The sequence below is a fragment of the Nocardioides sp. NPDC004968 genome, from assembly GCF_040608935.1.
GTDB lineage: Bacteria > Actinomycetota > Actinomycetes > Propionibacteriales > Nocardioidaceae > Nocardioides.
Window position 1 is genome coordinate 1 of record NZ_JBEXJF010000002.1, and the last position, 227,281, is coordinate 227,281.

General features: G+C 69.4%; 212 protein-coding genes, 1 tRNA gene and 1 riboswitch (1 of these 214 cut by a window edge). Of the genes, 116 read left to right on the forward strand and 97 right to left on the reverse strand.

Annotation, left to right across the window (positions count from 1 at the left end):
• Positions 1-129: 129 nt before the first annotated feature.
• Together ABZU72_RS02515 and ABZU72_RS02520 are read right to left on the reverse strand one after the other, a co-directional pair.
• Positions 130-2,955, reverse strand: coding sequence for an FG-GAP-like repeat-containing protein (locus tag ABZU72_RS02515; RefSeq protein WP_355017337.1), 2,826 nt, complete (start codon positions 2,953-2,955; stop codon positions 130-132).
• 70 nt (positions 2,956-3,025) lie between these two features.
• On the reverse strand, positions 3,026-4,561 hold the full coding sequence (locus ABZU72_RS02520) for a FadD3 family acyl-CoA ligase (RefSeq protein ID WP_355017338.1): 1,536 nt from the start codon (positions 4,559-4,561) through the stop codon (positions 3,026-3,028).
• Positions 4,562-4,607: 46 nt separating this feature from the next.
• Here ABZU72_RS02520 and ABZU72_RS02525 point away from each other — a divergent pair, with 46 nt between their 5' ends.
• Positions 4,608-5,225: a TetR/AcrR family transcriptional regulator gene (locus tag ABZU72_RS02525; RefSeq protein WP_355017339.1), complete on the forward strand. Its 618-nt coding sequence runs from the start codon at positions 4,608-4,610 to the stop codon at positions 5,223-5,225.
• A gap of 105 nt (positions 5,226-5,330) precedes the next feature.
• Here ABZU72_RS02525 and ABZU72_RS02530 read toward each other — a convergent pair whose 3' ends face one another.
• From ABZU72_RS02530 to ABZU72_RS02565, 8 genes are all read right to left on the reverse strand, one after another.
• Positions 5,331-6,086, reverse strand: a complete 756-nt coding sequence (locus ABZU72_RS02530) for a CoA-transferase (RefSeq protein ID WP_355017340.1) — start codon at positions 6,084-6,086, stop codon at positions 5,331-5,333.
• Complete coding sequence (locus ABZU72_RS02535) at positions 6,083-6,892, reverse strand: CoA-transferase (RefSeq protein ID WP_355017341.1); 810 nt, start codon at positions 6,890-6,892, stop codon at positions 6,083-6,085. Before ABZU72_RS02535 ends, ABZU72_RS02530 begins: the two co-directional genes overlap by 4 nt.
• The gene (locus ABZU72_RS02540; protein ID WP_355017342.1) at positions 6,889-7,845 is read right to left on the reverse strand and encodes an acyl-CoA dehydrogenase family protein; all 957 of its coding nucleotides are present in this window, start codon (positions 7,843-7,845) and stop codon (positions 6,889-6,891) included. The genes ABZU72_RS02535 and ABZU72_RS02540 overlap by 4 nt, the downstream gene beginning before the upstream one ends.
• Positions 7,842-8,801, reverse strand: a complete 960-nt coding sequence (locus ABZU72_RS02545; RefSeq protein ID WP_355017343.1) for an acyl-CoA dehydrogenase family protein — start codon at positions 8,799-8,801, stop codon at positions 7,842-7,844. Before ABZU72_RS02545 ends, ABZU72_RS02540 begins: the two co-directional genes overlap by 4 nt.
• Before the next feature lie 121 nt (positions 8,802-8,922).
• Positions 8,923-10,716: a hypothetical protein gene (locus ABZU72_RS02550; RefSeq protein ID WP_355017344.1), complete on the reverse strand. Its 1,794-nt coding sequence runs from the start codon at positions 10,714-10,716 to the stop codon at positions 8,923-8,925.
• On the reverse strand, positions 10,713-11,522 hold the full coding sequence (locus ABZU72_RS02555; RefSeq protein ID WP_355017345.1) for a hypothetical protein: 810 nt from the start codon (positions 11,520-11,522) through the stop codon (positions 10,713-10,715). The genes ABZU72_RS02550 and ABZU72_RS02555 overlap by 4 nt, the downstream gene beginning before the upstream one ends.
• Before the next feature lie 125 nt (positions 11,523-11,647).
• A complete protein-coding gene (locus ABZU72_RS02560) occupies positions 11,648-12,775 on the reverse strand; it encodes an acyl-CoA dehydrogenase family protein (protein ID WP_355017346.1) in 1,128 nt (375 codons plus the stop codon).
• Positions 12,772-13,617: an enoyl-CoA hydratase gene (locus ABZU72_RS02565; protein WP_355017347.1), complete on the reverse strand. Its 846-nt coding sequence runs from the start codon at positions 13,615-13,617 to the stop codon at positions 12,772-12,774. Before ABZU72_RS02565 ends, ABZU72_RS02560 begins: the two co-directional genes overlap by 4 nt.
• 47 nt (positions 13,618-13,664) lie before the next feature.
• On the opposite strand from ABZU72_RS02565, the gene ABZU72_RS02570 reads away from it, so the two are divergent.
• From ABZU72_RS02570 to ABZU72_RS02580, 3 genes are read left to right on the forward strand one after another with little or no spacing between them, the layout of a single operon-like run.
• Entirely contained in the window at positions 13,665-14,843 is a 1,179-nt protein-coding gene (locus tag ABZU72_RS02570) for an acyl-CoA dehydrogenase family protein (RefSeq protein ID WP_355017348.1), read from the forward strand.
• Positions 14,840-15,634 carry an SDR family oxidoreductase gene (locus ABZU72_RS02575; protein WP_355017349.1) on the forward strand — a complete coding sequence of 265 codons (795 nt, stop codon included), beginning with the start codon at positions 14,840-14,842 and terminating at the stop codon, positions 15,632-15,634. The genes ABZU72_RS02570 and ABZU72_RS02575 overlap by 4 nt, the downstream gene beginning before the upstream one ends.
• Before the next feature lie 16 nt (positions 15,635-15,650).
• Positions 15,651-16,799, forward strand: a complete 1,149-nt coding sequence (locus ABZU72_RS02580) for an acetyl-CoA C-acetyltransferase (RefSeq protein WP_355017350.1) — start codon at positions 15,651-15,653, stop codon at positions 16,797-16,799.
• Between the two features lie 69 nt (positions 16,800-16,868).
• Here the strand turns inward: ABZU72_RS02580 and yidC are convergent, their stop codons facing one another.
• From yidC to ABZU72_RS02605, 5 genes are read right to left on the reverse strand one after another with little or no spacing between them, the layout of a single operon-like run.
• Entirely contained in the window at positions 16,869-17,681 is an 813-nt protein-coding gene (yidC, locus tag ABZU72_RS02585) for a membrane protein insertase YidC (RefSeq protein ID WP_355017351.1), read from the reverse strand.
• Between the two features lie 57 nt (positions 17,682-17,738).
• Positions 17,739-18,026, reverse strand: coding sequence for a hypothetical protein (locus ABZU72_RS02590; protein ID WP_355017352.1), 288 nt, complete (start codon positions 18,024-18,026; stop codon positions 17,739-17,741).
• A gap of 35 nt (positions 18,027-18,061) precedes the next feature.
• Positions 18,062-18,631: a GNAT family N-acetyltransferase gene (locus ABZU72_RS02595; protein WP_355017353.1), complete on the reverse strand. Its 570-nt coding sequence runs from the start codon at positions 18,629-18,631 to the stop codon at positions 18,062-18,064.
• Positions 18,632-18,647: 16 nt separating this feature from the next.
• Entirely contained in the window at positions 18,648-19,718 is a 1,071-nt protein-coding gene (locus tag ABZU72_RS02600) for a nitronate monooxygenase (protein WP_355017354.1), read from the reverse strand.
• Positions 19,715-20,458 carry an enoyl-CoA hydratase family protein gene (locus ABZU72_RS02605; RefSeq protein WP_355017355.1) on the reverse strand — a complete coding sequence of 248 codons (744 nt, stop codon included), beginning with the start codon at positions 20,456-20,458 and terminating at the stop codon, positions 19,715-19,717. The genes ABZU72_RS02600 and ABZU72_RS02605 overlap by 4 nt, the downstream gene beginning before the upstream one ends.
• Positions 20,459-20,539: 81 nt before the next feature.
• Here ABZU72_RS02605 and ABZU72_RS02610 point away from each other — a divergent pair, with 81 nt between their 5' ends.
• The gene (locus ABZU72_RS02610; RefSeq protein WP_355017356.1) at positions 20,540-21,421 is read left to right on the forward strand and encodes an SDR family oxidoreductase; all 882 of its coding nucleotides are present in this window, start codon (positions 20,540-20,542) and stop codon (positions 21,419-21,421) included.
• Between the two features lie 43 nt (positions 21,422-21,464).
• Here the strand turns inward: ABZU72_RS02610 and bla are convergent, their stop codons facing one another.
• Entirely contained in the window at positions 21,465-22,343 is an 879-nt protein-coding gene (gene bla, locus ABZU72_RS02615; RefSeq protein WP_355017357.1) for a class A beta-lactamase, read from the reverse strand.
• 81 nt (positions 22,344-22,424) lie between these two features.
• Between bla and ABZU72_RS02620 the strand changes: the two genes are divergently transcribed.
• The 3 genes from ABZU72_RS02620 to ABZU72_RS02630 are packed head-to-tail and all read left to right on the forward strand — an operon-like array spanning position 22,425 to position 25,593.
• Entirely contained in the window at positions 22,425-23,321 is an 897-nt protein-coding gene (locus ABZU72_RS02620) for a LysR family transcriptional regulator (protein ID WP_355017358.1), read from the forward strand.
• Positions 23,318-24,244: a serine hydrolase gene (locus ABZU72_RS02625; RefSeq protein WP_355017359.1), complete on the forward strand. Its 927-nt coding sequence runs from the start codon at positions 23,318-23,320 to the stop codon at positions 24,242-24,244. The genes ABZU72_RS02620 and ABZU72_RS02625 overlap by 4 nt, the downstream gene beginning before the upstream one ends.
• Before the next feature lie 50 nt (positions 24,245-24,294).
• Entirely contained in the window at positions 24,295-25,593 is a 1,299-nt protein-coding gene (locus tag ABZU72_RS02630; protein ID WP_355017360.1) for an MFS transporter, read from the forward strand.
• A gap of 11 nt (positions 25,594-25,604) precedes the next feature.
• Here the strand turns inward: ABZU72_RS02630 and ABZU72_RS02635 are convergent, their stop codons facing one another.
• Both ABZU72_RS02635 and ABZU72_RS02640 read right to left on the reverse strand, forming a co-directional pair.
• Positions 25,605-27,650: an acyltransferase family protein gene (locus ABZU72_RS02635; RefSeq protein WP_355017361.1), complete on the reverse strand. Its 2,046-nt coding sequence runs from the start codon at positions 27,648-27,650 to the stop codon at positions 25,605-25,607.
• A gap of 45 nt (positions 27,651-27,695) precedes the next feature.
• Complete coding sequence (locus tag ABZU72_RS02640; RefSeq protein ID WP_355017362.1) at positions 27,696-29,003, reverse strand: D-arabinono-1,4-lactone oxidase; 1,308 nt, start codon at positions 29,001-29,003, stop codon at positions 27,696-27,698.
• Between the two features lie 210 nt (positions 29,004-29,213).
• Here ABZU72_RS02640 and ABZU72_RS02645 point away from each other — a divergent pair, with 210 nt between their 5' ends.
• Entirely contained in the window at positions 29,214-30,422 is a 1,209-nt protein-coding gene (locus tag ABZU72_RS02645; RefSeq protein WP_355017363.1) for an amino acid deaminase/aldolase, read from the forward strand.
• Positions 30,423-30,431: 9 nt separating this feature from the next.
• Here the strand turns inward: ABZU72_RS02645 and ABZU72_RS02650 are convergent, their stop codons facing one another.
• Positions 30,432-31,037: a TetR/AcrR family transcriptional regulator gene (locus ABZU72_RS02650; protein WP_355017364.1), complete on the reverse strand. Its 606-nt coding sequence runs from the start codon at positions 31,035-31,037 to the stop codon at positions 30,432-30,434.
• Positions 31,038-31,135: 98 nt separating this feature from the next.
• Between ABZU72_RS02650 and ABZU72_RS02655 the strand changes: the two genes are divergently transcribed.
• On the forward strand, positions 31,136-32,359 hold the full coding sequence (locus tag ABZU72_RS02655) for an alanine racemase (RefSeq protein WP_355017365.1): 1,224 nt from the start codon (positions 31,136-31,138) through the stop codon (positions 32,357-32,359).
• 4 nt (positions 32,360-32,363) lie between these two features.
• On the opposite strand, the gene ABZU72_RS02660 is transcribed toward ABZU72_RS02655, so the two are convergent.
• From ABZU72_RS02660 to ABZU72_RS02670, 3 genes are all read right to left on the reverse strand, one after another.
• On the reverse strand, positions 32,364-33,266 hold the full coding sequence (locus ABZU72_RS02660; RefSeq protein ID WP_355017366.1) for an endonuclease/exonuclease/phosphatase family protein: 903 nt from the start codon (positions 33,264-33,266) through the stop codon (positions 32,364-32,366).
• 81 nt (positions 33,267-33,347) lie between these two features.
• Positions 33,348-34,121, reverse strand: coding sequence for a hypothetical protein (locus tag ABZU72_RS02665; protein ID WP_355017367.1), 774 nt, complete (start codon positions 34,119-34,121; stop codon positions 33,348-33,350).
• 198 nt (positions 34,122-34,319) lie between these two features.
• Positions 34,320-34,814, reverse strand: a complete 495-nt coding sequence (locus ABZU72_RS02670) for a carboxymuconolactone decarboxylase family protein (RefSeq protein WP_355017368.1) — start codon at positions 34,812-34,814, stop codon at positions 34,320-34,322.
• A 97-nt stretch (positions 34,815-34,911) separates the two neighbouring features.
• On the opposite strand from ABZU72_RS02670, the gene sigJ (ABZU72_RS02675) reads away from it, so the two are divergent.
• A complete protein-coding gene (gene sigJ, locus ABZU72_RS02675) occupies positions 34,912-35,793 on the forward strand; it encodes an RNA polymerase sigma factor SigJ (RefSeq protein ID WP_355017369.1) in 882 nt (293 codons plus the stop codon).
• A gap of 12 nt (positions 35,794-35,805) precedes the next feature.
• Here the strand turns inward: sigJ (ABZU72_RS02675) and ABZU72_RS02680 are convergent, their stop codons facing one another.
• The gene (locus ABZU72_RS02680; RefSeq protein WP_355017370.1) at positions 35,806-36,465 is read right to left on the reverse strand and encodes a maleylpyruvate isomerase family mycothiol-dependent enzyme; all 660 of its coding nucleotides are present in this window, start codon (positions 36,463-36,465) and stop codon (positions 35,806-35,808) included.
• 149 nt (positions 36,466-36,614) lie between these two features.
• On the opposite strand from ABZU72_RS02680, the gene ABZU72_RS02685 reads away from it, so the two are divergent.
• Together ABZU72_RS02685 and ABZU72_RS02690 are read left to right on the forward strand one after the other, a co-directional pair.
• On the forward strand, positions 36,615-37,388 hold the full coding sequence (locus ABZU72_RS02685; protein WP_355017371.1) for an IclR family transcriptional regulator: 774 nt from the start codon (positions 36,615-36,617) through the stop codon (positions 37,386-37,388).
• A gap of 52 nt (positions 37,389-37,440) precedes the next feature.
• Positions 37,441-38,265 (forward strand): hypothetical protein, encoded by an 825-nt coding sequence (locus tag ABZU72_RS02690; protein ID WP_355017372.1) that lies wholly within the window; start codon positions 37,441-37,443, stop codon positions 38,263-38,265.
• A gap of 7 nt (positions 38,266-38,272) precedes the next feature.
• On the opposite strand, the gene ABZU72_RS02695 is transcribed toward ABZU72_RS02690, so the two are convergent.
• Complete coding sequence (locus tag ABZU72_RS02695; RefSeq protein WP_355017373.1) at positions 38,273-39,178, reverse strand: hypothetical protein; 906 nt, start codon at positions 39,176-39,178, stop codon at positions 38,273-38,275.
• Positions 39,179-39,562: 384 nt separating this feature from the next.
• Here ABZU72_RS02695 and ABZU72_RS02700 point away from each other — a divergent pair, with 384 nt between their 5' ends.
• The 3 genes from ABZU72_RS02700 (at position 39,563) to ABZU72_RS02710 (ending at position 42,575) form a co-directional block, all read left to right on the forward strand.
• Positions 39,563-40,435 carry a S1 family peptidase gene (locus tag ABZU72_RS02700; RefSeq protein WP_355017374.1) on the forward strand — a complete coding sequence of 291 codons (873 nt, stop codon included), beginning with the start codon at positions 39,563-39,565 and terminating at the stop codon, positions 40,433-40,435.
• A gap of 196 nt (positions 40,436-40,631) precedes the next feature.
• Entirely contained in the window at positions 40,632-41,504 is an 873-nt protein-coding gene (locus ABZU72_RS02705) for a S1 family peptidase (RefSeq protein WP_355017375.1), read from the forward strand.
• Between the two features lie 210 nt (positions 41,505-41,714).
• Positions 41,715-42,575 (forward strand): S1 family peptidase, encoded by an 861-nt coding sequence (locus ABZU72_RS02710; protein ID WP_355017376.1) that lies wholly within the window; start codon positions 41,715-41,717, stop codon positions 42,573-42,575.
• Between the two features lie 52 nt (positions 42,576-42,627).
• On the opposite strand, the gene ABZU72_RS02715 is transcribed toward ABZU72_RS02710, so the two are convergent.
• The gene (locus tag ABZU72_RS02715; RefSeq protein WP_355017377.1) at positions 42,628-43,827 is read right to left on the reverse strand and encodes a glycosyltransferase; all 1,200 of its coding nucleotides are present in this window, start codon (positions 43,825-43,827) and stop codon (positions 42,628-42,630) included.
• A gap of 349 nt (positions 43,828-44,176) precedes the next feature.
• On the opposite strand from ABZU72_RS02715, the gene ABZU72_RS02720 reads away from it, so the two are divergent.
• Positions 44,177-45,007, forward strand: coding sequence for a hypothetical protein (locus tag ABZU72_RS02720; RefSeq protein WP_355017378.1), 831 nt, complete (start codon positions 44,177-44,179; stop codon positions 45,005-45,007).
• Between the two features lie 9 nt (positions 45,008-45,016).
• On the opposite strand, the gene ABZU72_RS02725 is transcribed toward ABZU72_RS02720, so the two are convergent.
• Entirely contained in the window at positions 45,017-45,925 is a 909-nt protein-coding gene (locus tag ABZU72_RS02725) for a class I SAM-dependent methyltransferase (protein ID WP_355017379.1), read from the reverse strand.
• Between the two features lie 34 nt (positions 45,926-45,959).
• On the opposite strand from ABZU72_RS02725, the gene ABZU72_RS02730 reads away from it, so the two are divergent.
• Positions 45,960-46,691: an oxidoreductase gene (locus ABZU72_RS02730; protein WP_355017380.1), complete on the forward strand. Its 732-nt coding sequence runs from the start codon at positions 45,960-45,962 to the stop codon at positions 46,689-46,691.
• A 272-nt stretch (positions 46,692-46,963) separates the two neighbouring features.
• On the opposite strand, the gene ABZU72_RS02735 is transcribed toward ABZU72_RS02730, so the two are convergent.
• Positions 46,964-47,758, reverse strand: coding sequence for an HAD family hydrolase (locus tag ABZU72_RS02735; RefSeq protein ID WP_350713752.1), 795 nt, complete (start codon positions 47,756-47,758; stop codon positions 46,964-46,966).
• A gap of 124 nt (positions 47,759-47,882) precedes the next feature.
• Here ABZU72_RS02735 and ssd point away from each other — a divergent pair, with 124 nt between their 5' ends.
• The 4 genes from ssd to ABZU72_RS02755 all read left to right on the forward strand — a co-directional run bounded on the left by ssd (position 47,883) and on the right by ABZU72_RS02755 (position 51,667).
• A complete protein-coding gene (gene ssd / locus ABZU72_RS02740) occupies positions 47,883-48,938 on the forward strand; it encodes a septum site-determining protein Ssd (RefSeq protein WP_355017381.1) in 1,056 nt (351 codons plus the stop codon).
• Positions 48,935-50,101 (forward strand): TadA family conjugal transfer-associated ATPase, encoded by a 1,167-nt coding sequence (locus tag ABZU72_RS02745; RefSeq protein ID WP_355017382.1) that lies wholly within the window; start codon positions 48,935-48,937, stop codon positions 50,099-50,101. The genes ssd and ABZU72_RS02745 overlap by 4 nt, the downstream gene beginning before the upstream one ends.
• The gene (locus tag ABZU72_RS02750) at positions 50,098-50,871 is read left to right on the forward strand and encodes a type II secretion system F family protein (protein WP_355017383.1); all 774 of its coding nucleotides are present in this window, start codon (positions 50,098-50,100) and stop codon (positions 50,869-50,871) included. Before ABZU72_RS02745 ends, ABZU72_RS02750 begins: the two co-directional genes overlap by 4 nt.
• A 79-nt stretch (positions 50,872-50,950) precedes the next feature.
• Positions 50,951-51,667, forward strand: coding sequence for a type II secretion system F family protein (locus ABZU72_RS02755; RefSeq protein ID WP_355017384.1), 717 nt, complete (start codon positions 50,951-50,953; stop codon positions 51,665-51,667).
• A 34-nt stretch (positions 51,668-51,701) separates the two neighbouring features.
• Here ABZU72_RS02755 and ABZU72_RS02760 read toward each other — a convergent pair whose 3' ends face one another.
• The gene (locus tag ABZU72_RS02760) at positions 51,702-51,875 is read right to left on the reverse strand and encodes a hypothetical protein (RefSeq protein WP_355017385.1); all 174 of its coding nucleotides are present in this window, start codon (positions 51,873-51,875) and stop codon (positions 51,702-51,704) included.
• A 50-nt stretch (positions 51,876-51,925) separates the two neighbouring features.
• Here ABZU72_RS02760 and ABZU72_RS02765 point away from each other — a divergent pair, with 50 nt between their 5' ends.
• The 5 genes from ABZU72_RS02765 to ABZU72_RS02785 all read left to right on the forward strand — a co-directional run bounded on the left by ABZU72_RS02765 (position 51,926) and on the right by ABZU72_RS02785 (position 54,332).
• Positions 51,926-52,102: a DUF4244 domain-containing protein gene (locus ABZU72_RS02765; RefSeq protein WP_355017386.1), complete on the forward strand. Its 177-nt coding sequence runs from the start codon at positions 51,926-51,928 to the stop codon at positions 52,100-52,102.
• Between the two features lie 3 nt (positions 52,103-52,105).
• A complete protein-coding gene (locus tag ABZU72_RS02770; protein WP_355017387.1) occupies positions 52,106-52,480 on the forward strand; it encodes a TadE family protein in 375 nt (124 codons plus the stop codon).
• Positions 52,477-52,848 carry an Rv3654c family TadE-like protein gene (locus tag ABZU72_RS02775; RefSeq protein WP_355017388.1) on the forward strand — a complete coding sequence of 124 codons (372 nt, stop codon included), beginning with the start codon at positions 52,477-52,479 and terminating at the stop codon, positions 52,846-52,848. The genes ABZU72_RS02770 and ABZU72_RS02775 overlap by 4 nt, the downstream gene beginning before the upstream one ends.
• Positions 52,849-52,912: 64 nt before the next feature.
• Positions 52,913-53,377, forward strand: coding sequence for a DNA-binding protein (locus ABZU72_RS02780; RefSeq protein ID WP_355017389.1), 465 nt, complete (start codon positions 52,913-52,915; stop codon positions 53,375-53,377).
• The gene (locus ABZU72_RS02785; protein WP_355017390.1) at positions 53,370-54,332 is read left to right on the forward strand and encodes a serine/threonine-protein kinase; all 963 of its coding nucleotides are present in this window, start codon (positions 53,370-53,372) and stop codon (positions 54,330-54,332) included. The genes ABZU72_RS02780 and ABZU72_RS02785 overlap by 8 nt, the downstream gene beginning before the upstream one ends.
• Here the strand turns inward: ABZU72_RS02785 and ABZU72_RS02790 are convergent.
• The 3 genes from ABZU72_RS02790 to ABZU72_RS02800 form a co-directional block, all read right to left on the reverse strand.
• Positions 54,325-56,223, reverse strand: a complete 1,899-nt coding sequence (locus ABZU72_RS02790; protein ID WP_355017391.1) for a VWA domain-containing protein — start codon at positions 56,221-56,223, stop codon at positions 54,325-54,327. The genes ABZU72_RS02785 and ABZU72_RS02790 overlap by 8 nt on opposite strands.
• A 109-nt stretch (positions 56,224-56,332) precedes the next feature.
• The gene (locus ABZU72_RS02795) at positions 56,333-56,629 is read right to left on the reverse strand and encodes a hypothetical protein (RefSeq protein ID WP_355017392.1); all 297 of its coding nucleotides are present in this window, start codon (positions 56,627-56,629) and stop codon (positions 56,333-56,335) included.
• A gap of 15 nt (positions 56,630-56,644) precedes the next feature.
• Positions 56,645-58,951 (reverse strand): DEAD/DEAH box helicase, encoded by a 2,307-nt coding sequence (locus tag ABZU72_RS02800; protein WP_355017393.1) that lies wholly within the window; start codon positions 58,949-58,951, stop codon positions 56,645-56,647.
• A 186-nt stretch (positions 58,952-59,137) separates the two neighbouring features.
• Here ABZU72_RS02800 and ABZU72_RS02805 point away from each other — a divergent pair, with 186 nt between their 5' ends.
• Both ABZU72_RS02805 and ABZU72_RS02810 read left to right on the forward strand, forming a co-directional pair.
• A complete protein-coding gene (locus ABZU72_RS02805) occupies positions 59,138-59,473 on the forward strand; it encodes an anti-sigma factor antagonist (RefSeq protein ID WP_091044749.1) in 336 nt (111 codons plus the stop codon).
• A 26-nt stretch (positions 59,474-59,499) separates the two neighbouring features.
• Entirely contained in the window at positions 59,500-60,978 is a 1,479-nt protein-coding gene (locus ABZU72_RS02810; protein ID WP_355017394.1) for a methyltransferase, read from the forward strand.
• Here ABZU72_RS02810 and ABZU72_RS02815 read toward each other — a convergent pair.
• Complete coding sequence (locus ABZU72_RS02815) at positions 60,926-61,681, reverse strand: hypothetical protein (RefSeq protein WP_355017395.1); 756 nt, start codon at positions 61,679-61,681, stop codon at positions 60,926-60,928. The genes ABZU72_RS02810 and ABZU72_RS02815 overlap by 53 nt on opposite strands.
• Positions 61,682-61,973: 292 nt before the next feature.
• Between ABZU72_RS02815 and topA the strand changes: the two genes are divergently transcribed.
• Entirely contained in the window at positions 61,974-64,667 is a 2,694-nt protein-coding gene (topA, locus tag ABZU72_RS02820) for a type I DNA topoisomerase (RefSeq protein WP_355017396.1), read from the forward strand.
• A gap of 129 nt (positions 64,668-64,796) precedes the next feature.
• Here the strand turns inward: topA and ABZU72_RS02825 are convergent, their stop codons facing one another.
• Genes ABZU72_RS02825 through ABZU72_RS02850 form a run of 6 tightly spaced genes read right to left on the reverse strand, consistent with a single transcriptional unit; the run spans position 64,797 to position 69,450 of the window.
• Positions 64,797-65,822: an ion channel gene (locus ABZU72_RS02825; protein WP_355017397.1), complete on the reverse strand. Its 1,026-nt coding sequence runs from the start codon at positions 65,820-65,822 to the stop codon at positions 64,797-64,799.
• On the reverse strand, positions 65,822-67,393 hold the full coding sequence (locus ABZU72_RS02830) for a polyamine aminopropyltransferase (RefSeq protein ID WP_355017398.1): 1,572 nt from the start codon (positions 67,391-67,393) through the stop codon (positions 65,822-65,824). Before ABZU72_RS02830 ends, ABZU72_RS02825 begins: the two co-directional genes overlap by 1 nt.
• Positions 67,390-67,812, reverse strand: a complete 423-nt coding sequence (locus ABZU72_RS02835; protein WP_350660294.1) for a DUF350 domain-containing protein — start codon at positions 67,810-67,812, stop codon at positions 67,390-67,392. The genes ABZU72_RS02830 and ABZU72_RS02835 overlap by 4 nt, the downstream gene beginning before the upstream one ends.
• Positions 67,813-67,839: 27 nt before the next feature.
• Positions 67,840-68,331 (reverse strand): DUF4247 domain-containing protein, encoded by a 492-nt coding sequence (locus tag ABZU72_RS02840; RefSeq protein WP_355017399.1) that lies wholly within the window; start codon positions 68,329-68,331, stop codon positions 67,840-67,842.
• Positions 68,324-68,836 carry a DUF2617 family protein gene (locus tag ABZU72_RS02845; protein WP_355017400.1) on the reverse strand — a complete coding sequence of 171 codons (513 nt, stop codon included), beginning with the start codon at positions 68,834-68,836 and terminating at the stop codon, positions 68,324-68,326. Before ABZU72_RS02845 ends, ABZU72_RS02840 begins: the two co-directional genes overlap by 8 nt.
• Entirely contained in the window at positions 68,833-69,450 is a 618-nt protein-coding gene (locus ABZU72_RS02850; RefSeq protein ID WP_355017401.1) for a DUF4178 domain-containing protein, read from the reverse strand. The genes ABZU72_RS02845 and ABZU72_RS02850 overlap by 4 nt, the downstream gene beginning before the upstream one ends.
• A 132-nt stretch (positions 69,451-69,582) precedes the next feature.
• On the opposite strand from ABZU72_RS02850, the gene tmk reads away from it, so the two are divergent.
• From tmk to ABZU72_RS02870, 4 genes are all read left to right on the forward strand, one after another.
• A complete protein-coding gene (tmk, locus tag ABZU72_RS02855) occupies positions 69,583-70,233 on the forward strand; it encodes a dTMP kinase (protein WP_355017402.1) in 651 nt (216 codons plus the stop codon).
• Positions 70,230-71,390: a DNA polymerase III subunit delta' gene (locus ABZU72_RS02860; protein WP_355017403.1), complete on the forward strand. Its 1,161-nt coding sequence runs from the start codon at positions 70,230-70,232 to the stop codon at positions 71,388-71,390. Before tmk ends, ABZU72_RS02860 begins: the two co-directional genes overlap by 4 nt.
• Entirely contained in the window at positions 71,387-72,907 is a 1,521-nt protein-coding gene (locus ABZU72_RS02865; RefSeq protein ID WP_355017404.1) for an alpha/beta hydrolase, read from the forward strand. Before ABZU72_RS02860 ends, ABZU72_RS02865 begins: the two co-directional genes overlap by 4 nt.
• Positions 72,908-73,029: 122 nt before the next feature.
• The gene (locus ABZU72_RS02870; protein ID WP_355017405.1) at positions 73,030-73,635 is read left to right on the forward strand and encodes an excalibur calcium-binding domain-containing protein; all 606 of its coding nucleotides are present in this window, start codon (positions 73,030-73,032) and stop codon (positions 73,633-73,635) included.
• Positions 73,636-73,645: 10 nt separating this feature from the next.
• On the opposite strand, the gene ABZU72_RS02875 is transcribed toward ABZU72_RS02870, so the two are convergent.
• Entirely contained in the window at positions 73,646-74,572 is a 927-nt protein-coding gene (locus ABZU72_RS02875) for a LysR family transcriptional regulator (protein ID WP_355017406.1), read from the reverse strand.
• 11 nt (positions 74,573-74,583) lie between these two features.
• Here ABZU72_RS02875 and ABZU72_RS02880 point away from each other — a divergent pair, with 11 nt between their 5' ends.
• The 5 genes from ABZU72_RS02880 to ABZU72_RS02900 all read left to right on the forward strand — a co-directional run bounded on the left by ABZU72_RS02880 (position 74,584) and on the right by ABZU72_RS02900 (position 81,516).
• Complete coding sequence (locus tag ABZU72_RS02880; protein WP_355017407.1) at positions 74,584-74,859, forward strand: hypothetical protein; 276 nt, start codon at positions 74,584-74,586, stop codon at positions 74,857-74,859.
• 13 nt (positions 74,860-74,872) lie between these two features.
• Positions 74,873-74,948, forward strand: a tRNA-Thr gene (locus ABZU72_RS02885).
• A 225-nt stretch (positions 74,949-75,173) separates the two neighbouring features.
• A complete protein-coding gene (locus ABZU72_RS02890) occupies positions 75,174-77,450 on the forward strand; it encodes an immunoglobulin-like domain-containing protein (RefSeq protein ID WP_355017408.1) in 2,277 nt (758 codons plus the stop codon).
• A gap of 10 nt (positions 77,451-77,460) precedes the next feature.
• A complete protein-coding gene (locus ABZU72_RS02895) occupies positions 77,461-80,016 on the forward strand; it encodes an alpha-L-arabinofuranosidase C-terminal domain-containing protein (RefSeq protein ID WP_355017409.1) in 2,556 nt (851 codons plus the stop codon).
• Between the two features lie 9 nt (positions 80,017-80,025).
• The gene (locus ABZU72_RS02900) at positions 80,026-81,516 is read left to right on the forward strand and encodes a family 43 glycosylhydrolase (protein ID WP_355017410.1); all 1,491 of its coding nucleotides are present in this window, start codon (positions 80,026-80,028) and stop codon (positions 81,514-81,516) included.
• A gap of 158 nt (positions 81,517-81,674) precedes the next feature.
• On the opposite strand, the gene ABZU72_RS02905 is transcribed toward ABZU72_RS02900, so the two are convergent.
• A complete protein-coding gene (locus ABZU72_RS02905; protein ID WP_355017411.1) occupies positions 81,675-82,976 on the reverse strand; it encodes an MFS transporter in 1,302 nt (433 codons plus the stop codon).
• Positions 82,977-83,115: 139 nt separating this feature from the next.
• On the opposite strand from ABZU72_RS02905, the gene ABZU72_RS02910 reads away from it, so the two are divergent.
• Complete coding sequence (locus ABZU72_RS02910) at positions 83,116-83,850, forward strand: SDR family oxidoreductase (RefSeq protein WP_355017412.1); 735 nt, start codon at positions 83,116-83,118, stop codon at positions 83,848-83,850.
• Between the two features lie 20 nt (positions 83,851-83,870).
• Here ABZU72_RS02910 and ABZU72_RS02915 read toward each other — a convergent pair whose 3' ends face one another.
• The 10 genes from ABZU72_RS02915 to ABZU72_RS02960 all read right to left on the reverse strand — a co-directional run bounded on the left by ABZU72_RS02915 (position 83,871) and on the right by ABZU72_RS02960 (position 95,169).
• Entirely contained in the window at positions 83,871-84,728 is an 858-nt protein-coding gene (locus ABZU72_RS02915; RefSeq protein WP_355017413.1) for an alpha/beta hydrolase, read from the reverse strand.
• Between the two features lie 42 nt (positions 84,729-84,770).
• The gene (locus tag ABZU72_RS02920; RefSeq protein WP_355017414.1) at positions 84,771-87,236 is read right to left on the reverse strand and encodes a DUF6351 family protein; all 2,466 of its coding nucleotides are present in this window, start codon (positions 87,234-87,236) and stop codon (positions 84,771-84,773) included.
• A 92-nt stretch (positions 87,237-87,328) separates the two neighbouring features.
• The gene (locus ABZU72_RS02925; RefSeq protein WP_355017415.1) at positions 87,329-88,921 is read right to left on the reverse strand and encodes an MDR family MFS transporter; all 1,593 of its coding nucleotides are present in this window, start codon (positions 88,919-88,921) and stop codon (positions 87,329-87,331) included.
• A 96-nt stretch (positions 88,922-89,017) separates the two neighbouring features.
• A complete protein-coding gene (locus ABZU72_RS02930) occupies positions 89,018-89,623 on the reverse strand; it encodes a TetR/AcrR family transcriptional regulator (RefSeq protein WP_355017416.1) in 606 nt (201 codons plus the stop codon).
• Positions 89,624-89,690: 67 nt separating this feature from the next.
• Positions 89,691-90,179 (reverse strand): nucleoside deaminase, encoded by a 489-nt coding sequence (locus ABZU72_RS02935; protein ID WP_355017417.1) that lies wholly within the window; start codon positions 90,177-90,179, stop codon positions 89,691-89,693.
• A gap of 50 nt (positions 90,180-90,229) precedes the next feature.
• Positions 90,230-90,817, reverse strand: coding sequence for a superoxide dismutase family protein (locus ABZU72_RS02940; protein WP_355017418.1), 588 nt, complete (start codon positions 90,815-90,817; stop codon positions 90,230-90,232).
• Positions 90,818-90,891: 74 nt separating this feature from the next.
• Positions 90,892-91,566 (reverse strand): hypothetical protein, encoded by a 675-nt coding sequence (locus tag ABZU72_RS02945; protein ID WP_355017419.1) that lies wholly within the window; start codon positions 91,564-91,566, stop codon positions 90,892-90,894.
• 103 nt (positions 91,567-91,669) lie between these two features.
• Positions 91,670-93,007, reverse strand: coding sequence for an MFS transporter (locus tag ABZU72_RS02950; RefSeq protein ID WP_355017420.1), 1,338 nt, complete (start codon positions 93,005-93,007; stop codon positions 91,670-91,672).
• Positions 93,008-93,032: 25 nt separating this feature from the next.
• On the reverse strand, positions 93,033-94,055 hold the full coding sequence (locus ABZU72_RS02955) for a PDR/VanB family oxidoreductase (RefSeq protein ID WP_355017421.1): 1,023 nt from the start codon (positions 94,053-94,055) through the stop codon (positions 93,033-93,035).
• Between the two features lie 10 nt (positions 94,056-94,065).
• A complete protein-coding gene (locus ABZU72_RS02960) occupies positions 94,066-95,169 on the reverse strand; it encodes an aromatic ring-hydroxylating dioxygenase subunit alpha (protein ID WP_355017422.1) in 1,104 nt (367 codons plus the stop codon).
• 116 nt (positions 95,170-95,285) lie between these two features.
• Here ABZU72_RS02960 and ABZU72_RS02965 point away from each other — a divergent pair, with 116 nt between their 5' ends.
• Positions 95,286-95,879: a PadR family transcriptional regulator gene (locus ABZU72_RS02965; RefSeq protein WP_355017423.1), complete on the forward strand. Its 594-nt coding sequence runs from the start codon at positions 95,286-95,288 to the stop codon at positions 95,877-95,879.
• Positions 95,880-95,889: 10 nt separating this feature from the next.
• Here the strand turns inward: ABZU72_RS02965 and ABZU72_RS02970 are convergent, their stop codons facing one another.
• From ABZU72_RS02970 to ABZU72_RS03000, 7 genes are read right to left on the reverse strand one after another with little or no spacing between them, the layout of a single operon-like run.
• On the reverse strand, positions 95,890-97,041 hold the full coding sequence (locus ABZU72_RS02970; protein WP_355017424.1) for a HAMP domain-containing sensor histidine kinase: 1,152 nt from the start codon (positions 97,039-97,041) through the stop codon (positions 95,890-95,892).
• Entirely contained in the window at positions 97,038-97,724 is a 687-nt protein-coding gene (locus ABZU72_RS02975; RefSeq protein ID WP_355017425.1) for a response regulator transcription factor, read from the reverse strand. The genes ABZU72_RS02970 and ABZU72_RS02975 overlap by 4 nt, the downstream gene beginning before the upstream one ends.
• 5 nt (positions 97,725-97,729) lie before the next feature.
• The gene (locus ABZU72_RS02980) at positions 97,730-98,164 is read right to left on the reverse strand and encodes a hypothetical protein (protein ID WP_355017426.1); all 435 of its coding nucleotides are present in this window, start codon (positions 98,162-98,164) and stop codon (positions 97,730-97,732) included.
• On the reverse strand, positions 98,164-99,306 hold the full coding sequence (locus tag ABZU72_RS02985) for a molybdopterin-dependent oxidoreductase (RefSeq protein ID WP_355017427.1): 1,143 nt from the start codon (positions 99,304-99,306) through the stop codon (positions 98,164-98,166). The genes ABZU72_RS02980 and ABZU72_RS02985 overlap by 1 nt, the downstream gene beginning before the upstream one ends.
• A complete protein-coding gene (locus ABZU72_RS02990) occupies positions 99,303-99,995 on the reverse strand; it encodes a class I SAM-dependent methyltransferase (RefSeq protein ID WP_355017428.1) in 693 nt (230 codons plus the stop codon). The genes ABZU72_RS02985 and ABZU72_RS02990 overlap by 4 nt, the downstream gene beginning before the upstream one ends.
• The gene (locus ABZU72_RS02995) at positions 99,992-100,651 is read right to left on the reverse strand and encodes a DUF2064 domain-containing protein (protein WP_355017429.1); all 660 of its coding nucleotides are present in this window, start codon (positions 100,649-100,651) and stop codon (positions 99,992-99,994) included. Before ABZU72_RS02995 ends, ABZU72_RS02990 begins: the two co-directional genes overlap by 4 nt.
• Complete coding sequence (locus ABZU72_RS03000) at positions 100,648-101,325, reverse strand: glycosyltransferase family 2 protein (RefSeq protein WP_355017430.1); 678 nt, start codon at positions 101,323-101,325, stop codon at positions 100,648-100,650. The genes ABZU72_RS02995 and ABZU72_RS03000 overlap by 4 nt, the downstream gene beginning before the upstream one ends.
• A gap of 113 nt (positions 101,326-101,438) precedes the next feature.
• Here ABZU72_RS03000 and ABZU72_RS03005 point away from each other — a divergent pair, with 113 nt between their 5' ends.
• Positions 101,439-102,770: a hypothetical protein gene (locus ABZU72_RS03005; RefSeq protein ID WP_355017431.1), complete on the forward strand. Its 1,332-nt coding sequence runs from the start codon at positions 101,439-101,441 to the stop codon at positions 102,768-102,770.
• Between the two features lie 129 nt (positions 102,771-102,899).
• Here the strand turns inward: ABZU72_RS03005 and ABZU72_RS03010 are convergent, their stop codons facing one another.
• The gene (locus tag ABZU72_RS03010) at positions 102,900-103,955 is read right to left on the reverse strand and encodes an NAD-dependent epimerase/dehydratase family protein (RefSeq protein WP_355017432.1); all 1,056 of its coding nucleotides are present in this window, start codon (positions 103,953-103,955) and stop codon (positions 102,900-102,902) included.
• Positions 103,952-104,767, reverse strand: coding sequence for an S-methyl-5'-thioadenosine phosphorylase (locus tag ABZU72_RS03015; RefSeq protein WP_355017433.1), 816 nt, complete (start codon positions 104,765-104,767; stop codon positions 103,952-103,954). Before ABZU72_RS03015 ends, ABZU72_RS03010 begins: the two co-directional genes overlap by 4 nt.
• Positions 104,768-104,884: 117 nt before the next feature.
• Here ABZU72_RS03015 and ABZU72_RS03020 point away from each other — a divergent pair, with 117 nt between their 5' ends.
• Entirely contained in the window at positions 104,885-105,598 is a 714-nt protein-coding gene (locus tag ABZU72_RS03020) for an HNH endonuclease family protein (RefSeq protein ID WP_355017434.1), read from the forward strand.
• A gap of 12 nt (positions 105,599-105,610) precedes the next feature.
• On the opposite strand, the gene ABZU72_RS03025 is transcribed toward ABZU72_RS03020, so the two are convergent.
• Entirely contained in the window at positions 105,611-106,621 is a 1,011-nt protein-coding gene (locus ABZU72_RS03025; protein ID WP_355017435.1) for a hypothetical protein, read from the reverse strand.
• Between the two features lie 171 nt (positions 106,622-106,792).
• Here ABZU72_RS03025 and ABZU72_RS03030 point away from each other — a divergent pair, with 171 nt between their 5' ends.
• Positions 106,793-107,170, forward strand: a complete 378-nt coding sequence (locus tag ABZU72_RS03030) for a hypothetical protein (protein ID WP_355017436.1) — start codon at positions 106,793-106,795, stop codon at positions 107,168-107,170.
• Here the strand turns inward: ABZU72_RS03030 and ABZU72_RS03035 are convergent.
• Together ABZU72_RS03035 and ABZU72_RS03040 are read right to left on the reverse strand one after the other, a co-directional pair.
• Positions 107,139-108,398, reverse strand: coding sequence for an MFS transporter (locus ABZU72_RS03035; RefSeq protein ID WP_355017437.1), 1,260 nt, complete (start codon positions 108,396-108,398; stop codon positions 107,139-107,141). The genes ABZU72_RS03030 and ABZU72_RS03035 overlap by 32 nt on opposite strands.
• 3 nt (positions 108,399-108,401) lie before the next feature.
• Positions 108,402-108,977 carry a helix-turn-helix domain-containing protein gene (locus ABZU72_RS03040; protein WP_355017438.1) on the reverse strand — a complete coding sequence of 192 codons (576 nt, stop codon included), beginning with the start codon at positions 108,975-108,977 and terminating at the stop codon, positions 108,402-108,404.
• Positions 108,978-109,084: 107 nt separating this feature from the next.
• On the opposite strand from ABZU72_RS03040, the gene ABZU72_RS03045 reads away from it, so the two are divergent.
• The gene (locus ABZU72_RS03045; protein ID WP_355017439.1) at positions 109,085-110,434 is read left to right on the forward strand and encodes an FAD-dependent oxidoreductase; all 1,350 of its coding nucleotides are present in this window, start codon (positions 109,085-109,087) and stop codon (positions 110,432-110,434) included.
• 152 nt (positions 110,435-110,586) lie between these two features.
• On the opposite strand, the gene mqo is transcribed toward ABZU72_RS03045, so the two are convergent.
• On the reverse strand, positions 110,587-112,050 hold the full coding sequence (mqo, locus tag ABZU72_RS03050) for a malate dehydrogenase (quinone) (protein WP_355017440.1): 1,464 nt from the start codon (positions 112,048-112,050) through the stop codon (positions 110,587-110,589).
• Positions 112,051-112,212: 162 nt separating this feature from the next.
• On the opposite strand from mqo, the gene ABZU72_RS03055 reads away from it, so the two are divergent.
• On the forward strand, positions 112,213-113,313 hold the full coding sequence (locus ABZU72_RS03055; RefSeq protein ID WP_355017441.1) for a PLP-dependent cysteine synthase family protein: 1,101 nt from the start codon (positions 112,213-112,215) through the stop codon (positions 113,311-113,313).
• Here ABZU72_RS03055 and ABZU72_RS03060 read toward each other — a convergent pair.
• Both ABZU72_RS03060 and ABZU72_RS03065 read right to left on the reverse strand, forming a co-directional pair.
• Positions 113,277-113,975: a TIGR02206 family membrane protein gene (locus tag ABZU72_RS03060; RefSeq protein WP_355017442.1), complete on the reverse strand. Its 699-nt coding sequence runs from the start codon at positions 113,973-113,975 to the stop codon at positions 113,277-113,279. The genes ABZU72_RS03055 and ABZU72_RS03060 overlap by 37 nt on opposite strands.
• A 227-nt stretch (positions 113,976-114,202) precedes the next feature.
• The gene (locus ABZU72_RS03065) at positions 114,203-114,973 is read right to left on the reverse strand and encodes a putative protein N(5)-glutamine methyltransferase (protein ID WP_355017443.1); all 771 of its coding nucleotides are present in this window, start codon (positions 114,971-114,973) and stop codon (positions 114,203-114,205) included.
• Positions 114,974-114,989: 16 nt separating this feature from the next.
• On the opposite strand from ABZU72_RS03065, the gene ABZU72_RS03070 reads away from it, so the two are divergent.
• The 3 genes from ABZU72_RS03070 to ABZU72_RS03080 are packed head-to-tail and all read left to right on the forward strand — an operon-like array spanning position 114,990 to position 116,804.
• A complete protein-coding gene (locus ABZU72_RS03070) occupies positions 114,990-115,346 on the forward strand; it encodes a hypothetical protein (RefSeq protein WP_355017444.1) in 357 nt (118 codons plus the stop codon).
• Positions 115,343-115,786 (forward strand): hypothetical protein, encoded by a 444-nt coding sequence (locus ABZU72_RS03075; RefSeq protein ID WP_355017445.1) that lies wholly within the window; start codon positions 115,343-115,345, stop codon positions 115,784-115,786. The genes ABZU72_RS03070 and ABZU72_RS03075 overlap by 4 nt, the downstream gene beginning before the upstream one ends.
• Positions 115,752-116,804, forward strand: a complete 1,053-nt coding sequence (locus ABZU72_RS03080) for an MBL fold metallo-hydrolase (protein ID WP_355017446.1) — start codon at positions 115,752-115,754, stop codon at positions 116,802-116,804. Before ABZU72_RS03075 ends, ABZU72_RS03080 begins: the two co-directional genes overlap by 35 nt.
• On the opposite strand, the gene ABZU72_RS03085 is transcribed toward ABZU72_RS03080, so the two are convergent.
• Positions 116,794-117,225 (reverse strand): GNAT family N-acetyltransferase, encoded by a 432-nt coding sequence (locus ABZU72_RS03085; RefSeq protein WP_355017447.1) that lies wholly within the window; start codon positions 117,223-117,225, stop codon positions 116,794-116,796. The genes ABZU72_RS03080 and ABZU72_RS03085 overlap by 11 nt on opposite strands.
• 30 nt (positions 117,226-117,255) lie before the next feature.
• A riboswitch (TPP riboswitch) is annotated at positions 117,256-117,364 on the forward strand.
• On the opposite strand from ABZU72_RS03085, the gene ABZU72_RS03090 reads away from it, so the two are divergent.
• The 7 genes from ABZU72_RS03090 (at position 117,361) to ABZU72_RS03120 (ending at position 125,962) form a co-directional block, all read left to right on the forward strand.
• Complete coding sequence (locus ABZU72_RS03090; RefSeq protein WP_355017448.1) at positions 117,361-118,422, forward strand: thiamine ABC transporter substrate-binding protein; 1,062 nt, start codon at positions 117,361-117,363, stop codon at positions 118,420-118,422. (Overlaps the previous riboswitch by 4 nt.)
• Positions 118,419-120,077: an ABC transporter permease subunit gene (locus tag ABZU72_RS03095; protein ID WP_355017449.1), complete on the forward strand. Its 1,659-nt coding sequence runs from the start codon at positions 118,419-118,421 to the stop codon at positions 120,075-120,077. Before ABZU72_RS03090 ends, ABZU72_RS03095 begins: the two co-directional genes overlap by 4 nt.
• 18 nt (positions 120,078-120,095) lie before the next feature.
• Positions 120,096-121,124: an ABC transporter ATP-binding protein gene (locus ABZU72_RS03100; protein WP_355017450.1), complete on the forward strand. Its 1,029-nt coding sequence runs from the start codon at positions 120,096-120,098 to the stop codon at positions 121,122-121,124.
• A gap of 11 nt (positions 121,125-121,135) precedes the next feature.
• Positions 121,136-122,203 (forward strand): phosphatase PAP2 family protein, encoded by a 1,068-nt coding sequence (locus tag ABZU72_RS03105; RefSeq protein WP_355017451.1) that lies wholly within the window; start codon positions 121,136-121,138, stop codon positions 122,201-122,203.
• A gap of 31 nt (positions 122,204-122,234) precedes the next feature.
• A complete protein-coding gene (locus ABZU72_RS03110) occupies positions 122,235-124,148 on the forward strand; it encodes an acyl-CoA dehydrogenase (RefSeq protein WP_355017452.1) in 1,914 nt (637 codons plus the stop codon).
• Between the two features lie 182 nt (positions 124,149-124,330).
• Positions 124,331-125,281 carry a DUF559 domain-containing protein gene (locus tag ABZU72_RS03115; protein WP_355017453.1) on the forward strand — a complete coding sequence of 317 codons (951 nt, stop codon included), beginning with the start codon at positions 124,331-124,333 and terminating at the stop codon, positions 125,279-125,281.
• A 117-nt stretch (positions 125,282-125,398) separates the two neighbouring features.
• A complete protein-coding gene (locus tag ABZU72_RS03120; protein WP_355017454.1) occupies positions 125,399-125,962 on the forward strand; it encodes an AAA family ATPase in 564 nt (187 codons plus the stop codon).
• Positions 125,963-126,056: 94 nt separating this feature from the next.
• On the opposite strand, the gene ABZU72_RS03125 is transcribed toward ABZU72_RS03120, so the two are convergent.
• Positions 126,057-126,548, reverse strand: a complete 492-nt coding sequence (locus ABZU72_RS03125) for an inorganic diphosphatase (protein ID WP_045549276.1) — start codon at positions 126,546-126,548, stop codon at positions 126,057-126,059.
• 86 nt (positions 126,549-126,634) lie between these two features.
• On the opposite strand from ABZU72_RS03125, the gene dacB reads away from it, so the two are divergent.
• The 6 genes from dacB to folE all read left to right on the forward strand — a co-directional run bounded on the left by dacB (position 126,635) and on the right by folE (position 133,583).
• Entirely contained in the window at positions 126,635-128,014 is a 1,380-nt protein-coding gene (dacB, locus tag ABZU72_RS03130) for a D-alanyl-D-alanine carboxypeptidase/D-alanyl-D-alanine-endopeptidase (protein ID WP_355017455.1), read from the forward strand.
• Between the two features lie 24 nt (positions 128,015-128,038).
• Positions 128,039-129,088 (forward strand): zinc-dependent metalloprotease, encoded by a 1,050-nt coding sequence (locus ABZU72_RS03135; protein WP_355017456.1) that lies wholly within the window; start codon positions 128,039-128,041, stop codon positions 129,086-129,088.
• The gene (gene tilS / locus ABZU72_RS03140; RefSeq protein WP_355017457.1) at positions 129,085-130,062 is read left to right on the forward strand and encodes a tRNA lysidine(34) synthetase TilS; all 978 of its coding nucleotides are present in this window, start codon (positions 129,085-129,087) and stop codon (positions 130,060-130,062) included. The genes ABZU72_RS03135 and tilS overlap by 4 nt, the downstream gene beginning before the upstream one ends.
• Before the next feature lie 118 nt (positions 130,063-130,180).
• Complete coding sequence (hpt, locus tag ABZU72_RS03145) at positions 130,181-130,732, forward strand: hypoxanthine phosphoribosyltransferase (RefSeq protein WP_141801736.1); 552 nt, start codon at positions 130,181-130,183, stop codon at positions 130,730-130,732.
• Between the two features lie 150 nt (positions 130,733-130,882).
• The gene (gene ftsH / locus ABZU72_RS03150; RefSeq protein WP_355017458.1) at positions 130,883-132,934 is read left to right on the forward strand and encodes an ATP-dependent zinc metalloprotease FtsH; all 2,052 of its coding nucleotides are present in this window, start codon (positions 130,883-130,885) and stop codon (positions 132,932-132,934) included.
• A gap of 10 nt (positions 132,935-132,944) precedes the next feature.
• The gene (folE, locus tag ABZU72_RS03155; RefSeq protein ID WP_201451186.1) at positions 132,945-133,583 is read left to right on the forward strand and encodes a GTP cyclohydrolase I FolE; all 639 of its coding nucleotides are present in this window, start codon (positions 132,945-132,947) and stop codon (positions 133,581-133,583) included.
• Positions 133,584-133,590: 7 nt separating this feature from the next.
• On the opposite strand, the gene ABZU72_RS03160 is transcribed toward folE, so the two are convergent.
• Complete coding sequence (locus ABZU72_RS03160) at positions 133,591-135,111, reverse strand: polysaccharide pyruvyl transferase family protein (RefSeq protein WP_355017459.1); 1,521 nt, start codon at positions 135,109-135,111, stop codon at positions 133,591-133,593.
• 105 nt (positions 135,112-135,216) lie between these two features.
• Between ABZU72_RS03160 and folP the strand changes: the two genes are divergently transcribed.
• The 8 genes from folP (at position 135,217) to ABZU72_RS03200 (ending at position 141,673) form a co-directional block, all read left to right on the forward strand.
• Positions 135,217-136,023: a dihydropteroate synthase gene (gene folP, locus ABZU72_RS03165; protein ID WP_355017726.1), complete on the forward strand. Its 807-nt coding sequence runs from the start codon at positions 135,217-135,219 to the stop codon at positions 136,021-136,023.
• Positions 136,020-136,412 carry a dihydroneopterin aldolase gene (gene folB / locus ABZU72_RS03170; protein ID WP_355017460.1) on the forward strand — a complete coding sequence of 131 codons (393 nt, stop codon included), beginning with the start codon at positions 136,020-136,022 and terminating at the stop codon, positions 136,410-136,412. The genes folP and folB overlap by 4 nt, the downstream gene beginning before the upstream one ends.
• Positions 136,409-136,975 (forward strand): 2-amino-4-hydroxy-6-hydroxymethyldihydropteridine diphosphokinase, encoded by a 567-nt coding sequence (gene folK, locus ABZU72_RS03175; protein ID WP_355017461.1) that lies wholly within the window; start codon positions 136,409-136,411, stop codon positions 136,973-136,975. Before folB ends, folK begins: the two co-directional genes overlap by 4 nt.
• Positions 136,976-137,057: 82 nt before the next feature.
• Positions 137,058-137,495, forward strand: a complete 438-nt coding sequence (locus ABZU72_RS03180) for a DUF3180 domain-containing protein (protein WP_355017462.1) — start codon at positions 137,058-137,060, stop codon at positions 137,493-137,495.
• Between the two features lie 15 nt (positions 137,496-137,510).
• Positions 137,511-138,104, forward strand: coding sequence for a hypothetical protein (locus ABZU72_RS03185; protein WP_355017463.1), 594 nt, complete (start codon positions 137,511-137,513; stop codon positions 138,102-138,104).
• A 225-nt stretch (positions 138,105-138,329) separates the two neighbouring features.
• Positions 138,330-139,010 (forward strand): hypothetical protein, encoded by a 681-nt coding sequence (locus ABZU72_RS03190; RefSeq protein ID WP_355017464.1) that lies wholly within the window; start codon positions 138,330-138,332, stop codon positions 139,008-139,010.
• Positions 139,001-139,369: a hypothetical protein gene (locus ABZU72_RS03195; RefSeq protein ID WP_355017465.1), complete on the forward strand. Its 369-nt coding sequence runs from the start codon at positions 139,001-139,003 to the stop codon at positions 139,367-139,369. The genes ABZU72_RS03190 and ABZU72_RS03195 overlap by 10 nt, the downstream gene beginning before the upstream one ends.
• Positions 139,370-139,378: 9 nt before the next feature.
• Positions 139,379-141,673, forward strand: coding sequence for a glycosyltransferase family 2 protein (locus ABZU72_RS03200; RefSeq protein ID WP_355017466.1), 2,295 nt, complete (start codon positions 139,379-139,381; stop codon positions 141,671-141,673).
• Positions 141,674-141,685: 12 nt separating this feature from the next.
• Here the strand turns inward: ABZU72_RS03200 and ABZU72_RS03205 are convergent, their stop codons facing one another.
• Genes ABZU72_RS03205 through ABZU72_RS03225 form a run of 5 tightly spaced genes read right to left on the reverse strand, consistent with a single transcriptional unit; the run spans position 141,686 to position 146,967 of the window.
• On the reverse strand, positions 141,686-143,317 hold the full coding sequence (locus tag ABZU72_RS03205) for a hypothetical protein (protein WP_355017467.1): 1,632 nt from the start codon (positions 143,315-143,317) through the stop codon (positions 141,686-141,688).
• Entirely contained in the window at positions 143,314-144,153 is an 840-nt protein-coding gene (locus ABZU72_RS03210; protein ID WP_355017468.1) for a hypothetical protein, read from the reverse strand. Before ABZU72_RS03210 ends, ABZU72_RS03205 begins: the two co-directional genes overlap by 4 nt.
• Positions 144,154-144,212: 59 nt before the next feature.
• Positions 144,213-144,971: a class I SAM-dependent methyltransferase gene (locus ABZU72_RS03215; RefSeq protein WP_355017469.1), complete on the reverse strand. Its 759-nt coding sequence runs from the start codon at positions 144,969-144,971 to the stop codon at positions 144,213-144,215.
• Positions 144,968-145,972, reverse strand: coding sequence for an NAD-dependent epimerase/dehydratase family protein (locus tag ABZU72_RS03220; protein ID WP_355017470.1), 1,005 nt, complete (start codon positions 145,970-145,972; stop codon positions 144,968-144,970). The genes ABZU72_RS03215 and ABZU72_RS03220 overlap by 4 nt, the downstream gene beginning before the upstream one ends.
• On the reverse strand, positions 145,969-146,967 hold the full coding sequence (locus tag ABZU72_RS03225; RefSeq protein WP_355017471.1) for a glycosyltransferase: 999 nt from the start codon (positions 146,965-146,967) through the stop codon (positions 145,969-145,971). The genes ABZU72_RS03220 and ABZU72_RS03225 overlap by 4 nt, the downstream gene beginning before the upstream one ends.
• A 73-nt stretch (positions 146,968-147,040) precedes the next feature.
• On the opposite strand from ABZU72_RS03225, the gene ABZU72_RS03230 reads away from it, so the two are divergent.
• On the forward strand, positions 147,041-149,353 hold the full coding sequence (locus tag ABZU72_RS03230) for a hypothetical protein (protein WP_355017472.1): 2,313 nt from the start codon (positions 147,041-147,043) through the stop codon (positions 149,351-149,353).
• 24 nt (positions 149,354-149,377) lie between these two features.
• On the opposite strand, the gene ABZU72_RS03235 is transcribed toward ABZU72_RS03230, so the two are convergent.
• The 4 genes from ABZU72_RS03235 to pseB form a co-directional block, all read right to left on the reverse strand.
• Complete coding sequence (locus ABZU72_RS03235) at positions 149,378-150,523, reverse strand: hypothetical protein (protein WP_355017473.1); 1,146 nt, start codon at positions 150,521-150,523, stop codon at positions 149,378-149,380.
• Between the two features lie 75 nt (positions 150,524-150,598).
• Positions 150,599-151,321, reverse strand: a complete 723-nt coding sequence (locus ABZU72_RS03240; RefSeq protein WP_355017474.1) for a glycosyltransferase family protein — start codon at positions 151,319-151,321, stop codon at positions 150,599-150,601.
• A complete protein-coding gene (locus ABZU72_RS03245) occupies positions 151,318-152,439 on the reverse strand; it encodes an aminotransferase class I/II-fold pyridoxal phosphate-dependent enzyme (protein ID WP_355017475.1) in 1,122 nt (373 codons plus the stop codon). Before ABZU72_RS03245 ends, ABZU72_RS03240 begins: the two co-directional genes overlap by 4 nt.
• A 2-nt stretch (positions 152,440-152,441) precedes the next feature.
• Entirely contained in the window at positions 152,442-153,500 is a 1,059-nt protein-coding gene (gene pseB, locus ABZU72_RS03250) for a UDP-N-acetylglucosamine 4,6-dehydratase (inverting) (RefSeq protein ID WP_355017476.1), read from the reverse strand.
• Between the two features lie 84 nt (positions 153,501-153,584).
• On the opposite strand from pseB, the gene ABZU72_RS03255 reads away from it, so the two are divergent.
• Entirely contained in the window at positions 153,585-154,649 is a 1,065-nt protein-coding gene (locus tag ABZU72_RS03255; protein ID WP_355017477.1) for a spore coat protein, read from the forward strand.
• Here ABZU72_RS03255 and pseI read toward each other — a convergent pair.
• A complete protein-coding gene (pseI, locus tag ABZU72_RS03260; protein WP_355017478.1) occupies positions 154,646-155,701 on the reverse strand; it encodes a pseudaminic acid synthase in 1,056 nt (351 codons plus the stop codon). The two genes, ABZU72_RS03255 and pseI, sit on opposite strands and share 4 nt — an antisense overlap.
• The gene (locus ABZU72_RS03265) at positions 155,701-156,237 is read right to left on the reverse strand and encodes a GNAT family N-acetyltransferase (protein WP_355017479.1); all 537 of its coding nucleotides are present in this window, start codon (positions 156,235-156,237) and stop codon (positions 155,701-155,703) included. The genes pseI and ABZU72_RS03265 overlap by 1 nt, the downstream gene beginning before the upstream one ends.
• 52 nt (positions 156,238-156,289) lie before the next feature.
• Between ABZU72_RS03265 and ABZU72_RS03270 the strand changes: the two genes are divergently transcribed.
• Genes ABZU72_RS03270 through ABZU72_RS03290 form a run of 5 tightly spaced genes read left to right on the forward strand, consistent with a single transcriptional unit; the run spans position 156,290 to position 162,539 of the window.
• On the forward strand, positions 156,290-156,541 hold the full coding sequence (locus ABZU72_RS03270; protein WP_008354901.1) for a phosphopantetheine-binding protein: 252 nt from the start codon (positions 156,290-156,292) through the stop codon (positions 156,539-156,541).
• Entirely contained in the window at positions 156,538-157,764 is a 1,227-nt protein-coding gene (locus ABZU72_RS03275) for an AMP-binding protein (RefSeq protein WP_355017480.1), read from the forward strand. Before ABZU72_RS03270 ends, ABZU72_RS03275 begins: the two co-directional genes overlap by 4 nt.
• Positions 157,757-158,503 (forward strand): SDR family NAD(P)-dependent oxidoreductase, encoded by a 747-nt coding sequence (locus ABZU72_RS03280; protein ID WP_355017481.1) that lies wholly within the window; start codon positions 157,757-157,759, stop codon positions 158,501-158,503. The genes ABZU72_RS03275 and ABZU72_RS03280 overlap by 8 nt, the downstream gene beginning before the upstream one ends.
• Positions 158,503-158,910, forward strand: a complete 408-nt coding sequence (locus tag ABZU72_RS03285) for a hypothetical protein (RefSeq protein WP_355017482.1) — start codon at positions 158,503-158,505, stop codon at positions 158,908-158,910. The genes ABZU72_RS03280 and ABZU72_RS03285 overlap by 1 nt, the downstream gene beginning before the upstream one ends.
• 59 nt (positions 158,911-158,969) lie before the next feature.
• Positions 158,970-162,539: a CDP-glycerol glycerophosphotransferase family protein gene (locus ABZU72_RS03290; protein ID WP_355017483.1), complete on the forward strand. Its 3,570-nt coding sequence runs from the start codon at positions 158,970-158,972 to the stop codon at positions 162,537-162,539.
• A 74-nt stretch (positions 162,540-162,613) separates the two neighbouring features.
• Here ABZU72_RS03290 and ABZU72_RS03295 read toward each other — a convergent pair whose 3' ends face one another.
• Positions 162,614-164,959 carry a hypothetical protein gene (locus tag ABZU72_RS03295; protein WP_355017484.1) on the reverse strand — a complete coding sequence of 782 codons (2,346 nt, stop codon included), beginning with the start codon at positions 164,957-164,959 and terminating at the stop codon, positions 162,614-162,616.
• Between the two features lie 147 nt (positions 164,960-165,106).
• On the opposite strand from ABZU72_RS03295, the gene ABZU72_RS03300 reads away from it, so the two are divergent.
• Complete coding sequence (locus tag ABZU72_RS03300) at positions 165,107-167,044, forward strand: glycosyltransferase (RefSeq protein WP_355017485.1); 1,938 nt, start codon at positions 165,107-165,109, stop codon at positions 167,042-167,044.
• A gap of 43 nt (positions 167,045-167,087) precedes the next feature.
• Here ABZU72_RS03300 and ABZU72_RS03305 read toward each other — a convergent pair whose 3' ends face one another.
• From ABZU72_RS03305 to ABZU72_RS03315, 3 genes are all read right to left on the reverse strand, one after another.
• Complete coding sequence (locus tag ABZU72_RS03305) at positions 167,088-168,596, reverse strand: class I SAM-dependent methyltransferase (protein WP_355017486.1); 1,509 nt, start codon at positions 168,594-168,596, stop codon at positions 167,088-167,090.
• Between the two features lie 75 nt (positions 168,597-168,671).
• On the reverse strand, positions 168,672-169,802 hold the full coding sequence (locus ABZU72_RS03310; protein WP_355017487.1) for an acyltransferase: 1,131 nt from the start codon (positions 169,800-169,802) through the stop codon (positions 168,672-168,674).
• Positions 169,803-169,806: 4 nt separating this feature from the next.
• Complete coding sequence (locus tag ABZU72_RS03315) at positions 169,807-171,222, reverse strand: bifunctional cytidylyltransferase/SDR family oxidoreductase (RefSeq protein WP_355017488.1); 1,416 nt, start codon at positions 171,220-171,222, stop codon at positions 169,807-169,809.
• Positions 171,223-171,554: 332 nt separating this feature from the next.
• Between ABZU72_RS03315 and ABZU72_RS03320 the strand changes: the two genes are divergently transcribed.
• From ABZU72_RS03320 to ABZU72_RS03355, 8 genes are all read left to right on the forward strand, one after another.
• The gene (locus tag ABZU72_RS03320; RefSeq protein ID WP_355017489.1) at positions 171,555-172,475 is read left to right on the forward strand and encodes a DUF2520 domain-containing protein; all 921 of its coding nucleotides are present in this window, start codon (positions 171,555-171,557) and stop codon (positions 172,473-172,475) included.
• The gene (gene panC / locus ABZU72_RS03325) at positions 172,475-173,341 is read left to right on the forward strand and encodes a pantoate--beta-alanine ligase (RefSeq protein ID WP_355017490.1); all 867 of its coding nucleotides are present in this window, start codon (positions 172,475-172,477) and stop codon (positions 173,339-173,341) included. Before ABZU72_RS03320 ends, panC begins: the two co-directional genes overlap by 1 nt.
• On the forward strand, positions 173,338-173,763 hold the full coding sequence (gene panD, locus ABZU72_RS03330) for an aspartate 1-decarboxylase (protein WP_355017491.1): 426 nt from the start codon (positions 173,338-173,340) through the stop codon (positions 173,761-173,763). Before panC ends, panD begins: the two co-directional genes overlap by 4 nt.
• Before the next feature lie 9 nt (positions 173,764-173,772).
• The gene (locus ABZU72_RS03335) at positions 173,773-175,464 is read left to right on the forward strand and encodes an L-aspartate oxidase (protein WP_355017492.1); all 1,692 of its coding nucleotides are present in this window, start codon (positions 173,773-173,775) and stop codon (positions 175,462-175,464) included.
• On the forward strand, positions 175,464-176,393 hold the full coding sequence (gene nadC / locus ABZU72_RS03340; RefSeq protein ID WP_355017493.1) for a carboxylating nicotinate-nucleotide diphosphorylase: 930 nt from the start codon (positions 175,464-175,466) through the stop codon (positions 176,391-176,393). Before ABZU72_RS03335 ends, nadC begins: the two co-directional genes overlap by 1 nt.
• An 11-nt stretch (positions 176,394-176,404) precedes the next feature.
• Positions 176,405-177,187 carry a type III pantothenate kinase gene (locus ABZU72_RS03345; RefSeq protein ID WP_355017494.1) on the forward strand — a complete coding sequence of 261 codons (783 nt, stop codon included), beginning with the start codon at positions 176,405-176,407 and terminating at the stop codon, positions 177,185-177,187.
• Positions 177,188-177,310: 123 nt separating this feature from the next.
• Positions 177,311-177,634 (forward strand): Lsr2 family protein, encoded by a 324-nt coding sequence (locus ABZU72_RS03350; RefSeq protein ID WP_141801691.1) that lies wholly within the window; start codon positions 177,311-177,313, stop codon positions 177,632-177,634.
• Positions 177,635-177,850: 216 nt separating this feature from the next.
• Complete coding sequence (locus tag ABZU72_RS03355; protein WP_355017495.1) at positions 177,851-180,439, forward strand: ATP-dependent Clp protease ATP-binding subunit; 2,589 nt, start codon at positions 177,851-177,853, stop codon at positions 180,437-180,439.
• A 138-nt stretch (positions 180,440-180,577) separates the two neighbouring features.
• On the opposite strand, the gene ABZU72_RS03360 is transcribed toward ABZU72_RS03355, so the two are convergent.
• Positions 180,578-181,444 (reverse strand): A/G-specific adenine glycosylase, encoded by an 867-nt coding sequence (locus ABZU72_RS03360; RefSeq protein ID WP_355017496.1) that lies wholly within the window; start codon positions 181,442-181,444, stop codon positions 180,578-180,580.
• An 80-nt stretch (positions 181,445-181,524) separates the two neighbouring features.
• Here ABZU72_RS03360 and ABZU72_RS03365 point away from each other — a divergent pair, with 80 nt between their 5' ends.
• Positions 181,525-182,244 carry a hypothetical protein gene (locus tag ABZU72_RS03365; RefSeq protein WP_355017497.1) on the forward strand — a complete coding sequence of 240 codons (720 nt, stop codon included), beginning with the start codon at positions 181,525-181,527 and terminating at the stop codon, positions 182,242-182,244.
• A gap of 80 nt (positions 182,245-182,324) precedes the next feature.
• On the opposite strand, the gene disA is transcribed toward ABZU72_RS03365, so the two are convergent.
• Both disA and radA read right to left on the reverse strand, forming a co-directional pair.
• Complete coding sequence (disA, locus tag ABZU72_RS03370) at positions 182,325-183,407, reverse strand: DNA integrity scanning diadenylate cyclase DisA (RefSeq protein ID WP_355017498.1); 1,083 nt, start codon at positions 183,405-183,407, stop codon at positions 182,325-182,327.
• A gap of 88 nt (positions 183,408-183,495) precedes the next feature.
• Positions 183,496-184,881, reverse strand: coding sequence for a DNA repair protein RadA (gene radA / locus ABZU72_RS03375; RefSeq protein WP_355017499.1), 1,386 nt, complete (start codon positions 184,879-184,881; stop codon positions 183,496-183,498).
• Between the two features lie 122 nt (positions 184,882-185,003).
• On the opposite strand from radA, the gene ABZU72_RS03380 reads away from it, so the two are divergent.
• Both ABZU72_RS03380 and ABZU72_RS03385 read left to right on the forward strand, forming a co-directional pair.
• Positions 185,004-186,041: a LacI family DNA-binding transcriptional regulator gene (locus ABZU72_RS03380; protein WP_084100324.1), complete on the forward strand. Its 1,038-nt coding sequence runs from the start codon at positions 185,004-185,006 to the stop codon at positions 186,039-186,041.
• Positions 186,042-186,069: 28 nt separating this feature from the next.
• Positions 186,070-187,230 (forward strand): FAD-dependent oxidoreductase, encoded by a 1,161-nt coding sequence (locus ABZU72_RS03385; protein WP_355017500.1) that lies wholly within the window; start codon positions 186,070-186,072, stop codon positions 187,228-187,230.
• Between the two features lie 5 nt (positions 187,231-187,235).
• On the opposite strand, the gene ABZU72_RS03390 is transcribed toward ABZU72_RS03385, so the two are convergent.
• From ABZU72_RS03390 to sigJ (ABZU72_RS03410), 5 genes are all read right to left on the reverse strand, one after another.
• The gene (locus ABZU72_RS03390; protein WP_355017501.1) at positions 187,236-188,000 is read right to left on the reverse strand and encodes a M15 family metallopeptidase; all 765 of its coding nucleotides are present in this window, start codon (positions 187,998-188,000) and stop codon (positions 187,236-187,238) included.
• Between the two features lie 66 nt (positions 188,001-188,066).
• A complete protein-coding gene (locus ABZU72_RS03395; protein ID WP_355017502.1) occupies positions 188,067-188,657 on the reverse strand; it encodes a class I SAM-dependent methyltransferase in 591 nt (196 codons plus the stop codon).
• A 119-nt stretch (positions 188,658-188,776) separates the two neighbouring features.
• Positions 188,777-189,433 carry a VOC family protein gene (locus ABZU72_RS03400; RefSeq protein WP_355017503.1) on the reverse strand — a complete coding sequence of 219 codons (657 nt, stop codon included), beginning with the start codon at positions 189,431-189,433 and terminating at the stop codon, positions 188,777-188,779.
• Positions 189,434-189,521: 88 nt separating this feature from the next.
• The gene (locus tag ABZU72_RS03405; protein WP_355017504.1) at positions 189,522-190,283 is read right to left on the reverse strand and encodes a hypothetical protein; all 762 of its coding nucleotides are present in this window, start codon (positions 190,281-190,283) and stop codon (positions 189,522-189,524) included.
• A 36-nt stretch (positions 190,284-190,319) separates the two neighbouring features.
• The gene (sigJ, locus tag ABZU72_RS03410) at positions 190,320-191,210 is read right to left on the reverse strand and encodes an RNA polymerase sigma factor SigJ (protein ID WP_355017505.1); all 891 of its coding nucleotides are present in this window, start codon (positions 191,208-191,210) and stop codon (positions 190,320-190,322) included.
• Between the two features lie 131 nt (positions 191,211-191,341).
• Here sigJ (ABZU72_RS03410) and ABZU72_RS03415 point away from each other — a divergent pair, with 131 nt between their 5' ends.
• The 7 genes from ABZU72_RS03415 to ABZU72_RS03445 all read left to right on the forward strand — a co-directional run bounded on the left by ABZU72_RS03415 (position 191,342) and on the right by ABZU72_RS03445 (position 196,796).
• Positions 191,342-191,932, forward strand: coding sequence for an NAD(P)H-dependent oxidoreductase (locus tag ABZU72_RS03415; protein ID WP_355017506.1), 591 nt, complete (start codon positions 191,342-191,344; stop codon positions 191,930-191,932).
• Entirely contained in the window at positions 191,929-192,360 is a 432-nt protein-coding gene (locus ABZU72_RS03420) for a nuclear transport factor 2 family protein (protein ID WP_355017507.1), read from the forward strand. The genes ABZU72_RS03415 and ABZU72_RS03420 overlap by 4 nt, the downstream gene beginning before the upstream one ends.
• A gap of 162 nt (positions 192,361-192,522) precedes the next feature.
• Positions 192,523-193,785: an MFS transporter gene (locus ABZU72_RS03425; RefSeq protein ID WP_355017508.1), complete on the forward strand. Its 1,263-nt coding sequence runs from the start codon at positions 192,523-192,525 to the stop codon at positions 193,783-193,785.
• Between the two features lie 45 nt (positions 193,786-193,830).
• Entirely contained in the window at positions 193,831-194,418 is a 588-nt protein-coding gene (locus tag ABZU72_RS03430; RefSeq protein WP_355017509.1) for a MarR family winged helix-turn-helix transcriptional regulator, read from the forward strand.
• Positions 194,411-194,908 carry a hypothetical protein gene (locus ABZU72_RS03435; protein ID WP_355017510.1) on the forward strand — a complete coding sequence of 166 codons (498 nt, stop codon included), beginning with the start codon at positions 194,411-194,413 and terminating at the stop codon, positions 194,906-194,908. Before ABZU72_RS03430 ends, ABZU72_RS03435 begins: the two co-directional genes overlap by 8 nt.
• A 149-nt stretch (positions 194,909-195,057) precedes the next feature.
• Positions 195,058-196,014, forward strand: coding sequence for a Ppx/GppA phosphatase family protein (locus ABZU72_RS03440; RefSeq protein ID WP_355017511.1), 957 nt, complete (start codon positions 195,058-195,060; stop codon positions 196,012-196,014).
• Positions 196,015-196,025: 11 nt separating this feature from the next.
• Entirely contained in the window at positions 196,026-196,796 is a 771-nt protein-coding gene (locus ABZU72_RS03445; protein WP_355017512.1) for a sugar phosphate isomerase/epimerase, read from the forward strand.
• 22 nt (positions 196,797-196,818) lie between these two features.
• Here ABZU72_RS03445 and ABZU72_RS03450 read toward each other — a convergent pair whose 3' ends face one another.
• A complete protein-coding gene (locus ABZU72_RS03450) occupies positions 196,819-198,024 on the reverse strand; it encodes an MFS transporter (protein ID WP_355017513.1) in 1,206 nt (401 codons plus the stop codon).
• Between the two features lie 74 nt (positions 198,025-198,098).
• Between ABZU72_RS03450 and ABZU72_RS03455 the strand changes: the two genes are divergently transcribed.
• The 10 genes from ABZU72_RS03455 (at position 198,099) to ABZU72_RS03500 (ending at position 209,902) form a co-directional block, all read left to right on the forward strand.
• Positions 198,099-199,301: a heparan-alpha-glucosaminide N-acetyltransferase domain-containing protein gene (locus ABZU72_RS03455; RefSeq protein ID WP_355017514.1), complete on the forward strand. Its 1,203-nt coding sequence runs from the start codon at positions 198,099-198,101 to the stop codon at positions 199,299-199,301.
• 9 nt (positions 199,302-199,310) lie between these two features.
• Complete coding sequence (locus ABZU72_RS03460) at positions 199,311-199,904, forward strand: TetR family transcriptional regulator (RefSeq protein ID WP_355017515.1); 594 nt, start codon at positions 199,311-199,313, stop codon at positions 199,902-199,904.
• Between the two features lie 44 nt (positions 199,905-199,948).
• Positions 199,949-200,662, forward strand: coding sequence for a heme ABC exporter ATP-binding protein CcmA (gene ccmA, locus ABZU72_RS03465; RefSeq protein WP_355017516.1), 714 nt, complete (start codon positions 199,949-199,951; stop codon positions 200,660-200,662).
• The gene (locus ABZU72_RS03470) at positions 200,659-201,396 is read left to right on the forward strand and encodes an ABC transporter permease (protein ID WP_355017517.1); all 738 of its coding nucleotides are present in this window, start codon (positions 200,659-200,661) and stop codon (positions 201,394-201,396) included. Before ccmA ends, ABZU72_RS03470 begins: the two co-directional genes overlap by 4 nt.
• 213 nt (positions 201,397-201,609) lie before the next feature.
• Positions 201,610-203,664: a molybdopterin oxidoreductase family protein gene (locus tag ABZU72_RS03475; RefSeq protein ID WP_355017518.1), complete on the forward strand. Its 2,055-nt coding sequence runs from the start codon at positions 201,610-201,612 to the stop codon at positions 203,662-203,664.
• Complete coding sequence (locus ABZU72_RS03480) at positions 203,661-205,109, forward strand: FAD-dependent oxidoreductase (protein WP_355017519.1); 1,449 nt, start codon at positions 203,661-203,663, stop codon at positions 205,107-205,109. Before ABZU72_RS03475 ends, ABZU72_RS03480 begins: the two co-directional genes overlap by 4 nt.
• Complete coding sequence (gene nirB, locus ABZU72_RS03485) at positions 205,106-207,733, forward strand: nitrite reductase large subunit NirB (RefSeq protein WP_355017520.1); 2,628 nt, start codon at positions 205,106-205,108, stop codon at positions 207,731-207,733. The genes ABZU72_RS03480 and nirB overlap by 4 nt, the downstream gene beginning before the upstream one ends.
• Positions 207,730-208,074 (forward strand): nitrite reductase small subunit NirD, encoded by a 345-nt coding sequence (gene nirD / locus ABZU72_RS03490; RefSeq protein ID WP_160026442.1) that lies wholly within the window; start codon positions 207,730-207,732, stop codon positions 208,072-208,074. Before nirB ends, nirD begins: the two co-directional genes overlap by 4 nt.
• A gap of 56 nt (positions 208,075-208,130) precedes the next feature.
• Positions 208,131-209,231 carry a uroporphyrinogen-III synthase gene (locus tag ABZU72_RS03495; RefSeq protein ID WP_355017521.1) on the forward strand — a complete coding sequence of 367 codons (1,101 nt, stop codon included), beginning with the start codon at positions 208,131-208,133 and terminating at the stop codon, positions 209,229-209,231.
• Positions 209,228-209,902, forward strand: a complete 675-nt coding sequence (locus tag ABZU72_RS03500; RefSeq protein WP_355017522.1) for a CbiX/SirB N-terminal domain-containing protein — start codon at positions 209,228-209,230, stop codon at positions 209,900-209,902. The genes ABZU72_RS03495 and ABZU72_RS03500 overlap by 4 nt, the downstream gene beginning before the upstream one ends.
• Positions 209,903-209,916: 14 nt before the next feature.
• Here the strand turns inward: ABZU72_RS03500 and argJ are convergent, their stop codons facing one another.
• Both argJ and ABZU72_RS03510 read right to left on the reverse strand, forming a co-directional pair.
• A complete protein-coding gene (gene argJ / locus ABZU72_RS03505) occupies positions 209,917-211,065 on the reverse strand; it encodes a bifunctional glutamate N-acetyltransferase/amino-acid acetyltransferase ArgJ (protein ID WP_355017523.1) in 1,149 nt (382 codons plus the stop codon).
• Between the two features lie 49 nt (positions 211,066-211,114).
• Positions 211,115-211,576 (reverse strand): hypothetical protein, encoded by a 462-nt coding sequence (locus tag ABZU72_RS03510; protein WP_355017524.1) that lies wholly within the window; start codon positions 211,574-211,576, stop codon positions 211,115-211,117.
• A 332-nt stretch (positions 211,577-211,908) separates the two neighbouring features.
• On the opposite strand from ABZU72_RS03510, the gene ABZU72_RS03515 reads away from it, so the two are divergent.
• The 3 genes from ABZU72_RS03515 to ABZU72_RS03525 all read left to right on the forward strand — a co-directional run bounded on the left by ABZU72_RS03515 (position 211,909) and on the right by ABZU72_RS03525 (position 214,845).
• Entirely contained in the window at positions 211,909-213,750 is a 1,842-nt protein-coding gene (locus tag ABZU72_RS03515; RefSeq protein WP_355017525.1) for a phosphoenolpyruvate carboxykinase (GTP), read from the forward strand.
• A gap of 166 nt (positions 213,751-213,916) precedes the next feature.
• On the forward strand, positions 213,917-214,291 hold the full coding sequence (locus ABZU72_RS03520; protein WP_160026448.1) for a DUF805 domain-containing protein: 375 nt from the start codon (positions 213,917-213,919) through the stop codon (positions 214,289-214,291).
• Positions 214,292-214,347: 56 nt separating this feature from the next.
• Positions 214,348-214,845: a PGPGW domain-containing protein gene (locus ABZU72_RS03525; RefSeq protein WP_355017526.1), complete on the forward strand. Its 498-nt coding sequence runs from the start codon at positions 214,348-214,350 to the stop codon at positions 214,843-214,845.
• Between the two features lie 6 nt (positions 214,846-214,851).
• Here ABZU72_RS03525 and ABZU72_RS03530 read toward each other — a convergent pair whose 3' ends face one another.
• The gene (locus ABZU72_RS03530; protein ID WP_355017527.1) at positions 214,852-215,823 is read right to left on the reverse strand and encodes a WYL domain-containing protein; all 972 of its coding nucleotides are present in this window, start codon (positions 215,821-215,823) and stop codon (positions 214,852-214,854) included.
• A gap of 99 nt (positions 215,824-215,922) precedes the next feature.
• On the opposite strand from ABZU72_RS03530, the gene ABZU72_RS03535 reads away from it, so the two are divergent.
• Positions 215,923-216,318 carry a RidA family protein gene (locus tag ABZU72_RS03535; protein WP_355017727.1) on the forward strand — a complete coding sequence of 132 codons (396 nt, stop codon included), beginning with the start codon at positions 215,923-215,925 and terminating at the stop codon, positions 216,316-216,318.
• A gap of 98 nt (positions 216,319-216,416) precedes the next feature.
• Here the strand turns inward: ABZU72_RS03535 and ABZU72_RS03540 are convergent, their stop codons facing one another.
• Together ABZU72_RS03540 and ABZU72_RS03545 are read right to left on the reverse strand one after the other, a co-directional pair.
• Positions 216,417-217,787 (reverse strand): hypothetical protein, encoded by a 1,371-nt coding sequence (locus tag ABZU72_RS03540; protein ID WP_355017528.1) that lies wholly within the window; start codon positions 217,785-217,787, stop codon positions 216,417-216,419.
• Positions 217,784-218,254 carry a hypothetical protein gene (locus ABZU72_RS03545; RefSeq protein ID WP_355017529.1) on the reverse strand — a complete coding sequence of 157 codons (471 nt, stop codon included), beginning with the start codon at positions 218,252-218,254 and terminating at the stop codon, positions 217,784-217,786. Before ABZU72_RS03545 ends, ABZU72_RS03540 begins: the two co-directional genes overlap by 4 nt.
• Before the next feature lie 284 nt (positions 218,255-218,538).
• On the opposite strand from ABZU72_RS03545, the gene ABZU72_RS03550 reads away from it, so the two are divergent.
• From ABZU72_RS03550 to recD, 6 genes are all read left to right on the forward strand, one after another.
• The gene (locus tag ABZU72_RS03550; protein ID WP_355017530.1) at positions 218,539-218,946 is read left to right on the forward strand and encodes a hypothetical protein; all 408 of its coding nucleotides are present in this window, start codon (positions 218,539-218,541) and stop codon (positions 218,944-218,946) included.
• 144 nt (positions 218,947-219,090) lie between these two features.
• Positions 219,091-219,543 (forward strand): hypothetical protein, encoded by a 453-nt coding sequence (locus tag ABZU72_RS03555; RefSeq protein WP_355017531.1) that lies wholly within the window; start codon positions 219,091-219,093, stop codon positions 219,541-219,543.
• 32 nt (positions 219,544-219,575) lie between these two features.
• Positions 219,576-220,190, forward strand: a complete 615-nt coding sequence (locus ABZU72_RS03560) for a hypothetical protein (RefSeq protein ID WP_355017532.1) — start codon at positions 219,576-219,578, stop codon at positions 220,188-220,190.
• Between the two features lie 112 nt (positions 220,191-220,302).
• Positions 220,303-223,695, forward strand: coding sequence for an exodeoxyribonuclease V subunit gamma (gene recC, locus ABZU72_RS03565; RefSeq protein ID WP_355017533.1), 3,393 nt, complete (start codon positions 220,303-220,305; stop codon positions 223,693-223,695).
• Complete coding sequence (locus ABZU72_RS03570; protein WP_355017534.1) at positions 223,695-226,982, forward strand: UvrD-helicase domain-containing protein; 3,288 nt, start codon at positions 223,695-223,697, stop codon at positions 226,980-226,982. The genes recC and ABZU72_RS03570 overlap by 1 nt, the downstream gene beginning before the upstream one ends.
• On the forward strand, positions 226,979-227,281 hold the beginning of the coding sequence (recD, locus tag ABZU72_RS03575) for an exodeoxyribonuclease V subunit alpha (protein WP_355017535.1). It continues 1,452 nt past the right edge of the window; 303 of the gene's 1,755 nt are visible here — the first part of the coding sequence; the start codon lies at positions 226,979-226,981; the stop codon falls past the right edge of the window. The genes ABZU72_RS03570 and recD overlap by 4 nt, the downstream gene beginning before the upstream one ends.

Sequence of the window (227,281 nt, forward strand, 5' to 3'; positions counted from 1 at the left end):
CGCCATCTTCGGAATGGGCACAGACATAGACGACGCTGCGGCTGAAGCGCGTATCGGCCATGCCCGGCATCGCGATCAGGCATTGCCCGTCGAGTGACCCATAGGTCACTCTCAGCTTCACAACTCGGGTCAGCCCAGCAGGTTGTAGCCCGACAGTGCACCCAGGTAGGTGCGGGTCACGCCGGTGCCGGTGCTGTTGCGCTCCAGCGCATAGATGTAGCTGCCCGACCGCACGATCAGGTCGCCGCCCGAGCCGGCCCGCAGATCGCGTACGCCGAGCACCGCGTCATAGCCGGACAGGTTGATCGACAGGGTCTGCGTGGAGACCAGGCCGCCGGGTCCGTTGCTCTCGTGGACGACGGTGCTGGTGCCGTTGACGAAGAGCACGTCGGGGGTGTTGCCGCTGTTCCAGCGCCCGACGCCGACCAGGCGGGTGCCCGAGGCCGAGGACTTCATGGTGATCGAGGCGCCGACCTTGGTCGAGCCCTTGCCCGGCCACAGCTTGATCGTGCCGCCGGAGGTGCGGCCCATCAGGTCCGGATAGCCGTCGCCGGTGACGTCGCCGACCGCGTCGATGACGCTGACCGTGCCGAGGCCGGTCGCGATCGTGACGGGGCTGGTGAACTTGCCGGTGCCGTAGCCCCGGTAGAGGCGTACGGAACCGTCGGACATCTTCGCCAGGAAGTCGCCCTTGCCATCGCGGTTCCAGTCACCGGCGTTCATCAGTGCGGTGGCGCTCGTCAGGGTGATGCCGCTGTCGACCGGCGCGGCCAGGCTGACCCGACCGCTGTTCGGCTTGACGTAGAGCGTCGAGCCGGACTTCATCACCAGGTCCGGGAGGCTGTTGCCGACGAGGTTGACCGCGCCGACGACGGTGCGGTTGATGTCCGCGTACGGCCCCAACGGCTTGCCGAAGCCCGAGCCCGAGGCCGGGTAGATCCAGCCGCGGTTGGAGCCGTCGCGGCCGATCAGGTCGCCGCGGCCGTCGCCGGTGAAGTCGCCGTAGCCGCTGATCTGGGCCAGCGAGGACCAGGACGGGCTCTGGGTCGCGAGCTTGATCGGCGAGCCGAACGTACCGCTGCCGGATCCCTTGAAGTAGTAGAGCGCCCCGGACTTGCGGCCGATCAGGTCGCGCTTGCGGTCCTTGTTGACGTCGCCGGTCGCGGCGAGCTTGTCGAAGCCGCTCAGCGAGCGCGTCGTGCCCGTCCGGGTGAACCCGCCGGCGCCGTTGCCGGTGTAGCGGACCAGGTAGCCCTTCGCGTTCTTGCCGACCAGGTCGTTGGCCGAGGTGCCGCCGATGTTGCCGGTCGCGGTGATCTTGGAGACCCCGTAGAACGTGCTCTTGCCGAGGTTCTTGAAGACCGCCGCGAAGGTGCCGTCGCCGCGGCCCTTGCGGATGCCGGCCGAGCCGTCGGTGCGGACCTGGACCAGGTCGGCCTTGCCGTCGCCGGTGATGTCCGGGGTGACGACGGCCTCGCGCACGGTGCTGCCGACCGTCGTGGACGTCTTGGTCGAGTTGAACCCGGCGAACCCGCCCGTACGCAGCGTGAAGATCCGGCCGTCGGATGCCCGTCGTGCCACGAAGTCGGAGTGGCTCGTGCCGGCGATGTGGGACTCCAGGTCGCGGCCGCTCCAGCTCTTCTGGAGGCTGGCGGCGAGCGTACGGATGGCGGGGAGCTTGGCTTGGAGGTTCGCGCCCGGGCAGACGGTGGTGCCCGCGTCGCGGTGGCCATTGATCGCGTGCGGGAAGACCGTCTTGGTGCCGTCGGTCTTGGTCAGCTCCACGTTGGTGGCGTTCGCGGTGACGCCGTGGAGGGACAGCTTCCAGGCGTAGAGAGAGCCGTACGCCTGGATCATCGCGTCCGTGGGCTGGTTCTGCGTCGAGCCGGTGTCGTCGGGGCAGCCGGCCGCGACCGTGTCGAAGCAGCCGAGCGCCGAAGCGCCGAAGCTGTCGTAGTTGTAGCCGCTGGTGTGGGCGCCCTCGACCGGCAGCGCGACGCCGCCGTGGCGGCCCTCCCAGATGCGGCCGAACTTGTCGACGAAGAAGTTGTAGCCGACGTCGCGGTAGCCGCGGGTGGTCACGTGGAACTCGTAGATGCCCCGGATGATGCTGGGGACGTCGGTCTCGGTGTAGGCGTTGGTGCCCGCGGTGTGGTGGACGAAACCGCCGTGGATCGCGCGGTAGCTCGGGGCCGTCTGCTCGCGGATCGTCTCGTCGGCGCCCCACTGCGCACGGCTGTAGATCGTCGGGCTCGAGGTGTAGGTGGACGCGACCAGGTTGAGGTCGGAGTCCTTGCTGCCCTTGTGGACGTTGGTCGCCCGCGGCGTGTCCTTGTCGGTCTCGATGTCGGGGAGCTCGGAGACCGTGTCCTCGGTCTTGCCCGGCTCGATCACCGCGAGCTCGAGGTCGCCGGGGATCTCGGCAGCGTCAGGGATGATGATCCGAGTCTGCACCTGGTCGACGTGACCGGCCAGGAACTCGTCGGTGCCTGGGCGGACACCCTTCGCCTCCGCCGTGCCGGCGTCCGGACCGTGGTCCTCGACGTCGACCACCATCGGGCTCCACGACGACCACACGTCGTCCTTCAGGGTGCGGATCTCGGGGCGTACGTCGTCGGCGGCGACGGCGCCGGACCAGGTCACGCCGACGACACCGAAGCCGGTGACGTCCTGTGGTTCGCTCTTGATGACGTTGGTGCGGGGCTTGTCGACCTTCGTCGCGTGCTCGGTCGCCTTGCCGGTCGAGGTGGTCAGTGCGACCTCCTCGACGTGAGACTTCACCGAACCGGCGGGGAGGGTGGACGGCTCCCTGTTCGCGGCCTCGAATGCGGCCAGCGGGCCGGACGTGGTCGGTTCGGCGGTGGCGGAGTTCAGCGTCAGGGGGATCGCCACTGCGGCCGCGCCGAGAATGAGGGTGGTGCCGGAGATGGACGCGATCTTGGCGCGTCGGGGCATCGAAGCCTCCGTGGGGGAAGTAAAGAACGGGCTGAGGAAACCTATACCCCCGCGGGGTGGGGTGTCTCACCTATATCGAGGTGTCACGCAGATCCGTCTTCAAGACCTTGCCGCTCGCGTTGCGCGGGAGGCTGTCGACCAGGACGTACGCCCTCGGCTGCTTGTAGTTGGCGAGGCGGTCCTTGAGCCAGGTCGCGATCGAGTCGGCGCTCAGGTCGTCGCGTACGACGACGAAGGCCTTGCCCACCTGACCGAGGCGGGCGTCCGGGACGCCGATGACCGCGGCCTCGACGATGCCGGGGTGGCCGGCGAGGGTGTTCTCGACCTCGGCCGGATAGACGTTGAAGCCACCGACGGTGAACATGTCCTTGATCCGGTCGGTGATCTTCAGGCAGCCGTGCTCGTCGAGGATGCCGACGTCGCCGGTGTGGAGCCAGCCGTCCTCGTCGATCGCCTCGGCGGTCGCCTCGGGGTTCTCGAAGTAGCCGAGCATGACGTTGTCGCCGCGGATCCAGACCTCGCCGTCCTCGCCCGGCTCCGCGTCGTCGCCGGCCGCGGTGACCGTGCGGATCTCCAGACCCTCGACCGCCGGCCCGACCACCTTGGCCACGTGCTCCGGATCCTCGCCAGGGCGGGTGGTGGTGGCGACCATGCACTCCGTCAGGCCGTACGCACCCTTGACCTCGTCGATCCCGAGGATGTCGCGCATGTCGGCGAAGAGGCTCTCCGGGACGCTCGCGGCGCCGGCGATCGCGAAGCGCAGCGAGGAGAGGTCGTACGCCTTCAGGTCGGGGTGGTTGATGAGCGTGGTGAAGATCGTGGGAGCGCCGGGGAGGACCGTGATCCGCGCGTCCTGGATCAGCTGCAGCGCCTGGGTCGGGTCGTAGGTCGCGATCGGGTAGACCGTCGCGCCCGAGGTGAACGCCGCGATGAAGCCCGCCTTGTAGCCGAAGCCGTGGAAGAACGGATTGACGATGGCGTAGCGGTCCCGCGTGGTGAGCTCGGCGCCGCGCGCCCAGACGTCGGCGACGCCGAGCGTCTGCCGCTGGGCGCTCATCACGCCCTTCGGCCTCCCGGTGGTGCCGGAGGTGAACAACAGGTCGGCGAGGGTGTCGGGGGTGACCGACGCTTTCGCGTCCTCGAGCCGCTGGTCGGTCGTGTCCTCGCCTCTGGCGAGGAAGTCCTCCCAGTCGCTCGCGAGGTCGACGATGGTGAGCAGGTGCTCCGGGAGCGGGCCGGCGTCGTGGAGCATCTGGACGTAGTCGGTGCCGAGGAAGCCGTTGACGGTGATCAGCGCGGTGGCGCGGGAACGCTCCAGGATCTCGCGGGCCTCATGGCCCCGGTAGCGGGTGTTGAGCGGCACCACGGCCGCCCCGATCGTCTGCGCACCGAGAACCGCGACCGGGAACTCCCAGCGGTTGGGCGCCCAGATCGCGACCCGGTCGCCGCTGCGTACGCCGCTGGCCAAGAAGGCGCTCGCGGCCCTGTCCGCTGCCTCGGCGAGCTCGGCGTAGGTGAGCGTCGTGGGGCCGTCGACGATCGCCGGGCGGTCGGCGTAGGTCTGCTTGGCCTTCTCGATCAGGGCGGGGATCGTGCGCGTGGTCACCCTCGCAAGCGTAGTTGAGCAACTGCTTGTTTGGTAGGCTTCGTCCATGACTGACACGGGGGTTGCGCCGAGAAGGCGCGGGACGGCGTCGGGGTCGTCGCGGCGGGCCGAGCTGCTCACGCTGGCTGCCGAGATGTTCGCGACCAAGGGCTTCGCCCAGACGACCGTACGCGACATCGCAGACGCCGCCGGGATCCTGTCCGGCTCGCTCTACCACCACTTCCGGTCCAAGGAAGCGATGCTGACCGAGCTGCTCTCGGGGTTCCTCGACGGGCTCAACGCACGGTTCACCGAGATAGTCGAGAGCGGGGTCGACCCGCAGGCCGACCTGGACGGTCTGATCACGGAGTCGTTCCGGACGATCCATCGGGAGCGGCTGGCGGTGGCGCTCTACCAGAACGAGGCGTCCTTCCTGGCGACCGTCGAGGGCTTCGAGTTCGTCGCCGAGCGCTCGCGCGACAACGAGGCGCTGTGGATCCGGGTCCTCGAGGCCGGGCAGGCCTCGGGAGCCTTCCAGGCCTCCCTCGATCCAGCGCTGACCTACCGGTTCATCCGTGACGGCGTCTGGTCCACCGTCTCCTGGTATCGCCCCGGCGGCCGCCACACCCCCGAGACCCTCGCGGAGCAGTATCTGAAGCTGCTCCACGCCGGCATCCTCGCGTAGCGGGCCTGTCCTAGGGATACCCGGTCGACCGGGTATCCCTGGGCTTGACGGGCACTGAAACACCCGTCAAGCCGATGAAGTGCCCGTCCAGTTGTCCGCGGTGTCTCAGGGTTCGGGCACCTCGCGGTGGCGCAGGCCCTTGGGGTCTTCCGCGGCGATGATCTTCAGCTCGTCCGGGGTGGGCTCGCGGGTGAGGGGCGCGTCGGTGGCGTCGATCGGGAAGCCGGTGGCTTCCTGGAGCTCTTCGGGGGTGACGCCGGGGTGGATCGAGTCGACCTTGACCAGCCCCGCATCGTCGTAGCCGAAGACCGCGAGGTTGGTGACGATGACGCCGAGGTCGTGGAAGCGCCCGGCGGTGCCGGTCGCGCGGTCGTTGCCGACGCCGCTGGCGACGTCGACGCGGTCGACGAAGATCCGGGCGGAGTGCTTGGCGACCCAGTAGTCGACACGGTGGTTGACGGTGTTGCCGGGGGCGCCGCGTACGCCGATCAGCTGGCGTTTCGGCTGCCGCCAGTCGCCGATCGAGGAGATGTTCTGGTTGCCGTGGCGGTCGATCTGGCTGGCGCCCATCATCGAGTGCCGGCGGCCGCTGGCGACGATGTCGAAGATGCTGCGGAACGGCACCCATGCCTCCGGGGTGCCGCCGGCCGCCGCGGTCTTCAGCAGCGGAGGAGCCTCGGCCATCATGAACGCCTCACCGTCGCTGAGCGCGAGCTCGGGGGTGTGGGTGGCCTTGGCCAGGCGTACGCCGATGGCCGGGACGATCCCGACGGCGTGGGCGAGCACCTCGCCGGAGCCCTTGAAGGCGTCCGAGACGGCGGCCACGCAGATGTCTGCTCGGCTGATCGTTTGCAGGGTCACAGGTAACGCTCCTCGAACTCGGTCCAGTCACTGTCGGAATCCGACTTGGCTGCGGCGACGTACGTCTTCTGGAACTCTTCGTCACGGCTGTAGTCGGGCTCGCAGCTGGTGAAGTGGGCGCCGCCTGGGGCCTCGACGACGTGGTTGACGAAGATCCGCGGGACCAGGAGCGTCTGCGGCGGGGCCTTGGCGGTCAGGTCGTCGGTGGAGACGATCTGCTCGACCGACATGATCGTGGTGTCGGCGGCCATCGCGAAGAGGTCGTCGAAGTAGGGGTCGGGGCCGAGGTACTGACCGTTGCCGGCCGCGTCGGCTCGGTTGAGATGGATGAGCGAGACGTCGAGGCGGAGCCCGGGGACTGCGACGTACTCCTCGTCGTCGTAGGGCGACTTCACCGTCTTGAGGTCGGGGTTCATCGCCATCACGTCGCTGCCGAGGCCGGCGCGGATGGGCTGGAACGAGAGCCGGTTGGCGCCCGCCTTGAGACCGGCGACGAACATGCCCTCGTCGTACTCGCTCGTCTCCGGGATCTCGCCCCGCTCGCGAGCGCGGGTGAAGTTCGGGTCGAGCGGGATCGAGTCGAGGCTGACGAAGCCGTAGACCAGCTTGCGGATCCTCCCGGCACGGGCCAGCAGGCCCACGTCAGGGCCACCGAACGCGACCACTGTGAGGTCGGTGATGTCGCTGCGGAGGATCTCCTTGACCAGCGCCATCGGTTTGCGGCGCGAGCCCCAGCCGCCGATGCCGATGGTCATCCCGGACTCGAGTTTGCTGCTGACCTCGGTGAGGGGGAGTGTCTTGTTCACGTGTCTCCTCGGAAGAGCTGAGCGGTGGCGTGGGCGCGCTTGAAGTAGAGGTGGGCGTCGTGCTCCCAGGTGATCGCCACCCCGCCGTGGAGCTGGATCATCTCGGCCGCGACCTGCGAGAACGCATCGGAGCACCAGGTCTTGGCGGCGCGAATGAGACGTACGTCGGGTGTCGTCTGAGTCAGTTCCCACGCCGCTGCCCAGCTCATCGTCCGGGCGGTCTCGACCTGGACCAGCAGGTCGGCGCACCGGTGCTTGAGCGCCTGGAAGGATCCGAGCGGACGGCCGAACTGGTGGCGCTCCTTGAGGTAGGCGACCGTACGCTCCAGCGCCTCGCGCGAGGCTCCGGCCTGAAGGGCGGTCATCAGGGTGGCGCCGACGGTGGTGACGTACGCGGGGTCGACCGTGCCGAGGGATTCATCCGGGAGATCGTCGATCGTGACCGTCGCGAACCGCCAGGTCGGGTCCAGGGCCGGGGTCGGGGCGACCGTGGCCGCCGAAGGATCCACCGCGTGGACCTGGTCGCCGCGCAGCACGAGCAGGATCTCCGCGCCGGACGCGTCGATGACGAGATCGGATCCCGGAGCGACGACCGCGGCCGTGGCGCCGCCGGCGATCCGCTCCAGCAGCTCGCCGGCCTGCGGGGTGTCGGCGGCAGTCAGGACCTGGGTCGCCAGCAGCGTGCCGACGAACGGCGAGGGCGTGAGCGTGGCACCGAGCTCCTCGAGGACGAGATGCGCCTCGATGTAGGAGCAGCCGACCCCGCCGTACCCCTCGGGGACCGCCAGCGCGGTCACCCCGATCTGCTCGGTGAGCGTCTGCCACAGGGTGGTGTCGTAGCCCTCGGGCCTGCTGATCGCTGCCCGCAGATCCATCGACGCGGCCCGCTTGGCGATCAGCGTGTGTACGGTCGCGACCAGGTCGGTCTGCTCCTCGGTTAGCGCGAACCTCATCGGCCCTCCACCAGCGACTCGAGGATCCGTGCACGATGCTCGGCCGGGGTGCCCCAGGCGCCGACCAGCGCGCGCACCTTCAGGATCCACAGGCTCAGGTCGAACTCGCGGGTGTAGCCGATCGCGCCGTGGACCTGGAGCGCGGTGCGCGAGGCGAGGTACGCCGCATCGCCGGCTGCGACCTTGGCCGCAGAGACGTCTCGCGGGGCGAGGGTCAGGCTCGCGTTGTGCACCAGCGGGGCCGCGAAGTCCAGGGCGACGCGTACGTCCGCGAGCAGGTGCTTGACCGCCTGCTGGCCGCCGATCGGTTTGCCGAACTGGTGGCGTTGTTGGGCGTACGCGACGGTGTCCTGGAGCATCCTTCTGCCGGCTCCGAGGAGCTGGGCGCTGCAGGCCAGAGTTCCTAGATCCAGGGACTGACGTGCGTCGACGGTTGCGATCTGCTCGGTTGGAGTGAGGTCGAAGACGTGTCGTGTCGCGTCGACGGATTCATATCGGTCACCAGCCTCAGCGCGGTACAGCGCGGAGATGGTCGTGAGCGTGAAAGCGTGGTCGGCGACGTCCGCATCGAGCGCCCTGGGCGTCATCGGCTGGACCGCGAGCGTGGCGACGTTCTCGCCCGAGGCGATCCCGGCGAGCACCTTGGCCTCGTCGGCCTGTGTCAGCAGCCCCGGAAGGACGGCGACGGACTCGACCCAGGGGCCAGGAGCCCCGTGATACCCGAGCCGCTCGAACGCGACAGTGAGGTCGACGGCGGACGCACCCGAACCGTCATACTCCTCGGGCACGAGCAATCCCGCGACCCCCAGCTCCGCAAGGCGCTGCCACAGCGACAGCCCGAGTGCAGGGTCCCCATCAGCCCACGAACGTGCCGCGCCCGGAGTGTCGGCGGCCCCCAGCAGATCGTCGAGGGCGTCCGCGAACGCCGTCTGTTCCGGCGTACGTCCGAAACGCATGTGCCCCTCCTTGTGTGTCGCTGCATAGCGAGGCTACCAAGCAAATGCTTGGTCGTCGAGAGGTGTCCGAAAAGGATCGGAGCGCCGCCTGCGGGTTGCAGGCGGCGCTCCGACGGCGTCGTCAGCGAGGATCGACGAGAACGCGGCGTGAAGCTGGTGCGTATCTCGTCGTTCCGGCGTACTTGACGATCCAGTACCCCTTGGCCTGCACCGGGATCGACGTGCGGTACGTCCCGGTCGAGGCGGTGGTGAGCGTGCGCTTCAGCACGGGACCGGCTGTGCCCGCGGGGTCGAAGTAGATCTTCACCGTTGACCGTGCAAGAGGCCGCCAGCGCGGGCCTGCCGAGGTCTTCTTGACGGCCTTCAGGTCGCCGGTGAACGTGACCCGTGTGCCGCGAACGGGCGTCTTGGTGGACGCGTTGATCCTCGCCGAGGTCGCCTGCTTCGTGGTCACCAGCGCCTCTGACGGGGCGTATGAGGCCGACCCGGGATAGCGGGCGATCCAACGGCCAGGAGTGGTGACGGCGACAGAGTACGAGTAGGCCCCCGACGTGTTTGTCTTCACGGTCGCTCGGTATTGCGGTCCTGTCGTTCCGGCCGGATCGAAGTAGAGCTTCACGCCCAGGCCGGTGACCGGCCGCCAGGCGGGAGCCCAGGTGGCCGAGGCGAGGTTGACGGCCTTGACCGTGCCGCCGATCCGATGTCGGACGCTCGTGGTCGAAGCCGGGGGAGTCGCCCGAATGCTGGTCGCCGTCACCTTCTTCACGGTGATGGAGCCGACTGCAGTGCCGTTGAGGCTGATCGCGTAGGTCCCCGGCGGAGCCATGCCGTCGATCCAGATCGTTCCTCGGGCGGTGTACTTGTCGATGGTGTGGATGAGGTTCGGGCCGAACCTGTCACCGAAGCCCACCTTGCGCGGCGAGAAGGACATCTCGACAGTGCCGGACAACTGCTCCCAGTTCCAGCCGCCGATGTACTCGACATCGATGGGCAGGGCTACCGGCTTGGTGCCTACGGTGACGCTGCTCGGCGTGAAGACACGGGCTCTGACACTGCCCTCTCCGACCTTGATCGCGACGGTCTTCTCCCGGTAGCCCGTGCCCGTGTGCACTCGGATGTCTTCGGCCAAGGTGGCCGCGATCTCGGCCGCCGAACCGGCGTACTCGGCGCTGATGACGCCGCTCGATGCCGCCGTGAAGCTCGTGGAGAAGGTGCCTGTGGACGAGGAAGTCACTGTCGCGATCTTGCGCTTCGCCGCGGAGCCGGTGGGGTCGAGGTAGATGTCAACGGCGCGGTCGGCCGCCGGCGCGTAGCCGGAGCCGTCATCGGTAACCGTGATCGAGCCGAAGACCCTCACGGCCTTTCCTGACGGAGCGATTCGCGGAGCGACGTTCATCTCCATACGTACGTCACGCTTGAGCCCGAACTCGATCGTCTGAGGTGCGTCGAGATGGATCTCATGCTCCTGCCCGTCCTTGGTGATGATGACGTGCTGGTTCAAGGTGAGGGAAAATCGGCCGTCGGTGTTGAAGAGCGCGCCACGGGCGCGCGTACGGCTGCTGTTGACGGAGGCCAGTCTCCAGTCCGAGAGAGTCGACGACTCGCCCGCTCGGGCGATTGAGATCGTCGGCCGCTTCTCCGTCTCATCCACGAACCGGATCGCCGTGCCGTTGTGCTCGTAGTGCACGTCGACGACGACATTTTCCGCCGTTGCGTTCCACCATCCGAGGGCGTTGGCGGTCGCGTCCTGGACGCGGATCCTCGCCGTCACGACGGCGTCGCCGTCGGTGAACTCGCGGGTGACCTCGTTTATGACGGGGGCTGCCTTGGCGCGGTCCTGGGATACCGAGACAAGGCCCACGCCCGCAGCGAGTGCGAGTACGACGAGACCACTGAGGATGCGGGGCGTTCTCAACTTGCCACCGCCTTGCTCGCGGAGGACGCCGCCCAGTTCGTGGATCCGGCGAAGGCGAACGACCAGGTCCCCTTGCCCTTCTTGGGAACGATGACATCGAAGGTTCCGTTTGCCGAGACGTAGATGCTGCGCTGCAACGCCTTGGGCCTGGTGCCTGCGGGGTCGAAGTAGATCCGAAGCACCTCGCCGGGGACGGCCTGGGTGTTGCCGTACTCTCCGGGCGCCCGGAGAGTCCCGGAGAACCGGATGGTGGTCCTGGTCGTGGCGGCACTCTCGAGCGCGACCTGGGTCTTGGTCTTCACGATGAAGGATCCGAGCTTGACGTTGCCGAAGGTGAAGTCGTCGTACGCCGCCCCGCCCTCGCCGAAGTGTGCCCTCACACGGGCGGCTTCCAGGAACACCTCGTACTTCCCAGTGAGAGTCGGGGCAGGGCCACGGTTGGACATCATGGGCACGTTGATCCGCGTCGTGCCGGCTCCAGTCGGTGCGGAGACCTGTGCGGAGGTGGCCCCCGGTCCGTTGCCATCGGTCTGTTCAACCCGCAGTTCCACGATGTTGCTGGTGAACTCGAGCCGATCAGCCGTCGTCGACCACGTCAGATCGACCGGGACGGTGGTCGACGTCGCATTGCTGAGCGTGGCTGTCGACGGAATCCTGGCCGACACCGTGACTGTCGTGTCCGGCGACTTCGCGGTTTGCTGGTTGGTGCCTATCTGCCAGGTTGCCGCCGGCGTGGAACCGGCTGTGCCGGCCACCAGTACCAAGCCCGCAAGCACGCCGAGAAGGCGCGTGGGGGTGATTCTCATGAAGGCGTTGCTCCGAGTGTGTGCCCGAGCCCGGTAGGTCCGGGTGCAGCACGGATGGTGCCATACCCCGACCGGTGTGCAGGGGTGATTCCTTCACGTACGCCACTCGTCTGAGCAACAGTTCGCTAGCCGAGCCGGGGGAGGCCCAGGACCCGCTCGGCGACGATGTTGCGCTGGATCTGGTTGGTGCCGGCGTAGATCGGGCCACCGAGAGAGAACAGATAGCCGTCCGACCAGTGCGAAGGTAGCTCTGCATCCGGGCCGAGAAGGTCGAGCGCGGTCTCGTGGAGGTCCACGTCGAGCTCGGACCAGAAGAGCTTGTTGACCGAACCTTCCGCGCCGACCGAGCCGCCGGCCTCGACCCGCGTCACGGTGTCCCAGGTGTAGAGGCGGTAGGCCTCGGCACGGATCCAGGCGTCGACTACCCGGTCGTTGGCATGGGGCTGCGGGGCGTCGGCGTACAACGAGATCAGCCGCTCCGCCGCCGCCATGAACCGCCCGGGCGAACGCAGCGACAGACCCCGCTCGTTGCCCGCGGTCGACATCGCGACCTTCCAGCCGTCGCCGACGCCGCCGAGCACGTCCTCATCAGGCACGAAGACGTCGTCGAAGAAGATCTCCGCGAAACCGGGAGTGCCGTCGAGCTGGTCGATCGGGCGGACGGTGACGCCATCGGCGTCGAGCGGAAAGAGGAAGTACGTCAGGCCTCGGTGTCGCTCGGCGGAAGGATCCGAGCGGAAGAGGCCGAAGCCGCGGTCGGCGAAGGGCGCGCGGCTGCTCCAGGTCTTCTGGCCGTTGAGCCTCCAGCCGCCCTCGACCCGCGTCGCGGTTGCCCGGAGCGAAGCCAGGTCGGACCCCGCCTCCGGCTCCGACCACGCCTGCGCCCAGACGAGCGTGCCGTCCGTCATGTCGCGCAGGTAGCGCTCCTTCTGCGCCTCGGTCCCGTGGCCGAAGATGATCGGTGCGAGCAGCGAGATGCCGTTCTGGCTGATCCTCGTCGGGGCGCCGGCGAGGTAGTACTCCTCCTCGAAGATGACCCACTCGGTCAGCGACGCGTCGCGACCGCCGTGCGCCTCGGGCCAGGCCACCACCGACCACCGACCGGAGGCCAGCGTGCGCTCCCACTCCCGGTGGGCCACGGCTCCCTCGGCGGTGTCCATCGACGGCAGCCGGCCTGGGTTGTTGGCGGCGAGCCACTCGCGGGCCTCGAGGCGGAAAGCCTCCTCGGCCTCGGTGAATTCCAACGTCGTCACGACTTCATCGACCTCGCGTTCATCCCCGCGAGCGAGTCCTTGCCGACCTCGGCGTTGTGGGCGTGGGCGGCGTGGTGGAGGCCGAAGACCGAATCCATCCCGGCGCGCATCCCCATCAGGTCCTCGGCCTGGTTGACCGCCTTCTTCGCCAGCGCCAGCCCCAGGCGCGGCATCTCGGCGATCCGCTCAGCGAGGGCGAGCGTCTCGGACTCGAGGTCGTCGCGGCGTACGACATGGTTGACCATGCCCCAGCGCTCGGCCTGCTCGGCGGAGAAGCGGTCGCCGGTGAAGAGCATCTCCTTGGCGGCGCGGGGGTTGGTGACCCATGGGTGGGCGAAGTACTCGACCCCGGGGATGCCCATCTTGACCACCGGGTCGGAGAAGAAGGCGTCGTCGGAGGCGACGATGAAGTCGCAGGACCAGGCCAGCATCAGGCCGCCGGCGATGCAGGCGCCCTGCACCATCGCGATCGTCGGCTTCGGCAGCTCCCGCCAGCGGCGGCACATCCCGAGGTAGACCTCCGACTCGCGCGCGAAGCGGGAGTCGACGCCCTCCTTGCCGACGTGGTCCCACCACATCACGGCCTTGCGCTCGAAGCTCTCGTCGATGTCGCGGCCCGGGGTGCCGATGTCGTGGCCGGCGCAGAAGTGCTTGCCGTTGCCGCCGAGGACGATCACCTTGACCTCGTCATCATTGGTCGCTCGGGTGAACGCCTCATCGAGCGCGTAGGTCACCTTCGAGTTCTGGGCGTTGCGGTATTCGGGGCGGTTCAGCCGCACCACCGCGACGGGTCCGTGGGTCTCGTACGTCACGACACTGGTCTCGGTTGGAGTGGCGCTCATGCCGCAGACGCTACCAAACAAGTGCTTGGTTTGGTAGGTTGTCGGGCATGGACCTGACCTACTCCGCCGAGGACGAGGCGTTCCGTGCCGAGGTGCGCGAGTGGCTGGCCGACCATCTGGTCGGCGAGTGGGCCGCACTGCGCGGCACCGGCGGGAACGGCCGCGACCACGAGTCGTACGAGGGGCGGCTGGCGTGGAACCGCTACCTGGCCGAGCACGGCTGGACCTGCCTGGGCTGGCCCGAGGAGCACGGCGGACGCGGCCTGCCGCTGTTCCAGCAGGTGATCTTCCACGAGGAGTACGCCCGGGCCGACGCCCCGGTCCGGATCAACCATCTCGGCGAGGAGCTGCTCGGGCCCACCTTGATCGCCCACGGAACCGACGCTCAGAAGGAGCGGTTCCTGCCGAAGATCGTGGCGGTGGAGGAGCTGTGGTGCCAGGGCTACTCCGAGCCCGGAGCCGGGTCCGACCTGGCCGGGGTGCGGACCCGCGCACGGCTGGACGGTTCCCAGTGGGTGGTGGACGGGCAGAAGGTCTGGACCTCGAACGCCCACCTGTCCGACTGGTGCTTCGTGGTGTGCCGGACCGAACCGGGATCCTCCCGCCACCACGGACTCTCCTATCTGCTCGTGCCGATGGCGCAGCCCGGTGTCGACGTACGCCCGATCGAGCAGCTCACCGGCACCTCCGAGTTCAACGAGGTCTTCTTCGACGGCGCCGTGACCTCGGCCGACATGGTCGTGGGTGAGCCCGGCGACGGCTGGAAGGTCGCCATGGCGACCCTCGGGTTCGAGCGCGGGGTCTCCACGATCGGCCAGCAGGTCGGGTTCGCGCGCGAGCTGGAGACGGTCGAGGAGGCAGCCCGGGCTTCCGGTGTCATCGACAAGCCGGACATCGCGCTGCGGCTGAGCCAGGCCCATGTCGGGCTGGAGGTGCTCCGGCTGCACGCGCTGCGAACCCTCTCTGCGTACGACTCCGGCTCCTCGGGCCCCGAGGCGAGCGTCTCCAAGCTGCTCTGGGCGCGGTGGCACCGCGAGCTCGGTGAGCTGGCGATGGACGTCGTCGGGCTCGCCGGACTGACCACCGGGGAGGGCTACGCGCTCGACCGGCTGCAGTCGCTCTACCTCTTCTCCCGCGCCGACACGATCTACGGCGGCTCGGACGAGATCCAACGGAACATCATCGCCGAGCGCGTGCTCGGCTTGCCACGAGAGGCCCGTGCATGAAGCCCGAACAGCCAGCCCCCGCGTACGTCCCCGGTCACTCGCTCCTGGACGGACAGGTCGTCGTCGTGACCGCGGCCGCCGGCGCGGGGATCGGGGCGGCGGTGGTGCGGAAGGTGCTCGAGGAGGGTGCGAAGGCGGTCGTCGTCTCCGACACCCACGAGCGCCGGCTCAAGGAGTCGCGCGATGCCCTTGCCGAGGAGTTCGGCGAGGGCCGGATCACGGCCGTGACCTGCGATGTCACGCAGGAGGACCAGGTCCAGGCGCTGCTCGACGCCGCGGAGCCCTACGGCGGTGTCGACGTGATGATCAACAACGCCGGCCTCGGTGGGACCGCCTCGGTGCTGGAGATGACCGACGAGCAGTGGTCCCGCGTTCTCGACATCACCCTGACCGGGACGTTCCGGTGTGTTCGGGCGGTAGGGCAGCGGTTCGTGGCTGCCGGGAAGCGCGGAGTCATCGTCAACAACGCCTCCGTGATCGGCTGGCGGGCCCAGGAGGGGCAGGCGCACTACGCCGCGGCCAAGGCCGGGGTGATGGCGCTGACCCGCTCCGCCGCCGCCGACCTCGCTCCGCACGGGATCCGCGTCAACGCGGTCTCGCCGTCCCTGGCGATGCACCCGTTCCTCGAGAAGGTCACCTCGCCCGAGCTCCTGGTGGAGCTCAAGGGCCGCGAGGCGTTCGGCCGAGCCGCCGAGCCGTGGGAGGTCGCCAACGTCATGGTCTTCCTGGCCAGCGCCTACTCGTCCTACATGACCGGCGAGGTCGTCTCCGTCTCCAGCCAGCACGCCTGATCGAGAGGGTCACCAGATGTCTGAGGCATTCATCATCGACGCCGTTCGTACGCCTGTCGGCAAGCGCGGGGGCGCGCTGGCCGAGGTCCACCCGGCCGATCTCGGCGCCCACTCGCTCGCCGCGCTGGTCGACCGCACCGGCATCGACCCGGGAGCCGTCGACGACGTGATCATGGGCTGCTGCGACACCATCGGCGGGCAGGCCGGCGACGTCGCGCGGACCGCCTGGCTGGTGGCCGGGCTGCCCGACCACGTACCCGGCGTGACCATCGACCGGCAGTGCGGCTCATCCCAGCAGGCGGTGCACTTCGCGGCTCAGGGTGTGATGTCGGGTACGCAGGATCTGGTCGTCGCTGGTGGGCTGCAGAACATGTCCGCGATCCCGATCTCGGCGGCGATGCTGGTGGGGGCGCAATATGGCTACACCACCCCGTTCGCCGAGTCGCCCGGCTGGGTGAAGCGCTACGGCGACCAGGAGGTCTCCCAGTTCCGGTCCGCCGAGATGATCGCGGAGAAGTGGGACATCTCGCGCGAGGACATGGAGGCGTACGCGCTCGCCTCGCACCAGCGCGCCAAGACCGCGATCGCCGAGGGGCGGTTCGACCGGGAGATCGTGCCCGTCGGCGATTTCGCCGTCGACCAGTGCCCGCGGGAGACCTCGCTCGAGAAGATGGCCTCCCTCGACCCGCTCGCTCCCGGTGGGCGGATCACCGCGGCTGTCGCCTCGCAGATCTGCGACGCGTCCTCGGCGCTGTTGGTGGCATCGGCGGCGGCCGTACGCACCTTCGGACTGACCCCGCGCGCCCGGATCCACCACCTCTCGGTCCGCGGTGACGACCCGGTCTGGATGCTCACCGGCCCGATCGAGGCCACCCGTCACGCCCTGGCCAAGACGGGTCTGACGGTGGACGACATCGACCTGTTCGAGTGCAACGAGGCCTTCGCGAGCGTCGTCCTGGCGTGGATGAAGGAGCTCGACGTCCCGCACTCGAAGGTGAACGTCAACGGCGGCGGCATCGCCCTCGGCCACCCCATCGGCGCCACCGGCACCCGACTGATGACCACCCTCCTCAACGAGCTCGAGCGCACCGGCGGACGCTACGGCCTCCAGACCATGTGCGAGGGCGGCGGCCAGGCCAACGTCACCATCATCGAGCGGCTGTGATCTCGAGGTTGTGAAGCTGAGAGTGACCTATAGGTCACTCTCAGCTTCACAACTCCCGGGCCAGCCGGGTCAGGCAGGCTGCAGCTTGAGCGTTCGGCGCTCGGCGGCGGGGGAGCCGGGGGTGGGGAACCAGCGGTGGATGACCGCGGCCTGGCCGGCGGTCCACAGGCCGCTGATGACCCAGTAGACCAGCAGGGCGAGGGGGACGCTGCTGCCGGCGAGGAGCATGCCGGCGGCTGAGATGACGGGCATGAGCTCCTGCATCCGCACCATCGACTCGGGCAGGTCGGCGCGCACCATGTTGGGTAGGACCCACAGCCGCTGGCTGAGGTAGCTGACCGCGGCGGCGGTCGCGGCGAGGCCGAGGGTGATCACCAGGTGGGTCGTGTCGCCGGAGAGGTAGCCGTGGCCGGTGAGCGGCGTGCCCAGGAAGGTCGCCGCGCCGAGGGAGCTGACCAGCGAGTCGTTCATCGCGCCGACTGCGTTGTTCCGGCTGACGTCGGAGAGCAGGTGATAGAGCGCCAGGAAGATCGGCAGCTGGGCGAAAGCGGCGAGCATGGCGAAGCGGGGTACGCCGTGCTCCTCGTTGATCTTGCGCCGCTCCTCCATCATCGCCATCACATCGGCCTGGCTCGGGCTCTTGGACGAGTTCTTCTTGGCGTACTTCTTGGTCAGCGCCTGCAGTTGCGGGCGGGCCCTGGCGGCGGCGTGGGAGTGGCGTACGCCGCGGATCGTGAGCGGCAGGAGGGCGAGTCGGACCAGCACCACGACGGCGGCGATGGCCAGCAGCCAGCTGACGTTGGGGCCGACGAAGGAGAGAACGTGGTGGGCGCCGGCGAGGACGGCGGCGAGGGCGTGCGACAACGGGGCGAGAACAGACATGGGTGTGCTCCTGAGGTGAGTGAGTAGGACTGACGGGCTCGCCGGGGTCGGCGAGTGTCAGGCCTGCTCAGGAGCGCGCGGACGGCGCGGGGAGCACACCGGGTCGGTGACCCGGGCAGCAAGATGGTGAGGTCCGTCGGATACGTCCGGAGGGACCGTCGAACGCGCCCTGACCAGCGCGAACGCGCTGACGTTATGGAGCGCTCCGACCGCGACGGCTGCGAGCGCGGTCGAGACGGCGATGGTGAGCAGCGCCTGCTCGGGATCGACGCTCATCAGCGCCGGGAGCATCAACGTGAAAAGTGCGACGAGCGCGATGCGTACGCGGCTCGTCTCGTTCTTCACGACTCACACTCTACCGATCGAGGTCAACCAAGCCCTCATCTCAGGTCGCGCCGCATCAGCACCCGCGGGTGACCGGCGAGGACCGAGGTGGTGTCGGCGGCCCAGGTGAAGCCCGCGGCTTCGAAGTTCTTGCGGATCCCGGCGTACGCCATCGTCAGGTCGACCTTCGCGCCCTGGTTGTCGAGTGGATAGGCCTCGACGGCCGGGGCACCACGGTCGCGCGCGAAGTCGACGGCCCCCTCGATGAGCGTGTGCGAGATGCCCTTGCCGCGGTGGCCCGGGCGGACCCGGATGCACCACAGCGCCCAGACCGGGAGGTCGTCGACGTGCGGGATCTTGCGATTGCGGGCGAAGGTGGTGTCCGCGCGGGGTGCGACCGCGGCCCACCCGACGGGGTCGTCGCCGTCGTAGGCGAGCACGCCCAGCGGCCCCTCCTCGAGCAGAGTGCGGACATATTCGCCGCGCTCCGGGCCGTGCATCTCGTTGTTGAGCTTCGACGGGATCCGGTAGCTCAGGCACCAGCACACGCTGGCGTCGGGACGCTTGGGTCCGACGAGAGTGCGTACGTCCTCGAACACCGTCGCCGGGCGAACCTCGATGGCCATGGGTCCACCCTGAGCCTCAGACTCGGGTCGCGTCCAGGTGTTTGAGGCGGTCGGTGGCCTGCGCGACGATGCGGTCGACCAGCTCCTCGCAGGTGGGGAGGTCGTCGAGGAGGCCGACGACCTGGCCGCTGGAGAGCATCCCGGCGTTCGTGTCGCCCTCGACGAGGCCGGCGCGGAGCAGCATCGGGGTGTTGGCGGCGAGTACGACCTCGGCCCAGGTGCGGTCGCCGCCGTGGACCATGCTTCGGCCGTCCTTGATGAGGGTGCGCCAGGGGAGGCCGGACATGTCCTTGAACTGCCGGGTGCGCTTGAGCGTGCGCAGCAGCTTCGCGGTGAGGCCCTCCTTCTCGAGGGTGTCGATGAACTCGGTGCGAAGCAGGCGATGCGGCATGCCGTCGGCCTTCGTGGTCACGACGGTGCCGTCGAGGCCGAAGCTCAGGTAGCGCTTCCGTACGTCCTCCGGGACGGCCGAGTCGGCGGTGAGCAGGAAGCGCGTGCCCATGCCGATGCCGGCGGCGCCGTAGGCCATGGCCGCGGCGAGTCCGCGGCCGTCGAAGAAGCCGCCCGCGGCGACGACCGGGATGTCGACGGCGTCCAGGACGCTCGGGAGGAGCAGGGTGGTCGGCACCGCGCCGGTGTGGCCGCCGCCCTCCCCGCCCTGGATCATCACCATGTCGGCGCCCCAGCCCGCCACCTTCTTGGCGTGCTTGGCCGCGCCGATCGAGGGCATCACGACGATGTCGTGCTCCTTGAGCTTGCTGATGAGCTCGGGTTTGGGGGCCAGCGCGAAGCTGGCGACCTTGACGCCGTGGTCGATCAGGAGCCGGCAGCGGTCGGGGGCGTCCGAGGCGTCGGCGCGCAGGTTCACGCCGAACGGCTTGTCGGTGCGGCCCTTGACCTCGACGATCGCCTTCTCCAGCTCGTCGAGGGTCATCGTGGCCGAGGCCAGGATGCCGAGCGCGCCCGCGTTGGCGGTGGCGGAGACGAGGCGCGGGCCGGCGACCCAGCCCATGCCGGTCTGCACGATCGGGTGGTCGACCCCGGTCAGCTCGGTCAGCGGCGTACGGAATGTCTGTGCGGTGCTCATCGTCCGTCCTTCACGAAGGCGTCGCGGCGCTCGTCGGCCACGCCGGCGAGGTTGAGCTCGTAGGTGAAGCCCTGCTCGAAGCGGTAGGAGGCGTTCACGTCGACCGGGTCGATGCCGTTGAGCGCGGCCTTGGCCGCGCGGATGACCCGCGGGTCCTTGGCCGCGATCTGTCGCGCGACCTCGAGGGCGGCCTCGTCGAGCTCCTCACGGGGAACGACCTGGTGGACCGATCCGAGCTCGTGGAGGCGCTGGGCGGTGATGGTCTGGGCGGTGAAATAGAGCGTACGCAGCATGTGCTGGGGCACGAGCCGGCTCAGATGGGTGGCGGCGCCGAGGGCGCCGCGGTCGACCTCGGGTACGCCGAAGAAGGCGTCGTCGCTGGCCACGATCGTGTCCGCGTTGCCGACCAGTCCGACGCCTCCGCCGAGGCAGAATCCGTTGACCGCGGCGATGACCGGGACCGGGCACTCGTAGATCGCCTTGAACGCCGCGTAGCAGCCGCGGTTGGCGCCGAGGATGCCCTCGAACCCCTCGATCTGCTGCATCTCCTTGATGTCGACGCCGGCGTTGAAACCCTTGCCCTCGGCGCGCAGGATCACGACTCGCGCGTTGTTGTCGGCGGCGGTCGTGACGGCGTCGGCGACCTCGAACCAGCCCTTCACCGGCAGCGCGTTGACCGGAGGGTGGTTCATCGTCACGACGGCGATCTGCTCGTCGGTGATCTCGGTGGAGATGCCCATGGTCCGTTCCTAACCTAGCGATTGCTTGGTACCCTAGCACTTGCTTGGTTTCTGAACGCAAGAATGGGAAGGGACGCCACCATGGCTCGACTGCTCGAAGGCCGGATCGCGATCGTCACCGGAGCGGGGCGAGGCATCGGCCGGGCGCACGCGCTCGAGCTCGCCCGTCACGGGGCGAAGGTGGTCGTCAACGACTTCGGCGTCTCGCTGGCGGGTGAGGGCACCGGTGAGTCGCCCGCTTCCCAGGTCGTCGACGAGATCGTCTCCGCAGGTGGGGAGGCGGTTGCCAACGCCGCCGATGTGGCCGACTTCGCGCAGGCCGAGGCGATGGTGCGACAGGCCGTCGAGACGTACGGCGGTCTGGACATCCTCGTCAACAACGCCGGTTTCGTACGCGACCGGATGCTCGTCAACACCTCCGAGGAGGAGTGGGACGCGGTCATCCGGGTGCACCTGAAGGGTCACTTCGCGACGCTGCGGCACGCGGGTGCGTACTGGCGAGCGGAGTCCAAGGCGGGCCGGCAGCGGGATGCCCGGGTCATCAACACCTCCTCCGGCGCGGGGCTCCAGGGCTCGATCGGGCAGGGCACCTACTCCGCCGCCAAGGCCGGGATCGCCGGTCTCACCCTGGTCGCCGCCGCCGAGATGTCCCGCTACGGCGTGACCGTCAACGCCATCGCCCCGGTCGCCAAGACCCGGATGACCGAGGGCGCCTTCGACACCTCCGCCATGGCGCTGCCCGAGGACAACAGCCCCATCGTCGCCTGGCTCGCCTCCGGGGACGCCCGCGACATCTCCGGCCGGGTCATCGAGATCGACGGTCCCACGATCACCGTCGAGAACGGCTGGGCCCACGGCCCCTCCGCCGACGCCGGCACCCGCTGGGACGCCGCCGACGTCGGCCCTGCCCTTCGCAAGCTCCTCGCGCAGGCGCCTGTGCCGGAGGCGGTGTACGGGGCGTAGTCGCAGTGCAGGTTTCACCGGTTAACCGGGTATCCCAACCAACTCAGCCGAGCTCCCCACACACCGTCGCCGCAATGTCGGCGAGCGGGACGTCGAGCGGGGTGGCGGTGGGGTCGTCGGAGCGGGTGAGGGCGGCGATGACGATCGGGGCGCCGTCGGGGGTCCAGGTGACGCCGACGTCGTTCCGGGACGCGTAGTCACCACCGCCGGTCTTGTCGGCGAGCCGCCAGCCGGCCGGAACCCCGGCGCCGAACCTCGTGACGGTGGACTGGTTGGCCAGCATCCAGGTGGTCAGCTGGTCCCGGTCGGCGCGGTCGAGGGCGTCGCCGAGCACCAGCTTGGTGTAGGTCTGCGCGATCGCACGGGGTGAGGTGGTGTCGCGCGGGTCGCCCGGGATCGCGCTGTTGAGGTCGGGTTCCCAGCGGTCCAGCCGGGTCACGGTGTCGCCGAGCGATCGGGCGAACCTGGTGATGCCGGAGGGGCCACCGATGAGGTGGAGCAGCTCGTTGGCGGCGGTGTTGTCGGAGCGCGTCATCGTCGCCTCGGCGAGCTGCGCGACGGTCAGGCCGTTGCGCGTCGTGAGCGAGGTGACCGGTGAGTTGACGACGACGTCGGCCGCCTCCCAGGTCAGGCGCTGGTGGAGCGTACGCGCGGGATGATCGCGCAGGATCGAGGCCGCGAGCAGGGTCTTGAAGGTCGACAGCATCGGGAAGCGCTCGTCGGCACGGTGCTCGATGACGCGGCCGGTCCGCATGTTCTTGGCCCAGACGCCGAGGTGACGCTGGTGCTTCTGCTCGAGTGCGGCGATCGAGGGGCTGTCGGTGGCGTACGCCACGGAGCTGCTGACTCCGGTCGCGGCGACGGCGACCGCGGTGGCGGCTCCGCCCAGGATGGCGCGGCGGCTGAGGATCGGTGTGGTCATGCCGAGCATCGTGAGGCCGCCGCGGCGACGGCGTCCAAGGACGATCCGGCATGGACATATGCATCGCCGACATGGGACGAGGTGGGGCCGATCAGCCATCCTGTACGCGTGGACCTACTGCTTCACCTGCGCGGCTTCGCCGCCGTCGCGGACGAGATGAGCGTCTCCGAGGCGGCTCTCGAGCTCGGCGTCGACCAGCCGCTCCTCAGCCGTCGCCTGCGTGCTCTGGAGCGGGAGCTCGGGGTGGAGCTGCTCGACCGCACCCGCCGCCAGATCGCGCTCACCCCGGCCGGCACGGCGCTGCTGCCACGCGCCAGGCACCTGCTCGACCAGGCCGACCATCTGCTTCGGAGCATCCGCCGGCACGACCGGGAGAGCTTCGTGGTCGCCGTGCCGTCCGGCTGCGATCCCGCCCCGCTCGCGCGGTTGGTCGCGCTGCTGGAGGCGGAAGGAGTCGACGTACGCCTCGCGAGCGACAGCGACCACGACGAGACGCCGGAGTCGGCCGCCTGGACGGTCGAGGCGTGCGACCCAGACGCGGCCACCTGGCTCACCCAGCTGGGCGCGGCCACCGCTCCCGGGACCACCGAAGGGCCGGTGTCGCTGAGCTCGCTGCGACCACGCCGAGGCGGGGAACGTACGCAGGTCCTGGCCCTCCCGCGAGACCTGGACGATCCCGCCGGTCGGCTGCGACGGCTCGCGGACAGTGCCGGCATGGGACCGGCGACCCTGCGCCGAGCCCCGCATCAGCTCGCGGTGGCCGAGACCATGGCGGGGCGCGCGAGCCTGATCTGCGCACGGCACGAGGCGGTGACGTACGGACTGAGCTGGTCGCCCTTCGTCGACCAGGTGGCGCGCGGCCATCGCCTGGTCGAGCAGCCACCACCGCCCGGACCGCTGGCGACCGGCCCCGTGCGGGAGCAGGCGCTCGCGCTGCTCGGCGCGTGCGTCGGTGCACCTGAGAAAGGACGCGAATGAGCCCGCTCGTCGGCAGCGACCGGCGCCTGATCGACCTCGCCGAGGTGACCGCCGAGCGCTTCCGGGAGCTCCAGGTCCGGGTCGCGTTCCTCGCCCGCGACATCGACACCGGCCACGAGGTCGGGGTCGGCGTCGACCGGTCGATGCCGCTGGCGTCGGTGGCGAAGGTGCCGCTGGCGCTGGTGGTGGCGGACCGGATCGCCCGCGGCGAGCTCGACGGGGGCGAGATGGTGACGCTGACCGCGGCGGAGCGGAGCTACGGGCCGTACGGCATCTCGGCGTTCGCCCACGACGTGACCTGCTCGGTCGCCGACCTGATGCTGATGATGCTCGGTCTCAGCGACAACGCCGCCGCCGACGCGCTCTTCGACAAGGTCTCGCCGCGCGAGGTCGACGAGCAGCTCGCCGAGTGGGGCGTGGAGGGGCTGCGGGTGCGGCACCGGATGCAGCCGATGTACGACTACGCCACCCGCGTCGCCGGCCACGACTTCGCCCTCGCCACCCAGCTCGCGGTCGAGGGCCGCCGGCCGGGTGGCCGGCACGTCATCGACTCGCTCGACGTCGGACGCGCCACGATCGGCTCGCCGCGCGCCTGCGTCGACCTGCTCGAGCGCGTCTGGCGCGACGAGGTCGCCAAGCCCGAGGCGACCGAGCTGGTGCGTCAGCTGATGGGAAAGCAGGTCTTCACCCATCGGATCGCCGCCGACCTGCTCGCCGACGACATCCAGCTCGCCGGTAAGACCGGCGGGTTCCTCACCCTGCGCCACGAGATCGCCGTGGTCACCCACCCCGCCGGCCGCGTCGCCATCGCCGTACTCACCGACTCCGACCGCACCGCCCGGATCCAGAACGACGTCGATCTCGCCATCGCCGCCACCGCCCGCGACGCCGTCGAAGCCCTCGCCTCCCGCCACCCCGCCTGAGCCCAGAAAACCAGTCGGCAATCACCCGGTCGCGGTGGTGGAATTGGCCGGTGCCCGTGCCCGGTTTCATCAGCAACCTCATCCCGCCGACACCGTTGTCGCGGCGGTTGGCGACGCAGTCGCTGCTCTTCGCGGCGGGGGACGGGACGTTCAACACCGCGGCCGCGTTCTACCTCGTCGCGTTCGTCGGCCTGAGCCCGGCGCAGATCGGTGTCGGCCTGACGGTGGCGGGGATCGCGTCGTTCCTCACCGCCTACCCGATGGGCCGGCTGGCCGACTTCATCGGCCCGAAGCGGATCTGGGCGATCAGCGCGCTGATCAGCGCGTTGATGTTCGCGACGATGCCGTTCATCCACGGCTTCTGGGCCTACCTGGCGGTCATCGTCGTCTTCGAGGTGGTCAACAACGCGGGCGGCGCCGGCCGGAATGCGTACGTCCTCGATGTGCTGCCCGACAAGGAGCGGGTCGCGACCCAGGCGTTCATGTACTCCAGCCTCAACCTCGGCTTCACCATCGGCGCCCTGATCGCCGGCATCGCGCTCGCGCTGGACACCGACACGGTCCTCAAGTGGGGCGTGCCGTTCTTCGCGCTGGCCATCGGGATCGCCAACTCCGTCTGGATCACCCGGCTGCCGAGGGCGCCCCATGACGAGCGCCGCGCGGCTGGCGTGGTCACCGAGAAGCTGCCCGGCCCGGGCGCGCTGCGCAACGTCGGCTGGCTCCTGGTGACCACCTTCACCGGCACGCTGTGGTCCAACCAGGTGCTGCTGCACACGGTGATCCCGCTGTGGCTGGTCGAATACACCGACTCACCGCGCTGGCTGCTGGCCTGGCTCTTCGCGACCAACACGGTGCTGTGCATCGTCCTCCCGGCCTACACGTCCAAGGGCGTTCGCAACGTACGCGACGCGTTGCGCCGGGTGTGGTGGAGCAGCGCGTTCTTCGTCGCCGCGTGCGCGATCACGCTGGTCACTCACGACACCCGCGGGTTCCTCACCATCTTCCTGGTCTGGCTCGGCCACGTCGCCGTGACCGGCGCGGAGCTGGCCATCGGGTCCGCCTCGTGGGCCTTCCAGGCCGAGCTCATGGACCCCGAACGGCGGGGTGAGTACGAAGGCGTCGCCGGCATCGGTCGCCAGCTCGGCGGCGCGTGGGCCCCGGCCCTGTTCACCTTCCTCGCCATGGGCTGGCACCCCGACTTCTACAGCGGTGCCGGCTGGCTCGTGATCGGCGCCATCGTCATCGCCGCTGCCGCCGCCATGGGGCCCTCGACGAGGATGGCCGTACGTTTCAAGCAGACCCACTTCCCGCACGAGGACGAGCCCGAGCCGTCGCCGGCGGCCGCCTAGCCCGGCCGAGGTCAGCGCAGGATCGTCGCGATCCGGTCGCCGAGGTAGGGCGCGAGGGTGGCGGCGTAGAGCGGCGAGATGTGGAAGCCGTCCTGGTAGACCTGCAGGTTGCCGACGACGGGGGAGCAGGTGTCGGCCTCGCAGAAGTAGTCGGTGAGGTCGACACGATGGGCGTTCGGGGTCAGGCGAACCGCGCCGGCGCTGCCGTCGTCGCGTACGACCCGGTCCCGGTCGCGCTCACAGGTCGACCCCGCCGCGAGGCCGGCGTCATCGATGCACGGCTGGACCACGCGGGCGAACCGGGTGGTGCTGCCCTCGAAGATCGGGCTGTCCCGGATCGCGATGACCGGCACCGACGGGTCCGGCCGGCTCGCCCATGCCTCCGCGAGACCACGACTGAGCGCCTCACCGGGCGTCTCCTCGCCGACGGCCTCGACCGAGACCTGGCTGGAGTGGATGACGACGTACGCATCGATCCCCCGCTCCTCGGCGAGGTAGGTCGCGAGCCGCGACTTCCACTGCCGGCACAGCTCGACGGTGGCCCGGGGAGTGCCGACGCGATCGCGCGCGTTCCAGTGGCAGCCGGCGCGGCTGGCGACGTCGATGCGCCACCCGCGCCGCTCCGCGATCTCGCGGTAGGCGGGGACGAGCTGGTGGTTGTGCGAGTCGCCGATCGCGAGCAGCCGCCGCGTGTAGCCGCGAGCGGGCCCGAGCGTGCACACCTCGAACCGCACCGGCCGCTCCTTGTTGGACCAGCAGCCCGACCCGTCGGGCGCCTGGTAGCCGAGACTGCCGTCGAGCAGCCGGTCCGGGCCCTCGCAGCCGTCGGTCGCGGGGTCCATGGCGGCGGCGCCGATGCAGCCGGCGTACTTCTCCGCCGCGGCGACGGCGGCCGCCCTCGCCGCGGCGTCTTGGCGCGCGACAGCGGTGGCGCCGGCCATCGTCGTGCCCGCGACCAGCGCGAGCACGATCGGGATGGTCACGAGCCGTCCCATGCCCGCGAAAGACGGCCCGAAGCGGGTGATCGGCACCTCGACGAACCGGTGGGTGAGCCAGGCCAGGACCACCGACGCCGAGAGCACGAGCACCGCCGCGAGGAGCGTGGTCCGGGTCGCGTACGTCCAGCTCAGCCACGCCACCAGCAGCGGCCAGTGCCACAGATAGAGGGGGAAGGAGATGTCCGCGACGAACCGCAGCGGCCTCACCGAGAGGAGCCGCTGCGGTCCCCAACGGGCCGCAGACCCGGAGCCGATCACGACCAGAAGCGCTCCGCCGACCGGCCACAGCGCCCACGGCCCGGGGAAGAGCGCCGCGCCGTCGAGCACGAACCCCGAGCTCGCGACGAGCAGCAGCCCGGCCCAGGCGAGCACCGGGCGCACGGCCCCCGGCGGACGGAGACGGTCGAGTCCGAGCGCGAGCAGCGAGCCCGCGCCGAGTTCCCAGAAGCGGGCGCCGGTGTGGAAGTAGGCCACCTGCTGGTCGGCGATCCCGAGCCGCCACGCGAACACGAATGAGGCCACTGTCGCCACCGCCACGACGAGCGCCAGCATGAGCCGGAGCCGCGCCCGCGCGACCCGCCAGACCACCAGCACCACCACCGGCCAGACCAGCAGGAACTGTCCCTGCACGGCCAGCGACCAGAAGTGCTGCAGCGGGCTCGCGCTCGGCCCGGCGGCCCCGTAGGCGAGCTGCGACCGGATCATCTCCCAGTTCAGGACGTACGCCGCCGATGCAGCGATCTCCCGCAACGTCGAGCTCCACATCGACCGCGACATGACCGTCACCATCAGCACCGCCGTCCCGGCGAGCACGACCAGAGTGGGAGCCGAGAGCCGCAGGAACGTACGCCCGTAGTGGTCGGCCAGCCGCAGCTCGGACGACGCGACCCGGCGGACGAGCGACCTTGTCACCAGGAATCCGGTCAGCGCCAGGAAGACGTCGACGCCGCCGGATACCCGGCCGTTGCCGAAAAGGTGGAAGACCACCACGAGCGCCAGTGCCAGCCCCCGTAGTCCGTGGATCTCAGCGATGCGCGGCGGTCGGGGAGGCTGCGGCATCGGGTCACGCTAAGGGTCGCCGGTGACCCCAGGGAGAAGTGCAGGTTAAGAGCCGAGGATCTGCTCGAGGTGGGGGTTGCCGAATGTGCGGGACGGGTCGAGCTTGTCGCGCAGCGCGACGAAGTCGCCGAACCGCGGATAGCGTTCGCCCAGGTCAGCGGCGGTGAGCGTGTGCATCTTGCCCCAGTGCGGACGGCCGCCGGCCTCGCCGGCGATGCGCTCGAAGGTCGCGAAGTACTCCTCGCGCCATGGCGAGGACGGCGCCGTGTGGATGGCGATGTAGACGTTCTCGCGCTCGAACCCGGTGGACAGCGGGATGTCGTCGGCGCCGGCCACCCGGACCTCGACCGGGAAGGAGATGTTCCACGACGAGGCCTCGACCGCGCGCTCCAACTCGGCGAGGACCTCCATGCCGACGGCACGCGGGACGGCGTACTCGCTCTCCACGAAGCGCACCTTCCGCTGCGAGGTGAAGACGCGGTAGGAGATGTCCGTGAACTCCCGCGGCGAGAGGGCGGAGGCGGCGAAGCGGGCCAGCGGCTTCACCAGGCCAGGGACCCGAAGGCCAAGGCCGACGGTCGCGCCGAAGGCCTGGTTGGAGAGGAGCTCGTCGTCGAACCAGCCCCGGAGCCGGCCCACCGGCGCCAGCGGCGTCTCCGGCAGCGGCAGCCGGGTGTTGTGCTTGGTCAGGACCCGGCTCGTGTGCGGGAACCAGTAGAACTCGAAGTGGTCCGTACCGGAGGCGTGCTCGTCGAACGATGCCATCACCTCGGCGAGCTCGCCGTTGCCCTCGCGAGCGTTCAGGGCGAACAGAGGCTCGGTCTGCAGGGTGACCTCGACGATGATCCCGAGCGCGCCGAGCCCCACGCGGGCGAGGTCGAAGACCTCGGGATTCTCTTCAGCCGAGCAGGCGATCACCGAGCCGTCGGCGAGGAGCAGCCGCAGGCCGCGTACCTGGGTCGCCAGGCCGCCGAAACGCGCTCCCGTGCCGTGGGTGCCGGTCGAGATCGCCCCGGAGATCGACTGCTCCTCGATGTCACCGAGGTTGGTCATCGACAGGCCGAGCGCCTCGAGCGCGCGGTTGAGGACCTTGAGGCGAGTGCCGCCGCGTACCGTCACCAGGCCGGTCGTCGAGTCCGCTCGAACGATCCCTGAGAGACGATCCAGGCTGACCTGGACATCGACCGGCGATCCGATCGCGGTGAACGAGTGCCCCGCGCCGATCGGCTTGATCCTCCGCCCGGCCTCCGCTGCGGCCACGACCACCGCCGAGAGCTCTGCCTCGTCGCGAGGCGCCACGACCTCGACGGCGCCCGCGTGCTGGTTTCCTGCCCAGTTCTGCCACTCGCTCACGCCACCACCTCCGTAGCGCAAGCGCAAGAATACGGACGCGGTGGCGTGTTGGTTGTCTGGTTCACTCGCTGACGCTCGCTCACGCGGGAAAGGGTGTCGCCTCGGAGGCGTCCGGTCAACGGCTGCGCCGACATCGATCGGCCCGCGCGTTGGCACAGTTGGTCACCTCCCGTTGACGCGAGTGCCGCGCTGGGCATAGACACTTGCGTCGTGGTCACGACTTCCCACCATCTCTCCGCCCAGCAGCACGAACGGCTCGACCGGGCGACCGCCCGTCTCGACGGACCCGTCGGTGCGGTGGACCTCGCGGCGTTCGACGCCAACGCCGACGATCTAGTGCGCCGCGCCGCCGGCACCCCGATCCGAGTGGCCAGCAAGTCCGTACGCTGCCGGGCGCTGATCGACCGAGTGCTCGCCCGCGAGGGATACGAGGGGATCCTGGCCTTCACGCTGTTCGAGGCGCTGTGGCTGGCCGAGTCGCACTACGACGTCGTGGTCGGCTACCCGACCGCCGACCGGGCCGCGCTCGCCGCGCTCGCGAACGACGAGGAGAAGCTCGCCCGGGTCACCCTGATGGTCGACAGCGCCGAGGGGTTGTCGCTGGTCAAGGCCGCGATCGGCACCCCGGCCGCCCCCCTACGCGTGGCCATCGACCTCGACGCCGCGCTGGTCATTGCGCGCCGCATCTGGCTCGGCGCCCGCCGCTCCCCGGTCCGCACCCCCGAGGACGCCGTCGCGCTTGCCCGGATCGTCGCCGACGACCCCGACTTCCAGTTGGTCGGGCTGATGGCCTACGAGGGCCAGGTCGCCGGCACCGTCGACCGTCCGCTCGGCGGCAACCCGCCCCCGGCCCTCATCAGGAGGATGAAGAAGGCCTCCATCGCCGAGATCACCGAGCGCCGCGGGAAGATCGTCGCCGCCGTACGCTCCCTGACCGACCTCGAGTTCGTCAACGGCGGCGGCACAGGCTCGATCGAGTCCACCCACGCCGACCCCTCGGTGACCGAGATCGCGGCCGGTTCCGGGCTCTACGGGCCGACCCTCTTCGACCGCTACGACGGCTTCACGCCCCACCCCGCCGCCTACTTCGGGCTGAGCGTGGTCCGCCGTCCCGCGCCCGGCATCGTCACCGTCGCCGGTGGCGGCTGGATCGCCTCGGGCCCGCCCGGACTCGACCGCGTCCCCAGCCCGACCTACCCCTTCGGCCTGGAGTACGTCGGCACCGAAGGCGCCGGGGAGGTCCAGACACCGTTGCGTGGGCATGCCGCCGACGAGCTCGCGATCGGTGACAAGGTCTGGTTCCGGCACGCGAAGGCGGGCGAGGTCTGCGAGCGGCTCGACACGCTCCAGCTGATCGAAGGCGACTCGATCATCACCGTCGCGCCGACCTACCGGGGCGAGGGCCAGACCTTCCTGTGACCTGCTGGATCACTCGCCCAGCAGCTGGAACCAGCTCTCGGTGACCAGCTCGCACATGCGGTCGTGCTCGACACCCCACAACCCGTCTGCCCAGCGCTGGAACAGATAGTCGAGCTGGCCGACCGCCAGTGCGCCGCGCAGGCGCCGGCTGTCGGCGTCGAACCGGTCCGCCTTGTCCAGGCCCACGCTGACGTCCTCGATCGTCTCGTCCGTCCAGGCGTCGACGATGCGGGTGAGATCGGGATCGACGGCCTGGGCGGCCCGGGCGATCGTGACGATCGGACGCACCGCCGGCCATCGAGCCACGGCCTGCCGGATCCAGGCACCGAGCTGCTCGCGGGTGCCGGCCGCCACCGCGTCGGCCAGGCCGCCGAGCGAGCTGCCCTGTGGGGAGCGGAGCTGGACCAGCTCGTCCTCGAGGCGTTCGGCGATCAAGGCCTTGATGACGTCGGACTTCGAGGGGAAGTAGGCATAGAACGTCACCCGGGTGGTGCTTGCCGCCGAGGCGATCTCATCGATCGTCGTGGCCGCGTAGCCGCTCGCGACGAACCGGTCCATCGCCGCGTCCAGCAGGAGCTGGCGTGTCATCGCCCTCTGAGCTGCACGGTTGGCCATGGCGTCACGATAAGCGACGCCGATACCTCCCTGGGGTTTTCCACAGTTTCTCGAAAACCCGGTGTCTCGCAACTGGGCCCTCGGTAGGTTCTGTCCCGATGGATGATCAAGTGACCTGGGCGGACAAGGGCTTCTGGGAGCCGGGAGAAGCCGTCGATCTCACCACGTACGCAGCCTCCGGCCGCAACCTCTTCGACGGCTCGTTCACCTGGCCGGTGATGGTGCTCAAGAAGAGCGCGCTGGAGCACAACATCGCGACCCTCGCGGGCTTCGCGGAGGAGCACGGCCTGCTGCTCGCCCCGCACGGCAAGACCACGATGGCGCCGTCGCTCTACCAGCGACAGCTCGACGCCGGCGCGTGGGCGATCACCGTCGCCTCACCAAACCAGGCTCTGGTCGCCCGCCATGCCGGCGTACGCCGGGTTATGGTCGCCAACGAGATCCTCGACCACAGCGCGCTGAGCTGGGTGGCCTCCGAGCGTGCGGCCGACCCGGAGTTCCTCCACCTGCACTGGGTCGACTCGGTCGAGGGCGTCGAGGGTGCGGCCGAGGCGTCGGCCCTGGTCGGGGTCGAGGACCGGCCGCTGGCCGTGCTGATCGACCTGGGCTTCCCGGGCGGCCGGACCGGCTGTCGCTCGGTCCAGGAGGCCGTCGAGCTCGCGCGGGTGGTCGACTCCACGCCGGGCGTACTCCTGGCGGGGGTCGCCGGCTACGAGGGCGGGCTGCGGACGGCAGAGGCGGTCGGCGATTACTTCGACCGTCTCAAGGAGCTCGCCTCGAGCCTCTACACCAAGGGCCTGATCGCTGCCGACGCCATCGTCTCCGCAGGTGGTAGCGCCTTCTTCGACGTCCTCGCCGAGCGCTGGTCCACGGGCTGGCCGGACGGGATGACGCCTCGCAAGGTGCTGCGCAGCGGTGCGTACGTCACCCACGACCACGGTCTCTACGCCGGCGAGACGCCCTACGGCCGTATCGAGGGCACCCTGGACCCGGCCATCGAGGTCTGGGCACAGGTGATCTCGGCCCCCGAAGAGGGGCTGGTCATCGTCGGCATGGGCAGGCGGGACGCGCCCTTCGACCACGGCCTGCCCGTCCCGCTCGCGGTGCGACGCAACGGCTTCGGTGGCGCGGAGCCGCTCGAGGGCACCGTCGAGAAGCTGGCCGACCAGCACGCCTTCCTGCGCACCGACGCCGGGCTGCGGCCGGGCGACCTGGTCAGCTTCGGGATCTCGCACCCGTGCACGGCGTTCGACAAGTGGCGGCTGATCCCGGTCGTCGATCTCGACTACACCGTGACCGACCTGGTCCGGACGTACTTCTGAGGGCTCAGGCGATGTCGGAGAGTCGCAGCCTGACCTGGTAGAACGCGCCGTGGTCGGTGGCCCGACGGGCCGAGGGGCCGGAGTAGACCTGGTAGCGGCCGGGCCGCAGCGACGGGCTGAGGAAGGCCTGGTCGATCGGCGCCCGGCGCGCGGTGGCGCACTTCTCATGCTTCGCGAGCGGACTCACCAGACCGGTCCCGGGTGAGGTCAGGTCGCACAGGATGTCGTTGCGCTGGTTGAAGTCACCGGCGACGACCATCGGCACCTCGGCCCGCGCGACCACGTCCTTGACGATCCGGGCGTTCAGGTCGCGCCACTTCTTCTGCCTCGGGGCGGACGGGAGGCTCGCCGGGAAGTGCACGGGCAGGACCCCGACGCGCTGTCCCGAGGAACGCTCCTCCAGCACGACCACCGGCGCGCTGACACGTGCGCCGTGGCGGTAGTACATCGTGACCGTGTCCTTGCTGACCAGCCGGAAGACCGAGCGCCGGTAGAAGACCGCGTCGTCAGTGGCGTCGGGCGTGGAGACGAGGGCGTACTCCCGTCCGAACGACTCGAAGGCCTCCCGCTGCGGCGTCTCCACCTCGGCGAGCACGCCGAAGTCGATGACCGTACGCCGCAGATGACCCACCACGATCCGCATCCGCGGCACGCCGTCGAGCCGTCCGGCAGCAGCGCCTCCGGGCGCGGTGTGGTGGTCGGCCCAGGCGTTGAGCCAGGCGAAGCGCTGGAAGCCGGGCTGTACCGGTCCGGCCTGGGCCACCTTGACGGTCGGGCCGGCGGAGGCGGTCGTCGGGACCAGGAAGCTCATGGCGACGGCGATGACGCCGCACAGCGCGACCGCGGGCACGACGGCCCGCCATCGGTGGTCGAGCTTGGCGAGACCGTCCGAGGCAGTGGGGGACACGCCTACCGACGGTATGAGTCCGCCGTGTGCGCCGAACCAAACGCTTTCGAATACTCGGAAACCTCGGGTGAACTCCGGCGTCTACAGGTCCATGAAGATCAGGGCGCCCGCGATGTCGGCGGTGCCGTAGTGGAGGTAGTCGTCGACGGTCGCCTCCGGTACGCCCTTCTGCGCGGTCACGAAGCCGACGACGACCGCCTTGGAGGAGTCCTTGGCGACCCACTTCCCGATCACGTCGTCCGCGATGAGGCTGCCGGTGGGTAGGTCGAAGTCGGTCTCCTTGACCGACTCCGCGGCCGCCGTCGCCTCCGCCTCGCTGTCGAAGACGTAGATCACCCGGAGCATCCGCAGCTTGCCGCCCTCGGCGTCGTGGATCCCCATCGCGGCATACCCGCAGCCCTTCTTCTCCAGGGCGGCCGACGCGATCGGCCCGCAGTCCGGATAGTCCTGGGAAGCCACGTACGTCGCGTTCATGCTCACGTCGCCGAGCTTGAACCTCCAGTCACCCTCGAACAGATCCGCGGCCAGTCCGCCCGGGGCAGGAGCGGTCGCCGACGTGCTCGGCGTGGCCGTAACCGTCAGCGGCCCGGGCTTGGCCGTCGGGTCCTCCTCGCCGCGGAGAACGACGAGAGCGGCAGTGATGATCACGCCGATCACCAGTACCACCGCGATCGCACCGAGCCCGATGACGATGGGCCACGGGTTGTGCGGCTTCTCCGGCGGCGGTGGCCCTCCGGCGGCGAACGAATTCTCGTTCGGCGGCCAGGGGGCCGGTGTCCCAGGCTGGAGGTTCGGCGCAGGAGGCATCGCGCCGTACCCGTCCGGCGGCGGTGGTGGTGGTGTCGGCGTAGTCATCGGACCCCCTGGCCGAGTAAAGATTCACGTAGGAGAAACGTTCCCACGCGGTTCCACGATTCTCTCGTACGCCCCCCAAACACCTATCGGCCGCGACAGCAATCGGTAGCGGCCGGAAGTAGTTCGGGACGTTTCCGCCCCTCTACCCGCAGGTAATAGACAGAAACGTCCCGGACTATCTCGTTCACACAGTCCTGATCACGGAGCGACCGGGTAGTGGCTGGAGATCGCGATGCGGTTCCAGGCGTTGATGGAGATCGCGACCCAGGTGAGGGCGGCGATCTGCTTCGCGTCGAGGATGCTCTCGACGTCCACCTTGGGGGCGGGGGAGGTGTGCAGGTCGCCGATGCGGGTGATCTGCTCGGCGATGGTGAGGGCGGCCTGCTCCTCGGGGGTGAAGTACTGCGACTCCCACCAGGCGGCGACGAGGGCGAGACGGTCGGCCGTCTCGCCGTTCTTGATGGCGTCCTGGGTGTGCATCCGCAGGCAGAAGGCGCAGCCGTTGATCTGGGAGGCGCGGAGCTTGACCAGGTCGACGGTGAGCCGGTCGAGGCCGGCGACGGTGATGGCCTCCTCGACCGCCTCCTCGACGGCCATCTGGGCCTTGTACGCAGCGGGGAAGAGCTTGGTGACGTTGACGTTGGCGAGCATCGGGGTCCTTCGGGTCTGGCCCGCCACTGCGCGGGCACTCACCAGGTTGACGAGGCGGCCGATGCGAATGTGAGGTCGCCACCTCACAATCGCGATGTCTGGCTCGTCACACTGGGTGAACCCCTGAGGAGATGCCACGATGCTTGACATGGACGACCTGGGCGAGGTGATGATCGAGCGCCGCCGTCTGATCGCGCTCGCCTACCGCCTGCTCGGCACGGTCGAGGAGGCCGAGGACGCGGTCCAGGAGACCTACCTGCGGTGGTATCGCCTCTCCGATGACGAGCGGGCGGCGATCGACAACCCCTCCGGCTGGCTGAGCCGTGTGACCAGCCGGGTCTGTCTCGACGTGCTCAAGTCGGCGCGCAGCCGCCGGGAGAGGTACGTCGGCCCCTGGCTGCCCGAGCCGGTCCGGCCGGGTTTCCTGGCAGCCCCCGAGGATCCGGCCGACCGGGCGACCCTGGACGACACGGTGAGCACCGCGCTGCTCGTCGTGCTCGACGCGATGACCCCGGCGGAGAGGGTCGCGTTCGTGCTCCATGACATCTTCGCCGTCCCGTTCGGCGACATCGCCGGGGTAGTCGGCCGCTCGCCGGCCGCGGTGCGGCAGCTCGCCGCCTCCGCACGCCGCCGGGTCGCCCAGCAGCGCGACGATGTCGCCCCGCTGCCGGAGCACGACGACGTCGTACGCGCCTTCGTCGCGGCCACGGCCGGCGGCGACCTCGGCCGGCTGGTGACGCTGCTGGACCCGTCGATCACGCTCCGTTCCGACGGCGGTGGCAGGGTCAGCGCGGCCCTCAACCCGATCGCCGGGCCGGAGAAGGTGGCGCGGTTCCTGCTGGGCGTACTCACGAAGCGGCCGACCTGGGAGATCCGGACCGAGGCCACCGCAGACGGCCTCGGGTTCACGTTCGTCGAGGACGGCGCTCACCGCGGTGTCGCCAACCTGAGGGTCGCCGGCGGCCGGGTCACCGACGTCTGGATCGTCCTGAACCCGGACAAGCTCGCCCGCTGGAGTTGATCCCAGGAACGGTCAGAGCCACGATCCGAGCGTCGGCGCGTCCACGAGGTCGTGCGGTCGCCCGGCGAGCCAGGCAGCCACCTCGGGAAGCGGGCCCTCGACACCGAGCAGGTCGTCGTCAGCGAGTCCCCGCTTCGTACGGATCTCGTCGGCGAGGGCGAGCAGGAAGTCGTCGGGCAGATCGGCGAAGGTGATTCCGACGCCGAGGTCTACGGCGTGGACGAAGACCTCACGGGCCCGCATCCACGGGACGTCGCTCGCCTTCCGGGTGACGAGCTGGGCGGTGATCACCTCGTGCTCCCACTGCTCGGGGGTCAGCCGGTCCATGGCCGCGTCGAGCTCCGCGGCGCCGCGGTGATACCACGAGCGGAGCTCCTCGGCCGGTCGCGTCGCTGCCTCCTCGATGTCGGCGTTGCGCTGCTCCGTGGAGGCGTACATCCGCTTCTCCACGCCCGTCTCGGCCCAGGAGATCAGGTTGCCGAGGGCATCGGCGTTGGCGGCGACGTGGCCGACCAGGTGCTTGCGGGTCCAGCCGGGCAGCTGCGAGTCGGCGTCGAAGGCGGGACTGTCCAGACCGTCGACGGCGCCGGTCAGCAGAGCCGTGCCCTCCGCGACCCAGCGACGGGAGTCGTCGAACGTACGTGTCGGGATGGTGCCGATCAGGACGGACATCGCGTTCAGCCTTTCACGATCATGTCGGTGAGTCGGGGCGGGAGTGCCTCGAAGACGTGGTCATTGTCACAGCCCCCTCCTCAGCTCGGTCAATCTCCTGCGGAGGCGAGCGATAGATGCTTGGTTTGGTGTGATCAGGAAGAGGTGGGATGGACAAGCCGCTCAAGACCCGGCCCCCGTATGCGATCACCAGCGTCGACCACGCACTCAAGCTGGCGGCGATCCTCCAGCTCGAAGGCCGCCTGACCGTCTCGGAGGCAGCGGCTCGGCTCGACGTAGCCCGCTCCACCGCCCACCGGCTGCTGGCGATGCTGGTCTACCGCGACTTCGCGGTCCAGGACGAGGACAAGGTCTACCGAGCCGGACCGGTGCTGGAGCTGGCCGCCCACTCCCGCTCGACCGCATCCCGGCTCCGCCAGGTCGCGCTGCCGCATCTGCAGCGCCTGGTCGACCTGCTGGGCGAGTCCGCCAACGTCGCTGTACGCACCGGTGAGACCTGCCGCTTCATCGCCTCGGTCGAGTCGCCGCAGTCGCTCAAGGTCGGCTCCCGCGAGGGCATGGTCTTCCCCGCTCACCGCACCACCGCCGGCCTCCTGCTCCTGGCCCAGATCTCCGACGACGAGGTCGCCTCGATCTACTCCCGGGAGAGGTACGCCGACCACCTGGCCGACCGCCCGGACATCGACGCGCTGCGTACCGAGCTCGAGCGCGTACGCCGCAACGGCTTCGCCTTCAACGACGGTCGCTCCGAGCGGGGCGTGGTCGCCGTCGGCGTCCCCGTCCGTGGCGCCGGTGGCGACGTCGTCGCCGGGATGTCGATCTCCATGCCCAGCGTCCGCTACGACAAGGAGTCCCTGCCGAGCGTCGTCGCGACCCTGATGTCCGGCGCAGCGGCACTGGAGCGTGACCTGAGTCAGGGGTGATCTGCGTCAAGTTGGTGCCGGTAGCATCGGTTCGCGAGTTAACCTGGGCCTAATGAGCAACACCCCGCCCTCCAGCGATACCCGCGAATCGAAACCGGCCCGCATCGACTGGCTCGCGACCACCGCAGGTGCCCTTGCTGCCGTCACCTCCGCGGTGCTGCTCTCCACGCTGGGTGCCGTCGGCACCCTCGTCGGGGCGGCGCTCGGCAGCGTCGCGGCGACGGTCGGCACCAACCTCTACTCCCAGTGGCTCGCGAAGAGCCACGAGAAGGTGACCAGCGTCCAGGCCCTGGGCCGGTGGCGGTCGGCCGGGCTCGCCGGCGTACGGGCCACCTCGGAGCCTGCGACCGAGCCGACTTCGGGCTCCGTGGGCGAGGCGGCGGAAGTGGCCGATGCGGCCGAGGGTGGCGACACGGAGCCGACGCCGTCGTGGCAGGAGCGCCTCAAGACGCTGCCCTGGAAGCGGATCGCCCTGCTCTCCTTGGCGATGTTCGTGGTCGTGGTCGTCGCGATCACGATCTTCGAGCTGGCGGCCGGGCGCAGCGTCAGCTCGATCGTGGGTGGTGGGGACAGCAGCACGACGATCTCCCGGGTGACCGGCGGCGGTTCCGAGAAGCGGGACGAGAAGCGGAACGAGGATCCGTCGCCGGGCGCGACCGCGACTCCGGAGGAGTCCGCGGGTGCGAGCACTGAACCTTCGGAGTCGACCGAGCCGTCGGAGTCGGCCGCGACGGAGACGCCGAGCGCCGAGCCGTCGAGCTCGACCGGGTCGAGCGCCTCGCCGTCGGCGCAGCCCAACGAGGGTGGCGGCGTCTCGACGGAGCCTTCGCCCACGGTAGGAGCCTCGCCCGGAGCAGAGGACCAGGCGACCCCCTGACCCGGGCTCACATCCGGAAGAGGATCTCCGCGCCGAGGTCGGTGTTGCCGTAGGAGGTGTACTCCTTGCCCTGGGCCACGGTGATGCCGTCGCTGGCCGTGACCATGGTGTAGACGACGTACTTGCCGTAGTCCTTCACCTTGAACCAGCCCTGGGTGTAGTCGGGCAGGGAGGCTTCCGTGGGCGGGATCACGTGCCGCGGCTCGATCTTCTTGGCGGCCTTCCCTGCGGCCTCGACGGTGCTGAAGTCGTAGATGAAGTGGGTCATCCGCAGGTTGCCCCGCTGAGCCTTGTAGGAGACCCGCGCGGCGTAGTCGCAGCCGAGGTTGCGGATCGCGGGCTTCAGGGTCGCCTTGCAGCCGGAGTAGTCCTTGCCGCTCAGGTAGCGGGCCTTCAGGGTGACGTCGCCGTAGGTGAACTCCCAGGGGCGGGGGACATCGTCCTTGGAGAGGTGTTCGGGGCCGATGGTCGAACGCGAGCTGGTGGCGCCGTCGCTGGGGTCGGCCGGGGAGCTGGTCGCGGGCCAGTCGGGCTTGCCGCTGGACTCACCGCCGACGTCGGAGCTTCCGCCACCCTGGCTCGCCGACTCGCTCGGTGTCTGGCCGGCCGAAGCCGTGTCGCTCGCGGTCGGTGCTCCGGCGGTCGTGGCCGCGTCGTCGCCGCGGGTGAAGAGGGCGTAGACGACCACCCCGCACACGACCACGAGCCCGAGGGAGACGGCGATGGTCAAGATCTGGCGCAGCGGCCCGCCCTGGCCGGCGCGCTCCTTGCGGGCGTTGAACGCCGGTCGGTTGCCGCCGTCGTCGGAGAGTCCGATCAGGCGCTCGTTGTAGTCGAAAGGCGCAGGCTGCTTCTGCGGCTCCTCGTCAGGCGCGCCCGAACCGGGGGAGCCTGGGGGCGGCGGATACGGCATGGGGTTTGTCTACCATCTATCAACAGTCGCCACGCCGAAGGTTTGGAAGACGGACGAAATCCCGCCCGAATCCTTGCTCGAGCAGCGAGATGAACACGGACACCCACCGTACGCGGCCCAGGACCCGGGTACCTACAACTTGGCAATGCTTACCCAATCCTCTTCTGTGGGCGGGGCGCCGCAAACCCTGCGGAATCGCGTGTTGCTGCATTGCAGGAATTCGATGAACGAGTCTTTGCAATGCGAATTCTTGGGGAATCGATTGTGATGCGGAGCAAGGGAAAGAACACGAAACTCAGTTACCCGCCCCCGGTAAGCCGCGAAACCCGTGGATTCGGGTGCGGAAGCCCACAACACATGGGCCTTTCCCCCAGGAGGAGACGTATGAGGTTCCAACGCACCACCTTCCGTCCCCGCACGATCGCCGCGCTTGCCGCGGGTGTGGGTCTCGCGGCCTCCGCCGCCGTCGCCGTCCCGGCAGCCGCCGCGGATGCCGAGTTCAGCAAGGCCGAGGTCGCGTCGGTCAAGTCGGCCGTCGCCGAGTCCGCTCCGGTCGGCTCCTCGTGGTACACCGACCCGGCCACCAACAAGGTCGTCATCACCGTCGACGAGACCGTCTCCGCGGCCGAGATCGCCGAGGTCAAGGAGGCTGCCGCCGAGAAGACGAGCCAGGGCGACGAGGCCGTGACCGTCAAGCACACCAAGGGCGAGTTCAGCCCGCTCATCGGCCCCGGCGACGCCATCTACGGCGGCGGCTCCCGCTGCTCCCTCGGCTTCAACGTCAAGGTCGGCGGCGCCGACTACTTCCTGACCGCGGGCCACTGCACCAACGGCATCTCGACCTGGTACGCCAACTCGTCGAACACCACGCTGCTGGGCTACACCGCGGGCTCGAGCTTCCCGGGCAACGACTACGGCATCGTCGAGTACGACTCCTCCATCTCGAAGACCGGTGGCTTCACCGCAGGCACCGCTCGGGTCGGCCAGAGCGTCACCCGTGATGGCTCGACCACCGGTGTCCACACCGGCACCGTGACGGCGGTCAACGCCAGCGTCCGCTACGCCGAGGGCACCGTCAGCGGCCTGATCCAGACCAACGTGTGCGCGGAGCCCGGTGACTCCGGTGGCGCGCTCTACTCCGGTTCGACCGCACTGGGTCTGACCTCCGGCGGCAGCGGCAACTGCTCCACCGGCGGAACCACCTTCTTCCAGCCGGTGACCGAGGCGCTCAGCGTGTACGGCGCCACGATCTACTGATCAAGTGCTCTTGACCGAGCGTTACTGATCAAGCACGAGTACGCCGCGGGGTGAGGTGGTTTGGGCCACTTTGCCCCGCGGCGTACGAAATTTCGTCGAACTACGAAAGTTTTTTGCCAACGACTGGCCGATGAGGTGCTTACAACGACATACTCACTGTGGTCGTGTTCGGGCACAATCCGCGGTGGAGGAACGTATGAGGTTCACCAGGTCACGTAACCGTCTGCTCGCAGCAGCGGTCGGACTAGGGCTGGCGGCTAGCGCCGCGGCCACGCCGGCGGTCGCCGCGCCACCGGAGGTGGGGGCCCGCGCCAACGCGCTGGCGGCCGCCTACGCCGCCGTCGACTCCGCGGTCAACAGGTCCGCGCTGTCCGGTATCGCCTGGTACACCGACGAGGCCACCGGCAAGGTGGTCGTGACCGCGGACTCCACCGTCCCCGCGTCCGCGCTGAGCAGGCTGACCGAGACGGTCGGCGCCGATGCCGACGCGATCACGATCAAGCGCGCCAAGGGCGAGTTCAAGCCCTTCATCGGCTCCGGCGACGCCGTCTACGGCTCAGGTGTTCGATGCTCGGTTGGCTTCAACGTACGCAGCCGCGGCACCCACTACTTCCTCACCGCGGGCCACTGCGCCGAAGAGGTGGCGACGTGGTACACCAACTCCGGTCGGACCACCCGGATCGGACCGACGGTGAAGTCGAGCTTCCCGGGCAACGACTACGCGCTGGTGCGTTACGACAACACCTCGCTGACCCACCAGGGCGGCTACTCGGTCGGTGACGCGCGCGTCGGTCAGCGGGTCACCCGCGACGGCTCGTCCACCGGCGTGCACTCCGGCCGGGTCGAGGCGCTCGACGTCTCGGTCCGCTACCGCGGGTCCGGCACCGTCCGCGGCATGATCCAGACCGACATCTGTGCCGAGTCGGGCGACTCCGGTGGCCCGCTCTACGCCGGCTCGACCGCGCTCGGGATCACCTCGGGCGGCTCCGGTGACTGCGACTCGGGCGGCACCACCTTCTTCCAGCCTGTCCGCGAGGCCCTCAACGCCTACGACGTCAACATCTACTGATACGCAGCTCGAATGGGGCGAAGTGGTTCAGACCACTTCGCCCTATTTGGTAATGATTTCCGCCTGGCGGTGAAATTTTCTTCCTCCGCATAGCCGACCGATCGAGCCGCCGACATACTCCCGAGAAGGCGTGCTCGGGCACATCGCGGTGGTCGGGCATTCCTGGCGCCTGCAACCACGCGGGTGCCTGGTCGTTCGTAGGAGGAACACATGAGGTTCACCACGTCCCGCACCCGTCTGGCCGCAGTCTTCGCCGGTCTTGGCCTGGCAGCCACAGCTGCCACCACGCCGGCCGTCGCCGCACCAGATCACAAGGAGTTCAGTCCGAAGGCGCTGGCAGCGGTCCACTCCGCCGTCGACAAGTCAGCCGTATCCGGCATCGCCTGGTACACCGACGCAGCGACCGGCAAGGTCGTCGTCACCGCCGACTCCACCGTCTCCAAGGCGGAGCTCGCCAAGCTCACCAAGGCCGCAGGCGCCGACGCCGAGGCACTCACGATCAAGCGCACCGCCGGCGAGTTCACCACGCTGCTCGGCGCCGGCGATGCGATCTACGGCTCCGGCTACCGCTGCTCGTTGGGGTTCAACGTGCAGAGCGGCAGCAGCTACTACTTCATCACCGCCGGTCACTGCGGTGACGAGGTTCCGACCTGGTACGCCAACTCGGGCCAGTCGACCCTGATCGGCCCGACGGTCTCCTCGAGTTTCCCGGGCAACGACTACGCCCTGGTTCGCTATGACAACCCCTCGCTCTCGCACCCCGGCGGCTTCTCGGTCGCCGATGCGTACGTCGGTGAGCGGGTCACCCGAGACGGCTCCACCACCGGCGTCCACACCGGCACCGTCCAGGCGCTCAACGTCACCGTCCGCTACCAGGGCTCCGGCCGGGTCAGCGGCCTGATCCAGACCAACGTGTGCGCCGAGCCGGGCGACTCCGGCGGTGCGCTCTACGACGGCACCAAGGCCCTCGGCATCACCTCGGGTGGCTCCGGCAATTGCAGGACGGGCGGAACGACCTTCTTCCAGCCCGTTCGTGAGGCCGTCAACGCCTACGGCGTGAGCATCTACTGATCCGCCCGACCGCTGGTCGAGCCCCGCTCACGAGGCTCGACCAGCGGTCGTCTCAAACCGCCATCGGGATGAGGGCTGCGTCGGCGGAGTCCTTGATGAGCCGGGCGTACGCATCGAAGAGCCGCTGCTCGGAGAGGCGCTGCCGGTTGCGGAAGATGCGCTCGAAGTGCTCCTCGCGCTGGGCGAAGGCGGCCTTCCAGGACTCGGCCATCTCGGCCGGGTCGAAGCTCGAGACCAGGCGGAGGTCGCCGACCATCGCCGGAGCGTCGCCGACCGGCGTGGTCACCGGGACCGCGCCGCAGGCCATCCCCTCGAGCAGGCACAGCGGGGCGGCCTCGCCGAATGCCGAGGTGAGCGTGATCAGGTCGGCGGCGTTGTAGAGCGGCGCCATCTGGCTCTGGATCCCGAGAGCGTGCAGGTTGGTCTCCAGCGCCGGCCACGCGCCGAGCTCCTCGGTGATGAGCTGGGCGAAGGCCGGGTTGTCCGCGGTCATCCCGGCGCCGCACATGACGAGGTGGGCGTCGGGGTGCTCCTGCACGAACCGGCGCGCCGCCCGGACGAAGAGCGGGATGTTCTTCATCTCGTCGAAGCGGGCCGCGATCATCACCACGGGTGCGTCGCCGTCCACGCCGAGCTCGGCCCGCTTGCCGGCCCGCAGTTCGGCGTCGGTGCGGAACTTGTAGAGGTCGACCCCGTTGGGGAAGACCGGCAGCCGCTCCAGCGGGATCCCGGTCGCCTCGTGGTAGGCCCGCTGGGTCGACTCCGCGCAGCACACGGCCGCGGTCAGCAGCCCGGCCCGGTCGAGGTCGATGAGCTCCTGCACCCCGGCCCCCTGGTGCTCCGGGTCGGAGCGGTGCAGGCAGGTGATCAGCGGCGTCCCGGACGTACCGACCCTGCCCAGCACCGTGAGTGGCTGCTCCTTGAGGGAGAGCACCACGTCGGCCTTCGCCACCGACTGCGCCACGCGCTTGAGCTGGCTGGTGGTGATGGGGCCCGTCGGTGTACGTCTCAATGCCCGCACCGGCACGCCGGCCGAGGTCAGGCGGCGGTAGGAGTTGTCGGAGGAGATCCGCTGCGCGGTGAACTCGCGCTGCACGCGGTCGCTGAGGCTCAGCACGCTGTGCTGCTGAGGCGTGGTGGCGTCGAGCGCGCGGACGACTGCGGTGTGCAGGATCCGGGCGCCACCGGCGAAGAAACCTTCGTACAGGGAGAGAACGGAAGGGCCGTCCTCGAGGAATGTCACGGTGGACATGTCGACCTCACTTTTTCCGCAGGAGGCATCGCCCGAGCGGTGATGGTGGTGGGGCTACGGCAGAGATATGCGGCTTCGTCCGGACGCTAACGCGTCCGTGGGCGCATCCCAAGACATCATCGGCTCGGGGCGAAGGATTTCACTTGATCGTCATCTTCACGCGCGCATCGTAGGAGCGGCGGAGGATTTATCGAAACCGGCGGGGATCCGGGCTCGATTTACGGTATCTGATGTGGCGTTCGTCACGCTATGCGTTCCTCGACATTGCTCGGTGAACGATTGGCGCGGGTCTCGGACGCGCTGCTGAATAGGGCCCCGAGGGTGGCCGGATCCCGCTACGTTCGGGGCTATGACGACCGAGGTGACGACGTACCGCTATGTCCGTTTCGCTCTGTGCTGTCTGCTCGCGGGGCTCGCGATCTCGGTGGGCGCCGAGACGATCACGAGCGGGGAGTGGCAGACCTCCATCTCGTCCTACTACTACACCCCGGCGGGCCCGGTCTTCACCGCGGTGCTGTGCGCGCTGGGCGTGTGTCTGGTGGTGCTGCGGGGCTATACCGACGCGGAGGACACCGCGCTCAACCTCGCCGGGCTCTCGGCGCCGATGGTCGGCTTCGTGCCGACGCCGGAGATCGGGCAGCAGATCGACAAGGCCGCCATCGTCAACAACGCCTGGAGCTATCTGGCGGTGATGGCGATCGGCTGGGTGGTCGTGCTGATCTTCGGGCTCCGCAAGCGCGCCGCTGCCGGGGCCTGGCCGTCGCGCTGGGGCGCCATCGGGCTGGTTTCCGTCGCGGGGGCATGGGTCGTCGGTGTGGGCTGGCTGCTGATCGACCAGGAGAGCTTTGCGGCGAAGGCCCACGGGCTCGCGGCGATCTTCACCTTCACGCCGTTCGCGCTGGCGGTCGTGCTCAACACCGACTGGGGCGTGCGGAAGATCGCGCGGGAGGCCGACAAGGCGCGTACGCGGCTGGACAAGACCTACTGGGCGCTGGTCGTGGCCATGGTGGTGTTGCTGGCGGCCGGCATCGTGCTGGGCCTGACCGGCTGGACGTACTGGCTGCTGGCGACCGAGGTCTCGCTGCTGGTCTGCTTCACGATCTTCTGGGTCATCCAGAGCTTCGATCTCATGGACCCGGAGCGCGACGCGCTCACGACGCGTCCGCGAACAGTGCTTTGATCGCGGGGCTCACCGGAAGTCGATGAGCAGGTCGTCGTCGCCGTTCTCGGGGTCGGTGATGACGCGGGGGAGGCGTACGGCGGTGTCGGTGCGCTTGGCCAGCGGCACCTTCGGCTCCTGCTCCTCGTCCGTCTCGACGACCTCGACGGTGTGCTTGACGTGCGCGTGCGGGAGCACCTGCGCACGCCAGGCGCGGCAGTTGTAGGGCAGCTGCATGCCGTCCATGCCGCGGCCGTAGTCGTCGTAGAAGGCCAGCACGTCGCGCCGCTTCTGCTGCTGAGCCTCCGGCTCGAGGGTGGCGATGTTGGAGCGCGACTGGACCAGGTCCTGGATCGAGTGGCGGTCGACGACCTGCCAGTGCCGGAACGTCTGGGCCTCCACTGCGGAGAAGAACCCGGAGTCGTCGAGGATCGAGGTCGGGTCGAAGCCGCCCTCTTCTGTCAGTCCAGTCTGCTTGCCGATCAGCTTGCCGAGCTTGCGCACCCAGGGGATCCGCTCGTCGCGCTCGTTCTGGACCACGGCGAGTCGTCCGTCCGTACGCAGCACCCGCCCGATCTCCGCCAGCGCCTTGGCGTGGTCGAACCAGTGGAACGCCTGGCCGACGACGACCACGTCGTAGAGGCTGTCGCCGGTCGGGATCTGCTCGGCGGTTCCGCTGGTGGCGCGTACGTCCGGGAGCTTCCCGGAGAGGATGTCGAGCATCGCGTCGTCCGGGTCGGTCGCGAAGACGTCGTGGCCCAGGCCGACCAGCACCTCGGTGAGCTTGCCGGTGCCGGCCCCGAGCTCGAGGACCGAGCACGGCTCCGCGCCGACCAGCCACTTCACCGCATCCACCGGGTAGGACGGGCGCCCGCGGTCATAGCTGTCCGCCACGCCGCCGAAGGAGCGTGCCGGATCGGGGTTGGCTGGGTCCGTCATCTCGGTCAGGGTAACGCGCGCTTAAGGTTGACGCGTGAAGGACGATCCGCTTGCCCGGTTGGTGTCGCTCGAAGGTGTGGCCTCGGGCTTCGCCGCAGCTCGTGACGGTATCGACGTGATGCTGCGTGACCGGGGACTGCGGCGTACGTCTCCGGAGACCACCGCCGAGTCGCTGCTGCGCGGTGCGCACGCCTCTGCCGTGCTGGAAGGGTCCTCGTCGTCCTTGGGTGAGGTTCGCGACTCGGGCGGGGATGCGATCGCGCAGGACGCGGTACGGCTCTCGACCGAGCTGCTCTCGCTGGTGCCGGTGGTGAAGCACGCGCCGCTGCAGGCGTTCGCGCGGCTGCACGCGCTGGCAGCGGCGGGGTCGCTGGACCCTGAGGAGCTGGGCCGTCCGCGCTCGGCCGAGTCGGCCGAGCGGTTGCGGCGTCTCTCCGATCTGCTGCTCGCCCCAACGTCCGCGCCGGCGCTGGTCGTGGCGGCGTTCGTGCACGCCGATCTGGCGACCGCTGCTCCGTTCGCATCCCACAACGGGCTCGTCGCGCGTGCCGCAGAGCGGCTCATCCTGGTCGCGCGTGGCGTGGACGAGAAGTCGCTGGTCGTGCCCGAGGCCGGCCATCTGGCGCTGCGGGCCGCCTACGAGTCGAACCTGCGCGGCTTCCGCGAGGGTGGCCAGGCGGGGGCGCACTCGTGGCTGCTCTACGCGGCCGAGGCGTACGCCGCCGGGGCCGAGGCTTCGCCGCTACGCCTGGACGCGGCCGAGTAGACGAGGCAAAAGCAGGTGGCACCCGGTGGGTTGTGAGCACCGGGTGCCACCGCTGACACGAGCGTTTCTGGTTACCAAGCGTGCAAGGTCTGGTCACTGCGTCGGGATTTCTCCCCGGCTACAGCACCCCATCAGATGGGTGGATCGCCGCGTGGGTGCCTCTCACTCGTGTACGTCTTGTTACACCTCTGTTTCTACGCCGATCGGCGGCCAGATACAAGGCTGGAAATTCTGCAGGATGAGGAGGATGATGCCGCTTCTGCAGAATTGGGTCAGGCGCCGAGGCGACGGCGCTTCGTGCCCGCCCAGATGACGCCGCCGGCGATCGCGACGGCGCCCCCGACGGCCAGCGCGGCCAGGGTCGGCGTGGACGGGGTGAGCACGCGGCTGCGCAGCGCGACCGGCTTGTTGAAGACCAGGATGTCCCAGCCGCGTTCCTTGGCAGCCTTACGGAGGTCCTTGTCGGGATTGACCGCGAACGCGTGGCCGACCTCCTCCAGCATGGGGAGGTCGGTGACGGAGTCGGAGTAGGCGTACGACTGCTCGAGGTCGTAGCCGAAGCGCTCGGCCAACTGCTGGACCGCGCGGGCCTTCTCCTCGCGGTAGGCGTAGAGCGCGATCTCGCCGGTGTAGCGGCCGTCCTCGATCTCCATCTGGGTGGCGACGACGTGGTCGGCGCCGAGCATCGTGCCGATCGGCTCGACCAGCTCGGTGCCGGAGGCGGAGACGATGATGACGTCGTGACCCTGGGCGTGGTGCTGCTCGATGAGCTGCACCGCCTCCTCGTAGACGAGCGGGTCGACCACGTTGTGGAGGGTGTCGGCGACGATCTCCTTGACGGTCGCCACGTCCCAGCCGGTGACCATCTCGGAGAGCGCCTTGCGCATCTTCTCCATCTGGTCGTGGTCGGCACCGCCGACGACGTAGACGAACTGCGTGTAGGCCGAGCGGATCATGGCCGCGCGGGTGATCAGGCCGCCGGCCTGGAAATGCTTGGAGAACGCAAGCGTGCTCGACCTCGCGATGATCGTCTTGTCGAGGTCGAAGAACGCAGCGATGCGTGTCATGGGCACATCGTAGACGGCCGTTGGGCGGGCCGATCACCATCCACAGGGCGGGTCCGGGACGGGGTTATCCACAGGTCCTGAATTTGCGAGTGGAATTGTCGGTGTCGCGGCGGATCCTGCTGCCATGACCTCGGAACCGCTTGTCATCACCTCGGACTCGTTGCTCGCCGCTGAGGCGGCTCGCCTGGCCGCCGCCTCCGGCGTCACCGTCGAGGAGTGCACCGACGCCGTCGGCGCCCTGCGTCGATGGCAACGCCCGCCACTGATCCTCGTCGGCGCCGACCTCCTGGCGGAGGTGGCATCGCTGCGTCCACCCCGAAGAGACGGGGTGTACGTCGTGGGATGGGGCTCGACCGGCGAACCGCTGCTCCGGGCCGCGCTGGAGGTCGGCGCCGAGACGTTGCTCGAGTTGCCGGCTGCCGAGACCGTGGTCGCCGGGCTGCTCGCCGACGTCAGCGACGGTGAGGGCGGCGACGGCACGGTCGTCGGCGTCCTGGCCGGATCGGGTGGAGCCGGTGCGACGACGTACGCCGCGGCCCTGGCCAGCCTGGGAGCAGACCGTGGGTCGACGCTGCTGATCGACGCTGACCGGCTCGGTCCTGGAGCCGGGCGGGTGCTCGGCCTCGACGAGATCCCCGGCGTGACCTGGGGCGATCTCGGGCAGACTGCCGGGCGGCTGGGTGCGCGGGCGTTGCGTGAGGCGGTGCCGCACGTCGGGTGGCTGGGCCTGCTGGGGTGGCCGGGCGGCGACGTTGTGCCACCGCGGCCCGAGGTGGTGCGCGAGGTGCTCGCCGCCGCCCGACGCGGCCATGACCTGGTCGTGGTCGACCTGCCACGCGAGTCCGACGCCGCCGCTGAGGCGCTGCTGACCGGCTGCGACATCGTCCTCGTCATCGTTCGGGCGAACGTCACCGGCACGGCGTCCGCCGCTCGGCTGATCTCCCGCCTTCCCGAGCGGGATCGGGTGCGGCTCGTCGTCCGCGGCCGCGCGGCCGAGCCGGAGGCCGTGGGGCGTGCGCTCGGGCTCCCGGTGATCGCCTCGATGTCCGACCAGCGCGGGCTCTCAGAGGCCATCGACCTGGGCCTGGGGCCGATCCGCTCGAAGCGGGCGCCGCTGGCCCGTGCCGCGGCAGAGGTGCTGATGCGCTGTCGGGTCCGCGCGGGGGTGATGGTCGCATGATCGGCGCTGTCGACATCGCGCCTCAGGTCGTCGACCTCGTCCGCGACCACCTGGCCCGTACGCCGGGCGAGCTCACCCCGCACCGGGTTCAGGAGGCGCTTCGTGCGGAGGGACGGATCGTCGGTGACGCGACGGTGCTGGCGGTCTACGAGATGCTGCGGCGCGACGTGGTCGGCGCGGGGCCGTTGGAGCCGCTGCTGCGGTTGCCGGGAGTGACCGACGTCCTCGTCAACGGGCCCGATCAGGTCTTCATCGACCGCGGCTCCGGCCTGGAGCCCGCTCCGGTCGCGTTTCCTGACGACGACGCGGTTCGCCGGCTGGCGCAGCGGTTGGCCGCCGGGGCCGGCCGCCGCCTGGACGATGCCTCGCCCTACGTCGACCTGAGGCTGGGCGACGGCAGCCGGTTCCATGCGGTGCTGGCGCCGCTGGCGCGACCGGGCACGGTGATCTCGTTGCGGGTGCCGTCGGCGCGGGCGTTCACGCTCGCCGAGCTGGAGGCTTCGGGGATGGTGGTTCCCCGCGTGGCTGATCTGCTGCGCCGGCTGGTGCTGGCACGGTCGGCGTTTCTCGTCTCCGGAGGCACCGGCACAGGGAAGACCACCTTGCTGGCGTCGCTGTTGTCCTTGGTGCCGCCGGAGGAGCGGCTGGTGCTGGTGGAGGACGCCTCCGAGCTGCGTCCGGACCATCCGCATGTGGTCGGCCTCGAGGCGCGCCCGGCCAACATCGAGGCCGCCGGCGCCGTCGAGCTCCATACGCTGGTCCGCCAGGCCCTCAGGATGCGGCCGGACCGGCTGGTCGTGGGGGAGGTGCGTGGCGCTGAGGTCGTCGATCTCCTCGCCGCGTTGAACACCGGCCACGAGGGTGGCTGCGGCACGCTGCACGCCAACTCCGCCGCCGATGTGCCGGCTCGGGTGGAGGCGCTGGCGCTCGCCGCCGGTCTCGGCAGGGAGGCGGCGCACAGCCAGTTCGCCTCTGGTGTCGACGTGGTCGTGCACCTGCGGCGACGTGACGGCCGCCGGGTGCTGACCGAGATCGCGGTCCCGTGTCGCGGAGCCGATGGGCTGGTCCGGATGGAGACCGCCTTCTCGGTGGCCGCCGATGACGTCGTGGTCGCCGGACCGGCCGCAGACCGGCTCGAAGCGCTGCTGGGAGCGGAGCGGTGAGTGCGCTGAGCCTCGGGCTGGTCGCCGGCCTGCTCGGTGCCGCCGCCGCGCTGATGCTCCGCCCACGAGCAGCGGTTGGACCACGGTCGCCTGAGTGGCGGGTGCCGCGGTGGTCGTTCCTCCTGGTCGCCTTGATCCCCATCGTCTTCCCGGGCAAGGCGGTCGTCGCGGCTGTCTTGCTCGGGATCGCCACCTTTGGCGGTGTCGCCCTGTGGCGGCGCCGCTGCGAGCGGATCGAGGCTGGGCGTACGGCCAACCGCGTCGTCGAGGCCTGCGAGCAGATGGCCGCCGAGCTTACCGCCGGGCACCCGCCCGGTCCCGCGCTGACGCAGCTCGCCACGGAGTGGCCGGTGATCGAGCCGGTCGCGGAGGCGCAGCGGATGGGCTCCGACGTACCAGCCGCGTGGCGGCAGGTCGCCGAGGTGCCTGGGGCGGGATCGCTCCGTGTGGTCGCCGCGGCCTGGCAGATCGCCCACCAGACCGGGAGCGGTCTCGCGGACGCACTCGACCGGGTGGCGCTGGACCTGCGGGCCGCAGCCGCCACCCAGCGGGTCGTCGACGGCGAGCTCGGCTCGGCGCGCTCCACCGCCCGCCTGATCGCAGGCCTGCCGGTGGCTGCCCTGGCGATGGGCAGCGGCGTCGGCGGCGACCCGCTGGCGTTCCTCTTCGGATCGCCGGTGGGTCTGGCCTGCCTCGGTCTCGGACTGCTGCTCGGCTGGCTGGGGCTGTGGTGGATCGAGGGCATCGCGCGTGGGGTGGAGGCGAGATGAGCGAGCGTCAGCGAGCGAACTTTGGACCTTTCATCGGGCCGCGTCCGTATTCTGGCGCTTGCGCTACGGAGGTGGCCCGATGAGCATGTGGTTCGCGGCTGTCTCGCTCGGGCTGGCAGCAGCGTTGCTGCCCGCGCCAGCCTCACCACTTCCCGGCAGGATCGCGGCCGTTGCGGACCGGGATGATCCCGGCGGCTGGATGATGCGCTGGCGGCCGTTGCTGGCGCTGCTCGCCGCCGGTGCCGTCTACTCGTTCGTCGGCGGCACGGCGGGTGCCGTACTCGCCGCTCCGGCGGGTGTCGTCTGCTGGCTGGTCATCGGCCGGGTCGAGCCCGCCGAGGTCCGGCGCGAGCGGGAGGCCGCGAAGGCCGAGCTGCCTGCCTTGGTCCGCCTGCTCTCCGCCGCGCTCTCCTCCGGCGCGGCGCCCGCCGAGGCGCTCGTGGCCGTCGCCGCAGCGCTGCCCGGGCCGGCAGCCGCCCGACTTCTGCCGGCGGCCTCTCGGCTTCGTCTGGGAGCCGATCCGGAGAAGACCTGGCGCACCCTGGTGGACGATCCCGCGCTGGCGCCGCTGGGCCGAGCACTGGCCCGAGCTCAGGCGACCGGTGCCCCGGTCGCCACGACGGTCGAGCGCCTTGCCGACGATCTGACCAGAAATGCCCGGGCAGAGGTCGAGGACCGCGCCCGCGCGGTGGGCGTCAAGGCCGCCGTCCCGCTCGGCATCTGTCTCCTCCCCGCCTTCCTGCTGCTGGGCGTCGTCCCTGTCGTCGGCGGCCTCCTCTCCAACCTCGGCATCTGACCCGGCCGAGCCGTCACCCCCGTCGGCCGAGCCGTCACGCGCGTCGGTCGAGCTGGCAGCCGAATGCCGACTCGACCGACGTATGTGGCGTCTCGGCGCGCTTGTTTTCCCTGATCAACGGGCCGTTTGTCATCCACAGGGTGGGTTCGGGATCGGGTTGTCCACAGCCGGCGACATGGCGGTCGCGGATGTCGGTGGAGCGGGTCATTGTCGTCGTGAGCGGCCGTACCGACGGCCATCGACCAGAGAGGACCAACCATGGCCAAGACACATCTTCGGAAGGACGAGAAGGGGATCACGACGGCCGAATACGCCGTCGGGACGGCGGCAGGTGCCGGGCTCGCCGGCCTGCTCTACAAGTTGCTCACCGGTGGCTTCGGCAACGACCTGCTCAACAGGCTGTTCCAGCACGTGCTCAGCCTGCTGGGGATCTGAGCCGTGGTCCGCGGGCAGCGGGACGAGCGAGGCGCCGCGACCGCGGAGCTGGTGATGGTCATCCCGCTCCTGGTGGCCGTGACCATCGGGCTGGTGTGGTTGCTGTCGGTGGGAGCGGCGCAGATCCAGGTGGTCGACGCGGCTCGGGAGACCGCCCGGGCCGTCGCCCGAGGGGACGACAGCGGCTCCGCCGTCGCCCGCGGACGTCGGGTCGGGCCTGCGGGCACACAGGTGAGTGTCAGCGCCGGCGCCGAGGAGGTCGTCGCCTCGGCCCGAGCCCGGGTGACCGGGCCCGGCGGGATCTTCAGGTGGATACCGGGTGTGACCGTTCGCGGCGAGGCGGTCGCTGCGACCGAGGCGACGCGGGGGGAGCAGTGAGCACGTTGCGGGCGGGCGAGGACGAACGCGGGTCGGCAGCCCCGTTCGCGGTCGGCGCGATCGGACTCCTGCTCTTCCTCGGCGCGGCGCTGGGTGTCGTGGGCGCGGTCTTCGTCGCCCACCGCACCGCACAGTCCGCGGCCGATCTGGCCGCCTTGGCGGGCGCCAACGCGCTCCAGGTCTCCGAGGACGCATGTGCGGAGGCGTCGACGATCACCGCCCGCAACGGCGCCACATTGGAGTCGTGCGAGATCGCCGGGGAGGACGTCACCGTCACCGTGCGGGTCGAGGGACCGCGCTGGCTCGGTCAGCCGGGGGACCCGGTCGCCGAGGCGAGAGCCGGCCCGACCGAGCCTCGGCCGGACTAGAGGCAGCGTCCAGGCGGGGTCGGTCGGGTCAGGCTACGAGGCTCATCTCGATAGTGTGACCGCCATGACCGCAAGCAGCGCGGATGACAACCGACGGGCACAGGCCCACCTCTATGGTGAGCCGCTCGGTGACTTGATCAAGCGGTGTTCCTCGGTGTTGTCGTTGACGCAGGTCAGGGTCGCCGATCTGTTGGGCATCTCAGCGCCGATGCTGTCTCAGCTCATGAATGCGCGGAGGGTCAAGATCGGCAATCCTGCGGCGGTCAAACGCCTGCAGCTGATGTACGCCGCCGCGTGCCGCGTCGCCGCTGGTGAGCAGTCGCTCGACGATGCCGTACGACAACTCGAGGCCGCGCGCACCTCGGAGGCGGTCGTCACGCATCACACCGAAGCCGACCCTGCGGCCGTACGTGCAGTGTTCCGCGCTGCCGCGTCATCCCAAGAGTTCGCAGCGGCAGCCGAACAGCTGCGAGCGAGTCATCCGGCGATTGCCAAGCTCCTGCAGACCTTCGGCGTCAACGATGGGTGAGGTCTTCGCGGGCCGCTACGAGCTTCTCGACCCTATCGGCGAAGGCGGCATGGGGACGGTCTGGCTCGCCTGGGACCAGCGTGAGGGCGTTCATCGTGCTGCCAAGATGCTGCGCCACAGCGACGCAGCGTCGTTGATCCGCTTTGTCCGTGAGCAGTCGTTCCGGATCGACAGTGAGCATTGTGTCTCACCGCTGGGCTGGTCGGCCGAGGACGATCGGGTCCTGTTCACGATGGACCTCGTACGCGGTGGATCGGTGCACAGTCTGCTGAAGGACTACGGCCCCTTGCCCGGGCAATGGGCCGCATGCCTGCTCGATCAGCTGCTCGTCGCGCTCGACGCGGTGCACAGTGCCGGGATCGTTCATCGCGACGTTAAGCCCGCCAACCTGCTGCTGGAGCCGACCGGGCTGGGGCGCCCGCATCTGCGTCTCTCGGACTTTGGCATTGCGATCGCCGCCGAGGAGCCGCGGCTGACCGAGGCCTATCAGCTGCTGGGAACGCCTGGCTATCGCGCCCCCGAGCAGGGCGTGATGAGTGATCCGAGCCCAGCGCAGGATCTGTGGGCGGCTGGCGTCGTACTCATGGAGATGCTGACGGCTACCCGACCTCCCACAGAAAGCGGAAGCCTGGCGGCGGTCGCTCCTGACGGTGTCGATCAGCGGCTGTGGAATGTGGCGCGCTCTCTGACGAGCAGAGACCCGGCCTTCCGGCCGGCCTCGGCCCTGGACGCCCGTCGCCTGCTTGCGCAGACCGGCCAGGTTCCGCCTGAGGGCGTTGCGCCCGACGACGAGGGCAGGCAGGTCGAGGTGCTGGAGCATCTCGACCTGCCTATTCAACCTCCAGCTCAAGCTCCTGCTCGAACCCCGTGGGCCCGATCAGCGGTGCTCGGCATGCTGGCGACCATCGTGGGGTTGGGATTGCTGTCGACGGGCATCTGGATGCTCTTCAGCTGATCTGACGGCGCTTGCGCGTGGCCAGAACGGTGGCGATGATCCCGCCGACCAGCACGAGCGCGCCGACGCCGGTGAGTGTCGCACCGACGACGGGGAAGTCGTCATCGGTTGCCGGGCCCGACTTGGCGGGCTCTTGCGGTTCAACCGCGACGTCCTGGGCGCCGTCCGGAGCGACTGCATCGCCGTCCTCGGCATACTCGGGCTCACCGTCGCCTGCTTGGCCGAGGACCTTGACCGTCAGGTCGTACTCGACGACGGCATCTGGGTTGTCGATGTTGTAGCCGACGTCGATGTAGCGATAGCCGGCCAGAGAAGAGGCGACCATGTCTTGGTCGACGACCGAGCGGTTGAGGTAGCTCACCGGGTGGCTGGCCGCGCCCTTTCGCCAATGCCAGTTGTCGACGTTCGGCATGTTGGCGAGTGGAAGGTCGGACCAGTCGTCGGGCGTGTGAATGCCGAAGTTGTAGGTCTCGTCGCCGCGGGTCGGGCTGATGATGTTGGGCTCGAACCCGCCGTTGACGCTGTGGGTGTTGATGGTCTTCTCCGACAGGTCGGCGTCGATCTGCACCTGAAGGCGCTCGCCCCAGTTCAGAGGGATCGCGAAGACCTGACGCTCGCCGGAGCGGATGTTGAGCGTGTAGCTGCCGGGCTCGATCTCGGGGGCGCTCGCGATGCTGGTCCCGGAGACGACCTCGCCGGTCGACTTGCCGGGAGTCATCGGCTCCCACTCGATGGCCTTGTCGGCAGGCGGAAGGCTCTGCTCCGAGCCTTCGGCCAGCGGAGGCTCCTCGAAGACCACGATCTCGACGGGGCTGTCCTCGAGGTCGTTGTTGATCGACTGCTTGATGCTCAGCACCAGGAAGTCGACCGTGGCGCAGCTGTCGTCCGGGTTGGACGACCAGCTGTTGAGGCTCGCGTTCAACAGCCTGACGCCACCGGAGATCCCATCGAACGAGGTGGCGCGGTCACACTCGGTTACGCCGTTGGGGTCGTCGCTCAGTGTCATCAAGAGGCCGGTGCCGCCGCCTTCGACTGTCGTACGGGCGGTGGTGCCGACATGGATAGTGGAACCAGGGACCGTACGCGGGATCTTGTAGAAGGTGACGCCGTCCTTTGCCGGCAACTGGTCGAGGTACTGGCCCACGCCGATCTCGGGCGCGTCCAGCGGGTTCGCCGATCCGGTCACGGGAGTCCCGGAGAAGTCGAAGGGCCGAAAGGCCCGGGTGGAGGTGACGGTGAGCCGTTCGGTGAGCGATTCGGCGTCGTCGGCGTCGAAGTAGCTGCCGTGTCCCGCGTCGGCGATGCAGCGGAGCTTCTTGCGGGTCTTGGCGTCGACCGAGAGCCCGACGACATCGATCTTGAGGTCGATTCCGTCCCGGGAGAGCTTCTTGGCGACCTCGCAGGGATCGGGGGAGCAGGTGGGCTCGCCGTCGGAGACCAGGACGATGGTGCGTTTGCCTTCGCTGCCGAGGTCTTTGCCTGCCTGCTGGAGGGCATATCCGATAGGGGTTTCACCGAGGGGCTTGTAGGCCGTGATCGCGTCGCGGAGCTGGTCGCGGTTGTCGGTTCCGGGGGCAACGACCTCCTGGGAGTCGGTGCAGGCTTTGGGCCCGGTGCTGACCTTGGCGCCATAGACCCGCAGGCCTACCTGGGCTTGGTCCGGCAGGGTGTCGATGACATGGCCGAGAGCCTTGCGGGCGGCTTGGATCTTGGTGCCCTTGGCTGCGGGTTCCTTCATCGAACCGGACGCGTCCAGGACCAGCTGGAGTCGCTGGTTCTCGGTGCTGTCGGTGACGCCGGTGTCGTCGGCAACAGCGGGGCCGGTGGTCAGGGCAAGGGCGATGATGGTGAACGCGAGGGCTAGTTGGGGCCTGCGACGTGTGGGGGTCACGTATTCTCCTTGTCGGTTTGCTATCGCAAACTTAGCGGCCGCCCGACCATCTTTGCAATAGCAAATCCGAGGGCCTGCAGAGACTCTACGCAATGCTCCGCAGCGAGAACTACGCCTCGTCCTTCGACTCGGGCGTGACGTCCTGCAGCGTCTTGGTCAGCTTCCGCATCTGGCGCTTCTCCTTCATGTTCTTCGCCTGGAGCTTGCCGCCCCACTTGGTGAGGGAGAGGCCGAAGAGGAGGAGTACGCCGGCGACGAGGCCGATCACGAAGATCGTGGTCGAGCCGACCGGGAGGCCGAGCAGGGTGGCGGTCGGGTCGTCGAGATCACCGTTACCGGTGGTGAAGAGACCCAGCACGATGAGGACTGCGGCAACGACGATCAGCACGAGGCCCAGGATCAGCATTTCTCCACATTAGGCCTATTTTCCGAGAAGCAGGCGCAACAACACGATCGCGCCTTGCTTGTCGAGAGGGTTGTTCTGGTTGCCGCACTTGGGCGACTGCACGCAGGAGGGGCAGCCGTCGTCGCACTCGCACGCCTCGATGGTCTCCAGCGTGGCGCCGAGCCACTCCCGGGCGGCACGGAACCCGCGCTCGGAGAATCCGGCACCGCCGGGATGTCCGTCGTAGACGAAGACGGTGAGCATGCCGGTGTCCGGGTGGGACGCGGTGCTGACCCCACCGATGTCCCAGCGATCACAGGTCGCGATCAGCGGGAGCAGCCCGATGGAGCAGTGCTCGGCGGCGTGGGCGGCGCCCGGGATGTCCGCCGTCTCCAGGCCGGCCGCCTCGAGGGCTGAGGCGGGCACGGTCCACCAGACGGCGGAGGTGCGCAGCGTACGTTCGGGGAGGTCGAGGAGCTCTTCGCCCAGCACCTCACCGCTCGGCTGTCGCCGGCGCAGGAAGGAGACGACCTGGTGGGTGACGTCGACGTCGCCGTACGCCAGGCGGCACTCGCCCCAGGCGACCTGCTCCCGCTCGGCGACGATCGAGATCTCGGTGATCTCCCGGGCGAAGGTGGAGTAGCCGGGGTCGTCGCGGGAGATGACCGCGACGTTCTCCTCCAGATCGAGCTCGTGCACGAGATAGGTCTCGCCACGGTGGACGTAGACGGCGCCGGCGTGCGCGCTCGCGTGTGAGCTCGCCGCGTCGACCGTGCCGACGACCCGGCCGGTCTCGGCCTCGATCAGCTGCACCTGAGATCCGCCCGAGGAGCGGATGTCGGCGAGGTCGGCCGCGCGGCGGCGGTCGGTCCAGAACCAGCCACGCGGACGCTTGCGCAGCAGCCCCGAGGCGACCAGGTTGTCCAGGATCTCCCGGGCGCCCGGCCCGAAGAGCGGCAGGTCCGCCTCGGTCAGGGGCAGCTCCTGCGCCGCGGCGCACAGATGGGGGCCGACTACGTACGGGTTCGCCGGGTCGAAGACGGTGGCCTCGACCGGCTGGCCGAGAAGCGCGTCCGGATGGGTGACGAGGTAGGTGTCCAGCGGGTCGTCGCGGGCGACCAGGATGCCGAGCGCGTCACCCGCGCCCCGCCCTGCCCGGCCGATCTGCTGCCAGAAGGCCGAGCGCCTGCCGGGGTACCCGGCGAGCACCACGGCGTCCAGACCGCTGATGTCGATGCCGAGCTCGAGCGCGTTCGTCGCCGCCAGCCCCAGCAGCTCGCCGGAGCGGAGCGACGCCTCGATCGCCCGGCGCTCCTCGGGCAGGTAGCCACCGCGGTAGGACGCCACCCGCCCCGGCAGCGACGGGTCGACCTCTTCCAGCTCGGCGGCCGCGGTCAGGGCGACCTGCTCGGCACCGACCCGGGAGCGTACGAAGGCCAGGGTGCGTACGTCCGAGGAGACCAGGTCGGCGAGGAGGTCGGCGGTCTCGGCGGAGGCCGCGCGGCGTACGGGAGCGCCGTTCTCGCCGGCGTGAGAGGTCAGCGGCGGCTGCCACAGGGCGATCGAGAGCTCGCCGCGTGGTGACGCGTCGGCGGTCACAGGGAGCACCGGAAGGCCGGTGAGCCGCTCGCCCGCGATCGACGGCTCGGCGACGGTCGCCGAGGCGAGGATGAACGTCGGCGACGAGCCGTAGAGCGCACAGATGCGCCGCAGCCGCCGCAGCACGTGCGACACGTGCGCTCCGAAGACGCCGCGGTAGTGGTGGCACTCGTCGATGACGACGTAGCGCAGCGAGCGGAAGTACGCCGTCCATCGCTGATGACCGGGGAGCAGCGAACGGTGCAGCATGTCGGGGTTGGTCAGGATGTACTCGCCGAAGTCGCGCGCCCAGTCCCGCTGCTCCCGGGTGCTGTCACCGTCGTGGGTCACCGCGCGCACGTCGACGCCCAGTTCGCGTAGCCCGGTCAGCTGGTCCTGAGCGAGCGCCTTGGTGGGCGCGAGATAGAGGACGCCGGCGCCGCGCTCACCACGTGGACCACGCGCGTCTCGGATCGCGGTCAGTGCGGGCAGCTGATAGGCCAGCGACTTCCCGGAGGCGGTGCCGGTCGAGACGATCACATGGGTGCCCTCGTGGGCGGCCTCGGCGGCCACCGCCTGATGCTGCCAAGGACGCTCGATCCCGCGAGCGGCGAAGGCGGCGACCACGTCGGCAGAAGCCCACGTCGGCCAGTCGGCGAAGACGGCATCTCGTGGCGGGATCTGCTCGAGGTGAGCCAGCCGGTCCTCGCGGCCCGGGACGTCCGCGAGCCGGCGTACGAGATCACCGGTCGCTGTCGTCAACACCTGCCTATTCTCCCAGAATCCTGGTCGCCGCCACGCTTGCGGCCCCGCATCGTGTCCATGACGTTGCGAGTTTCTTGCGCGCATCCTGGTGAGCCGTGGTTACATTACGATCGACTCCGGGTATCGGACACCAGGCATGCCGACCGGAGCTGGTTGTCTCACGTTCCTTGGCAGGAGAACTTCGAAGTGGATCTGACGCTTGCGACTCGCGAGCTCGACTCGGCCACCATCGTGGCCGTGGGCGGCGAGATCGACGTCTATACCGCGCCGAAGCTGAGGGACAAGATCACCGAGCTCGTCGCGCGGGGTCACTACGACATCGTCGTCGACCTCGAAGCCGTGGAGTTCCTCGACTCGACCGGCCTCGGCGTCCTGGTGGGTGGCCTGAAGAAGGTGCGCCAGCACAACGGCATGCTCCGCCTGGTCTGCACGCAGGAGCGGCTGCTCAAGATCTTCCGGATCACCGGTCTTGCCAAGGTCTTCGACATCCACGCCAGCGCCGAGGGCGCGGCAGCAGGCTGACACTGTCCGCGCATTAGGCTCCAGGTGTGAGTGACCTCCCGCACCGGCTCCGTGACGCCCTCCAGCAGGCTGACTTCTCCTACGACTCGGTCGCCGAGCTGCTCGGTCCGATCGCGCACAGCGCGCTGAGCCGCAACGAGACGCTGCCGGGCCGGCGGCGCACCCACGGAGGCTCCCCGCTGGAGACCCTCATCCGGCTCTTCCTGCTGCAGACGACCGTGCCCCTGGACCACGCCGAGACAGCCCTGCCCGGGCTCGTCGACCGGCTCGCCGTCGAGGGGATCCTGGAGCAGTCGGTCGGAGAGGTCGCGGCCCGCCTCGACGTACGTCCGTACGCCACCGAGGACACCGCCCTCTGGGTCGTCTCCGACCTCACGCCGGGGCTCGACGGCGGCCCCCAGCGCGTCGGCCACGAGCACGTGCTCGGGATCAGCCCTGCCTCGACCTCCCTGGCGCAGCTGACCATCCGCGACCAGGTCGGCACCTCGCTCGATCTCGGCACCGGCTGCGGCGTCCAGGCCCTCCACCTCGCCACCCACAGCGACCGGGTGGTCGCGACCGACGTCAACCAGCGAGCCCTGTGGATCACCACCTTCAACGCCGCCCTCAACGACGTGGCGGACCGGATCGACGTACGCAACGGGTCGTTCTTCGAGCCAGTCGCCGGTGAGCGCTTCGACCTGATCGCCACCAACCCGCCGTTCGTGATCAGCCCGGCGACCGGTGAGCGCCTCGTCTACCGCGACTCCGGGCTCCCCGGCGACCGGGTGGTCGAGGACATCGTCAGGGCCGCTCCCGGCATGCTCACCGAGGGCGGCTGGTGTCAGATCCTGGGCAACTGGATCATCTCCGAGGACCAGCCCTGGGACGACCGCCTCGAGGGATGGCTCGGGGACGAGGTCGACGCGTTCGTGGTCCAGCGTGAGGTGCTCGACCCGGCGGCGTACGTCGAGCTGTGGCTCAAGGACTCCGGCCACCACGGCGCCCAGGACTACCTGACCCGCTACGACACCTGGCTGTCCTGGTTCGAGGAGCAGAAGATCGAGGGCGTCGGGTTCGGCTGGATCAACCTGCACCGCACCGGCGCGAGCAACCCGAAGCGCGAGCTCCTCGAGTGGCCCTACGACGTCGAGCAGCCGATCGCCCCGGCGCTCGAGGCGTGGGGTGAGGCGGCTCGCGTCGAGGTCACCGAGGACTCCACGCTGGTGATCGTCGAGGACGTCCAGCAGGAGACCCTCGGCCAGCCCGGCGCCGAGGACCCCAGCACTGTCATCCTGCGCCAGCAGCGTGGCCTGCGCCGTGCGCGCCAGGCGGACACGATCGAGGCAGCCTTTGCGGGCGCGTGCGACGGTGACCTGACCGTCGGCCAGATCCTCGACGCGCTCGCGCAGATCCTCGACCGTGACCCTGACGTCGTGCGCAGCAGCTATCTGCCGATCGCCCAGGAGCTGGTCAGCGAGGGCTTCCTCCGTCCCGCACCAGGCACGCCTGGTCCCGCAGCCTGATCAGGCGTCTGCGCGCGCTCGAGACCAGCAGGTCCGGATAGCCCAGCGGCTCGAGGTCGGGAAGGTCACGCATGCCCCACGGCCGCTGCGTCTGCCACGGCCAGAAGCCACGCAGCGCGGCCGCCAGCTGCTTGCCGTAGGCCGACGGCATCTTCGTCACGCCCAGCCGCTCCTTGAGCTCGGTCGCGGTGACCAGGCCGCCCGGCCCGGCGAGCCCGTTGGCGCCCAGGACCGTCCAGACGATCCCGGCCGCCACCTGAGCCGGCTGCGTGGGCCGGTCGACGACCAGCGGGTCGATCTCCCACAGCCGCAGCAGGGCCCGTCGCAGCGCGAAGCCGACCTCTTCTACCGGGAAGTCGGCCGCGACCTCGTCGAGCAGCGCGGCGACCGCCTCCAGCTGCGTACGACCCGCCGGATCCTCCACGACCGGCAGGTCCAGCCCGTCCTCGACCAGCGGCGCGGCATCCAGCGCGGTGACCGCCTCGTGGCCGCCGCACAGCGCGGCCAGCCAGTCCAGGGCCACCTCATGGTCCGGTCGTGGCGGCGTATCCGGCTCCGACCAGCGGGGCCGGGTCAGCTCGGCCTCCAGGCGCTCCAGGATCACGTTGGTCCGGGTGAGCAGTTGCGCGCACTCGGAGCAGACCAGGTGCTCCGGGGGCGTGGCCAGACCCTCTATGTAGTCGGTGTATTCAGCGTCGATCATCAGCAGAGACCTCTCGGTTCGGATTGGTCTCGCCGTCCTCGAAAGCCACCATACGGACGAGCACCGACAGTTTTTGGACATGGCCGGATGAGACACCGATTTCGCGCTCCCGCTCCCCAGCGTGCTAGGTATTGTCTTCGCGGCGCCCAAGGCAACACGCCATGTTGTCCGAGAGCTCAGTGCCGCATGAACCGCGGTGACTGGACCCATGCCGGCTGGAGACACGCGCTAACGTGTCTCGCCAGAGCTTGTCAGTGGTGCCAGGCTCTGCTGCAGTGAGATAAGGACGTCAGTGGCACACAAGTTGGTGATCGTCGAGTCCCCGGCGAAGGCTCAGAAGATCGGCGGATACCTCGGACAGGGGTATGTCGTCGAGGCATCCGTCGGGCACATCCGCGACCTTCCGCAGAGCGCGGCAGACACCCCTGCCAAGATCAAGGACAAGCCGTGGGGGCGCTTCGGCGTCGATGTCGACAACGGCTTCACCCCTTACTACGTCGTGCCCAGCGACAAGAAGAAGCAGATCGCCAAGCTCAAGTCGCTCCTCAAGGACGCCGACGAGCTCTACCTCGCCACCGATGAGGACCGCGAGGGTGAGGCGATCGCCTGGCACCTCCTCGACGAGCTGAAGCCGAAGAAGGGCATCCCGGTCAAGCGGATGGTCTTCCACGAGATCACCAAGGCCGCGATCCTGGCGGCCGCCGAGAACCCGCGCGAGCTCGACATGGACCTCGTCGAGGCCCAGGAGTCGCGCCGCATCCTCGACCGTCTCTACGGCTACGAGATCTCCCCGGTGCTGTGGAAGAAGGTCATGCCCCGCCTGAGCGCGGGCCGTGTCCAGTCGGTCGCCACCAGGCTCGTCGTCGACCGTGAGCGTGAGCGGATCGCCTTCCGCACCGCCTCCTACTGGGATCTCGCCGGCACGTTCGACGCCGGCTCCGACCACGAGCCGCGGATGTTCCCGGCCCGGATCACCTCCGTCGACGGCGGCCGCGTCGCCCGCGGCACCGACTTCGGCCCCGACGGCCTGCTGAAGAGCGACAAGGTCGTCCACCTCGACCGCACCCGCGCCGAGTCCCTCGTCGCCGGCCTCGAGGGCCAGACCTACGAGGTCCGCTCGGTCGAGTCCAAGCCCTACAAGCGCAGCCCGTACGCCCCCTTCCGCACCACCACGATGCAGCAGGAGGCGAGCCGCAAGCTCGGGATGAGCGCGTCGACCACGATGTCGGTCGCCCAGCGTCTCTACGAGAACGGCTTCATCACCTACATGCGTACCGACTCCACGACCCTGAGCGGAGACGCCGTCAGCGCGGCCCGCGCTCAGGTCAGGGAGCTCTACGGTGCCGAATACCTGCCCGACGCCCCCCGGACGTACGCCTCCAAGGTCAAGAACGCCCAGGAGGCCCACGAGGCGATCCGCCCCGCGGGTGACTCGTTCCGCACCCCGGCGCAGACCGGTCTGACCGGCGACCAGTTCCGCCTCTACGAGCTCATCTGGATGCGCACCGTGGCCTCCCAGATGAAGGACGCGGTCGGCAACTCGGTCGCGATCCGCCTCGGCGCCTCGGCCGCCACGGGCGAGGACGTCGTCTTCTCCGCGACCGGGCGCGTGATCACCTTCCACGGCTTCCTGAAGGCGTACGTCGAGGGCACCGACTCCGCCGACCAGACCTCCGACGACCAGCAGACCAGGCTCCCGAACCTCACCGAGGGCGACCGGGTGAACGCCGCGAGCCTCACCGCGGACGGTCACGAGACCAAGCCGCCTGCCCGTTACACCGAGGCGACCCTGGTCCGTGAGCTCGAAGAGCGCGAGATCGGCCGTCCGTCGACCTACGCGAGCATCATCCAGACCATCATCAACCGGGGCTACGTCTTCAAGAAGGGCACCGCGCTGGTGCCTGCCTGGGTCGCGTTCTCGGTGGTCAGGCTGCTCGAGGAGCACTTCCCGCGCCAGATCGACTACCGGTTCACGGCGAGCATGGAGGAGATCCTCGACGAGATCGCCAAGGGCGACAAGGACATGACCACCGAGCTCGGGGAGTTCTACTTCGGCTCCGAGCGGATCATGGGTCTCAAGCCGCTGGTCGACGGTCTCGGCGAGATCGACGCTCGCGAGCTGGCGACCTTCCCGGTCGGCACTCCGGAGTCCGGGGTCAACCTCCGGGTCGGCCGCTACGGCCCCTACATCGAGGGCCCCGGCGACGACGGCACCCCGTTCGCGGTGCGTGCCAACGTCCCCGACGACCTGCCGCCCGACGAGCTCACCCTGGAGAAGGCCAAGGAGCTCTTCGCCAACCCCGCCGGCGAGGAGCTCAACCTCGGCGTCCACCCCGAGACCGGGCTCACCGTCGTCGCGAAGAGCGGCCGGTTCGGTCCCTACGTCACCGAGCAGCTCCCCGAAGACGCGAAGAAGGGCGCCAAGCCCCGCACCGCGAGCCTCTTCAAGTCGATGAGCCTGCAGACCATCACGCTCGAGGACGCCGTCAAGCTGCTGACCCTGCCCCGGGTCGTCGGCACCGCCGCCGACGGCGAGGAGATCACCGCCCAGAACGGCCGCTACGGGCCCTACCTGAAGAAGGGCACCGACTCCCGGACCCTGAGCTCGGAGGACCAGCTGCTCACGATCACGCTGGAGGAGGCTGAGCAGATCTACGCCCAGCCGAAGCAGCGCGGCCGTGCCGCCGCCAAGCCGCCGCTCAAGGAGCTCGGCCCCGACCCGGTCTCCGGGCAGCCGATGGTCGTCAAGGACGGTCGCTTCGGTCCCTACGTCACCGACGGTGAATACAACGCCACCCTCCGGGCCGCCGACGACCTGGAGACCCTGACTGCCGAGCGTGCCGCCGAGCTGCTCGCCGACAAGCGCGCCAAGGGTCCGGCGAAGAAGACCACCAAGCGGGCCACGAAGAAGACCACGAAGAAGTCTCCGGCGAAGAAGTCGACTGCCAAGAAGACGACCAAGAAGGCCGCGACCAAGAAGTCGTGATCAGGTTGTCACTGAGCGTGGCGCGTAGGAAGAACGCCTGACTTCTCAGGTGTTTCCTGCACTTCTCGGGTGTTGCAATGCCTGAGAAGTGCAGGAATACCCGGTTAACCGGGTATTCCTACGCACGCGTCAGCCGAGCGACCCGACGACCTCGTCGTAGTCCAACCGATCGGCCGCGATGTAGAAGAGCCGCGCGCCAGGGGAGACGGGAAGGTCCCACGGCGGGCTGACCTGGATGCCGTCGACGGTGCGTACGGCGAGGAGTGTGGCGCCGTACGAGCGGCCGAGAGCGGCCTGCCAGGCGCCGACGTCAACGGTCGCGGCAGAAGGAGGCACGGTGAGTGAGTAGGTGCCCTTGCCGCCGGCGGTGGCGAGCTCCTGGTAGACCTCGGCGATCCCGGGGTCGCTGAGCTCCTCGGCGATCAGCTGGGTGTTGTGCCACTGGACGCAGTGGACGGTGGTGTCGACGCGGAAGATCGTGCGCTGTACGCGCAGGTCCCGCAGCGCCACGATCGTGTGCACCGAAGGAGCCGCGGTGTTGGCTGCGACGGTGAGCGTGACCGCCTCGTTGTCGTCACTCGGGTCGATCAGCACGCTGTGTGCGTTGGACAGCCCGGTGCGAGCGAGCACGTCGAGGTCGGTGATGTCGCCGCGTACGAAATGCAGGCGGTCCTCCCCGGGCATCGGGTGCTCGGAGAGCTGGTCCTCCCAGGTCGCGAGCACGACCTCCCGCTCCGGCTCGGAGAGCAGTTCGACCAGGATCCGCTCGGTACGCCCGGCGGCGTAGCCGAGCATCACGATGTGGTTCTGTCCGCTGAAGCTGATCTCTCCACGCATGCGGCGTCCTTTGGCGTTCTCGATGATTGCCGAGATCCGGCTGAACAAGATGGCGAGGGTGGTGATGGAGCCGAAGACGACGTACGCCCCGACGAGCCGACCACCGGTGGTCTCCGGGAAGAGGTCGCCGTAGCCGACCGTGGTCGCGGTGACCAGGAACCACCACCAGTAGTTGGTGGGGCGCACGATGTCGCTGCCCGGCTGGGTCAGCGCCATCGCGATCCAGCCGGTGACGAAGACGAAGCCGATGATGGCGAGCGGAAGCACCCAGGCGTAGTGCCGCGAGGTGCGCCGGACCAGTCGGAGAAGGAAGAACATCAGTAGCCCACCCAACCGTTCCGGGCATAGTCCAGGATCGCCGGATCCAGCAGCGTGGTGACCGAGGTCGGCCGCTCGGCACGGTCCGGCGGGAACGACGAGGCGGCCGCGAGCACGGCGTCGCTGGCGTAGCGCAGCCCGCCCGGCGCCTCGTCGTCGAGCGCCAGCTCAGGGGCCGAGCCGTCGCGGGAGGCGAGGACGTAGCCCCAGTTGCCGAACGAGGGTACGTCCGCCTGGTAGGGCGTGGTCCGGTAGCCGGCCTCGGTGAGGGTGTGCCGCACCGACCAGAACGCGTCCGGCGCGAAGAACGGGCTACCCGACTGCACGACCATCCGTCCGGACGGGGCGAGCAGCCGCGCGATCATGCTGTAGTTCTCGACGGAGTAGAGCTTGGCCAGAGCGGTCGAGTCCGGGTCCGGGAAGTCGGCGATGACCACGTCGAACGGTGCCCCGGAGTAGTCGCGCACCCAGGAGAAAGCGTCGGCGGCGACGTACGTCAGTCGGGGGTCCTCCAGGGACCCCGACGTCAGCGACGAGACCGGCTCGAAGGAGCGCGCCAGCGACACCACCGCCGGGTCGAGATCGACCAGCGTCACCGAGGAGACGGACTGATAGCGCAGCACCTCGCGCGCCGCGAGCCCGTCGCCACCGCCGATGATCAGCACCCGCTGGTGCGGCCCGTTCATCGCCGGATGGACGAGCATCTCGTGGTAGCGGTACTCGTCGAGTGAGGAGAACTGCAGGTCACCGTCGAGGAAGAGGCGTACGTCGTCGAACGCCGGCCCGACCGGAGCGCCCCGTGTCACCACGATCTCCTGATAGGCCGAGCGCTGGGAGTGGATGATCGGGTCGCGGTAGAGCGCCTGCCGGGCATTGAGCTCGAAGGAGTCGGCCGTCACCGCGGTCAGGCCGAGGGCGACCGCGAGTGCGCCACAGATCGCCGTGACCGTCCCACGCTGACGGCGTGAGCCGGCCAGCGCCACCCCGACCGTCCAGGCGGCGATGACGTTCAGCGCAGCCGTCGCCACCGTCCCCACCAGCAGCCCCAGGGTCGGCAGCAGCACGAACGGGAACGCCAGCCCGCCGATGAGCGCCCCGACGTAGTCGACCGCGTTGATGTCGGCGACCGCGAGCGAGGCCTGCTGGCGCTTCAGCCGCTGCAGCAGCTCCATCAACAGCGGGATCTCGGCGCCCACCAGAGCGCCGATCAGGAACGTCACCAGCAGCATCATCGGGGTGTAGAGGTGCAGCCACGCGAACGACGCGTAGAGCGCCGGCACCGAGGCGCCGCCGACCGCGGCGAGCGCGATCTCCACACCCACGAACGAGCGCAGCGGCCGCGCGGTGAGCGGCTTGGCGAGCACGGCGCCGATGCCCATCGCGAACATCGACACCGCGATCACCAGCGACGTCTGGGCGATCGAGTTGCCGAGCAGATAGCTCCCCAGCGTCACCAGCGCGAGCTCGTAGACGAGGCCGCAGGCGGCGCAGACGAACACCGCCGCGAGGACGAGCAGCCGGGCCGCCCGTCCCTCGGGCAGCGCGGACAACGAGGGGAGAGTCAGGCTCACGTGATCGAGGCCGCCACGATCACGCCGACGGCCAGCTGCACCGCGACGGCGACCCAGATCGCCGGGTCGTCCTTGTCGTCGGTCATCAGCTCACCGAGCCGGCCCGGGGTGAGCAGGTCGAGGATCACGAACGCGAACGCGAGCAGGGCGATCCCGATGAGACCGTACGCAGCCGTCTCGGCGAGCCCCTGGAGGGTGTCCGCCTCCGCGGTGTAGATCGAGGTGGCCACGATCGTCGCGATCGCGACGACCGAGGAGCCGAGCAGCAGCGCCGGGTCGCGGCGGTGCTCCACGAAGATCAGCTGCCCCAGCCGGCCCGGCGTGAGCAGGTCGATCACGTAGAAGCCGATCATCAGCAGAACCAGCCCGAGGGCGGCGAAGGCGACGGTGGACAGCAGTCCGCTCACAAGGTCAGTCATCGGTTCATCTCTCCAGTCTGAGGGTGGTCACTTGCCGGATCCGCTGCCGCCGCCGCGGAAGGAGTCACCGCTGCTGCCGCCACCGCTGCTGCGGCCGTAGTAGCTGTTCCAGCCCCACAGCCCGATCACCGTGGCGTGGTGGCGGTAGCCACGGTCGTACTCGTAGAGCGTGATCGTCGATCCCGAGGGCGTACGCGGCTCCACGACGACCAGCCAGTCGTCGTCGTAGCGCAGGTAGTGGCTGGTTCCCTCGGCACGGTTCTCGTCCGCGTCGGTGCCGCTCGCGATCTGGTTGGCGACCGAGCTCACCGAGCCGTCGTCCTCGAAGACGATCCCGGCCTCACTGTCGGGGTCGGTGCCGCTGACGTGGTCGAAGTTCTTGCGCAGGTACTTCTCGGGGCTGTTCCCGTCGCCGGACACGGCGATGGCGATGATGATGGCGAGCGCGACGCACGCCGCGACGATCGCCCAGCCGATCAGCTTGCGGTTCGGGCCTCCGGAGCCATGGGGGTCAGACACTTGTGCCCTCCTCGGGCCGGTAGCTGGTGGTGGTGGCGACGATCTCGCCGGTCTGTGGGTAGGTGTGCCAGGTGCTCCAGACGATCTGCCTGGCGTCGGGCCTGTCCAGGGCCAGCGCGGTCACCGCGTGCGGGTCACCCGGGAAGTGCGCGACCACGGCATCCGTACGCCCGCTCAGCCGCTCCACGAGCCGCGACGCCTGCGCGGCGAGCTCCTCGGGTCCCATCTCCTCGACGTGCGAGGCGAGGCGGTAGCCGCCCGCCGCGTGTGCCTCGGGAAGGGGCGCGGCCTCGGCGATCCCGCACGCGATCGTCTCGTGCAGGAGCGGGCGGTCGTGGCGGCGTACGACGACCTGGTGGCTGGCGCCCAGGACGCTCAGCGTCACCGTGAGACCGCTGCCGAGGTCCACCGTCCCGGAAGCCAGCGGGGTGCAGGGGATCGGTGCGAGGGTCCAGCGCAGGGTGTCGCCGCGTACGTCCGCGAACGGGACGTCGAGAAGCGTCACTCGTCGTCCAGGGTGGCAGGCCGGTCGGTGGAGGGGTAGACGGTCAGCTCGAACGGCTGCAGCACCTCGCCGAGGGAGGGCTCCCAGTTGCTGCCCCACTTCTCGAAGCCGAGCAGCTTGCCGTCGACCGACTTGTAGTCGGCGTACTCGGCCGTGCCCGACGGCGCCGTGCCGGTCGCGCCGGTGGCGGTGAAGGCGGCGGAGCCCTTCTCCTGGAGCCGGTAGGCGACGCCGCCGACGATGATGTCGCGGTCACCGACGGCGCCCTGCTCGATGTCGCCGAGCGGGATCGCGTGCCACAGCGAGACCTCGAAGCTCTCGTCGTCCTCGATCGAGAGCCACTTCTTGCCCTCCGCGTCGTCGAGCATGTGCTCGGTCCAGCGGTAGCCGTGCTCGTCGAAGTCGATCCGTCCGCGGACGAACCAGTTGTGGCCCAGGTATTCGACGACGTCGCCGTTGCGCACCTGGCGCAGCTGGTCGGAGGCGTGCTTGTGCTGGTCGCCGATGAAGTCGTCGGGCTCCTTCTGCGCCGTCGGCTGCTGCCTGCTCTTCCAGAGCAGGTAGGCCGCGACCGCGAGGGCGGCCAGCAGCAGGACGATCAGGACGTAGATCACCGGAGACTCCTAGGTTCAGCGTGAGGACGACCCGAACCTTAACGTGGAGGTCCGACCTTCGACATCCGGGAATCGCCCTATCCGCGGGCGGCGTACTCCGGGGTTGTCGGTACCACCCCGTAGGTTTGCCTCGTGAGGTTTCCGGGTGTCTACGCAGAGCACGGCGTCTTCGTCTGTTTCGAGGGCGGCGAGGGGTCGGGCAAGTCGACCCAGTCGCGGCTGCTCCACGAGGCCCTGACCGCCCGCGGCCACCGAGTCCTGTTGACCTTCGAGCCGGGCGACACCGCCGTAGGCAAGGACGTACGCCGCATCGTGCTGTCCCCGGAGACCGGCGACCTCGACGACCGGACCGAGGCGCTCCTGTTCGCCGCCGACAAGGCCGAGCACATCGAGTCGATGGTCCGCCCGGCGCTGGAGCGGGGCGAGGTGGTCATCACCGACCGCTTTGTCGACTCGATGCTGGCCTACCAGGGCGCCGGCCGGGTGCTGGACGCCGCGCAGCTCGAGGAGGTCGCGCGGTGGGCGACCGCCGACCTGCGACCCCACCTGACCGTGCTGCTAGACCTTGATCCGACGGCCGGGTTCACCCGGTTCGAGGAGCGCGACCGGATGGAGCAGGAGTCGGTCGAGTTCCACCAGCGGGTGCGCTCCGCGTTCGTCGGGCTGGCCGAGCGGAATCCCGACCACTACCTGGTCCTGGACGCCCGCGCGCCGGTCGAGGAGATCCACGCGGCGGTGCTGGCGCGGCTCGAGCCGCTGCTCGCCGAGGCGGTGACGGCATGAACGTCGCCACGACCTCGGTCTGGGACAACCTGGTCGGCCAGCACCACATCATCTCGACGCTGCGGACCGCCGCAGCCGGCCACGGCATGACCCAGTCGTGGCTGTTCACGGGGCCCCCGGGCTCGGGACGGTCCAACGCCGCGATCGCTTTCGCCGCCGCGCTCCAGTGCCCCAACGGAGGCTGCGGCCAGTGCCACGCGTGCCACACCGTGCTCGCGGGCAGCCACGCCGACGTCAACCTGGTCCGCACCGAGAAGCTCACGCTCGGCGTCGACGAGATCCGCGACCTCGTCCGTCAGGCCGCCCTCACGCCGGCCGGAAGCCGCTGGCAGATCCTGATCATCGAGGACGCCGACCGGCTCACCGAGCAGGCCAACAACGCGCTGCTCAAGGCGGTCGAGGAGCCCGGCGCCCGCACGGTCTGGATGCTCTGCACGCCGACGGTCGAGGACGTACTCCCGACCATCCGGTCCCGGTGCCGGCTGGTCACGCTGACCACCCCGACGGCTCCCGACGTGACCGCCTTTCTCCAGCGCACGCTCGGTGTCGACGAGGCGCGCGCGGCCTACGCGGCGCGCGCGAGCCAGAGCCACATCGGCCGGGCCAAGGCGCTGGCCCGCGACGACGACACCCGGCGCCGTCGCGAGCAGGTGGTCGCCTACCCGGCCCGGCTGAACACCCTCGCCGACGCGCTTCGGGCCGCCGGCGAGCTCGCTGCGGTCTCGAAGGAGGAGGCCGACGCGGTCACCGCCGACCTCGACGCTCGGGAGAAGGCTGACCTCGACACCGGCTACGGCGTGGTCGATCGCGGCCGCCGTCCGCGTGAGTACGGTCCCGCGCTGTCCGCGCTCGAGAAGGACCAGAAGCGCCGCGCCACCCGCCGCCACCGCGACGTGATCGACCGCGGGCTGATGGACCTGGTCTCGGTCTACCGCGACGCGATCGCGATGGCCGCCGGCGCTCCGGTGACCCTCGTCAACGAGGAGCACCGGCGCGAGATCGAGCAGCTCGTCGCGGCCGCGACCCCCGAGCTCAACCTGCAGCGGATCGGGGCGATCTTCGAAGCCCGTGAGCAGCTGCTGGAGTTCAACGTGCAGCCCCAGTTGGTGCTGGAAGCGATGATGGTGGCGCTGTTGCCGCCCGGAGGAGATCAGTGAAACTCAAAGCAGTGACCGGCGCCGCCGCGCTGACCGCTCTGACCGTGATCACCGCTGGCTGTGGTGCCGACGGCGGCACCCCCGACGCCGACCAGGTGAGTCCGAGCGCGGAGGCCACCGCGGCCCCGACCGAGGGGCTGCAGACCTTCTACAGTCAGAAGCTGGACTGGAAGGACTGCAACGGCGCTTTCGAGTGCGCGACCCTCGAGGTCCCGCTCGACTACTCCGACCCGACCGGCCGCACCATCGAGGTCTCGGTCATCAAGGACCCGGCCAACGAGAAGAAGATCGGCTCGCTGGCGATCAACCCGGGTGGCCCTGGCGGCTCGGGCATCGAGTACGCCCTCTACAACAACCAGTCCTTCAGCTCCACCGTCCGCGACTCCTACGACGTCGTCGGCTTCGACCCGCGCGGTGTCGGGCAGAGCACCCCGGTCGACTGCCTCGACGACGAGAGCCTCGACGCCTACGTCGCGGTCGACCCCGACCCCGACACCCCCGCCGAGGAGAAGGCGTACGTCGACACCGGCGTCGAGATGGCCAACGGCTGCGCCGGCCAGAAGGACGGCATCTCCGCTCACGTCAGCACCGTCGAGGCGGCTCGGGACATGGACGTACTCCGGGCTGCGCTCGGTGAGGACCAGCTCGACTACTTCGGCGCCTCCTACGGCACCCAGCTCGGCTCGACCTACGCCGAGCTCTACCCCGACCGGGTCGGCCGCTTCGTGCTCGACGGCGCGATCGAGCCGGGGCTGAGCGTCCTCGAGGCCAACCTCGCCCAGGCGAAGGGCTTCGAGGTCGCACTCCGCTCCTACGTCGAGAACTGCGTCGACGAGGGCGACTGTTTCCTCGGTGACAGCGTCGACGAGGGCGTCGAGCGCGTCCAGAAGCTGATGGCCGACATCGACGCCGAGCCGCTGCCTGCCGGCGACCGCGAGCTGACCGCCGGCAACGCCCTCTACGGCCTGATCACCCCGCTCTACGTCGAGTCCTACTGGCCCTACCTCACCGACGCCCTGCAGGCGGCGCTGAAGGGCGATGGCTCCCAGCTGATGAGCCTCTCGGACAACTACGCGGGCCGCGACCCCGAGGGTGGCTACATCAACAACACGATGGAGGCCAACTGGGCGATCAACTGCCTCGACGACTCCTCCGGCCTCAGCCCGGAGGAGGTACGCAAGCAGGTGCCCGCCTTCGAGGAGGCCGCTCCCACCTTCGGTGCCGCCCTGGCCTGGATGCTCAACGGCTGCGCCGCGGAGAAGTTCAAGGCCACCGAGCCCGAGCCCGAGATCGACGCCCAGGGCTCCAACCCGATCGTCGTCGTCGGCACCACCCGCGACCCGGCCACCCCCTACGAGTGGGCCGAAGCGCTCGCAAAGGCTCTCGACAACGGCGTACTCGTCTCCCGCGACGGCGACGGCCACACCGGCTACATGCAGGGCAACGGCTGCGTCGACGACGCCATCGACGCCTACCTGGTCGACGGCAAGGTCCCCGACGACGGCTTGGAGTGCTGACACCGCTCGAACTGCGGATTTACCCGATGTGGGGTGGGTCCTCGTCGTGACGCCCCGGCGGATCTCTCTGGACCAGAGGATCACTGTCGGAAACGTCACTTCGAGAGGAAGGTCACGAGCACGTGATCATCAACCAGCGAATCCGTTCGACGACGAAGGTCTTCGCTGCCACCGCGATCGCCTCCCTGGCGATCGCGGTAGCCCCCGTCATCAGCCAGCCCGCCCACGCCACCACGCCCCCGGGGACCGCCGCCAAGGTCATCACCAAGGTCGTCAAGGTCTCCGCCAACAAGTACGGGACGAGGTCCTACCGCCCGGTCGGCAAGCTGACCGCGGGCGGCAACCCGATCAAGGGCAAGCGCATCCACCTGCAGAAGAAGGCCAGCGGCCGGTGGATGAGCGTGACCTCCTGCGTCACGAACAGGTACGGCAAGTGCGCCGTGATCGTGACGCCGAAGGTCAGCCGCTACTACCGCTGGAAGTTCGCCGGCGACGCCAAGCGGAAGGTCGACGTCTCGGCGTCGTTCTACCTGAAGAAGCGCAGCACGTCCGGTGGAAGTGGCTCGGGTCTCGACTACACCTACGGCAACGGCGAGAAGGTCTACAACGCCACCTCGGCCAACGACCGCGACTGCGGAGAGATCCCGAGCAGCAAGAAGCCCGTACGCGTCCACGGTTCCGATCCGTGGCGCCTCGACGCCGACAACGACGGCTACGGCTGCGAGTGATCTGAACGTACTAGCGCCGGTGGACCGGGTCCGCGATGGCCTGGATCCGCTTCGTGGCCAGCTCGATCATCAACGTGGCGGCGGGGGAGAGGGTGGCGTCGGTGCGGTGGACGACGGCGAAGGTGTCGTACGTCCGGGGCCGCAGTGACACCCAGCCGGCCTTCGGCGCCAGCCGGGGGAGCAGCTGTTCGGCTGCTCCCTTGGCGATGACGCTGTCGGCGTACCCCATCCCCACCAGCTCGACGGCCGTCTCGATGTCCTCGACCTCGATCCGGCTGGGTGGGTTGCGCCCGGTCTCGTGGAGCAGGTTGCGGATGGTGACCCGGGTCGGGTCCTCGGAGCTCCAGCTCGTGTCGGACATGACCAGCGAGGCCAGCGAGAGCCGGTGCGGGGTGACCGGTGTGGCCAGGTGAGCGGGGTCGGCCGAGATGTACACGAGCTCGTCGCGCGCCACCGGCGTGACCTTCAGCCCCGGACCGGAGACGCTGCCGACGAGCAGCATCGCCGCTTCTAGCCGTCCACGTCTCAGGTCCTCCTGGACCTCGGCGGAGTTCTGCCCCATCAGTTCGACGCGCACGCCCGGGTATCGATCGAGCACGTCGGCCACCAGGCCGGCGCCGCCGTAGAGCCGCGCGATCCCGAACATCCCGAACCGGATCGTCCCGGTCTCGAACTGTTTCACCGCCTGCACGGCCTTGCGCGCGTCCTCCGCAGCCGCGACCGTACGCTCTGCGTGCGGCCTCAGCTCGTCGGCCACCCCGGTCGGCACCACCCCGCGCCCGACGCGCCGGAAGAGCTGGACGCCGAGCGTACGCTCCAGGCCTCTGACCTGCTCCGAGATCGACGGCTGCGCATAACCGAGCTCGTCGGCCGCCGCGGTCAGCGAGCCATGCTCGTAGACCGCGAGGAACACGCGGAGCTGGTGCAGCGACAACATAGAGACATCCTATGACTTTCCAAGGAAAGATCGTCTACCTCTATGAATCGCCGGCGGTCATCATTGAATCACCACCACTGCGTCCGCAGTCGGTGGTTGACCCACGTTCAGAGAAGAGCAAAGCAACAATGAAGCACGGCGTACGCCGCTTGGGCCGCCTCATCGGCAAGGGCAAGCCCACCCGCATGACCATCGACGAGCACGTCGAGGCGCACCGTTTTAGTGTCGAGCGCGCAGTCTCGGTACACTCATCCGGTCCGCTCAACCAGAGCCGCTTCATGCGGTAACGGCTGACGGTACGCCGCCTTAGCTCAGTCGGCAGAGCGTCTCACTCGTAATGAGAAGGTCGTCGGTTCGATTCCGACAGGCGGCTCCACCAAAACCCTCGTCTGACCAGCCGGAACACGGCAGGATCGGCGGGGGTTTCTTCGTTTTCGTCCGCCGCGCCCATCAGGGACCAGTCGGCGTGAGAGCTCACGTGACTTGCCTGACGACTCTTGACGGCAGCCTCGACCCCCTGGTTATGTTAGCGCTCACATTCATGTGATTGCAGTCACACATGAGTGCCCGGCGTTTGTCCAAAGCTGACCCTGGAGCGCAGATGGACCAGTCGAACATGACCCCCCGCAACCCGCGCCGGAAGCATCTCGCGCGAACCCTGGCGGCGCTTGCGTCGTTGCCATTGATCCTGGCCAGCCTGGTGACCACCGCGCCGGCGCAGGGGGCGAGCGACGTAGGGCTCGTCGTCCACTACCCCCTCGACCAGGTCACCGGCACCACGGTCGTCGACGAGTCAGGTGCCGGTCGCAACGGCACGCTGACCGGTGACGCGACCTGGCTCGGCGGCGAGGGGCTGTCCCTTGGTGGCACCAACGGGCACGTCAGGCTGCCGAACGACGTGATGGCCGGTCTGACGTCGATCACCGTCTCGCTCGAGGTCAAGATCGCAGCGGATCAGGCCACTCCCTACTTCATCTGGGGCCTTGGCAACACCGGCGACAACGGCACGGGCAACGGTTACCTGTTCACGACCGGAAACGCCTACCGGACGTCGATCGCCACCGGCAACTGGAGCACCGAGCAGACGGTGACGGCCGGCCGCAACCTGGCCCGCGACACCTGGAAGACCATCAGCTACACGCTCGCCGACGGCACCGCGGTGCTCTACGAGGACGGTGTCGAGGTCGCGCGCCGCACCGGCGTGACCATCACGCCCGGTCAGATCGGCAACGGGGTCACGACCGCGAACTATCTCGGTCGATCCGTCTACAGCGGCGACCGTCACCTGAAGGGCCAGTTGCGCGACTTCCGGATGTACGACCGCGCGCTGACGGCCTCAGAGGTCCACGAGCTGGGCCACGTCACCGACGAGCAGCGCGTCGAGCGCGACCTCGCCTGGCTCGACCTGGGCGACACGTCCCGCGTCGTCAGTGACCTCTCGCTCCCGACCAACGGCCCGAATGGCTCCACCTTCACCTGGGCCTCCTCCGACCCTGCCGTCGTCTCCCCGACCGGTGCCGTCACCCGTCCGCTCTACGGCAGCCCCGATGCCGCCGTGACGCTCACCGCCACCGCAGCCCACGGCTCCGCCAGCGGGTCCGAGGAGTTCGCCGTCAACGTGCCGGCCGACATCAGCGACGAAGAGAAGGTCACTCGCGCCGCAGCCGCGCTCAAGGTCTGGGACGCCGACGGGATCCGCGGCAACATCACCCTGCCGACCAAGGGCCTGCACGGCACGACCATCAGCTGGACGTCCAGCGAGCCTGCCGTCGTGACCCCGGCCGGTGAGGTCGACCGGCCGGCGTACGGCGAGAAGGCCGTCCGCCTGGCACTCAACGCCACCGTGAGCCTGCGCAAGGTCAAGGACAAGCGGCAGTTCCGGCTGACGGTCCTGCCGCTGCCGAAGCAGGAGCCGCTCGAGGGCTACACCTTCGCCTACTTCACGGGCGAGGGGACGGCCGACGGCGAGCAGGTCTACCTCGCCGCCAGCAGGGGCAATGACCCGCTCCACTGGGACGAGCTCAACGGCGGTCAGCCGGTGCTGCGCTCGCAGCACGGCGACAAGGGCGTACGCGACCCGTTCATCATCCGCTCCCCGGAGGGCGACAAGTTCTACCTGATCGCCACCGACCTCAAGATCTACGGCAACGGGGACTGGGACGCGGCACAGCGCCGGGGGAGCCGCTACATCGAGATCTGGGAGTCCACGGACCTCGTGAACTGGTCCGAGCAGCGACACGTCCGGGTGTCCTCGCCGCAGGCAGGGAATACCTGGGCGCCCGAGGCCTACTACGACGAGGGGATCGGTGCGTACGTCGTCTTCTGGGCCTCCAAGCTCTACGACGAGGAAGACCCCGACCACGCCGGCAACACCCACAACCGGATGGTCTACGTCACCACCAGGGACTTCCGGACCTTCAGCGAGCCCCAGGTGTGGATCGACCCGGGCTACTCGGTGATCGACTCCACCGTCGTCGAGCACGAGGGGACCTACTACCGGTTCACCAAGGACGAGCGGAACAACACCTCCACCACGCCCTGCAGCAAGTTCATCGTCGAGGAGAAGGCCACCTCGCTGCTCGACCTGGACTGGAGCTTCGTCGCGGAGTGCATCGGCAAGGCCACGGCCGACAACCCGGGCATCGACCGCGGTGAGGGGCCGACGATCTTCAAGTCCAACACCGAGGACAAGTGGTACCTGTTCATCGACGAGTTCGGCGGCCGCGGGTACGTGCCGTTCGAGACCACCGACCTGGAGTCAGGCTTCTTCCGGATCTCCAGCGACTACCAGCTTCCCAGCCGCCCCCGCCACGGGACCGTTCTGCCGGTGACCAAGGCCGAGCTGGACCGCATCCGCACCTCCTACCGCGTGTTCTGAGGAGACCATCGTGCACAGAATCCGTCTGCTGACCATCCTGTCCGCCGCCACCGTCCTCGCACTGCCCTTGGCCTACGCCGCGCCCAGCCTCGGCGCGGACCGGCGAGCCGCTGCACCCGAACCCGACTACACGATCACGGCCCGCACCGGTGAGTCCGGACCCGAGATCAGCGACTCGATGTACGGCGTCTTCTTCGAGGACATCAACTACGCGGCCGACGGCGGTCTCTATGCCGAGCTCGTGCGGAACCGGTCCTTCGAGTTCCTGCCGGCCGACAACCGCTCCTACACCGGGCTGACCGCCTGGACCCCGCGAGGAGAGGGCGGAGGCAACGGCACCGCGACCCCCGTCGACGACGGCTTCCGGCTCAACGAGCGCAACCGCACCTACCTGCAGCTATCCCTGGCCAACACCGCCGGCGGAACGTACGGCGTCTCCAACGGCGGCTGGAACAACGGCGTCGCGCTCGAGGCCGGCAAGAGCTACGACTTCTCGGTCTGGGCACGCTCGGACACCGCCGGCGGTACGCCGCTGACCGTGTCGCTGCGCGACGAGTCCGGCGCCACCTCGTACGCCGATCCGGTCCGGCTCCAGGTGAACGGGGACACCTGGAAGAAGTACGCCGGGACCTTCACCGCGAGCACCAAGACCGACTCCGCACGCCTGTGGCTGCAGGGGGAGGGCGTCGGCACCCTCCGTCTCGACATGGTCTCGTTGATGCCCGAGGACACCTTCATGGGTCGCGAGAACGGGCTGCGCAAGGACCTCGCCGAGAAGATCGCGGCGCTCGAGCCGGAGTTCGTCCGCTTCCCGGGCGGCTGTCTCGTCAACACCGGCAGCATGTCCGGCTACGACGCCGCCTCCGGCTGGCAGCGCGCCCGGTCCTACCAGTGGAAGGACACCGTCGGCCCGGTCGAGGAGCGCGCGACGAACGCCAACTTCTGGGGCTACAACCAGTCCTACGGACTGGGCTACTACGAGTACTTCCAGTTCGCCGAGGACGTCGGGGCGATGCCGCTGCCGGTCGTGCCGGCGCTGGTCACCGGCTGCGGCCAGAACCGGGTCACCGACGACGAGGCCCTGCTGCAGCGCTACATCCAGGACACTCTCGACCTCATCGAGTTCGCCAACGGCCCGGTCGACTCCGAGTGGGGCGACCTGCGCGCGGAGATGGGACACCCGGAGCCGTTCGGACTCACTCATCTCGGCGTCGGCAACGAGGAGAACCTGCCGGCGGAGTTCTTCGAGCGGTTCGAGAAGTTCCGCGCGGCCATCGAGGCGCGCTACCCGGAGATCACGATCATCAGCAACTCCGGCCCCGACGACCAGGGTGCGCTCTTCGACCAGCACTGGGCGCAGAACCGGGCCGCCGGTGTCGACATGGTCGACGAGCACTACTACAACTCCCCGACCTGGTTCCTGCAGAACAACGACCGCTACGACAGCTACGACCGCAACGGGCCGAAGGTCTTCCTCGGTGAGTACGCCTCCCAGGACAACAAGCTCTTCAACGCGCTGTCGGAGGCGGCGTACATGACCGGGCTCGAGCGCAACGCCGACGTCGTGCGGCTGGCCTCCTACGCCCCGCTGCTGGCCAACATCGATCACGTGCAGTGGCGCCCGGACATGATCTGGTTCGACAACGACCAGTCCTGGAGCTCTGCGAGCTACGAGGTCCAGAAGCTGTTCATGAACAACGTCGGTGACCGGGTCGTACCCAGCGAGGCGACCGGCAAGGTGATCGAGCCGCAGCCCATCACCGGCGGCATCGGTCTCTCCACCTGGGCCACCTCCGCGGCGTACGACGACGTGTCGGTCACCGCACCCGACGGAACCTCCCTGTTCGCCGACGACTTCCAGGACGGGAACGCCGAGGGCTGGAGCCCCCTGGGCAACCGGGGGAGCTGGTCGGTCGTCGATGGCGCCTACACCCAGACGGACGCTGCCGCCCAGGACACCCTGGTCGGGGCTGCGGACATCACCGCGAGCGACTACGACATCAAGCTCAAGGCCAAGAAGCTGTCCGGCTCCGAGGGCTTCCTGGTCGCGTTCGGGGTGAAGGACACCGGCAACTTCTACTGGTGGAACCTCGGCGGCTGGAACAACACCCGCACCGTCGTCGAGAAGGCCACCAACGGCGGCAAGGAGACCCTGATCGCCCGCGAGGGCCACTCGATCGAGACCGGGCGCACCTACGATGTACGGATCGAGGTCCGCGGCACCCACGTCCGGCTCTTCCTCGACGGCCAGCTCTTCCAGGAGTTCGACGACGACCAGGTCACCGAGCCGTACGCGCAGGTGGTCACCCGCGACGAGGCGACCGGCGACCTGCTCGTCAAGGTCGTCAACGCCCAGGCCGAGCCGGCGGTCACCCGCATCGATCTCGGCATCAAGGTCGCCCCCAAGGCGCAGATGACCGTCATCAGCGGCGACCCGGAGGACCAGAACACCCGGACCGCGCAGCCGATCAAGCCGGTCACCAGCACCATCCGTGGCGTGGACAGCACCTTCACGCGCACGTTCGCGCCGTACTCCGTGACCTTCATCCGCATCCAGACCCGGTAGGGGAGCACCATGTCCGATCACCTGAACCACCTCAGCCTCCGGGCCGGCCTCAGCAGGCGGCACCTTCTGCAGGCCGGGGTCGGCCTCGGGGCGGCGGCCGCCCTCGCCGGGCATGCTGTGCCTGCCGCCGCGGCACCGCCCGTACCGATGCCCAGCGACGCCGACATCTGGGGAGTGCCGACCCTCAACCCGCTCGTCGAGCGCCGAGCCGACCCGTTCGTCACCCCGCCCGTCGACGGGATGTACTACCTGACCGGCTCCGTACCGGAGTACGACCGTCTGGTGATCCGCGGGTCGGCGTCGCTCGCCGGCCTCGCGACAGCGGCGGAATCGGTGATCTGGCGCCGCCCCGCCAGCGGAAAGATGGGCGGCCACATCTGGGCGCCCGAGCTGCACCGCATCGACGGCCGCTGGTACGTCTACTTCGCAGCCGGCGACTCCGACGACGTCTTCCGGATCCGGATGTACGTCATGGAGTCGACGCTCGCCGACCCGCGCGACCCCGCGGGCTGGGGCGCACCGCAGCAGATCATCACGCCGTGGCAGAGCTTCGCCCTCGACGCCACCACCTTCGAGCACGCCGGCCGCCGCTACCTGGTCTGGGCACAGAGCGAGCCCGAGATCGCGGTGAACACCAGCCTCTACATCGCAGAGATGAGCTCGCCGTTCGCGATCAGCACCTTCCCGGCACGGATCGCGACCCCGACCCGCAGCTGGGAGGTGCAGGGCTTCAAGGTCAACGAGGGGCCCGCCGTGCTGGTCCGCAACGGCCGCGTCTTCATGACGTTCTCGGCCAGCGCCACCGACTCGCGCTACTGCATGGGCCTGCTCACCGCGTCTGCGGACGCCGATCTGCTCGACCCGGCGTCCTGGGTCAAGAGCCCCGATCCGGTGTTCACGACGAACGTGCAGACCGGGCAGTACGGCCCGGGGCACAACTCGTTCACGGTCGCCGAGGACGGCGTGACCGACGTTCTCGTCTACCACGCCCGGGACTACCGCGACATCACCGGCGACCCGCTCTACGACCCGAACCGGCACGCTCGCGTGCAGAAGGTGGTGTGGCACGCGGACGGCACACCCATGTTCGGAGTGCCGGTCGGGAAGGGCGGGCCGATCGTGCGGCTCACCCCGCTGGACGCGCCGGGCTCGTTCGTACGCCACTACGAGTACGCCGTGCGGGTGGACCATGCCCCGAGGGAGCTCGCCGACAGCCAGTTCCGCTTCGTCCCCGGTCTGGCGGGCGACGGCTCGGAGTCGCTGCAGTCGGTCAACTTCCCCGACCGGTATGTCCGGGTCACCACCGGCACGGTCCGGATCGACCCGGTCGAGCCGGGCCCGGCGTACGCGGCTGAGGCGAGCTTCCGCCGGATCACGGTCAAGGGCGGGATCTCGCTGCAGGTGGCCACGGACCGCGGCGACTACCTCCAGCACGACCGTGGTGCACTCACCGTCGGTGGCACCGCGGGCCGACGCTCCAGCACCTTCACCTTGACCTGAACACCGGTTACCAGTTGTCGAGGTTTGACGACGCTCGACGCAGGATGCGTGCTATCACTTCCGGGTGCGGTCCGGGCGCCCGTGTTGCTGGAGTCCCCCCACTCGGTAGCGAGGGCGTCCAGGACCGCACGCCAAGTTCACGTGGGCCGCGTCCATGGTCAGGTTCGATCCGCCGACACGGCCTCGACCGACGGCTCGGTGTGAGGCCCGGCCCACCAGACGACGGTGGTGACCACACCGATCAGGAGCAGCCCGCTGGTCAGCCAGAACGGATAGGTGCGGTCCATCCCCGAGAGCCACCCGGAGATCAAGCCGAACGGGGCGGCAGCGAGCATCACCGCGGTGCGCTGCAGCGCCATCACCCGTGACCGCTCGGCCTCGTCGACGTGGAAAGCGACGAGCGACTCCGAGAGCATGAAGAGCATCCCGGCGCCGAAGCTGTCGAGGAGGAGGCACACCCCGAGAAGCGCGTACGTCACGAGGTCGGCCTCACCCTCGGCGGCGGGGATCACGACGAGCACGAGCTGGCCGGCCAGATAGATGCCGAAGCCCCACAACGTCGCCTGCTTGAGGTCGTGCCCCGAGGTCAGCCGGCGGATGAGGGTGAAGAGGAAGAGCACCGACAACAGCGAACGCACCATCGGGAAGAACGGCAGCACCGCGTCGGGCACGTGCAGGTGTTGGTTGACCACGACCTGCCAGAAGGTGGCGTTGACAAGGGTGACAGCCGCGACGAGGGCGGCGATGGCCAACGCCAGCAGCGAGCCACGCGAGCGGGCCAGCAGCCGCGCGGCCTCGCGGTAGCCGACGAAGAGCCGCCAGAGGCTCTCGTGCCGGGTCTGCTCCATCCGGATCCGGCCCTGTCGGGTCTCGTGGGAGGCGGCGTACAACAGGATGATCTTGGCCAGCATCACGACCGCGGCGTTGATGAAGAGCACCCGCACCGCGGGCTCCATGCCGAACTGCGCGACCATGAAGGCGGCGATCGGGGCGAAGAGCGCCGAGCAGTCGGCCGCGACCCGCACCAGGGAGTAGATGCCGGTGATCTGGTCGCGCTCCGCGTCCTCGACCATCAGGCAGTCCCAGGCGTTCGCGGTGACCTGCAGTGCCCCGTTGAGCAGCGACGCGGCCAGGAAGGCCCAGAAGTCCTGGGCGAACGCCCAGATCAAGCACGGGATCACGAAGGCGATCACGTCGAAGACCGCGTTCGTCAGCCGACGTCCCATCCGGTCGGTGATGATGCCGCCGGCGAGCCCGAAGAACACCTGGGAGATCATCCCGGCGGTCGCGAGCAGGCCGATCTGTGTGTCGTGCAGCCCGAGCGTGAGCATGAAGACGGAGAGGTAGGGCAGCACGAGCGCCATCGACAGGCCCCACATCGGCTCGGTCCACACGCACGCGCGCGGGTTGCCGCGGAGATGGATCAGGGTGTGCCAGAGAGAGCCGGGGGAGGATGCCACCGGGACAGTGAATCAGGCGCGACATCAACGGTGGAAACGCTTTAGTCGGGCTCCTGCGACGTCCGATTACCGCCAGAAATGACGGACCGTCATCGGTTGAATGGTTCATGAAGCAACCAATTCGAAGGATGGGAAGCACATGAAGGTCGCCCTTGTCACCGGAGCCAGCCGCGGTATCGGCCAGGCCACGGCACGCCAGCTGGCCCAGAGCGGCAGCCACGTCATCCTGACCGGACGCCGGCCCGAGACGCTCGAGGCAGAGGTCGAACGGCTCAACCGCGACGGCCACTCGGCCTCCGCACTCCAGTTGGACGTCACCGACCGCGACAGCGTGCGGCGCGCTGCTGACCATGTCGCCGCGACGTACGGGCATCTCGACGTGCTGGTCAACAACGCCGGCGTCCTTCCGGAGGCCACCAACCCCGATCCGGCCGAGGTCGTCGACCTCGAGATGTTCCGGGTCACCTACGAGACCAACCTGATCGGCGCGGTCGCGGTCCTCGAGGCGTTCCTCCCGCTCATCCGGAAGAGCGAGGCGGGGCGGATCGTGAACGTGACGACCACGATGGCGTCACTGGCCGACCAGACCAACCCCGAATCCCCCTACTACGGCATGGTCGTGCCCGCCTACCAGTCGTCCAAGGCCGCACTGAACAACGTGACCATCGCGCTGGCGAAGGCGCTCACCGAGACTGCCGTCAAGGTGACCTCGGTGTGCCCGGGATTCGTGCAGACCGACCTGACCCCGATCAACCGGGACAACGCACCCACCACGGCGGACCAGGCCGCCGAGGTCGTCGTCCGCGCGGCGACACTGCCCGACGACGCCCCGTCAGGGACGTTCGTCGACGCCAACGGACCCGTGCCGTGGTGAGTGCCGTGTGAGCGGCCTCGTCAGTCGGCCGCGATCTCCGCGAGGAGGTCGGCGGCCGGGGCGGGGTGGACGAGCCAGCCGAGGTGGCTCGACGTCAGGGTGTGGACGGCGTAGGCGTTGTCCGGGGTGAGGGCGTCGCCCTCGCGGATCAGCCGGTCCTGTATCGCCGGCGGCATGCTGACGTCCTCGCTGAGACGTACGAACGCACGGGGCACCGTTCCCCACGTCGAAGCCTGGGCGCGGTCCTCGGGGCCGCCGGCGTCGAGGTTCTCGTCGGGCTGGAAGGTGTTGAGGAACGTACGGAACTCGTCGTCGGTGCCGTCGGCCATGAAGGCGTGCTTGAGGCCGGCGAGGACCTCGGGGGAGGCGGTGCGGAAGTTACAGCGCAGCAGGCCGACATCGGCAGGATTCGCGGCGGCCGCGCCGATCAGCACGGAGGCGTCGAAGGAGGCCATCTCCGGCTCGGCGTTGTACGCGACCGCATCCAGCTCCACCGGGGCCCAGGCCGAGACGTAGATCATCGAGTCGATCAGGTCTGGGCGGGCGTTGGCGGTCGCGGTCAGGGTGATCCCGCCGCGGCTGTGCGCGACGACGATCACCGGGCCGTGCTCCTTGGCACGCTCGAGCACCGAGACCAGGTGGGCCACGTTGTCGGCGAGGGTGACGCCCTTGATCCCGCCCGGGGCTGAAGCGAGCTCGGCGAGGTCCTGGGGCGCCTGGTAGGCCGCCGGGAACGTCGCCTCGAAGCCGTGGCCGGGGAGGTCGACCGCGAGGGAGCGGAAGCCGCGCAGCGCCAGCTCGGCCTGCAGCGGTGCGAACGAGAACGAGTTGGCGAAGGCGCCGTGGACGAGGACGAAGGTCGGCTCCGGGGAAGGCATGGGCGAGACCTTAGCGGCGAGTCGGCGATGGCGGCTGGCCATTTATTCGTCGGCCGCGCCACCGAACGGCGTCGACCGCGGCGCCGCGCCCATCGGCGTACCGCCGTAGACGACCGAGCCGTCGGCCCGCTGGTAGGTCAGCCACGGCAAGGTCTTCGTGAAGCCGACACTCGGCTTGCTGTAGTCGCACACCCCTTCGGGGAACGCCGCCTCCAACCGGGTCCACTGGGCGTCGCTGAGGCCGAAGGCGCCGTAGTCGTCGGTGCGACGCAGCGGCTTGAGCTGGCACTTGGCGTTGTCGGAGTAGTTGTTGTCGCCGGCCACGATCCGCGGCGTCGCGAAGTCGGTCTTGACCAGGTCGCTGACCGGTCCGAGCCCGCACACCAGGTCCGAGACCGGGTCGACGACGAGGTTGAGCGCGGGATCCAGGACCGGGTTGAGGGCGGGGTTGAGGCCGTCGAGCGCGCCGCCGGTCAGGTCGTCCACGAGCGGGTCGGCGACCGGCAGGAACAGGCCGTCCTCGCTGGAGACTCCCTGGGTCTGGGTGCACCGGTCGTGCAGGTCGCCGGGGCGGTCCTGGACGATCTTGTCCGCCAACGCCACCGAGCGCTCGTCCGCCTCCACCGAGGCCAGCCAGCGGTCCATCGCGAGCAGCGCCTCCTTGGAGTAGCTCGGGTCGCCGATGAGGGGTGTCACGCCGTACCAGATCACCTGGTTGTCGGCGTGCCCCTGCTCCCGGGTCAGCCGGTCGCGCATCGCCCATGCCCAGCGCGCGTCGTGCGCGACGCCCGGGTCCGGTCCGCGGTGGTCGATGATCGCCACGTCGGACAGGTTGCTGGCGGTGTTGACCATCCCACTGCGGTAGGCGTTGGTGAGCGCCGTCGGGTCGGCGACCGAGCGCTGTGCCCGCGGCTGGACGTCGATGTCGAGCCCGCCGATCTTCTCGTTGACGTCGACGAACTGCTCCGGGGTGATCGCCCCGGAGCGCAGCGCCTCGAGGCCGTACTGCACGCCGGTGTTGTCCAGCGGCGAGCCCGCGAAGCCACGCCCGATCTGCTTCTCCTGGGGCGTCCACACACTCTCCGGCCGCGGACCGAAGACGTTGATCGCACCGTCGATGATCGAGCAGCGTACGCCGCCGGGGTTGTTCTCCGCGTCGTAGCGCTCCTGGTCGCTGACCCCGGCGCACGGGTGCGTCGGCATGACCGCCTGCTTGAAGAGGCCCTCGTCGGCGGTGACCGCGTTGAGTGGCAGCAGGTGGCCCTCGACGGCCGCCCACTGCAGCGGGTTCCAGAACTTGCCGTCGGTGAGCCGCTCGGAGCTCTCGAAGTACTTGCGGAGCAGGTGGTAGTCGGAGAACTGCAGGCCCGGCGAGAGCGAGTCGGGGTAGGAGCAGGTCACGACCAGGCCCTGGTAGATCCCGGGGTAGGCGTTCGCGATCGTCTGCTGAGCGATCGAGCCGCCGGAGCAGCCGCTGCCGATCGTGTAGCGCAGGTCGCCGTACGTCTCGACGAGGTGCTCCTTGGCCATCATCAGCGACTCGGCCGCGCTCGTCACGTTGCAGTTGTGGCCGGTGTTGGCCAGCGCGGTGGAGAGCATCGCGAAGCCGCGGCCGAGGGCGACGGTCGGGCTGTCGCCGAGGGCGTCCGCGACGACCGGGATCCCGAGGTCGAAGGTGCCGGCGTAGTCGGCGGTCGGCGCGGTCCCGGTCTCGTGGTCCACGCCGCAGCTGCCTCCGTGGGGGATGAACAGCTTGTTGTTCCACTGCTGCTGCGGGCGCCAGCGCTGCCACGGCTTGCCGGGCTGCCAGAGCACGGCGATCCGGTACTGGTCGCGGTTCTGGTAGCCGGTCTCGACACGTACGACGAACGGCACCGTCACGCCCTCGTCGGTGGTCGTGGTGGCGACGTCGCGAGGCGGGTTCGCTGGATCGTAGGGCTGGAGACCGTCGAGCAGCGGGTTGGTGGACCGGTAGAGCCAGCTGGTCGTCGGCTCCTGGTTGCACTGCGCGTCCGTCGCGGTCGGCTGGCAGCGCCACGGCTGCAGCTGAGGTCCCGAGAAGATCGGCCCGCCGCGCGGGTGGTTGGTGATGGTGAGCCAGGCGCCGCGACCGTCAGGCAGGCGCGCGGTCAGCTCGTTGGACCCGACCCGCAGGCCGCGTACGACGCCCTCGATCTCGCCGTTTGGCCGCTCGGCGAAGGCCGCGGTGACGTCGCGGTCGCCCTTGCGCCTCGACGAGTGGCGGGTGTCGTCGAGCCCCGTTGATTGCTTCGGGCTCCGCTTCAGCCAGACCCGCAGCTCATCGGGGTCGGCCTCGTCGGGGAGCGTGATCCGCACCAGAGCGTTGTCGTCGAAGACCAGGTCGGCCCGGTTGGAGAGCGTCTCCAGCACGATGTCCTCGGCCGGAGATGGTGCCGCCGAGGCCGGTGCCGGTGCCACACCGAGCAGCATGCTCGCGACGAGGGCGGAGACCGTCGCGATCGAGAGGGGCAGGGCGCGAGCGGGCATGGCATGCCTTTCCGAGAGCTGCGCACGTCCCTCGAGCGGACGGTCGCCGTGACAGGAGAATGCCCCCTGCCACGGCGACCGTCAAGGAAGCCTCAGCCTGCGACCGCCTCCCCGCGGGCGACCATGCCGGCCTCGTCGGAGAGCTTGACCTCCTTGAGGAACAGCGCGAGCGCGAGACCGAGGAGGATCAGCGGCACGAGATACCAGAACGCCGGTGCGAGCGCCTCGGTGAAGGCGTCGACGACCCAGGTGTGGAGCGGCTCGGGCAGCTGTTCGACAGCAGCCGGGGTGAGGCTCCCACCGGAGAATCCGGCGCCGTCGGCGGGCATCATCCCCGAGGAGGCCATCTTCTCGGCCAGGCCCCCGAAGTTGTCGGTCAGTCGCGTGGTGAACACGGTCGTGAACAGCGCCGTGCCGACGGTCGCACCGATCTCCCGGAAGAAGTTGTTCGCCGAGGTCGCGGTGCCGAGCTCGTGCGGGTCGACGGCGTTCTGGACGGCGAGCACGATGGTCTGCATGACCAGGCCCATCCCGGCGCCGAGCACGAAGATCATCAGCCCGAAGACGACCATCGACATGTCGCTGGTGATCGTGGTCAGCCAGGCGATCCCGGCCGCGGTGATGAGCAGACCGGCGATCGGGAAGATCTTGTAGCGGCCCGTCTTCGAGATCGCGATGCCCGAGCCGATCGCGGTCAGCATCATGCCGGCCATCATCGGCAGCATCAGCAGTCCGGAGCTGGTGATCGAGGCGCCGGTCGACATCTGCAGGAACGTCGGCAGCATCGCCATGGCCGAGAACATGCCCATCCCGAGCACCAGGCCGATCAGCGTGGTCACCGTGAAGGTGGGGTTCTTGAAGAGGCGCAGCGGGATCAGCGGCTCGGGCGCGAGGGTCTCGGTGACGATGAAGGCGGCCACCGAGGCCAGGGTGCCGACGAGCAGGCCGAGCAGCTGCGGCGAGGACCAGTCGTAGCCGTCGTGGCCGAGCGACTCCCACGAGGTCAGCAGCACGATGCCGCAGGTGGAGAGCACCATGAACATGATCCCCAGCCAGTCGACCGGGCGTCCCGAGCGGTGCGAGGGCAGCCGCAGGGCGAACCAGGCCACGGCGAACGCGATGATGCCGATCGGTACGTTGATCCAGAAGGTCCAGCGCCAGCCGGGCCCGTCGGTGAGCCAGCCACCGAGGAGCGGCCCGATGACCGCGGAGATGCCGAAGAGCGCGCCCATCGGACCCATGTACTTGCCGCGCTCGGAGGCCGGCACGATGTCGGCGATGATCGCCTGGGACAGGATCATCAGCCCGCCACCGCCAAGCCCCTGGAGACCGCGGGCGGCGACCAGCTCGGGGAAGGTCTGCGCCATCCCGCCGAAGAGCGAGCCGAGCGTGAACAGGGTGACGGCGACCAGGAACGGCCAGCGGCGACCCCAGAGGTCACCGAACTTCCCGTACAGCGGCATCACGATCGCGATCGCCATGATGTAGGAGGTGATCACCCACCCTTGGTGCTCGACCCCGTCGAGCTCCCCGACGATCGTCGGCATCGCCGTGCTCACGATCGTCTGGTCGAGGGACGAGAGGAACATCGAGGCCATCAGGGCACCGAAGATCAGCCAGATCGTACGCGGCGTCAGCACGACCAATGGCTTGTCGGGCGCGTCGGGCGCGACCGTTTGACTCATGGGGTTGGACCTTCCAGGCAGGAGTTGAACAGGCAGGGTGAAGCGGTGGTGACACACGGGTCCCGTGTGACATGAGAAGTCCCGAGAGAGCTGCGGCTAGTCGTCGAGGAGCAGGCGGAGCTGGGCGACGGCCTCGGGCAGATGCGCCGCCGCATCGCCCTCGTAGCCCGACCGCGCCCACGCGAGCGCGCTCGATCGCATCAGCAGCCCGGCGACCATCCCGATCGTGTCGTCGTCGACAGGGGAGGGCCGTGCCGTACGTCGTTCGGCGAGCAGCTGCTCGAGCTCGCCGATGACGCGCTGGTGCCAGGCGATGTGTCGCTGGACGAGGCGGGGTTCGGCGACCATCAGCCGCATCGCCCGTTCGCCCTGCTCGATGTTGGGTGCGGCATTCGTGAGAAAGCCGGCGACCAGCGCCTCCAGGTCGGTCATCAGCCGCCCCGACGGCCCGCCGGAGACGAACTGCGCACGCACCTCGGCGTCGAGCTCGATCTCCTGGATGCCGAGGACCGCGTCGTCCTTGGAGTCGAAGTAGTTGAAGAACGTACGCGTCGACAACCCCGCCGCGGAGCTGATCTCCTCCACGGTGACGTCATCGAGACCACGCTCGCCGACCAGTCGCTGAGCAGCCTCGATCAGCGCCAGCCGACGCTCCCGCTTCTGGCGCTCGCGGGCGTTCGGAGGCGGGGCAGATGTGGACACGGCTCTATTCTTGCAGTGAGTGCAAGTTGCAGTCAATGCAAGAATAATGTGTTGGCGGTTACACCGCTCAGGCCCCGGCGGCCGCCTGGTGGAGCGCGCGGATCTCCTCGACCAGCTCGGGGACGGGGCCGACGACCTCGACGGCGGGCGCGACCTCCTGGATCGGCAGCGCTCGCACCGGCGACTCGCCGGCACCCCAGCCGGCCCGCCACTGCGTCAGCTGCTCGGAGGAGGCGATGTAGACGACTCGGCCCACGTCGGCCCAGCCCTGAGCCGCCGAGCACATCGGACAGTGCTCGCCGGAGGTGTACACGGTCGCGCCGGCACGCGTCTCCGGGTCGAGGTTCATCGCTGCCCAGCGGGCGAGCGCGAACTCGGGATGCGCTGTCGGGTCGCCCGTCGATGTCTCTCGGTTGCGGCCCTCCTCGAGCGCGTTGCCCGCGCTGTCGGCCAGGACGGACCCGAACGGCCCGTCGCCGTCCGCCAGCGCCTCGGCCGCAAGCTCCAGGCAGCGTCGCAGGTGGGCCATGTCAGTCTGGGTGAGATCGGTGGTCACCGTTCCAGTCTGCTGTCCCCGGCGGCGTACGTCGCTTCATTTCACGACGGTCAGCCGGCCTCGATCACCGCGCAGGCGATCCGGTCACCGGCGTCACCGGTCTTGGTGGTGTCCTCGTCCGGGCCCTCGGGGGCGTAGCGCTCCGGGACGTTGGCGTAGTTGTCCCGGTCCGCGTGGATCATCACCGCGCTGCCGTCCGCGTCCCGGAGATCCTCGAGCGTGAAGGGGCCGGTGAACTCCAGGCTGGCGGTGCCGTCCTCGTTCACGAGGAGCGCCGGCAGGTCGCCGAGGTGCTCGCCGTGGACGCTGTCGTCCGGGTTGAGGTGGCCGCCCGCGGAGAGGAAGTCGCCGGTCTTCGACGGGTCGTCCGGGGCAGTGCTGTCGGCCTCGCACTTGCCGGTCGTGTGCACGTGGAAGCCGTGGTAGCCGGCCGACAGGCCGCTCACCCGGACGCTGATCTGGGTGGCCCCGTCGTCCTCCTCGATCTCGACGGTCCCGACCCTCTTTCCGTCGGGATCGGCGAACCTCGCGCCCACCTCGTTGCGATCGTCCGGGTCAGCATCTGCCCCCTCCCCGCAGGCGGAGAGGGTCAGCAGGCAACCGGCAGCGAGTGCAGCAGCCGTTGCACGACGGGACATGGGATACCTCCACGAGAACAGGATCCGGTCGCCTCCACCGTACGCCGCGGCGGAGGCGACCCGTGCGCCAGGGATCAGCAACCGTCGCGGAGCAGACCCGGCTGACGCCCGACGGAGACCTCGATGAACTCGATCTTCGCGTCGCGGGTGTTGCCGGAGAGCAGGAAGCCGATCCAGCGGCCGCCGTTCTCGACAACCCAGGTCGTCTGGCCGTAGTCGTTGGTCTGCTGGGCGCCCGGCCCGTAGATGTCCTTGAGGACCATCAGGGTGTCGCCGATCGTGACGCCTCGATCGGTCTCCAGGACGGGCTTGCTCATCCCGAAGGAGACGATCTCGCCCTGCTGGTCGTAGGTGACGTCGACGCCGTCGCCGACCTGGTCGACCCACTTCCAGTGCTTGCCCTCGCAGGCGTCCTCGCGCGCGGTGTCGCGGATCATCCACCCCTGCTGCACGAGAGGGCGTACGTTGCCCGCAGCGCTGATCCGCCCGAAGGCCCCGGGAGCCAGCGGGCCGCCCCAGTCGAGCTTCGGCGTCGGCTCGGCCGCCGACGGAGCGGCCGAGACCGGGACCTCCGACGGGGCAGGCGTGGGGGTCGCGGGCGGTTCCGAGGGCGGCACCGAGGAGGAGGGGGTGGCGGAGGGAGACCCGGCCGCCGGGGCCGGGCCGCTCCCGCACCCGGCGAGGCCGAGCAGACCGACAACGGCGGTCGCCGCGAGCGCGGCACGGAGCTGGATGCGGGATGTGGACATGGGTGGACTCCTCGTCGGTCGTACGCCCCGAGCGGGCGTCCTGCCGATCTAGACGGTCCACGGCCCGTCCCGGTTGCAGCCGGGACGGACCGATTCCCGGCGCCTAGGCCGAGGCCATGTCCGGAACGGTCCGAGCGGCCTGCCCGGTCCGCAGGAAGAGCAGCGCGACGGCGGAGATGGCGACGACGACGGCAGCGCCGACGTACAGGTTGACCGGCGTCCACGAGGCGTCGAGCAGGCGCCCGGCGAGCATCGGAGACAGGATCGCCCCGATGCGGCCGATGCCGATCGCCCAGCCCATACCGGTGCTGCGGATCTCGGTGCCGTAGACGGCCGGGGTGATCGTGTAGAGGCCGGCGATGCAGCCGTTGATGAGCGCGCCGACGACCACACCGATGATCAGCGCGACGGTGAGCAGCGCCGTGCTGGTGATGAAGACGACCATCGTCAGCGCCGAGAGCACCGTGAAGCCGATCAGGACCAGGCGGCTGTCCAGCCGGGAGGCGACGAGGCCGTAGAGGACCGAGCCTGCGGTGCCGCCCAGCGCCAGCATCATGCCGGCGGTGACCGCGTCCGCTTCAGCCATCCCCGACGTCACCAGCAGCTGCGGGGTCCAGCTGTTGACGAAGTAGAAGCCGAACATCGTGGCCAGGAACGCCACCCAGATGAGCAGGGTCGAGCGGCGCAGGTCAGCGCTCAGCAGTACGCCGGGGTTGCCGCTGCGGTGCCGGGTCGTCGGCCGCGGCGCGGCCTCCAGTGCGTCCGAGGTGATCGCGGGCTGCCCGAGCCGCCCGAGGATCCGGTTGATCCGCTCGACGGCCTGCCGCGGCCGGCGCTGGACCAGGAAGTCGACCGACTCGGGCAGCAGCACGACCAGGAGGATCAGCGCGACCCCGGTCGCGACGCCGCCGGCGACGAAGACGCTGCGCCAGCCGAGGTCGGCCAGCATGCCGCGCGCGGCCACGCCGCCCAGGGTGGCGCCGATGCCGTACCCCGCCGTGTAGAGGCCGATCGCCAGACCGCGCCAGCGCGCCGAGGCGTACTCGCTCGCGATCACGTTGGTGCTGGCCAGGATGCCGCCGACCCCGAGTCCGGTGACGACGCGGGCGAGGCCGAGGAGGACGGCGGACGGGGCCACCGCGGAGAGCAGCATGCCGAGGGTCGCCAGGCCGACGCTGATCAGGATCAGCGGCCGGCGTCCGATGACGTCGGCGACCGGGGCCAGCGCCAGCGAGCCGACCGCCATGCCGACGAGGCCGGCGCTCAGCAGCACGCCGAGCTCCGAGCCGCTCAGCGCGAACTCCTCGGTCAGCGAGGAGGCGGTGAAGGCCATCGCCATCACGTCGAATCCGTCCAGACAGTTCAGCAGGACGCAGAGGGCGACGACCATCCACTGGTAGGGAGTCATCGCGGCGGCGTCGATGCGCGCACGAAGGTTCATCTCGGGTCTCTTTCGGGGTGGGGGTTCACGGAAGATGCAGGGTCACGGCGGCTGGTTCGCCGGAGGCTGAGCCGGGATCGCCGGGTTCGCCGCGGGCGGCGCGAGCGACGCAGAGGCACAAGGAGGCGTACGTCTCCTTCTGCTGTTGGCTCAGGAACACGTCTCGGTGGTCGATGCGGCCGCTGACGTCGAGGACCTTGACCTGGCAGATCCCGCACTCGCCCTTGCGGCAGTCCCACATCACGTCGACGCCGGCGTCCTCGAGCGCGTCGAGCATCGAGCTGTCCTTGCCGACGCGGACAGAGCGGTCGAGCTGGGGGAGGTGTACGACGAAGTCCTCCGCCGCCCAGGCGCCGCTGCTGCCGAAGGTCTCGAACCGCAGGTTGGGCTCGGGCAGCTCATGGGTGACCCAGGCACGGCGGATCGCGTCCATCAGCCGGATCGGCCCGCACATGTACATCTCGGTCCGCGCCGCCGCCGGGGAGCCGGCGATCTCGCCGACCAGCGCCTCCACGTCGAGGCGTACGTCCTCGTCGTCGACGAACACCCGCACGCGATCGCCGTGCACCTCGACGAGCTCGTCGAGGTGGGCCATGACCGCACGCCGGCGGCCGGCCAGGACGAGCGTGTAGTCGGCGCCGCGGCGGCGCAGGGTGTCGGCCATCGCCACCAGCGCGGTGATGCCGATGCCGCCGGCGACCAGCACGTAGCGGTCGGCGCCGACCCCGAGCGGGAAGCTCTGGACCGGACCGGTCATCTCGACCACGTCCCCCACGCGGAGGCCGTGCATGTGGCGGGACCCGCCGCGTGAGCTCGCGGCCAGCTGCACCCCGAGAGTGAGCCGGCGGCCGCCGTCCTCGGAGCGTACGACCGAGTAGGACCGCTTGCGGACATGCCCGTCGAGGTCGAGCCGGAGGTCGATGTGGGTGCCGGGCGCGGCGTGGACGGGACGGTCGGGGCAGAGCACGATGCGGCGTACGCCTTCGGCGAGGTCATCGGTCTCGACCACACGGCCCTGCTGCCACCAGGTCTGGGTGTTCACTGCCATGGCAGCTGCCTCACTTCGCAGCCGCGGCGGCGGGGAGACCCTCCGCCTGCAGCATGCGGTCCAGGATCCGGCGTACCCACATCCCGCCGGCGTCGATGTTGAGGCTGTAGAACTCGTGCTCCGGGTTGGCGTCGATCGCGCGCTGCTGGGCGGCCAGCATCTCCTCGTCCTCGCCGAAGACGCCGTGGACGCCCTGGCGCAGCTGGGTCGTGATCGTCTGGCTCTCCAGGCGGTAGTTGCGCATGAAGGCCCAGAAGTAGTGCGACGTGCGCGCGGTCTCGGGGGTGATCGTGTTCATCACGAAGCCGTTGACGCCCTGGCTGCGGTCACCCTCGGGGGCGCCGGTGCCGGCCTTGGCGACGCCGACGTCGATGCGGATCGTCGAGGGGGCCTCGAAGTGGATGATCTGCCAGCGGTCGACCTTCCCGCTGAAGCCGGGGAACCGGTCGCGCATGTTCTTGAGCCAGAACGGGGGCGCGTCGATGTCGCGCATCCAGCGGGTCACGGTCACGCCGCGATCGGTGTGGCTCACCTCGAACTCGGCCTCGGAGAGCTCGTCCTGCCCGATGCTCGAGCTGTGCACGAACTCCTCGTGGGTGAGGTCCATCAGGTTGTCGAGCACCAGCTGGTAGTTGCAGGGCGCGTAGATCGTCTCGCCGTCGCCGGCCCACTCCGGGGAGTCCATCTGGTGCATGTCGGGCACGGCGTCGGGGTCGGCGAGGTCGGGGTCGCCGACCCAGACCCACACGTAGCGATAGCGCTCGACGACCGGGTAGGACGGGACGATCGCGCTCGGGTTGATCGTCTCCTGCGCCGGCATGCTCGTGCAGCGGCCGGCGGAGTTGTAGCGCAGCCCGTGGTAGGGGCACTGGATCTCGTCGCCGAACACCTTGCCCTTCGACAGCGGCGCCAGCCGGTGCCAGCAGGCGTCGGCGAGGGCGACGGCACGACCGTCGCTGTTGCGCCACAGCGCCAGTGGGCGGTCGGCGATGGTGCGGGCGAGCGGCTGCTTCGCGGTCACCTCGTGGTCCCAGGCCGCGACGTACCAGGCGTTGCGGGGGAAGTTGAAGATCTTGCTGGCGGCGGTGACCGGCGGCGATTCCAGGATGGTCATGGGGAAACTCCCTATGGAGATAGGTGTTGTGCTCGTCACAAACTACCTATCTCTATAGTTAGTGGCAAGAGGCGGGTACGCTCGCGCCACGATCACTGCGTGAAGAGGGGGTCACGATGTCGCTGAGGTACGCGCTGCTCGCGCTGCTCACCTCACGCCCGATGACCGGCTACGACGTCTCCAAGCAGTTCAGCCAGTCGGTGGCCCACGTGTGGCACGCTCCCGACTCGCAGATCTACCCGGAGCTGAATCGCATGGAGCGCGACGGCCTGCTCGAGTCCACGGTCGTGCCGTGGGGCAAGAAGGGCACCAAGAAGGAGTACGCCGTCACCGAGGCCGGTGTGAAGGCCTTCCGGGAGTGGATGGACTCGCCCATCGAGATCCGCCGGCAGCGGGAGCCCGCCTACCTCAAGGCGGCCTACCTGGAGTGGGCCGAGCCCGGCGCCGCGCGTGCCGAGCTGGAGCAGTTCCGCGACTACTGGACCGAGCACCTGGCGATGCTCGAGGCCACCCGCGCCACGCTCGTCGACCGCAGCCACCCCACGCTGGCGCGACGGCTCGAGCACTACGACGCGAGCCAGTGGGACCGGATCGTGCGCTACAAGATCTTCGCCTACGACGGCCTGATCGACCAGGCGCGCGCCGCGGTCGCCTGGGCCGAGCGAGGCCTTGTGCTCGTCGACGAGCTGGAGGGCTCGACCGTCGACTGAGTCCCCGGAGTCAGGCCGGTAGGCGTACGTGGAACCGGCAGCCGGTCGCGGCCGGAAGGTTCTCCACCCAGACCCTGCCGCGGTGCGCATCGACGAGACCCTTGACGATGGCGAGGCCGAACCCGGCGCCCTGGGCGCCGGCGCCGTCTGCGCCCTCGGGTGCGGTCGGGGTGCGCGCGGAGCTGCCCTGCCAGCCGAGATCGAAGACGCGTTCCATGTCGCCGGGATCCAGGCCGCCACAGCCGTCGCTGACGCTGAGGTCGACGCTGCGTACGTCTCCGGGAGCCATCTGGCAGTGCACCACCACGGTGCCGTCGGCAGGGGTGTGGCGGATGGCGTTCATCAGCAGGTTGGAGACGACGCGGGACAGGCTGGCCGGGTCGGCGGTGATCTCGAGACCGTCCTCGACCTGACCACCGAGCCGGACCCGCCGCTCCCGGGCGACCGGATCGGCCCCGGCCAGGGCCTCACTGACCAGGTCACCGAGCAGGACCGGCTCCGGCGTCAGGGTGAGGGCGCCAGCCTGGATCCGGGAGAGCTCGAAGAGGTCGTCCACGAGCCGGGCAAGACGCTCGACCTCGACGCGGATGCGCTGGTGGTAGCGGTGGGGATCGGCGGCGATCCCGTCCTCGAGCGCCTCGGCCATCGCCCGGAGCCCCGAGAGCGGCGTACGCAGGTCGTGGGCCACCCAGGAGACCAGCTCGCGCCGTGACTCCTCGAGCCGGGCCTCTCTCGCGCTCGCCTCCTCGAGCCGCCGCTGGGTCTCGGCGAGCTCGGCCGACAGCGACCGGAGCTCACGCGGTCCGCTCTCCGCGGGCTGCTGATGACCTCCGAGCGCCATCTCCCGGGCCTGCTGCTGGACCGCCCCCGACCAGCGCACCATCGCGGAGCCGATGACGAACGCCACCAGGATCGCCACCACCACGGCGATCGAGGTGACCACGGTGATGACCTGCAGGTCGTGGCCGGAGAGGAACATGAGCCACGCGATCCCGAGTACGCCACCGAAGACCGTCAGCACCGCGACGCCGGCGACCAGAGTGAGCTGCCAGCGGATCGACCAGCGGCGCGTCAGCCACGCGACAAGGAGCCCGGCCAGCCCGACGGCGAGACCGGCGCCTGCGGCGACGAGGGCGATCTGGACGGCGTCTGCCGTCTTCATGCGCTCACCTCCGCGGTCTCCCAGCGATAGCCGACGCCCCAGACCGTCACCAGCCGCTCCGGCCGGGTCGGGTCGGACTCGATCTTCTCGCGCAGCCGGCGTACGTGGACCGTGACCGTCGAGCGGTCGCCGATCGTCCATCCCCAGACGTGCTCGAGCAGGTCCTCCCGGGTGAAGGCCTTGCCGGGGTGGGCGATCAGGTAGCGGAGCAGGTCGAACTCCCGGGTGGTCAAGGACAGCTCCGCCCCGGCGTTGGTCGCCACTCGCCGGTCGGCGTCGACCACCAGGGAGCCGTCGGAGACCACGCCGCCCTCGCCGGAGTGGCCGGTGCGCTTGAGCACCGAGTCGACGCGCAACACCAGCTCCCGCGGACTGAACGGCTTGCCGACGTAGTCGTCGGCACCGAGCTCGAGCCCCATGATCCGGTCGGCCTCGCTGCCGAGTGCGGTGAGCATGATGATCGGTACCTCGCTCGCCTGTCGCAGCCGCCGGCACACCTCCAGACCGTCGATGCCGGGCAGCATCAGGTCGAGGATGACGATGTCGGCGGGTCGTTCGCTCATCGCGCGCAGCGCCTGCTCGCCGTCCCCGGCCTCGACGACGTCGTGCGAGCCCGCGCGCAGGTAGGACGCCAGCACCTCGCGAACGGTGAGGTCGTCGTCGACCACGAGCACACGTGCCATGGGTCCTACTCCTCCTCGACGTTCGCCCGGGCGGGCTGTCGTGAGCGTAGTTCGCCGAGCGCGACGGCGACACCGGCGCACACGCACAGAGCCGCGAAGACCAGCAGCCCCTGGGTGTAGTCGCGGTCCAGCAGCGTCGGGTTGTCCGGCTTCGCGCCGAACCGGCCGAGGACCGGGATCGCCACCAGAACGGCCGGTCCGAGCAGCACCAGCACCGTCACCGCGCCGCGGGCGACGGCCCGCGGCAGCAGCCGGCCACCGACCCACCCGAGCCCGAGCACCACCGGCGCCAGGATCCCGTCGTGGATCACGACCGCCGCCGCCAGCCAGAGGACGACCTCGACGATCTGACCGAGGTCCTGTCGGCTCACCAGCAGCCAGGCGCCGTACGCCATCCCGACCGCCCCGAGCAGGATCAGCCCTCCGCGCATGCCTCTCATCAGAGCACCTCGATCCGGGAGACCCACTTGGTCTGCATGACCCCGGGACGGTCGGGCGCGATCAGCCGGACCGGGTAGCCGTGGTCCATCGAGAGCGTCTCGCCGTCGAGCATGAGGGCCATCAGGGTCCTTTCGTCGTCGGCGAAGTTCGGCGGAAGCACCGTGTCCGCGGACGCGCTGAACGTCTGGATCGACCGGACCCGCACCTCTCGTCCAGGCAGGGCGCCGACGAGGTCGAGCAGGTCGCGGAGACGTACGCCACCCCACTCGCCCGAGGCGCTCCAGCCTTCGACGCAGGCGATCGGGAGAGTGTGGGTGCGCTGCTCCATGGCGACCAGGTCATCGCGGGTCAAGGACCGGGTCGTGGTGCCGTGGACGACCTCGAGCCGGTAGGCGGCGCTGCTCGCCTCGGCCACCACGCCGGCCGAGTGCGCGGTGCGGTTGATCGGGATGCCGTGCTCACGGGAACGTGGCGAGAGGGCGGCGATCCGACTGAGGCCGGGGACGGTGCCCGCCGCATAGAGCACGGCGGCGGCGACCGCGGACGTGCCAGCCAAGGCGAGCACGCCGCGCCGGCTGACCGGTCCGGGCCGGACCGCGTTCGGCCGGTCGTGGGAGGTGTCGTCGACGTCGCCCTTCAGGGCGTCACGGACGATCGGCAGCTTCACGGCGATGTGGACGAGCAGCGCACCGACGGCGACGAACGCGAGCGCGTAGTGGGTGCTGCGGAAGCTGAAGCCCCAGGGATACCACTGCGCGACGTTGAGCAGACCGGTGGTGAGCTGGACCAGCGAGGTGCTGACCAGGACGGCGATGGAGCCTCGCTCCAGGGTCGTCGGCAGTGCCTCCCGGACCTGACGCGGCATCGGCTGGAAGAGCTTGGGGAAGACGACCCACAGCTTGATCAGCAGGAGCGGGATCGCGGCGGTGCCGGCGACGACGTGCAGGCCCTGGGTGAGCTGGTAGAGCCGCGACGGGCTGGCCGGAAGCGGCACCGGTTGATGGTCGACCTGGGCGTAGTGGCTGATCAGGCCGGTCACGAGCGCGACCAGGAAGCAGACTCCGAGCCAGAGTCCGACTCGTGCGGCGACAGCGGCGCTGCGCAGGCGTGAGCTGAACGAGTCCTCCGAGGGGATTCTCATGCGGCGTCCTCCACGAGTACGGCGACCCAGCGGTCACCGGTGGGTGTGAGTGGGGCCTGGGGTGAACGGCGGGGCAGTGCCGGACGATGCGGGAGCGGCTCGAGCCGCCTCACCGCAAGACCGACCTCGGCGGCGATCGACCCGATCGCGTCGGCACCGACGACCGCCCAGGGGAACTTCGAGGAGCCACCGCACTGGCAGACGAGCTCCGCGAGCAGTGGGCCGCTCGGCGTCCCGGGCGGATGCACCTCGGCGACCACCCGGCCGCCGGGCACGAGCAGCCGGCGTACACGGGCGAGCAGGGCGAGGGGGTCTCCGCCGATCCCGACGTTGCCGTCGGCGAGGAGAGCGGTCGTCCACCAGCCCTCACCGGGCAACGGCTCGAAGAGATCGCGACAGACCGCGCGGCCACCGCGGGCCTCGGTCTGGGCGACGGCCTCCGGGACGATGTCGACGCCGAGCGACGGCAGCCCGCGGGCGGCGAGCGCGGCGGTCATCCTCCCGGGGCCGCAGCCGAGATCGACCGTCGGTCCGGCGCAGTAGGAGAGCAGGGCGAGGTCCGCGGCGTCGGCGGTGCGGGTCCAGTCCTCGACCGGAAGTCGCGAGGCCATGCCATCGACGCTCACCACCCGGCACTGCTCGCTGGCGAAGGCGTGCGCGAACGCAGACTCGGCCGCTACCGCGGTCATCGGGCGACCCGCGCGATCTCGGCCGCGATCTTCGCGAACCGGGTGTGCGGGGCGGCTGCGGCGACCGGATCGACGTCGGCGAGGTGGTCGACGTCGCGCAGCCGCTCACCGGCGGCGACCCGGAGGCCGAGTCCTTCGAGTGCGGAGCGGGTGGCTGCGTACGTCTGAGGGGTGGACATGGGTACGTCGCGCAGCGCGGTGGCGGCCGACGGGTCGCGGAGTGCGAGGGCCCACCAGCCGCCGTCCTCGGCGGGAGCGAGCACAGCATCGGCCGCGTCCAGGCCGCCGGCCACGGCCAGCAGTCCGGCCGGGGTCACCTGCGGGGTGTCCATGCCGATCTGCACCACTGGTCCGGTGACCTCGGCGTGGGCGTTCGCGAGCCGCTCCCCGAGTCCGCTCCCGCGCTGCGGGGCGATGGTCCACCCGGTGAGCGCGGTTCCGATCTCGTCCGCGCGGACCGCGTCGGCGAGGTCGCCGGAGAGGGCGAGCCGGCACCGGTCCGGTCCCACGGCCAGCGCGCATGCCTCGATCGTGTCGAGCAGCGCGGCCGCCGCGCCAGCGGTCGCGGTCGCCTCCCCGACGTCGGCCGCCAGCCGGGTCTTCACCAGGCCGGGCACGGGCGCCTTGGCGACGAGCAGGATCGTCGGCGCCGTCACGAAAGCACCCGCCAGAAGTCGTACGCCGCCCGCAGACTGCCCCGCACGGAGCCGGAGACCTTCGAGCGCCCGGCGGTCCGAGGGTGGTAGTCGACGTCGATCTCGTGGACCCGCCAGCCGGCCCGCGCCGCGCGACCGAGGAGCTCGACCGGGTAGCCCGAGCGCCGGTCCTCCACTCCGAGGCTGAGCAGCGCCTCCCGGCGGGCCGCCCGCAGCGGGGCGATGTCGCGCACCTGCAGACCGGTGCGACGCCGCAGCGCGGCCAGGACCAGCCGGTTGCCGACCCTGGCGTGCCACGGCTGTGCCCCCGGGGTCACCGGCCTGCGGCGGCCCAGCGCGAGGTCGGCCTCGTCACGCCTGATCGTCTCGACCAGGGGCAGCGCGGCAGCGGGATCGAAGGAGCCGTCGCCGTCCATCACCACGACATAGGGCGCGGTCGCGGCCAGCAGCCCGGCGTGCACCGCCGCCCCGTACCCCGGCCGCGACTCCGACACCACCCGCGCCCCCTGCGCGCGGGCGACGTCGGCGGTGCCGTCGGTCGAGCCGTTGTCGACGACGATCACTGAGAGTCCCGCCGGCACCCGTGGCAGCAGCTCGCGCAGGGCGGCGGCCTCGTCGCGGCAGGGCAGCACGAGGTCGATCTCTGGGTCTGTGTCGGAGCTGGGTTCGGCCATGCGATCGACTCTAGGAACGCCCCGCCGCCGATGGGGCCCGCAGATCTTACGGTCCGGTGACGGGCCCCGTGCGCCGGCGGCCATCGAGCCGTCGCGGACCTACGCTCGCAGTCGTGAACTCCTCAGCTCACCGCGCCGCCCTGGTGGGGCTCGTCGTCACGGTCGCCCTCATCGTGACGGCCATCGTCGTGCCGCCCCTGCTCGACTGGCAGGTGTGGCCACGGGTGCACCTCGACGACGGCACGTTCCCTCCGCTCCACGGATACCCGCAGGTCAAGGTGGGAATCGGCACGCTCCCGGCGGTCCTGCTCGCGCTCGCGTCGCTGCGCTGGGCCGATCCGATGGCGCGGCGGCTGCCCTGGCGGCGCCTGCTCCTGGTCGCGTACGCCGCGGGCCTCGTGTGGCTGCTGGCACTGGCGTCGGTGGACGGCCCCGACGGCATCTCGCGGGTGCTCGGGAACCCGACGGAGTACCTCGAGACGGCCCGGGCGGTCGACGACGTGCCGGGGCTGCTGCGCGAGTACGTCTCCCGGATCCCCTACGACGCCCCGGAGGGGAACTGGCCGGTCCACATCGCCGGGCACCCGCCCGGGATGGTGCTCTTCTTCGTGCTCCTCGTGAAGGTCGGTCTCGGTGGAGATCTCGCCGCGGGCCTGGTCGTCATCGCGCTCGCCGCGACCTTGCCGCCGGCGGTCATGACGACGGTCCGGGTCCTCGGCGCCGAGGACGCGGCACGGGCGGCGGCGCCTTACCTGGTGCTGTCTCCGAGCGCGGTGTTCCTGGCGATATCGGCCGATGCGGTGATGGCGGTCGTGGTCGCCTGGGGGATGTGCTGCTTGGCACTGGCCTGCCGGGCTGGAACCGGTCGGGGCTGGCCGTGGGCAATCCTCGCCGGCCTGCTCCTCGGCTACGTCGTGATGATGTCGTACGGCCTCCCGCTCACCGGCGTGCTCGCCCTTGCGGTGCTCTGGCTCGGGAGAGGTTGGTGGGTGTTGCCGATCGCGGCGGCATCGGCGCTCGCGGTGGTGCTCACCTTCGCCGCTGGCGGTTTCGCCTGGTGGGAGGCGTACCCGGTGCTGGTCGAGCGCTACTGGGACGGGCTGGCCAGCCAGCGCCCCGGCGCCTACTGGACCTGGGGCAACCTGGCCGCGCTCGCGATCAGCGCCGGGCCGCTCGTCGGCGCCGGGCTCGGCGCCACCTGGGCCGCCCGCCGCGACCGGGCTGACCGGGTCGTCGTCGTCCTGGTCGCGGCCGCGGTGATCATGGTCGCCCTCGCCGACGCCTCCCAGATGAGCCGGGCGGAGGTGGAACGGATCTGGCTGCCGTTCATGCCCTGGCTCACCCTCGGCTGCGCCCTCCTGCCCGAGCGCTGGCGACGACCCGGCCTGGCCCTGCAGATCCTCACCGCGCTGCTCGTCCAGCACCTGCTCTACACGAGCTGGTGATCCGGGGCCGTGGGATACCCGGTCGACCGGGTATCCCTGGACATGACGGGCACTGAAACACCCCGCAAGCCCAAGAAGTGCCCGTCAAGTGCCGCGACACCTCTCACGATATGGACGCGGTCCTTCGGTTCAGCTGTGCATCCGAAGGGGATCGTTGGCGAAAGTCGGAAGCCCATCGTCCGGCAGGACCTCGGCACGGAAGCCGAGCTCTTTCTCCGCGAGGTGCGGTGAGGCCACGACATGGCGTACGTCGCCGATGCGGTAGCGGCCGGTGACCACCGGCGCCAACTCGGACTGGCCGGTGCCGCGCGCGACCAGCGCCGCCACCTCGCTGATCGTGACCGGGTGCCCGGAGGCGACGTTGTAGGCCGCCAGCTCGCCGCGTGACCGCTCGGCGGTCGCCTCCAGTGCCGCCAGGTTGGCGCGGGCGACGTCGTCGACGTGGACGAAGTCGCGCTGCTGGCCGCCGTCCTCGAACACCTGCGGCGCCTCGCCCCGCTCCAGGGACGACCGGAAGATGGCGGCGACCCCGGAGTAGGGCGTGTCCGCGGGCATGTGCGGCCCGTAGACGTTGTGGTAGCGCAGCGCGATCGCCGTCGCGTCGGCCTGACGTGCCCAGGCGGAGGCGTAGTGCTCCTGGGCGACCTTGCTGGCTGCGTACGAGCTGCGCGGGTCGAGCCTGGCGGACTCGGCCACCGCCGCCCAGGTCAGTGCGCCGCCGCAGAGGTCGCAGTGGTTCTCGAAGTCGCCGGAGTCGAGCGCGGCCCGCGAGCGCGGCGGCGGGACCCGGTCGCCGTGGGTCTCGCAGACGTAGCGGCCCTCGCCGTAGACGACCATCGAGGAGGCGAGCACCAGCCGGGAGACCCCGTGTGCGCTCATCGCCGCCAGGAGCGCGGCGGTGCCGAGGTCGTTGTGCGCGGCGTAGAGCGGGAGATCGGCCACGGTCACGCCGGCACCGACGACAGCCGCCTGGTGGCACACCGCGTCGATGCCGTCCAGCAGATCGCCCCAGCCACCGGCGTCGCGTACGTCGAGGAGGTTCGTCCCGGGCGGCGCCTCGGCCGCCTCGCCGTGGGCCATCGGCAGCAGCACGTCGACGCGTACGACCTCGTGGCCGGCATCCTCCAGCACCCGGCCGATCGCGGTGCCGATGAAGCCGGCGGACCCGGTCAGCAGGACCCTCATGGGATCTCGTAGGCGAGCTGCTTGCCCTCGGCCCAGGTCGAGCAGGAGCATCCGGCCGGGTCGGGCAGGCCCTCGATCGTGTCGGCCAGGATGGTCCGCATCCGCTCCAGGTTGGCCGCGAAGAGCGCGTAGACATCGTCCTCGTCGACGCCCTCGCCCTCGGCCGCACCCGCATCCATGTCGGTGACCAGGCACAACGGTGCGTAACACATCCGCAGCTCGCGGGCGAGCGCCGCCTCCGGGGCGCCGGTCATCCCGACCAGCGTCCAGCCCTGGGCGGCATGGTGGATCGACTCCGCGCGGGTCGAGAACCGCGGACCCTCGATCACGATGAGCGTGCCACCGACCTTCACGGACGGATCGGAGGCCGCGTACGCCTTGGCGATCCGCCCGCAGTAGGGATCGGCGAGCGGCACGTGCGTGGCGCCGCTCTCCACATAGCTCGGGATCCGGCGCCAGGTGCGGTCGACGAGCTGGTCGGGCGTGACCAGGTCACCAGTCGCGACGGCATCGGCGCGGAGACCGCCGACGGCGCTCGGGGAGAGCACCTGGGTCACGCCCAGCGACCTCAGCGCCCAGAGGTTGGCGCGGTAGGGGATGGCGTGCGGCGGGTACTCGTGCGAGCGGCCGTGGCGGGGTACGAAGGCCACCGACCGGCCCGCGACGGTGCCCACCGTGACCGGCGCGGACGGATTGCCGTACGGGGTCTCGACCGCCACCTCCTCGGCATCGGTCAAGAACTCGTAGAGCCCGGTCCCGCCGATGACCCCGACCTCGGCGCGGGGCGCCTGTCCCATGTCCTGCCCAGTCATGCCTTCACTGTGCCAGCGCTGACCCCTCGGCGACAGGGTTCGGCACATCCGTCATCGTTCGGTAATACCTGCCGGGAGGCGGATCGATGTCGGTGGTCGCGGGCACAATGCGACGGCGTGGGGAGACGTACGTCGCTGGGAGCGCTGGTCGTCCTGCTGGCGGTCGCCGGCTGGGCGGTCTCGTTGTGGCTGCCCGAGGATGCGCCGGCGACCCGACGTGCCCCGTCCGAGGTGACCGCGGAGCCTTCTCCGGAGCCGGTCGACGGGTCTGAGGCGCGCCGTGATCTCGCGGCGTTGGCGACGGTCGCGAGGCGACCGGAGGGGCCGGCCGCCTACATTCGCTCGTCGTTCGGCGGGGATTGGGCGGACCGCGACGGCAACGGGTGCAACCAGCGCGACGACGTGCTCCTGCGCGACGCCGTCGAGGTGCGGACCCGACCGCAGGGGCGCTGCGACCACGACGTGCTCGCCGGGACGTGGCTCGACCCCTACACCGGCAGGCGCCTGGTCTTCACCGACCTGAAGCAGCCCCGGCAGGCCCAGGCGATCCAGATCGACCACGTCGTGCCGCTCTCGGAGGCCTGGCGCTCCGGCGCGAGCGGCTGGTCCCCGGAGCGGCGCCGAGCCTTCGCCAACGACCTCGGCAACCTGCTCGCCGTCGACGGCCCGACCAACATGAGCAAGAGCGACGACGACCCGGCGGGCTGGCGTCCGCGGAAGGGGTTCCAGTGTGCGTACGCAGTCCGCTGGATCGAGACCAAGACGCGCTGGTCGCTCGCCGCCGACGTCAGCGAGCGACGGGCACTCGGGGAGATGCTCGGCTACTGCTGAGCGCCCTGAGGGTCAGACCGCCCGGCGATAGATGGCCATCGCGCGGTCGTAGGCCTCCCACGCCCGCCAGGACTCCAGCGCCCGTTCGCCCTGGGGCTTGAGGCCGTCGACCTTGTGATAGGACTCGCCGCTCTCGTACTGCGACTCCCGGCCCGTCACCAGCGAGAGCAGCATCGGCAGCACGCTCTCGTCGGTGACCGTGATCGTGCCGACCTGGAACGTCTGCCGCACCCACTCGACCCGCCGGTCCGAGCCCAGGACGAGCACCACGGGCAGCTGCGAGACCCGGGCGATCGTGTCCAGGATCGGCCCGAGGCCGTCAGGGACCCAGCGCTCACCGGATGGCGGGGTCGGTGCCTTCGGGATGCTCATGGTCGAGTACGCCGGGACCTGGCCGGTCAGCGGGCCGGCGATCTTCTCGACGGTCGTCGCGGTCGCGTCCGGAGCGACGCCCGGAGCCACACTCGCGGCGATATCCGGGGTGATCTCGTCGGCCGGCTTCTCGGCTGCCCTCCGGCGCGGCCTGATCGCGGGGATCTTCGAGGTGAAGTTGAAGCTGCCGGTGCGGGTGGAGTCGATGTGTCGGCCGGCGGCCGGCTCGGGTGCCCGGCCGAGGGTCGAGGTCGGGGCCGGTGCTGTGGCGGTGGTGACCAGCTCGGCCGCGTGCTTCCCGTGCGTCCGGATCGAGCCGTCGGCGGCGAACTCGAAGAGCGCGACCCGGACCCTGTCGGCCCACTCGACCGCGTCCACGGTGTAACCCGCGCGGCTGAACAGCGCGACCGTCCGAGCGTCGTAGGCGTAGCCCGCGCCGCGTACGGCACAGACGCTGCGCGCCTCGGTCGGTGAGCGGGTGAGCACCACCTGGGCGACGACGACGTTGTCCGGTCGGCCGCCGATGATGTCGATGTCGGCGGCCGCGGTGCTGCCTGATGGGGCAGCGTCGGGCCAGCCGAGGGTATGCAGATGCTCCGCGGCGTACTTCTCGGCTTCTTCGCCCGTTCTGGGCTGCCTCGGGGGTGCCAACGTAGGGTCCTTCCTCGATCCTCCACTCGGGCCTCCCTGCCCGATCGAGATTGGGAGGGATGATAGGCCCGCTGCGTACGTCTTGTCCGACGGGGTCGCGAATCAGGTCGCGCTGTTCGCTCCTGGCGGATCCAGTCACGTTTGTCGGTGCTCGCCGCTAGCGTGATGTTCATGAGGCGCCCGCATGAGAACGTCGCTACGGTCCTGGTGGACCCGCGCGTTCTGGGCGACATCGAGATAGAGCTGATGTCGCTCGACATGCCGTTGTGGCGGGTGTGTGCGGCGCCGATCGTGAAGGACGGGCAGCGGCTCGCGTTCCAGGTCCGCCACCGGCTGCTGATGTCCAAACGCGGCGAGTGGGACTGCGCCAAGGACTGGGTCCCGGTCTGGATCGGCTTCGGCTCCAGCTGGGCGTTCCCCGGCGAGGCCATCCCGTGGCCGGCCCACAAGGCGCTCTGGACGCTCCTGGAGGGCTACTCCGACAACGTCCGCTACAACAAGCGACTCGGCGGCATCCCTAGGATTCCGCGGCTGCGGGAAGCCTGCTAGCCGCCGGATCGGGCCGCCGCTCGATCTGCTTCCAGGTCGGGTCGATCGCGGGGAACATCGTGACCACGAAGTACACGATCCCGAGAACGGCGAAGGCGCTGGTGAGGCCGATCGTGGCGATCAGGGTCCCGCCGAGCAGGCCGCCGAGCGGCATCAGGCCCCAGGCGCCCGCGGCGATGAGGGAGGTGACGCGCCCGACGAGCGGAGCCGGTATCCGCTCGAACTTGATCGCACCGATGATCGGGTTGAGGAACCCGCTGGACACACCTGCAATGGCGAAGACCGCGAAGATCACCCACAGCGGTGCCCCGATGGCGATGACGGCGAACCGCGGCAGTCCGGTGATGAGAAAGGCGATGAGGTACGTCGGGTAGCGCCGTATCCGGTTGCCGATCATGGCTGCGATGGCCGAGCCGATGGCCGAGCAGCCACCCATGACGGCGAACAGCAGGCCGAGTGTCTGCGCACTGGCGTGGGTCTGTGCCCACGATGGCATCAGGACGCTGCTCGCGGCAGCGTCGATGAGGTTCGTGAAGGCGACCATGATGGCGATCCCGAGCAGCACGCGGTCACCGCGGAGATACCTCCAGCCCTCGGCGAGCTGACCGAGATAGGGAGTCGGGTCCTTGACCTCGGCAGGGTTCGCGGGCCCGGCAGGGCGAGGGAGACGTGCCGTTGTGGTGGCCAGCACCACCGCGCACAATGCGAACGAGACGGCGTCGATAGCGATCGCGTTGGCTGCACCGACCACCCCGATGAGCACGCCGGCGGCGGCCGCTCCGAACATCGAGGCCGTGCGCTCGACCACCGAGTGCAGTCCGGTCACACGCTCGGTGGGTACGCCAGCGGAGGCGACCAGCTCTGGGATCATCGCGCTCTTCGCGTCGTCGCCCGGACCACGCAGGGCACCGGCGAGGGCCACGAGAACAAGTAGGGCGGCGAAGTGCAGCCACCCCGTGGCGTACAGAAGCGGGATGAGGCCGACCACGAGGGTGGAGGCCAGGTCGCAGGTGATCGACACGCGGCGCTTTCCGAGCCTGTCGATCAAGGGGCCGCCGAAGATCTTCATGGCCACGAGGGGTGCCAGCTCGAAGAGGGCGATCAATCCGGTCTTGGTGGGGCTACCGGTGGTCTCGAGTACGAACCATGGCAGTGCCAGCATCGAGAGGCGGGTCCCGACGAAGGAGATGGCGTTGGAGGTCAACCAGCCGTAGAGGGGGAGCCGCATCGCTCAGTCAGCCTCCGGATCCCTGCCTAGATGGCCCGGCTGAGGGAAGGCGTTGAGCTGGAAGGTGAATGGCTCGCCGTCCGGATCGTCCTCGAGCCCGCTGAGCATGGCCATGATGCGATCTCGCACTTCGATCGCTCTTGCTGGCGTGAGACGTGGGATCCAGTCGCTGTAGGTCGTCGTCTCGCGCCACTCGTCGGGCAACATGACACGCTCTTCGATCGAACGCTGCAGCTTCTCCGCGTAGTTGGTCACCACGACCTGCAGGTAGGCGTCGAACGCCTCGCGTGCTTCCTCGTTGTCCGGGAGCAGCTCGCTATCGGTCTGGGTCATCCGGTGGGCCGCCTTCCACCAGCGTTCACGGCCGTTACCGCGCTCCTGGTCGTCGACGATGAACCCGTGCTGGGCCAGATGTCTGAGGTGGTAGGAGGTTGCGCCGCTGTTGAGGCCGAGCCGGGCTGCCAACATCGTCGCCGTCGCAGGTCCGTCGACGCGCAGGATGCCGAGCATGCGCGTTCGGACGGGATGGGTGAGTGCCTTCAGCTGGTCCAGGCTCGGGACGATCGTCGGCTCTTTCATGCCTCCACCATAAACCGCAAAGGTTTGTTTGCAAATAGGTGTTTGCAATCTTCGGAATCCAAGTAACCTGCTGAACAAACCTCGAATAGCGCAGATAAGGTGTCGGGGTGACGACAGACGCCTTGCCGCCCGAACCGACCTCCACCCCGACGGTGGCGATCATCGGAGGAGGAGCCAGCGGCACGTTGACCGCGATCAACCTGCTCCGTCGCGGCGCGTCGGTGACGCTGTTCGAGTCGCGCGGAGAGGCGGGCTACGGGGTGGCCTACTCGACCACCGACGGCCGCCATCTCCTCAACGTCCGGGCCAACAACATGTCGGGCTTCCCTGACGACCGTGACGACCTGCTCGACTGGGCGGCCGGGGCCAACATCGAGCTCGGCCCGATCGACTTCCTGCCCCGGCGCGACTACGCGCGCTACCTCCGCGACCGGCTCGCTCACGCGGCCGGGGCCGGTTCCGGCAGGCTGGAGACGGTCGGTGAGACGGTCATCGACGTGGAGCCGGTCGGTGCCGGCTTCCGGGTGTTGACCGGCGACGACGAAGGACATGTCGCGGACGCCGTCGTCCTCGCCTACGGCAATCCGCCGCCCCAGCCGCTGGCCGGGCTCCCCGAGGCGCCGTGGAACCTGTCGGACCCCTGGGACGTGGCCCGGATCAGCGCCCTGCCCGTCGATGCGACCGTACTCGTCGTCGGCACCGGCCTGACCGCCGTCGACACCACCGTCACGCTCCTCGACGACTCCCCGGAGCGCCGGGTGATCATGGTGAGCCGACACGGCCTGGTCCCCAACCCCCACGTCGACGATCAGTTCACCTCCTGGGTGACCCCGGTTCCCGACGGCCCGCTGACCGCCGACGGCATCGCCGGCCTCGTACGCGACCAGATCGAGCACGCCGCCGGCCTCGGCGTCGACTGGCGTGCCGTCATCGACGGCCTCCGTGGCCCGACCCAGTCGATCTGGCGCCGCCTGCCCGAGCCGGAGCGCCGTCGCTTCCGCGAGGTCTACGCCCGCGAGTGGGAGGTACGCCGCCACCGCATGGCTCCGCGTATCGCCGCCCTCCTCGACGCCTACCGGGCCGAGGGACGCCTGGAGATCCTCGGCGGCGGGGTGCTCGGCTGCCGGGTCGATGCTGCCGACCAGCCGGTCGTCTCCCTGGCCGACGGTGACCGCGAGGTCACCGCGGTGATCAACTGCACCGGCCCCTCACCCGACATCACCCGCACCGACAACCCGCTCCTGCTCGCCCTCCAGAAGCGCGGCCTGATCGCCCCCGACCCCCTCCGCCTCGGCATCGACGTCACCGAGGACGGACACGTCATCGGAGCAGACGGCAGCGTCGTACCCCATCTTCTGACCGTCGGCCCGCCCTGCAAGGGCGCGCTCTACGAGGCCACCGCCATCCCCGAGATCCGAGGACAGGCAGCAGCGGTCGCCGCCCACCTGACGAGCTGACCGCCCGCTGGCCCCGCTGGTCGAGCCGCCGGAGCCGCTAGGCGGAGGCGTGTCGAGACCAACACGGCCCCTGTCAGCGCTCGATAGGACTGTGTTGGTCTCGACGCGCTCGGCCGCAGGCGGCCTCGCGGCTCGACCAGCGGAGGCGCTGGTCAGCCGAGGTGGAGCTGGCGGTCCGTACGCGCGAAGGTCTCGGCAGCGAGCTCGGGGTCGGCGCTCAGCTCGGGACCGGTGGCCGGGATCATCGTCTTGAGCTGGGGCTGCCAGCCGTCCCAGCGGTCGGGGAAGCAGCGGCGCAGGACGTTGAGCATGATCGCCGGGGCGGTCGAGGCACCGGGGGAGGCGCCGAGCAGGCCTGCGATGGTGCCGTCCTCGGCGGTGATGACCTCGGTGCCGAACTGGAGTACGCCGTCGGGGCGGATGACCTGCACCCGCTGGCCGGCGATGACCCGGTCCCAGTCCTTGCGGTCGGCGGCGGGGAAGAAGTCGAGAAGGTCGTCGAACTTCTTGCGCGGCGAGCGCAGCAGCTCCTTGACCAGGTAGACGGTGAGATCCATGTTGGTCAGCCCGGCCCGCAGCATCGGCAGCAGGTTGTGGGGCCGCACCGAGAGGAACAGGTCGGTGAGTGAGCCGGTCTTGAGGAAGCGCGGGCTCCACCCGGCGTACGGACCGAACATCAGATGGGTCTTGCCCTCGACGTAGCGGGTGTCGAGGTGGGGCACCGACATCGGCGGAGCGCCGACGGCGGCCTTGCCGTAGGCCTTGGCGCGGTGCTCGGCGACGAGCTCCGGCTTGGACGTACGCAGGAACTCACCCGAGACGGGGAAGCCGCCGAAGCCGCGGATCTCCCGGATCGCGGCCTTCTGCAGCAGTGGCAGCGCGTAGCCGCCGGCGCCGACGAAGACGAAGCGGGAACGCAGGTGGTACTTCCCGGTCTCGTTGCGGCCGTAGATGTGCCAGAAGCCGTCCATGGTCTGGTGCAGGTCGGTGATCTCGGACCCGGTCTCGAGGTCGGCGCCCTTGTCCACCAGGGTGCGGGTCAGGATCGAGGTGAGCGAGCCGAAGTCGACGTCGGTGCCGGCGTTGGTCCAGGTGGCCGCGATCGGTTCGTCGGCGAGCGACTTGGCCGAGCGGCCCTCGAGCAGCAGCGGCGCCCAGCCCTTGATGACCTCGGGGTCCTCGCTGAACTCCATCCCGCTGAAGAGCGGGTGGACCGAGAGCGCCTCGTAGCGCTTGCGCAGGTAGTCGACGTTCTCGGCGCCCCACACGAAGGACATGTGCGGCACGGTGTGGATGAACTTGTCCGGGTCCGGGATGCGGCCGTTCTCGACCAGGAAGGACCACAGCTGACGGGAGAGCTGGAACTGCTCGTTGACGCCGACGGCCTTGGAGATGTCGACCGAGCCGTCGGCGTTCTGCGGGCTGTAGTTGAGCTCGCACAGCGCGGAGTGGCCGGTGCCGGCGTTGTTCCACGGGCCGGAGGACTCGGCGGCGGGTGAGTCGAGCCGCTCGATCAGCTTGATGGACCAGCTGGGCTCCAGCTCCTGGAGGAGCACGCCCAGGGTGGCGCTCATGATGCCGCCGCCGATCAGCACTACGTCAAGAGGTTCGTCCACAGGTCTTTTGTCTCGCTTTTGGGGCCGCAATGGTTAATCGGGGTCCTTAGATCGGTCTAACTTGTGGGCAACTTCACTGCCCGGACCCGATCGTGTTTCCGTCTGTCATTGTGGCTCACCGCACATGCCGAGGACAGATCAGGGTGGAGTTACGCTCGGCCGGTGCCCCGCCTCTCTGACTCTCATCGCGCCTGGATCGACGAAGCCGTACGCCGCGTCGAGGCCGACGCGCAGCGCTCGGCCGACACCCATCTGCACGTCGTTCCGCTCCCTGTCCGCGACGGTACGAGCGGCGGTGTCGACCTCTATCTGAAGGACGAGTCGGTTCATCCCACCGGCTCGCTGAAGCACCGTCTGGCCCGGTCGCTGTTCCTCTACGCAGTCTGCAACGGCTGGCTCCACGAGGGCTCGACGGTCGTCGAGGCCTCCTCCGGATCCACCGCGGTCTCGGAGGCGTACTTCGCCGGCCTCCTGGGGCTGCCGTTCGTCGCGGTCATGCCGCGCTCGACCTCGGAGGAGAAGGTGCGCCTGATCGAGTGGCACGGCGGCCGCTGCCACTTCGTCGACCGCGCACCCGACATGTACGCAGAGGCCGAGCGCCTCGCCCGCGAGTGCGGCGGCCACTACATGGACCAGTTCACCTACGCCGAGCGGGCCACCGACTGGCGTGGCAACAACAACATCGCCGAGTCGATCTTCGACCAGATGTCGCAGGAGCGATACCCGGTGCCGACCTGGATCGTCGTCTCGGCCGGCACCGGCGGCACCTCGGCGACGATCGGCCGCTACCTCCACTACCGCCGCCACCCGACCAGGCTGATGGTCGCCGACCCGGAGAACTCCGCCTTCTACGGCGGCTGGGAGACGGACACCTCCGACTACGCCACCGGGATGCCGTCGCGCATCGAGGGGATCGGCCGGCCGCGGGTCGAGCCGTCCTTCGTCGGCGGGGTCGTCGACGACATGGTCCAGGTCCCCGACGCGGCGTCGATCGCGACGATGCGCTGGCTCTCGGCCCGGATGGGCCGCTCGGTCGGCCCCTCGACGGGCACCAACGTGTGGGCATCGCTGGGTGTCGTACGCGAGATGTCCGAGGCCGGCACCGAGGGCAGCGTCGTCTCGCTGCTGTGCGACTCGGGGGAGCGCTACCGCTCGTCCTACTACGACGACGGCTGGGTGAGCGAGAAGGGCATCGACCTGGCGCCGTACGCCTCCGCTCTCGCCGACTACGAGCGCACCGGCGTCCTCGTCGACCCGTCCTGACGGGCCCAGATCCGCAGTCCCAGCGTGATCAGCGCCCACACACCGGCGACGATCAGGATCTCGTTGAGGACGTAGACCGGCCACGGCCCGAGCAGGTCGAGCATCGAGCCCGACTCCGGCTTGTAGCGCAGGTAGCCGTAGTTGGCGTCGAGGACGAGGTTGAGGACGTACGCCGCGGCGGCCCATGCCGCCGTGGTCGCGACCGTCCAGCCGTAGTCGCGCCACCGGGGTAGCAGCTTGAGCCCGAAGACCAGGTAGACAGCGGCGGTCACGATCATCAGATGCTGGCCCCAGAAGGTGAAGTAGCTGACGTCCGGGAAGTCCATCACGTCCGGGGTGAAGACGCCCTGCGTGGTCAGCGTGAGGCCCCAGAAGCAGGTCAGCGCGGTCGGGTAGGGATGGTGGGTCCACAGCGCGAACGCCGCCGCGACCCACGCCAGGTCGCACAGGTGGATCGGCAGATCGATGAAGAGATCGAAGTCGGTGACCCACTCGTGGGCCTGCAGCGGGATCGTCGTCAGCGGGATCGCGAGCGCGAATCCTCGTGAGAATCTCGACGGCTTCGCGTCGGCCCGCTGCCGCCTACCCAGCCAGACGACCGCCACGATCCCCGCTGTGAGCAGGGACAACGGCACCAGGTGGGCCAGACCGTAAGCCTGCATGACGGAAGTCTGACGGGATTCTCGAAAAAATTCTTCCCAACCCGCGTCATGGGTCCGCGGGTGGCCCGTTTCATCGGCGTGAAGGTCGCCCACCGGTGGGGGGTGGACGAACTTCCAGGTGGCGGTCCCTCTGAATGCACACTGCGGGGGTGGTGTGCAATCAGAGGGACGCCTCGCTTTTGGGTGCAGGAATTCCCGGTTAACCGGGCCTCTACAAATTTTTCAGGCTACAGCGTTCCGGTCACCGCGGTCGCGTAGAGGTCCTCGTCGTGATGGAGCTCCGCGACGAGCCCCTGCTCCCGCATCAGGCTCGCGGTGACGGGCGCCTGCTCCTGGCCGGCCTCGATGATGAGTACGCCGCCGGGAGCCAGATGCTTCGGAGCCTGCTCGATCACGCGGCGCTGGACGTCGAGCCCATCCGCGCCGCCGTCGAGAGCCACGTGGTGCTCGTGGTCGCGCGCCTCGGGCGGCATGTTCCGGATCTGGTCGCTCGGCACGTACGGGGCGTTGGCCACGATCACGTCGAGCTCGAGGTCGTGGGGGAGCGGGTCGTAGAGATCGCCGAGGAGCACCCGGTTCGGCGGCAGATTCTCCCGAGCGCACTCGACCGCCGCCGGGTCGATGTCGGTGGCCCAGACCTCCGCGTCCGGGAGACGTGCCGCGATGGCGGCGCCCAGCGCTCCGGTCCCGCAGCCGAGATCGAGCACCTTCAGGGCCGCGCCCCGCCCGGCCGTCCGGAAGGCGAGCTCGACCATCAGCGCCGAGCGCTGCCGGGGCACGAACACCCCCGGTGCGACCCGGATCCGGAGCCCGCAGAACTCGGCCCAGCCCAGGATGAGCTCCAGCGGCTCGCCGGCCACGCGGCGTACGACCATCTCCTCCCGCTCCAGGGCGGAGACCGGGGCGGACTCGAGCAGTGCCGCCTCGTCCTCGGCGAAGACGCAGCCGGCGGCGCGGAGACGAGCGACGAGCCCCGGATCGGGAGAGGTGGAGGTCATTGGAGAAGATTGGCACGTGGACGCCGTGACCCTGATCGGATTTATCGTGGCCGGGTATGCCGCGTTCGTGACGATCGCGGCCGTGCTCGGCGTGGTGCTGAAGGCGCCCCGGCCGAAGTGGCTGGACCAGGTCGCGTGGATGCTGGAGATCCTGGCCGTCGTGCTCGCGATCGGTGCGCTGGCGGCCTGGTCGGGCGGACGCAAGCCGGAGTCACTGTCGACCTTCCTGGGCTACCTCGGCGCGCTGGTGTGCCTGATGCCGCTCGCTCTGCAGACGATGCGTGGGGACCGCTCGACCTGGTCCTCGGGCGTGATCGCGGCGGCTGCCCTGGCGACGGGTGTCGTGGCCGTACGCGTCATGATGGTCCGGTGACCGCGACCTCCCCTGCCAAGACTCGTTCCGGTCCGCACCTGGTGCTGCTGACCGTCTACGCGATCTTCGTGCTCGCCGCGGGAGCCCGGTCGCTGGTGCAGGTCTTCACCGACTTCGACGAGGCCCCGATCGCCTACTCGCTCTCGGTCGTCGCCGCGGCGACGTACGTCGCGGGCTGGTTCGCGATCCGCCGGGCCGCCGCCGGGTCGGCGGGCTTCGCGAAGATCATGCTGTGGATCGAGTTGGCCGGCGTCATCGTGGTCGGTGTCCTGTCCCTGGCCGTCCCGTCCTGGTTCCCGGATGACTCGGTATGGTCGAAGTTCGGGAGCGGATACGGTTTCGTTCCTGCCCTGTTGCCGATCCTGGGTCTGCTCTGGCTCTGGAAGGTCAACCCGAAGGAGACGGATGAGTCAGTCGACAGCCACCGCGATCTCGCCTGACTCGGGGGAGCACTGGTCCGCTCCGGGAGCGTGGACAGTCGCCGACGGCGTGCACCGGATCCCGCTGCCGCTGCCGATGGACGGGCTCAAGGCGGTCAACATCTACGTCCTCGAGGGCGACGACGGGCTCTCGCTGGTCGACGGTGGCTGGGCGATCACCGAGGGGCGGGAAGCGCTCGAGTCCGGGCTGAAGAAGCTCGGCTTCGAGTTCGGCGACATCCGGCGGTTCCTGGTCACCCACGTGCACCGCGACCACTACACGCTCGCCTCGGTGCTCGGTCAGGAGTTCGGCGCGGACGTACTCCTTGGCGCCGGCGACCGGCCCACTCTCGAGCTCACCAACGGCGACCTCGACGGCTGGGTCTCGACCGACCGGCTGCTCGCCCACGCCGGTGCGCACGAGCTGGCCGCGAAGTGGGCCGCCAACCCGCCGCCCGCGCCCGATCTGTCCCACTGGCGGATGCCCGACCAGTGGCTGGAGGGCGACGTACGCCTCGACGTGGCCGGCCGCGACCTCGATGCCGTGCACACCCCCGGGCACACCCAGGGCCACTACGTCTATGCCGATCTGGCCGGCTCGGTCCTCTTCGCCGGCGACCACGTGCTGCCCACGATCACGCCGTCGATCGGCTTCGAGCCGGTGCCGGTCATCGACCCGCTGGGCGACTTCATGGCGTCGCTGACCAAGGTCCGCACCCTGCCCGACCTGCGGCTTCTCCCCGCCCACGGGCCGGTCGCCTCGTCGTCGCACGCCCGCGTCGACGAGCTCCTGGCCCATCACGAGTCGCGGCTCGCACAGTCGCTGGCGTCATTGCAGGCCGGTCGGCGCTCCGCGCTCGAGGTCGCCAACGACCTCGGTTGGACCCGCCACGAGCGTGCCTTCGCCGAGCTCGACTACTTCAACGCCGGCCTCGCCGTCATGGAGACCAAGGCCCACCTCGAACTGCTGGCCGCCCGCGGTCAGGCCACCCGCGAGGAGACCGAGACCAGCGTCTTGTTCGCCCCCGTCACCGGGTGAGCCGCATCGGGGTGTGCGGGATGTCGTCCTCGAGGAACTCCTCGCCGTCCTTCACGAACCCGAACTTGGCGTACCAACCGGCCAGCGGCGACTGAGCGTCGAGGACGACGTCGCGGTCGGTGAGGGCCTCGACGGCGGCGGCCATGATCACGTCGGCCAGGCCCTTGCCGCGGTGCGTGGGGGCGAGGACGACGCGGCCGATCCGCCACACGTCGCCGTCGTCGAGGATGCGGGCGGTGCCGGCGAGCTGGTCGCCGTCGCTCAGCACCACGTGACGCGTCCCGGGCTCGAGGTCGCGGCCGTCCAGATCGAGGTACGGGCAGTCCTGCTCGACGATGAAGACGTCCTGGCGCAGCCGCCACAGGGCGTACGCGGTCTTGGGGGAGAGCTCATCGAAGGACGAGATGGCGACGTCGGTCATGGGTGGATTCTCGCAAGCAGTAGTGTTGGCGGGAACAGACAGGGGAGGCCGGAAGGCCTGAGAGTGCGGCGAACAGCGCCGCAGACCCTCCGAACCTGCTCCGGTTGATACCGGCGAAGGGAGTCAGGAATGCGCATGCGTACGCCTGCCATCGCTGCCACTGCTATCTCGGCGCTGCTGCTGTCCGCGTGCGGGGGCAGCCCCGCCGAGCCTGACGCCGACCCGTCGAGCGGCGCCGACGACAAGTCGGTCGTGCTGCTGACCCACGACAGCTTCACGCTGCCGAAGGAGGTGCTGGCCGAGTTCACCGAGAAGACCGGCTACACCGCCGAGATCCGGCACGCGGGCGACGGGGGCGAGCTGACCACCAAGATCGCCATGGACACCGGCAACCCCGACGGTGACGCGGTGTTCGGCGTCGACAACACCTTCGCCAGCCGGGCGATCGACCAGGGGGCGCTGGAGGCCTACACGCCGAAGACGGTCCCGGCCGGGGTCGACGAGTTCAACCTCCCGGGGGACGACAAGCACTTCCTCACCCCGGTCGACAACGGCAGCGTGTGCGTCAACATCGACACCGAGTGGTTCGCGGCGAAGAAGCTGACGCCGCCGGAGTCGCTCGACGACCTGGCGGAGCCTGCGTACAAGGATCTCTTCGTGACCCCCGGCGCCGCGACGTCGACGCCGGGGATGGCGTTCCTGCTGGCGACCGTCGCCGAGTACGGCGAGGACGGCTGGGCGGACTATTGGGGCAAGCTGATGGACAACGGCACCAAGGTCGTCGACGGCTGGGACCAGGCCTACTACTCCGACTTCACCCAGGGCGGCGGGAAGGGGACGCGGCCGATCGTCCTCTCCTACGACTCCTCGCCGGCCTTCACCGTCAAGGACGGCAAGACGACGACCAAGGCGCTGCTGGACACCTGCTTCCGGCAGGTCGAGTACGCCGGCGTGCTCGAGGGCGCCGACCACCCCGAGGGCGCCAAGGCGCTGATCGACTTCATGCTCTCCGACAGCGTGCAGGGGGCGCTGCCGGAGAGCATGTACGTGTTCCCCGTCTCCTCCGGCGTCGAACTGCCTGCCGACTGGGCGAAGTTCGCGCAGCAGCCGACCGCGCCGCTCTCGGTGGAGCCTGAGGAGATCGACGAGAACCGGGAAGCGTGGCTGGCGACCTGGAGTGACACGATCGCGCAGTGAGCTCCACCCGTCGTGCTGTGACCCGGCGAATCGGGACCCTGGTCGCGCTCGCCGCTCTCCCGGTGGCCGTGCTGGCGGTCTTCTTCGTCCTGCCGGTCATCGGGATGGTGCAGCGCGGCCTGTTCTTCGAGGGATCCTTCGATCCGTCGGTCGTGACCAGGATCCTGGGGCGCCCGGAGATCCAGCGGGCGCTCTGGTTCACGCTGTGGTCCTCGGGGCTGGCGACGGTGCTGAGCGTCGCGCTCGGGCTGCCGGCCGCGTTCGCGCTCTATCGGCTGAGCTTTCCGATGCAGCGGATCATCCGGGCGGGGCTGCTGGTGCCGTTCGTGCTCCCCACGGTCGTCGTCGGGGTCGCCTTCCGCGAGCTCATCGGCGAGGCCGGGCTGTTGGCCGGGTTGGGGCTCGACGGGACTCCGACCGCGATCATCCTCGGGCTGGTCTTCTTCAACGCCTCGGTGGTGATCCGCGCGGTCGGGGCGGCCTGGGAGTCGCTCGACCCGCGTCCCGGGGAGGCTGCTGCAGCGCTGGGCGCCTCGCCGGCGCGAGTCCTCCTGACGATCACGTTGCCGGCGCTGCGTCCCGCGATCGTCTCCGCGGCGTCGGTGGTCTTCCTCTTCTGCGCGACCGCTTTCGGGATCGTGCTCACCCTCGGCGGGGTGCGCTACAACAGCATCGAGACCGAGATCTACAAGCTGACCTTCACCCTGTTCGACCTTCCCGGTGCGGCGGTGCTGTCGGTGCTCCAGTTGGTGGTCGTCATCGGGCTGCTGGTCGTGGCCGGCTGGCTGCGCTCGGTGCCGGATGCGGCGCAGTCCCGGGTCGTCGTACGCCGCCGGCGGGTCTCGATGCGGGACATCCCGGCCCTGCTGTCGACGTCGGTCCTGGTCCTGCTGGTCGCCGGGCCGCTGCTCGCCCTGCTGCTCGGGTCGCTGCGAGACGATGACCGGTGGAGTCTCCGGAACTACACGGCCCTGCAGACTCCCGGGTTCGACCCTCCGCTGCCGGTTCCGGCCACGACCGCGCTGATGACCTCGCTGGCGGTCGCGGTGCAGGCGTCGTTGGTCGCGCTGACCCTCGGTCTGCTCGTCGCATTCGCGGTGACGCGTCGGTCCCGTTCGGTGGCCGAGCGGCGGGTACGTTCCGTCCTGGACGGGCTGTTCATGGTGCCGCTCGGGGTCAGCGCCGTCACGCTGGGGCTCGGGCTCTACCTGACCCTCGGGTCAGCCCCGCTCGACTTCCGCGACGAGCCGTGGCTGGTGCCGCTCGCGCAGGCTCTGGTGGCGTTGCCCCTGGTGGTGAGGACGTTGGTGCCGGTCCTCGGTTCGGTCGACGACCGTCTCCGCCAGGCCGCTGCCGGGCTCGGGGCCGGGCCGTTGCGCGCGGTCATGACCGTGGACGTACCTGCCATCTGGAAGCCGCTGCTCGCCTCCTCCGGGTTCGCCTTCGCGGCGTCGCTGGGGGAGTTCGGCGCGACGTCCTTCCTCGTCCGCGAGGAGCGCCCCACCCTCCCCGTCGTCATCCTGCGGTTGCTGTCCCGGCCGGGGTCCGACAACTACGGCATGGCCCTCGCCGCCGCCTGCGTCCTCGCCGCCACCACCGCCGTCGTGATGCTCCTCGTCGAGCGTCTCCGCGTACCTTCGATCGGAGCACTGTGAACCAGGATCGAGGTTGCGATGCTGTCGCTGCGTGAGGTGTCGGTGGCGTACGACGGGAAGGCGGCCGTCTCGGACGTCAGCCTGGAGCTTGCGGACGGGGAGGTGCTGGCGCTGCTCGGGCCATCGGGGTCGGGGAAGTCGACGCTGCTGCGGGCCGTGGCGGGCCTGGAGCCGGCGACGGGGGAGATCAGCTGGGACGGGCGCCCGCTGCGCGGGGTGCCGACGCACAAGCGTGGCTTCGCGCTGATGTTCCAGGACGGGCAGCTGTTCTCGCACCTCAGCGTCGCGAACAACGTCGCCTACGCGATGCGGTTGCGCCGGATCCCGGCGGCCGACCGTACGAGGAAGGTCGCCGACCTGCTGGAGCTCGTCGGCCTGGGCGGCTACCAGGACCGCCTCCCGGGCACGCTGAGCGGTGGCGAGCGGCAGCGGGTCGCGCTCGCGCGGGCTCTCGCCGTCGAACCGCGGCTGCTGCTCCTCGACGAGCCGCTCTCCGCGCTCGACGCCGGGCTGCGGGAACGGCTCGCGGGCGACCTGCGACGGATCCTGCACGAGGCGGGCACCACCGCGCTGATGGTCACCCACGACCAGGAGGAGGCCTTCGCGGTCGCCGACCGGATCGCGCTCCTGCGCGACGGTCACCTGGTGCAGGCGGGGACCCTGCGGGAGGTGTGGGCGAAGCCGACGGACACCTGGGCTGCCCTGTTCCTGGGCTACGCCCGCGTGCTCGAGGGGCCGGCGGCGTACACGGTCCTGAAGGCCGCCGGGATGGCACCGGCCGGCGCGGTCGCGCTCCGCCGCTCGGCCTTCGTCGCCGACCCGTCCGGACCGCTCACCGGCACCGTGGTCTCGGCCAGGGCCACGCCGGAGCAGCACCGGCTCGTCGTACGTCTCGATGACGTCGGGGAGGTCAACGCCGTCGCCGACTCGGCGCCGGCGCCGGGGGAGTCGGTCACGCTGAGGGTCGAGCCGAATCGGCTGGCGATCCCCGCATCGGCCGATGGATCAGGCACCCAGGAATCGGCAGAGCAACCACCGGCCACTTAGAATTAGCGGCTATGTATCGCCGCGCTCAGATCTTCCTCGTCAGCAGCGCGCTGATCTTCGGCCTGATCGCAGTCGTGACCGCGCAGATCGTCGACAAGCGCATGCTCGACCCGGAGGGCTTCCTCGGACCGTCCTGGCTCCGCCTTCCCCTCCTCGTCGGAGCTGCGCTCCTCGTCGACCTCGTGCCACGAACGCTGTGGATGGCGAAGTTCAAGTGGAAGGACATGGGCCCGATCTTCAAGGAGCGGCTCCGCACCCACTGGACCCGTGAGCGGCTGACGCTCGTGGCGTTGGGCATCGTCTGCTTCTACCTGGTCTACGTCTGCTACCGGAACCTCAAGTCGTTCCTGCCGTTCGTGGTGCCGGAGACCTACGAGTTCGACCACGAGCTGCACCTGATCGACAAGGCGGTGCTCTTCGGCGCCGACCCGGCGATCGTGCTCCACGACCTCCTCGGCACCGGCTGGGCGGCCTGGTTCCTCTCCTACATCTACATGTGGTTCCTGCCGCTGGTGCCGTTCGCCGTCGCCGGCTGGCTGGTGTGGTCGCGCAACCTCGCCTACGGCTACTGGTTCGTGAGCTCGCAGTGCATCGCCTGGATCCTCGGCACGGTCTCGTACTACTGCCTGCCGACGGTCGGACCGGGCCTGCAGTACCCCTATCTCTACGCCGACCTGCCCGAGACGCCGGCGAGCACACTGATGGAATCGCTGGTCTTCACCCGGCAACATGTCCTCTTCGACGTCGACGCCAACGTGGTGCAGTCGGTCGGTGGCTTCGCCTCGCTGCACACCGGCATCACCCTGCTGGTGGCGCTGATGATCCAGGCCACGATCAACAACAAGATCGCCCGCTGGGCCGGCTGGATCAACTTCGGGATCACCGTCGTCGCGACCGTCTACTTCGGCTGGCACTACCTCGCCGACGACGTCGCGGGCGCGATGATCGCGCTCGTCGCCTACTACTTCGGCGGGCTCGCGGCCGGCCAGAAGTTCCAGCGCAAGGGCGTGCGGCGACTCGTAGCGGAGTCCGACGAGATCGCCGACCGCGAGTCGAAGGTCGCCCACGAGCTGACCTGATCCGGGCTTGATCGAGGCTTAAGGTGGCGATGTGACCGCCATCGATGCAGCCTCATTGACCGCACTTCTCGACGGGCGATACGCGGGAGTCCGGGAGGACGTACGCAAGTCCCTGATCGAGCGTGCCGACTTCCTCTGCGAGGTCGAGGAACTGGCCCGGCCGGAGTATCGCGAGCGCGTACGGGAGGTGCTCCTCGATGTCTCCGCGACCGGTCTGACCGGGCTCGGGTTCCCGAAGGAGTACGGCGGGGGCGGTGACGTCGGCGCCTCCATCGCCGCCTTCGAGGAGATGGCCGGCGGCGACCTGTCGCTGCTGGTGAAGTCGGGCGTGCAGTTCGGGCTCTTCGGCGGCGCGATCCTGCAGCTCGGCACGGCGCGTCACCACGATCGGTATCTCGCCGACATCGTCTCCGGGCGCCTGCTCGGCTGCTTCGCGATGACCGAGCACGGCCACGGGTCCAACGTGGCCGCGGTGGGGACCGTGGCCACCTACGACCCGGATGCGCGGGAGTTCGTCATCGAGACGACCCGGGAGGATGCGTACAAGGACTACATCGGCAATGCCGCGGCCCACGGCGAGCTCGCGGTCGTCTTCGCCCAGCTCGTGGTCGGAGGCGAGGAGCGTGGCGTCCATGCTCTGGTGGTGCCGATCCGGGTTGCCGGCGCGCCTGCTCCCGGGGTCCGGATCGAGGACGACGGACCCAAGATGGGGCTTAACGGCGTCGACAACGGACGACTGTGGTTCACGGGCGTGCGGGTGCCGCGTACGTCTCTCCTGAACCGCTTCGCTGACCTCACCGAGGCCGGCGAGTACGTCTCCGAGATCGAGTCGGCCGGACGGCGCTTCTTCACCATGCTCGGCACGCTCGTGCAGGGACGCGTCTCGGTCGGCGGGGCCGCGATCCGGGCATCGGAGGTCGCGCTGACGATCGCGGTCCGCTACGCGCTGCGGCGCCGGCAGTTCGAGGCGTCGTCGGACGCCGAGGAGTCGCTGCTCCTCGACTACGGCCAGCACCAGCGGCGGCTGCTGCCACTGGTCGCGCGGACCTATGCGCTGCGCTTCGCGCAGGAGGTCGTACGCGACGACCTGCACGACGTCTTCTCCGGCGTCGCGACCTCGGAGCACGCCCGGCGCGAGCTCGAGTCGCGAGCGGCCGGCACCAAGGCCCTGGCGACCTGGCACGCGACCCGGACGATCCAGGAGTGCCGGGAGGCGTGCGGCGGGGCGGGCTACCTGGCCGCCAACCGGTTCGCGGCCCTGAAGGCCGACACCGACGTCTTCACGACCTTCGAGGGCGACAACACGGTGCTGTTGCAGCTGGTCGCCAAGGGGCTGCTCACCGGCTACTCCAGCGAGTTCGAGGAGATGGACCAGCTGGATCTCGTACGCTTCGTGGCCGGTCTCGCCGTCGAGACGGTCCTGGAGCGGACCGCCGTGCACAAGCTGCTCGAGCGGGTCCGCGACGTCGTCCCGGTCGCCGGGGAGCGGGAGCCGGACATCCTCGACTCCGACTACCACCTGGCGATGCTGCGCTTCCGCGAGGAGCACATGCTCGCCGGCGTCGCCCGCCGCCTGCAGTCGGGCGTCAAGGCCGGACGCGAGCCGGGCGCGGTCTTCTCGACCGTGCAGGACCACGTCATCGGGGTCGCTCATGCGCACGTCGAGCGGCTGATCCACGAGGCGTTCCGGGAGAAGGTCCGCGTGCTCTCCGAAGGTCCCGTACGCGACCTGATGGACCTCCTCTGCGACCTCAGCGCCCTCTCGGTCATCGAGGCCGACCGCGCCTGGTTCATGGAGCACGGCCGCCTCTCCTCCGAGCGCTCCAAGGCCATCACCGCCGAGGTCAACCGCCTCTGCCGCGAGCTGCGCCCCGACGCACGGCTGCTCGTCGATGGCTTCGGCGTGCCTGAGGAGCTGCTGCGGTCGAAGGACCTGATCGGCTGAGGTCGGGGTGAGCCATTTTCCCGCCATGGCGGGAAAATGCGGGGTCGCTTGGGCTTGTTGCGCGGCAGAATCCCGCCATGGCGGGAAAGTGCCGCCTGGTGAGCCAGCCGCTCGGAGCGAGTTATCCACAGGGGGTGTGGATAACTTCTGCGAATGTTCTGCGGATTGCGCACGATTCCCGTATGACTGCCGTACGCATCAAGCCCAAGACCACGCCCACGATCCCAATCGATCCGACCCGACCGTTCCGGCGCATGCACGCTCTGGCGAGCGGATTCGATCCGCGCCGGAAGCGCCGGGACTTCCGCCGGCTCTTCCACGGGATCTACGTGTCGAGTGCCGTCGAGGTGACTCCGCTGCTGATCGCGGAGGCGGTCGTGCTGAGTGTGGACCCGCTCGGGGCGTGGGCCAGTCACGCGACAGCGGCCCGGGTGTGGGAGCTCCCGATCCCGCCGCTGCCAGGCGAGCACGTCACGGTCCTTCGGCGCGACCAGCGCCGGGGACGTCCCCAGATCAGCTGCCACTCGGCGCCTGACGGATTGATCACGAAGTTCGATCACGTGGACGTCTCGGCGCCCGCACAGGTCTTCGTCGATCTGGCGGCGCTGATCCCGCTCGTCGACCTGGTGGTCGTCGGTGACCACATGGTGCGCAAGGGACTGGTCACGCAAGCATCTCTCGTGGAACACAGCGCATCGGCGAAGAGCCCTGGTGCGGCCCTCGCGCGCCGGGCCGCCTCACTCGTCCGCGCGGGGGTGGACTCGCCGATGGAGACCCGGCTACGTCTGCTGATCGTGCTCGCCGGGCTGCCCGAGCCTGCGGTCAACGCCCTGGTCGGCGATGAGCTGGACAAGCGGAAGTACGACCTGAGCTACTCGCAGTCGCGCACGATCATCGAGTACGACGGCAAGCATCACGTCGAGCGCGAGGAACAGTGGGAGGCCGACCTTCTTCGCCGTGAGGCGATCGACGCTGATGGATGGCGGATCCTCGTCTTCATCGCCAAGGACATCTACACCTCCCCAGGCACGACCTTGGAGAGGATCCATCGGGTACTCCTCCAGCGCGGCGAGCCGGGCGTACCCAGAAAGCTGAGCGACAACTGGAAGCAGCACTTCCCGGATCGCTCCTGATCGAGCTGGGCGCCAGAATCCCGCCATGGCGGGAAAATGCTGCCACGATCGATCACTCACCCCCGCAGAATCCCGCCATGGCGGGAACTTGCCCCGGCGCGCCGATACGCTCGCCGCGTGAATCGCCTGATCTTGCTCAACGGTTTGCCCGGAGTGGGGAAGTCGACGATCGCCCGTCGGTATGCCACGGAACACCCGGGCACGCTGCTGTGTGACGTCGACGTGCTGCGTACGTTCATCGGTGGCTGGCGCGACGACTTCGAGAAGGCCGGTGCACGGATCCGGCCGGCGGCGCTCGGCATGATCGCCGGCTATCTCCGGGAGTCCGGAGACGTGGTGCTGCCGCAGCTGCTCGCCAGGGTGAGTGAGCTGGAGAAGTTCGAGCGCGCGGCGCTCGACGCGGGCGCCGAGTTCATCGAGATCATGCTGGAGGCAGAGACCGACGATGCCGTACGCCGCTTCCACCGCCGCGACGACGGCACGGACCCGTGGCACCCGATCGTGCGGAGCCTGGTCGCCGAAGCAGGTGGCGACGACGTCCTACGTGATTACGCCGTGAGGCTGCGCGGGCTCGTTGCCCGACGTCCCAGGACGAGGACGGTCATGAGCGTCGCGGATGCGACGGACGCGGCCTACCGCGACGTTCTCGAGGCCGTCGACGCGGCCGCGTCCACTGACTGACGAACAGAATCCCGCCATGGCGGGAAATTGCCGCCCAGCCCCGCAGGACTGGCCGGCAGATCCCCGCCATGGCGGGAAAGTGGCATTGACCGCCTCAGTGAGCGGTGTTCTTGAACCGATCGATGGACGCGGCGATCTCCGACTCCGCAGCAGCCTTGCCGACCCAGTCGGAGCCCTTGACGGTCTTGCCGGGCTCGAGGTCCTTGTAGTGCTCGAAGAAGTGCTTGATCTCGTTGAGCGTCCACTCGTCGACATCCGCGAGGTCCTGGATGTGGTCGAAGCGGGGGTCGCAGGGGACGCAGAGGACCTTCTCGTCCTGGCCCTTCTCGTCCTCCATGACGTACATCGCGACCGGGCGGGCCTCGACCAGCACACCGGGGAAGAGCGGGTAGGGGGTGAGCACCAGCGCGTCGAGCGGGTCACCATCCCCACCGAGGGTGTCTTCGATGTAGCCGTAGTCTGCGGGGTACATCATGGAGGTGAACAGCACGCGGTCGAGTCGAAGCCGGTTCGACTCGTGGTCCACCTCGTACTTGTTGCGGGATCCCTTGGGGACCTCGATCAGTACGTCGAACTCCTGCGTCACTTCTCTGCCTCCAGACAAACCCAAAAACGGAATGCCGGACAGTCTGACACCGATCGGCGTCAGATCCGGCATCGAGGAGGATATCCGTGGAGCCCCAAAGCGCGCCGAAGTGGCCTTCCGAGGAGCCGGAGGAGGGCCGCGGAAAGCTCGTGGTCGTGCTGCCGCTGGTGCTCGCGCTGTTGGTGGGAGTCGCCGCCGCTGCGTACGCCTTGGGGTGGGTCCGCTATGCGCGCGGCAACGTCGCGCCGACCCCTCCGCCGGCCCCGCTGAGCATCGCCGCGGTCAGCCCCGCGGCGGTTGCGGGCGAGCAGACCAGAGCTCCGGGAAAGCCTGATCAGGCCGCGCTGGAGCAGGTGATGCGGGAGGTGGTCGGCGACAAGCGGCTCGGCAAGCACCTCAAGGCGGCGATCGCGCCGCTCGAGGGCGCGCCGCTGGTGAGCCACGGCACCGGGGCCGCGACCCCCGCGAGCGTCACGAAGGTGCTGACCAGCGTGGCGGTACTGGAGGCGTACGGCCCGGAGCGCCGGTTCGAGACCAGCACCACGCTCCAGGGGAGCACCGTCACTCTCGTCGGCGGAGGTGACGCATCTCTCAGCTCCAGCGACCTCGCCGACCTCGCCGCGGAGACGGCGCGGGAGCTCGGCACCACCAAGTCGGTGACCCTCGCCTTCGACGACACCCTCTTCGGTGGCCCGACCCTGAGTCCTACCTGGCGACGCACCTATCTGGGTGAGGAGGTCGGCGGGATCACCGCGCTGCTGGTCGACCACGGCGGCTCCCAGTCCTCGGGCTACAGCCGGGATCCGTCCATGCAGGCCGCCGAGCAGTTCAAGAAGGCCCTGGTCAAGCACGGGATCAAGGTCAACGGGAAGCCCGCGCGGGGGACGAAGGTAGGCACCCAGCTCGCCGTACGCCAGGGGGACACCCTGCGCGAGATCGTCGAATACACGCTGCAGTACAGCGACAACCAGCTCGCCGAGGTGCTCGCCCGCCAGGTCGGGCTCGCGGCGGGCACGCCGACGTTCGACGGGTCCACCGCGGCGATCACGGCCACGCTGAAGGAGCTCGGCATCGACACCACCGGCCTGGTCCTACGCGACGGCTCCGGCCTCTCCCGGCAGAACCTGATCCCGCCGACGCTGCTGGTGAGCACGCTCCAGACCGCCGCCAGCCGCAACCGCCCCGAGCTCGCGCCGGCGATGACGGGCCTCCCGGTCGCCGGCTGGGTCGGCTCCCTCTCGCGGCGGTTCAACTTCGACGCCGAGCCGGGTCGCGGCCGTGTCCGGGCGAAGACCGGCACCCTCACCGGCGTCTCCGGGCTCTCCGGCATCGCGGTCGACGCCCGCGGCACGCCGTTCGTCGTCGTACTCATGGCCGACGGGTTCAAGTCAGCACAGACCTTGGACGTACGCGACGCCCTCGATGACGCGATGACGGCGGTCGCGACGTGTCGATGCTCGGCATAGGTCCGGTCGGCTACGGTCGTACGCATGACCCATCGTGCTGAGGACCCCGCCCCGTCCGGAGCGACCATGGTCGACTGGGACCTGGCCGTACGCCTCGGTGCGACGGTCGGTGGAGATGGCCCGATCGTCTCGCGCAGCGAGGCTCAGCACGCCGTCGAGGAGCTGCGCGCGGACGCCGCCAAGGCGACCGAGTTCGTACGCGCCTTCACTGGTCTGGACGCGCCCCGCGACACGGCGCCGGTCCTGGTGGTGGACAGAAGGGGCTGGATCCAGGCCAACGCCGACACCTTCGCCCACGTGATCTCGCCGGTGGTCGACCGGATCACCGCGAAGCGCGCCCCGGGAGCCCTCACCCAGGCAGTCGGCTCCAAGATCAGCGCTGCCGAGGTCGGCGGCCTGCTCGGTTTCATGTCCTCGAAGATCCTCGGCCAGTTCGACCCGTTCTACGGACCGTCGGGGCGGCTGCTGCTGGTCGCGCCCAACGCCGTCCACGTCGAGCGCGAGCTCGGCCTCGACCCGACCGACTTCCGGCTGTGGGTCTGCCTTCACGAGGAGACCCACCGGGTCCAGTTCACCGCCAGCCCGTGGATGCGCGACCACCTCTTCGCCCAGATCGAGGGCCTCTCCGAAGCCATGGATCCGGCCTCGATCTTCGACGGCGGGCTGCAGCGGGTCACCGAGGCGCTCAAGGGCAACGGCAGCATCGTGGACGCGTTCGCCAAGCCCGAACAGAAGGAGATCATCGACCGGGTCACCGGGATGATGTCGCTGCTCGAGGGCCACGCGGACGTGGTCATGGACGATGTCGGCCCCGGCGTGATCCCGAGCGTCACCACGATCCGCAAGGCCTTCAACAAGCGCCGCCAGGGCATCGGCGTACTCGACCGCCTGCTGCGCCGCCTGCTCGGGCTGGAGGCCAAGATGGCCCAGTACCGCGACGGCGCGAAGTTCGTACGCAACGTGGTCGACCGGGTCGGTATGGAGGAGTTCAACGCCGTCTTCGCCGGCCCCGAGAACCTCCCGACCAAGGCCGAGATCGTCGAGCCGGACGCCTGGGTGACCCGGGTCCTGTGAGTCTGCACCCCTCCGTCGCAGCCGTACGCCGCCCCGTCCGCGCGACGCTCGAGCGCCTCGAGCCGGGCGAGAAGGTGATCGTGGCCTGCTCCGGGGGAGCGGACTCGCTGGCGCTGGCCTCGGCCGCGGTCTTCGAGGGCCACAAGCTCGGGCTGCACATCATCGGCGCGACCGTCGACCACGGGCTGCAGGACGGCAGCCTGGCGCAGGCCGCGAAGGTCATCGGACAGCTCGACGAGATGGGCGTCGACGAGACCGTGACCGCGACGGTGGAGGTCAAGGCCGACGGGGAGGGTCCCGAGGCCGCGGCGCGCCAGGCCCGTTACGCGGTCCTCGACCAGCTCGCCGAGCGCCTCGGCGCGAGCGTGATCCTGCTCGGCCACACCCGCGACGACCAGGCCGAGACCGTGCTGCTGGGCCTGACCAGGGGTTCGGGCGCGCGCAGCCTCTCCGGGATGCGAGCCGGCTTCGACCGCTATCGCCGTCCGCTCCTGGCGACGACCAGGATTGACACCGAGACCGCCTGCCAGGTCGAGGGCCTCGACGTCTGGCAGGACCCGCACAACCGCGACTTCGCCTACACCCGCGCGCGCATCCGCCACCGCGTCCTGCCCACGCTCGAAGAGGACCTCGGCCCAGGGGTCGCCGACGCGCTGGCTCGCACCGCCGAGCAGCTCCGTGATGACGCCGACTTCATCGACGACATCGCCGAGGCGATGCACCGCGAGCTCGGCGGATCCCTCCCGGTCGAGACCCTCGCCGGGTATCCCTCCGCCGTCCGCACCAGAGTCCTCCGGATCGCGGCGATCGAAGCCGGCAGCCCGCCCGCGGAGCTCACCCGTGAGCACGTCTTGGCGATCGACCGGTTGGTCACTGACTGGCGCGGCCAGCGCTGGATCGACCTTCCCGGACACCGTCAGGCCGTACGCCGCGACGGCTCGATCCACATCCGGCCCGCGTCGAGCGGGTCGTGAGGCGGACTTCTCAGGGTATTCCTGCACTTCTCTGGCATTGCAACGCCTGAGAAGTGCAGGGATACCCGGTGAACCGGGTATTCCGCCGCATGCGTCACCACCATCTAGAGTGACGGACATGGACACCGAGTACGTCGGCGACGACCTCGTGAAGACCCTGTTCACCCACGACGAGATCCAGGCGAAGGTCGAAGAGCTGGCCCGCCGGATCGAGAAGGACTACGAGGGTCAGGAGCTGCTGATCGTCGGCGTCCTACGTGGTGCGGTGATGATCATGGCCGACCTCGCGCGCGCCCTGAACCGCCACGTCGAGATGGACTGGATGGCCGTCTCCTCCTACGGCTCCGGCACCAAGTCGTCCGGTGTGGTGAGGATCCTGAAGGACCTCGACACCGACGTCACCGGCAAGCACGTGCTCGTCGTGGACGAGATCATCGACTCCGGCCTGACCCTGACCTGGCTGACCTCCAACCTCACCAGCCGCGGCCCGGCGAGCATCGAGATCGCCACCCTGCTCCGCAAGCCCGAGGCGGTCAGCATGCCGGTCGACGTGAAGTACGTCGGCTGGGACATCCCCGACGAGTTCGTGGTCGGCTACGGCCTCGACTTCAACGAGAAGTACCGCAACCTGCGCGACATCTCGACTCTCGCGCCGCACATCTACAGCTGAGGCTGGAACTGAGCCGGCGAGCGCCTGCTGTTACGCCAACAGCGGAACCGCGCAGATGGGGTGGGCACGATTTGGCGTGTACCGTCGTTCTAAATGACGAGCACGCTGCCCTGCGTGCATGTCTGACCCCGTAACGGTTGAAAGAAGCCTGTGAAGCGCATATTCAAAGGTCCCTGGCTGTGGATCATCGTGGCAGTGCTCGGTGTGATCCTGGCGCTGCAGTACCTCGCCCCTCGCAACGGGGGCGACGAGATCACCACGAGTCAGCTGACGTCGTACATCCAGGACGACAAGGTCAAGGAGATCACGTTCGTCGACGGCGACCAGGAGATCAAGGCGACCCTGGTCAAGGGCACCCGTGAGGGCGGCGCCGAGGTCACGACCTATTGGGTCGACGGTGACCAGGAAGCGCTCATCGAGATGGTGCGCAAGACCCAGGCCGAGGGCGACAACCTCGAGAAGTTCAGCTCCGAGGTCGCCAAGCCCTCCGTGCTCGGCTCGATCCTGAGCTTCGTTCTGCCGTTCGCACTGATCATCATCCTGTTCCTGTTCCTGATGAACTCGATGCAGGGCGGTGGCGGCCGCGGGGTCATGCAGTTCGCCAAGTCCAAGGCGAAGCTCATCACCAAGGACATGCCGAAGACGACCTTCTCCGACGTGGCCGGTGCTGACGAGGCGGTCGAGGAGCTCCAGGAGATCAAGGAGTTCCTGCAGGAGCCCGCGAAGTTCCAGGCCGTCGGCGCCAAGATCCCCAAGGGCGTGCTGCTCTACGGCCAGCCAGGCACCGGTAAGACCCTGCTCGCGCGTGCCGTCGCGGGCGAGGCCGGTGTGCCGTTCTACTCGATCTCCGGTTCGGACTTCGTCGAGATGTTCGTCGGTGTCGGTGCGAGCCGCGTCCGCGACCTGTTCGAGCAGGCCAAGGAGAACGCTCCCGCCATCGTCTTCATCGACGAGATCGACGCCGTCGGCCGTCACCGCGGTGCCGGCATGGGCGGTGGCCACGACGAGCGCGAGCAGACGCTCAACCAGCTCCTCGTGGAGATGGACGGCTTCGACGTACGCGGCGGGGTCATCCTGATCGCGGCGACCAACCGTCCCGACGTGCTCGACCCGGCGCTGCTGCGCCCGGGCCGCTTCGACCGCCAGATCCAGGTGGACGCTCCCGACCTCGCCGGTCGCGAGAAGATCCTGCAGGTCCACGCCCGCGGCAAGCCGCTGGCCGGCGACATCGACCTCGACTCGGTCGCCCGCCGGACCCCGGGGTTCTCCGGTGCCGACCTGGCCAACGTGCTCAACGAGGCCGCGCTGCTGACCGCTCGCAGCGACCAGAAGCTGATCACCAACAAGGCGCTCGACGAGGCCATCGACCGGGTCATCGCCGGCCCGCAGAAGCGCACGCGTCTGATGAGCGAGCAGGAGAAGCTCATCACCGCCTACCACGAAGGTGGCCACGCGCTGGTCGCCGCGGCCCTGCCAGGCCCGGACGTGGTCCAGAAGATCACGATCCTGCCGCGCGGCAAGGCGCTGGGCTACAACCTGGTGATGCCCGACGACGACCAGTACAGCCAGACGCGCTCGGCGATGCTCAACAAGCTCTCCTACATGCTCGGCGGCCGCGCCGCGGAGGAGCTCATCTTCCACGACCCGACCACGGGCGCCGGCAACGACATCGAGAAGGCGACCAACCTCGCCCGCGCGATGGTCACCCAGTTCGGTATGACCGAGCGGCTCGGTGCGATCAAGCTCGGCGAGTCCAACGGGGAGCCGTTCCTGGGCCGCGACATCGGTCACCAGCGCAACTACTCCGAGGAGGTCGCCGCCGTCGTCGACGACGAGACCAAGAAGCTCCTCGCCACCGCGCACCAGGAGGCCTTCGACATCCTCGAGGAGAACCGGGACGTCCTCGACACCCTGGTCCTGGAGCTCCTCGAGAAGGAGACGCTCTCCAAGCACGAGGTCGCCGAGATCTTCGAGCCGCTGCGTCGCCGCGACCCGCGTCCGGCCTGGACCGGCTCCGACACCCGCCGCCCCTCCGACCGCCCGGCGGTCGAGATCCCGCGGTGGATCGTCGAGCGCGACAAGGAGAACCTCGCCAAGGCGATCCGCGCCGCCGGTCAGCAGTCCGGCGTCCAGTCAGCCAACGGAGTCGACCCCACCAAGCCGACCGAGGCCGGCTCGGCTGAGGCCACCCCGCCCGCCTGATACTGAACACATGTCCGACAACTTCGATGACGTAGCGCCCGTCCATGTCCCCGAGCGGGACGTGGCGGACGTACCGGTGTTCGACCAGAAGCGGGCCGAGGCGGCCGTGCGCGAGCTGCTCTACGCGATCGGGGAGGATCCCGACCGCGAAGGGCTGCTCGAGACTCCGGCCCGGGTCGCCCGCGCCTACCAGGAGGTGACCCGCGGGCTGCACCAGACGCCCGAGGAAGTGCTCACCACGACGTTCGACCTCGGCCACGACGAGATGGTCCTGGTCCGTGACATCGAGCTGTGGTCGATGTGCGAGCACCACCTGGTGCCGTTCACCGGTGTCGCCCATGTCGGCTACATCCCGGCCTCCTCCGGCAAGATCACCGGCCTGTCCAAGCTCGCCCGCCTGGTCGACGTCTACGCCAAGCGACCGCAGGTGCAGGAGCGGCTCACCACCCAGGTGGCCGACGCGCTCATGGAGCTCCTCGAGGCGCGTGGCGTCATCGTGGTGGTCGAGGCCGAGCACCTGTGCATGACGATGCGCGGCGTCAAGAAGGCCGGCGCCCGCACGATCACCAGCGCCGTACGCGGCACGATGCGCTCCAACGCCACCACCCGGGCCGAGGCCATGGCCCTGATCCGGGGCGGAACCCGCTAGTGGGCCACTAGCCCGCGGAGCGACGCAGCCGGCGGCGAACCCGTCGGACGAAGCCGCGCAGGCCCGCTCGTTCCTGGTGGCGAGCGAGGTCTGCGCGCAGCTCGTCGATCAGGGCTCGCTGGCGGTCCAGGCGACCGGCCTGCCGTTCGATCCGGGTCTGCTGCTTGCTCGTGGTCGTCTCGAGGGCTGCGATCCGCTTGGCCTGGCTCTTCGCCGACGCCGTCAGCTTCTTCTCGAGCTCCCGCTCGCGACGCTTGGCGGCGGTTTCGGCGTGCTCGGAGGCGATCTTGAGCGCGTGGATCCGGTCCTCGATGCGCCGGATGGCGTCATCGCCCGATCCGCGGAGCGTGGCGACAGGTGCCGCCGGCTCCAGCGCGGCGAGCTCGGCGTCGTACGCCGCACTCGTCTGGCCGGGCTGCGCGACGTTCGCCAGGCCGGCGTCGTCCAGGAACGCGGTCAGCCGCTTCCAGCCGTCGGCGAGGCGGTTGTGGAAGCTGGTGAAATCGGCTGCCTGGTACAGCTCGTCGACCGTGGTCTCGGCCCTGAATGAGTCGAGCATCGTGTAGGGCAGGCCGTGGTAGTCGCACAGCTCCAGCACGCGTGAGTCGTGAGCGACGACCATGGCCGGGGTCCCGGCGAGGACCGCGGCGACGTTGCCATGGATACGCGTGCCGAAGGCGAACCGCTGGGTTGCCAGGAACCGCATCCAGGAGCCGGCGTCGAGGAACATCCGGGTCCGGTCCTCGGCGTAGAGCCGGTGGTCGCGGTCGATACCCATCTCGGGCTGACGGTGCCGTCCCCACTGGAGCATCGCGAAGTCGTGGTGGGTCTGGCCGACGTACGTCATGCGCGGGTGCCGGTCGGCGAAAGCGTCGACGTACGTCTCGAACCAGGGCGCGGTCAGCGGGCTCATCGAGACGGCGACCGGGTCCTCGTCGGCGATCGGGGTGGAGCGCTCGTCGCGGACAGTGAGGTCGGGGCCGTTGAGGTAGATCGACGGACAGCCGATGATCTCGACGTGCTCGTCGCCGTAGCCGAGCCGCCGCAGGTAGGCGGCGGTGATCTCGCCGCGTACGCCGACCTTCGAGGATCGTTCGAGGACGCTGTTCATGAATCGGCGGTGGAGGGCGGCCAGCTCGTCGCCGGGAGCGGTGTCGAGGTCGTCGAGCGAGAGCTGCGCGCCGATGCCGACGATCGTGGTCGGGATCGAGAGCTGCTCGATGAAGGCGGTCAGCCGGGTCAACGGGCGGGTGAACTCCGGCCGGAGGGCGTTGGCCAGCGGCACCACGAAGTGGTCGTACTCGTCGTTGGTCGCCGCGACCTCGTCGGCGGTGAACGCGCGCCGCTCATGGACGAAGTGGTTCGCGACGATCTCGGTTCCGGGCACGCTGAGGAGCCGGTGTGTCGAGTCGGCGAAGAGGAGGTTGCCGACGTTCGTGCCGTAGAACCCGATGCCCCATGCACGCGGGTCGCCCGCCTCGATCACCTCGAACGGGTCCCCTGCTGAGCGGAGCAGGATCTTGGCCACGATGCCTCCCTGGGTAAATGAGATGCCGGGCAGCCTGGCTGAGCGGGCCCGCCTGGTCAAGTCTGCCCTTCCGGCGTCGCCGGATAGGGTCGTGGCGTGCAGGTCATGGGAATCGTCAACGTCACGCCCGACTCGTTCAGCGACGGCGGACGTTTCTTGGCGACCGATGACGCGGTGGCTCACGGTCATGCGCTCCTGGAGCAGGGAGCCGACCTGCTCGACATCGGTGGCGAGTCGACCCGTCCGGGCGCGACCAGACCGCTGGTGGCCGACGAGCTGGCCCGGGTGGTGCCGGTCATCGAGACGCTGGCCGAGGAGGGCGCGGCCCTATCGGTCGACACGATGCGTCCCGAGGTCGCCGATGCGGCCCTGAAGGCAGGGGCGAAGATCATCAACGACGTCTCGGGCGGCCTGGCCGACCCGGGGATCCTGAAGGTCGCGGCCGACCACGGTGCGACGTACGTCGTGATGCACTGGCGCGCGCACGGCGCGGAGATGCAGCACCAGGACCATCTCGTCTACGCCGACGGCGTGGTCGCCACAGTGAAGGCGGAGCTGGAGCAGAGGATCGAGGCGGCGCGAGCCGCTGGGGTCCAGGACGACAACATCGTGGTCGACCCGGGGCTCGGCTTCTCCAAGACGGCCGACGACAACTGGCGGTTGCTGGCGGGCGTGGAGGAGTTCCACAAGCTCGGCTTCCCGGTCCTCATCGGCGCCAGCCGTAAGACCTTCCTCGGCCGCCTGCTGGCCGCCCCCGACGGCACCCTGCGTCCGGTGACCGAGCGTGAGAATGCCCACGATGCGATCACCGTCTTTCTCGCGCAACGCGGTGTGTGGGCCACACGTGTTCATGACGTACGTGCCGCCAGGGACACCCTCGCGGCGGCAGCGAAGTTGGAGACAATTGGATGAACCACTCGATGAACATTGAGGAACCCGCGGACGAAATCCAGATCCTCGGTCTGGAGTGCTACGGCCATCACGGAGTGTTCGACTTCGAGCGCCGTGAGGGGCAGAAGTTCATCATCGACCTGGTCATCGGCACCGACTCCCGCAAGGCCGCGGAAACGGACGACTTGCATGACACCGTCGATTACGGAAGTCTCGCAATGGCGGTCAAAACCAATGTTGAGCGCGACCCGGTGGACCTCATCGAAACGCTTGCCCAGCGGATCGCGGACATTTGCCTTGCAGACATCCGCGCACTTTGGGTACGTGTTACGGTTCACAAACCGGGGGCGCCTATCGAAGCGACGTTCAAAGACGTCACCCTGACGATCACCCGGAGGCAGAGCACGTGACAGAGGTACCCAACCCGTACATCATCGACGCCGACACGCTCACTGGGGAGATGCGGCCGATCCGGCGGGCGGTGCTGTCATTGGGCTCCAATCTCGGGGACCGGTTGGCAAATCTGCAGGACGCGTTGAACACTCTCGCCGAGACGCCGGATGTCTGGGTGACCACGATCTCGCCGGTCTACGAGACCGAGCCGGTCGACTCGCCCGAGGACTCCGAGCTCTACCTCAACGCGATCATTCTTGCCGACACCACGCTCACCCCGACGCGACTGCTCGAGCGTGCGCTCACCATCGAGGACGCCTACGGCCGTTCGCGCAGTGGCATCTTCAACGAGCCGCGCACGCTCGACATCGACGTCATCTCGGTCGGCGACAAGATCCTCGAGGAGGAGTCGCTGACCCTGCCGCACCCGCGTGCGCACCAGCGGGCCTTCGTGCTCAAGCCGTGGCTTGACCTGGAGCCGAGCGCCGATCTTCCCGGCGTGGGTCCGATCGCCGAGCTGCTGGAGCAGTCTGACCAGTCCGGCATCACCCGCCGCGACGACCTCACCCTCGAGCTCTGAGCCGGATCTGAGCACAGCACCTGAGGACCCCGACCAGGGTCCTGAGAAAGATCCCGCCGACGACGAGCGCCGGCTCCACCCGATGTCGGGTGGAGCCATCACGGCGTGGGCCGTCATCGGGATCGTGGGTGGCTGGCTGGCTCACCCCGTGCTGGAGTCCTGGCGCGGGGTGGCCCCGGTCGTCACCTGGGCGCAGCCGGTGGTGCTGCTGCTGATCGCGGCGGCCCTGGGCGTGACCGCCTGGATCACCCACCGCCAGCTGCAGGTACGCGGCGAGCGCATCGAGGCTCATCAGGCGGTCAACCGGCTGGTGCTCGCCCGCGCCTGCACCCTGGTCGGCGCGCTCCTCGCCGGCGGCTATCTGGGCTACGCGGTGAGCTGGCTGGGCTACGACGCCAACACCGCGGCAGGGGAGCGGCTGGTCCGATCGGCCTTCGCGGCCGTGGCCGGAACCGCCATCCTCATCGCCGCTCGACTCCTCGAACACGCGTGCCGGGTCCGCAAACGCGATGAAAACTAGCCGTACCGTGGAAGCATGCCTTCCCCATCCGCAACTCCAGTCACACGCAGGCGTCAGCGCAGCACACGCCTGACGGTTGCTGTAGGCCTGCTGGCGCTGGCCGCCATCACGATCTCCGCCGCGGTGGCCTCCGGGTCCTGGCTGGTTGTCGTGCTCGCAGCCGTTCTCGGGCTCGCCTGTGGCGCTGCCGCAACCAAGATCACTCACTCCGAGCTACTCCAGACCCGCCGCGACTGGGCGCGTGACCGGGCCGAGCAGGCCCAGGCCTACCGCGTCGAGTCCGAGAAGCGGGCCGAGGAGAACGCCGAGTTCCGCGAGCACATGGATGCCAAGCTCGCCGAACGCGTCCAGGCCGTCGAGGAGCTCGAGTCCGCTCTGGCCGCCGCTCACCAGCGTGCCGCCGAGGCAGTCCGTCGCCGTGGCGAGGAGGCCCGCCGGGCCGCCCAGGCCGAGATGCGCGGCGAGCAGCTCGAGGCGAGGCTCCAGGCCGTCGAGGCCGACGCCGCAGAGGCGGCCATCCGCGTTGCCGAGCTGGAGTCCGAGCTCGACGCCGTACGTGCCGAGCTGGAGGCCGAGCGCACCAGCTGGACCGGGGCCCAGTCCGCCTGACCAGCGAACGACGCGCAGATGTATGGATGGTGACGAGGCGCCAACAGCGCCATGGCACTTTGCGTCGGCACGCGTGAAAACGCGCCGCGACGCTCAAATCGATACTCGGGTGGGTAACTGTCGGAGGTCTGGCTCGTTATGATTTTTCCGAAAGGGTAACGCGCCTGCCGCGTCCCTGCGATCTGTGACGACGCTGCGACAAGGGTCGTTGGAAAGGGGAAGCCGGTGACGTTGATCGCCGAACGGGCAGTCACGATCACTGAAGGCTTCGCCTACCTACGCGACCTGATGACCACGTACGCCAGAAGGGCGCCGGTGAGGTCGGTCGCGGTGCTCGGGAATGCGCCGTTGGGGCCCAGCGACGACCGAGCGCGGGCCATCGACGACTCGGATCTGGTGATCCGGGTCAACAGCTTCGTGCTGGATGCCCCGGGTGAACCGCGCGCCCAGGGGTCACGGGCCGATGTGGTGATCTGGAACCGGATCACCCGCCCGACACGGTTCACCTTCGACCGCTACCGCGAGCGCCTCTACCTTCTCGCCGAACCGATGCGATTCCACGGCCGCCTCGAGGTGTGGCCGATGTCCTGGCCCCCCGATCTGGGCTTCGTACCCATCCCGAACGGGGAGCTGCTCACCGGCACCGGGAACGACCTCGACATCCCTTGGCGGACCGAGAAGCTGGCGCCGACGACGGGCTTCACCGCCGCGTGGCTGGCGGTCAACCTGTTCCCGGAGTCCGACATCCTGCTGTCCGGGTTCTCGTTCGTCGACAACCCCGGGCAGACGGAGTGGACCTATCAGGCAGGCGGCTCGTCGCCCGTGGCGCCGGAGCATCGGATTGAGGCGGAGGCACGCGTCATGACTGGCTGGCTCGAGGAGGAGCGCGTTTCCCTATGGCGATGAACCGACTGCGCGGCAAGGTCGTCAGAAAGACCGGATCCGCAGCCGACCTGGACGAGGCTCGTGCCACCATCGAGGAGCTGCGTGCCATCACGGACCGGCAGCGCGTCCGTATCGGTGACCTCGAGCGCGAGCTCGCCCGGGTCAGCCCGCAGGTCGCGGCCCTCGAGGCACGTCTGGAGACCCTGCGCGACACCGTCGAGCGCGGCAACCTCGCGGCCGGCGCGCCGTCGGACGGCCACGTCGACGCCTCCTCGATCTGGGCCGAGATCCAGCGTCAGCAGGAGCAGGTGCGCGCCCGGATCACCGCGGCCACGCGTTTCGAGGAGCGGTTGCGAAGGCTCGAGGACGGAGCGACTTAAGGTGAGAATGTGCCGCATCCCGCTCTGAGCATCGTCATCCCGTTCCACAACGTGGAGCCCTTCCTGCAGACGTGCCTGGAGTCGCTTCGCGCCCAGACCTTCTCGGATTTCGAGGTGGTCATGGTCGACGACGCGTCGACCGACGGGTCCGCAACAGTTGCCGATCGGTTCGCGTCGAGCGACTCGCGATTCCGGGTGGTCTCCTCGGAGAAGGTCGGTGTCGGGGTGGCCCGAAACATCGGGATCGAAGCGAGCAGGGGTGACCTGCTCGCGTTCGTCGACGCTGACGACTACGTCCCGGAGTACGCGTACCAGCTCATGACGGACACGTTGGCGCGCTCGGGCTCCGACTTCGTGGCCGGCAACGCCCGCCGTTTCGACTCGGTGTCGGTCTGGCAGTCGTGGTCCCACCGGCGCCCGTTCGTCACCACCCGCATCGCCACGCACTGCAGCCGGACCCACATCCTGGGCATCGATCGCTACATCTGGAACAAGGTCTACCGGCGCGACTTCTGGGACTCCGCCGGCCTCGGCTACCCGGACATGCTCTACGAGGACTACCCGGTCGCCCTTGCCGCGCACATCCGCGCCCGCCAGGTCGACATTCTCGCCGAGCCGGTCTACTACTGGCGGCACCGCGACGGCGGCGAAGCCTCGATCACGCAGAGCCACTGGAATCTCGACAACCTCGGTGACCGCGTACGTTCGGCCGAGATGCTCTTCGACATGGTCGAGGAGCAGGCTCCCTACCTGTCCGACCTGGTCAAGTCGCATCTCGCGGCGACGGACGTCCAGGTGCTCGCCCGCTCGATCGAGGACCATCCGGCCGACGAGTCCGGACGCATCTTCGACCTGGCGGAGCGCTACCTGGCGCGCGTCGACGACGCGATCCTCAACCGTCAGGGACCGTTCGAGCGACTCGTGTTCGATCTGCTGAAGCGCCGGCAGCGTGACGCGCTCACGACGCTGACCCGTTATCGGGCCGAATACGGGACCCAGGCGCCCCTGGCCCGCCGAAGGGACGGCTGGTACGCCCAGCTCCCCTCCTTCGAGGACGCCGCGGTCGGAGTCCCCGACTCGGTGTTCCGCCTGGCCCCGGCGTACATGAAGGCCAAGGCAGTGGCGACCGAGGCCTGGTGGGACGGATCCCGGGTCGCGGTCCGGGTCAACATCGGCATCAACACCCTCGCACTCCGGCCACGAACGCGCTTCACGGTGTGGCTGGAGAGCCCCGCCGGCGGCAGGGTGCCGGTGGATCATGTCGCTCGGCCGCGGGCGATCCCGTTCGACCAGGTGGACAGGTCCACGCTCGAGCTGAGCGTCGACCCGTCGCGACTGGCGGGCGATCGCCAATGGCGCCTCATGATCGGCATCCGCAACCGCGATGTGCGTGACGTGATCCAGGTGACGACGTCGGGAGACGGACGCGAGCGGTGGCAGGGCTGGCGCCGCATCGGCAACCGTTGGTGCCGCCCAGGACGCCTCCCCGGGGGCTTCGGGGTCACCGTTCGCGATCTTCCGGACGCCTGGGTGGATCACACCACCGACCTCGGCGACGAGATCGAGATCCGGGGCGCGTTCCGGGGCGCTCCTCCTGAGCATGCGGAGCTGACCCTCACCGACCGCAGCGGTTCGGTGGTGACTCACCCGTTGATGATCGGCGAACGGGGCGAGCGAGGCATCACCCCGTGGCGGTTGACGGTGCCCGTCGAGGCTGTCCTCGAGAAGTCCGGCCTGGACATGCCCATGGAGGAGATCGTGCCGACCCGGGTGAAGCTGTCCCGGAAGGGACGTACGTCTCCGCTACCGGTGCACCCGGACTTTCTCGGGTCCCGATCTCTGATGAAGGGGCGCGCGGTGAACGCCACCCGCGACCCGAACGGTTCCTTCGTCATCACCGCGACGCCCGACCGTCCCGTCGTTCACGACGCATGGTGGCAGGGTGAGGACCTGATCCTGCGTGGTCCGGACGGTCCCCGGCTGGAGTCCACGGGAGCGGTGCTCCGGACCTGGCCGACCCCGGAGAAGCCCCTCGACGTCTCCCTCGACGTGGCCGACCGTGACGGGGTCTTCCTGGTCACCGTGCCCGTGGGTGCGTTGCGGAAGACCGCGGTCGAGCACGATGCCTGTGAGACGTCGCAGTGGTCGTTGCTGGACGGCCGCGATCACAAGCCGATCGTCGTGGCCCGTGAGCTCTCTGAACGGGTGCCTCAGCCGACCGCTGCTGAGGCAGCGAAACTCGAGTTCGGCTGGTCGGACGAGATCCACCTGCGGCTCGCGCCGGCCCCGCCCACCGAAGCGTGACCGGCTGAGGCCCTAACGCTTGGCCACGCGTCGGATCGCGCGGAGAACCCTTCTGAGCAGGCGGGCCGCGCGCCGGGCCCCGGGTACGCGTCCGAAGCCGGAACGCGCCCGCCCGGGGACGGACGATGCGCGCTTGGCGACTCGGTTGACGGTGGGGGCCTGCCGAGCGCTCAGCTGGTCCTCCAGCTCCTTGATGCGATCGTTCAGTGCGGCGACGTCGCGTCGGGCCGCCGTGCGTACCTCGTGGGTCATCGTCTGACGCTGACGCATCTGCTGCTTGAACCAGGTCACCTGGCCGCGCAGCGCCTCGTTCTCGTCCGTCAGCTTCCGGAGCTCGCTCGGGTCGGCCTCCTGCGGCGCATGCCGTCCTGCGACCACGGGTGTCATGCCGGTCGAGGAGAGCGCGGACTCTCGCCGTCGGCGTACCTGGTAGACGTCGGCCGGAGTCACCGCGACATCGATGGTCGCCGCGAGCAGGACGGTGAGCTCGTCCCTGCCTCGACCGGCGGGCCAGGGGTGGCGCCACCCCGACACGCAGAGGTACGCGGCGAGCTCGTCCAGCAGCCCCAGGAGGATCTCGTCGGCGGACTCGCCGAGCTTCACCGTCGACTCGTGGACCGGGACGACATGGCCGGCGTCGAGGCCGATCTCGTCGACCTGAAGACCGCACCAGCGCTCGGGTGCGTCGGCGACCGCGTCGCGCAGCCGGCGTACGTGGTGACGAAGGCCCGAAGCGTCGCGCCGAGCCGAGTCGTGCATGGCCTCGATCAGCCAGGACCGCTCGGCAGCGGTCCAGGACGTCTCGTCACCGGTCCGATCGACACCGACGACCGACGAGATCGGGTCGATCCCGCGGGTGACCAGCCAACCGCCGGCGGCTCCCGCGGCTCCCACCGTGTCCAGCGCCTGGCCCAGTGCAGGCTGGACCTCGCGCAGCGTGGGGGTGTCGACGGGTCGGCCGTGAGCGACCGCGAGCGCCACCGAACAGGCTTCGGGAGCTGCGGCCAGGGTCGGCGCACCAACGTCGGGCCACAGCGTGTGCCCGCGACCGCCGAACCGTGCGCTCGCGTCCGCGAGGCTTCGCGGGTTCGCACGATCATGGACGGGGAACGACCAGTCAGCATTCTCGTTGGATGCTTCCGAGGTGACGGCCCTGAGCTGTGCGAGCGGGGATCCCGGGTTGGGAACGACCAGCGCCAGCCGAGAGTCGCCGCTCGTGTGGCCGGCGAGGTGCTCGGCGATCGCGTGCCAGTCCGCCGGGTCCGCGTCGATCGATGCGACCCGTCCGAACCCGTCCAGCGCGAGCACGGCGTCGGCCGGCCGATCGGGGGCCCAGGCACGCAGGTCACCGCAGACGACGTCGACAGCCCTGTGGGCGTACCGCTCGGAGACGAGCTCCGCGTCGGGGTGGGTGCGGAGGACGACGGTCGTCGTCGCGGCGCGGTCGACGACCGCGTCGAGCAGGTCGAGGTCGTGCGGGCCGACGACGAGCAGGTGGGAGGCGCCGGTTGCCGTCGCCACGGCGAACCGGGTCAGGACCGGTCCGCGAGGGAGCGCCCGGACGCCGGCCATGTCGGACCAGTCGTACATGTCTCCCGAGACGACGCTGTAGGCGACCTTCGAAGCCGTGTCGATGTCGTTCATGCTGTGATCTCCCATCCGAAGAGCGCGCGCAGCTCAGCAGGCGACGCCATGGCATCCAGCCCGAGCTCGCGCACGGTCGTGGCGCGTACTTCCTCTGCGTCGGTCTCCACCCCGTGGAACTCGGGGAACAACCGTTTGGCCTGCTCGTTCCCATCCCTCACACTGGCGTCCCTGACGTCGGCGAAGGTCATCGGGTCGCCGTAGACCGCGACCTCGGAGCCGACCGAGGCGCCGTAGAAGATCGCCGTGGTCAGGCGGTTCGAGGCGACCCGACGGTGGCGGATCTGCTCCGCGTACTGCTTGTGGAGGAAGCGGATGTCGGTGCCCTGACGCAACGTGCCTCGCTTGCCGTGACAGATGACCCGGAAGCCGGCGTCCTCATAGCGGCGACGGATCTCCGGCATGTCGTACTCGATCCAGTAGAGACAGACGGTCACCGGGCCGTCCTCGGTGTCCCGGATCTCCGCGATCAGCCGGTCGTGATCGCCGCTGATCTCACCGTGGTCCCAGGTGTGGAACGGGTAGAAGATCGTTCCCTCGCGCTCTTCAGCCGGGGGTACGGGCTCGACGTCCTTCTTGAGCTCGAGCAGGTAGTTCCACGGAGCGCCGATCACGGCGTAGTCGCGCCAGCCGACCGCCTGGCCGCGGCGCAGGTTCGCGTGGGACCAGACGAACTTGGGGAAGCCGTACGGCGGCTCGTGGCCCGGGCCGAAGCCGTGAAGAAGGTTCCAGCCGTGCTGGAGCACACCCCAGATCGGGCGCGGCTGCTCGAACGGGAGTCCGCAGTACTCCGAGAGGATGTGGGCGTGTCCGTACCAGTGATTGCTCGTGTCCAAGTCTCAGTCTCCACGGTCTGGTGAACGGCGACCGTCCCGCCATTGAAGTGTATGCATTTTCAGCTGGTCTTGACCGCGGCGACCAGCACCGAGGACCCGAACGGCAGATCGAGTCGGGTCAGCAGCCGCTCGTCGATGCGGGTGGCGCCGAGCAGGACCTTCTCGATCCCGGGCGAGACCTCGGGGAGCGGTGCGACGCCGCCCTCGGGAAGCTGCCGGGCACTGGCCGTGCCGCGCTCCTTGACCCGGGTGACCAGGCGTTGAGCCGCGAACATCGGAAACGTGCCGGTGAAGCCGTACGTCGCTCGCACGGGCGAGAGCCCGGCCGCCTTGATCGCCTCCACCGCCCTCCGCAGGGTGTAGCGCCGGTAGTGGTGGTTGTGGTCGTCGTGGCGGGTCCAGGCCCAGTTGTACGCCGGCACCGACATCAGGAAGCGGCCGCCGGGGGCGAGGACGCGCTCGATCTCGGCGAGGGCGGTGGCCTCCGGATCGCAGTGCTCGATGACGTCGAAGGCCGCGACCACGTCGAAGGAGCAGTCGGCGAACGGAAGCCGGATCGCGGACCCGCACACGCCGCCGTCGGCGAGGCCACGCGGGTCGACGTCCAGCGAGACGTGATGCTCGGCGGTGCCCTCGAGCCAGGTCACGCTGGGCCCGTCGGCACTGCCGACGTCGAGGAGGCGGCGTGGTGTCCCGACGTACGGCTTCATGACGGTCTCGAGGATCCGGGTGCGCGCTCGGTACCACCAGTAGTCGCTCTGGGCGATCGATGGAGAGCCGCCCGTCGTGGTGCCCAGCAGCATGCCCGTTTCGGTCATCGGATGGAGATCTCGCTCACGTGCGTCGGAAGTGCGGAGGTACCAGCAGCGTAGGCCAGCGCGATCTCATCGGCGATGCGACGCACGCCAACGGAGAAAGGCGTTTGTGTCCGTTTGTCGAGCTCCGGCCAGACGACGCTGCGGACCCGCAGGTCGCGTGCCTGGCCGGGCGTGCCGGCCCCCGGGATGCGCAGCCTTGACCGCCGCCTGAAGACCCGGTTGGTCTCTCCGATGACAGCCGCGAGGGTCGCTCCGGTGCCGGTGGCGAGGATCTTGACGACGGCGTTGGATCCGGCACCGCGGACGTGCTCGTGGATCCCGTCGAGGGCGTCGACGACCATCTCGGCGCAGTCGCCGACGTAGAGGTAGTCCCGGATGGTGTCGAAGGAGACCCAGACCGGCAGCGGCGTGCCGCGCAGCTGGGCCAGACACAGCTGAGAGACGAGGCCCTGGGGCTTGGAGAGCTTCTGGCCGGGCCCGTAGAGGTTGGTGATCCGGCCGATGAGCGCCACCGATCCGGTCTCGGCGCAGAACGCGGTCACCGCTTCCTCCATGGCCAGCTTCGCCCTGCCGTACGCCACCAGCGGACGAGGCTCGGAGAGCTCGGTGAACGGGGGATCGGCCGAACCGGCGTAGACGCCACCGACGGAGGATGCGAAGAAGAACGCGAGTCGGGTGGTCGGCCGCAGTGCTGCACGCAGGTCATCGAGTACGTCGCGGAAGAGCCACACCTCGGTCTCGAGGTCGTCCGCCGGGGTGGACACCACGCCCGCGCCGGCGCACCAGGCGATGTTGACGCGGCCGTCCCGCGACGAGTCGACGAAGGCGGCGAGCTCGGACCTCAGGACGGCGCGGGCGGCGACCGGGTCGTCCCAGGGCACGCTCGTCGTCCGCGCGGGCGCCCCGGAGCGCTCGAGCGCGCTGCGTACGTGGCGGCCGAGCAGACCGCCGCCACCGACGACGAGCGTGGGCGGTCGGGATGGGCGCTGAGCGCCGGTCACTCGGGACGACCCGGCAGGGGTGACTCGCGAAGCGGGCCGTTCGCGGGGTCGCTGACGATGACGTAGAGCGGCTTGCCCATCGCCATGTTGACGGAGACGCCGAGGTATTCGGCGATCACCCCGAGGGTGAGCATGATGGCGCCGGAGCAGACCAGCACGGCCGCCATCAACGAGGTCCAGCCCTGGACCGGGACTCCGCCGGCAAGGCGAGCGACGACCAGCACGACCGCGAGGACGATGCCGGAGGCGGCGAGCAGGGCTCCGCAGATGCTGACCGCCCGCAGCAGACGGGTGCCGCCGGTGAGCACCATCCGCCAGAAGTGCGACATCAAGGAGCGGTAGTTGTAACCGGAGGGCCGCTCACCCTCCTCGCGCAGCTCCACCGGGCACGTCGCCACATCGGAGATCACCCAGCTCAGCGCGACGTCGAGGTAGACCCCGTTGGCGGCGTAGGCGGACACGCTCCGGCCGTACTCGCCCAGGATCAGACGGAAGCTGTTGAACTGCCGGGCGCTGCCACCGGGCATGAGGCGGTCGATGACGACCTTCGAACCGCGCGAGGTCAGGTTGCGCAGCGGACCGTGGGGCGCCGCGTTGGTGGGGCGGGCGTAGACGAGCGCGGCCCGCTCCCTGAGCGCGGTGTCGAGCATCGGCCCGATGTACGCCGGGTCGTGCTGGCCGTCCTCGTCCATCGTGACGATCCAGTCCGACCCCGACGACGCCAGTCCGGCGAGGGTCGCGGCGTGCTGACCGAAGTTGCGGCTCAGCCAGATCGGGCGAACGAAGTCGTACTTCTCGGCGAGCTGTCGGATGGCGAGATCGGACGTGTCCGGGCCATGGTCGTGGACCAGCAGGATCTCGGTGATGCGTCCCTGGTGCCCGTTCGGGGTGACGAAGGGTTCGGCGAGGTCTACGACCTCGCTCACCACTTCCGGAAGCGTCTCGGCACCGCGGTAGACCGGGATGACGACGGAGACGGTATGGGTGAGGGACATCGCTAGGAAAATAGCGCATCCGGAGGGGCTTCGGTGTACTCCATGTAGGTAATTTGTTGGCATGATCGCCCGGGTGACTGCAGACCCGGCAACCGTAGGCGCCGCACCTGACGCGAAGCCCTCCTCGGACCGGCCGCTCTCGGACCGCGTCTTCCCGGGAAGGTCCTGGTCCGGGCTGCTCCCGGGCGTGCTGGTCGTGGGCGCGACGCTCGTTCTCGTGGTACGCGTCGCCGGGGTCGGCCTCGGCGACGCGCTGCTCTTCACCGGGTACGTCCTGGCGTTCCTCACCTTCCCGGGCACCGTGGTGTGGCGAGCGGTCGCCAGGCCGGGACCGAGCCTCGGCAACGACCTGATTCTCGGCACCATCCTCGGGCTCGTCCTCGAGGCGCCGCTCTACGTGCTGTTGCGGCTCTTCGATCTCACCCAGCTGATCTACGGCTATCCGGTAGCGGTGCTCGTCGGCGTGATGGTCGTGGTCTGGCGCCGCCGGCGGGTCGGTCCGGTGGTGATCGGACGGGCGAGCCTGTGGTCGTGGGCCGGTGCGGCGGTGGCGTTCATACAGATTCTCCTGGTGACGAACCAGGTGTGGACCCAGAGACCGGTCGACGCGTTGCGGGCCCCGTATGTCGACGAGCCCTTCCACCTCGCGATCGCCGGCGATCTGCTGCACCACTTTCCCGCCCAGATGCCGTGGGTGGACGGCACCCCGCTCTTCTACCACTGGCTGGTCTACGTCCACCTGGCGTCGGCGGCGACGGTCACGAACATCGAGCTCATCGTGCTCATGCGGAGCATGTCGATCGCACTGCTCGTCCTGCTCGCGGTCGGTGGAGCGTACGCAGCGGCCACCCGTCTCACCGGACGGAAGTGGACCGGGTTCGTCGCTGCCCTCGTCCTCGCCATGGGCGCCACTCCGGACTTCTTCGGCTGGACGAGCCTGGTCAGCCCCGCGCAGCTGGCCTTCGACTCCGTCACCCGCGCGTTCGACAGCCCGACGCACGCACTCGTGATGCCGCTGCAGATGGTCCTGTTGGTGCTGGTCGTGGAGATGATCCGGCGCGAGCAGTGGCGATGGGGGCCGTGGTTGCTCACGGTGGTCGTCATGGTCGCTGTGGCCGGTGCGAAGTCGTCGGCCCTGCCGACGATCGTCGCCGGGCTGTTCCTGGCTCTGGTGATCGCGGCTGTGCTGCGTCGCGCGCGGATGGTTCGCACCCTCGGCGTCCTGCTCGGGTCGGCTGTCGCTGTCTTCCTGGTCGCACAACGGCTGTTCTACGGCGGCGGCACCCGGGCGACCGGGATCGATCTCAACGGGAGCACCGTGCAGCGGCTCGGCATCTTGATGCTGCCGGAGGGTGAGACCCTCCCCGGTTCAGCGCCGTTGTCGATCTGGATCAGCTTCACAGTCGGGTTCCTCCTCGTCGCGGTGCCGGTGATCGCGGCCCTGGTGCGTGGCGGCTGGCGACGGCCCGACTTCGTGTTCCTGGCAGGCACCTGGGCCGCTGGTGCCGGCGCGTTCATGGTCCTGAGCCATCCGGCGCTGAGCCAGGCGTACTTCCTCCTGGGCGCCGGCGGATTCCTCGCCGTGCTCATCGCCGTCTCGCTCTCGGACATCTTCCCCGTCGACCTGTCGTTGCGCGACGGCCTCCGGATCGCCGGCTGCGCCGCTCTCGGCTGCCTCGCCGTCGTGATCGCGAGGCTGGTGGTGGGCGACGACATGCCGGCAGACGGCTCCGCCTTCACGCCGACGTTGCTGACCCAGCTCGTCGTGGGGCTGCTGGTGCTCGCCGTCGCACTCGTCGTCGTGCTCGTGTACGCCAGGCGATCGACGATCGCGGTGCTCCCGGCCGTCGTGGCGCTGATGCTGGGAGTCGTGCTCGCCGGCGCACCGCAGACCGTCGCGCTCGCGGTCGCCGGGCCCGCCGTTCCGCGGGCTCCCGACACCGACATCATCGGTCCGGGTGGAGTCGCCGCCGCCCGGTTCGTCCGCGAGCACTCACAGACCGATGATCTGATCGCGACCAACGCCCATTGCATCGGGCTGCCCGTGCCCGACTGCGATCGCCGGAACTTCTGGATCGCGGCGTACGCCGAGCGTCGGGTCCTGGTCGAAGGATGGGCCTACATCGACCCGCTCGTGGTCGGTCTCCCGTCCACCGATCTCAACAACTCCGCCTATCTGCCCTTCTGGGACCCGGAGCTGCTCGAGGCCAACGACGCGGCGATCATTCGGCCGTCCCCGGCGACGATTGCCACGCTGCGCGACGAGCACGGAGCCGACTGGCTCGTCGTCGATCGTCGCTATGGCGCCGACCTCCGCGGCCTGCGCCGTGAGCTCGGCCAGCCGCGCTTCAAGCAGGGGCTGTACTCCGTGTTCGACCTGCGCTGACCCCGCGGACCGTTCACGCTCCGGTCAACGGCGCAGGAGGCGACGGAGCCGGCCCCGCTGGGAGGCCTCCGCTTCCCTTCGACGGGCGCGGGCGTCCTCGACCTCTTGCTGGATCTCCTCCGGAATCGTGTGCAGGCCCTGCATGACCAGCTTCACGACCGCCATCACCTCGTCGCCGGGGATCGTGGCGTAGTCGCCGATGTTGTAGTCGGGGAAGCTGCTCTGCTCGATCATGTCGGTGAAGGAGAAGCCGCCGAGCTTGCCGATGAGGAGGTTGTCGTCGCGATAGTCGTCGAGCAGCTCCTGCCGGAACTCGGAGGTCATGTAGACCGCGCTGGAGTCGTTCCAGCCGAGCTGGGTGGCCTTGGTGACGAACTCGCCACGGAGGATCTGGATCCACTTCAGACGAGTGGCCTTCCAGGAGTCGACGCCTCGGAGTCGGCCACGCATCGGTGCGGCGGCCACGATCGGAGCCAGGTGTCGCGCGGTCTCGACGGTCCGCCAGCCGGATCCGACGTTGCTCGACCCCGCCCCCTCGCCCTGGATCGGGAGCTCGCACGTGCTCAGGAAGTCCGCGACGGCGTTCCCGTGGCGCAGCTCCTTGCGGATGAAGGGGCGCAGCCGCAGGTCGACGTCGGGGATGGCAGTGGTGATGGTGTCCGCGAACTCTCCGTAGCGCAGGAAGCTCATGTCGAGCGGTGACCACTCGCGGAACTCCTCGAAAGGGAGATCGACCAGCTCGGCGTGCTCCGGCCTCATCACCATCAGCCGCTCGACGTAGAAGGCGTTGTAGAACGTGGCCTGATCGCGGACGTAATGGACCCAACGGACCTTCGCGCCTGCCTGGCGCGCGTAGTCGCCGATCGCGCTGATGTGCTCCGGCTTGAGCAGCGAGAACGACTCGCACGAGATCACCGTGGTCTCGGCGCTGCCGGAGGCGATCGACTCGACGAGCTGCTCCCAGGTGCCGAGGGCGGGGGTGAAGAGCACCTCGCCGAGGAGCTGGGAGTAGAGGTTCTGGTGCTGGACGCTGTGCGTGCCTCGGCCGATCGTCGGGTAGGCGACCTCGGGAGGGAGATTTCCCTCGCGGCTTGCGCGGGCAAGGAAGGTCTGGATCGCCGTGCTTCCGGTCTTGAACGTGCCGGAATGGACGATCAGAGTCTTCTGCATGCACCGCTCCAAGTGTCGCTGCTGGGATGGGGTGCGGCGCGACGTCCCGCGTGCACGAATCTTACCCGCCGGGGCTTATTGGCCGAGCTTCTTCTGCTCGATCTGAGCGTTGATCTCGACCAGCTCGGGGTGGGTCTCCAGGAGGGAGACGAGGCCGCTGGTGTCGAGACGATGGGCGTCGTGGTCCTCGATGAGGATCTGCAGGAGCCGCAGGTCCTCGGGGGTGTCGAGAGTGATCCGGTACGCCGAGGCGTCCCGCTCCCACGGCAGGTTGAGCTTGGGCCGGGTGTCGTCGGCGTAGAGCCACGGGGTGACGTGCTCGCGGTGGGGCGTCTCGGTCGCGAGCCGGTCGGCATCCAGCAGCGCCGCCGCGGAGAAGACCTCGAAGTCGAGCCCTCGCGGATAGGTGCGCTCCAGGGCGTTGCTGGCATAGAGCGCGGGATCGTCGGCGGCGGCCCAGGCGTCGATGCCGCGGCGTACGACCTCGCCGTCGATCAGGGGGCAGTCGCTGGTCACCCGGACGACGACCTCGGGCTCGAACTCCCGCACCGCCAGCGCGAAGCGCGACAGCACGTCGGGCTCACTGCCACGGACCACCCCGGCGCCGAGCTTGTCGGCCAGGACGGCGACCGGGTCGTCGTCGATGTTGGTGGTCGTCGCGACGATCACCGGGAGGCCGGCCGCGGTGAGCCGGGTGAGGTGGTGCTCGAGCATGGTGATGCCGGCTGCTTCCCGGAGCACCTTGCCGGGGAGGCGGGTGCTGGTCATGCGTGCCTGGGTGATGACCGCGGTCTTCACAGGGTTCCGATCAGGGTCTCGACGACCTGGTCGACCTGGTCGTCGGTCAGGTCGGGGTACAGCGGCAGGGAGAGCTCCTCGGCGTAGAACGCCTCCGCGTTCGGGCACATCCCGCGCTGGTAGCCCAGGTCCGCGTAGACCGGGTGCCAGTAGACCGGGATGTAGTTGACCTGTACGCCGATGCCGGCCGCCCGCATCTTCTCGAAGACCTCGCGCCGACGGTCCTCGAGGATGCGCACCGGATAGAGGTGCCACGCCGGGTCGACGCCCTCGCGTTGGACCGGCAGCCGCAGCCCGTCGACGTCGGCGAGCGCGGCGTTGTAGCGGGCGGTGATCTCCGCGCGTCGCTGCTTGAACCCGGCCAGCCGGGCGAGCTGGGAGAGCCCGAAGGCGCACTGCAGGTCGGTGAGCCGGTAGTTGAGCCCGAACTCGTGGACCTCCTGGTGCCACGGCCCCTCGTCCTTGATCCGGAACCGGTCGGCGTCACGCATCAGCCCCACGAAGTGGAACTCGTGGGCACGCTGCGCGATGGCGGCGTCCTTGGCGACGACAGCACCACCCTCGGCGGTGGTGAGGTTCTTGGTCGGGAAGAACGAGAGCGTGGTCAGGTCGGCCAGGTCTCCGACCGGGCGTCCGCCGGAGAAGCCACCGATCGAATGGGCGGCGTCCCCGAGGGTCAGCGCGCCGACCCGGTCGGCGATCGGCTGCAGCGCGGCGTAGTCGGCCGGATGGCCCGCGTAGTCGACGGCGGCGACCACCTTGGTGCGGTCGGTGACGAGGGCGTCGACGGCGGCCGGGTCGAGGAGGGCGGTGTCCTCCTCCACGTCGGCGAAGACGACCTTGGCGCCCAGCAGCGAGGCCCCCGACGCGGTCGCCACGAACGTCATCGGCGTGGTGACGACCTCGTCACCGGCACCCACGCCGGCGGCGGCGTAGGCGATGTGGAGGGCAGCGGTGCCGGAGGTGCACGAGACGGTCCGGTGCCCACCGACCAGGTCGGAGAGCGCCTGCTCGAACGCGTCGACCGTCGGCCCGGTGGTGAGCCAGTCGCCACGCAGGATCGCCGTGACTGCCTCGATGTCCTGCTCGGAGACCGACTGGCGTCCGTACGGCAGCATGCTCAGATTCCTGATTCCAGAACCTTGCGGAGGTCCTCGGCGTCGTACCAGATGTCGTTCTTGTCCGAGGCGCAGTGGAAGCCGTCGGGAACCGGCACGGCGTCCATGATCGGCTTGTAGCCCCACTGCGGGTTCTCGGGCTCGATCACGTAGTACTTCCCGTCGCGGATGCTGACCGCGCGGCGGCCCTCCTCCGGGCTGATCATCTCCTCGTGGAGCTTCTCGCCGGGGCGGAGCCCGATGTCGATGAGCTTCGCCCCCGGTGCGACCGCCTCAGCCAGATCGACGACCTTGTGGGAGGGGATGTGCGGGACGAGCAGCTCGCCGCCCTGCATGATCTCGAAGGTGTCGAGCACCATCTGCACCGCCTGCGGCAGCGTGATCAGGAACCGGGTGCACCGCATGTCGGTGATCCCGAGCGCCTCGCCGCGCTCGGCCATCGCCTTCCACTTCGGGATGATCGAACCGCGCGAGCCGGTCACGTTGCCGTAGCGCACCACGGAGAACCGGGTCTCGTAGGAGGAGGCGTAGTTGTTGCCGAGGATGAAGATCTTGTCGGCCGTCAGCTTGGTCGCGCCGTAGAGGTTGATCGGCGAGGAGGCCTTGTCCGTCGAGAGGGCGACGACCTTCTTGACCCCGGCGTCGATGGAGGCCTCGACGACGTTCTGCGAACCCAGGACGTTGGTCTTGATGAACTCGAAGGGGTTGTACTCCCCGGTGTCGACCTGCTTGAGAGCAGCGGCGTGGACGACGTAGTCGACGCCGTGGAGCGCCCGGTGCAGGCGGTCGCGGTCGCGGATGTCGCCGATGAACCAGCGGAGCCTCGGGTCGTTGCCGAACAGCTGGCGGCACTCGTACTGCTTCAGCTCATCGCGCGAGAAGACGATCACGCGTCGCGGGTTGAGGTTGTCCAGGAGGTGGCGGATGAACGCCTTCCCGAACGATCCCGTCCCACCAGTGACCAAGATGCTGGCGCCATCGAGAGGATGGTCGTTCGGGGTGGACTCTCGGACTTCCGAATTGGGCACGGTCACAGGGATGCTCTCTACTCTGGGCCTCACTGGTGCGCCAACGATACGGCGCGCAAAAGGTGACACATGCCGTGCCGTCCGCCGAAACGGACGAATCCGAGAGGTTGCGCATACATGTCCGTGGGATCGGTCGAGGCCGAAGGTCTTTGCGTGGCCATGGTGTGCGATGCCGGTCCCGAGGTCGGGATCGGGCACGTCATGCGCTGCCTGGCCCTCGGGGAGGAGCTCGTCGCCCGGGGCGTACGCGTCGTGGTGGTCGCCGACCTGGACCGCGTGCCGTGGGTCGCGGAGCAGGTGCGGCGCCGGGGGATCGAGATCGCGTCGCCGGGACCGGACGATGTTGGCGATGTCCGCGACGTTCTCGCCCGCCTCGAGCCGTCGTCGGTGGTCGTGGACTCCTATCTCCTCCCGGCTTCGGTCTACGCCGACCTGAGGGAGCGCTGGCCGCTGCTGGCGCTCACGGACGGCGACCCGCGCGGACGGGTCGCCGACCTGTACCTGGACCAGAACCTCGGCGCGGAGGCCTCCACCTGGGCCATCCCCGAGGGGGCCAGGCATCTCGGTGGCCTCGACTACGCCCAGCAGCGACGTGAGATCGTCCGGCAGCGCCCGAGCGCACCCAAGACCGCCGCGGATGAGCACACACCCCTGCGAGTGCTGGCCTTCTTCGGCGGCACGGATGCCTTCGGGGTCGCACCGCGCGTCGTGCGCCTGGTCGCACGGGCGGCGATGGCCGTGGAGCTGACCGCCATCGCCGCCACCCCGGCGCTGGCCGAGGAGATCGCCGGCATCGAGCCGGCGCCGGGCCAGGTCGTCCACGTGATCGGGCCGACCGACACCCTTGCCGAGCTCGTCGCCGACGCCGATGTTGTCCTCAGCGCCGCCGGCACCTCGGCCTGGGAGCTCTTCTGCCTCGGCGCCGCGGTCGGGTTCGTCTGCGTCGCCGACAACCAGAAGGACGCGTACGTCCGGATGGACCAGGAGCAGTTGGCCGTCGGGATCGCCACCCTGGCCGAGCTAGACGGCGACTCCGCGGACGCCATGGCCCGGATGCGTGACCTCCTGGGTGACGTACGTCTGCGGGAGCGGCTGCGCGCCGCCTGCTGGGCCATGGTCGACGGCCGAGGGCCGGCGCGCGTCGCCGACGCGCTCCTCGCTCTCGTCCGGGATCGGGTCTAGACCAGGTCCCAGCTGAGCGGTGTGCCGGCCGGGGCGTCCTGGGTGAAGGTGCGGCCGAAGACGATGTCGACGTCGCCCGGCGGCAACCCGTCGGCGGGGCGGACGGAGCGTACGTTGTCCGGCCCGACCTTCTCCCCGGCACGGACGTCGCGGGTGACGAAGAGCGAACGACGGAACCGCAGCCCCTCGCGCTCGGCCGACTTCGGGCCGATCCGGGCCTCGCCGAGCGCCTGCCATGCGATCCTCGTCTCGCTGACCAGCGACGCGAACTCGTGCGGCTCCAGGGAGAAGTCGGAGTCGACGGCGCCGTCCTCGCGCGAGAGCGTGATGTGCTTCTCGATCACGCAGGCGCCGAGGGCGACGGCCGCGACCGAGGCGCCGATACCGAGCGTGTGGTCGGAGAGGCCGACGGCGACGTCGAGCCCGTCGCGCAGCACCGGGATCCCGCGGAGGTTGGAGGCCTCCGGAGGAGCCGGGTAGGACGCCGTGCAGGCCAGCACGACGAGGTCGTCGTTGCCGGTCGCTCGTGCCGTACGCACCGCCGCGTCGATCTCGGCGAGCGTCGCCGTGCCGGTGGAGATGATCGTCGGCAGCCCGGTCTCGGCGATCGCGCGGACCAGCGGCAGGTCGGTGATCTCGGAGGAGGCCGACTTCAGCATCGGGACGCCGAGCCCGACCAGGAAGTCGACAGCCGTCGGGTCGAACGCGGCGCTGAACGGCACCATCCCGAGCTCGCTGGCCAGGGAGAAGATCGGCTCGTGCCACTCCCACGGCGTGTGCGCCTCCTCGTAGAGCTCGTGGAGGCGGCGGTTGGGCCACAGCGGGTGGTCGGCCGAGAGCCGAAAGGCGGGGGTGTCGACGTCCAGGGTGATGGTGTCGGCGGTGTAGGTCTGGATCTTGAGCGCGTGCGCGCCGGCCTCGCCCGCGGCGCGCACGATGTCGAGCGCACGCTCCAGGTCACCAGCGTGGTTGCCGGACATCTCCGCGATCACGAACGGCTCGTGGCCGGGACCGATCGTGCGGTCCCCGACGGTGATCTCGTGGTGGGTCATCACTGCTCCTTCGCGGAACGTCGGGTCGGTCGGTCGTCGCGGTGCAGGCTGACCGGGATCGCGGTCACCACGCCGTCGTCAGTGGTCTGCTCATAGGGCTCGCCCTCGGTGAATCCGAGCCGGCGGTTCATGGCGCGTACGGACTCGTTGTGAGGGAGCACCTCGCCCTCGAGGAGGTCGATGTCGAGGCCGTCGGGCTCGGGGGCGAAGGCGTACGCCACGGCCTCGCGCATCACCTTGGTCCACGCGAGCAGAGCGGTGCCGTCGGCGGTGGTGCCGTCGTGGTCGAGAAAGAACCCCCAGGAGGCCGACCTGGCGACGGGGTCGTGGTCGAAGAAGGTCACCACGCCGAGGGGGCGGGAGGCGTACTCGAACATGAGCACCCGCCGGGTCGGGTCCTGGCTCGCCCGGGACCACCAGGCGGCGTGCTCCTCGGCGGTGATCAGATGCTGGTTGATGCTCACCGACCGGTTCGCTTCTTGGTTGCGCCACGCCAGCATGCTCGGAATGTCGGCGTCGGTCGCCCGTCGTAACATCGGTCTCCTCAGACATCAGGGGATGCGCCGTCACGTTATATGGTCCGGGGCCATGGAGACTCTTGACCGACCGGCGGTCCGCAAGCTCATGGGTGAGGTGCTGGCCGTGCAGGGGAAGACCCTGCCTGCTGACGACACCGCGAAGCTGGCCGACATCGGCTTCCGCTCCCTCGACTTCTCCGAGCTCGCGCTCCGGGTCGAGGACGAGATCGGCGACGAGCTCAACTTCGAGGCGGCCGGACTTCGCTCGATCGAGACGATCGGAGACGTGCTCGACCTGCTCGTGGAGATCCAGGGGCAGTGATCGCCGACAACCTCGTCGTCGACGCCCGGACGGGGAGGCGCACGACCTGGGGCGAGCTCGTCCAGCACGCCGCGCCACGGCCGGCGCCGACGGCTCATGTGGTGGAGCACAGTGTCGATGCGCTGCCAGCGGTCGCCGGGCTGAAGGACGGCGGCGAGCTGCTCGTCGTCGCCGCCGGCCGGCGCGACGAGTCCCTTGCGACGGAGCTTCGTGAGGCCGGGTTCGACCTCGTCGAGCCGTCCGGCGGCGTGCAAGAGGCCACCAGCCCCCGTGCGGCCGAGGACGGCCGGGTCTGGTTGCTCACCTCCGGGTCGACCGGCCGGCCCAAGCGGGTCGGGCACACCCTGGAGTCGCTCTCGACGGTGACCGGCGAGCTCGCTCCGCGCACCTGGCTGTGCCCCTACTCGCCCGGCACCTACGCCTGGTGGCAGGTGATCACCCTCGGGCTGGGTGTGCCCGGCCAGGACCTGGTGCTCGTCGACCCGGCCGACCTGGACGACTGGGTGGCGCCTGCGCTCGAGCACGGCGTGACCGCCGTGTCCGGAACCCCGACGTTCTGGCGGCGTACGCTGATGCGCCACGGCGCCGAGCTGCAGAAGCTCCCGCTCGAGCAGGTCACCCTCGGTGGCGAACCGGTCGACCAGGCGGTGCTGACGCAGCTCGGCGAGGCCTTCCCTGATGCGCGCGTCTCCTGGATCTACGCCTCCTCCGAGGTGGGCGCCTCGATCGTCGTCCACGACGGTCGCGCCGGTTTTCCGGAGGAGTGGCTCGAGGGCGACGTCCCCGGTCGCCCGCGACTGTCGGTGGTCGACGGCGAGCTGGTGATCACCTCGCCGCACCACGGCACCGACGCCTCGGGCGTTGAGATGGCCGGGGCCGTACGCACCGGCGATGCCGTCCGTATCGAGGACGGCCGGGTCCTGGTCACCGGTCGACTGGACCGCGACGAGCTCAACGTCGGCGGCTCCAAGGTGTCGGCCGGTGCCGTACGCGACCTGCTGCAGTCCCATCCCGCGATCGCCTGGGCGTCCGTACGCGGCCGGAAGGCGCCACTGGTCGGCACCATGGTCGTCGCCGACGTGGTCGCCGACCAGGACGCGGGCGTGACCGCCGACGACCTGACCCGTTGGGCCGCCGAGCGGCTGCCCGAGTACGCCGTGCCGCGGCGCATCAAGATGCTTGCCGAGATCCCGGCCAAGGAGACCCTGAAGAGTGATGTCTGACTTTCAACCCTTCCCGCCCGCGTCAGTCGTGCTGGTCTCCGGTGCCTCCCGCGGCCTCGGCCTCGCCATCGTCACCGACCTGCTCGAGCGCGGGGTGAAGGTCGCGGCCTTCGCGCGCACGGTGACCCCCGAGCTCGAGGCGCTGGCCTCGAAGTACCCCGAGGACACCCACTTCGGCTCGGTCGACGTGACCGACGAGAAGGCGGCCCAGGCGTTCGTCAAGGAGGTCGAGGCCAGGCTCGGCGTCATCGACGGCCTGGTCAACAACGCCGCGATCGGCCAGGACTCGCTGCACGTGCACACCTCGTCGGACCGGATCGCGCAGATCATCGAGACCAACCTGACCGCGCCCCTGGTGCTGACCCGGTTCGTGCTGCGGCGCCTGATCGGCAAGGGTCTGAAGGGTCGGGTCGTCAACGTGACCTCGATCTGTGGCCAGCGCGGCTATCAGGGACTGGTGGCCTACTCGGCCGCCAAGGGCGGTCTCGACGCGGCGACCCGCTCGCTGGCCCGTGAGCTCGGTGGCCGGGTGCTGGTCAACTCGGTCGCTCCCGGGTTCTTCGCCTCGGAGATGTCCGCGGTGCTCGGTGCGAACCAGCTCGAGTCGATCGCGCGGCGTACGCCCTCGGGTGCGATGACCACTCCCGAGGACGTCGTGCCGACCGTGCGGATGCTGCTGCTCGAGCAGACCAACATCAACGGCCAGTCGATCGTCATCGACGGCGGCGGCTCGATCTGATGCCCGCCGGCCGGCTCCGCGTCGGCAGCGATGCCGAGCTCGCCGGCTATCGCGCGCGCAGCCACCTGCACGACGGCCGGGTGGTCGCCTGGGCGGGCTCCTACGACGTCCCGGTGGCGGTTGACGCCGAGGTGGAGCGTACGGTCCCGGCGGCCCTCGCCAGGCGGTTCGGCACCGACGGGTTCTGGGAGCGATGGACCCGGGCGGAGTGCGTCGTGAAGCTCACCGGCCGCGGCGTCGCCGACATCGTGGCCCTGATGGCCGACGACTCTGGCTCAGAGGTGCACGTGAGCACCGTACGTCTGCCGGGCGGGATCGTGGTCTCGATCGGCAGACTCCCTGGCGAAGGTTCCCTGAGGGGTATCGGCCGGAGTGCGGAAGACTGTTCGTTCGCCTGTAACCTCTGAGTTCGATCAGATTCGCGGGAGCGTCATTCGGGACGCCCTCGAACCGAGAGGGACTGTGCATGGGTCAGGGAATCGTCGACGTCTTGCGTCGCGCCGAACGAAGGATGCCTCAGGGTGTCCGTCGACTGGCTCGTGACGCCGGGCATCGCGTTCTCGGCCACGAGCGCGGTCCGCTCGTCTCGGTCGTGGTGACGGTGACCGACCAGGACAAGCAGTATCTGGCCGAGTCGCTGCTCTCCGTGCGCGAGCAGACCCACACGACCCTCGAGATCCTGATCGCCCCCTACGGCCAGGCCAGTGTGGTGAGCGATCAGATCCTCGCCGATCTCCCTGACGACTACCGCCTGCGGCTGCTGGACAGCTCCGCGACGCAGGCCGAGGCCCGCGACCGTGGTGGTCGCGTGGCGCGCGGAGCCTACGTCTGCTTCCTGCTCGCCGCCGACCTCCTCACCCAGAACGCGATGCGTACGCTGGTGACCTCCCTGGAGGAGAGCGGCTCCGATCTCGCTGTCGGTCGTATCGAGAGTCGCCAGCGGCTCTCCCCGCCGGTGGTGCCGGCCTACGACCTCGTGCACGCCGAGAACCGCTCCGGCCTCACCCTCGACGAGTTCCCGGTGGCGCTGAGCGATGTCGGGGTGAGCAACCGGCTCTTCCGCACCTCGTTCTGGCGTCAGAACGGCTTCAGCTTCGGCGGCCGCGGCGGCGCCGACGCGGTCGGCTTCGACGGCTACCTGAAGGCCAGCCGCTTCGACGTGGTCACCGCGCCGGTGTGCGTCGACATGGACCGCGCCGACGGCACCCCGGTCGAGCAGCTCCACGACCAGACCCTGGGGATGGAGGAGTGGATCGCGCAGACCCGCTCGACCTGGGTCGCGATCGGCGAGCTGGCCTCCGACCTGCGCGACCACTGGGCGCTCGGCGGGCTCGCCGGCCGCGCCAACACCATCCTCGGTGACGTCGAGCGGATGAGCGCCGAGCAGTGGACCGCCCTGCGCGACCTCGTCGTCGAGATCGAGCGCGACGCCTCTCCGGAGGTGTGGCTCAAGCTCCCGGTCGAGGTGCGGGCCCGGCTGACCTACCTCATCGCCGACCAGCGCGAGGAGCTGACCGCGTTCGTCGCGTCGCGCTGGTTCGAGCGCGGCAACCTGCGCACCCGGGTCGTCGGCGGTCAGGTGCGCGGGATCTTCCCCGACACGGACCTGCCCGAGGCCGTGACCACGCTCAACGAGCACGAGACGCCGGCGCGGGTGCTGGTGCGGGACGTACGTCCGCTCGACTCCGACCGGGTCGTGGTCGACCTGGTGGCGCGGATCGAGCTCGTCGACCTCGCCGAGGCGACCCCGTTCTTCACCGCCCGCCTGGTGCCCGACCTGGTCGCCACCGCCGACGAGGACGGCGCCGCGAGCGACCCCGACACGGCGCTGCCCGACCCGATCGACCTGACCGTGACGCCGCGGCGCGACGCGCAGGCCAACATGACCATCGGCCACAAGTACCAGGACTACCGCGCCGGCGGGTGCCGCACCGAGATCGACCTCACCCGGCTCACCGCCGGGCGCTGGCACCTCGAGGTCACCGTCGGCGTCGACGGCGTCGTCCGCACCACCAGCGAGGTCCAGATCGACACCCGCGGCCCGGCGGGCAACCTGGCGACGCGCTACCGGCCGCGGGTCCACACCTCCGCCGGCCTGTCGGTGGCCTGCGACCGCTACCTGGACCAGCTCAGCTTCCGCGCCGTCCCGACGACGGCCACCTCCCTGGAGAAGGCGGAGGTCGACGGCCGCACAGTATCCCTGACCCTCGCCGGTGAGCTGCCGCAGGCCGTGCGGGCGATCGGTGGCGGCGTACGCATCGAGGCGCCCGTCAAGGACGGCAAGGTCACGCTCAGCCTCCCCGCCCACGGTGCCGTCGAGCCCGGGGTGCCGGCCGCCTGGCGGCTGGACACTCTCCAGGGCGGGACCTCTGGCCGGATCGTCTGGACCGACCCGATCGGTTCGCCGTGGAGCGGCGAACGCGGAGGCAGCGTGCTGGCTTCGCGAGACGGCCGGGGCTACGCCCAGATCATCGAGGTGACCGACACCGTCGCGATCGACCGCGTCGAGCTCGGCGACGGCCAGATCACGGTGCGGGGCGAGTGGCTCAGCTCGATCCCGAAGCACGCCCGACTGACCCTCTCCGGATCGCGCCACAGCGAGACCGTCAAGATCGACACCGCTGCTGCCGCGTTCGAGGTCGTCTTCACGCTGCGCTGGGACGAGTGGGGCCTGGGCGAGTCCGTCCTGCCCAGCGGCATCTACCAGTTCCAGCTCACCTGCGGAGCCAAGCGACCCGGCAACGTACGCCACACCACCGCGTTCCTCGAGCACCAGGCCGAGTTCCAGACCAGCGACGAGGTCCGGCTGCGCCCGGTCAACGGCAACGGCCCGGGAGTCACCCTGCAGCCGCCGATCCCCGTCGACCACGCCGGCAGCTACGCCCACAACCTCGCCCGCGAGCGCGTGCTGGCGGCCGAGGAGCCGCTCGACGAGTCCGCGGTCTATCTCTCGACCTACGCCGGCTCGACCGCCACCGACTCCCAGCTCGCGATCCACGAGCACCTGCGTCGCACCCGGCCCGACCTCACCATCTACTGGGGCGTCGCCGACCACGCTTCCCGGGTCCCCGAGGGCGGCGTCCCGGTCGTGCTGCAGAGCCCGGAGTGGTACCGGGTCATCGGCACCGCGAAGTACCTCGTCCAGAACATCGACTTCGACCGCTGGTGGCGCAAGCGGGAGGGGCAGCGGTTCCTGCAGACCTTCCACGGCTACCCGGCCAAGTCGATGGGCCTGCGGATGTGGCGCGCGAAGATGTTCTCGCCGCTGCGCTGCGAGGCCGAGCTCGACCGTACGACCGCCGGGTGGGACCTGATCCTGACCCCGACGCCGGAGATGGACCGCTACTACCGCGAGGAGTACGCCTACGACGGCCCGATCCACGGCGAGGGCTACCCGCGCGACGACGCGCTGGTCCTCCCGTCGGCGGCGGAGGCCCGCGAGCGTACGCGCAACCTGCTCGGCATCGGTTCGCACCAGAAGGTGGTCCTCTACGCCCCGACCTGGCGGGACCACCTGGCGCTCAACTACCGCTCGGCGAAGATGGTCGAGCACCTCGACGTGGTCGCGGCCAGCGAGGCCCTGGGCGACGAGTACGTCATCCTGCTCCGCGGTCACCGGTTCAACTCCAAGGGCAGCGAGCGCAGCGAGCGCACCGCCCGGATCATCGACGTCACCGACTACCCGGAGATCAACGACCTGATCCTGGCCTCCGACGCGGCGGTGCTCGACTACTCCAGCCTGCGCTTCGACTTCGCCCTCACCGGCCGGCCGATGGTGTTCCTGGTGCCCGACCTGTCCGACTACACCGGCGGCATCCGCGGCTTCCTCTACGACTACGCCGACACCGCCCCCGGGCCGATGCTCGACACCGCCGAGGAGGTCGTCGCGGCCCTGTCCGACCTGGACCGGCTCGAGGCCGAGCACCGCGACCGGATCGCCGAGTTCAACGCCAAGTACCAGTACACCCAGGACGGCAAGGCGACCGAGCGGGTCGTCGAGGCCTTCTTCGACAAGCCCAGCTTCGACAAGCCCTGACGGTCACAAAAGCAGCGATGGCGCGTCCCCTTGCGGGGCGCGCCATCGCTGCTTTCTAGGGCCTCAGGCCAGGATCACGGCAGCCGGGCGAGAGCCGGCTTGGCCACCGCGGTCTTGCCGGGGATCGCGTTCCAGCGCTCCGGCAGGACCGCGCGGTGCGGGCCGACCTCGAGGAGAAGCACGTTGCGGTAGGTCATCCCGTACGTCTCGACATAGGGCGCCAGCGAGGTGAGCAGGTCCTGAGTGCGCCACTGAGCGGCGTCGAGCACGAGCACGTCGATGTCGAAGGCGTCGAAGTCGAAGGCATGCCGCTGGTGGCCGTCCCGACGCAGCTCGGCCGCCTCGGTGGTGCGCTCGGCCTGCTTGTTGGCGGCGGCGTGGATCTGCTGGAAACCGCTGACCGCGCGCGTGCCGACGACGTCGGCGGCAGCCACCAGGTTGCCCTCCAGGTCGGTGTCGGCGAGCCCGGCGATGTCCTCGGTCAGCACCGCGGAGACCGGAAGGATGACGAGCTTGTCGACGTCGGGGAGCAGGTCGGCGACCACGAGCCGCTCGACCTGGCCGATCGGGAGCGTGCTGCCGTCGGGCTGCTTGATGCCGTCGAAGCCGGACACGTCCAGGGCGCTGAGCGTGATCCCCGGCCGGGCGAGCTCGTCGAGCCGCAGGTCGGTGCCACCGGTCTGGACCCACAGGTGGACCGGACGGGACGAGTAGGCGGCGATGGACTTGATCAGCCGGCGCAGCTTCGGGCGCTGCTTCGGACGGGCCGAGACGGCGACGTGGATCGCGTCGGCCGGGACCTGCTCCGGGGTGCTGACCGAGTTGCTGCGTACGTCCTCGGCGATCGAGCTGACCAGCTCGCCCACCTTGCGGGCACCGGCCCGGCGCTCACGGGCGATCTCGACCTCGGCGGCGTTCATCTCGCGCCACTGCGTGTAGACCTCCTCGACGCTGGCGCCGGAGAAGATCTTGGTGAGGATCGTCTCGAGCCGGTCGTTCATGCTCTCCCGGATGCCGTCGAACTCGGCAGGGGTGAGCGGGTTGAGGCCGGCGAAGCGCGGGTCGGAGAGGTTCTTCGGGCGGAAGTCGATGTCGATGCCGATGCTGCGACCGGGCAGGTAGCAGTGCAGGCGGCTGGTGACCAGCTTGCGGTGGTCGCGACGGTAGCCCTCGAGCATCGTGATCGCGTCGTCGATGTTCTGCACGAACGGCCGGAAGCGGACCTCGTCGAGGCCGCCCTGGGCGTAGGTCGGGGCGCCCTCGGGGATGGTGCCGTCGAAGACGTCGACGTAGCCGACCGGCGCGTCCGGGCCGGGCAGCTCGGTGGCGTCGGGGAAGACCGTCGAGACCGTGGTGGTGAGGCAGCCGGAGAAGAAGGCGGGCACGCCGACGGAGAGCAGGATGTCGACGGTCGTCCAGTCGCGGCAGCCGATCGGGGCGTACTTCTTGAGGTATTCGATCGTCTCGTCGGTCATCATGGCGCGGGTGCTGCAGTGGAACGAGACGAAGATCGGGCGCAGGTTCTTGTGGAATGGCATCCCGTAGCGCATCTCGAAGATCGGGTGCATGTACCACCCGAAGCCGAGCATCCAGGTGTCCTTCGGGACCGGCTGGTACATCGACGCGTCGCGCTGCAGGGTCATCAGCTGGACCTTGGCGGACAGGCCCTCGCGGACGCGCTCGGGGCGGACCCGCTCGCGCAGCCGGTTGGCCATGTCGTCGAGCTCGGACTCGCCGGTGAACTCGAGGTCGCGGTGGCGCACCACGTGACCGAGCGAGGCGACGGTCTGGACGTGGTCGCCGATGTTGGCGGAGGCGCGGGAGCGGCCGGGGTGGCCGTAGTCGACGACGGCGTAGGAGACGGTGCCCTCCGGCGCGGCCGGAGCGTCGGGCTCGTCGTTGTCGGCCGCCACCCACGGGTGCAGCCAGTCACGGCTCTCGACGACCCACTTGGTGTCGCCGTTGGTGCCGTCGCCGACGGCCTCGTCGAGCCGGGCGTAGAGGCTGCGGGCCAGCTCCTGGTCGCCGAAGCCGAAGACGCGGCTGGTCATCGCGAGCCACGCGCGGCCCGGGACGTACGCCGCGCCGGACGCGGCGAGGTCGCGCAGGGTCGCGCGGGTCGCCTCGGGGTCGACGTGGAGGCCGGACATGACGTACTCGTCGGCGGCCTTCGCGGCCCACTCCTCCACCGGGATGCCCTGGAAGAGGGCCCAGGCGCGCTCGTAGAAGCCGCCACCGGCGGCGTTGACCGCACCGTCGAGATCAGCGGCGACGACGAGCGGTTCGACCTCGATGGAGATCGGCGCCGGCTTAGAGTCCTGCGGCGCACCCTCCGAGATGGACGGGACGCGAGCGGTCAGGCTCTGACGCAGGCGCTCGGGAAGCAGCTGGCGAGCGAGTCGTCGAGCTGGGCTGGCCATGGGACTCCTTCATTGATGGTTCGACGCAGTGTCGTCGGGCGGAGCCGCGATGTTCGCGGTCCGTTCACACGTTTCCCCCTATGATCCCGGCCGGATATCCTGCCCGAAGAATCGGCAATCCCCAAAGACGCCGACTAATCTCTGCGCATGCCGATCCCCAACCCCCACGAGCAGGTCGCGTTCCCCGAGGGCCGCTACCTCACGATGTGCAACGAGATCGCGACCAAGTTCGGTGGACAGACGCGGGCGATGATCATGCGCAACCGCCTGATCACCCAGCACACCGGGATCCCGACCACGCTGCTGACCACCGAGTCGAAGCCCGTCTACGACGAGGTGCGCGAGGTGCTGCGCGAGTCGGGCCAGCTGGTCGAGGGCATGGACCTCCTCAACCTCTACGAGTGGTACCGGCTGAACACCCCGACCGACGCGCCGGACGAGTCCGTGGCCGCGCTCGGGGGCCAGTTGGGCGAGGTGGCCGGCACGACCATCTCGGACGTACTCCATCCCGACGGCACCGTCTACTACACCGCCCACTCGCAGTCCGGGAAGGACCTGGCGCGCGACTACCGTCGCGCCGACGGGTCGATCTACCTGCGGGCGCCGGGTCCGGGTGCCCCGGCCGCGTCCCGGGTGCCGTACATCCTCACCGACGCCGAGGGGCTCCCGATCCGGTCGTGGGAGACCGTGGGCGGCTGGCTGTGGCACTGGCTCGAGCTGCTCGCCGGCGACGCCGAGCGGGTCTTCTTCGTGACCGACTCCCGGTTCGCGCTGCGTGACGTCATGCCCCGCCAGGACGACCGCTTCTACTTCCTCCACCTCATGCACAACAACCATGTCGTGAAGGAACGGCGCTGGAACTCCCAGCTCTCGGGCAAGTACGCCCCGCTGCTCGACAACATCCACGAGTACGACGCGCTGGTGAACCTGACCCATCGTCAGTCGGAGCACATCGCGATGCGCTACGGCTCGACCTCGCACCGGTTCGTGGTGCCCAACCCGGTCGAGCTGCCGGTGCTGCCCGAGACGATGCCTCAGCGGGAGCCGGCGACGTTCGTCACCGTCGCCCGGCTCGAGCCGCAGAAGCGCCTCGAGCACGCCATCAAGGCCTTCGCGAAGGTGATCGAGAAGCGTCCGGAGGCCAAGTTCCAGATCTACGGTGACGGCAAGCTCTACAAGCCGCTCGCCGACCTGATCGAGACCCTCGACGTCGGCAAGAACGTCCAGCTCATGGGTCACGACCCGCGAGCCAAGGAAGCGCTGCTGCACGCCACCGGGTTCATCATGACCAGCGTCAACGAGGGCTACCCGCTGGCGACCCTCGAGTCGCTCTCCTTCGGCTGCCCGGTGATCAGCTACGACATCAACTACGGTCCGCGCGAGCAGATCAGCGACGGGGTCGACGGCTTCATCGTCGAGGCCGAGGACATGGACGCGGTCGCCGAGCGCTGCATCCAGATGATCGACGCCCCCGAGAAGGTGGCCGAGATGTCCCGCAAGGCCCTGGAGAAGGCGAGCAAGCACGACTGGCGCGCCTTCCTCGATGACTGGCGGGTCGCCTTCGAGGGCGCCGTCGCGCAGCGGCCGGGCCGGATCGAGAAGGCACGCGCCCGGCTCGACGTCCACGCCCTCGGCTGGGCGCGCCCGATGCCCGAGGGCGTCGCGACTCGACTGCCGGGTCCGGCCAGCCGCCTGGGCCGCACCCAGGCCAGCTCGGCCGCCTTCCGTGACTCTCGTACGCTCCGCTTCGACGCCATGCTCACCGTGATGGGGGAGTGGCCGAAGGGTGTGATGGCGGACCGCATCGTCACCCTCGACGCCGTCTGCAACGAGACCGGCGAGGTGGCCGCGCTGCCGCTCGAGGTCTCGTCCGAGGGCCGGGGCGAGTTCCGGCTCGCCTCCAGGTTCGACCTCGCGGAGGTCTTCGAGGAGTTCTCGGAGAGGGCACGCAACCTCGACCTACGGCTCCGGTTCACGGTCCACAACTGGAACTGGGAGACCAAGCTCGGCCGGCCGCGCGAGGTGCGCCCGAACTTCGAGGTGTCGTTCGGTCCGAACGACGTCCTTCACCTGCAGCGACGCTGACCGGCGGGCGTCAGGCTCCGGATCTGTGTGTAGGAATACCCGGTTAACCGGGTATTCCTACACGTACGACGTGTAACTTCGTACGCCGCTCCATCCGGAACCCGGGACGGTCCTTGAAATACTCGTCGACCGCGTCGCGGCACCCGCTGTAGTGGAAGTAGTCGTCGAGCACGATCCGTCCGCCCACGACCAGGTGGGGGGCGATCCGCTCCAAGCACGTCATCGTCGACTCGTACCAGTCACCGTCGAGGTGGGCGAAGGCGACCGGCTCGTCGATCTTCAGCGTGTCCTGGAACAGGCCCTGCACCAGCTCGACGTTGTGCTGCGCCGGATCGATCCCGTGCCTGGTGAATGAGGCGATCACCTCGTCATAGAGGTTGTCGCGATAGCCGTAGTAGGTCTCTCCGCCGATCCCCTTCGACGTGCCGCTGACGATCTTCCGGTAGCGCTTGTGCACGTCGTCGCCGTCGCGCTCGGATGGCTCCGGGATCATCCCGAAGACGTCGTAGACCCTCATCGGCCGCTTCGGGTCCTTCGCCGCGGCCATCACGATCGAGGAGCCGCCGAGCGCCGCCCCGGTCTCGATGATCAGGCCGGGCCGGGCCCGGATATCGGCGTCCAGCACCTGGCGGGCGAGCACCTGCAGGTTCTCGGGCTTGAGGTAGGTCAGGTGCTCGGCGCGGACACCGTCGAGGACGGTGCGGACCTCGGCCGGAATGGGGAGGTCGACCAGCGGGTCGCGCAGGGACTCCCGGGTGCGTACGGTCTCCGTCCTCAGCCTCTCGACCTCGGCCTGGAGCTCGGCCATGGTCGGCGTGGCCTTCGTCTGGCTCTTCGTCTCGGCCTCCGGCTGCTTCGATGCGGGTGGCGTCCCGTCGGCGGGCTTACGCGCGACCACGACGTAGTTCTTCGGCATCCCGCGCTCGAGGCGGCGGCCGGAGACCTCCAGCCGTGCGTAGAGACGGCTGAGCCGGAGCGCGAGCTTCCGGTTGAGGAGCACGATCGGGGCGACGTAGGCGAGCTTCCAGCGCAGGCCGCGCCCGCGGAGCTCTCCGACGTTGGCGGGGAGGTTCTTCGCCATCATCTGGTAGCTGTAGGCGACCGTCCCGAAGTAGCCCTCGAGCCAGTTCATCCTGGCGATCTCGAAGCCCGCCTCCTCGAACATCTTCCGCAGCGAGAACTGGGTGTAGCGGAAGAAGTCGTAGGGCTTCTGGTGCTCGGCGAAGAAGAGGGGCGCGGAGAGGAAGATCCGCCCTCCCGGCTTGAGTACGCGGTAGAGCTCCGCGATGGCCTTCTCCGGCTCGGGCACGTGCTCGAGGACCTGGTTGCAGATCACCCGGTCGAAGCTGCCGTCATCGACCGGGATGTCGGTGATGTCGCAGACGTAGTCCAGCGGTGCGTACGCCGAGCTCAGCTGGGCGAAGTCAGCAGCCTCGTAGTGGGCGTGCTTGAACAGCTTCCGGTAGGGCGAGCGGCCCGCACCGGCGTCGAGGACACGCATGCCACGCTTGGTGCCTTTGGCGAAGCGCGCCATCTCCTGGCGGAGACGCACTCGGGATGGATTGATGTGCCGGGGCTGAACCGTTGTGCCGCGATCCTGCCGGGCTCTGGGCCACATGGAGCGACATTAGCGCCCCTGAAGCGGAGTCTCCCGTAAACCACGCAGGACGGCGTCGCGCACCGGGTCGTGGAGGCGGCGCTCGACGAGGTAGTGGAGCGCGACGGCCAGCACGAGGGCGGTCGATACGGCAGCGGCCAGGACCACGTACTCGTCGTAGCGGCCGTGGAACATGTCGATGATCCAGAACGCGAACTGCGCGTGGATCAGGTAGAGCGGATAGGTCAGCGCTCCGAGGGTCGTCAGGAAGCGCGCCTCCACCCGGCCCAGCGGACCGGCCGAGACCAGCCAGACGAGCGCCGCGAATCCCACGATCGCCCAGCCGGTGATCACCGGCGAGACGGTGGCGCCGACGAGCTCCGTGGCCCGGTCGGCGTACTCCGTCGCCTGGCGGATGCCCAGGATCACGTTGTAGGCCACCGCGAGCCAGGCGATGAACGAGTTGCCGAACCGGTAGATCAGGAACAACGCCATGCCCATCGCGAAGAACGGGGCGTACTCGGCGAACAGGAGCGAGTTGAGCATGCCGGAGTCGGTGGCGCGGGCGATCTGGGCCAGCAGCGGCCACAGGAACACGACCGCGATCACGCGCTGCTTGGTGATTCCGACGAGCAGGAAGACGCCGATCAGCAGGTAGAACTTGAGCTCGATCCAGAGCGTCCAGAAGGCACCCTGGGCACTGAGTACGTTCCAGGCGTCCTGCGTCATCGTCATGTTGATCAGGCCGCCGACGAACCCCTGGTCACGGCCGCCCTTCCAGTAGGCCTGGAGGACCAGCGTGATGATGACGGCGACCCAGTAGGCCGGGAACAGCCGGGCGACGCGGGACGAGACGAAACGGGGCAGGTCGCGACCCCACGCGGTCATCAGGATCACGAAGCCGCTGATGATGAAGAAGAGCTCCACGCCGAGGTAGCCGTAGCGGGTGACGTGGTTGAGGGTCGGGAAGACCTCCCGGGGATCGAGACCCCAGTAAGGGGTCGCGATGCCGGTGAGGTGGTAGCCGACGACGACGGCTGCCGCGATGAAGCGGAGCGCGTCGAGCGCGCCGAGGCGGGATCGGCGTACGGCCTTCTTCGGCTCGGGCGTGGGTGTCGAGGCGGGGGCCGTGTCCGCGGAGACGGTCGGGGCGCTGGTCATCGGGTCAGTTCCCGGCCGCAGCGTCCAGGGCCTCCTGGATCGGGTCGATGCGGCGCAGGTCGATGACGTGGCCGGTGCTCGACGCGATCAGGGTGTCCAGCGAGGCCCGGGCGACCGCCTTTGACTCCAGCAGCGTGTGGGACGGCTCCTGGCCGAACGCCTTGGTGCGCATCGGGGTGCCGGTGCGCTCGGGGTTGATCGCGTTGACGCGTACGCCCTGGTCGGCCCACTCGTCGGCGAGGGCCTGGGTCAGGTTGACCGTGGCCGCCTTCGCGGAGGAGTAGAGCGCGTAGCCGCGGCGACCGCGGGTGTAGGAGCTCGAGGTGAAGAAGAGGAGCGAGCCCTTCGCCCGGGCGAGGTAGGGGAAGAACTCCTGGGCGATCAGGACCGGCGCGATGTAGTTGATCTCGGTCGCGCTGTAGATCGTCTCCTCCGAGACGGTGGCGAGCTCGCCACGCGGCAGCACGCCAGCGGTGTTGACCACGAAGTCGATCGAACCGAAGCGCTTGCCGGCGTCGGCCGCCGCGGCGACGATGTCGGCCCGCTTGGCGACGTCGGTGCTGGTGGCCGAGCGGCTGTAGGAGGCGACGTTGGCGCCGTAGGACTCGGCCAGCTCCGCGATGTCGGCGCCGATGCCGTAGCTGCCGCCGAAGACGACCATGTTCTTGCCCTCGAGGGCGGCCCGGTAGTCGGCCTCGTCCTTCTGCGGGAACTGCTGGTGAGCGGTGAGCTGGAAGAGCTTGTCGGCGATGTAGACGTCGATCGGCTCGGTGACCTTCATGTTCTGCTCGTGACCGTCGACCACCCAGATCTTGGTCTCGGGCAGGTACTTCAGCACGACGCTGCAGTCGTCGGTCGCCTTGAACTTCGGGTCCTGGTCGGCGATCTCGTAGGCCCGCTTCAGGGTCGAGGCGAGGAAGGCCTGCGGGGTCTGGCCGCGGCGCAGCCGCGAGCGGTCCGGGATCTGCGAGATGGTGTTGTCGTCGTTGAGCTCGATGATCGTGTCCGCGGACGGGATGGCCACGTCGACGGCCTGGTAGGTCACCAGCGCCTTGAAGCAGTCGGTGATGACGTCCTCGCTGAGCAGCGGACGTACGGCGTCGTGGAGCAGTACGTTGCAGTCCTCGCCCTCGGGGAGGGCGGCCAGGGCGAGCTTGGTCGTCTCGTTGCGGGTGTCGGCGCCCTCGAGGATCTTGGAGACCTTCGGGTAGCGACCGTCGCGGGTCATCGCGTGCACGGCGTCGAGGTGGCCGGGGGCCATCAGGATGATGATCTCGTCGATCTGCGGGTGGCGGTCGAGCACGCCGAGGGTGTGCTCCATGATCGGCATGCCTGCGATCTTGATGAGCTGCTTCGGGATGTCGAGACCCACGCGGGAGCCCACACCGCCGGCAAGCAGCACGGCAACGTTACGAAGCACTGAACTCTGACCCTTTGATAGATGACGAGGAGCCGTGGATTCTTCCACGATGCGCGGGAATGACTCCAATGCTGGGTGCGAGGTGATACCGAGCCGTTGGTTCGGCGTGTGATCCGCGGCGGCCGTACGCCGGTGTGATGGCAGTCACGGCAGCTTGATGTTTCGGAAGGATGTCCGGCGGCGTACCTTTGTTTCGTCTTCGCTGAAGCGAAGCCCGAAGCGTTACTGCTCGGTCACGGTGGCCGAGGAGACAGGCACAACGTCTGGTACCCATCCCGGCTCCGCTCACAAGGGGGAGTGGTCGGAGGGACTGGAACGAAAGGTCTACAACCATGAACCCACTCAGGGTGGGCGTCGTCGGCGCGGGTCGCGTCGGGGCCGTCCTAGCAGCCGCGCTGCAGTCCGCGGGTCACGAGATCGTGGCTGTCGCGGGAGAGTCGGATGCCTCTCGCGCGCGCATCGCCGCGCTTCTCCCGGGGGTCCCGGTCGAGAAGCCGACCGCTGTCGCTCGCGCGTGCGACCTCCTTCTTCTCACCGTCCCCGACGACATGCTCGGCAACGTCGTCAAGACGATGACCGACGCCGGCGCGATCCGGCCCGGGATGTACGTCGCGCACACCTCCGGCCGCCATGGCCTGGCGATCCTCGAGCCGGCCGCCGCGATCGGCGCCCACGTGATGGCCGTCCACCCGGCGATGACCTTCTCCGGCACCTCGGTCGACCTCGCCCGCCTCACCGGCTGCGTCTTCGGCCTGACCGCCGCCACTCCCGCCGACCGGGCCTTCGCCGAAGCACTGGTCCATGATCTCGGCGGCAAGCCGATGTGGGTGCCCGAGGAGATGCGGACGCTCTACCACGCCGGGCTCGCCCACGGCGCGAACCACCTGGTCACCCTGGTCACCGAGGCGATGGAGATCCTCGCCGCCGCCGGCGCCACCGACCCCGCGGGCACGCTGCGGCCGCTGTTGACGGCCGCCCTCGACAACGCCCTGGACCACGGCGACGCCGCGCTGACCGGTCCGATCGTCCGCGGCGACGTCGGCACGGTGGCCGCCCACCTCGACGACATCCGCACCAACGCTCCGCAGACCCTGGCGTCGTACGTCTCCATGGCGCGGGCCACGCTCGACCGGGCCGTCTCCGACGGGCGGCTTCTGCCCATCCGGGCGCTCAAGATCAAGAACCTGCTCGATGATGCAGACAAGGCCGCTGTGCAGCCCCTCCCGCGTCCGATCCACACCTGGGACCAGTGATGAGCGAACTGGCATCGACCCGCGAAGAGCTCGCAAAGCTCCTCGACCCCGCCCGTCGCGAGGGCACTCCCGTCGGGTTCGTGCCCACCATGGGTGCGCTCCACGAGGGCCACGCGTCGCTGATGCGCGTCGCCCGCGAGCGGGTCGGCGGCGGCCCCGTCGTCGTCTCGATCTTCGTCAACCCGCTGCAGTTCGGCGCGGGGGAGGACCTCGACCGCTACCCGCGCACGCTCGAGGCCGACCTCGAGGTCTGCGAGCGTGAGGGCGTCGACGTCGTCTTCGCGCCGTCGGTGGACGAGGTCTATCCCGGCGGGCTGCCGCAGGTGACCGTGGCCCCCGGCGACCTCGGTGACGTGCTCGAGGGCAAGACCCGGCCGGGCCACTTCGGCGGTGTGCTCACCGTCGTCGCGAAGCTGTTCGGGCTGGTCAAGCCCGATGTCGCCGTCTTCGGTCAGAAGGACTACCAGCAGCTCGCGCTGATCCGCCGGATGTCGGCCGACCTGTGCCTCGGCGTCGACGTCGTCGGCGCGCCCACGCAGCGCGAGCCCGACGGTCTGGCGCTCTCCTCGCGCAACCGCTACCTCTCGCCCGAGCAGCGGGAGGAGGCGACGACCCTGTCGCGGGCGCTCTACGCCGCCCAGCGCGAGGCCGCCCACGGAGTCGAGGCCGCGCTCCAGGCGGCACGCGCCGAGCTGCGTCGGGCGAAGGGGGTCGACGTGGACTACCTCGTGGTCACCGACCCCGCGCTGGCAGAGCTGCCCGCCAACCCGGAGCCGGCCACCGAAGCCCGGATCCTCGTCGCCGCCCGCGTCGGCACCACTCGACTCATCGACAACATGAGCCTCACGATCGGAGCATCCCGATGACTCGTCTGCGCACCATGATGACCGGCAAGATCCACCGCGCCACGGTCACCCAGGCAGACCTCCACTACGTCGGCTCGGTCACCGTCGACGCCGACCTCCTCGACGCCGCGGACATCCTCCCCGGCGAGCTGGTCTCCATCGTCGACATCACCAACGGTGCCCGCCTGGAGACCTACACGATCGCGGGCGAGCGCGGCAGCGGCGTACTCGGTATCAACGGGGCCGCCGCCCATCTGGTCCACCCCGGCGACCTGGTCATCCTGATCGCGTACGCGCAGATGACCACCGAGGAGGCGAAGGCTTTCGAGCCGCACGTCGTGCACGTCGACGAGGTCAACCACATCATCGCGCTCGGCTCCGACAGGAGCGAGCCGGTTCCAGGGACCGACCAGATGCGTGGGCCGCTCGTTCTCACGCAGTAGCGTGCGGCTATGAACATGCAGCTGCTCTCCGCCCGCGATCCGGGCTGGACCGAGTGGGCAGACGTGATCGTGGTGGGCTCGGGGATCGCCGGGCTGACCGCGGCGCTGCGGCTGAAGGACCAGGTCGAGCGGGTCGCCGTCGTCACCAAGGACGAGCTCAAGGCCGGTTCGACGCAGTGGGCCCAGGGCGGCATCGCGGCGGCTCTCGGCGAGGGCGACACCCCTGCTCAGCACGAGGTCGACACGCTCGTGGCAGGCGCCGGGGCGTGCGACCTGGAGGCCGTACGCGTCCTGGTCGGTGAGGGCGCCGAGGCGGTCCGCGAGCTGATCGAGTGGGGTGCCGAGTTCGACAAGGACCCCTCCGGCAACCTCTCGCTCACCCGTGAGGGCGGCCATCGAAGGGACCGGATCGCGCACGCCGACGGCGACGCGACCGGTGCCGAGATCCAGCGCGCGCTGATGGAGGCCGTCCGGCGGGCGCCGGAGATCCTGGTCTTCGAGCACGCGATGGTCGTCGACCTGCTGACTGCCACCGACGGCGGTGTCGCCGGCCTGACCATCCACGTGATGGGCGAGGGCGATGCCGACGGCGTCGGCATCGTGCGTACCCGTGCTGTCGTGCTCGCCTCCGGCGGTCTCGGCCAGGTGTTCTCGCAGACCACCAACCCCGCCGTCGCCACCGCCGACGGGATGGCGATCGCGCTGCGGGCCGGTGCGACCCTGCGCGACCTCGAGTTCGTCCAGTTCCACCCCACCGTGATGTATCTGGGCGAGGACTCCCGCGGTCAGCAACCGCTGATCTCCGAGGCCGTACGCGGCGAGGGCGCCTTCCTGGTCGACTGGGACGGCAACCGGCTGATGGAGGGCGTGCACGAGCTCGGCGACCTGGCTCCGCGCGACATCGTCTCCAAGGCGATCATGAAGCGGATGCTGGAGACCGGACACCCCAACATGTGGCTCGACGCCCGTCACCTCGGTCGTGAGTTCTGGGAGAAACGGTTCCCCAACATCCTCGCCTCCTGCGAACAGCACGGCGTCGACCCGTCCGTCGATCTGATCCCCGTCGCCCCGGCGTGCCACTACGCCTCGGGCGGCGTACGCACCGACCTGTGGGGCCGCTCGGACGTGCCCGGGCTCTACGCCACCGGCGAGGTCGCCTGCAGCGGTGTCCACGGCGCCAACCGGCTCGCCTCCAACTCGCTGCTCGAGGGGCTGGTCTTCTCGCGCCGCATCGCCGAGGTCCTGCCCGGCGAGCTGCGGCAGCTGGAGGATCCGGCCCCTGGTCCCGGCACCGGGCGCGCGCTCGTCCCCGGCACCGCGCTCAAGCAACTGCAGGAGACCATGACGACCAAGGTCGGCGTCCTCCGCAACGCGACGGGTCTCGCCGAGGCGATCGACGAGCTCGAGCAGCTCGGGGGCACCCCGGCGACCGAGATCGACCCGGCCGCCTGGGAGGCGACCAATCTGCTGACCGTCTCGCTCGCGCTGGCGACGTCCGCACTGCTGCGCGAGGAGACCCGCGGCTCCCACTGGCGCGAGGACTTCGCCGAGCGCGACGACGCCGAGTTCGCCGGCCACTTCGACCTGAGACTCCGGGACGGCGAGACTGTCGCCATCTTCACCCCGGCCCCAGCGACCGACCCGTCCCAGACCCCGTCCCAACCAACCCAGTCAACCCAGTCAAACCTGGCAGGAGCCTGATGACCATCCGACGCGTGCCCTTCGACGAGATCCCGCAGCCGCTGCGCGACGAGCTGACCAAGGCCGGCCTGGACGCCGGCGAGGTCTACGACGCCGTAGAGCTCGCTCTCGACGAGGACCTGCCCACGTCCGCTCCCGGGGAGATGCCCAGCGAGGACGTCACCTCGGTGGCCACCATCGCCCCCGACTCGACCGGGATCGGCGTCTTCGCCGCTCGTGAGGAGGGTGTCGTGGCCGGCCTCGGCGTGGCCGAGCTCGTCTTCGCGTACGTCATGGGTGACTCGGTCACGGTCACCGACCGCGTCAAGGACGGCTCGAAGGTGAAGGCCGGGGACGTCATCATGCGGATCGCCGGGCCGACCCGCGGGCTGCTGACCGCGGAGCGTACGGCGCTCAACTACGCCTCTCACCTCTCCGGCGTCGCCACCGGCGTCGCGGCCTGGACCGAGGCGCTGGAAGGGACCGGCGCGCAGGTCCTCGACACCCGCAAGACGCTGCCCGGCTTCCGGGCGCTGGAGAAATACGCCGTACGTTGTGGCGGCGGCGCCAACCACCGGATGTCGCTCTCCGACATGGCGCTGGTCAAGGACAACCACATCGTCGCCGCGGGTGGCGCGGTGCAGGCCTATGAGGCCGTGAAGTTCGCCTACCCGGACGTGCCGATCGAGGTCGAGGTGACCACCCTCGAGGAGCTCAAGGCGCTCCTCGACGCCGGTTGCGGCCGGATCATGCTCGACAACATGTCGACCGCGACGATGAAGGAAGCCGTCGAGATCACCGCCGGGCGTGCGGTGCTCGAGGCCTCCGGCGGGCTGACCCTGGACCGGGCCCGCGAGGTCGCCGAGACCGGTGTCGACTATCTCTCCGTCGGTGCGCTGACCCACTCGGTGAAGGTCTTCGACATCGGCTTCGACCTGTCCGAGGGCTGAGGCGTCCCGTCATGTCCCTGCTCGCTGTCAACATCGGCAACAGCCACACGGTCATCGGGCTGATAGCCGACGGCGTCGTGTCCGCGGACTGGCGGGTCTCCACGCTCGAGCACCGGACCGCCGACGAGTGGTGGGCGCTGCTGCGGGGAATTCTCGGCGACACGTTGGTGGCGAATGTGGACGGCGTAGTCGTGTGCGCGACGGTGCCCTCGGTCCTGCACGAGTGGCGCGAGATGATCGCCCGCCATCTCGGCTCGATCGAGAGCGTGGTGGTCGAGCCCGGCGTACGCTCCGGCATCCCGATCCTCATGGACAACCCGCGCGAGGTCGGCACCGACCGGATCGCCAACGCGGTCGCGGCGATGGCGATCCACGGCGGCCCCGCGATCGTGGTCGACTTCGGTGGCACGGCGACGACCTTCGACGTGGTCAACGCCGCGGGACAGTACGTCGGTGGCGCGATCCTGCCCGGGATCGAGCTGTCGCTGGAGGCGCTGGGGCGGCGCGGTGCCCAGCTGCGCAAGGTCGAGCTCGCCCGCCCGCGGTCGGTGATCGCCAAGAACACGGTCGAGGCGCTGCAGTCCGGAATGGTCTTCGGGGTCGCCGCGCAGGTCGAAGGTCTGGTCGCTCGGATCATCGCCGAGCTGGGTGACTCCGCCGAGGAAGTGACCGTGATTGCGACCGGCTATCTGGCTGAGTTCGTTCTCGACGAGAGTAAATGCTTCTCGGCGCATTCTCCGTGGCTGACGATGCAAGGACTGGAACTCATATTCCAGCGAAATGCCGTTCGTTAGTCTTTTCAGTATGCCGACCTGTTGATTCATCCGGATCGTATGTAATGCTATGGGCATCTCGCTTAACGGCGATGGCTATATTCGGCCCGTTTCCGGGTGAAGAAGAGCAGTGAAGGTAGGAACATGGCTAAGAAGGTTCAGATCATCCTCGAGGATGACATCGATGGCTCGGAAGCTGCTGAGACGGTGTCTTTTGCCCTGGACGGCACGTCCTACGAGATTGATCTCAGCGATGCCAATGCGGCAAAGCTTCGTGATTCTCTCGCGCTCTTCGTCGGCCATGCCCAGAAGGTGAGCGGCCGTCGCGGCAGCGCCAAGAAGGCGCCCGCCGCCGGTGGCTCGACCCCGAAGGTCATGCGCGAGTGGGGGAAGGCCAACGGTTACACCGTTCCCGACCGTGGTCGCATTCCGGCCGACGTCCGAGCGGCTTTCGAAGCGGCTCACTGACAAACCGGTCTCACCGCACCGAACGTCCGGCTGTCGCGCCCTCCGGGGCGCGGCAGCCGACTTTGTGTGAGGTCGGCTGTGACCCGGCGTCTGTCCGGCGTACGGAACGCGTGTTCGCTCTCAGCGCACGGACTGCGTTGTGTTGTCGGGAACGCGTAGGCTGTCTGCGGGGTTGAATCTTGGTGACGCCCCAGAATTCTTAGGAGAGATGCGTACATGTTCGAGCGGTTCACTGACCGAGCCCGCCGGGTGGTCGTGCTGGCCCAGGAAGAGGCCCGCATGCTCTCCCACAACTACATCGGGACCGAGCACATCCTGCTCGGCCTGATCCACGAGGGAGAAGGCGTCGCTGCCAAGGCCCTCGAGTCCCTCGACATCTCGCTCGAGGCGGTGCGCAACCAGGTCGAGGAGATCATCGGCCAGGGCCAGCAGGCACCGTCCGGACACATCCCGTTCACGCCGCGTGCCAAGAAGGTGCTCGAGCTGTCCCTGCGCGAGGCGCTGCAGCTCGGCCACTCCTACATCGGCACCGAGCACATCCTGCTCGGCCTCATCCGTGAGGGCGAGGGCGTCGCCGCCCAGGTGCTGCAGAAGCTCGGCGCCGACCTCAACCGGGTCCGCCAGCAGGTCATCCAGCTGCTCTCGGGCTTCCAGGGCAAGGAGGGCCAGGCCGGCACCTCCGGCGCGACCGCGTCGACAGGCACGACCTCGACCGAGGCGCCTTCCTCCAGCCTCGTGCTCGACCAGTTCGGCCGCAACCTCACCCAGGACGCCCGCGAGGGCAAGCTCGACCCGATCATCGGTCGCGAAGGCCAGATCGAGCGCGTGATGCAGGTGCTGTCGCGGCGTACGAAGAACAACCCGGTCCTCATCGGCGAGCCCGGCGTCGGCAAGACGTCGATCGTCGAGGGCTTGGCCCAGGACATCGTCAAGGGCAACGTTCCCGAGACGCTCAAGGACAAGCAGATCTACACGCTCGACCTGGGCGCGCTCGTGGCCGGTTCGCGTTACCGCGGTGACTTCGAGGAGCGCCTGAAGAAGGTGCTCAAGGAGATCAAGACCCGCGGCGACATCGTGCTGTTCATCGACGAGATCCACACGCTCGTCGGTGCCGGTGCGGCCGAGGGCGCGATCGACGCGGCGAGCATCCTGAAGCCGATGCTGGCTCGTGGTGAGCTGCAGACCATCGGTGCGACGACGCTGGACGAATACCGGAAGTACCTGGAGAAGGACGCCGCTCTCGAGCGTCGTTTCCAGCCGATCCAGGTGCCGGAGCCGACGATCGCGGTCGCGATCGAGATGCTCAAGGGCATCCGCGATCGTTACGAGGCCCACCACCGGGTCACGATCACCGACGAGGCCCTGGTCGCTGCGGTCACCATGGCCGACCGCTACATCTCCGACCGGTTCCTGCCGGACAAGGCGATCGACCTGATCGACGAGGCTGGCTCGCGCCTGCGCATCCGCCGGATGACGGCCCCCGCCGACCTGCGGGAGTACGACGACAAGATCGCCGACGTGCGCCAGCGCAAGGAGGCCGCGATCGACGGCCAGGACTTCGAGGCCGCGGCCCGTCTGCGCGATGAGGAGAAGCAGCTCATCGCCAAGAAGGCCGAGCGTGAGAAGGCCTGGCGTGCCGGCGACATGGACGAGGTCGCCGAGGTGGATGAGGAGCTCATCGCCGAGGTCCTCGCCGTCGCGACCGGCATCCCGATCGTGCAGGTCAACGAGGAGGAGTCCGCTCGACTGCTGCGCATGGAGGACGAGCTCCACAAGCGCGTCATCGGGCAGGACCAGGCGGTCAAGGCGCTGTCCCGTGCCATCCGACGCACCCGTGCCGGCCTGAAGGACCCGAAGCGCCCCGGCGGTTCGTTCATCTTCGCCGGTCCCTCCGGTGTCGGTAAGACGTGGCTGTCCAAGACGCTCGCCGAGTTCCTCTTCGGTGACGAGGACGCGCTGATCCAGCTCGACATGTCGGAGTTCGGTGAGAAGCACACCGTCTCGCGGCTCTTCGGCTCGCCTCCGGGCTACGTCGGTTACGAGGAGGGTGGCCAGCTCACCGAGAAGGTGCGCCGCAAGCCGTTCTCCGTGGTCCTCTTCGACGAGGTCGAGAAGGCTCACCCGGACATCTTCAACTCGCTGCTGCAGATCCTGGAGGAAGGTCGCCTGACCGACTCCCAGGGCCGCGTGGTCGACTTCAAGAACACCGTGATCATCATGACCACCAACCTCGGCACGCGGGACATCGCGAAGTCGGTCAACCTGGGCTTCTCCCAGGCCAGCGACGTCGCGGGCTCCTACGAGAGGATGAAGTCCAAGGTCTCCGACGAGCTCAAGCAGCACTTCCGGCCTGAGTTCCTCAACCGTGTCGACGAGGTCATCGTGTTCCCGCCGCTGTCGCAGGAGCAGATCGTCGCGATGGTCGACAACATGATCGCCGCCGTCGAGATCCGCCTCAAGGACCGCGACATGGGCATCGAGCTCACCACGGCCGCGAAGAAGGTGCTCGCCGAGCGCGGCTTCGACCCGGTTCTGGGTGCTCGTCCGCTGCGCCGCACGGTTCAGCGCGAGCTCGAGGACGTGCTCGCCGAGAAGATGCTCTACGGCGACATCGGCCCCGGCGAGATCGTGCTGGTCGACGTCGAGGGTGAGGGTCCTGCCGCGCAGTTCACCTTCAAGGGCCAGAAGCGCTCCGTCGTCCCGGACGTACCTCCGCTGGAAGGTGCGACGGTCTCCGATATCGAGCTCCCCGACCAGGACGAGCCGACGACGGTGGACAAGCCGAAGCCCGCCGAAGGCGAGTAACCCGAGACGTCACTTTCTGACGTCGAGAAGTCAGTTATCGACGCCGAGTGGTCAGAAGTTCTGGCCACTCGGCGTCGTTTCTCTTCCAGCGCTTCAAAAAGTGACCTTTCGCTGTCAGAAAACGACTTCTCGGCGGGGTTAGGGGAGGGCGAAGAAGTCTGGTTCCACCTCGGTGGCCAGGTTGTCTTTCAGGAGGCCTTCCAGAGCCCGTTGGCGTTGGGTTTCGTCGGACCAGACGACGTCGAGACGGCTGCGGTGGACGGGGGAGTCGGCGTCGCGGAGAACGGCCATCAGGCGGCCGCGGCACTGACGGTCGGTGCCGGCCCAGGTCTGGACCTTGCGAGGCGGTCCGTCGTACGCCGGGTGGCCAGCCGCGCGCCAGGCGCACTGGTCCGCGACCGGGCATCGGGCGCAGGACGGGTTGGCGGCGGTGCAGACGAGGGCGCCGAGCTCCATGACCGCGACCGACCAGGTGGCGGCGGTCGGCTCGTCCTGCGGGAGTACGCCGGCGGCGAGCTCGCGCTCGGCCTTGTTGACCGACTGCGCGGGGAACTCGACGCCGCTCAGCGTCCGGGCGAAGACGCGGCGTACGTTCGTGTCGAGGACCACGTGGCGCTTGCCGTAGGCGAAGGTCGCGATCGCCGCCGCGGTGTAGTCACCGACGCCCGGGAGCGCGATCAGCTCGTCGTACGTGGCCGGCACCTCGCCGCCGTGCTGCTCGACGATCGCGGTGGCGGCCGCGTGCAGCCGCAGCGCCCGGCGTGGGTAGCCGAGACGGCCCCAGGCGCGTACGGCCTCGCCGGTCGGCTCCGCGGCCAGGTCGGCCGGGGTCGGCCAGCGCTCCATCCAGGCTTCGTGGATGGGGAGCACGCGGGAGACCGGGGTCTGCTGGAGCATGAACTCGCTGACCATCACCGACCATGGTGTCGCGGTCGCGGACCGCCACGGGAGGTCGCGGGCGTTGGCGTCGTACCAGTCCAGGACGGCGTCGTGGAGAACTGTCACACCCAGATTGTGCCGTGCGACAGGTATTGCCACGGAGTGGCACCCCGAAACCTGGGCACCGGATCATTACGGTGTCGCCTATGGCCCGCTCGAGAAGGACTGGAGGACGGCTGCCGGCCTCGGTCTACTGGCGCCGGCGGCTGGCGGTGCTCAGCATCGTCCTGCTCCTGATCGTCGGGATCTCGCGGTTTTTCCTCAGTGGTTCCGACGGCGCGGACGACACCGCGACCCCCGTGGCCGACGAGCCCACGGCGACCGTGACGGTCACCCCGACGCCCAGTGCGAAGCCGTCGAAGAAGGCGGGCAACGCGGGCGGCAACAACAAGCCCAAGAAGCCGAAGAGCAGCGCGCCGCCGGAGCCGACCGGCGAGTGCTCGCCCTCCGACATCGTCGTCGAGCCGGCAGTCACCGACGCCTACTCCTACGACAACGTGACCATCCCGCTCCAGCTGCGCACCGTGAAGGCGTCTGCGTGCACCTGGAAGCTGTCCGCGGACGCGCTTCAGGTGCGCATCTCGCAGAAGGGCGGCGACCTGGTCTGGTCGACGGTCGACTGCGCCAAGGCGGTGCCGACCAAGGAGATCGTCGTACGCCGCGACGTCGTCACCACCCTGCCCCTGACCTGGACCGGCCGCCGCGTCGTCGCCGGCGAGTGCACCGGCCACGGCCCGTGGGTGAAGCCGAACTTCTTCGTGATCGTCGCCTCCGCCCTCGGTGGCGAACCGTCATCGGCCACCTTCGGCCTCTACAAGCCGGGCACCGCCCTGTCGCGTACGGAGCCCGACTCCCCGGTCAACTAACAGCCGAGGCGTCACTCCCGTCGGCCGAGATGGCACGAGCGTGCCGCCTCGGCCGACGTAGCTGACGCCTCGGCGAAGGGTCAGACGTAGCGTTCGAGGATGGTGGACTCGGCGAGGCGGGAGAGGCCCTCGCGTACGGAGCGGGCGCGGAGCTCGCCGACGCCCTCGACGGCCTGGAGGTCGTCGACGCTGGCGGAGAGGAGCTTCTGCAGGGTGCCGAAGTGGTCGACGAGGCGGTCGACGACGGCGGGTGGGAGGCGGGGGACCTTCGCGAGGAGGCGGTAACCGCGCGGGGCGACGGCGCCGTCGAGAGCGTCGGAGGTGGTCAGGCCCAGGACCCGGGCGGTGGCGGCGGGGTCGACGAGCTCGGCGGAGTTGAGCGCCTCGAGCTCGGCCAGCAGCTCCTCGGGGCTGCGGGCGCGACGGCCGCGGGGGAGGTAGTCGCGGATGACCATCTCGCGCTCAGCGTCGACGCCGGTGATGAGCTCCTCCAGCTGGAGGGACAGCAGCCGGCCGTCGGTGCCGAGCTCGAGCACGTAGTCCTCGATCTCGCGGGCGATGCGGGTGACCATCTCCAGGCGCTGGGCCACGACGGCCACGTCGCGCACGGTCACCAGATCCTCGATCTCGAGCGCCGACAGGGTGGAGGCCACCTCGTCGAGGCGCAGCTTGTAGCGCTCCAGGGTCGCCAGCGCCTGATTGGCACGGGAGAGGATCTGGCCGGAGTCTTCGAGGACGTGGCGGGTCTGCCCGACGTACGCAGCGATGATCTGCATCGACTGGGACACCGAGATCACCGGGTGACCGGTCTGCTTCGCGACCCGGTCGGCGGTGCGGTGCCGGGTGCCGGTCTCGGTCGAGGGGATGGTGTGGTCGGGCATCAGGTGGACTGCGGCCTGCACGATGCGGCTCAGCGAGTCGTCGACGATGATCGCCCCATCCATCTTGGCGAGCTCACGCAGGCCGGTGGAGGTGAACGGAACGTCGAGGGTGAAGCCACCGGTCGATATCCCATCGACCATCTTGTCGTAGCCGAGCACGATCAGTGCGCCGGTGCGGCCGCGGAGAATCCGCTCGAGCCCGTCACGCAGCGGTGTCCCGGGCGCGATCAGAGCAAGCGTCTCGCGCAGTCGGATGGAGTCCGCGGTGCGGTCGGCGGGCACGAGATTCCTTTCGGAGTGGGATGAGGTGATTCTAACCGTGGATCCAACCGTAATGCCGAGAACGTTCGGCCACGAGTCACCAAGCCGATCACACCAAGCGGAGGAATTCCAGCGCACCACTGATGCTGTGCACCTCAAAGACACGCATCCCGTCGACTTCCCGCTCATTGGGACGGTTGGGCACTGGCGCCCCAGGATCGGCCGGGACGACGGCCACGGTGAACCCGAGCCGTGCCGCTTCGGAGAGCCGCTGGTCGAGATCGCGCACCCGGCGCAGCTCGCCGGCGAGGCCGATCTCGCCGAGCGCGACCACCCCGCGTGGCGTCGGCGTGCCGGTATGGCTCGACGCGACCGCGAGCGCCATCGCCAGGTCGGCGGCCGGGTCACTGATCCGGGCCCCGCCGACGGTCGAGGCGAACACGTCGCGACCGGAGAGGCCGACCCTCGCGTGGCGCTGCAGCACGGCGAGGATCATCGCGAGCCGGGAGCCGTCCAGCCCCGAGGTCGTACGCTTCGCCCGCTCCTCCGCGCCCAGCACGGTCAGCGCCTGGATCTCGGCGAGCAGCGGCCGGCGACCCTCCATCGTCACGGTGACGCACGTGCCGGGGACCGAGACGTGATGGGTCTCCACGAAGAGGCCCGACGGGTCGGTGACCGCGACGATGCCTTCCGAGGACAGGTCGAAGCAGCCCACCTCGTCGATCGGGCCGAAGCGGTTCTTCATCGCCCGCACCATCCGGAACCGTGAGTCGCGCGCGCCCTCGAAGTGGAGGACGACGTCGACCAGGTGCTCCAGCACCCGCGGCCCGGCGATCGCCCCGTCCTTGGTCACGTGGCCGACCACGACGGTCGTGATGTTGCGGGTCTTGGCCACCCGGATCAGGGCTGCCGCCACCTCGCGCACCTGGGTCACCCCGCCGGGAACGCCCTCGACCCCGGATGCGCCGATGGTCTGCACCGAGTCGACCACGATCAGCTCGGGCCGGCTCTCCTCGATGTGGGTCAGCACGGCACCGAGATCGGTCTCGGCGGCGAGATAGAGCTCGTCCTGGATCGCGTTGGTCCGGTCGGCCCGCAGCCGCACCTGCGAGGCGGACTCCTCGCCTGTCACGTACAACGCACGGCGTCCGTAGCGCGCCGTCTGCGCGGCCACCTCGAGCAGCAGCGTCGACTTCCCGACGCCCGGCTCACCCGCCAGCAGGATCGCGGCGCCCGGCACCAGTCCGCCGCCGAGGACCCGGTCGAGCTCGGGCACCCCCGACGTACGCCGCTCCGACTCGGTCACCGACACGGTCCCGATCGGCACCGCCGCGGTGGAGACCGGAGCCGCCTGCGTACGTCCGATCGGGGCGGCCGCCTCGGCGACCGACCCCCACGCCTGGCACTCGCCGCAGCGGCCGACCCACTTCGCTGTCTCCCAACCGCACTCGGAGCAGCGGTAGGTGGCGCGTTTGGACGAGCGAGCGGTAGCCATGCCCAGCAACCTAGACCAAGGCACCGACAGGAATGGGACCGAAAGCATCGTGCGGGGTCAGCCTTCGTTACCATGGCTTGGAACGATCCAGAGTTCCACATCGGCATCAAGGGAGGCAGAGCGTGGCGGTGCCGCGTTCCGGCGGTCATATCTCGGCCGCTCCGCCGACCCTGGCGGACGTCGCGGAGTTGGCCGGCGTGTCCCGGCAGACGGTCTCCAACGCGGTCAACAACCCCGATCTGCTGCGTGCCGACACCCTGGCCAGGGTGCAGGACGCGATCGACAAGCTCGGCTATCAGCCCAACCGCGCCGCGCGCAGCCTGCGCACGCGAGCGAGCCACCTGATCGGCCTGCGTATGCCAGCCCTCCAGGAGGGCACGGCCAACGCGATGATGGACCGGTTCGTGCACAGCTTCGTCGAGGCCGCGGCCGAGACCGGCTACCACGTGCTCCTCTTCTACGGTGACCCTGCCGACCCGCTCGACGGTTACGACGAGCTGCTCAGGTCGACCGCGGTCGACGCGTTCGTCGTGACCGACACCCACCTCGGCGGTCAGCAGACGACCTGGCTGCAGTCGCGCCGGGCGCGGTTCGTCTCCTTCGGGCGCCCGTGGACCCAGCCCGACGCCAAGCATCCGTGGGTCGACGTCGACCTCGCCTACGGCGCCGAGATCGCCACCGAGCACCTGATCGAGCGCGGTCACTCCAAGATCGCCTGGATCGGCTGGCACAAGGACTCGCTCCTGGGTGAGGAGAGACGAAGCGGCTGGATCCACGCGATGCACACCCACGGCCTCTCGACCACCGGCCTGGCCTCGCGCACCGAGGACTCGATCAGCTCGGGCAAGGCCGCCGCCGACGCGATCCTCGACGAGACCGAGCCCACCGCGCTCGTCTGCGCCTCCGACACGCTCGCGATGGGTGTGCTCCACGCGCTCTTCGAGCGACGGCTGCGGCTCGGTGAGGACATCGCGGTCGTCGGCTTCGACGACTCCCAGGTCGCTCAGACGGTGCCGCCGGGCATCACGTCCGTACGTCCTCCGCTGGAGGAGGCCGCGCGCGAGCTGGTCAAGGCGCTCGAGGAGCTGCTCGCCACCCCGTCCTACGCCGCGCCCGGCGTGATGCTGAAACCCGCCCTGACCGTCCGCGGGTCTTCTTAGTTCACCGCTTCCGAGCGACGATGGCGTCATGGGAACTGAGCAGATCGTCGTCATCGGTGCTGGTCTTGCCGCGGTCAGCGCCATCGAAACCCTTCGTGACGAGGGGTACGCCGGCCGCCTGACCCTGGTCGGGAAGGAACCGGAGCTGCCGTACGAGCGACCGCAGCTCTCCAAGGACTTCCTCTCCGGTGCCAAGGAGTTCAAGCTCTCCCACGACGAGGCGTGGTTCGCCGAGAAGGATGTCACCGTCCTCACCGGCACCATCGCGACCGCCCTGGACCTGGACAACGGGACCGTCACGCTCGACAACGGCGAGCAGCTGCCCTTCGGCACGCTCCTCCTGGCGACCGGCGCCGAGCCGAAGACGCCGCCGATCCCCGGCATCGAGAACGCGACGACCCTCCGCACCGTCGAGGACGCCCGCCGCCTCAAGGACGCGATCAAGCCCGGCACCAGGGTCGTCACGGTCGGTGGCGGCTGGATCGGCCTCGAGGTCGCGGCGTCGGTGACCGCGCTCGGTGGGGAGGCGGTCGTGCTAGAGGCGGCCGCGCAGCCGCTCCTCAACGTCCTCGGCCCGGTCCTCGCCGAGCACGTCGCCGACCTCCACACCCGCCACGGCGTCGAGATCCACACCGGCACGACCGTCGAGGCGATCGAGCCGGGAATCGTACGCACCAGCGCCGGCGAGATCCCCGCCGACATCGTCCTCGTCGCCGTCGGGGCCGCACCGGCCACGGAGCTGGCCGCCGACGCCGGCCTCGAGGTCGGCGACGGCATCGTGGTCGACGAGGGGCTGCGTACGTCTGATCCTCGGGTCTTCGCCGCAGGCGATGCCGCGCTCGCGAAGCACACCGTGCACGGCCTGCTGCGGGTCGAGCACTGGGACAACGCGATCCGGCAGGGCCGGCTGGCGGCCCGGTCGATGCTGGGGAAGGGCGGCGCCTACGACTGGCAGCCCTACTTCTTCACCGACCAGTTCGAGTTCTCGATGGAGTACGTCGGCCGCTCCGCGCCCGAGGACGAGGTGCTGCTCCGCGGCAACACCGACGGTGACGAGTTCATCGCCTACTGGCGGCGCGGTGCGACCGTCACCGCCGGGATGAACGTCGGGATCTGGGACGTCAACGACAAGCTCCGCGAGCTGGTCGGGACCGATGCCGATCCCGACCAGCTCACCGAGTCACCCTGAGAGGGTCAGAAGCACTGCGAGGCGCTGTGGAAGACGCTCGACTGGATGCCGAGGTGGATGTGGTCGCTGTGGTCGGGGTAGCCGGGCCCGAGCACCTGCGGGAACGACTGGCGTGAGGCACGCGCGATGCCGCACATGGTCGTCGCGCTGCTACCGGGCACCAGATCCATGGCCCGGCCGTAGAGGTGGTTGCTGTTGGAGGCGCCGCCGACGGCGTCGTTGCACGCCCTCGAGCGGTAGGCCGAGGTCACCCGCAACGGGTTGTCGCCGAGCCGGTGCCGGATCGCCTCGGCTCGCCACATCGCCTGCATCAGGTTGGCCTTGACCTGTGCGACCGTCACTCCGGAGATCGGCGTCGGCCAGCCCCCGTAGCAGACGTCGTCGACCTCGCTCCACGCGAAGTGGACCGGGGTGCAGTCGTCGTCTTGGAGCGCGTAGATCTTGTTGAACGTGTTGGACCCGGCGACGCCGTCGGCGGAGAGACCGTAAGCGGCCTGGAAGTTGCGGACCGCGGTCGTCGTCGCCGGGCCGTAGGAGCCGTCGATCGAGAAGACGGTGCCGGAGGCCGCCCATCCGGCGACCCGGATCTGCAGCTGGGTGACCGCGCTGCCCGAGGACCCCTGCTGCAGGGTGCCGCTCCAGGTGTAGCAGGCGTCGGCGTGAGCCGGCGCGGCCGTGACGCTGACCGCGGCGAGGGAGGCCGCGACCGTGAGAAGGAGGGTGCCGATGACCGTGCCGAGCCGACGCCCGAGACGTGGGATTTGGTGCATGGTGAAACTCCTTTCCTTGGGGGGAGTCTCAATGGTCACGCTTTTTCCACGACCGTGTGCGGTGATTCAGAAACGCTTCCACCAGAGGTTCACCGCGTAGTCGACATACGTCCCCTGGTGTTCGTCCAGGATCGCGGCCGCGGTGGCGGCGTCGAACTCGATGCGTACGACCGCCTCGAGGTCTGCGCGCGAGCCGAAGGACCAGTCCATGTCGACGGGGACGCGTGTCCAGCCGTGCATCGACCAGAACCGCTCCTGCTCCTCCGGCGGCGGGACCTTCGGGTAGCCACGGCGGAACCATGCGCCGAAGCTCGACCGGGAGCCGTCGTTGTCGATCACCATCGCCACGCCGCCGCGACGCATCACCCGGTCGAGCTCGCCGAGCCCCGGCTCGGAGCCGGGGCCGAAGAAGTAGGCCCAGCGGGCGTGCATGACGTCGACGGAGGCCGGTGGCAGCGGCAGCCGCTGCGCGATCCCGTTGTGGACGGTGACGTTCGGGAGTCGTTTCGTACGCCGCCGGGCCAACGTCACGAGATCCGGATGGGGCTCGATGCCGGTGACGGTGCGGGCGGTCTCGGCGAACTTCGACAGGTAGAACCCGGTCCCGCAGCCCAGGTCGAGGACGTCGCGTCCGGCCCAGGGTCCGGTCTCGGCCATGGCCGCCCAGAGCCGGCCGTGCGGGTCGAGCGCACGGTTCTCGATCTCGTACGTCGCGGTGTGGTTCCAGATGTTGGGGGACGGGATCGCGCCCGTCGCCCCCGGCAGGTCGAGCCTCGTCAGATCCGGACCTCGCCGCGGGGCGTGACGAACTGCGCGGCCAGGAGACCGGGGGTGCCGTGCTCGGCGACCCAGTCGATGTGGACGTTCTCGGCGGGCTTACCGGTCCAGGGATCGACGCGTTCCTTCAGCTCGTCGCCGAGGTAGTCCTTGACCCGCTCGGGGTCGCCGGAGATCTCCAGGCACGTGAGGGTGATGTCGGAGCCGGCGTTGCCGGGGTGGAGGTCGGGGGTCTCCCACTTGATGAAGTAGGGCAGCTGCGGGTCGGCGATCAGGCCGTTGATGCCGATCTGCTGCCAGTGGAGCTCGCGGCCGTCGGGGAGGTGACGGTTGCCGGGAACCGCCTTGCGGCCGAGCCGCTCCTCGATCGGGGTCATGTCGTCGACGCCGACCACGAAGCCGATCCAGCCGCCGCCGAGCGCGGAGCGGGCCTTGACGGCCTGCCCGAACGGGGCCTTGTCGCTGGCCGGGTGCTCGAGTGCCTCGACGACCTCGAGGTAGAGGCCGCCGCGCATCGGGAGGATGTAGTTGCGGGTGCCGAAGCGAGGGTGGACGCCGCCGTCGACGAACTCCTGGCCGAGCAGCTCACCGAGCTGCTTGGCGGTCTGTACCAAGCCATCGGGTCCTGCAGCGTACGAAACATGGTCCAGGCGCATGTAACGATTCTGAACTCTCGCTGAGAGAGAGACCAATCCAGGGTCACTATCTCTTGATGTCGAGATACACCGGGGGGTTCAGCGCCGCTCAGCGCGGGCTGGCGGGATGGAGCGCCAGCGCGGACCTCGACCGGACGTGCGCCTCGCAGTGACGGACGAGCTCGGCGTACGCCGCCTTGCCCATCAGTTCGGTCAGCTCGGCCTGATTGGTGAGGTAGACGGGCTCGACGGCGACGTGGGCCTCGGTGTTGCCGGAGCAGTACCAGTCGAGGTCGTGGCCGCCCGGACCCCAGCCGCGCCGGTCGTACTCGGTGATCGTCACCTCGGTGTAGGTCGTCCCGTCGGTCAGCTCGACATCGCGGAACGTACGCCGGATCGGCAGCTGCCAGCACACGTCCGGCTTCGTCTCGAAGTGCTCCCGACCCTCGGCTGCGGCCAGGATGTGGAGCGCGCACCCCGATCCGCCGGCGAAGTCGGGCCGGTTGGCCAGGACGCACGACTCCTGCCCACGAAACTCCGTTACCCGGGTCTTCCGCTCGCCTTCGTCGTCGAGCTCGACCCAGTCGTCGGTCTCCACTTCACGCCCCGGGTGCTGCTCCCACAGCTCAGGGGTCAGCTTCTGGACGAATCCCGCCGTCCGGGCCTCGTCCTCCTCGTCAGCGAAGTGCGCCCCCAGCGTGCAGCACCCCACGTCCGGTGAGCTCTTGAACATCCCCGGGCAGCCGTTGCCGAAGATGCAGGAGTACGCCGACGTCAACCAGGTCAGGTCGCAGCGCATCCGCTCGTCCGGGTCGTCGGGGTTCACGAACTCCACCCACGCACGCGGGAAATCCAGGGGTACCTCAGGCACCTGCCAAGCCTACGTGGTCGATCGATGTCCGACGGTTCACCGAGCGCTCCACGGACGCAGCTTCTCGGGGTTGCGTACGGCCCAGATGCGGGTGATGCGGCCGTCGGCGACGTCGAAGGCGTAGACGGAGACGGTGGCGCCGTCCAGCTCTCCGACCAGGCCGGGCTGGCCGTTGACCGAGCATTCGCGCAGGGTCACCGCCGGGCCGCGAGCGGCGATGTCCATCCAGGCACCGGCGATCTGCTCGGCGCCGCTGATCGGTTCGAGGAAAGCGAGGGCCAGGCCGCCGCCGTCGGCGGTGGCGATCGCCTGGGGGTCGAGGAGCCCGACGAGGGCCTCGATGTCGCGCGACTCCCAGGCCTGCTTGAAGCCGCGGACCAGGTCGGTGCGCTCGGTGGTCGACGGGTCCCGTGAGGTGTCGATGCGGCGGCGGGCGCTGGAGGCGAGCTGGCGGCAGGCCGCCGGGGTGCGTCCGACGACGTCGGCGATCTCGGCGAAGGTGTAGCGGAAGATGTCGTGCAGGACGAAGGAGACCCGCTCGGCGGGTGTCATCGAGTCCAGCACCACCAGGAAGGCCATGCTGATCGACTCGTCGAGCGTGACCCGGTCCGCGGGGTCGGCAGGGGCCGACTCGGTGCCGTCGAGCCAGCCGCCGGGCACCGGCTCCGGGATCCAGTCGCCGACATAGTGCTCCCGCCGGGCTCGTGCGGAGCCGAGCAGATCCAGGCAGATCCGGCTGGCGACCGTCGTCATCCACGCGCCAGGAGAGGCGATCGCCTCCCGTTGCTTCTCGGACAGGGCGTACCAGCGGGTGTAGGTCTCCTGGGCCACGTCCTCTGCCTCGGCGAGCGAGCCGAGCAGGCGGTAGGCGAGGTTGATCAGCTGGCGGCGCTCGCTGATCACCTCTGCGAGGTGCGGGTCGGTCATGGTGACTCCTTCGTCTGCAGGTCTACAACCCAACCGACGAAACAGCGACCCGATCTGTGAGACCACCTGACATTCCGTACGTCTCCTTCGTCGGAGGGGCAGCAGACCCATCACGGAGAAGGAGTCCGGACATGATCAGCATCGGCATCATCCTCGGCAGCACCCGCCCCAACCGCAATGGCCCACAGGTCGCCCGGTGGGTCCACGACCTGGCCTCGCGCCGCGACGACGCGACCTTCGAGCTGATCGATCTGCTCGATCACCCGCTCCCGCACCTGGACGAGCCCGTGCCGCCGATGTTCGGGCCGTCGGCCAACCAGCACACCCGCGACTGGGCCGCGCGGATCGCCCCGTTCGACGGGTTCGTGATCGTGACGCCGGAGTACAACGGCGGTATGCCCGGGGTTCTGAAGAACGCCATCGACCACGCCTGTGCGGAGTGGACGAACAAGGCGGTCGGCTTCGTCTCCTACGGAGTCAGCGGCGGCGCTCGGGCGGTCGCCCAGCTGCGTACGGTCTGCGGGACGCTGGGCATGGCCGATGTGAGCCGCCCGGTGGAGCTCTCGCTGTTCACCGACTTCGAGAACCACACCACCTTCGTGCCCGGGGAACGTCACGCGGACGCGCTGACCGCCACGCTGGATCAGGTCGTCTCGTGGAGCACCGCGCTCGCGCCGCTGCGCGAGGGCAGCCTGGCCGGGGCCCAGGCAGGTCGGTCATGAGTGCGCACGAAGAAGCCGCGATCCGCGGCCAGATCGAGAAGGTCATCGACGGGCTGCGAGCCAAGGACCTCGACATCCTGCGAGAGCCGTACGCCTCCGATGTCGTGTCCTTCGACGTCGAACCGCCGCTCCAGCATGTCGGGATCGAGGCGAAGCTCGCCAGCTGGGCGCGCGTGTTCCAGGTCTTCGAGACCGTGGACTACGAGCTGCGGGATCTGACGCTCAGCATCGGCGGCGACGTGGCGTTCGGGTACGCCTTCGGCCGGCTCAGCGGGACGATGAGGAACGGGGTCGCCGCGGCCGGTATGTGGGTGCGGGTCACCTACGGGCTGCGCAAGATCGACGGCTCGTGGAGGATCGCCCATGACCAGGTCTCGGTCCCGTTCGACATCGTCAGCGGCACCGGGGTGGTCGATCTCGAGCCCTGACCGGCGCCCACCTCGGCGATTCCGGGTGGCCGGGGTGGGCGGCGTATTCTTGTAGGGACGGAGCGACTGCTCCGTATCCATTGTGTGTATCACCTCGCGCTGGCCCCGCCGGCGGACCAAGGCGGCACAGAGCCGCGGTTCGCAGCGGGAGGTTCGAAAGAGATGTCAGTGCAGGGCGAGCAGAGTCTGGTGCGCGCCGTCGGAGGGACGTACTTCCCACTCGCGCTGGTCGCGCGGATGCCGTACGCGATGATGGTCGTCGGTGTGCTGACGCTGGTCGTCGCCGGCCGCGACTCGCTGGCGCTCGGCGGTCTGAACTCCGCGATGGTCGGGATCGGAGCCGCGTCGTGCGGCCCGCTCCTCGGCGCCGCGGTCGACCGGTTCGGTCAGCGGCGCGTGCTGCTGGTGGTCGGCGCCGCGAGCAGCGCGATGCTGGCCGCGATGGCCTGGGTGGTCTACAGCCCGCTGCCCGACGCGGCCGTGCTGGCGGTGGCCTTCCTGGTCGGCGCGACCGCCCCACAGATCGCGCCGTTGTCGCGGTCGCGGCTGATGGCGATCATCTCCGCGTGCATCGTCCCGGGACGTCGCGTGCGGGTGATCAACTCGACCATGGCCTACGAGTCGGCGGCCGACGAGATCGTCTTCATCGTCGGTCCCGTCGTCGCGGGCGTCCTCGCCGTCACGATCGACCCGTGGGCGCCGGTCGTCGCCGCCGCGGTGCTCACCCTGATCTTCGTCTCCGCCTTCGCCCTCCACCCGAGCGCCGCGACCGCACAGGCCTCGTCCGGCCGTGCGCCGGCTGCCGGCTCCGTGCGTGAGCTCGCCCGTCCGCGCGTGGTCGTCGTCGTGGTCGGCATCCTCGGCGTCGGGCTCTTCTTCGGCTCGATGCTCACCTCGCTGACCGCGTTCATGGCCGACCACGGGCGTCCTGAGGAGGCCGGCCTGGTCTACGCCGCGATGGGCGTCGGCTCGGCCGCGCTGGCGCTGGGCGTCGCCGTCTTCCCGGTCGGCTTCACCTCGGCCGCGCGCTGGCTGGTCTTCGGCGGCCTGATGCTCGCCGGCGCCCTCGCCCTGCCGGGGGTGTCGTCGGTGACCGGGATGGTCGTCGCGCTGCTCGTCATCGGTCTCGGGATCGGGCCGACGCTGGTCACGCAGTACGGCCTCGGTGCCCGCCGCAGCCCGGTCGGCCGGTCGGCCACCGTGATGACCATGCTCGGCTCCGCGGTGATCCTCGGCCAGTCCCTCGCCTCCGCCGTCACCGGCGGCGTCGCCGAACGTTGGGGTACGGAGGCGGCCCTGGCCCTGCCGGCCGCCGCCGCGCTCGTCGTCGTGCTCGCCGGGCTGGTCAACGCCCGAATCGGGGAGCGGGCTGTACCCGCTGCGGCTCCCAGCCCCGAGCGCGCGGTGGCCACCGCCGACCGCTGAGCGGGTCCATGACGTTTTCGTAAAACGCACGGTATGGTTCGTTTTATGAAAACGTCGAGTCCGACTCTTCTGCCTCTGCTGCGTTCGCGGCTGCAGGGAGAAGTGCTGGCGTGGGTATTGCTCCACCCCGGCGAGCAGCCGAGCCTGTCAGAGATTGCGGCCGCGGTCGGTACGACGGTCCCGACGGTCAAGCGCGAGGTCGATCGCTTCGAGGAAGCGGGCCTGGTCAAGAGCACGGTACGTGGGCGCAATCGGACCGTCACCCCCACCACGGACCATCCTCTGTACCGCCCGCTGGCTGAGGTCATGGCGCTGACTTTCGGGCCCGTTGGACTGCTCCGCGAGGCACTCGAACAGGTGTCAGGGATCGACGACGCCTTCATTCACGGCTCATGGGCGGCTCGCTATGCGCAACAGCCAGGTGCCGTGCCTGGGGACATCGACCTGCTGGTGATCGGGACCCCCGACCGCGACGAGTTGTTCGAGGCGATCGAGCCTGTCGAGCGGACGCTGCGTCGCGAGGTGAACTATCGTGCGGTGACGCCGGAGGCGTGGATAGCTGACGGGGGCTCCTTCAAGGCGACGATCCTGGCCCGTCCTCTCGTGCATCTGATTGGAAACGGCGATGACTGACCAGCCTGAAGAGGCGCCCGGACACTGGCCTCAAGGCGACGCAGAGATCGACACGATGATCGACCACGGCGATCTCGAGCGGGTCGCCCCGTCGACAGAGCATGCTGATCTGCTGATGAGCCACGCCGACGAGCACCTCGAAGCAGCCAAGCTGATGTTGGACACACATCCCACTTCAGCGTTCCCGCTGATCTACGACGCAGCACGGAAGGCGCTCACCGCAACTCTCGCCAAGCAGGGGCTTCGACCGCACGCACGCTCGGAGATCGGCGCCCACAAGGCGACCCAGCAGGCCGTTCAGGCTCAGTTGGGGCGTGCCGCGGGCGTGGTACGCCCGTTCGGACCCATGCGGTTGCGTCGGCACGACACCGAATATCCGTCCCTGGGTGACGCACCCATCACCGTTGGTGAGACCCGACAGGCCCTGGACGATGCGATGGGCATCGTTGAGGCAATGAAGAAGTTGCTTCCGCGCCTCGGGCCGTTCTGACTCATCGCCGTGACAAGGGATCGGATTGCGAGTCACCTGGGATGGCATGTTCCGGTGACGTACAAGGTGCACCAGCGCGATCGTTGGTAGCGCCTCGTACATGAACAGGGGTTCCGCGCGGATGACGGTGTGGCACTAAAGTCGAACTTATGCGTCTGGGCGTACTCGACATCGGATCGAACACGGGACACCTGCTCGTGGTCGACGCCCACGGCGGGGCGGCCCCGTCACCGGCGTACTCGTTCAAGCAGCCGTTGCGGCTGGCAGAGCACCTCGACGAGGCCGGTGATGTGACCGAGGCCGGGATCGAGGCGTTGACCGACTTCACTCGTGAGTCGGTGGCGGTCGGGGAGGAGAAGGGCGTCTCGGAGATGCTGGCGTTCGCGACCTCGGCGGTGCGCGATGCCGGCAACTCGCAGCAGGTGCTCGACCGCGTACATGCCGAGACCGGGGTCGAGATCGAGGTACTTCCCGGCGACGACGAGGCGCGGCTGACCTTCCTGGCCGTACGCCGCTGGTTCGGCTGGTCCGCCGGACGGCTCGCGGTCTTCGACATCGGCGGCGGATCGCTGGAGATCGCGGCCGGACTCGACGAGCAGCCGAACGTCGCCTGGTCGCTGCCGCTGGGTGCCGGCCGGCTCGCGCGCAGCTACTTCGGTGACCGGCCGACGGAGGAGGAGCTGCGAGAGCTGCGCCGGACGATCCGCGCCTCGATCGCCGACGACGCGGGCAAGATACTGCGCGACGGTCAGCCGGACATGGCGGTGGCGACCTCGAAGACGTTCCGCTCGCTGGCACGCATCTGTGGTGCCGCGCCGAGCGGTGAGGGGCTGCGGGTGCGCCGCGAGCTGCGGCTGGCCGAGCTGCGCGACTGGATCCCGAAGCTGTTGGAGATGTCGCTCGAAGAGCTCTCCGAGCTGCCCGGGGTCAGCCCGTCGCGGGCCCATCAGATCGTGCCCGGTGCGCTGGTCGCCGAGGCGTGCCTCGACATCTTCGACGTACCCGCCTTCGAGATCTGCCCGTGGGCGCTGCGTGAGGGTCTGATCCTCGACCGCCTCGACCACCTGTCCTTCATCGGCAGTTCCGATTCTGGAAGGTCCGACTAGGAGGCCCCGCGATGATCTCGCTGTCGACGTCCTCGACCTATCCCGAGTCGACCGCCCGCGGCTTCGCCTATGCGGCCGAGGTGGGGTACGACGGGGTCGAGGTCATGGTCGGCATCGACGCGCTGTCGCAGCAGACCCATGCGGTCAAGCAGCTCGCCGAGCACCACGGCCTACCCATCGTCGCGATCCACGCGCCGACCCTGCTGTTCACCCAGCAGGTCTGGGGCTTCGAGCCCTGGGGCAAGCTCGAGCGGTCGGCCGAGATGGCCGTCGAGGTCGGTGCGGGGGTGGTCGTCGTACATCCGCCGTTCCGCTGGCAGCGCGAGTACGCGGCCGGTTTCGTGGAGGGGATCGCCACGCTGGAGCGCTCGACCGGGCTGCGGTTCGCGGTGGAGAACATGTATCCGTGGCGTGCGGCCAAGCGCGCCACGCAGATGTACCTGCCCCACTGGGACCCCTCGACCGAGGACTACGCCAACACCACCATCGATCTCTCCCATGCCGCGATCGCCGGCGACGATGTGATCGAGATGGCGAAGCGGCTCGGGTCGCGGCTGCGGCACATCCACCTCACCGACGGCAGCGGCTCGGCCAAGGACGAGCATCTCGTGCCCGGGCGGGGCCGCATGGGCGCCGACCGCTTCCTGCGCCATCTGGCTGCCTCGGGGTTCGACGGTGAGATCGTCCTCGAGATCAGCACCCGACGCGCCCACTCCCGCGCCGAGCGCGTCGCCGCCCTTCGCGAGTCGCTCGAGTTCGCGCGGAAGCACTTCCAGGTCTGACCTTCGCTGGTCGAGCCACCCGTCAGTCGTGGGCGGCGAGCCAGGACCAGGTCAGCGAGATGAGGGCGAGGACGAGGACGGCGGTGGCGACGCCCCACCAGCCGACGACGTACGCATAGCCGAGCAGCCAGCCGAAGAGGCTGGAGCCGCCGTAGTAGAAGAGGTTGTAGAGGGCGCTGGCCTGAGCCTTTCCGACCCGCGCGCGGGCCCCGACCCAGCCCGAAGCGACGCCGTGGGCGCCGAAGAAGCCGGTGGTGAGGACGAACAGGCCGGTCAGGACCATCGCGAGGTTGTCGGGGAAGGTCATCACGACGCCGACGATCGTGATGACGACGCAGGTCAGCATGACCTTTCGTCGCCCGTGGGTGGCGGCCAGCCGGCCCGCGACCGACGAGGAGACGGTGCCACCGAGATAGGCGAAGAAGATCTGGCTCGAGATCGCCACCGGGAGCCCGAAGGGCTCGCGTTCGAGGCGGAACCCCAGATAGTTGTACGTCGCCACGAACCCGCCCATCAGCAGTGCTGCCTGCCCGTAGAGGACGAGCATGCCCGGGTCGCGGAGGTTGGCGAGCACACCCTCGCGTACGGACGTTGTCGGCCTGCCGACCGGGCGGACCCAGCCCTGGGCGCGCGGGATCAGGGTGATGGCGATGATCGCGGCGATCGCCGAGAGGACGCCGCCGGCGGTGACGCCCAGGCGCCAGCCGCCGAGATCGGCGAACGGCCCGGTGATGACCCGGCCGAGGAGGCCGCCGACGGTGGTGCCGGAGATGTAGATAGCCGCGGCGAGGCTGACGTGGCGTACGTGGATCTCCTCGGCCAGATAGGCGACCGCGAGGGCGGGTACGCCGCCGAGCGCGAGGCCCTCGAGGCTGCGCAGGACGAGGAGCGAGGCGAAGCCGGGGGCGAGCGGGGTGAGCAGGCCGAGGACGAGCGAGATCGAGAGCGCGATCTTCATCGCCGGCGCCCGGCCGATGCGGTCGGCGACCCATGACCAGCCGAGGACGCTGACCGCGAGGCCGAGGGTCGCGGTGGAGACGGTGAGCGCGGCCGAGGCCTCGTTGACCTCGAGCGCGTGCGCGACGGTGGGGAGGATGCCCTGGGTGGAGTACATCTGCCCGAAGGTTGCGATCCCGGCGGCGAAGAGGCCGATCAGGATCCGGCGGTAGCCGCTGCTGCCGGCATCGTGCCCGACCCACGGGCGGGTCAGGGAGGCATCGACGGACATCGTTCTCACGGTAAAGCAGGTGTTGTGGGTGGGTGAAGCCGCGGCGTACGTGAGATATCTCTACTCTGGGGGCGATGTCAGCGCTGACGGATCGGCTCTCCGATCGACTCTCGACGCGTCTCGTCGGTGTCGACGTGGCGCGGTGCCTGGCGTTGCTGGGGATGATGGCGACGCACGTGCTCGACCCGGTCGACGCCTCCGGGGAGCTGACCAGGATCCAGGCCGTCGCCGGTGGCCGGTCCGCGGCCCTCTTCGCGGTGCTCGCCGGGGTCAGCCTGGCGTTGATGACCGGACGTCAGCAGCCGGTGCGGGGGCAGGTCCTCGCGTCCCGGTCGCTGGGGCTGATTGCGCGGGCCGTGCTGATCGCCGCGCTCGGGCTGGTGCTCGGGTCGCTCGGCACCGGCATCGCGATCATCCTGACCTACTACGGGGTGCTGTTCCTGCTCGCCATCCCGTTCCTCGGGCTGCGGGCGCGGTGGTTGTGGCTGCTCGGTGTGCTCTGGGTCGTCGTCGGGCCGCTGTTGTCGCAGGTCATCCGGCCGATACTGCCGCCGCGGCAGTTCTCCAGCCCGGAGCCGTCGCAGTTGCTGGAGCCGGGCCGGCTGCTCGCCGAGCTGCTCTTCACCGGCTACTACCCGGCCGTCCCGTGGCTGGCCTACGTGCTGATCGGGATGGCCATCGGCCGTGTCGATCTGCGCAACCGCCTCGTGGTCGACATGATCTGGACCAGCGGCATCATCATCTCCGTCTCGGCCACCTGGCTGTCGGGAAGGCTGACCCGGCTGCCGTCGGTGGCCGAGGTGCTGCTGCGTACCTATCCGGAGCTGGACATCGACGGGGCGCTGACGGCAATGAGCCACGGTCTCTACGGGCAGACGCCGGTCGACGGCGGCTGGCAGTGGCTGCTGGTCGTCGCGCCGCACTCCTCCACGCCGTTCGACCTGGCGCAGACGATCGGCACCTCGATGTTCGTCATCGGCGCCTGCCAGATGATCGCGCTGCGGCTGCCGGACCGCTGGCGCGCCGGGATGGCGGTGCTGTTCGGCGCCGGCACGATGACCCTCACCCTCTACACGCTGCACGTGGTGATGAAGACCGATGCCGTCTGGCCGCCGGAGACGCCCGACACGTACGTCTTCCACGTGCTCGTCGTGATGACGATCGGCGCGCTCGTCACCGCGTGGGGTCGTCCGGGTCCGCTCGAATGGCTCGTCGGTCGTCCCGCTGCCTGGTTGCGCCGGACGGAGCCTCGCCCCGAGCTGCCGCCGTCGGGTTAGCGTGGTCGCATGAGCACGGCACCGCGGCGAGGGCGCAGGCCCGGTTCGCCGGACACGCGGGCGGCGATCCTGGCGGCGGCTCGGCAGCGCTTCGCGCAGCAGGGGTACGCCGCGACCTCCGTCCGCGGGATCGCGACCGCCGCCGGGGTCGACTCTGCCCTGGTGCACCACTACTTCGGCACCAAGGAGGACCTCTTCGTCGCCTCGCTGGAGCTGCGGGTCGATCCACGAGACGTCGTTCCCGTTGTCGCCGCCGGGGGGCGTGACGGCGTGGGTGAGCGGCTCGTACGCCTCCTCCTGAGCATCTGGGACGACGAGGAGTCCCGGCTCCCGCTGATGGCGTTGATGCGCAGCGCCTTCGAGCCGGAGGCGAAGGCTCTGGCGCCGGATGCCTTCGGTCGGCTGATCCTGGCTCCGGTCAGCGAGGCCCTCGAGCTCGACGAACCCGAGCGGCGGATCACGTTGGTGGCCTCGCAGCTGGTCGGGCTCGTCGCGCTGCGCTACATCGCCCGGATCGAGCCGCTCGCCTCGGCTCCGGTGGACACGCTGGTGGCGACGTACGCGCCGGTGGTCCAGGGCTATCTGACCGGGCCTTTGCCGTAGTCCTCTTGCGTGCGGCGCCCCGTCGTGCCACATTTCATCATGTGATGAATAACGTGGTGGAGGCATCCGGTCTCCGAGTCGTACGCGGGAAGCGTGAGGTCCTCCATGGCCTCGACTTCTCCATCCGGGCAGGTGAGGTCACCGGGCTGCTCGGGCCGTCCGGCTGCGGCAAGACGACGCTGATGCGGGCCCTGGTCGGCGTGCAGGCGAAGGTCACCGGGTCCCTCACCGTCCTCGGCCGCCCGGCGGGCTCGGCCGCGCTGCGCCCGCGGATCGGCTATGTCACGCAGGCGGACAGCGTCTACGCCGACCTGACGGTCACCGAGAACCTGAAGTTCTTCACCCGGGTGCTCGGTGCGCCCATGTCGTCGGTCTCCGAAGCCATCGAGACGGTCGACCTCGTCGACCACAAGGACCAGGTCGTACGCGATCTCTCCGGTGGTCAGCGCTCGCGGGTCGGGCTCGCCGCCGCGCTGCTCGGATCACCTGACCTGCTGGTGCTCGACGAGCCGACCGTCGGGCTCGACCCGGTGCTCCGCGAGCAGCTGTGGGGCACCTTCCGGGACCTGGCCGCCGCAGGTGCGGCAGTCATCGTCTCGAGCCACGTGATGGACGAGGCCGATCGCTGCGACCGGCTGCTGCTGATGCGCGACGGAGCCTTCCTCGCCGACGGCAGCCCTGCCGAGATCAAGCAGAAGGCGAGCGCCGACGACATCGAGCACGCCTTCCTGACCCTGGTGAAGGCGGGAGCACGATGAGTCTGCGACGAACCCTGGCCGTGACCGGGCGGGTCCTCGCCCAGATCCGGCGCGACCACCGCACCCTGGTGATGCTGGTCGTCCTTCCGACGCTGCTGATGACCCTGCTGTGGTGGATGTACGAGGAGTCACCCGCGCCGATCTTCGACCGGATCGGTCCGGCCCTGCTGGCGATCTTCCCGTTCATCGTGATGTTCCTGGTCACCTCGGTGACCACGCTGCGCGAACGCTCCTCGGGGACGCTCGAGCGACTGCTGGCGATGCCACTGGGCAAGGGCGACTTCCTGCTCGGCTATGCGCTGGCGTTCGGGCTGCTCGCCGCGGTCCAGTCCGGCGTGGCCGTCGGGGTCAGCGTGGGTCTGCTCGGGCTGGAGATCAGCGGCTCGGTCGCGCTGCTCGTGGTCGTCGCGATCGTCGACGCCGTCCTCGGCACCGCGCTCGGGCTGCTCGTCTCGGCCTTCGCCACCACCGAGTTCCAGGCCGTGCAGTTCATGCCGGCGATCGTGGTCCCGCAGATCCTGCTGTGCGGCCTGCTCGTACCGCGCGAGTCGCTGCCCCCGGTCCTGGAAGCCATCTCCGACGTACTCCCGCTCTCCTACGCCGTCGACGCGATGACCCACCTGGTCACCTCCACCGACACCGGCGAGGTCTGGACCGACCTGGCTGTCGTCGCCGGGTTCGTCGTGGCCGGCCTCGCTCTCGGCTCGGCGACGCTGCGGCGACGTACCCCCTGACAGCCGAGACGTCACTTCTGCAGGCCGAGACGTCACTTCCGTCGGTCGAGTTGGCATCGAGATGCCAGCTCGGGCGACGCGGGTGACGCCTCGGTGGGTTGTGAGGCGGTGAGCGGAAGTTGACGGAAGGGGTACGGAGAGCCGATCGGCGCGAAACCTTGACACCGGAATGTAGAGGTCGCCAGTCCCCGACCCGAAACGGTGTGAGTACGCGTGACCGACACCCACTGTCCTTACTGCAGCTTGCAGTGCGGGATGACCCTTTCACGCAAAGGGCCCCGCCTCGAGGTCAGTGAGAGATCGTTCCCGGTGAACGAGGGTGCGTTGTGCCGCAAGGGGTGGACGGCGGCGGGGCTGCGCGGGAGCCGTGAGCGGCTCACCACGCCGATGGTGCGCGACCGGGCGACGGGGGAGTGGAGCGCGGCGACCTGGGACGAGGCCCTCGACCTGGTCGCCTCGAAGCTCGCCGACCTGCGGGAGACCCACGGGGCCGACGCCAACGCCGTCTTCGGTGGCGGCGGGCTGACCAACGAGAAGGCGTACCAGCTCGGGAAGTTCGCCCGGGTCGCCCTCGGCACGTCCCAGATCGACTACAACGGCCGCTGGTGCATGTCCTCGGCGGCCTCGGCCGGCAACCAGGCCTTCGGAGTCGACCGCGGCCTGCCGTTCCCGCTGGCCGACATCGAGAAGACCGACGTCTGTGTGCTCGTCGGCTCCAACCTCGCCGAGACGATGCCGCCGGCGGCCCGCCACCTCGACCGGCTGCGTGAGAACGGCGGCAAGGTCGTCGTCATCGACCCGCGGCTGACCCCGACCGGCGAGCGTGCCGACCTCTTCCTCCAGCCGGTCCCCGGCACCGACCTGCCCCTCGCGCTCGGCGTCCTGCACCTGCTCGACGCGGCCGGCGCGGTCGACGAGGACTACATCGCCGAGCGGACCACAGGCTTCGAGGATGTACGCCGCTCCGTGGCCGCCTGGTGGCCGGAGATGGTCGAGCGGGTCAGTGGGGTCGAGGCCGCGCAGCTGCGCGAGCTCGCCGACCTGCTCGCCGGTGCGGGGAAGGTGATGGTCCTGACCGCGCGCGGCGCCGAGCAGCACGCCCAGGGCACCGCCACCGTCCTGGCCTGGCTCAACGTGGCGCTCGCGCTCGGCATGCCCGGAAAGGCGTACGCCGGCTACGGCTGCCTGACCGGTCAGGGCAACGGCCAGGGTGGCCGCGAGCACGGCCAGAAGGCCGACCAGCTTCCCGGCTACCGGATGATCGACGACCCCGCCGCCCGGGCGCACGTCGCCGCGGTCTGGGGCATCGACCCCGAGACCCTCCCCGGCAAGGGCCGCTCCGCCTACGAGCTCCTCGACGCGCTCGGCACCCCCGAGGGCCCCAAGAGCCTCATCGTCTTCGGCTCCAACATCGTCGTCTCCGCCCCCAACGCCACCCACATCACGTCGCGACTGGCAGACCTCGACCTGCTGGTCGTCGCCGACATGGTGATGAGCGAGACCGCCGCGCTGGCGGACGTGGTCCTGCCGGTGACCCAGTGGGCCGAGGAGACCGGCACCATGACCAACCTCGAGGGCCGGGTGATCCTGCGCAACCAGGCGATCAGCGCCCCCGACGGGGTCAGGAACGACCTCGACATCATCACCGGTCTCGCCACCCGCCTCGGTGCCGCCTCGACCTGGTCGACCGATCCCGAGGAGATCTTCGAAGAGCTCCGCGCGGCCTCGAAGGGCGGCAAGGCCGACTACAGCGGCATCACCTACGACCGCATCCGCGAGGAGGACGGCGTCTTCTGGCCGTGCCCCGAAGGCTCTGCTGGATCTCTGGGCGAGGGCACCCCGCGCCTCTTCGCCGACTCCTTCTTCCACGCCGACGGCCGTGCCCGCTTCGTCGACGTCGCCCACCGTGGCCCGGCCGAGCAGCCGAGCGCCGACTACCCGCTCCACCTGACCACCGGCCGGGTGCTCGCGCAGTACCAGTCCGGTGCCCAGACTCGACGGATCAAGGACCTTCCCGACGAGGGCGCCTTCGTCGAGCTCCACCCGCTGCTGGCCGACCGGGTCGGCGCCCACGACGGCGACCCGGTCGTCGTACGCACCCCGCGCGGCGAGATGAAGGCGCCCGCGCGGATCGTGACCACGATCCGCCCGGACACGGTCTTCGTACCGTTCCACTGGGTCGGCGCCAACAAGCTCACCAACGACGCCCTCGACCCGTCGAGCCGGATGCCGGAGTTCAAGGTCTGCGCCGCGGCGGTGACGGCATGAGCGAGAAGCGCATCGTCATCATCGGTGGCGGCATGGCCGCGGCGCGGCTGGTCGAGGGACTGGTCGCGCGCGGCCTCGGCCCGCAGACGACCGTGCTCGCGGAGGAGCAGCACGCGCCGTACAACCGGATCCTTCTCTCCGCCGTGCTCGAGGGCACCCACCGTCCCGGGGCGCTCGCGCTGCGCGAGAAGCAGTGGTACGCCGACAGGGGAGTCGACCTCCGCCTGGACAGCCTCGTCGTCGACATCCACCGTGACCGCCACGAGGTCGAGCTCGCCGACCGGACGAGGGTTCCGTACGACGCCGTCGTGCTGGCTACCGGGGCCATCCCGAGCCTGCCGCCGATCCGCGGTGTGGTGCGGATGGACGGCTCGCTGGACCCGCGGGTGCAGGCGTTCCGCAGCCTCGACGACTGCGCGCGGCTGCTGGCCCTCCTCAACCGACAGAGCCTTCACGACCACCCGCGCAGCGCGGTGATCGTCGGCGGTGGTCTGCTCGGCCTCCAGGTCGCCCGCGCCCTGGCGGTCCGCGGCATCGAGACCGAGATCGTCGAGGGCCGCGATCACCTGCTCAGCAGCCAGGTCGACGCGTCGGCTGGCAAGGTGCTCAAGCGGTCGATGGCCAAGCTCGGCACCCAGGTCTACCTCGGCGCCCGCGCGACCAGGCTGACCGACGAGGGGCTCAAGCTCGACAACGGCTACACCCTCGAGACCGACCTGGTGGTGCTCACCGCCGGTGGCCGGCCGCGCGCCAACCTCGCCCGCCGCGCCGAGCTCACCGTCAACCGCGGCATCGTCGTCGACGACCAGCTGCGCAGCGTCGACGACCCGGACGTCTACGCGATCGGCGACTGTGCCGAGCACAACGCGACCGTGACCGGCTTCGTCTCGCCGGCATGGGAGCAGGCCGGGGTCCTCGCCGACGTCCTGGCAGGCGGCCCCGCGACCTATCAGGGACACCGCGTCGTCGCCCGGCTGCGCGCCACCGACCTCGACGTCTGCGTCCTCGGCGAGCCCCAGAACGAGACGGGCGAGGTCGTCGAGATCGCCAACCCGGTCAAGGGCACCCACCGCAAGCTGGTCGTACGCGACGGCCGAATCGTCGCCGGCGCCCTCGTCGGTGACCTGAGCCGGGTCGGCCTGATCACCCAGGCCTTCGACCGGCAGACGGTGCTCGGCGAGCACGAGGCGGGCCAGCTGCTGCTGCCCGAGCCGTCCAATAGTCCGCGTCCGGAGCTCCCCGACGACGCGGAGGTGTGCGCCTGCGCCGGTGTCAGTGCCGGCCGGATCCGGGCGTGCCGGTCCCTCGAGGACGTACGCGACACCACCCGTGCCACCACCGGATGCGGCGGCTGCGCGCCGACCGTACGTCAGCTCCTGGCCAGCCGGCCCAGTGGCACTCAGCTCAATGCAACGCAGCTCAGTATGGAAGGAACTACGTCATGAGCCCTCACCTCCGCAAGAAGGTCGTCGTCGTCGGCCACGGCATGGTCGGTCACCGCTTCGTGACCGCGGCGATCGAGCGTGGTCTCACCGAGACCCACGACATCGTGGTCTTCGGTGAGGAGCCGCGCCCGGCGTACGACCGGGTCGCCCTCACCAGCTTCTTCGAGGTCGGCGCCGAGGCACTCTCCTTCCTCCCCTCCGGCGTCTACGAGGACCCGCGGGTCACGCTGCGCACCAGCACGAGCGTCGTCGAGATCGACCCCGCCGCCCAGACGGTGATGCTCGCCGACGGCGAGGAGATGGCGTACGACGAGCTGGTGCTCGCCACCGGAGCGGCGCCGTTCGTGCCGCCGGTGCCGGGTTCGGAGCTCGGGAACGTCTTCGTCTACCGCACGATCGAGGACCTCGAGGCGATCCGCGAGGCCGCGAAGACCGCGAAGTCCGGGGCGGTGATCGGCGGTGGTCTGCTCGGGCTGGAGGCCGCCAACGCGCTGCACCAGCTCGGCGTCAAGACCCACGTGGTCGAGCTCGCGCCGCGGCTGATGGCCGTGCAGGTCGACGACGCCGGCGGCAACACGCTCAAGCGCCACATCCAGAAGCTCGGGCTCACCGTGCACACCGGAGTGATGACGGAGTCCATCTCACCTGATTCCCCGGCCGAGATCTCGGTCGTGGACGAGGACGAGAGCGGCGTGCTCGACGGCAAGGTCAGCGCCCTGAAGTTCAAGGACGTCGAGGAGCCGCTGCCGATCGACATGCTCGTCTTCTCGGCCGGCATCCGGCCGCGCGACGCGCTCGCCCGCGCCGCCGGCCTGGACCTGGCCGAGCGCGGCGGTGTGCTGGTCGACGAGCAGTGCCGATCCTCCGACCCGCACGTGTGGGCGGTCGGCGAGTGCGCCGCGCCCGGCGGCAGGATGTACGGCCTGGTGGCCCCCGGCTACGACATGGCCGAGGTCGTCGCCGACGCGCTGCTCGGCGGCGCCGGCACGTTCACCGGTGCCGACATGTCGACGAAGCTCAAGCTGCTCGGTGTCGACGTCGCGAGCTTCGGTGACGCGCACGGCACCACCGACGAGTGCCTCGAGCTCACGTACTCCGACGCCGTCGCCGGTGTCTACAAGAAGCTGGTGATCAGCGAGGACGGCACCCGCCTGCTCGGCGGCGTGCTGGTCGGCGACGCGAGCGCCTACGGGCTGCTCCGGCCGATGGTCGCCTCGGGCATGGTCCTTCCGGAGAACCCGGAGGAGCTGATCCTCCCCCAGTCCAGTGGCGGTGGGGGAGGCATCCAGCTTCCGCTGGAGGCGCAGGTCTGTTCGTGCAACAACGTCACCCGCGGTGAGATCGAGGCGGCCGTCGACAACGGCTGCGAGAGCGCGGCGGAGGTCACCAAGGAGACCAAGGCCGGGTCGACCTGTGGTTCCTGCAAGGTGCAGGTGAAGAAGATCGTCGAGGACTACTTCACCGCCCAGGGCAAGACCGTCGACACGAGCCTGTGCGAGCACTTCAAGATGACCCGCGCCGAGCTCTTCGACGTGGTCCTGATCCACGGCTACAAGACCTTCGACCAGATCATCGAGGCCCACGGCACCGGCCGCGGCTGCGACCTGTGCAAGCCCGCCGTCGCGAGCATCCTGGCGAGCCAGCTCAACGGGCACGTGCTGGCCAAGGAGAACCGCAAGCTCCAGGACACCAACGACGCCTACCTGGCCAACCTCCAGAAGAACGGCTCCTACTCGGTCGTCCCGCGCATCCCCGGCGGCGAGATCACTCCCGAGGGCCTGATCGTGATCGGTGAGGTGGCCAAGGACTTCGGGCTCTACACCAAGATCACCGGCGGCCAGCGCATCGACATGTTCGGCGCTCGGATGGAGGACCTCCCCGCGATCTGGAAGCGCCTGGTCGACGCCGGGTTCGAGTCCGGCCACGCGTACGGGAAGTCCCTGCGGACCGTGAAGTCCTGCGTCGGCTCGACCTGGTGCCGCTACGGCGTCCAGGACTCCGTCGGGCTGGCGATCATGCTGGAGACCCGCTACCGCGGGCTGCGCTCGCCGCACAAGCTCAAGGGTGGCGTCTCCGGGTGCGCCCGCGAGTGCGCCGAGGCCCGCGGCAAGGACTTCGGTGTCATCGCCACCGAGAAGGGCTGGAACCTGTACGTCGGCGGCAACGGTGGCGCCATCCCGGCCCACGCCCAGCTGCTCGCCGGTGACCTGAGCACTGAGGAGCTGGTCAGCTACCTCGACCGCTTCCTCATGTACTACGTACGCACCGCCGACCGACTCCAGCGGACCTCGACCTGGATCGACTCCCTCGACGGCGGCCTGGACCGGGTGCGCGAGGTCGTGGTCGACGACGTCCTCGGCCTGGGCACCGAGCTCGAGGCCGCGATGGCGCGCCACACCGAGACGTACTTCGACGAGTGGAAGGCCACGCTCGAGGACCCGGAGAAGCTGCGCCGGTTCGTCTCCTTCGTCAACGCCCCCGACATCCCCGACCCCAACATCTCCTTCGGGTCCGCCCGCGGCCAGATCGTCCCGGAGGTCGGCGAGGAGCCGGCCGCCGTCGGCCCGGTCTCGCTCGGTTCCTCGATCCCTGTCGGAATGCCCACTCTTGAGGAGACGCGATGACCCAGACCCAGACCGTGACCTACATCGCCGTCTGTCGCCTCGACGACATCGACCCGGAGACGGGCATCGCCGCGCTGGTGCGCGGGGAGGCCGTCGCCGTCTTCCGAACCCTCGACGACCGGGTCTTCGCGCTGTCGAACTTCGACCCGTACGGTCACGCCTCGGTGCTCGCCCGCGGGATCGTCGGGACGCGTGGTGAGGTGCCGTTCGTGGCCTCGCCGCTGCTCAAGCAGCCGTTCTCGCTGGAGAGCGGCCAGTGCCTCGACGATCCGTCGGTGTCGGTCGCGACCTACGAGGTCGACGTCGTCGACGGAGAGATCCGGGTCGGCGCCCGGCGATGACGAACGCGGCACAAATGACCCAGGGGACCTACGATTCCGATGTGGACAGTGGCGCGTTGAGCGGCTTCCGCGTCGGCGTGACCGCGGCGCGGAAGGCCGAGGAGCAGATCAACCTGCTCGAGAGGCGGGGAGCCCAGGTGGTCTGGGCGCCCGCGCTCTCCGTCGACCCCAACCGGGTCGACGCCGGCGCGCTGCGTGTGGTGACCGAGCAGATCATCGGCCAGAAGATCGACATGTTCCTGGCCACGACCGGCATCGGGACCCGCACGTGGTTCGACGCCGCAGAGGAGTGGGGCCTGCTCGACCGGCTCCTGGAGACGCTCGGCGGCGCCGAGATCCTGGCGCGCGGCCCGAAGTCGGTCGGTGCGATCCGGCGGCGCGGGCTGCGAGAGCTGTGGGCGCCGGAGTCGGAGGAGTTCGACGACGTTCTGGAGCATCTGCGCGGCCGCGACCTGACCGGCAAGCGGATCGTGGTGCAGGAGCACGGGCAGTCGCTGTCGATGGTCGCGCACGCGCTGACCCGGCAGGGTGCCGAGGTCATCAACGTGGTCGTCTACCGGGTCGAGTCGGCAGCGGACCCCGAACCGATGTTCCGGCTGGTCGAGACGTTGACCGACGGTGAGCTGGACGCGGTCACCTTCACCTCCGCGCCGGCCGTGGCCGCGTTCATGCAGGCCGCCGGGTCGGTGGGCCTACGCGACGAGGTCGTGGCGGCGTTCCAGGCCGATGTGGTCGCGGCCTGCGTCGGTCCGGTGACCGCCGCAGCCTTCGAGATGTGGGGCGTACCCACCATGATCCCCGACCGCTCCCGCACCGCGGCCATGGTCAAGATGCTCCAGACCGAGCTGCCGCTGCGCCGCGAGGGCCTGCTCATCGAGCTCGCCGGCGGTCACCAGCTGCTGCTCCACGGCGACGCGGTGATCCTCGACGGCGCCGAGGTGAAGCTCTCGCCGGCGCCCGCCGCCGTCCTGGGTGCTCTCGTCGCCAACCCCGGCATCGTCGTCTCCCGGCAAGCCCTGCTCGCCATGCTCCCCTCCGGCACCGCCGGCTCCGAGCACGCGGTCGAGATGGCGGTCGCCCGGCTCCGCTCGGCGCTCGGCACCAAGACCATCCAGACCGTCGTGAAGCGCGGCTACCGGCTGGCGGTGGGCTCATGAGGCTCGTCGTCGTCGCCCACGGCACCCGGCAGCTGCTCGGCAACGCGGTCGCCTCGATCATCGCCAAGCGCGCCGGCCGCGTGCTGGGGATGGAGTCGAAGGCTGCGTACGTCGAGCTCTGCGAGCCGCTGCTCACCGACGTCCTGGCCGACGGCCAGCCGTCGGTCGTGGTCCCGCTGCTGCTCTCGACCGGCTACCACATCAAGGTCGACCTGCCGCAGGCCGCCGAAGGGCTGCCTGTGGCGATGGGCCGCGCGCTCGGACCGGACCCGCTGCTCGCCTCCGCGCAGGTCTCCCGGCTGGTCAACGCCGGCGCGGTCCCCGGCCAGCCCGTCGTCCTGGTCGCCGCCGGCTCCAACGACCCGTCTGCCCGAGCCGACATCGCGGAGGCCGGTCTGATGCTGGAGAAGGCCTGGGGTGGTCCGGTCAGGGTCGCCACCGTCTCCGGCTCCGGCGCCCCGGCCATCGACCAGGTCGTACGCCCCGGCGACGCTGTCTCGCCCTACCTGCTCGCTCCCGGCTTCTTCTCCGACCTGGTCCGCTCGCGCGCCTCGGCCGCGGGTGCCGAGATCGTCGCCGACGTCATCGGCCCGCACCCCGACGTGATCGAGCTGGTCGTACGCCGCGCCGCGGCGCTCCTCGCGGAGGAGCGCTCCGCGCAGGCCGGCTAACCGCTGGTCGAGGCTCAGGTCGTGTAGTCGGCGTTGATGCGGATATAGCCGTCGGTGAGGTCGCAGCCGTAGACGGTGAACTCACCCGAGGCGATGCCGAGGTCGACCTCGATCGAGACTTCATCGCCAGACAGATAAGTCGACAAATCTGCCAATAGATTTGCCGAGACCTGGGCGGGGTAGGTCTCGGTGCCGCCGAAGGCGATGCGTACGTTCTCGGGGGAGATGTCGGTCTCCTCGCGGAGCTTGCCGATGGCCATCGCGACGCGGCCCCAGTTGGGGTCGGCGCCGTGGACGGCGGTCTTGACCAGGGGCGAGTTGACGATGGCCTTGCCGACCCGCTTGGCCTGGTCGGCGTCGCGGGCGCCGCTGACCGAGACCGTGATCAGCTTGGAGGCGCCCTCCCCGTCGGAGGCGATCTTCTTCACCAGCGCCAGCGCCGCGTCGTAGAGCGCCGCCTCGAACTCATCCAGGTCGACGGCGCCGGCCGTGCCGGAGGCGAAGATCGCGGCCGTGTCGGAGGTCGAGGTGTCGGTGTCGATCGAGACGGCGTTGTAGGTGCGGTCGACGACCCGGCGGAAGGCCGCGTCGAGCTCGGCGGCGGGCACCGCGGCGTCGGTGAAGAAGTAGGTCAGCATCGTGGCCATGTCGGGCTCGAGCATCCCGACGCCCTTCGCGATCCCGGTGATCGTCGCGTCGCCGACGGTCCGGGTCTCGATCTTGGCGATCGTGTCGGTCGTCATGATCGCCGCCGCGGCGGCGTCGAAGTCGGCGTCGCCGGCGGTCCCGGCGAGCTTCTCGAGCGCGGGCGTGAGGACGTCCATCGGGTACTGCACGCCGATCACGCCCGTCGAGGCGACCAGCAGCTCCTCGGGGCGTACGCCGACGACCTCGGCCGCCAGGCGGCGTACCTCCAGGGCGTTGGCCTCGCCCGTCGGACCGGTCGCGACGTTGGCGTTCTTCGAGATGGTGACCACGCCGCGGAACGCGGAGACGTCGGAGGCTCGGGAAAGCAGCACCGAGGCGCCGGCGAATCGGGATCGGGTGAAGACCGCGGCGCTCGTGACCGGGCCCGAGGGGGCGGCGACGACGGCGAAGTCGTCAGCGCCCTCCTTGAGACCGAGGTTGGCGGTGACTCCGACGAATCCGGCTGGTTGAGGCATGCGGACAGCCTAGGCTCTGCCCGATCTCCGGGTCAGCGCGTCTCGGGTCCTATGTCCGCAACCACGCGAACGCGGCGGCTTCCAGGATCATCCAGGACCGAAGTACGCGGCCCACGAACGTGATCGCGACGAAGAGCATCAGGTTGGCCTTGAGCGTGCCGTAGACCACGGCCAGGATCGCCAGCGGCGGAAGCCCGCTGAGCGCGGCGACCGCGAGCAGCCCGCCGGCGTAGGCGGGCCGGCCCTGCGTACGCCGCTCCCACTTCTCCATCCGCTTCTGCCACTTCTCGCAGGACATCTTCTTGCGGACGAAGGGGAGCGAGGTGGTGCCGTGGCCGGCGTAGTACCAGACGACCTTGGAGCTCGTCTGGCCGATTCCCGCCACCAGAGCGAGCACCAGGGCGGAGAAGGTCAGGTTCGAGGCGGCCACCGCGAGGTAGGTCTCGAAGTTGATGACGGGGAAGAGTCCTCCGGCGAAGGAGGCGGCGAAGGTCCCGAGAATGAGGTCCATCAGGCGACCTCTGGACCGCTCACGAATTGAAACAATTCAACGTCAGTGTGTTGGGGGATCACTCGCGAAACCTTAGATGTAATCCGTGTCACCATGCGACATCGGCGTCACATCCACATTACGGACCTCCCGCCGAAATGAGGCCTTTCTCACTTAAACATGGGGGTCACAAGGGTCTCAGGACCGGCTATCGGAACATCGCCTGCAGTTGGATCGATCAATTGTCCAGGCCCGTGATCGATGACCCACTCTGGTGCACGGTACCCCGGTTGGAGGCCTCTTCAACTGGGGTAACGTGCCTGCAATCGGCGAAACTTTTGAAGGGTGTCGGAATGGTTGACGTGGACAAGGTCCTCGATGAGGCGGGGCTGACGAATCCTCATGTGCGGGAGTACGTCTCCTACTGGGCAGGGGTGACCGGAGCCGAGCAGATCGAGGTTGTCAGCGCAGCCGACGACGAGCGGCTCCTCCAGGAGTCCCTGGCAGCGGGTGAGCTTCTCCCGGTGACGGGCGGTCGCTACTACAGCCGTTCCTACAGCAAGGACACCGCGCGCTCCGAGGAGCGCACCGTGGTCGCCACCTCCAACCCGGAGGACAAGGGCGTCTACAACAACTGGAAGCCTGCCGAGGAGACCGTCAAGACGCTCACCGAGCGGATGACCGGCGCCTCGGCGGGCAAGACGATGTACGTCATCCCCTACCTGATGGCTCCGGCCGGCTCGCCCCTGGAGGCGTACGCCGCGGGTGTCGAGCTCACCGACAGCCGCCCGGTCGTGCAGCAGATGATCCGGATGGCGCGCGTCGGCATCGACTACATCAACAACCTCGCCGACCCGAGCTCCTTCGTCCGTGCGGTGCACGTGACCGGTGACCTGCCCAACCTCGGGCAGGGGACCGACAAGGACCAGCGTCTGTTCGCGACGGTCGCCGACCAGCGTACGATCCTCCACTTCGGCTCCTCCTACGGCGGCAACGCGCTGCTGGGTAAGATCGCCCACGGGCTGCGCCAGGCCTGCTACGACGGCCGCGCCTCCGGCAAGTTCCTGGCCGAGCAGTTCCTGCTGCTGGGAATCAAGGACAAGGAGACCGGCGAGGACTTCCACGTCGTCGGTGGCTTCCCGTCCGCCTCCGGCAAGACCAACCTCTCGATGACGCTCTCGCCCGACGCCCTCGGTGAGCGTTACGAGGTCACCTTCTACGGCGACGACATCGCCTGGATCTGGGTCGGCGAGGACGGCAAGCTCTACGCCTTCAACCCGGAGAACGGCGTCTTCGGCGTCGCCAAGGACACCAACGAGAAGACCAACCCGGGCGCCGTTCAGGCGATCCTGCCGGGCTCGGGCGCGATCTTCACGAACGTCGCCTACAACGAGAAGACCCAGGAGGTCTGGTGGGAGGGGCTCACCAAGCACCACCCGGACGACCTCGACGGCTGGATCGACTGGAAGGGCGAGCGCATCGCCGACCGGATCGACGACGAGCTGGGTGACCCCTGGGCCCACCCCAACTCCCGCTTCACCGCGCCGATCTCGCAGGTCCCGAACGCGGCCCCGGACTTCGACAGCCCGGCCGGCGTGCCGGTCGACGCGATCATCTTCGGTGGCCGCACCCGTGACCGCGAGCCGCTGATCCGCGCGATCACCGACGTCGCCGAGGGGGTCTACGACGGCCTCACCCTGGGTGCCGAGGCGACCGCCGCGGCCGACGGCCTCGAGGGCGTGCTGCGCTACGACCCGATGTCGATGCGTCCGTTCCTCGCCTACGAGGAGGGCGACTACGCCCGCCACTGGCTCAAGATCATCGGCGAGGCCACCGACAAGCCGGTCTTCGCCCACGTCAACTGGTTCCAGCGTGACTCCGAGGACGGTCACTTCCTGTGGCCCGGCTACCGCGAGAACGTGCGCGCGCTGCTGTGGCTGCTGCAGTTCAAGAAGGGTGAGGTCAAGGGCCAGCAGAGCCCCGTCGGCGTCATCCCGACCGAGGACGAGCTCGACCTGCGCGGCCTCGACCTGCCGCAGAGGGACCTCGACCGGATCCTCTCCCTGGACCTGAACCGCTGGAAGCAGGAGATGGGCTTCCGCGAGGAGCACCTCAAGCAGTTCAAGCTGCCGGAGGAGATCTGGGAGGCGCACGAGCGCGTCGCAGCCGCGATCGACGAGGCCGCTCAGGCCTGATCGAGACCACAGCCCGGGGCGGCGTACGGAACTTCTTTCCGTACGCCGCCCCTGTTGTTTCCGTCTGCGTTCGTTTCCTACGGGAAGATGAACTTTGTTCGCATCTGGAACAGATGCCCGGCCAGACATTTACGCAGCCGATGTCCTCCACCTAAGGTTCCTGCCCGTGACGATCCCCTTGAGCCAGCCGCTTCGTGCGGCCTCGATCACCGAGGCGTACGCGCGGTTCTGGAAGAAGTACGCGACATTCTCGGGTCGAGCCAGCCGCACCGAGCTGCTCTGGCCGATGCTCGTGAACCTTCTGATGCTCATCGTCCTCGTACTGGCGCGAGACGAGGTGGTGAGCCTCGTGATCGGTCTCTACGGGCTGGTGGCGTTCGTGCCGACCATCGCGCTCGGTGCGCGGCGGCTGCACGACATCAACCGTTCGGGGTGGTGGCAGCTGATCCTGGTCGTACCTGTGATCGGTGACATCGTCCTCGCGGTTCTCTGGTTGACCTTCCCGAGCCCTGAGGGTGTCAAGTACGACCTGGCCGCATGAGGCGTAAAATTCCCCTAGTGGTTCTCGGGGTTGTCCCCGAATGGCAGGCTATTGGCATGAAGTCCCTCGCAGGAGCCGCAGCGAAGCGGCTCGCCTACGAGACCGTTGGGTGGCTGCTCGTGGTCGCCGGTATCGCCGCGATGGTGTTGCCGGGGCCTGGGCTGTTGATGCTCTTCGGGGGGCTGGCCGTGCTCTCCCGCCAGTACGCCTGGGCTCGCCGCTATGTCGAGCCGGTCCGCCTCCGCGCCATGCGCGGTGTCGCCGAGGGCGTCGAGACCTGGCCGCGCATCGTGGCCTCGACGCTGGGGGCGCTCTCCATCGGTGCTGTCGGCGTCATCTTCCTGATCAGCCCGCCCGCGCCGCACTGGTGGCCCCTCGAGGCAACCTTCTGGCTGCTCGGTGGCGCGTGGACCGGCGTCACGCTGTTGGGATCGTGCATCATCGCCCTCGCCATCCTGGGCTACTCCTACCACCGCTTCCACGGCCACCCCGAAGCTCGCCACCAGCTCGACGAGGACATCGAGCACACCGGTGAGATGAACAAGGTGGCGTAGGCCGGGTCACGGGCGGTCCCGATATCGGTCGGCGACGGTCTGCGCACGCTGATACAAGGCCACGCGCAGCTCCTGCGGACCGAGCGATTCGACATTGGTGCCGAGCTGCCACATCGCCCACTCCGCGTGCCATAGATCCTGGAAAGTGACTTCGAGACGAAGCCAGCCATCGGGGTCGGGCTCCTCAGCGCGGACGGCCTCCGCCATGTCCAGCAGCTGGTCGCGGCGTGCCGGGTCCACCCGAACCTGGACGGCGATGTGGCCCTCGGAGAGGAACTGCGCACAGCGTTCCGCCCACATGCGTTCGAGGTCGACGTCATCCGCTCGCTGCGCCCGTTCAGGAAGCTCGTACGCCTCGACGACCCGTGACATCCGGAAGGTGCGGTCGATGCCGGACTCGGTGGCCAGCAGGTAGCCCTTCTCGCGCACCGTGACCAGGCCGATCGGGTCGACGATGCACCCGCGGGGCGCCTGGCCGCGTGAAGCGTAGTGGAGGCGCAGCTTGTGCCCGACGAGGACCGCCTGGCGTATCTCGGCCATCGCCTCCTTGGAAACCTCGTCGACGTCCAGGCGACGGGAGAGCAGATCGGTCTCGGGATCGAAGAGGAACCGCTGCGCCGCATCGCTGGCAGCCGTCTGATGACTTTCAGGGAGTGCGTCGACCACCTTCCTCATGGCAGAGGCGAGCGCCGAGCCGAGTCCGAAGATCCGCTCGCCCCGGCCTGATCCGGCGGTGAGGAGGGCGAGGGCTTCGTCGTGGTTCAGTCCGGTGAGCTCGGTCCGGAACCCGGGCAGCAGCGAGAATCCGCCGTAGCGACCGCGCTCGGCATAGACCGGGACCCCCGCTGCGGACAGCGCCTCGATGTCGCGCAGCACCGTACGCGTCGAGACCTCGAGCTCGCGGGCCAGAACATCCGCAGTCAGCCGCCCCCGCTGTCGCAGGAGGAGAACCAGGGAGACCAGCCGGTCGGCACGCACGTCAGCACTTTATCGAGATACCTGACACTAGATGGCGTGATTCGTTGCCAGGCTGGAACTGACGGGGGAGGTCCCCGCGGGAATGGAGCTGATGTGGCAATCGAACGAACGGCCGTCAACCCCGTGACGTGGTCATTGGAGATGGGCTTCAACCAAGGGGAGGTCGTCACCGGGGACGCCCGGACTCTCTACTGCTCCGGCCAGACGGCGATGGGCGCTGACGGCACGCCCCGGTACGAGGGAGACATGGCCGCCCAGCTCGGGCTGAGTCTCGACAACCTGGAAGCCGTGCTCTCTGCGGCCGGCATGTCCCTCGGCAACCTGGTCCGACTCAACGTCTACACCACCGACGTCGACCTGCTCTTCCAGCACTACGGCCTCCTCGCGTCGCGCTTGGGAGCTGCCCAGGTGGCGCCGACGACCACCATGCTCGGCGTGACCCGCCTGGCCATCCCAGGGCAGCTCGTCGAGCTCGAGGGGACCGCCGTCGCCTGAGCAGCTGGCAGCCCTCTGGACAACGCAGATCGCCGGCCTCATCCACATATTGCGGGGTGTGGATAAAGCCGGCGATTCAGCTGCGAGTGCTCGTCCGACTAGGGCTTGCGGCCGTTCTTGTCGGCGCCGGAGTCATCACCTTGTGGCGCGTTCGGGGTCCAGCCGCGGCTCGCGTTGGGATCCAGGACGTCGCTCGCCGTCTCGGTCCAGTCGTCGGTGTAATCGGCCTGCCAATCCTGGTCCTGGCCGTTCCTCTTGTCGTCCTTCTTGCCGCCCCGGCCGCCGGCACCGCCGGCTCCGCCGCGTCCGCCACGGCTGCCCGCTCCCGTCGGACCGCCGCGGGCACCGCGCCCGCCAGCGCCGCGGGCACCCGCTCCTGCGCCGGCCCCACGTGCGCCGGCCCCAGCTCCGCGTGCACCTGCGCCCGCTCCGCCCGCACGGGCACCGGCAGCACCGGCCCTGGCGGTTGCGGACCTCGACGTCGCGCTGGCCGTCGCTGCCTTCGCAGAAGCTCCGGACGCGAACTTGTTGGCAAGCGCCTTGGCCACACCAGCACCGAGCAGAGCGCCGCCGCCACCGATTGCGAGCGCGGTCATGCCGCTCGTGCCGCCGCCGAGAGGGGCAAGCCCGTCAGCCGTCTCGACCATCGCGTACGACGTCGAAGGTGCCGGGCTGCCGTCAGCGTTGACCCACTGAGTGCCGTTCCACTCAGGCTTGTTCTCCGCCTGGTGCGCTTCGATGTTCGCCTTCTCCTGGGCGATCAGCTCGTGACCCCAGCCGTCGGGGTAGAGGGTGCCGGAGTTGTACTTCGCCATACGGGCTCGAGATGCTGCGATCTCGCTGTACGAACCTGAGGACGACGGGGCGGCCGGGGGCTTGCTGTTCTCGGTGCTCGGCTCGTCCGTGATCGCGCGGACCGGCGGCTCGGCGGTGTAGTTGCTTTCGTCGATCTGGTTGATCTGCTGTGCCGCTGCGGCCTCGGCGTCGGCGATCGCCTGCTCTCGGGCAGCGTGGGCAGCGCGGTCTGCTTGGAGCGCCTTCTGGTTCTGAGTTGCTTGGGCGGCGTCGACACCGGTGCCGGATTGGGAGTACTTCGGATTCGAGGGGTCGGGAGCAGGACCATGAGTGGCGGGGAGGGACGCCTCGAGTTGGTCGTGAATTGTCTTGGCCCGCCTCGTAGTTGCTCTGGCGTCGCCCAGTGCGTCGATGGCCGCGTCGAGTTGATCGGTCTTCCTAGTCAAGCCGCTCGATGCGTCCTTGAAGGCCCTTTGGGCGGCCGCAGTCGTGAGTGAGGTGTCTTGGAACGCTTCGCCAACCTTGCTGGCCGCAAGGTCCAGGTTGGCAGCGGCCTCCGCCAACTGCTGGCGGGCGTCTCGCCACTGACTCAGCCGGGACTCAACTTCCTCTGGGCTCGCCTTGGCGACGTACTCCTTGAGCACGATCATCATCGTCCCCTTGACTGCGCTCACTGGTCCGTCTCCTTGTTCTGGCCGAACTCAGAGCGGGACGCGATCTCCTGTAGAGCGTCGGGTGACAATGGGAAGAACGGGAGCTGGATGCCGGGCATGTCGGGTCGGTCGTCCTTCATCAGATTTTCGAAGAAGGGCTTTTCGATCATGTCAACTGCTGCCGTCATGTTGTTATTGAAGTTCACCTTTGCTTGCTCATCGGCGTCCTTGACGGCACGCACCGCGAGGTCGAGACCGTCGACGAAGGCAATCAGCGCATCGGAGGTCTCTGAGAGCGCTGAGTTGATCCGTTCGGTGGCTCGATTCATCAGATCCTCAAGGGTCCCCGCCGTGCTGCTGCCCCCTAGGGACCCAGCCCCAGGCTTGTCGACGTGGATCTTGTCGATCTCAACCTTCGTTTCGGTGAGGACGTGCTTGATCTTGTTGACTTTGGCCTCATCGAGACCTGTCGAGCGTGGACCTGTCATTTGGGGGCCTCCCGAGGCTGTGAATGCGCGGTCTGCAAAGTGTAAACACGGCCGCCCGCATCGGTCACGGTCAATCACTGCTTGGGTGCGTACCGACTATTCTCTCGGTCATGACTGCATCTCGGCGGGGCCTCACCACTCGGCGGCTGGCCGCAATCACCATGGCAGCAACTGCCTCTGTCGTCCTCTGCGCCTGCGGTGGCGGTAGCGATGGCCCATCTGAACCGACAAGCGCCTCTCCGTCTGCAACTCAGGAGACATCTGATGCTGCCGGTGAGCCGCAGGTGGCTGACTTGGAAGGTGCGCAGGTCACCGCGCCCGCAGATTGGAAGGTTGAGTTCACCGACCCGCATTGGATCATCGACCCGCCAGCCGACGACGGCGGCTCGGCCGGTGGCGCGGTGTTCGACGTTGACGATGTCAGTCTTGCCGAAGACACCGAGGAACTTGCAGTGGCTCGGCTCAAAGCGGCAGGGTCTGATGGCAAGCGCCTTCCTGACGTTAAGTACGGCGGCGTGACCTTCTACCACATTCGGGAGCAGACGGACGTCAACAGGTTCGATTCCTATGGAGCGCTCGTTGACGGCTCGCAAGTGGCGTTGGAGTGGACGTTCATCAAGGATCTCGCCAGTCCCGAGCAGATCGACGGGTGGATCGACCAGTTGATGTCGACGTTCAAGTTCGAGGGCTGAGGGCGGTCTCGAAGCGTGACGTCATCTCGGCGAGATCTCGCTGCCCGCCGCTTCGTCGCGGTCGTTGTTTCTGGCCTCGTTGCCGCCGCAGTTGGAGCATGTGGAGGTGCTGGCGACGAGCCGGATGGAACGACTTCGTCGCCAGTGGCCGAGGAATCCGCGACGAGCACCGAGGCGCCCGCGGGGTTACAGGTAGCGGAGGTCAATGGCGCCCAACTGGCAGCTCCTGCTGATTGGAAGGTCGAGCCGGCGCAGTCGTCGAGGGTCATCATCAGTGCGCCCAAGGACGATCTGGGCTATTCGCCTGGTTTCGCACTCTTGGATGCGGACATCACGCTCTCCGAAAACACCGAAGCCCTGGCCGCCAATACGCTGAAGCAGCCTGGGGCGAAGCGTTTGGCCGATGCCGAGTTTGGCGGTGTCGCGTTCTTCCATGTCCGCGAGGGAAACGACACGAACACGATTGACACTTTTGGGGCGGTCATCGAAGGCTCAGCGGTCACTGTGGCGTGGACGTTCCTCAACGACCTGGCAAGCCCGAAGCAGATCGATGAGCTGGTCCACCAGGTGATGCCGTCGTTCAAGTACAAGGGCTGAGCGAGTTCAACTGCGGGCGGTCGTCTGAGGCCATGGTCGGCTACGCTCAACGGATGACTCCATCTCGGACGAGTCGCAGCACTGCTCGAATCGTTGCCGTCGCGATGTCCGCGTTGACGGGCGTTACTTTCGCCAGTTGCGGCAGCGTAGAGGACTCGCTGGTTTCGTCGCGCACCTCGTCGGCTGTACCGGCTGAGTCAAGCAGCGACGTGTCGACTGCTGAAGGACAAGTCGTCGAAGTGAATCGCGCTCAACTCCACGTGCCGTCAGGCTGGGACGTGACGGCTCCGTCCAAGACCGAGCGTGCCACCCTCGGTACTCCCGTGGATTCATCGGGCACTTCGTATGGAACAGGGACCTTCAACGCCGACATCACACTCGCCGGAGACACCGAGGAACTAGCCGAGGGGCGACTCAACGTCGCTGGTTCTGACGCGAAGCGACTCGAGAACGTCGAGTTCGGTGGACAGACGTTCTTCCATATTCGCGAACTTCATGGTGGCATCGACTCTCTCGACACGTACGGGACCGTGATCGATGGCTCAGAGGTTACGGTTGCTTGGGCGTTCAACGCCGAACTCGCAACCCGCGAGGAGATCGACGGGTACATCAACCAGGTGATGCCGTCGTTCAAGTTCGAGGACTGATCGACTTCAGCCTCGTGGTGGCGGGCTTCAAGGCGGGGACGACCTGACGGCCTCAGTAGGTAGGCCCGAGTCCAGCGATCTGATGTCGGCGGTCACCGATAGGTTGCGGTCTGTGGTCGTACATCTGCACCGCGCGCCGCGGACCGATCTGCTCGCCGACTCGCTCGGTGAGCTGTTGTCGGTGCCGTTGGGGGATCCGTTCGCGACGGAGGTCGTGGTGGTGCCGGCGCGGGGGGTGGAGCGGTGGTTGTCGCAGCGGCTCTCGCATCGGCTGGGGGCTGCGGACGGGCGTGCGGACGGGATCTGTGCGGGGGTCGACTTCCGGTCTCCCTGGTCGCTGTTCGCTGAGGTCGCGGGCACGGGGGATGAGGATCCCTGGGCGCCGGAGTCGCTGACCTGGCCGGTGCTGGCGGCGATCGACGCATCGCTGGACGAGCCCTGGGCCAGGCCGCTCGCGATGCATCTGGGTCACGGGGATACGACGGAGGAAGGCGTACGTCGGCGGGGGCGGCGGCTGGCATTGGCCCGTCGGCTGGCGCGGTTGTTCGCTGGGTACGCGGACCAGCGGCCGGGGGTGGTCGCCGACTGGAGTGCGGGGCAGGACACGGACGGGCTCGGGGCGGAGATCGCCGAGGATCTGGCGTGGCAGCCGCCGTTGTGGCGGGCCGTTGCCGGGCTGGTCGGTGGGCCGACGCCGGTGGAGCGGCAGGCGGCGACGGTCGCGCGGCTGAAGGAGAAGCCTCGCGAGTTCGAGCTGCCGGAGCGGGTCTCCTTGTTCGGGCACACCCGGCTCTCGGCGACCGACATCGAGCTCGTCGCGGCGCTGGGGGAGCACCGGGAGGTGCACCTGTGGCTGCCGCATCCCTCCGAGGCGCTCTGGGAGGCGCTCGCCGGGCTGGACGGGACGGTCGCGCGGACGGCGGACCGGTCGCACGATGCGGTCGGGCATCCGTTGCTGGCGACGCTGGGGCGGGATACGCGGGAGCTGCAGCGAGGTCTCGCGGGGCTCGCGTCTGAGAGCGACTGTGTTGGTTTCGACACGCCTTCGCATAGCGGCTCCGGCGGCTCAACGAGCGGGGGGCTGCTTTCGTGGTTGCAGGAGGACGTCCGGGGCAACACGGTCGGCGAGAGTGCCGGACGGGTGATCGAGCCCGAAGACCGCTCGATCCAGGTGCATGCCTGCCACGGCGAGGCGCGGCAGGTGGAGGTGCTGCGCGAGGTGCTGCTGGGGCTGCTCGAGGACGACCCGACGCTGGAGCCGCGGGACGTCCTGGTGATGTGCCCTGACATCGAGACCTTCGCGCCGCTGATCGAGGCCGGGTTCGGGCTGGGGGAGATGACCGGCGAGACCGGACACCCCGCTCACCGGCTGCGGGTGAAGCTGGCGGACCGGTCGTTGACGCGTACGAACCCGCTGCTGGACGTGGCCACCCGGCTGCTCGACCTGGCCGGCGGCCGGGCGGGGGTGAGCGACGTACTCGATCTTGCTCATCTCGATCCGGTGCGGCGCCGGTTCGGGCTCAACGACGACGCCCTGGAGCAGCTCGAGGACTGGGCCAAGGACGCCGGGATCAGATGGGGCTTCGATGCGGAGCACCGCGAGCCCTTCGGGCTGGAGACGTACGTCGCCAACACCTGGCGCTTCGGGATGGACCGGATCCTCACCGGGGTCGCGATGTCCGAGGACTCGGCGACCTGGCTGGACACGACCCTGCCGTTGGACGACGTGGGAAGTGGCAGCGTCGAGCTGGCCGGTAAGTTCGCCGAGCTCGTCGATCGACTGCAGGACGTGACCGACGAGCTGGCCGGGGTGCATCCGCTGAGGCACTGGCTGAAGGTGATCGAGGAGGGTGTCGCCGCGCTGACGTCGGTCTCGACCAACGACGAATGGCAGTCGGGCCAGGTGACACGGGAGCTGTCCCGGGTGAGGGACGCCGCCGCGGGGCAGGAGGTCGACGAGCTGCGACTGCCCGACGTACGGGCGCTGTTGGGGGCGCGACTGGCCGGCCGGGCGACGCGTGCCAACTTCCGCACCGGCACGCTGACCGTCTCCACGCTGGTGCCGATGCGGTCGGTGCCCCATCGGGTGGTCTGCCTGCTCGGCATGGACGACGGGGTGTTCCCGAGGGTCGGGATCACCGACGGCGACGACCTGCTGGCCCGCGACCCGCAGACCGGGGAGCGCGACCTGCGCAGCGAGGACCGGCAGCTGTTCCTCGACGCGCTGCTTGCCGCGACCGAGACGCTGGTGGTGACCTACACGGGCGCCAACGAGTACTCGGGCCAGCCGCGGCCGCCCGCAGTGCCGCTGGGGGAACTGCTGGACACGCTGGACGCGACCGCCGTCTCCGCTGATGGCAGGCCGGTCAAGGAGGTCGTGACGACCAGGCACCCGCTGCAGCCGTTCGACCCGCGCAACCTGACGCCCGGGGTGCTGGTCCCCGGACACTCCTTCTCCTTCGACAAGGCCGCCGAGGCCGGCGCTCTCGCCGCGGTCTCCGACCGCGTCGAGCCGCCGGAGTTCCTGCCCGGCCCGCTGGCACCGGCCGCCGCCGGAGACCTGACGCTCGAGGAGCTGCTGGCCTTCTACCGCGCGCCGGTGCGCGCGTTCTTCCGCGACCGGCTGGACCTGGCGCTGCCGCGTGATGACGACCCGCTCTCCGACGGTCTGCCGGTCGAGCTCGACGGCCTGGGGCAGTGGTCGGTGGGCGACCGGTTGCTCCACGACCTGCTGGCAGGGATGTCTGAGGAGCAGGCGACCCAGCAGGAGTGGCGGCGCGGCGTACTGCCTCCGAAGTGGCTGGGCTGGCGCATCCTCACCGACGTGATCACCAAGGCGAAGCCGATCGCGGCCGAGGCGCTGCGGGTGCGGCAGGCGGGCATCTCCACCGGGCAGGCGCGGGCCGTCGACGTCGAGGTCGACCTCGGTGACGGGCGGCGCCTGACCGGCACCGTCCCACAGGTCTACGGCGACCGGCTGGCTCCGGTGACGTACTCCCGCCTGGGCGCCAAGCAGCGGATCGAGTCGTGGGTGCAGCTGGTCGCGCTGGCCGCCTCCGACGAGGACCGGGCCTGGAGCGCCTGGACGCTGGGTCGGCCGGGCAACTCCCGGTCGCGTACGCCGTACGGGCTCTCCCAGCTCGGGCCGCTCGACCACACCGCGGTCGATGTGCTGCGTGACCTGGTGCGATTGCGCGACCGGGGGCTCTCCGCGCCGCTGCCGATTCCGCTGAAGACCTCGCTGACCTACGCTCGCCAGCGCCGGACCCAGGCGAGCCCCGACGACGCGCTCTACAAGGCCGGCTGGGACTGGAAGGACGGACGGTTCGAGGGCGAGGAGTCCGATGTGGAGCAGGTGAGGGCCTGGGGCAAGGGATCCGGGATCCCCGGGCTCGGTGACCCGCCGGAGGCCGGCGAGGAGTTCGACGGGGAGACGACCCGCTTCGGCGCGCTTGCGATGCGGGTCTGGTCGCCGTTGCTCAAGGCCGAGCAGGGGAGCTGGTGATGGACGGATTCGACCTGACCGGTCCCCTCCCGACCGGCACCACGCTGATCGAGGCGTCGGCCGGCACCGGAAAGACGTTCACCATCGGTGCCCTGGTCACCCGCTACGTCGTAGAGGGCGAGGCGACGCTCGACGAGATCCTGGCGATCACCTTCGGCCGCGCCGCCTCCCAGGAGCTGCGCGACCGGGTGCGCTCCCACCTGGTCGAGGCGGAGCGAGCCTTCGCGGCCGCCGTCGCCGGGCAGCGTCCGACCCCGCTCGACGCCCACCTCGAGCTGCTGCTGGACGTGTCCGACGAAGAGATCCGGGTACGCCACGAGCGCGTGCGCGACGCACTCGCTTCCTTCGACGGCGCGACGATCGCGACGACCCACCAGTTCTGCCAACTCGTGCTGCGCTCGCTGGGGGTGGCCGGCGACACCGACGCCGGTGCCGAGCTGGTCGAGTCGCTCGACGAGCTGGTCGTGGAGGTCGTCGACGACCTCTATCTGAAGTGGTTCGGCGAGGCTCGGGAGCGACCGCCGTTCGACCGCGACGATGCACTGAGCCTGGCGCGCACCGCGGTCGAGGACCCGCAGTCGGTGCTTGCCCCGGCGCCGGCCGAGGACCCGGTCGCGGGCGCGCGGGTGCGGTTCGCCGAGGCGGTGCGGGACGAGGTCGACCGGCGCAAGCAGATGCGCGGCGTCCTGTCCTACGACGACCTGCTCTCCCGGCTCGCGGTCGCGCTCGAGGACCCGTCGGCGCCGGCGCGGGCGCGGATGCGACAGCGGTGGCGGATCGTCCTGGTCGACGAGTTCCAGGACACCGACCCGGTGCAGTGGCAGGTGGTCTCCCGGGCCTTCGAGGGCCACGCCACGCTCGTGCTCATCGGTGACCCGAAGCAGGCGATCTACGCTTTCCGTGGTGGCGACGTCTTCACCTACCTGACCGCCGCCCGAGCCGCCGAGACGCAGGCGACGCTCGACACCAACTGGCGCAGCGACGCCCCGCTGGTCGAGCGGCTCCAGGTGGTCCTGCGAGGCGCGGCGCTGGGCTCTCCCGAGATCGTCGTCCACGACGTGAAGGCCCATCACTCCGGGTCCCGGCTGGTCGGGGCCCCGAATCCCTCACCGTTCCGGATCAGAAGGGTCGCGCGCCGCGGCTTCAAGCTCACCCGCGGCAAGATGATCACCGCCGGTGACGCGCGCACCCACATCGCCCGGGACCTCGCCGGTGACATCGCCGAGCTGCTCGGCTCCGGGGCCACGTGGTGCGATGCTCCGGTCAAGGCCGGGGACGTCGCAGTCATCGTCGCGGTGCGCTCCCACGGGCTGCTCGTCCAGCGCGTGCTGCAGGAGCACGGCATCCCGGCGGTGATGGCCGGCGGCGGTGACGTCTTCCTGACTCCCGCCGGCGAGGACTGGCTCGCGCTGTTGCAGGCGCTCGACTCACCCCACCGGACGCCGCTGGTGCGGGCAGCCGGGCTGAGCGTGTTCTTCGGTTACACCGCGACCGAGCTCGACGCGGGCGGCGAGGCGCTGACCTCGCGCATCGCCGACACGCTGCGCGGCTGGGCGCTGCTGCTGCGTGGCCGAGGCGTCGCCGCCCTGATCGAGGCGGCGGAGGAGCGCGGTCTCACCGCGCGCGTGCTGCGGCGCACCGACGGGGACCGGCTGCTCACCGACGTACGTCATCTGGGGCAGCTGCTCCACGACATCTCGGTGCGCGACTCGCTCGGACTGCCGGCGCTGCTCGCCTGGTTCCGTGACGAGCGCCGGCGTTCTGCCGCCGCCGAGCGACCGCGGCGGCTCGACTCGGACGCCGCAGCGGTGCAGATCGTCACGGTGCACGGGTCCAAGGGCCTGCAGTACCCGATCGTCTACCTGCCCTTCGCCTACGACTTCTTCGTGCGCGACCCGGAGGTCGCCCGGTTCCACGACGCCTCGGGGCAGCGGACGATCGACGTCTCCCGGACCGGCGCGCAGTGGGCCCAGCACCTGGCCAGACACCAGGCCGAGGAGCTGGGGGAGGAGCTGCGAGATCTGTACGTCGCGCTGACCCGGGCGCAGTCGCAGGTCGTCGCGTGGTGGGCGCCGACGGCCAACACGGCCACCGGCGGACTGCACCGGCTGCTGTTCGGGCGAGGTCCTGGCCAAGCGGCGGTTCCTGACAACATCGCTGTGCCGAGCGACGAGGACGCGGCAAGTCTGCTGAGCAATGTCGCGCGCCACGGCGGTCCGGTGGCCGAGGAAGCGGTGCCGGTGACAACAGCGCCGCCGGTGCGAGAAGCGCCGCCCGGCAGGCTCGCCGCGCGGCCGTTCACCCGCGAGGTGGACGCGGAGTGGCGGCGTACGTCCTACTCGGGGCTCATCCGGGTCGACGAGGGCGTCGCGGCGACCTCGGAGCCGGAGGTCGAGGGCAAGGACGACGAGCCCATCGCCGAGGACGTCGATCTCGTCGAGACTCCCGCGGAGGAGGAACTTCTTTCGCCGATGGCCGAGCTGCCCAAGGGCGCCGGCTTCGGGTCGCTGGTCCACGCGGTCCTGGAGCACACCGACCCTCAGGCCTCTGACCTGGGCGAAGAGCTGCTGACGAGGACCCGCGAGCAGCTCCGCTGGTGGCCGGTGCCGGCCTCGGCCGAGGACCTCGCGACCGCGATCCTGCCGCTCAACCTGACCTCGCTCGGCCCGCTCGCAGATGGGCTGACGCTGGCCGAGATCCCATTGCGCGACCGGCTGCGCGAGCTCGACTTCGAGATTCCGTTGGCGGGCGGCGACACTCACGCGCCCGGCGCGCCGGACGTACGCCTGCGCGACCTCGCCCCGTTGCTACGGGCGCACCTTCCGGCGGACGACCCGATGCTGACGTACGCCGACCGGCTGGAGGCTCCGCCGCTGGGCGACCAGTCGCTGCGGGGCTATCTGACCGGCTCGGTGGACGTGGTGCTGCGGCTGCCGAGCGGCCGGTTCGTGGTGGTCGACTACAAGACCAACTTCCTGGGCGTGGAAGCGATGGACTACACCCAGCCGAAGCTCGCCGAGGCGATGCTGCACTCCCACTACCCGCTGCAGGCGCTGCTCTACTCCGCGGTCGTGCACCGTTTCCTGCGCTGGCGCCTGCCCGGGTACGACCCCGAGGTGCATCTCGGTGGCGTGCTCTACCTCTACGTGCGCGGGATGCTCGGCCCAGACACCCCCGTCGTCGACGGCATCCCGACCGGCGTCTTCACCTGGCAGCCGCCCGCGTCCCTCGCGGTCGCGCTGTCCGACCTGCTGGACGGAACTCTTCCGGATGGAGTGGCCTCATGATCGAGCGCTGGGAGTCCGAGGACCCCTTCGACGCACGGCTGGCCCGGTCCGCCACTGGCCTGCTCGCGTCGTTCAACCGCGAGGGTGTGCTGACCGCGGCGGACGTACACGTCGCGACCCGAGCCGCCGCGCTGGCCGGAGAGGAGCGCGACGAGGTGCGACTGGCGGTGGCGCTGGCAGTCCGCGCGGTTCGGCACGGATCGGTCTGCGTCGATCTGACCGCGCTGCGGGAGACCGAGGAGACCTTGCCGTGGCCGGCTGCTACCGGCTGGCTGGACGCCGTCGCCGACAGTCCGCTG

Excerpts from the sequence above, each read along its gene's own strand:
- ABZU72_RS02515 (WP_355017337.1), bottom strand. The coding sequence starts at position 2,955 with ATGCCCCGACGCGCCAAGATCGCGTCCATCTCCGGCACCACCCTCATT.
- ABZU72_RS02525 (WP_355017339.1), top strand. The coding sequence starts at position 4,608 with ATGACTGACACGGGGGTTGCGCCGAGAAGGCGCGGGACGGCGTCGGGG.
- ABZU72_RS02540 (WP_355017342.1), bottom strand. The coding sequence starts at position 7,845 with ATGAGGTTCGCGCTAACCGAGGAGCAGACCGACCTGGTCGCGACCGTA.
- ABZU72_RS02545 (WP_355017343.1), bottom strand. The coding sequence starts at position 8,801 with ATGCGTTTCGGACGTACGCCGGAACAGACGGCGTTCGCGGACGCCCTC.
- ABZU72_RS02555 (WP_355017345.1), bottom strand. The coding sequence starts at position 11,522 with ATGAGAATCACCCCCACGCGCCTTCTCGGCGTGCTTGCGGGCTTGGTA.
- ABZU72_RS02565 (WP_355017347.1), bottom strand. The coding sequence starts at position 13,617 with ATGAGCGCCACTCCAACCGAGACCAGTGTCGTGACGTACGAGACCCAC.
- ABZU72_RS02570 (WP_355017348.1), top strand. The coding sequence starts at position 13,665 with ATGGACCTGACCTACTCCGCCGAGGACGAGGCGTTCCGTGCCGAGGTG.
- ABZU72_RS02575 (WP_355017349.1), top strand. The coding sequence starts at position 14,840 with ATGAAGCCCGAACAGCCAGCCCCCGCGTACGTCCCCGGTCACTCGCTC.
- ABZU72_RS02580 (WP_355017350.1), top strand. The coding sequence starts at position 15,651 with ATGTCTGAGGCATTCATCATCGACGCCGTTCGTACGCCTGTCGGCAAG.
- yidC (WP_355017351.1), bottom strand. The coding sequence starts at position 17,681 with ATGTCTGTTCTCGCCCCGTTGTCGCACGCCCTCGCCGCCGTCCTCGCC.
- ABZU72_RS02595 (WP_355017353.1), bottom strand. The coding sequence starts at position 18,631 with ATGGCCATCGAGGTTCGCCCGGCGACGGTGTTCGAGGACGTACGCACT.
- ABZU72_RS02600 (WP_355017354.1), bottom strand. The coding sequence starts at position 19,718 with ATGAGCACCGCACAGACATTCCGTACGCCGCTGACCGAGCTGACCGGG.
- ABZU72_RS02605 (WP_355017355.1), bottom strand. The coding sequence starts at position 20,458 with ATGGGCATCTCCACCGAGATCACCGACGAGCAGATCGCCGTCGTGACG.
- ABZU72_RS02610 (WP_355017356.1), top strand. The coding sequence starts at position 20,540 with ATGGCTCGACTGCTCGAAGGCCGGATCGCGATCGTCACCGGAGCGGGG.
- bla (WP_355017357.1), bottom strand. The coding sequence starts at position 22,343 with ATGACCACACCGATCCTCAGCCGCCGCGCCATCCTGGGCGGAGCCGCC.
- ABZU72_RS02625 (WP_355017359.1), top strand. The coding sequence starts at position 23,318 with ATGAGCCCGCTCGTCGGCAGCGACCGGCGCCTGATCGACCTCGCCGAG.
- ABZU72_RS02635 (WP_355017361.1), bottom strand. The coding sequence starts at position 27,650 with ATGCCGCAGCCTCCCCGACCGCCGCGCATCGCTGAGATCCACGGACTA.
- ABZU72_RS02650 (WP_355017364.1), bottom strand. The coding sequence starts at position 31,037 with ATGGCCAACCGTGCAGCTCAGAGGGCGATGACACGCCAGCTCCTGCTG.
- ABZU72_RS02655 (WP_355017365.1), top strand. The coding sequence starts at position 31,136 with ATGGATGATCAAGTGACCTGGGCGGACAAGGGCTTCTGGGAGCCGGGA.
- ABZU72_RS02665 (WP_355017367.1), bottom strand. The coding sequence starts at position 34,121 with ATGACTACGCCGACACCACCACCACCGCCGCCGGACGGGTACGGCGCG.
- sigJ (WP_355017369.1), top strand. The coding sequence starts at position 34,912 with ATGCTTGACATGGACGACCTGGGCGAGGTGATGATCGAGCGCCGCCGT.
- ABZU72_RS02680 (WP_355017370.1), bottom strand. The coding sequence starts at position 36,465 with ATGTCCGTCCTGATCGGCACCATCCCGACACGTACGTTCGACGACTCC.
- ABZU72_RS02685 (WP_355017371.1), top strand. The coding sequence starts at position 36,615 with ATGGACAAGCCGCTCAAGACCCGGCCCCCGTATGCGATCACCAGCGTC.
- ABZU72_RS02690 (WP_355017372.1), top strand. The coding sequence starts at position 37,441 with ATGAGCAACACCCCGCCCTCCAGCGATACCCGCGAATCGAAACCGGCC.
- ABZU72_RS02695 (WP_355017373.1), bottom strand. The coding sequence starts at position 39,178 with ATGCCGTATCCGCCGCCCCCAGGCTCCCCCGGTTCGGGCGCGCCTGAC.
- ABZU72_RS02700 (WP_355017374.1), top strand. The coding sequence starts at position 39,563 with ATGAGGTTCCAACGCACCACCTTCCGTCCCCGCACGATCGCCGCGCTT.
- ABZU72_RS02705 (WP_355017375.1), top strand. The coding sequence starts at position 40,632 with ATGAGGTTCACCAGGTCACGTAACCGTCTGCTCGCAGCAGCGGTCGGA.
- ABZU72_RS02710 (WP_355017376.1), top strand. The coding sequence starts at position 41,715 with ATGAGGTTCACCACGTCCCGCACCCGTCTGGCCGCAGTCTTCGCCGGT.
- ABZU72_RS02715 (WP_355017377.1), bottom strand. The coding sequence starts at position 43,827 with ATGTCCACCGTGACATTCCTCGAGGACGGCCCTTCCGTTCTCTCCCTG.
- ABZU72_RS02720 (WP_355017378.1), top strand. The coding sequence starts at position 44,177 with ATGACGACCGAGGTGACGACGTACCGCTATGTCCGTTTCGCTCTGTGC.
- ABZU72_RS02725 (WP_355017379.1), bottom strand. The coding sequence starts at position 45,925 with ATGACGGACCCAGCCAACCCCGATCCGGCACGCTCCTTCGGCGGCGTG.
- ABZU72_RS02735 (WP_350713752.1), bottom strand. The coding sequence starts at position 47,758 with ATGACACGCATCGCTGCGTTCTTCGACCTCGACAAGACGATCATCGCG.
- ssd (WP_355017381.1), top strand. The coding sequence starts at position 47,883 with ATGACCTCGGAACCGCTTGTCATCACCTCGGACTCGTTGCTCGCCGCT.
- ABZU72_RS02745 (WP_355017382.1), top strand. The coding sequence starts at position 48,935 with ATGATCGGCGCTGTCGACATCGCGCCTCAGGTCGTCGACCTCGTCCGC.
- ABZU72_RS02755 (WP_355017384.1), top strand. The coding sequence starts at position 50,951 with ATGAGCATGTGGTTCGCGGCTGTCTCGCTCGGGCTGGCAGCAGCGTTG.
- ABZU72_RS02760 (WP_355017385.1), bottom strand. The coding sequence starts at position 51,875 with ATGACCCGCTCCACCGACATCCGCGACCGCCATGTCGCCGGCTGTGGA.
- ABZU72_RS02765 (WP_355017386.1), top strand. The coding sequence starts at position 51,926 with ATGGCCAAGACACATCTTCGGAAGGACGAGAAGGGGATCACGACGGCC.
- ABZU72_RS02780 (WP_355017389.1), top strand. The coding sequence starts at position 52,913 with ATGACCGCAAGCAGCGCGGATGACAACCGACGGGCACAGGCCCACCTC.
- ABZU72_RS02785 (WP_355017390.1), top strand. The coding sequence starts at position 53,370 with ATGGGTGAGGTCTTCGCGGGCCGCTACGAGCTTCTCGACCCTATCGGC.
- ABZU72_RS02795 (WP_355017392.1), bottom strand. The coding sequence starts at position 56,629 with ATGCTGATCCTGGGCCTCGTGCTGATCGTCGTTGCCGCAGTCCTCATC.
- ABZU72_RS02815 (WP_355017395.1), bottom strand. The coding sequence starts at position 61,681 with ATGATCGACGCTGAATACACCGACTACATAGAGGGTCTGGCCACGCCC.
- ABZU72_RS02825 (WP_355017397.1), bottom strand. The coding sequence starts at position 65,822 with ATGTTCTTCCTTCTCCGACTGGTCCGGCGCACCTCGCGGCACTACGCC.
- ABZU72_RS02835 (WP_350660294.1), bottom strand. The coding sequence starts at position 67,812 with ATGACTGACCTTGTGAGCGGACTGCTGTCCACCGTCGCCTTCGCCGCC.
- ABZU72_RS02860 (WP_355017403.1), top strand. The coding sequence starts at position 70,230 with ATGAACGTCGCCACGACCTCGGTCTGGGACAACCTGGTCGGCCAGCAC.
- ABZU72_RS02875 (WP_355017406.1), bottom strand. The coding sequence starts at position 74,572 with ATGTTGTCGCTGCACCAGCTCCGCGTGTTCCTCGCGGTCTACGAGCAT.
- ABZU72_RS02880 (WP_355017407.1), top strand. The coding sequence starts at position 74,584 with ATGACTTTCCAAGGAAAGATCGTCTACCTCTATGAATCGCCGGCGGTC.
- ABZU72_RS02890 (WP_355017408.1), top strand. The coding sequence starts at position 75,174 with ATGGACCAGTCGAACATGACCCCCCGCAACCCGCGCCGGAAGCATCTC.
- ABZU72_RS02900 (WP_355017410.1), top strand. The coding sequence starts at position 80,026 with ATGTCCGATCACCTGAACCACCTCAGCCTCCGGGCCGGCCTCAGCAGG.
- ABZU72_RS02910 (WP_355017412.1), top strand. The coding sequence starts at position 83,116 with ATGAAGGTCGCCCTTGTCACCGGAGCCAGCCGCGGTATCGGCCAGGCC.
- ABZU72_RS02915 (WP_355017413.1), bottom strand. The coding sequence starts at position 84,728 with ATGCCTTCCCCGGAGCCGACCTTCGTCCTCGTCCACGGCGCCTTCGCC.
- ABZU72_RS02920 (WP_355017414.1), bottom strand. The coding sequence starts at position 87,236 with ATGCCCGCTCGCGCCCTGCCCCTCTCGATCGCGACGGTCTCCGCCCTC.
- ABZU72_RS02925 (WP_355017415.1), bottom strand. The coding sequence starts at position 88,921 with ATGAGTCAAACGGTCGCGCCCGACGCGCCCGACAAGCCATTGGTCGTG.
- ABZU72_RS02940 (WP_355017418.1), bottom strand. The coding sequence starts at position 90,817 with ATGTCCCGTCGTGCAACGGCTGCTGCACTCGCTGCCGGTTGCCTGCTG.
- ABZU72_RS02945 (WP_355017419.1), bottom strand. The coding sequence starts at position 91,566 with ATGTCCACATCCCGCATCCAGCTCCGTGCCGCGCTCGCGGCGACCGCC.
- ABZU72_RS02950 (WP_355017420.1), bottom strand. The coding sequence starts at position 93,007 with ATGAACCTTCGTGCGCGCATCGACGCCGCCGCGATGACTCCCTACCAG.
- ABZU72_RS02955 (WP_355017421.1), bottom strand. The coding sequence starts at position 94,055 with ATGGCAGTGAACACCCAGACCTGGTGGCAGCAGGGCCGTGTGGTCGAG.
- ABZU72_RS02960 (WP_355017422.1), bottom strand. The coding sequence starts at position 95,169 with ATGACCATCCTGGAATCGCCGCCGGTCACCGCCGCCAGCAAGATCTTC.
- ABZU72_RS02965 (WP_355017423.1), top strand. The coding sequence starts at position 95,286 with ATGTCGCTGAGGTACGCGCTGCTCGCGCTGCTCACCTCACGCCCGATG.
- ABZU72_RS02970 (WP_355017424.1), bottom strand. The coding sequence starts at position 97,041 with ATGAAGACGGCAGACGCCGTCCAGATCGCCCTCGTCGCCGCAGGCGCC.
- ABZU72_RS02975 (WP_355017425.1), bottom strand. The coding sequence starts at position 97,724 with ATGGCACGTGTGCTCGTGGTCGACGACGACCTCACCGTTCGCGAGGTG.
- ABZU72_RS02980 (WP_355017426.1), bottom strand. The coding sequence starts at position 98,164 with ATGAGAGGCATGCGCGGAGGGCTGATCCTGCTCGGGGCGGTCGGGATG.
- ABZU72_RS02985 (WP_355017427.1), bottom strand. The coding sequence starts at position 99,306 with ATGAGAATCCCCTCGGAGGACTCGTTCAGCTCACGCCTGCGCAGCGCC.
- ABZU72_RS02990 (WP_355017428.1), bottom strand. The coding sequence starts at position 99,995 with ATGACCGCGGTAGCGGCCGAGTCTGCGTTCGCGCACGCCTTCGCCAGC.
- ABZU72_RS03000 (WP_355017430.1), bottom strand. The coding sequence starts at position 101,325 with ATGGCCGAACCCAGCTCCGACACAGACCCAGAGATCGACCTCGTGCTG.
- ABZU72_RS03010 (WP_355017432.1), bottom strand. The coding sequence starts at position 103,955 with ATGAGGGTCCTGCTGACCGGGTCCGCCGGCTTCATCGGCACCGCGATC.
- ABZU72_RS03015 (WP_355017433.1), bottom strand. The coding sequence starts at position 104,767 with ATGACTGGGCAGGACATGGGACAGGCGCCCCGCGCCGAGGTCGGGGTC.
- ABZU72_RS03030 (WP_355017436.1), top strand. The coding sequence starts at position 106,793 with ATGAGGCGCCCGCATGAGAACGTCGCTACGGTCCTGGTGGACCCGCGC.
- ABZU72_RS03035 (WP_355017437.1), bottom strand. The coding sequence starts at position 108,398 with ATGCGGCTCCCCCTCTACGGCTGGTTGACCTCCAACGCCATCTCCTTC.
- ABZU72_RS03040 (WP_355017438.1), bottom strand. The coding sequence starts at position 108,977 with ATGAAAGAGCCGACGATCGTCCCGAGCCTGGACCAGCTGAAGGCACTC.
- ABZU72_RS03060 (WP_355017442.1), bottom strand. The coding sequence starts at position 113,975 with ATGCAGGCTTACGGTCTGGCCCACCTGGTGCCGTTGTCCCTGCTCACA.
- ABZU72_RS03065 (WP_355017443.1), bottom strand. The coding sequence starts at position 114,973 with ATGACCTCCACCTCTCCCGATCCGGGGCTCGTCGCTCGTCTCCGCGCC.
- ABZU72_RS03080 (WP_355017446.1), top strand. The coding sequence starts at position 115,752 with ATGAGTCAGTCGACAGCCACCGCGATCTCGCCTGACTCGGGGGAGCAC.
- ABZU72_RS03085 (WP_355017447.1), bottom strand. The coding sequence starts at position 117,225 with ATGACCGACGTCGCCATCTCGTCCTTCGATGAGCTCTCCCCCAAGACC.
- ABZU72_RS03090 (WP_355017448.1), top strand. The coding sequence starts at position 117,361 with ATGCGTACGCCTGCCATCGCTGCCACTGCTATCTCGGCGCTGCTGCTG.
- ABZU72_RS03100 (WP_355017450.1), top strand. The coding sequence starts at position 120,096 with ATGCTGTCGCTGCGTGAGGTGTCGGTGGCGTACGACGGGAAGGCGGCC.
- ABZU72_RS03105 (WP_355017451.1), top strand. The coding sequence starts at position 121,136 with ATGTATCGCCGCGCTCAGATCTTCCTCGTCAGCAGCGCGCTGATCTTC.
- ABZU72_RS03115 (WP_355017453.1), top strand. The coding sequence starts at position 124,331 with ATGACTGCCGTACGCATCAAGCCCAAGACCACGCCCACGATCCCAATC.
- ABZU72_RS03135 (WP_355017456.1), top strand. The coding sequence starts at position 128,039 with ATGACCCATCGTGCTGAGGACCCCGCCCCGTCCGGAGCGACCATGGTC.
- hpt (WP_141801736.1), top strand. The coding sequence starts at position 130,181 with ATGGACACCGAGTACGTCGGCGACGACCTCGTGAAGACCCTGTTCACC.
- folE (WP_201451186.1), top strand. The coding sequence starts at position 132,945 with ATGTCCGACAACTTCGATGACGTAGCGCCCGTCCATGTCCCCGAGCGG.
- folP (WP_355017726.1), top strand. The coding sequence starts at position 135,217 with ATGGGAATCGTCAACGTCACGCCCGACTCGTTCAGCGACGGCGGACGT.
- folB (WP_355017460.1), top strand. The coding sequence starts at position 136,020 with ATGAACCACTCGATGAACATTGAGGAACCCGCGGACGAAATCCAGATC.
- ABZU72_RS03180 (WP_355017462.1), top strand. The coding sequence starts at position 137,058 with ATGTCGGGTGGAGCCATCACGGCGTGGGCCGTCATCGGGATCGTGGGT.
- ABZU72_RS03185 (WP_355017463.1), top strand. The coding sequence starts at position 137,511 with ATGCCTTCCCCATCCGCAACTCCAGTCACACGCAGGCGTCAGCGCAGC.
- ABZU72_RS03195 (WP_355017465.1), top strand. The coding sequence starts at position 139,001 with ATGGCGATGAACCGACTGCGCGGCAAGGTCGTCAGAAAGACCGGATCC.
- ABZU72_RS03205 (WP_355017467.1), bottom strand. The coding sequence starts at position 143,317 with ATGAACGACATCGACACGGCTTCGAAGGTCGCCTACAGCGTCGTCTCG.
- ABZU72_RS03215 (WP_355017469.1), bottom strand. The coding sequence starts at position 144,971 with ATGACCGAAACGGGCATGCTGCTGGGCACCACGACGGGCGGCTCTCCA.
- ABZU72_RS03225 (WP_355017471.1), bottom strand. The coding sequence starts at position 146,967 with ATGTCCCTCACCCATACCGTCTCCGTCGTCATCCCGGTCTACCGCGGT.
- ABZU72_RS03235 (WP_355017473.1), bottom strand. The coding sequence starts at position 150,523 with ATGCAGAAGACTCTGATCGTCCATTCCGGCACGTTCAAGACCGGAAGC.
- ABZU72_RS03245 (WP_355017475.1), bottom strand. The coding sequence starts at position 152,439 with ATGCTGCCGTACGGACGCCAGTCGGTCTCCGAGCAGGACATCGAGGCA.
- ABZU72_RS03255 (WP_355017477.1), top strand. The coding sequence starts at position 153,585 with ATGTCCGTGGGATCGGTCGAGGCCGAAGGTCTTTGCGTGGCCATGGTG.
- pseI (WP_355017478.1), bottom strand. The coding sequence starts at position 155,701 with ATGACCCACCACGAGATCACCGTCGGGGACCGCACGATCGGTCCCGGC.
- ABZU72_RS03265 (WP_355017479.1), bottom strand. The coding sequence starts at position 156,237 with ATGTTACGACGGGCGACCGACGCCGACATTCCGAGCATGCTGGCGTGG.
- ABZU72_RS03270 (WP_008354901.1), top strand. The coding sequence starts at position 156,290 with ATGGAGACTCTTGACCGACCGGCGGTCCGCAAGCTCATGGGTGAGGTG.
- ABZU72_RS03280 (WP_355017481.1), top strand. The coding sequence starts at position 157,757 with ATGTCTGACTTTCAACCCTTCCCGCCCGCGTCAGTCGTGCTGGTCTCC.
- ABZU72_RS03285 (WP_355017482.1), top strand. The coding sequence starts at position 158,503 with ATGCCCGCCGGCCGGCTCCGCGTCGGCAGCGATGCCGAGCTCGCCGGC.
- ABZU72_RS03290 (WP_355017483.1), top strand. The coding sequence starts at position 158,970 with ATGGGTCAGGGAATCGTCGACGTCTTGCGTCGCGCCGAACGAAGGATG.
- ABZU72_RS03295 (WP_355017484.1), bottom strand. The coding sequence starts at position 164,959 with ATGGCCAGCCCAGCTCGACGACTCGCTCGCCAGCTGCTTCCCGAGCGC.
- ABZU72_RS03300 (WP_355017485.1), top strand. The coding sequence starts at position 165,107 with ATGCCGATCCCCAACCCCCACGAGCAGGTCGCGTTCCCCGAGGGCCGC.
- ABZU72_RS03310 (WP_355017487.1), bottom strand. The coding sequence starts at position 169,802 with ATGACCAGCGCCCCGACCGTCTCCGCGGACACGGCCCCCGCCTCGACA.
- ABZU72_RS03320 (WP_355017489.1), top strand. The coding sequence starts at position 171,555 with ATGAACCCACTCAGGGTGGGCGTCGTCGGCGCGGGTCGCGTCGGGGCC.
- panC (WP_355017490.1), top strand. The coding sequence starts at position 172,475 with ATGAGCGAACTGGCATCGACCCGCGAAGAGCTCGCAAAGCTCCTCGAC.
- panD (WP_355017491.1), top strand. The coding sequence starts at position 173,338 with ATGACTCGTCTGCGCACCATGATGACCGGCAAGATCCACCGCGCCACG.
- ABZU72_RS03335 (WP_355017492.1), top strand. The coding sequence starts at position 173,773 with ATGAACATGCAGCTGCTCTCCGCCCGCGATCCGGGCTGGACCGAGTGG.
- nadC (WP_355017493.1), top strand. The coding sequence starts at position 175,464 with ATGACCATCCGACGCGTGCCCTTCGACGAGATCCCGCAGCCGCTGCGC.
- ABZU72_RS03345 (WP_355017494.1), top strand. The coding sequence starts at position 176,405 with ATGTCCCTGCTCGCTGTCAACATCGGCAACAGCCACACGGTCATCGGG.
- ABZU72_RS03350 (WP_141801691.1), top strand. The coding sequence starts at position 177,311 with ATGGCTAAGAAGGTTCAGATCATCCTCGAGGATGACATCGATGGCTCG.
- ABZU72_RS03355 (WP_355017495.1), top strand. The coding sequence starts at position 177,851 with ATGTTCGAGCGGTTCACTGACCGAGCCCGCCGGGTGGTCGTGCTGGCC.
- ABZU72_RS03365 (WP_355017497.1), top strand. The coding sequence starts at position 181,525 with ATGGCCCGCTCGAGAAGGACTGGAGGACGGCTGCCGGCCTCGGTCTAC.
- radA (WP_355017499.1), bottom strand. The coding sequence starts at position 184,881 with ATGGCTACCGCTCGCTCGTCCAAACGCGCCACCTACCGCTGCTCCGAG.
- ABZU72_RS03385 (WP_355017500.1), top strand. The coding sequence starts at position 186,070 with ATGGGAACTGAGCAGATCGTCGTCATCGGTGCTGGTCTTGCCGCGGTC.
- ABZU72_RS03390 (WP_355017501.1), bottom strand. The coding sequence starts at position 188,000 with ATGCACCAAATCCCACGTCTCGGGCGTCGGCTCGGCACGGTCATCGGC.
- ABZU72_RS03395 (WP_355017502.1), bottom strand. The coding sequence starts at position 188,657 with ATGGCCGAGACCGGACCCTGGGCCGGACGCGACGTCCTCGACCTGGGC.
- ABZU72_RS03400 (WP_355017503.1), bottom strand. The coding sequence starts at position 189,433 with ATGCGCCTGGACCATGTTTCGTACGCTGCAGGACCCGATGGCTTGGTA.
- sigJ (WP_355017505.1), bottom strand. The coding sequence starts at position 191,210 with ATGACCGACCCGCACCTCGCAGAGGTGATCAGCGAGCGCCGCCAGCTG.
- ABZU72_RS03415 (WP_355017506.1), top strand. The coding sequence starts at position 191,342 with ATGATCAGCATCGGCATCATCCTCGGCAGCACCCGCCCCAACCGCAAT.
- ABZU72_RS03420 (WP_355017507.1), top strand. The coding sequence starts at position 191,929 with ATGAGTGCGCACGAAGAAGCCGCGATCCGCGGCCAGATCGAGAAGGTC.
- ABZU72_RS03425 (WP_355017508.1), top strand. The coding sequence starts at position 192,523 with ATGTCAGTGCAGGGCGAGCAGAGTCTGGTGCGCGCCGTCGGAGGGACG.
- ABZU72_RS03430 (WP_355017509.1), top strand. The coding sequence starts at position 193,831 with ATGAAAACGTCGAGTCCGACTCTTCTGCCTCTGCTGCGTTCGCGGCTG.
- ABZU72_RS03435 (WP_355017510.1), top strand. The coding sequence starts at position 194,411 with ATGACTGACCAGCCTGAAGAGGCGCCCGGACACTGGCCTCAAGGCGAC.
- ABZU72_RS03440 (WP_355017511.1), top strand. The coding sequence starts at position 195,058 with ATGCGTCTGGGCGTACTCGACATCGGATCGAACACGGGACACCTGCTC.
- ABZU72_RS03445 (WP_355017512.1), top strand. The coding sequence starts at position 196,026 with ATGATCTCGCTGTCGACGTCCTCGACCTATCCCGAGTCGACCGCCCGC.
- ABZU72_RS03450 (WP_355017513.1), bottom strand. The coding sequence starts at position 198,024 with ATGTCCGTCGATGCCTCCCTGACCCGCCCGTGGGTCGGGCACGATGCC.
- ABZU72_RS03455 (WP_355017514.1), top strand. The coding sequence starts at position 198,099 with ATGTCAGCGCTGACGGATCGGCTCTCCGATCGACTCTCGACGCGTCTC.
- ABZU72_RS03460 (WP_355017515.1), top strand. The coding sequence starts at position 199,311 with ATGAGCACGGCACCGCGGCGAGGGCGCAGGCCCGGTTCGCCGGACACG.
- ccmA (WP_355017516.1), top strand. The coding sequence starts at position 199,949 with ATGAATAACGTGGTGGAGGCATCCGGTCTCCGAGTCGTACGCGGGAAG.
- ABZU72_RS03470 (WP_355017517.1), top strand. The coding sequence starts at position 200,659 with ATGAGTCTGCGACGAACCCTGGCCGTGACCGGGCGGGTCCTCGCCCAG.
- ABZU72_RS03480 (WP_355017519.1), top strand. The coding sequence starts at position 203,661 with ATGAGCGAGAAGCGCATCGTCATCATCGGTGGCGGCATGGCCGCGGCG.
- nirB (WP_355017520.1), top strand. The coding sequence starts at position 205,106 with ATGAGCCCTCACCTCCGCAAGAAGGTCGTCGTCGTCGGCCACGGCATG.
- nirD (WP_160026442.1), top strand. The coding sequence starts at position 207,730 with ATGACCCAGACCCAGACCGTGACCTACATCGCCGTCTGTCGCCTCGAC.
- ABZU72_RS03500 (WP_355017522.1), top strand. The coding sequence starts at position 209,228 with ATGAGGCTCGTCGTCGTCGCCCACGGCACCCGGCAGCTGCTCGGCAAC.
- argJ (WP_355017523.1), bottom strand. The coding sequence starts at position 211,065 with ATGCCTCAACCAGCCGGATTCGTCGGAGTCACCGCCAACCTCGGTCTC.
- ABZU72_RS03510 (WP_355017524.1), bottom strand. The coding sequence starts at position 211,576 with ATGGACCTCATTCTCGGGACCTTCGCCGCCTCCTTCGCCGGAGGACTC.
- ABZU72_RS03515 (WP_355017525.1), top strand. The coding sequence starts at position 211,909 with ATGGTTGACGTGGACAAGGTCCTCGATGAGGCGGGGCTGACGAATCCT.
- ABZU72_RS03525 (WP_355017526.1), top strand. The coding sequence starts at position 214,348 with ATGAAGTCCCTCGCAGGAGCCGCAGCGAAGCGGCTCGCCTACGAGACC.
- ABZU72_RS03545 (WP_355017529.1), bottom strand. The coding sequence starts at position 218,254 with ATGACAGGTCCACGCTCGACAGGTCTCGATGAGGCCAAAGTCAACAAG.
- ABZU72_RS03560 (WP_355017532.1), top strand. The coding sequence starts at position 219,576 with ATGGTCGGCTACGCTCAACGGATGACTCCATCTCGGACGAGTCGCAGC.
- ABZU72_RS03570 (WP_355017534.1), top strand. The coding sequence starts at position 223,695 with ATGGACGGATTCGACCTGACCGGTCCCCTCCCGACCGGCACCACGCTG.